The sequence below is a fragment of the Bradyrhizobium sp. USDA 4472 genome (assembly GCF_054058595.1).
On record NZ_JBSSAM010000001.1, the window covers coordinates 2,493,705 to 2,719,541 of the forward strand.

Below are 225,837 nucleotides of genomic sequence, written 5' to 3' on the forward strand. Positions count from 1 at the left end.
CGCCGGCGGATCAGCCCAGATCGGCGCGCTTGCCACCATCGCCACGATCGCGTCGGACGCGCGCATCGCCGCCGGCTATCCCGGCATTGCGGCGAGCGCGCGAGGCCTCGCCACGCCACAGGTGCGCCAGGTTGCAACGCTCGGCGGCAATCTCGCGCAGCGTTCGCGCTGCTGGTATTTCCGCCGGGCCGACATCGATTGCTTGAAGAAAAGCGGCAGCACCTGCCCTGCCCGGTCTGGCAATCATCTCTACGGCGTCGCCTTCGATCTCGGGCCTTGTGTCGCGCCGCATCCCTCCACCATGGCGGCGGCTCTGCTCGCCTATGATGCGACCATCGTGACGGACCGGCGCAGCGGATTGACCATTGCAGGCCTGCTCGGCGATGGCTCGATCTCGCACGCCGATCATGCACTCGCAGCGGGCGAGATGATCAAGAGCATTGCGCTTCCGGCTCCGGTTCAGGGCGAGCGCGCTTCCTACAGGCGCGCGATCAGCCGGACCTCTGCGGAATGGCCGCTGGTGGAACTCTGCGCCCGCGTCGTGATCGCCGACGGCAGCTTCCGGCTCGTACGGCTCGCTGCCGGTGGTGTTGCGCCCGTGCCGCTTCGCCTCACTGCCGCGGAAGTCGCGCTTCACGGCAAGATCGCCAATGCGGCATCGATCGCGGAAGCGGCGACAGCGGCGACCTCGGGGGCCAAGCCATTGCCGATGACGGGCTACAAGCTCGATCTTCTGCAAGGGCTGCTGCGCGACGTGCTGGAGCGGCTTTTGGATTAGCTGGTCGCGCGACCCGCCATCCGCGCACGAATGTCCGGCTTCAGCACCTTGCCGACCTTGGAGCGCGGCAGATCGTCCCAGATCTCGATCTGCTTCGGTGTCTTGACGCTGCCGATCTGCTGCTTGACGAAGGCCGCCAGTGCCGTCGCATCGACGCTCTGGCCGGCGCGGGGCTGCACCACCGCGACGATCCGCTCGCCCCATTTCTCGTCCGGCAGGCCGATCACGGCGCAATCCTGCACCGCCTCGTGCGCGCGCAATGCGTTTTCAACCTCGATCGAATAGACGTTGAACCCGCCGGTGATGATCATGTCCTTGGCGCGGTCGACGATGTAGAGGTAGCCGTCACCGTCGATGTAGCCGACGTCGCCGGTATGGTGCCATCCGTGCGCAGATGCTTCGGCGGTCGCTTGCGGGTTCCTGTAATAGCCCTCCATCACCAGCGACCCGCGCACCACGATCTCGCCGCGTGTGCCAGATGGCAGCAGATGGCCCTCGCCATCCATGATGCCGGCCTGCACCAGCGGGCTGATCCGCCCGGCCGACGACAGTCGGTCCGTCGCGATCGTGCCGTCTGGATTGTAATGCTCGTCGGGCGCCATCATCGAAATCATCATCGGGGCTTCGGTCTGACCGAACAACTGCGCCATCGGCCCGATGCGTCGGAGCGCCTCCGCAAGCCGCGTGGCCGAGATCGGCGCCGCGCCGTACCAGAAGCATTGCAGCGATTCGAGGTTGGCGGAATCGAGTCCGGGATGATCGAGCAGCATGTAGATCACGGTCGGCGGCAGGAAGGTGTGGGTGACGCCATGGCGCTCGATCAGAGCGAGGAATTCGGCGATGTCGGGGTGATGCATGATCACGATGCGGCCGCCGAGCGTCATGATCGGGAAGCACAGCACGCCGGCGGCGTGCGTCAGCGGCGCCAATGCGAGGTAGACCGGGCGGCCCTTGAAGGGGTAGCCGATCAGCGTCAGGGCCGTCATGGCCTCGATGTTACGGCCCGACAGCATGACGCCCTTGGGCTTGCCGGTGGTTCCGCCGGTGCCCGGGATCATCGCGAGGTCGTCGACCGGCGCCCGCTGGTAGTCGTCGTCCGAAACGTTGCGGAGCCAGGTGTCGCAGGAAGATGCAAACGGCAGCTCGGCATCGAGGCAGACGAGCACGCGCAGCTTCGGCAGGTCGGACCGGACCGCCTCGACCATCGGAGCGAAGCTCGAATGAAACAGCAGTGCGGAGCAGTCGAATTGATCGAGTATGAATTTGTTCTCGGCCGCCTCGTTGCGCGGATTGATCGGGCACCAGACCGCACCGGCGCGCGAAATGCCGAACACGCAGGCGAAGGCCAGCGGGTCGTTGCCAGCGAGGATCGCAACCTTCTCGCCCGCCGCGAGGCCCGATGCTGCAAGTCCGCGCGCGACGCGGTAGCTCAAGCGTTGCACGTCGCGATAGCTGAGATCGCGTCCGTCCATGGTGAGGCACGGCGCGTCGGGGCCCAGCGAGGCACCTTTATCGAGGTAGTCGATGAAGCGCATGGTCGAATCCTGCAGACGGAAGCGGGTGACGCAGAGAACCGCGCCACCCGCGATTTGGCTAATCGTGCACAGTCAGGACAGGCTTGCCGACCAGCCCGAAACTGCGCAATTGCCCGAGCAACTCGTGGTGGCCGAATGCCTGACAGGCGGAGGCGAAGCCGACGCGCCTCGGCGGTTGCTGCAGCAGATGCGCGGCGGCATAGGCCTGCAGCATGCCGGTTTGCTTGTAGTTGCTGTTGCCGTTGATGACACAGTGCGCGCGGCCGAGCGGGCCGGAGGCATGCACCGAATCCAACGACTTGTTGACGCGCGGGTTCTCGCGCGGCGGCATGGTGTTCATGACGCCCGCAGCGGTCTGCGCCAGCGCGGCGTAGCGATCGTCGGGTTTCATGTCCTTGGTCGCCTCCAGCGCGGCGGCGACGATCTGTGGCACCCCCAGCATCAGCGCGCGGTTGAACACGCCGCCCAACACCTTGACGTTGGCCACGCGGGGATCACGCTTGAACCACACCGGGTGCGAGGTGCCGCCCCAGGGGAGTGCCAGCGCCAGTTCGTGCTGGCCGGGGATGACGAGGTTGGTGAGGCCGGCATCAGGCTGATGCTCGACGTATTTGTTTTGCTCAAGGTAGTAGGCCTTGGCCATCGCCGCATTGACCAGGATGGTCTGCGTCGAGGCGATGGTCGGGCTGCCGCCCCAGAACACGGCGATATCGAGCGTATCGAGGCCTGGCGTCTCCAGGCACAGCTGGGCTGCGATTTCGCCGGTGGTGTACATCTGCGCGATGCCGGGCGCCAGCAGCAGGCCGGCATTGGCGAACTTCGTGCCCCACTCCTGTTCGAGCGTGATCAGCCAGTCCTGCTCGCCTGTCGTGTCGGTGTAGTGGCATCGGGAAGCCCAGCAGGCTTGCACCACCTCGCCGCCGAACCTGGCGAAGGGGCCGACCGTGTTGAGCACCACCGAGGCGCCGTTGAACAATTCCGTCAGCGCGCCTACGGTATGCGGCACTTCCACCACCTCGTAGTCGGCGGTCTCGATGCCGGCCACATTCGCCTTCATTGCAGCGTTGAGCTTCTCGGCGCTGCGGCCGGCGGCGACGAAGGGGATGTTGTACTCGCGCAAGTATTCGCAGACGAGACGGCCGGTGTAGCCGGAAGCGCCATAGACGATGACGGGCTTCTTCGCACTCATTGTGTTCCTCCGAAATTCTCGTTGTGAAGATGTTTGCTACATGCCCATGCCGCCATCGACCGGCAGTCCGATGCCGGTGATGAAACGCGCCTCGTTCGAGCACAGGAACACCGCGGCATCGGCGATGTCGCCGACCTCCGCGAGCTTGCCGAGAGGCGTCTGCTCCACCACTGAGCCGACCGCGGCGTTGACGTCGGCGGCGAGACCGATCTTGACGATGTCGTTCGCCAGCTGCAGGCCCATGTCGGTCGGTATCAAGCCGGGATAGATGCAGTTGACGCGCACGCCGTAACCGAGCTTGCCGGCTTCCATCGCTCCGACCCGCGTCATGCGATCAACCGCGGACTTCGTGGCGGAATAGACCGCGATGCTCGGGAAGGCGATCGTCGCGGCGACAGAGGCGATGTTAACGACCGCGCCGCCCTTGCCCGCCGGTCCGCCCGGCCGCATCGCGCGGAAAGCGTGCTTCATGCCGAGTACGGTGCCGACGATGTTGACGTCGCACATCCGGCGTGCGTCCTCGGCCTTGACCTCGCTGACGAGGGCGGTGATCTCGATCCCGGCATTGTTGATGAGGATGTCGTAGCCGCCGAGGGTTGCGACGGTCTTGGCAACCGCCCGCTCCCATTGGGCGTCATCGGCGACGTCAAGCTGGGCGAATCCGGTCGTGACGCCTGCTTCCTTCGCGATTGCGCTTGCGGTCGCACTGCCGGCATCCTCCAGGATATCGGCGATCATGACCGCGGCGCCGGCGCGCGCCAACGCCTGCGCGATCGCCGCGCCGATGCCTCGGGCACCGCCGGTGACCAGGGCTTTCCTGCCTGCAAGACTCTTCCCACTCATGACGCACTCCTCCGTTGCTGGTGATCGATTCGGGCTGCGCCAACAGGCGCGCCAGGTCGATGAGCGCAGGCCTTCGGCCGCACCCAGCGAAGCGTTCCTCCATGACCGGACGTCTTGACGACTGTCCAAATTCTTGAAGCGGAACCTCCGCCAGAAACTTGACACTTGTCAAGAACGAATTTGACAGTCGTCAAAGAAGATGGTTGTGAGGGGATGGAGTTGTCAGGCGGTCGAGCCGGCATAAGTCGTTGAAAGAATGGGACTGGGGAAGGAACCAGATGGCGCGGCAGGTGACGGGCGCGGCCCGGCGTGTGGCTGAAGCGGCCGAGGTGCTGCGCGACGAGAAGTTCAACGCACGGCGCATCGAGCTCGCCGAAGCCGCGCTCGAAACGCTTGGAGAGCTCGGCTTCGCACGCACCAGCCTGCGCGAGATCGCGCAGAACTCGGCGTTCACGCACGGCGTGTTCCACTATTATTTCAGCGACAAGCTGGACCTGATCTGCTGCTGCGTCCGCCACTACAAGGCGAAGTGCGTGACCCGATATGACGAGGTCGTCGCAACAGCGACGAGCCGCGACGAATTGACGGAAGGTTTCCTCGCCAAGCTTGCGGCCACGCTGCAGAACGAAGCCCGCATGCACCGGCTTTGGTACGATTTGCGTTCGCAGGCGATGTTCGAGGCGGCGTTTCGCAAGGACGTGCTCGAGATCGACAAGAACCTGGAGTCGATGATCTGGCGCATCGCATCGCGCTACGCCGAGCTCGGCGGCAAGCGACCGGTGTCGTCGCCCGCCGCCCTCTATGCGCTGTTCGACGGTCTATTCCAGAGTGCGCTGCTCAAGCATCTCGCGGCCGACAAGACGGCGATTCCCGAACTGCTCGACGAAGTGCGGCGCCTGCTGCCGACGGTGTGCTGACGCGCGCAGGCCGCGCCTGCGCTCCGCAATGACGGAGTGCGAGGCGGGAGCTCGCGCCCACTCCCGCATCACTTCAGAAACCCAAGCCCTTCGCGCGCGGTGTCGTAGGCCCATTTGTCGTTCGGCGGCAGCGCGAGCACGCTGTTGAAATCCTCGCGCGCATGTTTGCGGTCGGACAGCGTCATATAGAGGAGGGCGCGATTGACCAGGGCGATCCGGTTTGCAGGATCCAGCCGCAGCGCCTCCGCATAGTCGGCGAGCGCGCGGGTGTCGTCTCCGAGATCGCGATACGTGCTTGCGCGGTTTTGCCAGGCCATCGAATTTCCCGGCTGAAGCCGGATGCCTTGATCCATGTCGGCGATGGCGCGACGATCATCGCCCTTCTTGCGCCAGGCCGCGGCGCGGACGAAATATGCCTTTTCGAAAGTCGGGCTGAACCTGATGACGTCATCAAGCTCCCTGATGGCGTTCTCGGTATCGCCCTTTTTGAGGAGGACGGTGGCCCGGCAATAGTGGCCGCCGGCGCTGTTGGGCTCCAGGCGAACCGCGGTATCGCAATCGTCGAGACTGGCGTCGATCTCGCCCCTGTTGAAACGGATCAGGCTCCGCAGCTCGTAGGGCCAGGCGGCAGCAGGGTTACGACGCATCGCCTCCTCGTAATCGGCGACGGCATGGTCGTTATCGTCCTTCGCGGCATACGATTCGCCCCGGCTTATGAGGGCAAGATACGCCTGCGCGGGATTGCGCTCGATCGCCTCGGTGAGATGCGTGATCGCCAGATCGAATTCGCGCCTGTTGTAATATTCGATACCGCGCCAGGTGTAAGGCGGTCCGTAGCTCGGATCGAGGCGAATGGCCTCGTTGAAATCGGCCAGCGCGCGATCGCGGTCGCCTTTGACGGAGTAAGCGCGCCCGCGGCACTGGTAGGCCCGCGCGAAATTCGGATCCAGCCGGATCGCCGCACTGCAATCCTCGAAGGCATGGTCCCTGTCGCGCTTGCCGAAATAGGCTTCGCCGCGCTTCTCATAAGCCGCGGCATTGCCCTGGTCGGCCGCGATGATTGCGGATGTTTCCGCGATGATGCGATCGTTCGACGCCTCGTCGGCACGGGCCATGCTCGTCACGACCATCGTGACGGTGCAAAGCACAGCGAAGACGCGCACTGTCGAACCGCATCTCATGACTCAAGATCTCCGCATCGAATCCATGCCGTTCGCAGGATGCGGGTCCGCACGAGGAGAAGCCTCGCGGACCGCTTCGCGGCCCCGCCGTGACATAAGTCGCAGGTGCCGGGGCTAACGTTCGATGTAGAAGGGAGAGATCAGGCCGCGCTGGCCGGCGGCAGGGCCAGCACCGAATAGATCGCCTGGGCGTCGCGCGAGGCGCGGAGCTTCTTGGCGATGTCCTGGTCGCGCAGCAGGCGGGCGATGCGGGCCAGCGCCTTCAAATGATCGGCGCCGGCGCCTTCAGGGGCGAGCAGCAGGAAGACGAGATCGACCGGCTGGCCGTCCATCGCCTCGAAATCGATCGGGCGATCGAGGCGGGCGAACAGGCCGAAGATCTTCTCGAGCTTGGGCAGCTTGCCGTGGGGAATGGCGACGCCGTAGCCGACCGCGGTGGTGCCGAGCTTCTCGCGCTGGAGCAGCACCTCGAACACCGAGCGTTCGTTTTGTCCGGTCAGCTCGGCAGCCTTGGCCGCGAGCTCTTGCAGCGCCTGCTTCTTGCTGTTGACCTTCAATGCCGGGAGAATCGCCTCGGGTGCGACCAGATCGGTAATCGGCATGGAAGGTTTCCGAGGTGAGTTAAACCGTCAGGTTCCGAATTGGCCGCCTCGATTGAACCGAGCCCGGCCGGCGTCAAGAAGGTGAAGCAGGAGGGGGACTTAGCCCCGATCCTGATGTGGGGCGCTTCTACTCCAACGCAATCCCGGTGCCAACTCCCGCGTGCGGCTTTGCCCCCGTCATTGTTAAGGCCTGTGGTTGATACGGGAGTGCCCTTTCGCCGGTCTAGCCGCCCGATTTGTCACCCGGCGGATCAATCCAGCCAACATTGCCGTCGGCCCGGCGATAAATGATGTTCACCCGGCCCGAGGAACCATGCTGGAATACCAGACAGGGCGCCCCACTGAGGTCGAGTTCCATGACTGCCTCGCTGACCGAGAGCCGCTTCAGCGATGTCGTGGCCTCGGCGATGATCACGGGGTTGTAGCCGGTGATTTCGTCCTCGTCGTCGCCTTCGCCCGGCGCCTCCAGGACGTAAGCCGTGGCATCCAGCGCGGCCAGCGCCGCGGAGGCGACATGGGCCTTGCGGGCCGAGCGGTCCTTGAGCCGGCTCTTGTAGCGCTTGAGCCGCTTCTCGATCATGATCAGCGCCTGGTCGGCACTGGCATAGGCGTCCTGCGCGTTCGAATCGGCCTCCAGCGTAATTCCGGAATCGAGATGCAGCGCACAGTCGGTGCGGAAGCCGAAGCCGTCCTTGCTGAGCGTGATGTGGCCGGAATAATTGCCGTCGAAATATTTACGCAGGACCTCTTCCGTCCGATCGGTGACGCGGCCGCGAAGGGCCTCGCCGACGCTAACGCTCTTGCCCGAGATCCGAAGAGTCATGTGATGCCTCGCTTGGTTCAATCGGCCAGCTCCGATGACGCGGCATCGGAGCTGGGGTCGTTCCCCTGCGCATGATCTCCCCGCAGACGCCTACGGCGTTTGTCGGCAGGGAAAACCGCTGTACACCTTTCCGGATCATGCGCGTGCTTGGATCGGTCGCGATGGGAGAATGAGAGTAGCGCGATTCTGTGCCAGCGCAATCAGGCCGGTTCGGTGTTGCGAGAGCGATCGGACATCGGGGTGGAAAGGACGTTACCAAGAGCGCTCTGCTTGTCGCGACGGCGTTGCACCGAGGACGGAATGCGCATGGCTTCGCGGTACTTCGCGACCGTGCGGCGGGCAATATCAATGCCCGAGGCGCGCAATCGTTCCACGATGGTATCATCCGACAGGATCGCGGACGGCTCTTCCGAATCGATCAGCTGCTTGATGTGGTGACGCACGGCCTCGGCCGAGTGCGCCTCCCCGCCGTCGGCGGACGCGATCGAGGCCGTGAAGAAATATTTCAACTCGAATGTGCCGCGATTTGTCGCCATGTATTTGTTGGCGGTGACGCGCGACACCGTGGATTCATGCATCTGGATGGCGTCGGCGACGGCTTTCAGATTCAGCGGCCGCAGATGCGCGACACCGTGGGTGAAGAAGCCGTCCTGCTGGCGCACGATCTCGGTCGCGACTTTCAGGATGGTGCGGGCGCGCTGGTCGAGCGCGCGCACCAGCCAGGTCGCGTTCTGCAGCGCGTCGGTGAAATACGACTTGTCGCCGTCCTTGCCGATCTTCTTCGACAGCTCGGAATAGTAGGTCTGGTTCACCAGCACGCGCGGCAGGGTGTCGCTGTTGAGCTCGACATGCCAGCCGCCGTCAGGACCCGGCCGGACATAGACGTCGGGCACCACGGTCTGAAGCCGCGCCGAGCCGAACTTCATGCCGGGCTTGGGATTGAGGCGCCTGATCTCGCCGATCATGTCGGCGATGTCCTCGTCGTCGACGCCGCAGAGCTTGCGCAAGGCGGCGATGTCGCGCTTGGCGAGGAGATCGAGATGCTCGACGAGGGCCTGCATCGCGGGATCGTAGCGGTCGAGCTCGCGGAGCTGGATCGCCAGGCATTCGCTCAAATTGCGCGCGCAGACACCGGGCGGATCGAATTTCTGCAGCACGGCAAGGACGCCCTCGACGTCCTCTTGCGTTGCGCCAAGCCGCTCGGCGGCCTGGCCGAGATCGGGCGGCAGATAGCCGGCCTCGTCGACGAGGTCGATCAGATACTGCCCGATCATGCGTTGCGCCGCGCCTGTGAAGGCGACCGAGAGCTGCTCGGCAAGGTGGTCGGACAGCGTCATCTCGGCCGCGACGAAAGCCTCGAGATTGTAGTCCTCGTCACCCGAGGCGCCGCCGCCCCACTCGGTATAGGTCGTCGGCGCGACGTCCTGGGCGTTGCGTGCCGCCGCTTCGGCGGGCTCCTCGGAGAACACGTTGTCCAGGCCCGTATCCAGGGTCTGCTCGATCTCGGCGCGGGTGCCGAGATCCTTGCTCATCCATTCTTCCTGGCCGGGTTCGAAGGCGTCGCCGCCACCGCCGAAGCCGTGGTCGCCGCCGAGACCGTCTCCCTGGCTGCCTGATTCGTCGCCATCGGTGTCGCTGAACCGGGCGGCCTCGGCCGCGGCGTCGCCGCCGGGAGCCTCGTCATTGGCCCGCTCCAGCAGGGGATTACGCTCGAGCTCCTCCTCCACGAAGGTCGTGAGATCGAGATTGGACAATTGCAGCAGCTTGATCGCCTGCATCAACTGCGGCGTCATGACCAGCGACTGCGATTGCCGGAACTCTAATCTCTGCGAAAGCGCCATCTAACAAGAACCGTTCCCAAAATTGGTCCGATTCTTGCTTATCTTAGTCCCGGCCCGATGTACACGCCTTGACGAGACGGAAAAAACGGCTAGAGGCGGAATTCCTCGCCAAGGTAAAGCCGGCGAACATCGGGATCCGCGACGATCTCGTCCGGGCTTCCCTCGGTCAGAATCTCACCGGCATAGACGATATAGGCGCGATCGGTGAGGCCGAGCGTCTCGCGCACATTGTGGTCGGTGATCAGCACGCCGATGCCGCGATTGGTGAGGTGGCGGACGAGGTCCTGAATGTCGCCGACCGCGATCGGATCGATGCCGGCGAAGGGCTCGTCGAGCAGCATGTAGTTCGGACGCGTGGCCAGCGCGCGCGCGATCTCGACGCGGCGACGCTCACCGCCGGACAATGCGATCGACGGCGATTTCCGCAGGCGCGTGATGTTGAATTCGTCGAGCAGCGCGTCGAGCTGCTGCTCGCGTTGCTTGCGCGAGGGCTCGACCACTTCGAGCACGGCACGGATGTTCTGCTCGACGGTGAGGCCGCGAAAGATCGAGGCTTCCTGCGGCAGGTAGCCGATGCCGAGGCGCGCGCGCTGATACATCGGCAGCTTGGTGACGTCGTGGCCGTCGAGCTCGATCGCGCCGCGATCGGCCTTGATCAGGCCTGTGATCATGTAGAACACGGTGGTCTTGCCGGCGCCGTTCGGGCCGAGCAGGCCGACCGCTTCGCCGCGCCGGACATAAATGCTGACGCCGCGCACGACCTGGCGGCTGCCGAAACTCTTTTCCACGCTATGCACAGCCAGGAAGCCCGGCCGCCGCAACAGCTGCGGTCCGCCCGTGCCGTTGGACTGGGCGGCGGGCCTGCTGGCCTTAGGCGGTTGAGCAACCGCTGGCCGCGGCCGCGGCGGAGCCTCGAGGCCATAGGGGTCCGAGGCCTGAATGGGCTGGTCACGGGCAAGCGGCGGCGCATCCCTGACAGGACTCGCCACCAGCCCGCCGATGCTGTCCCCGAGCGCCGTGATGTCCCGACGGGCGAATCCCCGCGGGCCGCGCTTGGCGGGGCGACGACGGAACATGCTGAACAGATCGACCATCCCCGCCTTCCAGCCTTCTACGGATTCTGCGCGACATTCACGCAATCTGCCACGCCAGCAATTCGATTCGCCGACGCAGCGTGAGTGAAGGGATGTCTCATGCCCAGTGAAACACGCCCGAAAAGCGGCCGACCCCGCTTCGAAAGCCCTGCGCGCTAGATACAGCCTCACCGGGCACGCTTCAACCTCGGATCATCAGCATCAGCGACAAGTGATTGAATTCACTTCTGTTTACTTCCACCGGGCAGTTGCAGAGGCGAACCCGCGCCCGGAGCCACGGGCGTTCCGCATTTGCCGTTCCCGCCGCCCTGGGACTGGATGAACAGGCCCTGCACCTTGCCGCTGTCGGATTCCACCCGCGAAACGCCGGTGGTCATGTCGACCATGAGGCGGTCGCCGCGCAACACGTTCTGGCATTGGGTCAGAACCACCTGGCCCCCGGACCCACCCAGCATGGTGATGAGGTTGGTCTTGGTGTCGAACACGGCGGTCTCGCCGGTCACCACCTGGTCCTTCTGGGTGACGACGACATTGCCGCGCGCTTCCAGCCGCTTGATCGACGAGGCGCCGCCGGGGCCCGGCGCCGCCGCCTGCATCGGCGGCGCGCTCTTCTGACCCTTGGCCGGCGCCGCGGTTGGAGCCGTCTGCGGCGGGGCCTGCTTGTCGCCAGAGGATTCGTAGAACACGACCAGCGTCTTCGAGGTCATGGTGGTGTCGCCCTGCACGACCTTCACATTGCCCGAGAAGGTGGCTTCCTTCTTCTTGTCGCGCATCTCGAGCGAGGCGGCCTCGATCTGGATCGGCTGATCGCGATTCTGCGAAAAGCCCTGCATCGCATTGGGCACGCCTTGCATCGTGCTTTGCGCGACGGCAGCACCCGCCGTGATCAGCGCGGCGCCGGCAAGCGCCATCGCCGCGACGATGGCGTGACGCCTGGTGTCGTGACGCGAAGAAAAATGAGTCATCAAAATCATCTTGCGTTGCCGGACTTGCTCCGGGATTTCGCCGCTGGTGGCGGGGGCGGCTCGACCGGCGCGGGAGCGGGCTCATCCGTGCTGATCTTGTCCAGATGCATCACGACATTGCCTTCGAAACGAACGACCTCACCGCCTCCGGTGATCCGCAGCCTGTCCGCGGTCAGCGTGCCGTTGGTCAATTTGACGTCGACATGCTCATCCGAGGAAACCGTGCCCTTGTTCATGTCTACAAAGGCCGAGTTCAGCCGCGCCTCATAACCGGTGGAGGTGCGCAGGAAGATGTCCTTGTGCAGATCGAGCTGCTGCTGCTTGTTGTCGAAGCGGCCGGTGCGGGCATCGAGGAACACCGTCGATTGATCTTCCATCAGCACCTTGGCGCGCAGGGCGTTGAGGTCGACATGGTCGGGGTCGGTGATGTCCTGCGTGGCGGTTTTGGCCCAGAGCTCGTAGGGCCGCTGATCCGGGGTGAAACCGGAAAGGTGCGGCGTTTCCATCGTGATCTTGGTCCCGGTCACCACCATGTTTCCGGAATCGACCTTCACGGGGATCATGGTGAAGGGGTTGAGGAAGGTCGAGACCGCGACGATCGAGGCCATGGCCAGAACCACCGTCGCCGGCACCGCGATGCGCAGAATCCGCACCAGGCGGCTGTGGCGCGCCGCCTGGGCAAACTTCGCCGCGAGCGCGGCGTCGTAGATGGGAAACTGGGCCGAGTTCACCGCTGCTCCGGGGGCATCGCTTGCCTGGTCAGATGGCTCCAATCGCGGGCGCCCCATTGTACCCGCGACCTCAGGAATATGCAGCCTGCGACTGGCCGCAGGAAAGTGTCCGAAACGGGGCGGCGGCCCGGGTCATGCTCCGCGTCAACGGCTCAGGAATGCGCGAAAATGTCCTCTTCCTCCCAGCCCTGCAGGTCGAGCAGGGCGCGGGTCGGCAGGAAGTCGAAACAGGCCTTGGCCAGCTGGGTGCGGCCCTCCCGGACCAGCATCGCATCGAGCCGCTCACGCAGGGCATGCAGGTGCAGCACGTCGGAGGCGGCGTAAGCGAGCTGCGGCTCGGTCAGGCTGTCGGACCCCCAATCGCTGGATTGCTGCTGCTTGGAGAGGTCGACATTGAGCACCTCGCGCACGAGGTCCTTGAGGCCGTGGCGATCGGTATAGGTGCGAGTCAGGCGGGAGGCGATCTTGGTGCAGTAGATCGGCCCGGTCATGACACCGAAGCTCTGGTACAGCACAGCGACATCGAAGCGGGCGAAATGGAAGATTTTCGTGATGCCGGGGTTGGCCAGCAGCGCCTTCAGGTTCGGCGCATCGATGTGACCCTTGGGGATCTGCACCACGTCGGCGCTGCCGTCGCCGGGCGAAAGCTGGACCACGCAGAGCCGGTCGCGGTGCGGGTTCAACCCCATGGTTTCGGTGTCGATCGCCACCGCGCCGGTGTAGCGGGAGAGGTCAGGCAGGTCGCCGCGATGCAGGCGTACGGTCATGGCGTTTCAAACCCTCAGTCGAATCGGTCGCGTCGGTATCGTAAGCTCTTCGGATGGTCCGCGATTTAGCCCCTGGGGGGGACCTGCGCAAGCAGCGATGGCTCAGATCGCCGCAAGCATGATGCAGACCATCGCCGCAACCGTGGTGCGGCTGGCGCCGTCGCGGAAGGCGTAGATGATGGGGTCGTCGGGCATCTCGCGGCGATGCGCGATCATCAGGGCCCGGCCGAACCAGTAGAGCAGCAGCGGCGCGAGCAGCCACAGCAGCCATGGGCGGCTGTAGAGCGGCGTCACCGCCGTGGACGAGACGTAGAGCGCAAACACCGTCACGGCATTCATGGCGCTCGCCGCCGCCATCGCGGCGATGATGTGGAGGTCGCTGATGCGGTAGTCGCGGTTGGAGGGAGCGGCGAGGCCTTCGCCCTGGCGCAGGCTGAGCTCGCTGAAGCGCTTGATCAACGCGAGCGAGGTGAACACGAACAGCGAGAACACCATCAGCCATTCCGACAGCATGACGCCGGCCGCGACCGCGCCGGCGACGATGCGCAGGCAATAGAGGCCGGCGAGCGTGACGACGTCGACCAGCATCTTGCGCTTGAGCACCAGCGAATAGGCGATGGTGGTGAGGAGATAGGCGACGAGCACGCCGAGGAACGTCGAGGAGATGCAAAGACTGGCCCCGAAGGCGAACAGCCACAGCACCGGGATCGCCGCCAGCGCCGACGAGATCGGCAACGTCCCCGCGGCCAGCGCGCGGTGGCGCTTGGTCGGATGCTGGCGATCGGCGGCGAGATCGAGCAGATCGTTCATCAGATAGGCGCCCGACGCACAGGCCGAGAACGCCAGGAATGCCAGCAAGGTGGCGCCGAGTGTCGCGATGTTCACCTGATGCGCGGTGAGAACGGGCACGAACACCAGCGTGTTCTTGGCGTATTGATAGAGGCGCAGCGCTTTCGCCCAGGTGCGAAGACTGGCGCGATCACGATCGACGTGGTCGATGCGCTCGACCGCAGCGCGGTCGAACGGCAGATTGTCGCCGGCGGCAAGATCAGCAGGGGTCACGACCCCGTCGAAGCCGAGATGCGCCGAAATGCCGGCGGCCTGATCGGGGAAGCGGCCCGCGACCAGATAAATCTTCGCCCCCCGCGCCCGCGCCGCCAGCGCCCGGTTCAGCACATCGGCGTCATAGGGCAGATGGGCGTGGTCGAGCTTCGCGCGTGACAGAACCTCCGCGAGAACAGCCACGCCCGGACGTTCGCGCGCGCCGAAGCGCGCCAGCATGCGGGCAGGGGCCGAGAACAGCGCCTCCATCAGCAAGTCCGAGCGCAGCAGGGCGCCTTCGAGATCGATCACGAGCGTGCGAGCCGGCGGCGGGACAGAATCCGGCGCGGCCTCACTTCGATCGTACTGCCAGGCTGGCTGCTCCATCCGAAAACGCTCTGACTTGCCGCGACACGGCCGGCCCAGGGACTGGGGGAGGAAGCGGGAAAAGGACGGCCGCGAGCCTAGGCGGCATTGGCTAAAAGCGGCTTAATTCGGCCGGCGGGGAAGCCCGTCGCCGGCTGTTGCACGGATCCCACAATCCGGAGCGCGCGGAATATACCAGCGGAACATGAGGCGCGTGCCGGTGGTAATCGGCGGCGGGCACCCCATCTGAGCCCAGCTTCCCACCACAGCCTCAGGTGCCATGACAGACCAGACGCTCGCCGCGCCGATCGACGATCAGCAGGAACGCCAGCGCGGCTTTACGCGCTACCAGTCGCTTCTTGTGGCGCTGCTCGCGTTCGCGCAGTTCACCATCATCCTCGACTTCATCATCATGTCGCCGCTCGGCGCCATCATGATGCCCTCGCTCGACATCACGGCCGGGCAATTCGGCGTCGCGGTGTCGGCCTACGCGTTCAGCGCAGGATTGTCGGGCATCCTGGCCGCCGGCTTTGCCGATCGCTTCGACCGCAAGCGCCTGCTGCTGTTCTTCTATGTCGGCTTCACGCTCGGCACCGCGCTCTGCGCATTCGCGCAAAATTACCACGTGCTGCTGCTCGGCCGCATCGTGACCGGCTTGTTCGGCGGCGTGATCGGCTCGATCGTGCTCGCCATCGTCACCGATCTGTTCGCGCTGCATTTGCGCGGCCGTGTGATGGGTTTCGTCCAGACCGCCTTTGCGGCGAGCCAGGTGCTTGGCGTGCCGGCGGGGCTGTTTCTCGCCAACCACTGGAGCTGGCATGTCTGCTTCTTTGCCATCGTCGGCCTGTCGATCCTGGCGATCGCCATCATCGCCTTCGCCATGGAGCCGGTCGACGCGCATCTGAAGCTGAAGCAGGACCGAAATCCGTTCCACCATCTGGTCGCCACCATCTTCGAGCCGCGCTACACGCTGGCTTTCTCGGTCACGACATTGCTGGCGACCGGCGGCTACATGCTGATGCCGTTCTCCAGCGCCTTCACCGTGAACAATGTCGGCATCGACATCGTGCATCTGCCGACGATCTATCTGGTTTCCGGCCTGTTCAGCATCGTCACGGGCCCGATGGTCGGCCGCGCCAGCGACGCCTTCGGCAAATACCCGACCTTCGTGTTCGGCTGCGTGATGACCGTCCTGATGGTCCTGATCTACACCCATCTCGGCCATGTCTCGCTGGTGACCGCGATCGCCGTCAACGTGCTGCTGTTCGTCGGTATCTTCTCGCGCATGATCCCGTCGCAGGCGCTGATGTCGGCGATCCCCGACCAGAGCCAGCGCGGCTCGTTCAGCGCGGTCAGCGCCTCGCTGCAACAGCTCTCCGGCGGCCTCGGCTCGGTGCTCGCGGCCGCGATCATCTCGCAGCAACCCGACGGCTCTCTGCTCCATTTCGAGCGGATCGGATACGTCGTCGTCATGACCAATGTTATCACGCTGGTCGCGATGTATTTCGTGCAGAAATCGGTGGCGGAGAGAACGGGGAAGCGGGTGGTGTGAGAGCCGGTCCCCCGCGTGGCGGCGATGTCGATATCGCCGTCCGGCCAGCTCCGATGATTGGAAGCAGCTCGATGGGGACCGAATCCGGTGTCCCTCACGACGATGGCTCCGGAGACATCGCAGACGATACGCTCCCGTCCGAGGCCACTGTTATTGCAGGGCCGAGAAGCTCGTGGGGCTCATGAAGGAGCTCGAGATATTCGCGAGGATCGGCCCGTCGACCTCCGAGGTAGCGGCGACCTCCTGCCATTCGGGGTCCGCCACGAAGGCACCCCACAGACGCTCCCGCTCCGCGAGCGAGTCCCAGACAAGGATGTAGACGAGATCAAGGTGTGACGGTCCGACCGTGGTCCGCCAAAAGCCAAGCTGGCGAATGCCCAGCCGCTGCCAAATCTTCAGTGTCCGCGTCTCAAAACGCTTCAGCAGTGCCGGCATCCGGTCCGGCAGGGTGCGATAGGTGCGCAACTCGTAGATCATCTTCCATCCTCGCTCGGTTCAAGCCTGATCCGAATTACGCCGATTGCGACTGGCATATTTGCCAAACTTCTCGTATTTCCTGCCAATGCTCACACCGGCCTCGGCAACCCCTCGGCATATTGTCTTTCTGGCGTTTGAGCGCTTCCAAGTGCTCGATCTCGCCGGCCCGATGCAGGTGTTCCTTTCGGCGAGCGAACATGCGCGGGATGCCGCAACAGGGCTGCCGATCGATTACCGGGTCTCCGTCGTGTCGTCCGGTCCCACTCGGGTGCAGGGCTCCTTGTCACTTTCGATCGAGGCTGAGCCTTTGCCGTCCGCGTTGATGCCCAGAACGACGGTTATGGTGGTCGGAGGAAAGGGCGTTGAAGCCGCGTCGCAGGACCTCCTCCTGATCGACTGGTTGCGGAGCCACATGGACGAGGCGGAGCGGATCTGCTCCGTTTGCAACGGTGCACGCGTGCTTGCGCGGGCCGGGCTGCTTGCGGGCAAGCGAGCGACAACGCATTGGGCCGATTGCGACAAGCTCCAACGGAACTTCCACGATGTCACCATCGACCGCGATGCCATCTATGTGCGCGACGGCAAAATCTGGAGTTCCGCCGGCGTAAGCGCCGGCATCGACCTCGCGCTCGCGCTCGTCGCTGACGATCACGGCGAAGCAGCCGCCGCAGTCACGGCCAAGTGGATGGTCCTCTACGTCAAGCGACCCGGCAACCAGTCGCAATTCAGCGAATTCATCGAGACCATTGACCACGAAAAGGCGGGAGCCTTTGCGAAGCTTCACCAGTGGATCTTGGGCAATATCAGCCGCGACCTGAGCGTTCCCGTGCTTGCGGCGCAGGCGGGCATGAGCGAGCGAACATTCGCACGCAAATATCGAACGCTGATCGGTGTGCCGCCCGCCGAGACGGTCAAACGGCTTCGTGCCGATACGGCACGTCACCATCTTCGGACCTCGACTTTGCCGCTCAAGACGGTTGCGGCCAGATGCGGCTTCGGGTCAGTCGAGCAGATGAATCGGGTTCATCTGAAATTCTACGGTCTGACCTCGCGTACATTACGTGACATCGGATAGTCGACCCTCAGGCGCTGCCGGGTCAGGACCCAGTTGCATCAAAAGATGCCGCGCGTTGCCATCGTCTCGAGCCCCTTTGGCGAGCGGAATCCTGATCCTCACGGACCCGTCGAGACCAATGTTGCGATCGCCGCGGCAATGAAAGAGGGGCGGCTTACGAAGCGCAAATCGATTCCTGGATTGATACCGCAACATTGTTGCGCATCGGGCGCATTGGCACTGCCGACGGAGCCCCGCTGCCGACCTTGGGACTGCGCCCCAAGGGACAAATGGTGCCCAGGAAAGGACTCGAACCTTCACGGCCGTTAAGCCACTGGCACCTGAAGCCAGCGCGTCTACCAATTCCACCACCTGGGCATGCCGTTGGGGCACGGAGGCGGTTACTACGGTTCGGTGACGCCGTTGTCAATTCATGGTTCGGGATGCCGATTGCGCATCGCACACCACCCCGATACAAGCCTGATATCTCGCACTCTTCCGCAGGAATGGACCTCCATGGCATCGAATCTGGAAACTCTCGTCACGGTTTTCGGCGGATCGGGGTTTTTGGGCCGGAATGTCGTCCGCGCGCTGTGCCGGCGGGATTACCGTATCAGGGTCGCGGTGCGGCGGCCGGAACTGGCCGGATACCTCCAGCCCTCGGGCAAGGTCGGCCAGGTCCACACCGTGCAGGCCAATCTGCGCTATCCGGCGTCGGTCGAGGCGGCGGTGCGTGATTCGCAGGTCGTGATCAACCTCGTCGGCATCCTCACTGAAGGCGGCGCCCAGACCTTCGACGCCGTCCAGGCCAAGGGCGCCGAGACCGTCGCCAAGGCGGCGGCGGCCGTGGGCGCCGGCCTGATCCATGTCTCGGCGCTCGGCGCCGATGCCGAATCGCCGTCGCGCTATGCCAAGGCCAAGGCGGCCGGTGAAGCCGCGGTGAGCGCGGCAGTGCCGTCGGCCACCATTGTCCGCCCCTCGGTGATGTTCGGTCCCGAGGACCAGTTCACCAACCGCTTTGCGGCGCTGGCGCGGATGTCGCCGGTGCTCCCGCTGATCGGCGGCGCGACCAAGATGCAGCCGGTCTATGTCGGCGACGTCGCCACCGCGATTGCCGACGCCGTCGACGGCAAGGCCAGGGCGGGTGCGACCTACGAGCTCGGCGGTCCTGAGGTGCTGACGATGCGCGAGATCATCGAGGCCATCGTCGCGATCGCCGAGCGCAAGCCGACGCTGGTGCCGTTGTCGTTTGGCCTTGCGCGCCTCAAGGCCGCCTTCCTGCAATTCGCGCCTGGTGCCTTCAAGTTGACGCCGGACCAGGTCACGCTGCTCGAGCGCGACAATGTCGTCTCGGAAGCCGCGAAGGCCGCCGGCCTGACGCTGGAAGGCCTCGGCATCGCGGCGGATTCGCTGGAAGCGATCGCCCCGCAATATCTCTGGCGTTTCCGCCCGCAGGGCCAGTTCCAGCGCATGGGCGTGTGAGTCGGTTTCATCTCTCCCGCGTCCCTCCCCGCAAGCGGGAGAGGGAGCGTCAGTCGGCGACAGCTCAAAACTTCAGCTTCTTGAACACCGCCTCAGGCAGCGTCTTGATGATGAGCATCACGAGACGCCATTTGCTACTGACATAAACGACGTCGGTCTTCTTCTCGACCGCGTTCAGGATCGCATCGCCGACGACAGGCGCATCGACGGTCAACGGGCCGATCAGCTTCATACCCTCAGTCATTTTCGTGCGGACGAAACCGGGCTTCACCGTGACGACGTGCACGGCGCTGCGGCTGCAACGGGCGCGCAGGCCCGAGAGGAAGGCGGAGAAACCGGCCTTGGCCGAGCCGTAGACATAGTTCGAGGCGCGGCCGCGATCGCCGGCGACCGAGGACACGCCGACGATGGTGCCATTGCCGCGAGCTAAGAACCTTTCGGCGAACAGGCCGAGGATCAGCGATGGTCCTTCATAGTTCGAGCGCATGATCGTGGTCGCGTGCCCAAGATCGCTCTCGGCATTTTGCTGCACACCCAGAAGGCCGACGGTCGAAATGACGACGTCAGGCAGCGCGGGAAGGCTTGCGACAAAGCCATCGAAGGAAGCGGCGTCGAGCACGTCGAATTTGAAGAGGCCGGCTTCGATATTGTAGCGCGCGCGCAGATCTGCGGCGTCAGGCTCAAGCGCCGCGACGTCGCGGCCGGCGAGACCGACGTCGTAACCCGCCTTGGCAAAGGCGCGCGCCGCGGCGCGACCAATGTCGGAGGAGCCACCGAGCACCAGAACTGACCTGCGTGATGTCACGGCCTAACCTCATCGAACAGACGCTGTGAAAGCTTGGAGCGGATGTTTCCGGCGGGATCGAGCGCTTTGCGAATCGCCTTGAAGCGCGACAGCGCGGGGTAGCCGGCCTCGAACGTCGCACGCGACTGCCGCGCGTCCTTGGCGAGATAGAGCCGGCCGCCGGCGGCGACAACGAGACGATCGATCTCGTCGAGGAAACTGAGGATGTCGCCGTTGACCGGGAAATCCAGCGCCAGCGTGTAGCCGGGCAGCGGAAACGACAGCAGGCCGTCGCCATGCCCGAGCTTTTTCAGCACCGCGAGGAACGACGCATCGCCGCGCTTGGAGACGCGATCGAGGATATCGCCGAGCACGCCGCGCGCGCCGGCTTCCGGGATCACGCATTGATGCTGGAGGAAGCCGCGCCGGCCATAGATGCGATTCCAGTCGGCGACGCTGTCGAGCGGAAAGAAATATGGATAGAGCGAGACCAAATGGTCGCTGCCTGCACGTCGCGCGCCCATGCGGTAATAGAGCTCGTTGAAGGCGCGGACGGTGACGCGGTTGAGCGCCATCACGGGCAGGTCGATCGGCACGGCGAGCCCAGGCTTCTTGCCAACGGCAAAACGATCCGCGCCTTCGGCAAGCTCATCGGCGCTTGCGTGCTCACCGAGATAGATCAGCGAGCGCCCGAGATCGCGCCCGCGCGCCACGCAATCGATCCACGCCACCGAATAGGTCGCAGACTCGCTCGCCTCGAGCGCGCGCATCGCGGCATCGAGATCGGATGCGGAAACCACTTGCTCGCGGATCCAGCCGGTCTCGACACGGCGCAGCCGCATCGTGGCTTCGAGGATCACGCCGGTGAGGCCCATGCCGCCCACCGTCGCGAAGAAGGCATCGGGATTTTGCTCGCGCGAGACTTCAATGGTCTCGCCTGCACCCGTGCGCAGCAGGATGCTGTCGACATAGCGGCCGAAACCGCCTTCGCCATGATGGTTCTTGCCGTGCACGTCGGCGGCGATGGCGCCGCCCACCGATACGAAACGCGTACCGGGCACGACGAAGGGCAGGAAGCCGCGCGGGCCAAAAGTATCGATCAGGTCGGACAGCAGCACGCCGGCCTCCAGGCGGATGCGGCCGGTCGCCGGATCGAACCACCTGATCCTGTCGAACCCGGTCATGCCGATGGTCCTGACCGTGCCGATCGCGGCATCGCCATAGGCGCGGCCGTTGCCGCGCGCCACCGAGCCGGCGACGACGGCGTCCGCCACCGCCTCGAACGAGCGCGGCCGCAGCACTTCGGTATCGACGACCGGGAAGCGCCCCCAGCCGCTGACAGTCGTCATCGTTCAGCTCCACCTGCGGGCCGCCCCGCTCCCGGAAACTGACTAGCGGCGAAAAGCTGATATTGCGTTGAGGCCCGTCGGCAACTTGCCGGGAACTTAATGGCCGAGCGCCAGCGCGATCAGTCCCAGGGTGCCGACGATGACGCGCCACCAGGCGAACACCACGAAGCCGTGGCGGGTGACGTATTCCAGGAACGTCTTCACCACGATGATCGCCGTGACGAACGACACCACGAAGCCGATCGCGACGATGCCCATGTGGTCCATCGTCATCTCGGCGCGGCTCTTGTAGAAATCATAGGCGAACGCACCGATCATGGTGGGGATGGCGAGGAAAAACGAGAACTCCGCCGCCGCGCGCTTGTCGGCGCCCAAAAACATCGCTGCGACGATGCTGGCACCGGAACGCGAAACGCCCGGAATCATCGCAATGCACTGCGCGATGCCGATATAGAGGTACATCAGCAGCGGAAATCGCGTGGCGTCATACTCGCGCGCCTTGAGCTCGATCCGGTCGACCCACAACAGGATGGCGCCTCCGACGATCAGCGAGAAGCACACGACCCACGGATTGAACAGCAGGCTCTTGATATACTTGCCGGCGAGGAGGCCGACGACGACAGCCGGCAGGAATGCCACCAGCAGACCGACCACGAAACGGCGCGCATAGGCATCGCCCGTGAACATGCCGATCGCGACGTCCCACAGCTTCTTGAAGTACAGCACGACGATCGCGAGAATCGCGCCGAGCTGGATCAGGACGGTAAACGAATCCCAGAATGCGCCCTCGCCGAGGCCGAAGAAGCGCTCCGCAAGCAGCAAATGGCCGGTCGAGGACACGGGAAGGAACTCGGTCACACCCTCGATGATGCCGAGGATCACTGCCCGTATTGCGTCTGACATATTTACGGTCCATTTCCGCTGGAAAAGCGGGGCTCTTCTCGCCTATTCGCCTCTCGCTCGCAATCGCAAAATGCGCTATCGCGCCCTTGCCGCGCGGTTTTGAAAGACTACTGTGGCGCCGCACAAACATTGATGGATTCTTAAGCACCATCAAATAGTCAAAGGCTTCATGTTTACGCTGTTTCATCATCCGTTCTGTCCACATTCGCGCTTCATTCGCCTGATCGCGGGCGAATACGGGCTCGAGCTGAAACTGGTCGAGGAACGCAGCTGGGAACGGCGCGAGGCATTTCTGCTGCTCAATGCGGCCGGCACCACGCCCGTTCTGCTGGACGACGAGCAGCCGCCGATCCCGGGTGCGGCCATCATCGCCGAATATGTCGACGAAGCCTATGGGGCCGGAATGGGACCCAAGCGCCTGATGCCTGAGACGATCGGTGAGCGCGTCGAGGTGCGCCGGCTGATGACCTGGTTCAACGAAAAGTTCTTCGAGGAAGTCTCGCATCCGCTCGTGACCGAGCGCATCTACAAGCGCTTCATGAGCGAGGAGAATGGCGGCGGCCCGCCTTCGGCGGACGTGATGCGCGCCGCCAAGGCCAACGTGCGCTATCATCTGGCCTATATCGGCTGGCTGGCGCAGACGCGCAACTTCCTCGCCGGCGACCGGCTCAGTTACGCGGATCTCGCCGCCGCGGCGCATCTTTCGGCGATCGACTATCTGGGCGACGTGCCATGGAGCGAGGACGACGCGGCAAAGGCGTGGTACGCGCGGGTGAAATCCCGCCCGTCGTTCCGCCCGCTGCTGAGCGAATGGCTGGCGGGCGTGCCGGCGTCGCGGACCTACGTGGACCTGGATTTCTGAACCCCGATCCGACTGAACTGAAGGCGGCGCTCGCGCGCGAAGCGCACGCGCTCGGCTTCGACTGCATTGGCGTCACCGAGCCCGGCACGATCGACAAGGCCGGCGCGAACTTCCTCGAATTCATCGCCTCGGGCGGCCATGGCGACATGGACTGGCTCGCGAACCAGCCGGAGCGCCGCGTCGATCCGCGCGGGCTGTGGGCGGACGTGCGCAGCGTCATCATGCTCGGCGTCAATTACGGACCCGACCAGGATCCGCTCGCGATCCTGCAACAGCGCACGCGTGGGGCGATCTCGGTCTATGCGAGGGGCGACGACTATCACGACCTCATCAAGAAGCGGCTCAAGGCACTGGCGCGGTGGCTGGTTGCGATCGCGCCGAGCGAAGTGAAGGTGTTCGTCGACACAGCGGCGGTGATGGAGAAGCCGCTGGCGCAGACCGCGCATCTGGGCTGGCAGGGCAAGCACACCAATCTCGTTTCGCGCGAATTCGGCTCATGGCTGTTCCTCGGCGCGATCTACACCACGCTCGAGCTGCCGCGCGATCCCGCCGAGATCGATCATTGCGGCTCGTGCCGGGCCTGTCTCGAGATCTGCCCGACCGCGGCATTTCCCGCGCCGTACAAGCTCGATGCGCGGCGCTGCATCTCCTATCTCACCATCGAGAACAAGGGACCGATCCCGCCGGAATTCCGCAAGGCCATCGGCAACCGTATCTATGGCTGCGATGATTGCCTCGCCGCGTGTCCCTGGAACAAGTTTGCGCAGGAGGGACGCGAGGCCAAGCTCGCTGCGCGTGATGAATTGCGTGCGCCTGGTCTGGCCGAGCTTTCGCGGCTCGACGATGCCGCATTTCGCGCGCTGTTCACGAAATCGCCCGTGAAGCGGATTGGCCGTGACCGCTTTGTGCGGAACGTGCTGATCGCGATCGGCAATTCCGGCGAGGCCGCACTGGCGGAGGCAGCGCGGCGATTGCTTGACGATGCGAGCCCGCTGGTGCGCGGGGCTGCGGTGTGGGCGCTGGCGCAGTTGCTGCCTCGCGATGAGCTCGAAGCGATGAAGAGAGCTGCATTGAGCAACGAGCACGATGAGAACGTTCGTCTGGAGTGGCAAGCCGCGTCCTAGCTCTCGCGCTCGCCGCCCTTGATTTCCCCACCCATTCCCGCAAAGTCGCCGATCATGACAACAAGCATCCCTTTCTTCACCCGCGACGGCGATACATTCCATCCGACGGAAGTGGCCAATGGCCCCTGGGATCCGAAATCGCTGCACGGCCGCGTCATCATCGGCCTGCTCGGCTTTGCCATCGAGGAGCGCCATTCGGGCCCAGAATTCGTGCCGGCGCGGCTGACAGTCGACATGTTTCGGCTGCCGACCATCGACAAGCCGATCCAAGTGACGACCCGGCTGGTGCGAGACGGCCTGCGCATCCGCGTTGTGGAAGCCGAGTTTGTCTCCGGCGGCGTCAGCATGGCGCGTGCTTCGTGCCAGCTGTTGCGGCGGACGCAAAATCCTGACGGCAATGTCTGGTCGCCGCCGAACTGGGACGTGCCGAAGCCATCGGAGATTCCAAAGCCGACCGATCCCCGGCTCGGCATGAACGGCAAATGGACGACGCGACCCATCGTCGGCCATATGGGCTCGCTCGGGCCGCGGCGACTTTGGATGAGTGAGGTGCGCGAGCTCGTTGCAGGCGTGCGGATGACGCCGTTCGTCCACGTCGCCACAGGTGCCGATTTCGCAAGCCCATTTGCCAATGCCGGCGACAAGGGGCTCGGCTATATCAACAGCGACGTGACGATCTATCTGCACCGATTGCCGGTGACGAACTGGATCGGTTTCGACGTGGTCAACCATCAAGCCACGGATGGCGTCGCGATCGGCGAATGCTGGCTTTACGACGAGAAGGGCCCGATCGGCACCGCGACCGTCGCCGCGCTGGCGCAACGCAAGCCGATGGCGAAACCACCGCCGCCTTAGCTGGAGTCACAGACATCAGCAGTTTGCTCCGCTGCGCTCCCTCTCCCTTGATGTCCCATCGGAAATCCGTGGCCGTGCGACAAACCAGTCGTCGATCACCGCTCCCGCAAGGAGAGAAGGAAGAGAACAATCACCCGATCTCCGCCACTGCGGCAAGAATGCGCGTGATGTCTTGCGGACGGGACAGGCGATGGTCGCCGTCCTGGATCAGCGTGAGCACGACGTCGTCAGCCGGCAGCCGATGCGTCAGCGCGAATGCATGCTGCCACGGGACGTCAGGGTCCTGGGAACCCTGCAGGATGCGGACGGGACAACCGAGATCGATGGCGCTGCCGAGCACGAGATGGTTGCGGCCCTCCTCGATGAGCTTGCGTGTGATCGGATACGGCGTGCCGTCGCCATATTCGGATGGCCTGAGCCAAAAGCCCTTGGTTTCGATTTCCTTCTTCACCGCGGGCGAGAAGGTCTTCCACATCAGCTCTTCCGTGAAGTCGGGCGCCGGCGCGATCAGCACGAGGCCCGCGAGCGAGGCCTTGGCTTGCGCCTTCTCCTGACGCTTCCTGATCTCGCGCGCCAGCAGCAGCGCCATCCAGCCGCCCATGGAGGAGCCGATCAGGATTTGCGGACCGGCGCAGAACCGCTCGAACACCGCGACGCTGTCCTCGAGCCAGCTGCCGATGGTTCCATCGGCGAATTCGCCGCTGGATTCGCCGTGCCCGGAATAGTCGAACCTGACGGCGGCACGCCCATGCTCTGCGGCCCAGGCATCCAGCGCCACTGCCTTGCCGCCCTGCATGTCCGACTTGAAACCGCCGAGCCAGATCACGCCGGGACCTTGGCCAGATCCTTGACCCGTACGGTGGCGCACCGCGATCCTGCGCGCGGACGCGCCCTCACCCACCTCGATGAAGTCGAGCACGGCATCGGGAATTGCTGTGGTCATGGAACGTTTACTCCGGCTGTGCGGTTTGAGCTGTTCGGGCGCGTTCGCGAAGCAACCCAATATTGCTATTGTCCCTTTGGGACGCTTGCGGAACAGGGGCAAGGTGTCTATGTCGTGCACCGTGCCGAAAAGCGTGGCCAAAATGCCTCGCATTTGAGGGTTTTTCGGTGCTCGCAACGGCGACTTGCTTGCCGCCATCAGCATCTTCCTGCAAAATAGCCGCTTCCTTTCACAATGTTGGAGAACCACCCATTCGCCGTCCCAATAGAGCCCCGCCCGTTGCCAGCAAAGATGGGCCGCGCATCAATGATGATATTCGCAACGCGCAGATCCAGCTGATCGATCAGGCCGGTGAGAACAAAGGCATCATCGAGACCATGCTTGCCATCAAGATGGCCCAGGAAGCCGGCATGGATCTGGTTGAGATTTCGCCAAATGTCAGCCCTCCCGTCTGCAAGATCATGGACTACGGGAAGTACAAGTATTCCGCCCAGAAGAAAGCCGCCGAGGCCCGCAAGCGTCAGAAGACGGTCGAGATCAAGGAGATCAAGCTCCGCCCGATGATCGACGACCACGACTACGACGTGAAGATGCGCGCGATGCTGCGGTTCTTCGAAGAAGGCGACAAGGTCAAGATCACCCTGCGCTATCGCGGCCGCGAAATGGCGCACCAGGAAATCGGCACCAAGCTGCTGGACAAGATCAAGACCGACGTCGCGGAGCTCGCCCAAGGTCGAGCAGGACGCCCGGTTCGAAGGCCGCCAGGTCGTCATGGTGCTGGCGCCGCGCTGAGCGCAGCTTTTCAAGGCCGAGAATTCAACGGCCCGTCCGGATTGTCCGGCGGGCCGTTTGTGTTTTCAGGCTCGCGAAGCCTGCCAAGTGCCGCTGCATTGGTCGCCGGAGATGACCCCTCTCCAGTATCCGGCCCCGGCTAAGCCGCCGAGACGGCCGCCGCCGGTGGCATGGGAGGCGCCGACCGACACCGCGACCGCGACGGCGCCGCCGCGATTGACCGTGCCGGAGACCCGGCCGCCGCCGGCGGAGGACACGCGGCTGCCCGTGACGGTGAAGGGGACGCTATAGCCCGAGCTGCAGGCGCCGCGGGTGGTGGCGAAAGTGACATTCCAGACGCCGTCATAGCCGCCGATGCGGGCATCGGCGGTCGAGGGAATAACGGCCGCGGCAACCACCGCGAACAACGCGAGGTGGCGGGGATTGACCACAACAGACAAAATCGATTGAGAAAAATGGGCCATTTTGGTCCTGCTCCGGACGGGACGGCGTGAATAATGGGTAACTCCAAATAGTCGGCGCGGCGGTTCCCGCGGTTCATCGTTGCCATCCGGCCTTTCCTCTGTCATAAGCCCAGCCTTCATCGCCCGGCTGATTAAGGGCTGCCGTGGCGGTGTTTCGTGCGGGTTATGCGCTTATTCGCAAAACCTGAGCACAATCAACGCTCTAACGAGCATTTTTGACGGCCAGCCGCCTTTGCGGGCGGAATTCTGTGGCCATTAGGAGAGCCAAATGCCCAAGCTGAAGACCAAATCGGGCGCTAAAAAGCGCTTCAAGGTGACTGCCACCGGCAAAGTGATGTTCGCCCATCGCAGCAAGCGTCACGGCATGATCAAGCGGACGAAGAAGCAGATCCGTCAGCTTCGCGGCACCGCTGTGCTGTTCAAGACCGACGGCGACAACGTCAAGAAGTACTTCTTGCCGAACGCCTGATCGCGTCCAAGATCGTCGAAGATCATTGCCATCTGCGCCGCGTTAATGCGCGGCGATCCGAAAAACCAAGTCATCTCTGAAGGATTTCGTCATGTCTCGCGTCAAACGCGGTGTGACCGCCCACGCCAAGCACAAGAAAGTCTACAAGGCCGCCAAGGGCTTCTACGGCCGCCGCAAGAACACCATCCGCGCCGCCAAGCCGGCCGTCGAGAAGGCCCAGCAGTACGCCTTCCGCGACCGCAAGCGTAAGAAGCGCACCTTCCGCGCGCTCTGGATCCAGCGTCTCAACGCCGCTGTCCGTCCGTTCGGCCTGACCTACAGCCGATTTATCGACGGTCTCGCCAAGTCGGGCATCACCGTGGACCGCAAGGTGCTCTCGGATCTCGCGATCCACGAGCCCGCATCGTTCCAGCTGATCGCCGAGAAGGCCAAGGCCGCTCTCGCGGCCTGATAGCGCCAGCGCTAGCGGGCGTTCGCGCCCGCAGCCTTCAGCGCGCGTTGCGAGTAACGCTGGGCCACCTCCGCCCGGCAGAATGCCGTAAACGAGAGATACATGGTGCCGGACTTGTTCCGGTACTTGACGTCGCATGCGTGCATCTCGCCTTTGTACGCCTGGGTCTGCGCAGCACTGAGGCCAGGCTTGAAGTCCGCCTCGCATTTCTTTTCGACGGCGGCACCGAGCTGAACATCGCCGCTCGCCGTCAGTTCGCAATCCCTAAAGACCTTCATCGCGCTTTCGCAGCTCTTCCGGCTGCTGATGGTGTCCGCGACCTCGTCCAGCGTCATGGATTTGTCCATGCAGACCATGGCGCGCGCAGGCGTGGCGGCGACGGACAGAACGATGGCCAGGGCAGCCAGATCGCGTTTCGAAAGCATCGCAGGTCTCCTCTTGATCCTCCCTTGGTGCCGGGCCCCCGCGCGAGGTTCAACCCAGCCGTTCGAGGTGCCGAAATGACCGGCTTTTTGCTTGACGTTACGGCCTTCGGGCGGCGACAACCCAGCCGAATTTGGAGCCAAGGATTTGCCTGTGTCCGACCTCGCAACGCTTGAAACGTCCATCCTCGACCAGATCGCCGCCGCGGGCGACGAAGCCGCCCTTGAAGCCGTACGCGTCGCAGCCCTCGGCAAGAAGGGCTCGATCTCGGCGCTGCTCGCCACGCTCGGCAAGATGTCGCCCGACGAACGCAAGACGCAAGGCGCGGCGATCAACCAGGCCAAGGACAAGGTCACCGAGGCGCTCGCCGCACGGCGTGACGTGCTGAAGTCGGCAGCGCTCGATGCGCGGCTGGCCTCCGAGACCGTCGACGTCACCCTGCCGCTGCGCGATGCGCAGGCCGAGGCCGGCCGCATCCATCCGCTCAGCCAGGTCTGGGACGAGCTGACCACCATCTTCGCCGACATGGGTTTCTCGGTCGCCGAAGGTCCAGACATCGAGACCGATGATTACAACTTCACCAAGCTGAATTTCCCCGAAGGTCATCCGGCGCGCGAGATGCACGACACGTTCTTCTTCCATCCCAAGGAGGACGGCTCGCGCATGCTGTTGCGCACTCACACCTCGCCGGTGCAGGTGCGCACCATGCTGACCCGGAAGCCGCCGATCCGCGTGATCTGCCCGGGCCGCACCTATCGCATCGATTCGGACGCGACCCACACGCCGCAATTCCACCAGGTCGAAGGCCTCGTCATCGACAAGGGGTCCCATCTCGGCCACCTCAAATGGATCCTGCACGAGTTCTGCAAGGCGTTCTTCGAGGTCGACCACCTCAACATGCGCTTCCGCCCGTCGTTCTTCCCGTTCACCGAGCCGTCGCTGGAAGTCGACCTGCAGTGCCGCCGCGACAAGAACGAGATCCGCTTCGGCGAAGGCGAGGACTGGATGGAGATCCTCGGTTGCGGCATGGTGCATCCGAACGTGCTGCGCGCCTGCGGCATCGATCCCGACGTGTACCAGGGCTTCGCCTGGGGCATGGGCATCGACCGCATCGCCATGCTGAAATACGGCATCGCCGATCTGCGCCAGCTGTTCGACAGCGACGTCCGCTGGCTCGACCACTACGGCTTCAAGCCGCTGGAGGTGCCGACGCTGGCGGGAGGGCTGAGCTCGTGACGCTCGCTCTCACGCAGATTCTCTCCGTTCCCTTCGCGGAGACAGCCCTCTCCCTGACCCTCCCCCGCAAGCGGGGGAGGGAACGGATGGAGCGAGGGCGTGGCCTCTGTTTCATGGGTACACATTCTCTGCCCGCTCGACAGGTCGAGCTCCCTCCCCCGCGTGCGGGGGAGGGTTGGGGAGAGGGTTTCTCCGCAATGGGGCTGCCAATGGTCGATCCCAAGCATCCGGACTGGAAAGTGTCGGCCAAACTGCGCGCCAACGCACGTGCGCTCAGAAGCAACTCGACTGACGCAGAGCGCATCCTGTGGTCAGAGCTGCGCGGCAACCGGCTGAATGGCGCGCGCTTCCGCCGCCAAGTGCCAATCGAGCGCTACGTCGCCGATTTCATCTGCCACGCGGCCAAGCTCGTCATCGAGCTCGATGGCGGCCAACACTTCTCGGATGAAGGCGAGCGCGCCGACGCTCGTCGCTCAGCGGCGATCGAGGCGAAGGGATTCAAAGTAATCCGCTTCAGCAATCTCGACATCACGACCAATTGTGGCGGCGTTCTCGAAACCATCGCGACTACCATCGCGGAGAGAGCCCCCACCCCAGCCCTCCCCCGCAAGCGGGAGAGGGAGCAGACCGTCTCCGTGGGGAAAAAAAAGCCATGAAATTCACCCTCTCCTGGCTGAAGGATCATCTCGACACCGACGAGCCGCTGGAAAAGCTGGCCGACAAGCTCACCATGATCGGGCTCGAGGTCGAGAGCATCGAGGACAAGTCGAAGGTGCTGAAGCCGTTCACCATTGCGAAGGTGATCTCGGCCGAGCAGCATCCCAACGCCGATCGCCTGCGCGTCTGCATGGTCGACACCGGGGACGGCGGCGCGCCGGTTCAGGTCGTGTGCGGGGCGCCGAATGCGCGCGCCGGCCTCGTCAGCGTGTTCTCGGCGCCCGGCACCTACATTCCCGGCAAGGACATCACGCTCGGCGTCGGCACCATCAGAGGCGTCGAGAGCCGCGGCATGCTGTGCTCGGCGGCCGAGCTGCAGATTTCCAACGACCATGACGGCATCATGGAGTTGCCGGCAGACGCGCCGATCGGCGCGGGTTACGCCGAATGGGCCGCGCTCGGCGATCCCGTGATCGAGATCAACCTCACGCCGAACCGACAGGACTGCACCGGCGTACACGGCATCGCCCGCGATCTCGCAGCTGCCGACATGGGCAAGTTCAAAGATCCCTCGATCAAGCCGGTCAAGGGCGAATTCCCCTGCCCGGTGAAGGTCACGGTCGAGGATGCCGCGCTGTGTCCGGGGTTCGCGCTGCGCCTCGTGCGCGGCGTCAAGAACGGCCCGTCACCGCAATGGCTGCAGAAGCGGCTGACCGCGATCGGGCTGCGTCCGATCAACGCGCTGGTCGACATCACCAACTTCATGACCTACGACCGCGCGCGCCCGCTGCACGTGTTCGACGCCAAGAAGGTCGCGGGCAATCTGGTGGTGCGCCGCGCCCGCGCGGGCGAGGCGCTGCTCGCGCTCGACGGCCGCGCCTACAATCTCGATCCGTCGATCTGCGTGATCGCGGATGAGCAGGGCGTCGAATCCCTTGCCGGCATCATGGGCGGCGAAGCCTCGGGCTGCGATGAGAACACCACCGACGTGCTGATCGAATCGGCGCTGTGGAACGAGATCAACGTCGCCCAGACCGGCCGCAAGCTCGGCATCAATTCGGACGCGCGCTATCGCTTCGAGCGCGGCGTCGATCCGGCATTCATGGTGCCCGGGCTCGAGCTTGCCACCAAGATGGTGATGGAGCTGTGCGGCGGCACGCCGTCGGAGAACGTCGTGGTCGGCAACGCCTTTGGCGACGACCGCATCATCGACTTCCCGCTCACCGAGGTGAAGCGCCTCTCCGGCATCGAGGTGCCGCAGGTCGAGATGAAGCTCATCCTGAGCCGGCTCGGCTTCATGATGGCGGGTCCGGGCCCGGTGGTGAAGGTCGCGGTGCCGTCATGGCGCACCGACGTGCACGGCAAGGCCGATATCGTCGAGGAAGTCGTCCGCATCTACGGCGTCGACAAGGTGCCGATGACGCCGTTCGAGCGCGGCGAGGACGCGCGCAAATCGGTGCTGACGCCGCTTCAGCTTCGCACCCGTCGCGCAAGGCGGGCGCTGGCGAGCCGCGGCATGATCGAGGCGGTGACGTGGTCGTTCATCACCAAGCCGGCGGCACAATTGTTCGGCGGCGGCCAGCGCGAGCTCGAAGTCGCGAACCCGATCGCCGCCGACCTCTCCGACATGCGCCCAAGCCTGTTGCCGGGACTGGTCGCAGCCGCGCAGGTCAATGCCAATCGCGGCTATGGCGACGTCATGCTGTTCGAGGTGGGACAGGTGTTCAGGGGTGACCGCCCGCAAGACCAGTTCGTGGCGGCGAGCGGTGTGCGCCGGGGCCTCGCTTCGTCGGACGGGCTGGGGCGGCACTGGTCGGGCTCGGCGCAAGCCGATGTGTTCGACGCCAAGGCCGATGCGCTCGCGGTGCTGGCCGCAGCCGGCGCGCCGATGCAGGCTCTGCAAATCGTCGCCGGCGGTCCAGCCTGGCTGCATCCGGGCCGATCCGGCACGATCCAGATCGGACCACAGAACGTGCTCGGCCATTTCGGCCAGATGCATCCGCGCGCGCTGGAAGCGCTCGGCGCCGACGGCCCCGTTGTCGTGTTCGAGGTGATCCTCGACCGGATTCCGGAGGCGAAAAAGAAGCCGACACGCGCCAAGCCGCTCATCGAGCTGTCGGCGTTCCAGCCTGTGTCGCGCGACTTCGCCTTCATCGTCGACCGCGCTGTGAAGGCCGGCGACATCGTGCGCGCCGCGCAAGGCGTCGACAAGAAGCTGATCACCGGCGTCATTGTGTTCGACGTCTATGAGGGCAAGGGCATCGACGACGGCAAGAAGTCGATCGGCATCGCGGTGACGATCCAGCCGCGCGAGAAGACGCTGACCGACCAGGAGATCGAGGCCGTGGCCGCGAAGATCGTGGCCGAGGTCACGAAGAAGACCGGCGGCACGTTGAGAGCATGACGCCGAAAAGCGTGACGCGGTTTTCGGGCCGCGTCATGCTCCGCCATGATCCCGGTGAGCCATTGCAAGGCGAGCTGGAAACGACGAGACTTCGCAACACTATTGCTCCGGAGTATGAGCCCCGGCCTGCGCCGGGACGACGGCGGAGTTTGTGCGGCTTCGCTGCCTCTGTCCTACCGCCGCGGCGCGCGACGCTTCTTCGTCGATTGCGTCGGCACGTCGGCCGGCTCGGCCTTGAGCGCACCGATCTTGCGGAGCGCGGCGTCCGCGGCGCGCTCGCCGCTGTCCCAGGCGCCGTCGACGGTGCCCCACAGCGTCTCATGCGTGGCTTCGCCGGCGAGGAACAGATTGCCGATCGGCTCGGTCAAAATCTTTCGCGAGAGTTGGCCGCCGGGTGACGCCGCCGACATCGCACCCATGACGTAGGGGGAGGCGTTCCAGCGCGTCGCCGCGGTCTTCTGCACGGCGGCCGCCGCCTCGCTGCCGAACAGCTTCGCGATCCACTCCTTGGCGAAGGCGGCCATCGCCTTGTCGCCCTGCTCCGAGAGGTCGCGTCCGAACGAGCCGCCGACGTCGATCGAGCACAGCGAGGATCCGCCGATATTGGCGAACATCAGCGCGGTGCGCGTCGAATTGCTCTGCTCGATCAGGATATCGTCGCGCGACAGCCCGAGCGGATTGCCCGGCAGCTGCAGCACGATGTGATCGTAGCTGCCAAGACCGAGCTTGGAGGCCGCATCCAGCGTGCGCTTGGGAATGTCAGGCGCGAATTTGATCGCGCCTGACGTGAGCACATTGGTGGAGACCGTGATGATGGCGGCGCGCGCGGCGATCTTGCCGGCTTGCGTTTCCACGCTGACGTCGCGGTTGCTCCAGAGAATCCGGCTTGCCGGCGTCGACAGCACTGCTGGCACCTGCTCGCCGAGCCTGGCGATCAGGGTGCCAAGACCCTGGCGGCAGGCGATCGGGGCATTGCGGTCCTGCGCACGCGCCTTGTCGATCGCCGACAGCTCCTTCAGGTCCTTGCCGGCAAAGCTTGCGCCGAGCACAAACTCCGCAGCCCCTGCCCAATCGCCGAGATCTTTCGGCAGCACCGCAGCGCAGGAGGTATCGAGCTTGCCGCGCGAAGCCTCGTCGATGGCCCTGTTGGCGCGCACGAGCGCCGCGAGAAACTCCTCGGTCTCGCCGGCCCGCGCATTGCGGCGGCCGATGCGCATCTTCTGGCCCGACGGCGCAGGCGACACATCGAGCCCCGCGCCGCGCGCCAGCCGGATCATCGGGTTGCTATCAGGATTGTGCATCCAGCGTGCGCCGCGATCGAACGGCACGTCGAAGGTCATGCTGTCGGTGATGCAGCGGCCGCCCATCTGCGACGTTGCCTCCACCACCACGACCCTGCGATTGGCCGCCATGATACGCCGCGCTGCAGCGATGCCGGCCGCTCCCGCACCGATCACGACAATGTCAGCCTCGCGCGGCAAGGGCCCGGCCGTTGCGCGCAGGACCGGCGCCGCAGCAAGAGCCGCCGACACCGAGAGGAAGCCGCGGCGCGTGATTGTCATGTCATGGTTTCCGGAGACTTGCGGCGGATGGGAACAGCCCCAGAACCTTGCCGCATCTGATGTTGCGCAGCAACCGTCATGGTGAATCAATCGTGCTTGACCTCACGGAGCCATGAACCGAATTGCAACAGGTTGGGACCATGATACAGATGGAAAAAAGATGGCCAGAAAGGCCCCGGGGGAGTTCATGGGGACGGTCCTAGATTCAGTCGGCAAGGTGATAGCCGCGTACCTCTCGAAAGAGGTGCCGGGCTATGAGCCGTTCACGCCGAGCGACCCCGAGCATTTGCGCGGCGTGATCCAGCCCGGCGACGTCATGCTGGTCGAGGGTAACAACCGTATCTCCGGCATCATCAAATATCTGACGCAGTCGACCTGGTCGCATGCGGCGCTCTATGTCGGCCCCATCGAGGGCGCGGTCGAGCACGACGGCGAGCCGCATGTGCTGATCGAGGCCAATATCGGCGAGGGCGTCACCTCTGCGCCCCTTTCCAAATATTTCCCGTATCACACTCGCCTTTGCCGTCCGGTCGGACTGTCCTATGAGGACCGCACCACGGTGTGCCGCTATGCGATCAACCGCATCGGGTTCGGCTACGATACCAAAAACATCATCGATCTGATGCGCTTCCTGATCCCGCTGCCGGTGCCGCAGCGCTGGCGGCGGCGCATGATCGCGATCGGCTCCGGCGATCCAACCAAGATCATCTGCTCGGCGCTGATCGCACAGGCCTTCGATGCGGTGCGCTACCCGATCCTGCCGAAGATCACCAAGGCCGGCAGCCGCGCCGCCCGCCGCGAGATCCTGCACATCCGCGATTCCTCGCTCTACATGCCCCGCGACTTCGACATCTCGCCCTATTTCGAAGTCGTCAAACCCACCATCGTGCACGGCTTCGACTACACGGCCCTGCACTGGGCCGACAAGCAAAAGCCGCTCGAGGAGGTAGCGGGCTCATTCGGTGTGTTTCCAGAAACGGTCCGTTCGCCGCCGCTCGTTCCTGAAGCGGCTGACGAAGAAGCGCCGGCTGAAGTTCCGGCTGAGCAAGTGAGCGAGGAGGCTGTGGAACCTGGCTCAGAGCAGTTCGCGTTGCTGAAAAAGCTCGCGATGTACCGGCCACGGCGCCGGGGACGTGCACGAGAGCGGGCGGCTTAGCTCCACTGTCGTCTGCGTTCGCAGGGACGACAGCGCTGAATGTTGCGCGATCGCGCATCAGCAACCGTTATTGCAATGGCGGCGGCGAGAACCGCGCCCTACCGCTCCGCCCGCCCGATCACCGCCATCAACTCCGCGATCTTTTCCCGTTGATCGGCCTTGTCGCCGCTCGCAATCGCGTGCTCGACGCAATGGGCGACGTGGTCCTTCAAAACCTCTTCCTCGACCCGCCGCAGTGCGGCGCGCACGGCCGATATCTGCGTGACGATGTCGATGCAGTAGCGGTCCTCCTCGACCATTTTCTGGAGGCCGCGAACCTGGCCCTCGATCCGGCCGAGGCGTTTTCCGACGGATGCCTTGATGTCCTTGCGCATGCGGCCTATATACCCCTACCGGGTATGGGTTACAAGGCCGGAGTGCAGGAATGAACGACGCGAACCACACACACCACAATGGGAAGACGCAGTCCGGATGCGGTTGTTCCGCGAATTCAGTGGTTCCCGGGCCGGCCGCCTCGTCCTGCTGCGGCGGAGATGGCGATCGCGCCGACCATGCCCATCATGATGTTCATGACCACAACGCGACCGCGACAAAGGTCCTCGACCCCGTCTGCGGCATGACGGTCGATCCCGCGACCTCCAAGCACCGCCTCACACATCACGGCGAGACCTTCCATTTCTGCTCGGCCGGGTGCCGCACCAAATTCGCGGCCGACCCCGCAAAGTATCTCGCCAGGGAGAAAGCATCCGAGCCGGAGATGCCGGAGGGCACCATCTACACCTGTCCGATGCATCCGGAGATCCGCCAGGTTGGACCCGGCAGCTGTCCGATCTGCGGGATGGCGCTCGAGCCTGATGTGGTGAGCCTCGAAACCGGACCGAATCCGGAACTGGCGGACATAACGCGCCGGTTCTGGATTGGCGGCGCGTTGGCACTGCCGCCTGTTGTGCTGGAGATGGGCGGCCATCTCGCAGGTCCGCACAACTGGATCGACCCTGTCGTGTCGAACTGGATCCAGCTCGCCTTTGCGACGCCCGTGGTGCTCTGGGCCGGCTGGCCGTTCCTGGCGCGCGGCTGGCAATCGCTGCGCACGCGCAACCTCAACATGTTCACGCTGATCGCGATGGGCACCGGCGTTGCCTATGTCTACAGCCTGATCGGCACCACGGCGCCGCAGCTTTTCCCGGCAACCTTCCGCGGCCATGAGGGCGCGGTCGCCGTCTATTTCGAAGCGGCCGCCGTCATCACCGTGCTGGTGCTATTGGGCCAGGTGCTGGAGCTCCGCGCTCGCGACGCTACGTCGGGCGCCATCAAGGCGCTGTTGCAGCTTGCGCCAAAAACGGCGCGGCGCGTCGATGCCGATGGTAACGAGCGCGAGGTGGACATCGACGCGCTGCGTCCCGGCGACCGGTTGCGCGTTCGTCCGGGCGAAAAGGTGCCGGTCGACGGCGTCATTCTCGAGGGGCGCTCCTCGCTCGATGAATCACTCGTCACAGGCGAATCCATGCCTGTCACCAAAGAGCCAGGCGCCAAGGTCATCGCCGGCACGTTGAACCAGTCCGGCAGCTTCATCATGCGCGCCGACAAGGTCGGGCGCGAGACGCTGCTGTCGCAGATCGTGCAGATGGTCGCGGATGCGCAGCGCTCGCGCGCGCCGATTCAGCGGCTGGCCGACCAGGTTGCGGGCTGGTTCGTGCCGACGGTGATTGCTGTCGCCATCGCCGCCTTTGCCGCCTGGGCCTGGCTCGGGCCGGAGCCGCGGCTCGCCTTCGGCCTCGTCGCCGCCGTCAGCGTCCTCATCATCGCCTGCCCCTGCGCGTTGGGCCTGGCGACCCCGATGTCGATCATGGTGGGCGTCGGCCGCGGCGCGCAGGCAGGCGTGCTGATCAAGAACGCCGAAGCGCTGGAGCGGATGGAGAAGATCGACACGCTGGTGGTCGACAAAACGGGGACGCTGACCGAAGGCAAGCCACGGGTCGTCGCGATCGTGCCGGCAGCAGGCTTTGCCGAAGACGCCATCCTTCGGCTTGCAGCCAGCGTCGAGCGCGCCAGCGAACATCCGCTCGCCGATGCCATCGTGCGCGCCGCAAAGGAGAAGCAGCTTGCATTGGGCCGCGTCGAACATTTCGATTCGCCGACGGGCAAGGGCGCCACGGGCAAGGTCGATGGCAAGAGCATCGTCCTCGGCAACGCCAAATATCTGGCGTCGATCGGCATCGAGACCAAGGCGCTCGACAGTGAAGCCGAACGCCTGCGTGGCGACGGCGCGACCGTGATCAACATGGCAATCGACGGCGCACCTGCCGGCCTGTTTGCGATCGCGGATCCGGTCAAGGCCTCGACCCCGGAAGCGCTGAAGGCGCTCGCCGCCGAGGGCATCAAGGTGATCATGCTCACCGGCGACAACCGCACCACCGCGCAAGCCGTGGCACGGCGGCTCGGCATTGCCGATGTCGAGGCCGAAGTGCTACCGGACCAGAAGAGCGCCGTGGTGACGAAGCTGCAGAAGGCCGGCCGCAGCGTGGCGATGGCCGGCGACGGCGTCAACGATGCGCCGGCGCTGGCTGCGGCCGAGGTCGGCATTGCCATGGGCACCGGCACCGACGTGGCGATGGAAAGCGCCGGCGTCACCCTGCTGAAGGGCGATCTCACCGGGATCGTGCGTGCGCGAAAACTGTCACAGGCGACGATGAGCAATATCAGGCAGAACCTGTTCTTCGCCTTCATCTACAACGCCGCCGGCATTCCTGTTGCCGCCGGTATCCTCTACCCGGCCTTCGGCGTGCTGCTGTCGCCGATCATCGCGGCAGCGGCGATGGCGCTGTCCTCGGTGAGCGTGGTCGGCAATGCGCTGAGGCTGCGTGCGACGCGGCTGTGAGAACGTCAAAATCCGTGTAGAACGGGTCCATTCGGCAGCCGGCGGAGAGGACCCGATGCAGCGGATTACGATCACGATCGAGGACGATTTGCTGGCGGAGATCGATGCCGCGGCCGAGGCGCGCGGCTACCAGAACCGCAGCGAGATCATCCGCGATCTCGCGCGCGCCGGGCTGCAGCAAGCGAGCGAGGACGCGGCGCAGAGCGGCCCCTGCGTTGCAGGCCTCGTCTATGTCTACGACCACGCCGCGCGGGATCTCTCAAAGTGTCTGGTGCAGGAATTCCACGGCCATCACGACCTCGCGCTCGCGACGCTGCACGTCCATCTCGACGACTCCAATTGCATGGAGATGACGGCCCTGCGCGGCGACGCCGCCGAGGTCAGGCACTTCGCCGATCACATCATCGCGGAGCGTGGCGTGCGCTATGGGCGTGTGGTGATGATCCCGACGGGCGAAGGGAAGCCGGCCAGGATGAGGAAGCACGCGCATCGGCATGAATAGGCCCTCTGGCCGGCCGGCGAGAGACGTTTGTCAAAGATCAATTGGCAGAGACGATACACGCCGCAGTTTGGGCAAGTCAGCGTCCCTTGCCGAAACAGCCCTGGGTGTCTACCTCTCGCTGGTGATTTCGTGAGAGGTTCCCATGCTGGATGCCGCCGTCAAGGCGCTGTCGCAAATGATGTCGCCGCCGATGCGCTCGATCCTGTGGCGATCGATCGGGCTGGCGCTGGTGCTGATCACAGTGCTGGCGATCGGACTGCAGCGGCTGCTGAGCTGGTTCGCGACCTACGGCGAGGTGTGGCTCGAGGGCCTGCTCGGGCCGGGGTGGCATTCGTCCCTGGAGGTGCTGGCCTGGATCATCTCGATCGCGGCCGGCTTCGGCGTCGTGTTCGGCAGCGTATTCCTGATGCCGGCGATCACTTCGCTGGTCGCGAGCTTTTTCGTCGACGACGTCGCCGATATCGTCGAGCGCGAATATTATCCCGCCGAGCGGCCGGGCATGGCGCTGCCGTTCAATCAGGCCATCCTCGAAGGCATCAAGACCGCATTGTTGACCATTGTGGTCTATCTCGTCGCGTTGCCGCTGGTGTTTCTGGCCGGCGCCGGCTTCCTGATCTTCTTCCTCGCCGCAGCCTGGCTGCTGGGACGCGAATATTTCGAGCTCGCTGCGATGCGCTTCCGCTCGCCCGAGGATGCCAAGGCGATGCGCCGCGACAATGCCGCGACCATCTTCACCGCCGGCCTCTTCATTGCGGCCTTCGTCTCGATCCCGGTCGTGAACCTGGCAACGCCGATCTTCGGCATGGCCTTCATGGTCCACATGCACAAGCGGTTATCGGGACCGCGGCCGGGGCTGATCGAGCCCGCGCGGCAGATGCGGTGACGGCGCGCTCGCTCTTCCCGCTCGCGGGGAGAGGCCACCGCCATCACACCGTCTTCTCCGGCCACCGGCAGAGATCGTTGATCAGGCAAACCTCGCAACGCGGCTTGCGCGCGAGACACGTATAGCGACCGTGCAAGATCAGCCAATGATGGGCGTGCAGCATGAACTCGGCCGGAACCACCTTTTCGAGACCGAGCTCGACCTCGAGCGGCGTCTTGCCCGGCGCAAGGGCAGTGCGGTTGCCGACGCGGAAAACATGCGTGTCGACCGCCATGGTGTGCTCGCCGAAGGCCATGTTGAGCACGACATTGGCGGTCTTGCGTCCCGCGCCCGGCAGCGACTCGATCTCGGCGCGCGTGCGCGGCACCTTGCCCCCGAAATCGCTGATCAACTTGGCCGATAGCGCGATGACGTTCTTCGCCTTGGTGCGGTAGAGACCGATGGTCCTGATGTAGTCGCGCAGACGTTCTTCGCCGAGCTCGAGCATCTTCTGCGGGGTGTCGGCGATTTTGAACAATTCGCGTGTCGCCTTGTTGACTCCGGCGTCGGTCGCCTGTGCAGACAACACGACGGCGACCAGCAGCGTGAACGGATTGACGTGCTCGAGCTCGCCTTTCGGCTCGGGATTGGCTTTGCGGAAACGGCTGAAGACCTCGTGGATCTCCGCCGGTGTCCAGGGTTTTATCGCCCTGGACGATTTGCTGGCCGTGGCCGATTTCTTCGTGGGCTTCGGCTTCGCGGTAGCCGATTTTGCCTTTTTCTTCGGCAGCGCCACTTTGCCCGGGGCCGGCTTGCGGGTGATTTTCGTCATGATCGGGATATACTGAGGGACGATGAGCACAGGCAACCAAATTGAGCGCGCAGACTCTGAAGGTCATGACGTGCAGATCTTCTCTGCGCTGCTGACGCCGCACCGCTCCCTGAACCGCACCGGCTTCCTGGCCGTGATGCTGTTCCTGAGCGTCGTCAGCTTCGTCACCGGAATTGTCTTCCTGATGAAGGGTGCCTGGCCGGTGTTCGGCTTTTTCGGCCTCGACCTGCTCGTGGTCTGGTGGGCTTTCAAGGCCAATTTCCGCAGCGCGCGGGCGCGCGAGGAGATCACGGTCACGACGTCGGAGTTGCGGGTGCGGCGGGTCAGCCATCGCGGTCAGGTCGCCGAATGGACCTTCAATCCGCTCTGGGTTCGCCTCGACATGGAGGTGGACGAGGACTTTGGTATCGAGCATCTCTATCTGATCTCGCGCGGCCGCCAGATCCAGATTGCAAGGTTCCTCGGACCTGATGAAAAGGCGAGCTTTTACAAAGGCTTGATCGAAGCATTGAACGCCGCCAAGCGCGGCCCGACCTACAATCCGGTGGCTTGAACGCAGTCAGAAATCGGGTGGTTTCGACGCCTCGCCGCGCCTACATTTCCGGTCATGATGACACTCGCCATACATGACCAGCGCCTGGCAAAGCCGGGCACCCAGAACGCCGCGCTACGCGATTATGATTCCGTGCGCCGGGCGATCGCGTTCATCTCGGAGAACTGGCGCGCGCAGCCGACCATCGAGGCGATGGCGGATGCGGCCGGCGTCACGCCGGATGAGCTGCACCATCTGTTCCGCCGCTGGGCCTCGATCACGCCCAAGGCCTTTATGCAGGCGCTGACGCTCGACCACGCCAAGGGCCTGCTGCGCGACTCCGCAAGCATCCTCGACGCGGCACTCGACTCAGGGCTGTCGGGTCCCGGCCGGCTGCACGACCTCTTCGTCACGCACGAAGCGATGTCGCCGGGCGAATGGAAGAACGGCGGCGCGGGGCTGACGCTTCGCTATGGCTTCCATCCCTCGCCATTCGGCACGGCGATCGTGATCGCGACTGATCGCGGGCTGTCGGGTCTCGCTTTCGCCGATCACGGCGAGGAGAAAATCGCGCTCGCCGACATGATGCGGCGCTGGCCGAACGCAACCTATGTCGAGGACCACGAGGGCACCGCGCCGCTCGCGGCACGCATCTTCGACACAAAACTGTGGCGCCCCGACCAGCCGCTGCGCGTGGTGATGATCGGCACCGATTTCGAGGTGCGGGTGTGGGAGACGCTGTTGAAGATTCCAATGGGCCGCGCGGTGTCGTATTCCGACATCGCCTGCAACATCAACAGGCCCAAGGCGTCGCGCGCCGTTGGTGCCGCGGTCGGCAAGAACCCGGTCTCGTTCGTCGTGCCCTGCCATCGCGCGCTCGGCAAGAGCGGCACGCTCACCGGTTATCACTGGGGCATCACGCGGAAACAGGCGATGCTGGGCTGGGAAGCCGGGCAGCTGGGGCTGCAGTAGCTCCGCTGCCGCAGGGTGGGTTAGCGTCAGCGTAACCCATCCTCCAATTTTGCGCCTGCGGCGAAACCTAGCCCGCCAGATCCAGCTTCGACGCCACGGTCGAATCCGCGTTGAGCCGATAGATGATTGGCACGCCCGTCGCGAGCTCGCGCTTCAGGATGCCTTCGGGCGACAGCTTCTCCAACACCATGATCAGCGCACGCAGCGAATTGCCGTGTGCGGCGACCAGGGTGCGCTTGCCGTTGAGCACGCCGGGCAGGATTTCCTGCACGTAATAAGGCAGCGCGCGGGCCAGCGTGTCCTTCAGGCTTTCACCGCCGGGCGGCGGCACGTCGTAGGAGCGGCGCCAGATCAGCACTTGCTCCTCGCCCCATTTCTTGCGGGCGTCGTCCTTGTTGAGGCCGGAGAGATCGCCGTAGTCGCGCTCGTTCAGCGCGAGGTTCTTCGAAGTCGGCAGGTCCCTTTGGCCGAGCTCGCCGAGAATGAGATCGAGCGTGTGCTGCGCGCGCCTCAGCACCGAGGTGTAGGCGACGTCGAAGACGAGGCCCTCCGCCTTCAATTTGCGGCCGGCCTCCGAGGCTTCCTTCATGCCCAGCTCGGTGAGATCAGGATCCTTCCAGCCGGTGAACAGGTTCTTGAGATTCCATTCGCTCTGGCCGTGCCGCACGAGCACGAGAAGACGTTCGCTCATTGACTGCTTCCGTTCGGGTTATCGGTTAGATGTCCGCGAGGCCGAGCACGTCGGCCATGGAGTAGTGCCCCGGCTTCTTGCCATGCGCCCACAGCGCCGCCTTCAGCGCGCCGTGCGCGAACAGAATGCGGTCTTCGGCGAGATGGGACAGGGTCAGCCGCTCGAACGGGCCGAGGAAGGTGACGCTGTGCTCGCCGGCGACGGTGCCGCCGCGCAGGGAGGCAAAGCCGATGGCCCCCGGCTTGCGCGCGCCGGTGATGCCGTCGCGGCCGCGTTCAGAATGCTCTTCGTCGAGCGGGATGCCGCGACCGGCCGCTGCCGCCTGGCCCAACATCAGCGCGGTGCCGGAGGGCGCATCGACCTTCATACGGTGATGGGATTCGACGATCTCGATGTCAAAGCTCTGGTCGAGCGCCTTGGCGACGCGCTTGACCACGGCGGCGAGGAGATTGACGCCCAGGCTCATATTGCCCGACTGCACCACGACGGCGCGGTTGGTGACGCTCTTGATCACGGCATTGTCCGAGGCCGAAAGCCCGGTGGTGCCGACGACGTGGACCAGCCCGCGCTCGGCCGCGATCGCGACATTGGCGATGGTTGCGGCCGGCACAGTGAAATCCAGGATGCCGTCGGCGTCCTTGGACATCGCCCAGAGGTCGGCGGACAATTTGATGCCGTTTTCAGGCAGACCGGCGAGCACGCCGGCATCCTTGCCTAAGAGCTCCGAGCCCGGCGCCTCCAGCGCGCCAGCCAGCACCGCGCCTTTGCTGTCGGCAATCGCCCGCACCAGGGCGCGGCCCATCCGGCCACCGGCTCCGGCAACAATCAAGCGCATGTCTGACATGGTGTGATCCTCTCAGCGCCGTTGTAGCGGCGGGATGCAGTTCCGGCAACCGAGGCCCCATGAGCCCGCGGCATGCTCCTCTCCAGGGGGGCGGCAAGAGAGGACGCCTCAACCGTCCGACGGCTGCGGTCCGTCGTAACCTTCGATGATGATGAGGTCGGCGATCGAGTGCGGCTGCCGCACCTTGATATTGGCCTGGTATTCCGGCGAGTTGTAGCACGCGATGGCGGTCTGATAGTCCGGAAATTCGATTACGACGTTGCGGGTGCGGCTGGCGCCTTCCACAGTGGTGAACTTGCCCGCGCGGACGACGAAGCGGCCGCCCCATTTCTTGAAGATCGGACCGTTGGCCACAGCGTAGGGCTTGTAGCCCTCGTCATTGCTCACGTCGACGCGACCGATCCAGTAGCCTTTTGCCATCGTTCTTCTCCCTGGTCGTTGGTGGTTCTATTTGAGCATGATCTCCGCGCAAACGCGTTCCGCGTTTGTCGCGAGAAAAAACCGCTTCACACTGTTGCGGATCATGCTTCGAGTGCCTGCGCGATCTCGGCCTGGATGGCTTCCGCGACCGCCTTCGGATCGGCGGCTTCCACCACCGGCCGGCCGACGACGAGATAATCCGCGCCCGCGGCGATTGCACGGCCCGGCGTCATGACGCGCTTCTGGTCCCCGGCGGCCGATCCTGCCGGACGAATGCCTGGCGTGACGAGATGCATCTTGCGTCCGACGATCTTGCGCAAGGCTACCGCCTCCTCGGGCGACGATACCAGGCCATCGATGCCGAGCGTCTGCGCCTGCCCCGCGCGCGCTTCGACGAGCTCGGAGACGCCGAGCCGGAACCCGGCGGCGTGCAGATCGTCCTGATTGTACGAGGTCAGCACCGTAACGGCGAGAAGCTTCAGCTTCGAGGAGCCGCGGCCCTCGACGGCGCCCTTCATGGTCTGCGGATAGGCATGCACGGTGAGGAAGGTTGCGCCCAGCCTGGTGATGCTTTCAACGCCTTGCGCCACCGTGTTGCCGATGTCGTGCAGCTTGAGATCGAGAAAGACCTTCTTGCCCTTGTCGGCAAGCCTGGCGACCAGCGGCAAGCCGCCGGCATAAGCGAGCCGATAGCCGATCTTGTAGAAGGTGACGCTGTCGCCGAGCCCGGCGATCATCGCCTCCGCGGCCTCGACGCTGGGCAGATCGAGCGCGACGATCAGACGGTCCTTGGGGGCGATTTCGGCGGGCGTCATGTCACCTCACATCATGCGTTGGGAAATGTCGATCAACTGCCGCACCATCTCCTTCAGCCCGTCGCTATCGGTCTGGCTCTTGAGCCTGTCCATATCGTCATAGGCCTGGTCGGCAAAGGCGAGCGTGAATTGGCTGGCGATCACATTGGCCTGGCAGGACGTCAGGATCAGCCGCAATGCCTGAAGCGCACGGGCGGCACCTAACCGGCTCTGCGAAGCACCGGCGAGTGCGAAGGCGCGGTTGCGGAAGACATCGCCGCGCGCCTCGTGCAGATCGTGCACGCGGCTCACCCAGTCGATCGCGTTCTTCAGCAGCGGCGGCACCGAGGCGTTGTATTCGGGCGAAACGATCAGCACGCCATGATGTGCGCCGATCATGCGCTTGAGATTGATGGCGTGCTTCGGGATGCCTGACTTGGCCTGGAGATCGCCGTCATAGATCGGCAGCGGAAAATCGGCGAGCGAGATGCGGGTGATGTCGACACCGGCCTGGGCGAACTCATAGGCGGCGACCGCCGCCAGCTTCGCATTGTGCGAGCCGGTGCGCAGCGAGCCGGGAATGACCAGGATTTTCGGTGCGGACATCCGCTTCCATACGTTCGGCGAAACAAGCCCGCCGCGCAGAGAAGAAAGCCGGCGGAATTAGTCCTTGCGATACACCCAGACGCGGGCCGGCGGAAGGTTCATCCAGATCCGTTCCGAAGCCTCTGTGGACACGCCGGGCAGCGATTTCGGGATCGGCGGCACCACCGCATAGGTGAACTGGACGAAGGGCGCGCCGGGCGCCAGCGCCATGAAGGAATCGCGAATGAGCCGCAGCCGGGTCAGCATCGGTTTTGTGACCAGCGGCAGGCCGGAGACAACGGCCGAGGCCGGCGCGCTCAGAACGTTCCAGAGCGTGTCGCGCAGGCGATAGGCGTCGCCCTGCACCACAGTCGCCTGCGGATAGCGGTCGCGCAGCAGCGCGCAGAAGCCGGGATTGTATTCGACCAGCACCAGACGCTTCTGGTCGACGCCGCGCTCGACCAGGGCCGAGGTGATGGCGCCGGTGCCGGGCCCGAGCTCGACCACCGGAGCGTCGGAATCGACATCGACATAGTGAGCCATGGTCCGGGCCAGCAGCTTGCCCGACGGCATCACCGCGCCCATGTGGAGGGGCTTTTCGATCCACGATCTGAGAAAGCGCACCTCGTCATCTAGACGGGGCTTCTTCAACGCACGCGCGGACGATGGCAATGGCATGTCAGGACCGGACGGGACCGCGTGACAGCGGCGTGTCAGAAAAAGGTCATAAAGACGTATAGGCCGAAGCCGATACGGTCAAGCCGGCTCAGTTCGCCCGATTGCCGAAGAAATCCTTGACCTTGGCGAAGAAGCCCTCGGATTCCGGCTGGGTGTTGCCGGAGGAGAGCTTTTCGAACTCGACCAGCAATTCCTGCTGCTTCTTGGTGAGGTTCTGGGGGGTCTCGACCACGACCTGAACGTACATGTCGCCCATCTGGCGGGAGCGCAGGACCGGCATGCCTTTTGATGCAATGCGGAATCGACGGGCGGACTGGGTTCCGGCAGGCACCTTCACCTTGGCCTTGGTCTGGTCGATGGTCGGCACCTCGAATTCGCCGCCGAGCGCCGCTGTCACCATCGAGATCGGCACCCGGCAATGCAGATCGGCGCCGTCGCGCTGGAAGAACTGGTGCTGGGCCAGCGACAGGAAGATGTAGAGATCGCCGGGCGGGCCGCCGCGGACGCCGGCTTCGCCTTCGCCGGCGAGCCTGATCCTGGTGCCGTCCTCGACGCCTTGCGGGATATTGACCGACAGCGTGCGCTCGCGGGTGACGCGGCCCTGGCCCGAGCAGGACGGGCAGGCGTCCTCGATCATCTGGCCGCGGCCCTGGCAGGCGGGGCAGGTGCGTTCGAGGGTGAAGAAGCCTTGCGACTGTCGCACGCGGCCGGCGCCGCCGCAGGTCGAGCAGGCCTTCGGCTTGGTGCCGGCCTTGGCGCCGATGCCCGAGCAGGCCTCGCAGGTGACGGAGACCGGAATCTCGATCTGCGCGGTCTTGCCGGCAAAAGCTTCCTCGAGAGTGATTTCCATGTTGTAGCGCAGGTCGGCGCCACGCTCGCGGCCGCCGCGGCCCCGCTGGCCAGCCATGCCAAACAGATCTTCGAAAATATCGGAGAAGGAGGAGGCGAAGCCCGCACCGAAGCCGGCGCCACCGCCGCCGGGACCGCCCTGCTCGAACGCGGCATGGCCGAAGCGGTCGTAGGCCGCGCGCTTGTCCTTGTCCTTCAGGACCTCGTAGGCCTCGTTGATCTCCTTGAACTTGACCTCGCTGGTCTCGTCCCCGGGATTGCGGTCCGGATGAAACTTCATCGCCAGCTTGCGGAACGACGATTTCAGTTTGCTCTCGTCGGCCGTGCGTTCGACTTCGAGGGTTTCGTAGTAGCAGCGCTTGGTGGACGTGGACATGTCTGACTCAGGTCTATCCGATCGCGATTCAAGTCGGAGCGAAACGACGTCGCCACGCGACGACATGGGCGGCCTTCCGCGTCGTGGCAGCGGACCGCATGGGAGCGTTGAGCATAAGTGCTGGGAATTGATTGATCGTAACGGGCGCATCGCCCGTCTGCCCCGACACGAAAGCCTCCCCCCTTAGGGGGGAGGCCGACGTAGCGTGTGGGGTCCAAGCCGTCCGCATCATACCCTCTCGGGCTTTAAGCGGACTTCTTGTTGTTCTTGTCGTCGTCGACTTCGGTGAATTCCGCGTCGACAACGTCGTCCTTCGCAGCGTCCTTGGCCGCATCGGCCTCAGCCTGCTGCTTGTACATGGCTTCGCCGAGCTTCATCGAGGCCTGCGCCAGCGTGTTGGTCTTGGCCTTGATCGCCTCGGCATCGCTGCCCTTCAGCGCTTCCTTAAGGTCGCTGACGGCGTCCTCGATGGCGCGGCGCTCGGTCTCGGCGACCTTCGAACCGTGCTCGGCCAGCGCCTTCTCGGTGGAGTGCACCAGCGCATCGGCATGGTTCTTGGCGTCGACCGCCTCGCGGCGCTGCTTGTCGGCCGCGGCATTGGCCTCGGCGTCCTTGACCATCTTGTCGATGTCGGCTTCCGAAAGGCCGCCGGAGGCCTGGATGCGGATCTGCTGCTCCTTGCCCGTGGCTTTGTCCTTGGCCGAGACGTTGACGATACCGTTGGCGTCGATGTCGAAGGTCACCTCGATCTGCGGCATGCCGCGCGGCGCCGGCGGGATGCCCATCAGGTCGAACTGGCCGAGCATCTTGTTGTCGGCCGCCATTTCACGCTCGCCCTGGAAGACGCGGATGGTGACCGCGTTCTGGTTGTCCTCGGCGGTCGAGAACACCTGGCTCTTCTTGGTCGGGATCGTGGTGTTGCGGTCGATGATGCGGGTGAACACGCCGCCCAGCGTCTCGATGCCCAGCGACAGCGGGGTCACGTCCAGCAGCAGCACGTCCTTGACGTCGCCCTGGAGCACGCCGGCCTGGATCGCGGCACCGATCGCCACCACTTCGTCCGGGTTGACGCCCTTGTGCGGCTCCTTGCCGAACAGCTGCTTCACGACCTCCTGGACCTTCGGCATGCGCGACATGCCGCCGACCAGCACGACTTCGCCGATCTCACCGGCGGTGACGCCGGCGTCCTTGAGCGCCTTGCGGCAGGGCTCGACGGTCTTCTGGACGAGGTCGTCCACCAGCGCCTCGAACTTGGCGCGGGTGAGCTTCATCGTCAGATGCTTCGGACCGGTCTGGTCCGCGGTGATGAAGGGCAGGTTGATCTCGGTCTGCGTCGTCGACGACAGCTCGATCTTGGCCTTTTCAGCGGCTTCCTTCAGGCGCTGCAACGCGAGCTTGTCGTTGCGCAGGTTGATGCCCTGCTCCTTCTGGAACTCGTCGGCGAGATAGCCGACCAGCCGCATGTCGAAATCTTCGCCGCCGAGGAAGGTGTCGCCGTTGGTCGACTTCACCTCGAACACGCCGTCGCCGATTTCGAGAATGGAGATATCGAACGTGCCGCCGCCGAGATCGTACACGGCGATCGTGCCGGCCTTGGTCTTGTCGAGGCCATAGGCCAGCGCGGCTGCGGTCGGCTCGTTGATGATGCGCAGCACCTCGAGGCCCGCGATCTTGCCGGCGTCCTTGGTCGCCTGGCGCTGGGCGTCGTTGAAGTAAGCGGGAACGGTGATGACCGCCTGGTCGACCTTCTGGCCGAGATGGGCTTCGGCGGTCTCCTTCATCTTCTGCAAGATGAACGCAGAGACCTGCGAGGGCGAGTAGGTCTGGCCGTCGGCCTCGACCCAGGCGTCGCCGTTCGAAGCCTTCACGATCTTGTACGGAACGAGCTTCTTGTCCTTCTCGACCATCGGGTCGTCGTAGCGGCGGCCGATGAGGCGCTTCACTGCGAAGAACGTACGCTCTGGATTGGTCACGGCCTGGCGCTTGGCGGGCTGGCCGACGAGGCGCTCACCGTCATCAGTCACGGCGACGATCGAAGGCGTCGTGCGCATGCCTTCGGAATTCTCGATAACTTTGGCGTTCTTGCCGTCCATCACGGCGACGCACGAATTCGTGGTGCCGAGGTCGATCCCAATGACCTTTCCCATGGTCCTGATATCCTTCTTTTTGCGGCAGGTTGGCTGGGCCCAGAAGGCACCCGAACCGAAACCCCCTAAGATCAAACATTCGCGATATTGCGATGGTTGAGGCTCATATAGGAGGGGGGGAGGAGCCCGCAAGGACCGAACGCAAGTTTGGACCGTGAAAACATTGGGTTTTGGAAGATCATATCCGGGCTTCACCGCCCTTGCGGGTGAGGATTTGTTAACAGGTTCAGTGCTCAGGCCGTCTCCGCTGCCGTGATCGGCCCGGCCCTGTTGCCGGCGCACCAAACCCGCTAAAAGGCGGACCGGCCGGACGGCCTCGTCACGGGGCCGCTTCGCGCGACAACGCGGCCAACGGCCGACCATCGTACGGCCTCAATATGAACCAATCAGAGTGCCCATGAAGCTGATCCGCCCCCTCGCCGCGCTCGCCCTTATCGTTGTCTCCGCGCTTCCGGCGCTTGCTGCCGACGCCGTGTATCCGCCGGGTCTGCGTCTCGGCATGGTGCCGCTGGTCGGGCTGAGCAAGGCCAAGACCTTCCCGGGCTTCGAGAACGAGGACGGCAGCGTCAAGGTGCTGGTCACCGAACTGCCGCCGGCGGCCTATAACGAGGTTGCAACGGCCTTCAACGCCAATCCGGGCGGCGTCAACGGCGTCAAGCCGGAGAAGATCGAGACATCGGCGGGCCTTGCCTATTTTACCACCGAGAGCGGCAAGGCCGGGGACACGCTGGTGAAGCGCTATTCGATGATCGTGCCGGGCACTGGCTTCTCCGGCTATGTCGCGGTGCAGGTCCCGGAGAACGCCTCGAAGATCTACACCGACGAGGCGGTGCGGCAGATGTTTGCGACCGCCACCCTGCGCAAGGAGGTGTCGGCTGACGAGCAGCTCGGGCTGATGCCGTTCAAGATCACCGATCTCGCCGGCTTCAAGGACATCCGCACGCTGGTGCCGGGCTCGAGCATCATCCTGGCCGACGGTGACGAGAGCGCGGGCTATGAATCGAAGCCGTTCATGATCCTCGGCCTGATCGGCGCCACTCCGCAAGCCGCCGACGACCGCGCCCGCTTCGCCCAGGAGGCCGCGCTCCAGATCCCCGGCCTGCGCGAGTCCCGCGTCACCATGTCCGAGCCGATCCGCATCAACAGCCAGCCCGGCTTTGAGACCCGGATCGACGGCGTCAGCGGCAAGGACAAGACCCCGGTCACGGTCGTGCAATGGATCCGGTTCGGCGGCGGCACCTCGCTGCGCATCATCGCCAGCGCTCCGCGCGACCAGTGGTCCGACGCCTTCACCCGCTTCCGCGCCGTCCGCGACGGCATCCAGCCGAAGGGGTAGCGCCCATCCCCTCACCAGGGCCGGCTGCATTTGCGGGCTTTCGTTTGTACACGAACGGAACTAGGCTTCCCTCCACCGGATCAACCTTGAGGGAGGCGGACGATGATTAATCGACGACAGATCTTGGCCGCGCTGGGGACCACCACACTCGCGAGCCTCGCGCCATCGGCACTTTTCGCAGCAGCCTCGATCAAGCCGGACGATGCATCCGCGCTGCTCGTGATCGATGTGCAGAACTGCTTCCTGCCGGGCGGCAGCCTCGCAGTGAAGGAAGGCGAGCAGGTCGTGCCTGTGATCAACAAGATGGCCAAAGCATTTTCGAACGTGGTGATGACGCAGGACTGGCACACGCCCGGCCACGTCTCGTTCGCGTCAGCGCATTCCGGCAAGAAGCCGTTCGAGACCATCGACCTGCCCTACGGCAAGCAGGTGCTGTGGCCCGACCATTGCGTGCAGGGCACCGATGGCGCCTCGCTGTCGAAAGACCTCTCGATCCCGCAGGCCGAGCTCATCATCCGCAAGGGCTTCCACAAGGATGTCGACAGCTATTCGGCCTTCGTCGAAGCCGACGGCAAGACAACGACGGGGCTCGCCGCCTATCTGAAGTCCCGCAAGATCAAGCGCGTCTTTGTCGCGGGCCTCGCCACGGACTTCTGCGTCGCCTGGACTGCGCTCGATGCGCGCAAGGCTGGTTTTGAAGTCTACGTCGTGGAAGACGCCTGCCGCGGCATCGACAATCAGGGCTCGCTCGCGAAGGCCTGGGCCGACATGGCCAAGGCCGGCGTGAAGCGGATTCAGTCCGCGGATATCGCGGTGAGCGCATAAAGCGCTCACCTCTGCCAGACCTTGAGGAAGAGGAGGAGACGCGCGCGAGCGCGCTCCTCGATATCGTTCAGTTCGCTTCGTTGCTGTTCGCCGCGGGCGCGGGCTTTGCGCCGCCCTTGGCGACGCCGACCAGCGCCGGACGCAGCACGCGCTCGCCGATGGTGTAGCCGGCCTGCATGACCTGCACGACGGTGCCCGCGGGCACCGATGCGTCAGGCACCTCGTACATCGCCTGATGGAAGTTCGGGTCGAACTTCTGGCCCTGCGGATCGAGCTTCTTCACGCCGTGCTTTTCCAGCGCATTGAGCAGCGAGCGCTCGGTGAGCTCGACGCCCTCGATCAGCGCGATCAGGCCGGGATCGGCCGCAGCACGCGCTTCGGACGGAACGGCATCGAGCGCGCGCTGGAGATTGTCGGCGATGTCGAGCACGTCGCGGGCAAAGCCGGTGATGCCGTAGAGCTTGGCGTCGGCGACCTCCTTGGCGGTGCGCTTGCGCAGGTTCTCCATCTCGGCCAGCGTCCGCAGCATGCGGTCGCGCGCCTCGGCAGCTTCCTTTTGCAACGTTTCGACCGAGCCGGGCTCGGGATCGTCGGGCATGATGTAGGGCTTTGACACCACGGGTTCGCCGGTCGGCGCGGCCGTGTCTTCGGGTTGCCGGGTGGGATCGGTCATCGGCTGCTTCTCGAACTCGTCTCAAGGGGAGGTTTGCTGGCCCGGATATCGTGCTTCGGACGCCGAAAATCAAGCGCCCGTGATCGGCTCAATGCCGGTCAGCCCGCCCAGCAGGCGGCTGACGATGCGGGCGGCATAGTCCACGGTCGGGATCACACGGGCATAGTTCAGCCGTGTGGGCCCGATGACGCCCAAAACGCCGACGATGTGGCCGGCGGCATCCCGATAGGGCGAGATGATGGTGGAGGAGCCGGACAGCGAAAACAGCTTGTTCTCGCTGCCGATGAAGATTCTGACGCCTTCGGCGGTTTCCGCGCGCCCCAACAGGTCGATCACGCCGCGCTTGGTCTCGAGATCCTCGAACAACAGCCTGACACGCTCGAGATCCTCGAGCGCGTGCAGATCTTCCAGCAGATTGGCGTGTCCGCGCACGATGAGCTGGCGGTCCTCGTTCTCGCCGCCCGACCAGCTCGCGATCCCGGCCGAGATCACCTTTTGCGTCAATTGATCGAGCTCGGCGCGGGCCTCGCCGAGCGCGGTTTCCAGCTCCAGCCGCGCCTCGGCGAGCGTCCGCCCGCGAATCCGCGCATTGAGGAAATTGCCGGCTTCCGTGATGGCCGAGGAGGGAACCCCCGGCGGCAGCGCCAGCACACGGTTTTCGACCTGGCCGTCCTCTCCGACCAGGATGACCAGCGCCTTCTCGGGTTCCAGCCGGACGAATTCGATGTGCTTGAGCCGCGCATTGGACTTCGGCGTCAACACCACCGCCGCGGCGCGCGTCAGGCCGGAGAGCCGGGTCAACGCCTGATCCAGCGCCGCCTCGACCGATTGGGCGTGGCCGACGGTGGCGAGCTGGCTCTGGATCGATTGCCGCTCGGACTCGTTGAGATCGCCGACCTGCATCAGGGCGTCGACGAAGAAGCGCAGGCCGAGTTCCGTCGGCAGCCGGCCGGCGGAGGTATGCGGAGCGTAGATCAGACCGAGCTGTTCCAGATCGGCCATGACGTTGCGCACGGAAGCCGGCGACAGCGGCATCGCGATCAGGCGCGAGATGTTGCGCGAGCCCACCGGCTCACCGGTCGCGAGGTAACTTTCGACGATTTGACGAAAGATGTCGCGGGAACGCTCGTTGAGCTGGGCGAGGCCTGCGCGCGGCGCGATCAGATGGATCGGATCGTGATGGGCCACAGACGTTAACTCCTGTCAGTTCCTCGTAATTTGTCCATCCCGGGCGCGTCTGACAAGCGTGGCGTTTGCGGGGCAGATATCAGGGGCGAAAAAGCCTTGCTGCCCACCCTCACCCCACCTACAAGCACCGCGAACAGCCTGACCTTGCGAGTTTTGGAGGATTTCCCATGCGGCCAAGCCGCCGTGCGCCCGACGAATTGCGCCCCGTGACGCTTGAGCGTGGCGTGGTCAAATATGCGGAAGGCTCCTGCCTCGTGAAATTCGGCGACACCCACGTGCTTGTGACCGCCACGCTGGAAGACCGCCTGCCGCCGTGGCTGAAGGGCCAGGGTCGCGGCTGGGTCACCGCCGAATACGGCATGCTGCCGCGTGCGACCTCGGAACGCACCCGCCGCGAGGCCTCGGCCGGCAAGCAGAGCGGCCGCACCGTCGAGATCCAGCGCCTGATCGGCCGCTCCCTGCGCACCATCGTCGATCTCGAAGCGCTCGGCGAGCGCCAGATCACCGTCGATTGCGACGTGCTCCAGGCCGACGGCGGCACCCGCACCGCCTCGATCACCGGGGCCTGGGTCGCGCTCGCCGACTGCATCAACTGGATGAAGTCGCGCAACATGATCAAGGCCAACGTGATGCGCGACAACGTCGCCGCAATCTCATGCGGCATCTACAAGGGCACGCCGGTGCTCGATCTCGACTATGCCGAGGACTCGGCAGCCGAAACCGACGCCAATTTCGTCATGACCGGTGACGGCCGCATCATCGAGGTGCAGGGCACTGCGGAACGCGAGCCGTTTACGCAGGACGAGTTCCTGGCGCTGATCGCATTGGCGCAAAAAGGCATCGCGCGTCTGGTGGACTTGCAGAAACTGGCTGTGGCGTAGTCAATAGCCCCATGCACCGCCGAATCACCGGAAAGCTCGTCATCGCGACCCACAATCCCGGCAAGCTCGCCGAGATGAAAGAGCTGCTCGCGCCTCACGGCATCGAGGTGGTGTCGGCCGGCGAACTCGGCCTTGGCGAGCCTGACGAGACCGGCAGCGATTTCCGCAGCAACGCCGCGATCAAGGCAATCGCGGCCGCGCAGGCGACCAAGCTACCGGCTTTTGCCGATGATTCCGGAATCGTCGTCGACGCGCTCGACGGCGCGCCCGGCATCTACAGCGCACGCTGGGCCGGTCCGTCCAAGGACTTTGCCGCCGCCATGGCGCAGATCGAGCGCCTGCTGCAGGAGCGCGGCGCCACCACGCCGGACAAGCGCAAAGCGCATTTCGTCTCGGCGCTCTGCGTCGCCTGGCCCGACGATCATCTCGAACAGGTCGAGGCGCGCGTCGACGGCACGCTGGTGTGGCCACCCCGCGGCACCGCCGGCTTCGGCTACGATCCGATGTTCCTGCCCGACGGATACGACCGCACCTTCGGTGAGATGACCAGCATCGAGAAGCATGGCCTGCCGCCGCTCGGCCTCGGCCTGTCGCACCGCGCCCGGGCCTTCGTGAAACTGGCGGAGATCTGCCTTGAGCCGCGCTGATAAAGATGCGTTCGGCGTCTACGTGCACTGGCCGTTCTGCCTGTCGAAGTGTCCCTATTGCGACTTCAACAGCCACGTCCGCCACGCCGCCATCGACGAGGCGCGTTTTGCGGCCGCCTTCGCGCGCGAGATCGAAACGACTGCGCAGCGCTCGCCCGGTCGCGAAGTCAGCTCGATCTTCCTCGGCGGAGGCACACCATCGCTCATGCAGCCCGCCACCGTCGGCGCGGTGCTCGATGCGATCGGCAAGCACTGGCGCGTTGCCAACGACGTCGAAGTGACGCTGGAAGCAAACCCGACCAGCGTCGAGGCCACGCGCTTCGCCGGCTATCGCGCTGCCGGTGTCAATCGGGTCTCGCTCGGCGTGCAGGCGCTCGACGATGCCTCGTTGAAAGCGCTCGGCCGCATGCACAGTGCGCGCGAGGCACTCGACGCCGTCGCCATCGCGCGCCGCTCGTTCGATCGCTATTCGTTCGACCTGATCTACGCCCGTCCCGACCAGACCCCGGCGATGTGGGCGGACGAGCTGCGCCTTGCGATCGATGAAGCGGCCGAGCATCTGTCGCTCTACCAATTGACGATCGAGGAAGGCACGCCGTTCTTCGGCCTGCACCAGGCGGGCAAATTGAAGACGCCGGACGAAGTGGTCGCGCGCGCGCTCTACGACGTGACGCAGGAGACCTGCGACAAGCTCGGCCTGCCCGCCTACGAGATCTCAAATCACGCGCGACGCGGCGCCGAGTGCCGGCACAATCTGGTGTACTGGCGCGGTGAGGAATATGCCGGCATCGGTCCCGGCGCCCATGGCCGCCTCGACATCGACGGCATCAGGCACGCCACCGCCACCGAGAAGCGTCCCGAAGCCTGGCTGATGCGGGTCGAGAGCAACGGCGATGGAATCGTCACCGACGATCTCCTCAACAGCGAGGAGCGGGCCGACGAATTCTTGCTGATGGGATTGCGCCTGGCCGAAGGCATCGACCCCGAGCGCTACAAGGCCTTGTCCGGCCGTCCGCTCGATCCCAGACGTATCGCGCTGCTCCGTGAGGAAGGCGCGATCACGGTCGATGCGGCGGGACGGTTGCGGGTGACGAGCAGCGGTTTTCCGGTGCTGGACGCCGTGGTCGCGGATCTCGCGGCGTAGGACTACGCCCCAAAACTCTTCGGCGAGCCCGCGACCGCGACACCGCCGCCCGTCGTCACCTTCATCACCGCAAGGCCGCGCTCATTGGTGCCATCCGCACGGAACCGGAACAGGCCATCGATGCCCGCGAAACCAGATGGATTCGTGAGCACGTCGGCCGAGAAGCGCGTCGTACCCTGCGTGCGCGCAAGCGCTGCGACAAGCGCGACGGCATCATAGGCGAGCGTCGCGGTGCGGATCGGCTCGGCGCCATATTTGGTGCGGTAGCGGCCGGAGAACGCGCGGAAGCCGGCCGGATCCGGCGCGGCATAGAGGCCGCCCTGCAGCGCCGGACTCGCATAGACGCGCGGGCTGTCCCACAGGCCGGTCCCGAGCAGCTGGATGTTGCGCAGATTCGCGCCCGCTGCAGTCATCGCGTCTGCGACCGAAACGACGGCATCGCCGTCATCGGCAATGAACAATGCGTCCGCGCTGCCGAGCTGCTGTGCCACGTTGCGCGCCGGCGTGGCTCGATCGGCGCCGTATCTTTCGAACGCGACGACACGCCCACCGCGCCTGGGCACCGCGGCCTTCACCGCGGCCTCGACGACATTGCCATAGGCATTGTCGGGCACGAGCACGGCAACAGCGCGTTTTCCGATGCCGGCGGAATATTCGATGATGCGGTTGACGTCGGACTCCGGCAGGAAGCTCAGGAGATAGACGCCGCGGCCGGCGATGCTGGAATCGGTGGAGAACGCCATCACCGAGATGCCGCGCGCGCGCGCGACCTGCGCCACCGCCGGCACCGACTGCGCGAACAGCGGCCCCAGGATGATCTCGGCACCTTCGTCGACCGCCTGCTGCGCGCCGGCTTGCGCGCCCTGCGGGCTGCCATTGTCGTCCTTGATCAGGAGCTGGATATTCGGGTTCTGAAACTCGGCCAGCGCCATCTCGGCGGCGTTGCGCATGGATTGCGCCGCAAGCCCGGCATTGCCCGCGGCCGAGAGCGGCAGGATCACCCCGACCTTCACGCCGCCGGTGCCCGCGGTCGTCGCCTGCTGTGGCGGACCGGCCGGCTGGGCCGGAGGCGGCGAGGAGCTGGAGAACGGGCTGGAAAACTGGCTGAGGCTCTGCTGCACGCCGGCGCAGGCCGAGAGCAAGGGCGTGCCGAGCAGCAGGCCAAGCGTACTCCGCCGGGTCGCCCCTGGCATCAGGGGCCCCTGAACGGGAGACTTCGGATCACGCGGGCCCACCATGGCAGCTTCTCTTCTGACCGGCCGCAGGCGGCCCGTCACTTCACTCTTGTCCGCAACACAAGCCGCGGATTCAGGCATGTTGTCTACAAATAGTTAACCAAAACAAAAGGATAATGACCGCTTAACGCGGCTGCCCTTCGTTCCGGCCAGCTGTTTGCCGTCCGTCACGCAGCATCAAGGCGCGGTTTCCGCCGCGAATATGGCGCTGACGCTTCATTCCCCCTCGAATGTGATGCCGGATGGATCACATTCCAGTCCCTCTCCCAATATGATCTTTTTCCGGGGACTGGTTCCCAGCCACCGGGATCATGCCTAAGTTCGATTCATTATGCGCGCAAAGCCGGCTCCGATAAATACGACTGAAGCTGCGGACACCGCCTCGCGCGGTTTCTCCATCGACGCCCATCGGCTGTCAGCTCCGAAGCCGGCGGCCGGCCTCTATCTGGTCGCGACCCCCATCGGCAATCTCGGCGACATCACCTTGCGGGCGCTCCAGACGCTGGCCGGGGTCGACGTCATCGCCTGCGAGGACACCCGCATCACGCGGCGCCTGACCGAGCGTTACGACATCTCTGCGCAGCTCAAGCCGTATCACGAGCATAATGCCGAGGCTGCGCGGCCGAAGATCCTGGAGGCACTCGCGGCAGGCGGCTCGGTCGCGCTGGTGTCGGACGCCGGGACGCCGCTGATCTCCGACCCCGGTTACAAGCTGGTGCGCGAGGTCTGTGCCGCCGGCCATGCGGTCTTTGCGCTGCCCGGCCCTTCGTCGGTGCTGGCGGCGCTGTCGGTTGCGGCGCTGCCGACCAACCGTTTTTTCTTCGAGGGCTTTCTACCCGCCAAATCGGCCGCGCGAAAATCGCGCCTGGCCGAGCTCGCGCGCATCGATGCCACGCTGGTGATGTTCCAATCCGGCAATCGCGTGCAGGACACGCTTGCCGAGCTCGCCGAGATCATGGGGACGCGCGAAGCCGCGATTTGCCGCGAGCTGACGAAATTGCACGAGGAGATTTCGCGGGCGACGCTGAGTGAGCTCGCGCGCGAAGCCGACGCGCTGGAGACGCGCGGCGAATTCGTGCTGGTGATCGCACCGCCCGCGGCCGACGCCGACGTGCTGACATCAGATGCACTGGACGATCTCCTGCGCGCGCAGCTCGCCACGAACAGCGTCAAGGACGCCGTCGCGCATGCCGTCGCGCTTTCTGGGCGGCCCCGCCGCGAGATCTATGCCCGCGCGCTCGAACTCGCCAAGAGTCCGCACGAGGATTTGCGGGGCGGCGATGGCGAAGACTAGGGGCGTCGCAGAACCCAAACCGGAGCCAAAGGTCGCCTCGCCCCAGCGTGTCGCCGCGTTCCGCACCGGCATCTCGGCCGAGAGCCGCGCCGCCGCCTTTCTCATGGCCAAGGGTTACCGCATCCTCGCCAAACGCTACCGCACGGCGCATGGCGAGATCGACCTCGTGGCGCGCCGCCGCAACCTGATCGCCTTCGTCGAGGTCAAGGCGCGCGCCAGCCTCGACGAGGCCGCCTATGCGGTCACGCCACGCCAGCAGCAGCGCATCATCGATGCCGCGCAGGGCTGGCTCGCAGCGCATCCCGAGCATGCGGAATTCGAGCTGCGATTCGACGCCATGCTGATTGCGCCGCGGTCACTTCCACGCCATGTGTTGGCGGCATTCGACGCCTCGACCTGAAAGGCAGCCCATGAAACTGAACGTCGCCGTCCAGATGGACCCCATCGCCCGCATCAACATCAAGGGCGATTCCACCTTCGCGCTGCTCCTGGAGGCGCAGAAGCGCGGCCACGGCCTGTCCTATTATACGCCCGACAAGCTCTCGATGGTCGGCGAGGAGATCGTCGCGCCGGTGCAACTGCTGACGGTGCGCGACGAGCCCGGCAATCATTTCACCCTCGGCGAGCCCAGGCGCGAAGCGCTCAACGGCTTCGACGTCGTCCTGCTGCGGCAGGATCCGCCGTTCGACCTCGCCTATATCACTTCGACGCATCTGCTCGAACGCATTCACCCAAAGACGCTGGTGGTCAACGATCCCGCCGCGGTGCGAAACGCGCCCGAAAAACTGTTCGTGATGAACTTTCCGCAGCTGATGCCGCCGACTTTGATCTCGCGCGACTTAGATGAGATCAACGCGTTCCGCGACAAATACGGTGCCGTGGTGATGAAGCCGCTGCACGGCCATGGCGGCGCCGCGGTGTTCCGGGTGATGCCGCAAGACATGAACTTCGGCTCGCTGTTCGACATGTTCTCGGTGACGTTCAAAGAGTCCTGGGTGATTCAGCAGTTCATTCCCGAGGTGAAGCTCGGCGACAAGCGCATCATCCTGGTCAATGGCGAGTTCGCAGGCGCCGTGAACCGCGTGCCGGCGGCCGACGATCTCCGCTCCAACATGGTGCGCGGCGGCGCCGCCAAGGAGACCGAGCTGACGCCGCGCGAACGCGAGATCTGCGCCACCGTCGGCCCGGCGCTGCGCGAGCGCGGCCTCCTGTTCGTCGGGATCGACGTCATCAACGGCAATCTCACCGAGATCAATGTGACGTCGCCGACCGGCATTCGCGCCATCGCACGCCTTGGCGGCCCCGACGTTGCGGCGAAAATCTGGGACGTGATCGAGCAGAAGCGGACGAGGTAGTTCCGCAATGATGGCGTTGGGGAGCCTCGTATCTCTCTCCACGTCGTCCCGGACGCGCGCAGTCTTCGCCGGGACGACACTGATGTTGATGCGCGCTGCTTCCATCTCGCGACGCACCTCCTTTACTAACCACCCATTCACCATGACGCTCCCGCGCCTCCTCCGAAGGTCGTAGTGCGCCTGCGTGAATCTACGGGGCCACTGACCGACCGGGATAACGCGGCATTCACCATCCGCCCAAAACCCGCACCGTCACAGGGCATCACACTCGGCCTCGCAACACCCCTTATACTTTTACTCCCTACTCATCGACGCGGGGGAACACGCCACGTGCGGTTCGAGTGCCCCGCGTGAGAGTAGAAGCGTATGAACACCGCACGCATTGTCGTTCTCGTCATCGCGCTGAGCGCCGGCGGCGTCGCTGCGTATCTGGCGAGCAGCTACGACAACAAGCCCGCGCCGGTCGCCCCGGTGGCCGAGAAGCTGCCGACGACCGAGGTGCTCGTCGCCAAATCCGACATCCAGCTCGGCCAGGCCGTGAAGGCCGAGGATCTGCAATGGCAGACCTGGCCGCAAGCGACCGCGAGCAGCGCCTTCGTCCGGCGCGACAGCAGGCCCAACGCACAAACCGAGATCGCCGGCTCGATCGCGCGCGTGCCGTTGATGCAGGGCGAGCCGATCCGCGAGCAGAAGCTGGTGAGGGCGGACGGCTCCGGCTTCATGGCCGCGATCCTGCCCTCGGGCATGCGGGCCGTATCCACCGAGATCTCGGCAGAGACCGCCGCCGGCGGCTTCATCCTGCCAAACGACCGCGTCGACGTCGTGCTGACGCGCCGCCTGAAGAACCCCGACACCAGCGGTGCGACCGGCGGCAATGACCTGATCCTGTCGGAGGTCGTCCTGTCCAATATCCGCGTGCTCGCGATCGACCAGGCGCCGAAGGAAAAGGACGGCCAGACCGCCGTGATCGGCAAGACCGTCACGCTGGAGCTGAAGCCCGAGCAGGTCGCCACGCTGTCGGCCTCGCGCCAGGGGGGAACTTTGACGCTCGCACTGCGCAGCATCGCCGATGCCAGCGCCACCGACGGCGCGCCCGAAGACCAGGCGCTCAAGCAGCGTCAGAGCGGCGTCAACGTGATCCGCTACGGCGTGCAGACGCGACAACTAACGTCACAGAAGTGATGGAGACATGATGAATTACGGGGATTATCGGATGGGCCTGCGCATTCGGGGGAAGCGCGCTGGCTCGTTCTGGGCAGGGGCGATGATGATGCTGGGGCTGGTCGCAGGCCCCGATCTCGTCCGTGCCGCGGATGCGCCGGTCGGAGACCAGGCGCCGATGCAGGCGCCGGACCTCGGCGTGGCGCCGGCCGCGACCGTCGCGCCCGCACGGACGCGTTCGCTGTCGCTTGGAATCGGCAAATCTGTGGTCATCGACCTGCCGCGCGAGGTCAAGGACGTGCTGGTGGCTGATCCCAAGATCGCCAATGCGGTGATCCGGTCGTCGCAGCGCGCCTACATCATCGGCGGACAGGTCGGCCAGACCAACGTGGTGTTCTTCAGCGCCGACGGCCAGCAGGTCGCCTCCTACGACATCGCGGTGAAGCGCGATCTCAACGGCATGCGGGCGGCGCTGCACCAGTCGCTGCCGGGGGTGCAGATCGAAGGCGTCGGCGACAGCGTGATGCTGACCGGTTCGGTGTCGAGCCCGGTCGAGGCCCAGCAGGCCGGCGACGTCGCCGCGAAGCTCGTCGGCGGCAGCGACAAGGTCGTCAACAACATCGTGGTCCGTGGCCGCGACCAGGTCATGCTGAAAGTCGTCGTCGGCGAAGTCCGCCGCGACATCGTCAAGCAATTGGGCGTCGACCTCAGCGCCAGCCTGAATGCCGGCACCGCGGTGGTGAACTTCAACAATTCCAACCCGTTCACTGCCAGCGGCGGACCGCTGGTCGGCAGCAACGGCCTCGGCGTCACAGGGCTTGCCAAGGGCGTCGCCACGGTCAACGCCACGATGCGCGCGATGGAGAGCGCGGGCGTGATGCGGACGCTGGCCGAGCCGAGCCTGACCGCGATCTCGGGTGAGTCAGCGACTTTCATCGCCGGTGGCGAATTCCCGATCCCCGGCGGCTACGCCTGCGATCCGGCCACGCATGTCTGCACCACCCAGATCACCTACAAGAAGTTCGGCATCTCCCTGAACTTCACGCCGGTGGTGCTCAGCGAGGGCCGCATCAGCCTGCGCGTGATGACCGAGGTTTCGGAGCTGTCGAGCCAGAACGCGATCACGGTGTCGCAGGCGCTGTCCGCGAATTCGACCAACTCGATCACCATTCCCTCGGTCCAGACCCGCCGCGCCGAGACCACGCTGGAAATTCCCTCCGGTGGTTCGATGGCAATGGCCGGCCTGATCCAGCAGCAGACCAAGCAGGCCGTCAACGGCCTGCCCGGCGTCGACCAGATCCCGATCCTCGGCGCGCTGTTCCGCAGCCAGGACTTCGTCAACAACGAGACCGAGCTGATGGTGATCGTGACCCCCTATGTGGTGCGCGCGGTCGCCCAGAAGGAATTGTCGCGGCCCGACGACGGGTTCGCACCCTCTTCGGATGCGCAGTCGGCGCTGCTCGGCCGCATGAACCGCCTCTACGGCATCGCGCGCCGCGTCGATCCGATCGACGGCATCAGCGGCGATTTCGGCTTCATCATCGACTGACACGAACGAACGGTTTGGGGACCGGGATAGCGGTAGGAGGGGACCAGGCGATGACGAAGACGACAGAAGATCGATTTCGCAAGCCGCGCATCGCGCTCGCGCTGACCGGGCTTTCCGTCATGCTGGGAGCCTGCAACACCACCGGCGACGTCGTCACCACGCAGACGGTGCCGACCGATTACCGCATGCGCCACCCGATCGCGGTGCAGGAAGGCACGCGCTCGATCGTGATCTTCGTCGGCAAGGCGAGAGGCGGTCTTTCGGCCCCGCAAGCCGCGGACGTGATGGGCATCGCCCGCGACTGGGTGCGCGAAGGCACCGGCTCCGTCGTCGTCGACGTGCCCATCGACACCGCGAATTCGCGCGCAGCAGCAGCGACTTATCACGAGATCCGTGCCGTGCTCGGCAGTGGCGGCGTGCCGTCGCGCGCCATCGTCCAGCATCCCTATCGCCCCGAAGATCCCGGCCTGTTGCCGACCATCCGGCTGAGCTATTCCAAGATCACTGCGGTCGCCGGCCCCTGCGGGCTGTGGCCCGAGGACATGGGACCGTCCATCGTCGATCCCGGCTACAACGAGAACAGGCCCTACTTCAATCTCGGCTGCGCCACCCAGCGCAATCTCGCCGCGATGATCGACAACCCCGCCGACCTCGAGCAGCCGCGCGCGGAGACGCCCGCTTACACCGCGCGGCGCGACATCGCCTTCGACCGCTACCGCAAGGGCAACGCGACCGCGACCACCTATCCCGAGGCCGACAAGGCCAAACTCAGCGATACAGGCAAATGACTGGGATTCACGACGACGAGGCGGACGATCCGCAGCGCCCCGACGAACACATTGCGCCGGTTCCCCGCATCTCGGTGCAGGCCTTTTGCGAGACCGAGCAGACGCTCGCCGCGATCACCGCGGCCGGGCAGGACCGCCGTCTCGCCAAGGCGCATCTCACCGCCAGGAGCGGCGGTCTGGCCGCAGCCATCGACGTCTATGACACGATGCCGACACCGAACGTCATCGTGATCGAATCCGACGGCACGCGTGACATTCTCGAAGGCCTCGACGACCTCGCCGGCGTCTGCGATCCCGGCACGCGCGTGGTCGTGATCGGCAATCCCAACGACACCGCGCCCTATCGCGAGCTGGTGCGTCGCGGCGTCAACGACTACGTGATCGGCCCGGTCCAGACCATCGACGTGGTGCGCTCGATCTGCAGCCTGTTCTCGGCTTCCGAGGCCATCATCACCGGCCGCATCATCGCGGTGGTCGGCGCCAAGGGTGGCGTCGGCGCGTCGACGGTCGCGCACAATGTGGCCTGGACCATCGCGCGCGATCTGGCGCTCGATTCCGTCGTGATCGATCTCGACCTCGCCTTCGGTACCGCCGGTCTCGACTACAACCAGGATCCGGCGCAGGGCATCGCCAACGCGGTGCTGTCGCAGGACCGGCCGGATACGGCGCTGATCGAGCGTCTGCTCGCCAAATGCACCGAGCGCCTCAGCCTCCTTGCCGCACCCGCCACCCTTGACCGCGTCTATGATTTCGGCGCCGAAGCGTTCGACGCGATCTTCGACACCTTGCGCATGACGACGCCATGCATCGTGCTCGACGTGCCGCACCAATGGTCGGCCTGGACCAAGCGCGCCCTGGTCAACGCCGACGACATCGTCATCGTGGCCGAGCCTGACCTCGCAAACCTGCGCAACACCAAGAACATGCTGACCGTGCTCAAGGCGGCGCGGCCGAACGACCGGCCCCCGCTCTATTGCATCAACCAGGTCGGCATGCACAAGCGGGCCGAGATCGACGTCAAATCCTTCGCCAAGACGATGGAGGGGCAGCCGCTCGCGGTGATCCCGTTCGATTCGAAGCTGTTCTCGACCGCTGCGAATAACGGCCAGATGATCGCGGAGGTCTCCAAGAGCCACCGCACCACCGAGCTGTTCCAGACCATGGCCAACCGGCTCGCCGGGCGCGGCGAGGTGAAGAAGCCGAAGCGTTCGCTGCTCGGACCGCTCCTGAAGAAGCTGAAGGGCAAGAGCGGACGCGCATCAGCGCCGCATCGCAAGGCGTCGTAAAGCACGGGAGCGTTTTCGAGCGAACAAAAGCGGCGGAGATCATTTCTCCGCGTGCTGCTGCTGCTTCTTCGACAGCAACTCACGCAGCGCCGTGACCTTTGCCGCGGCCTGGTCCGGCGGCAGATCGGCCTTCACGATGGTCTCGGCCTCCGTCTGCTTGCCCTCCAGCCCCAGCACCAGCGCGAGATTGGCCCGCACGCGGGGATTGGCCGGATCGCGCTGATAGGCGCGGCGCATGGTTTCCTCGGCGCGCGGCAGGTTGTTCTGGAGCATGTAGGACAGGCCGAGATTGGACAGCACCGACGGTTCGTCCGGCACGATCTTCAGCGCGCTTGCGTAATATTGCTGCGCTTCCTCGTTGCGGCCGAGCTGATCAAGCACGGCGCCCTGAGCCGACAGGATATGCCAGTCGGGATCTTCGGGCGTATGCGCGCGGCCCAGCACGTCAAACGCCTGCTGGAAATTGCCGTTGTCGGCGAGCGCGCGGCCGTAGCCGGCGAGCAGCGCCTTGTTGCTGGGATGGAGAAGGACGGCCTGCTCCATGACCGCCGCCGCCTGGGCCCGCTGGCCGGTCTCGCGCAGCGCCTTGCCGTAGTCGAGCGCAACGTTGGGATCGCCGGGATTGGCACGATAGCGCTCGCGCAGGGCGTTCATATCGGGCTTGGCGTCGGCCGTGGCGACAGGCTCGGACCGGCCGCCGAGCGCGCCGGTCACGTCCTCCAGGCCTGTGGTCTGGCAGCCACCGAGGGCGAGCACCGCGAGCGCGGGCAGCAGGAATCTCGCCGGGGAAAGAGGCAAGGGACGAACGCTTGGACATACTCTGATCACCGCGGCGGACTGATCAGAGATGCTTTGCCGATTAACCCTAAAGTCCGGTTAAGGACGCGCCCCTGTTGGGCTCAGTCGGTAAATTCCGCACCGAATTCGCAACCGATGCGCCAGCGCAGGCGGCACTGACGGGAATAATCCGGCGCGAAGATGATGGTGAATTGCGGCGGCACCTCGATGAATTCCGCCACGACCTTCACACCTCCGTCCGAGATGTCAGTGATCGTGCAGTCCCGTGGCAGCGAGCCGGCGCCAAAATGGATCTTGGCAAGCCTGGTGCACACCCGTCGTTCGCTTCTCCGGCGATTTGCAAGCATTTGAATTGTTCACCCGTTGGATCACGGCCCATCCCGCAGGCTCAGGAGTAGCGGACATTCGTTGGAATGTGCTGAGGAGAGCCGCTCGCATTCGAGGCGTAGTGTCTGGAGCCTGTTTACGACCGGTTAGGGATCGGCGCCGCCCGCCGTTCCCGTATTGTTCTTGCCAGGATCGTCGGGCTCTGCTACCCCAAGCTGTGCGAGGGGGCAGCGTATGGTCCAGCGGGTTTCGACAGTCGCCTTTGAAGGGATCGAGGCCCGCGCGGTCGACGTGCAGGTGCAGGTCGCGCCCGGCCTGCCCGCGTTCGCCATTGTCGGTCTTCCGGACAAGGCGGTGTCGGAGGCGCGCGAGCGGGTTCGCTCGGCGCTGATCGCCTCGGGGCTGGCGCTGCCGGCGCGACGGATCACCGTCAATCTCGCGCCTGCCGACGTCCCGAAGGAAGGCAGCCATTACGACCTGCCGATTGCACTGGGCCTGATGGCGGCGATCGGCGCGATCCCGCCGGATGCGCTGACCGGTTTCACCGTGCTTGGCGAGCTCGGCCTCGACGGGTCGATCGCGCCTGTGGCCGGTGTTCTGCCCGCTGCGATCGGGGCCAATGTGCGCGAGGAGGGCTTGATTTGTCCCGCGGCCTGCGGATCGGAGGCCGCGTGGGCGAGCCCTGACATCCAGATCGTCGCCGCACATTCGCTGATCCAGATCGCCAACCATTTCAAGGGCACCCAGGTGCTGTCGCGGCCGGTGCCGAAAGTGCATGAAGCGGCAACCTCGCCGCTCGATCTGCGCGACATCAAGGGCCAGGAGAGCGCCAAGCGGGCGCTGGAGATCGCAGCTGCCGGCGGGCATCATTTGCTGATGATCGGCGCGCCCGGTGCCGGCAAATCGATGCTCGCGGCGCGGCTGCCCTCGATCCTGCCGCCGCTGTCGCCGGGCGAGTTGCTCGAGGTCTCGATGATCGCCTCCGTCGCCGGCGAGATCGAAGGCGGCGCCCTGACGTCGCGGCGGCCGTTCCGCTCGCCGCATCATTCCGCCAGCATGGCGGCGCTGACCGGCGGCGGCGCGCGCGCAAGGCCCGGCGAGATCTCGCTGGCGCATCAGGGCGTGCTGTTCCTCGATGAGCTGCCCGAGTTCGATCCGCGCGTACTGGATTCGCTGCGCCAGCCGCTGGAGAACGGCGAAGTCTCGGTCTCGCGCGCCAATCACCGCGTCACCTACCCTGCCCGCTTCATGCTGGTCGCGGCGATGAATCCCTGCCGCTGCGGCAATGCGTTCGAGCCGGGCTATGCCTGCAAGCGCGGCCGCGTCGATCGCTGCACCGGCGATTACCAGGCCCGCATCTCCGGCCCGCTGATGGATCGGATCGATCTGCGCATCGAGGTCCCGGCCGTCACCGCCGCCGATCTGATCCTGCCGCCGCCGGCGGAAGGCTCCGCCGAGGTCGCGGCGCGCGTGGCGGCGGCGCGCGACATCCAGCGCGCACGCTATGCCGAAGCCGGCCTGCCCAAGGTGCGCACCAATGCCGAGGCACCGGCCGCGGTGCTCGAAGACATCGCCAAACCGGACGCCCAGGGTCAAAAGCTGCTGCGCGATGCTGCCGATACCATGCGGCTGTCGGCGCGCGGCTATCACCGCGTGCTGCGGGTGGCGCGCACGCTCGCCGATCTCGACAACGCTGACAAGATCGGCCGGCTGCATCTGGCCGAGGCGCTGTCCTACCGCGCACTCGCGGAGGATGTGCGCCAGCCGGCGTGATCATCCCGCGCGTCAACCCGGCGGTAACGAGTTTCCTTTACGATCTGCAAACCACGAGGCCCAAACGTTCCTGTAAGGGCCCGGCGAGTAGCGTGTCATGTTGCGTTTCAAGATCCTGGCCTCGGTGGTTCCCCTGTTGGCGGCTGCGGTATTCGCCCGCAACGAGATCGGATCGATCTCGCACCCTTGCGTCGCCGTCGGCGATACCTCCGTCGAGTTCACCTCCTTGTTCTGGACCGCCGGCGTCCAGATCGCCTTCACCGACGATCCCGCGCAGGCGACGGTGCGGGTGCAGATCACCGACGACGCCGACGCGGCCGACTTTGCCGTCGTCGACGATGGCGAAAGCGATGAGCCCGGCGCCTGCCAGGGCAATCCGTCCACGCAGCTGGTCGCCATAGCAGGGCAAGGCGGCGGCAACCGCCCGACGATCTATCTCGGCAGCGAAGGCCCGGCCGATTACCGCATCTATGTGCGCTCGAAGACGTTCTCGCAGAGGGAAGCCGCAGCCTTGATCGTCGGGGCCCGCGGCGGCCACCACCATCTCCAGGCCGCTTCGCTCTAAGAGACGTTAACACCTCGTCAACCCTGTTTCGAGGCGACCCCAAAGCCTCAAGCTGTTCGCAAGGTGGTCAAGACATCGTCGCGCATGGCGGTGGCGGGTTTCGGACAAGGGTCGGTGGCGATGGGTCGGACGTTCCGGATCAAGGTGCACATGCGCCGCTTCAGGCGACAGCATCCGCGCATCGCCTTCGCGATCCGCTCCTTCATGATCTTCTCGGCGACGTTCGGCGGTGCCTACGGCTTCGTCACCGGCAGCCGCTCGGAGAATTCCGGCTACGATCCCAATACTTTCGCGATCGGTGCGAGCTTCCTGTTCGCACTGGCCTGCCTTGGCCTTGCCACGCTCAGCATGCGGCTGCGCTTCGTCAACAAGCGCATGCGCAAGCTCGCGGCCCATAACGAGGCACTGATCGACCGAAATTGGGAGCTGAAGGAAGCCGAAGAACGCGCGCGCAGCCTGTTCGAGCAGCAGGGCGATCTCATCGTGCTGCGCGACGATCAGGGCCGCATCACCTTCGCCAACGACGCCTATTGCGCGCTGACCGGACAGGCGCGCAGCGCGCTGGTGGGCACGCGGTTCGACTTCGACGTGCTGGAGCAGGGCGACAGCGCGCGCGAGAGCAACGGCACGCGCATCCATGACCAGAGGATCTCGACCCCGCTCGGCGCCCGCTGGATCGCCTGGCGCGAAGGCTTTGTGCGTCTCGATGCCGGCCAGCCCGCCGAATTGCAGAGCGTCGGCCGCGACGTCACCGATCGCACCGAGACCGAACGCGCGCTGGCCGACGCCCGCGACCAGGCCGACGCCGCCAACCGTGCCAAATCGCGCTTCCTCGCAATGGCCTCGCACGAGATCCGCACACCTCTCAACGGCATCATCGGCATGGGCGGCCTCTTGCTCGACACCAATCTGACGCCGGAGCAGGCGACTTACGCCCGCGCCGTGAAGACATCAGGCGAAGCGCTGATGGCGCTGATCGAGGAGCTGCTCGACTATTCCAAGATCGAAGCCGGCAAGCTCGATCTCGAGCAGCGCCCGTTTGCGCTTTCGACCCTGATCGAAGAGGTCACCGAATTGCTGGCGCCGCGCGCGCAGGCGAAGAACCTCGAGATCGCGGCTTACGTCGACGAGCGACTGCCGCTCGAGGTCACCGGCGATGCCGCACGGCTGCGCCAGGTGCTGCTCAACCTCGCCGGCAATGCGATCAAGTTCACCGCATCAGGCGGCGTCGCACTGATCGTCGAGCCAGGCATCCGGCCGAACGAGATCAGCCTCCTGGTCCGCGACACCGGCATCGGGATCGCGCCGGAAGCGCAGTCGCGTATCTTCCGCGAGTTCGAACAGGCCGACGACCGCGTCTCCCGCACCTATGGCGGCACCGGGTTGGGCCTTGCCATCAGCGAGCGCATCGTCAAGCGCATGGGCGGCCGCATCACCCTGGAGAGCGAACCCGGCAAGGGCTCGACCTTCGAGGTCGCGGTTCCACTCGCGCCCTCGCAAGCCGACGCCGGACGGACCGCGTTTCGGAACCCGGACCTCACCGGCAAGTCGATCCTGCTGGTGGCCGACGGCATCGAGGCGTCGCTGATCGCGCGGCGGCTGGAACGCTGGGGCGGCCAGACCTGCCTGGTGACGGATGCGGCGGTGGCCGAAGCGCTGCTGCCGGAGCGCTCGTGGCATGCTGTACTGGTTGACCGCGCGCTCGGCCCTGATGTGGCCGATCGCCTCGGCGAGGCCGCCCGCGCCCATGCGGCGCAGCGGCTGGTGCTGCTGACGCCGAGCTCGCGCCACGACAAGCTCTCGCCTGATTTCACCGGCTTCCTGGTGAAGCCGCTGCGTGCAGCCTCGCTCGCCGCACGTCTCGCGCTGACACCGGACGTCGCCTCGCCCGACCTCGCGCCGGAGCCGGTCGAGCCGGCGCCTGGCAGAATGCCGGCTGGCGGCCTGTCGATCCTGGTCGCCGAGGACAACGAGATCAATGCGATGCTGATGCGGTCGCTGCTGACCAAGCTCGGTCACCGTGTCGCCATCGCGGTTCATGGCGAGGCCGCCCTGGAATCCTGGCTGGCGGCCAACTCTGCCGGCAGCCCCTATGATCTGGTCTTGATGGACATCCAGATGCCGCAGCTCGACGGCATCGAGGCAACCAAGCGCATCCGCGCGCACGAGGCTGCGACCGGCCGCCACCACACACCGGTCCTCGCCCTCACCGCGAACACGCTGGCGGAAGATCGCTCCGCCTGCTTCGAGGCGGGCATGAACGGATTTCTGATCAAGCCGCTCGATCGCGAGAAGCTGAACGAGGCGCTGGCCGGGCTGGCTCGGACGCGGCAGTTGGCGGTGTAGCTGGGATCGACAGTGCCACTAAAGCGCGATGAGATCGGGTCGAATCGTCATCGCGCTTCAGCTCCTTGTTTGAGCACGATCTTTTCGGAAAACCGCTTCACACTTTTCCGGATCATGCTCTAGGCTAAGCGGCAAGAAACCGCGGTGCCGAAAGCCTGTCAGGCGACGGTCTGGTGCCCTTGAACACGGTATCTGCCTGCGCCGCGCGCTTGCAATGGGCACACGAAAAGATGGGCGATCACAGGGGTGGGTTCGTCGGCCAGGAGTTCTGAGCGGTACCATCTCATTTCGATATGGCAGTCCGGGCACGTCGGTGCTTCGAGCTGTTCCGCTGCGCTTCTGAGACGATCAACCATGGAGGCCCTCGCGTTTTCGGAACCATAGCTGAATACCCTTCGTCGGTCGGTAACAAAAGATACTCGGCCCGAAATTTCAAGGGCCGCGGCCGCCGCGCCTACAGCCTTCTCAACGCCACGCTTTCCACCGCGTGATCCGCGCCCTTCTTCAGGATCAGCGTCGCGCGGGGACGGGTCGGCAAGATGTTGTCCTCGAGATTGGCAAGGTTGGTGCGCTCCCAGATTGCAGTCGCGGTCGCGGTGGCCTCTTCGTCCGACAGCAGCGCATAACGGTTGAAGTAGGACTTTGGGTTGGTGAACGCGGTGTCGCGCAGTGCCAGGAACCGCTTGATGTACCAGCGCCGCAGCGCCGCCTCGTCGGCGTCGATATAGACCGAGAAGTCGAAGAAGTCGGAAACCACAGGCACCGCCTTGCCGTCGCGCGGCAGCTTGCCGGTTTGCAGAACGTTGACGCCCTCGACGATCAGGATGTCGGGCTGGTCGATCTCCGCCCATTCGTTCGGCACGATGTCGTAGGTCAAATGCGAATAGACCGGCGAGCGCACGTGGCGCCGGCCCGACTTGATGTCGGACAGGAAGTTGAGCAGCAGCGGCAGGTCGTAGCTCTCGGGAAAACCCTTCTTCTGCAGGATGCCTTGCTGCTCCAGCAGAGCCTTCGGGTAGAGGAATCCGTCGGTGGTGATCAGCTCGACCTTCGGCCGCGGCGACCATCGCGCCAGCAGCGCCTGGAGCACGCGAGCGGTGGTGGACTTTCCAACGGCGACCGAGCCGGCGACGCCGATGATGTAGGGCACCTTGCGGTCGCGGATGTCGAGAAACTGGCGTTCGGCGTAATACAGGCGCTGCATCGCATCGACATAGATCGAGAGCAGGCGCGACAGTGGAAGATAGATGTCCTCGACCTCCTTGAGATCGAGGCGATCATGCAGCGAACGCAGCCGGTCGAACTCGCCCGGCTCCAGCGTCATCGGCGTGTCGTCGCGCAGTCGCGCCCACTGCTCGCGCGTATAGATGCGGTATGGATTATACTGCTGCTCCGGTGCGCGGATATCCATGACGCGATCTCTCCACCTCGGCTAGTTGCCGTTTTTACGCGACGCCTTTTCTTCCAACCCGGACATGTTCGTCCGCTTGTCCAGCGCGGCTTCGACCTCTTCCAGCTTTACGCCGCGCGCCTTGAGCAGCACAAGAAAATGGTAGAGCAGGTCGGCACTCTCCGCGATCAGATGCGCGCGATCGTTTTCGACTGCTGCGATCACGGTTTCGACTGCTTCCTCACCGAACTTCTTGGCGCAATGTTCGGCGCCCTTGTCGAGAAGCTTGCGGGTGTATGAGCCTTCGCCACCGGAGGCCGCGCGGGCCTCGATGGTGACGGCGAGATCGTGGATCGTGAAACGCGGCATACTGAACACTCGAAACGCCGTCTGGCCGGTCGGGCCAGTCCCCGCGGATGATGTAGCACTTTTATGACCTGGAGTCGTCAGGCATCCAGGCGCATGGGTAGTCCGCGCCGGGCCATATGCTCCTTGGCTTCACGGATGGTGAATTCCCCGAAGTGGAAGATCGAGGCGGCCAGCACGGCGGTGGCGCGTCCGTCGCGGATTCCGTCGACGAGATGGTCGAGATTGCCGACGCCGCCCGAGGCGATCACGGGAACGGGAACACTGTCGGCGATCGCCCGGGTCAGCGGAATGTCAAAGCCCTGCCTTGTGCCGTCACGGTCCATCGAGGTGAGCAGAATTTCACCCGCGCCGAGCGCGACCACTTCCTGGGCATATTCGATGGCGTCGATGCCGGTCGCGTTGCGGCCACCATGGGTGAAGATCTCCCAGCGCTCGGAGCCGCCCGGGCGCTTCACCAGCTTGGCATCGATCGCGACCACGACACATTGCCCGCCGAACTTTTCGGCGGCTTCCTTGACGAACTCACGCCGCGACACCGCGGCGCTGTTGATCGAGACCTTGTCGGCGCCCGCGCGCAGCAGCGTCTTGATGTCGTTGACCTCACGCACGCCGCCGCCGACGGTCACAGGCATGAAGCAGGCCTCCGCCGTGCGCCGGACCACGTCCAGCATGATGCCGCGGTTCTCGTGGGTCGCGGTGATATCGAGGAAGGTCAGCTCGTCGGCGCCAGCGGCGTCATAGGCGATCGCGGCCTCCACGGGATCGCCGGCGTCCCTGAGGTCGACGAAGTTGACGCCCTTGACGACGCGGCCGTCCTTGACGTCGAGGCAGGGGATCACGCGCACCTTGAACATGTGTCAGCTCCTGCGCGCGTCGCGGATCAAGGCGAGGGCGGCGGCGGGATCGAGCCGGCCGTCATAGAGCGCGCGGCCGGCAATCGCGCCGGCGAGCTTTTTCGCGCGCGGCGTCAGCATCGCCTTGACGTCCTCGATCGAGGCGAGGCCGCCGGAGGCGATCACGGGGATCGAGATGCTGTCTGCCAGCGCAATCGTCGCGTCCAGGTTCAGGCCCTTGAGCAGGCCGTCGCGGGCGATATCGGTGAAGACGATGGCGGCAACACCGGCATCCTCGAAGCGCTGCGCGATCTCCAGCACCGTCACCTGCGAGGTCTCGGCCCAGCCTTCGACGGCGACCTTGCCGTCGCGCGCATCGAGGCCAACGGCGACACGGCCTGGGAATTTCTTGGCTGCAGCCTTGACCAGTTCAGGATCGCGCACCGCCGCCGTGCCGATGATGACGCGCGTGATGCCTTTCGCCAGCCAGGCCTCGACGGTCGCGAGATCGCGAATGCCGCCGCCGAGCTGCACCGGAATCTTGATCGTCTTCAGCATCGCCTCGACTGCCTGCGCATTGACCGGCTTGCCGGCGAAGGCGCCGTCGAGATCGACGACGTGGAGATACTCAAAGCCCTGCGCGACGAAACTCTGCGCCTGGGCGGCGGGATCGAGATTGAACACGGTCGCGCGCGCCATGTCGCCTTGCTCGAGGCGCACGCACTGGCCATTCTTGAGGTCGATGGCAGGGAAGAGAATCACGGTTTCCATCGCAAAAAGTTCGAGATCAGGGCCAGGCCAAAACGCTGGCTCTTCTCGGGGTGAAACTGCGTGCCGATCGCGGTGTCCTTCGCGACGATCGCGGTGACGGGACCACCATAATCGGCGCGCGCGAGCACGTCCGCCTCGTTGGCGGCGTTGAGGTGGTAGGAGTGCACGAAGTAAGCGTGCTGGCCCTTGGGGCCGAGCGGCAGCTTGTTCAGCACCGGATGTTCTTGCAGCACGTCGAGCGTGTTCCAGCCCATGTGCGGGATTTTCAGGCTTTCATCGCGCGGCGTGATCTTCTCGACGTCGCCGCCGATCCAATTGAGGCCTTCGGTGACGACATGCTCTTTGCCGCGGCTTGCCATCAGCTGCATGCCGACGCAGATGCCGAAGAACGGCCGTGCCTTGACGCGCACGGCTTCCGTGATCGCCTCGACCATGCCGTTGACCGCATCGAGCCCGCGCCGGCAATCGGCAAAGGCGCCGACGCCCGGCAGCACCAGACGATCGGCCTCATAGGCCTGATCGGGATCGCTGGTGACGAAAACCTTCTGCGGATTTTCGAGGCTGCGCGCGGCACGCTCGAATGCCTTGGCCGCGGAATGCAGATTCCCGGAACCGTAATCGATGATGGCGACGCTCATCTTGACCCTCCCGGTTCTGGAAACAATCCTATGATGCCGCCGGCCGGCATCGGAGGCGGGTTGGAAAATGGCTGGCCCGGCACGTTCCGGGTCGGCGGCGGGCCGCCGCGGTCGACGGCCCATCGATCATGGACGATGCCGCGCTGTGACTTGCTCCAGCGCTCGAAGAAGCGACGCTCGGCGGTGTCCTCATCGTCGGCGACCACGACGTCGAGTTGCCGCCAATTGCCGCGCGACAACGTCCAGCGGCGCAGGCTCGAGGCCTCGAAGCCCATCAGCAGTGCGACGATGATGTTGGCAAAGAAGATCGAGCGGCGGCCGACACCGAGGCTGGATAGCCCGGCATCGAACGCGGCGAGACACACGATCCAGCCGATCAGGGCCAGCCAAAGCCTATTCCAGAGCAGCCAGATCGGACCGAACACCATCGCCCAGAAATGGAATCCGTCGCGCACGAACACGAATTTGTCGGTCGCGCGCAGATCGACCCCGCCTGGGGTGGGAGCGTGAACTGTGTAGACAGGCATTTTCGATGCCCCGTGCTCGAGAATTCAACTCAATGCCGCCGGCAGCGCGTGGCCGCCGAGACGGAGATGTCAGCCGCCGAGCGAGCCCTTGGTGGACGGGATTTCGCCCGCCGTCCTGGGATCGATCGCAACCGCGGTGCGCAGCGCCCGCGCCAGGCCCTTGAAGCAGGACTCGGCGATATGGTGGCTGTTATCGCCATATAGGGTCTCGACGTGCAGAGTCACGCCGGCGTTGGTGGCGAAGGCCTGGAACCACTCGCGCACCAGTTCGGTGTCGAACTGACCGATCGTGTCGCGGGGGAAGTCAGCCCTGAACACCAGGAAGGAGCGGCCCGAAATGTCGATGACCACACGCGTCAGCGTCTCGTCCATGGGCATGTGCACGCCGGCATAGCGGGTGATGCCCGCCATGTTGCCGAGCGCCTGCTTGATCGCCTGGCCGAGCGCGATGCCGGTGTCTTCGGTGGTATGGTGATAATCAATGTGCAGATCGCCCACCGCCTTGACCGTGAGGTCGATGCGGGAATGGCGGGCGAGGAGATCGAGCATATGGTCGAAAAAGCCGATGCCGGTCGCGATATTGGCCACGCCGGAGCCATCGAGGTTCACGCTGACCTCGATGTCGGTTTCCTTGGTCTTGCGCTTGATCGTCGCGGTGCGCATTGAAAGCTGGCTTTCATCCTAGCTTGGGAGCCGAAAACGCCAGTCTCTTAACAGCCAAATGACGCCTTCGCTACTGCGGGAACGGCTGACCGGGCCTCTACTTCTGCCTATGGTGAGCGAATTCGGCCCGGAACGGCCGTTGTGCGCCTGTTGTCCCCTCGGCCATGACCGCCTAAATCAGCCAGGACAATGAGGGTTATGATGCAAGATTCGCAGAACAGCTCGCCGGTCTGGCACGGCACCACGATTTTGACGGTCCGCAAGGGCGGCAAGGTCGTGGTCGGCGGCGACGGCCAGGTCTCGATCGGCCAGACCGTGATCAAGTCCAATGCCAAAAAGGTCCGGAAACTCGGCAAGGGCGACGTCATCGGTGGCTTTGCCGGCGCGACCGCCGACGCCTTCACCCTGTTCGAGCGGCTCGAGAGCAAGCTCGAGCAATATCCGGGACAATTGACCCGGGCCGCGGTCGAGCTGGCCAAGGACTGGCGCACCGACCGCTACCTGCGCCGGCTCGAGGCCATGATGATCGTGGCCGACAAGGACGTCTCTCTGGTGCTGACAGGCACCGGCGACGTGCTCGAGCCCGAGGCCGGCGTGATGGCGATCGGCTCCGGCGGCAATTACGCGCTGGCGGCGGCCCGCGCCCTTGTCGACACCGACAAGGACGCCGAGGCCATCGTCCGCCGCTCCCTCGACATCGCCGCTGATATCTGCGTCTACACCAACCGCAACGTCACCATCGAAGCGCTGACGGCCGGTTGAAGGATCCATCGATGGATGAACAGCGTAGCGGCGCGCTCGGTCTAACCTCTCCCGCTTGCGGGGGAGGTCGCGCCGAAGGCGCGGGTGGGGGCTCTCGCCTCTTGGGGGCCCTCGCGAGCGGAGACACCCTCTCCCCAACCCTCTCCCGCAAGCGGGGGAGGGAGCGCAGCGCTCTTTGGGCATGATCCTCGCGCCCGCCAGCACCAGGACGGCGATCCCCGCGGCCTACTGGGTCGGAATCGCGCTGTTGCTGCTGGCGCTGCAGGCCTCGATCCTGTTCGCGATGGGCCGGGTGCCGATCTGCACCTGCGGCTACGTCAAGTTGTGGCACGGCGTGGTGAACAGTTCGGAGAACTCCCAGCACTTCGCCGACTGGTACAGTTTTTCGCACGTCTCCCACGGCTTCCTGTTCTATGGACTGACGTGGCTCTTGTTGTCGCGGCGGCTCGGCCGGCCCGCACGGCTGATCATCGCGATGCTGATCGAGGGCGCCTGGGAGATCGTCGAGAATTCGCCTGTGATCATCGAACGCTACCGCGCCGGTACGATCTCGCTGGACTATTACGGCGACAGCATCGTCAATTCGGTCTCGGACACGCTGTTCATGGTGCTGGGGTTCCTCACCGCACGCGTGCTGCCCGTCACGGCGACCGTCGCGCTCGGGCTTGCCTTCGAGATCATGCTGGCGCTGCATATTCGCGACAATCTGACGCTCAACGTCCTGATGCTCATTCATCCGGTCGAGGCCGTGAAGCAATGGCAATCCGGTCCGCCGATCATTTGACAGTCAAAAAAGCGGCTTGTCCCCGCCGGTTTCCAATCCTAGCTAGGGTCCCATGACAGACTTCTCCCCCCGCGAAATCGTTTCCGAACTCGACCGTTTCATCGTCGGCCAGACCGACGCCAAGCGCGCCGTCTCGATCGCGCTGCGCAACCGCTGGCGCAGGCAGCAGCTCACGGGCTCGCTGCGCGAGGAAGTGCTGCCGAAGAACATCCTGATGATCGGGCCGACCGGCGTCGGCAAAACGGAGATCGCGCGACGGCTTGCCAAGCTCGCGAATGCGCCATTCCTGAAGGTCGAGGCGACCAAGTTCACCGAGGTCGGCTATGTCGGACGCGACGTCGAGCAGATCGTGCGCGACCTCGTCGAGGTTGCGATTGCCCAGGTGCGCGAACGCAAGCGCAAGGACGTGCAGGCCCGCGCCCAGCTCGCAGCCGAAGAGCGCGTGCTCGATGCGCTGGTCGGCGCCAATGCCAGCTCGGCCACCCGGGAATCCTTCCGCAAGAAGCTGCGCGCCGGCGAGCTCAACGACAAGGAAATCGAGATCGAGACGCAGTCGTCAGGCGGCGGCATGCCGATGTTCGAGATCCCGGGCATGCCGGGCGCGCAGATGGGCGCGATCTCGATCGGCGACATCTTCGGCAAGCTGGGCGGCCGCAGCAAGACGCGGCGGCTGACGGTCGAAGGTTCGCACGAGATCCTCGTCAACGAGGAATCCGACAAGCTGCTGGACACCGATCAGCTGACGCTGGAGGCGATCAGCGCGGTCGAGAACAACGGCATCGTCTTCCTCGACGAGATCGACAAGATCTGCGCCCGTGAAGGCCGCGCCGCCGGCGATGTCTCGCGCGAAGGCGTGCAGCGCGATCTCTTGCCCCTCATCGAAGGCACCACGGTGTCGACGAAGCATGGCGCGGTGAAGACCGACCACATCCTGTTCATTGCCTCTGGCGCCTTCCACGTCGCCAAGCCGTCCGACCTGCTGCCAGAATTGCAGGGCCGCCTGCCGATCCGCGTCGAGCTGCAGGCGCTGACTCGCGACGACATGCGTCGCATCCTGACCGAGCCCGAGGCCTCGCTGATCAAGCAATATGTCGCCTTGATGCATACCGAGGGCGTGACGCTCGACATCACCGACAGCGCCATCGACGCGCTCGCCGACGTCGCCGTCGCCGTCAATTCCACCGTCGAGAACATCGGCGCAAGGCGGCTGCAGACGGTCATGGAGCGGGTGCTGGACGAGATCTCCTTCACTGCCCCCGACCGCAACGGCGAGACCGTTCGGGTCGATGCCGATTTCGTGCAGAAACACGTCGGCGACCTCGCCAAGAACGCCGATCTGAGCCGGTTCATTTTGTAAATCCGGGCCAGTCCAGCTATCAATCCCACTGTCCTCCTTGGCCTGGTGCGAAATTGCACACCAGGCCAGAGACGACGGCGGAGTTCGACCCGCCGCGGGTGCCACGTGATCGCTGACCTCAAGAAAAATCCCTGGCGGCTGCTGCTCGCGATCAACGCGGCGGTGATCGTCGGCGTGTTCATCCACAAGGTGAAGCTGCCGCCTTACGTCCCCTATATCCATCTGCTCGTCGACTACCATTTCGGCTTCATCAAGCGCGCGCTGATCGGAGCGATCGTCGCGCTGTTCACGGACAAGGTGCCGGTCTGGCTGGTATTCGCGATTTCAGGCGCGGCGTGGCTGGTGACGCTGGGACTCTATCTCAGGCTGTTCCAGAAGACGTTCGGCTTCACCGCCAAGACGCTGCCGCTCTTCGTCTTCATCGCGGGCTCGCCGTACTTTCTCAAGAACTTCATGCACACGCTCGGGCATTTCGACATCTATGGCTGCCTGCTGGCGCTCGTGCTGCTGCTGATGCCGGCGCGGTCACTGCTGTTCGTGGCGACGGCGGCGCTGTTCTCGATCATCCTCGTCCTGATCCACCACATCCATCTGCTGATGTATGTGCCGACGATCATCACCATCGTCGTGATCAGGCACTACCTGACCTACGGCTGCAACCGGACCAACATCGGGTTTGGCGTCGTGGCCGTCGTCGCCGTTTCCGCGCTGTTCTTCGCGGCCCAGTTCCTCGGAACGATGCCGATCCCCGAAGCGGATTTCGTGGCCTATCTCAAGACCCGGATGGTCGATCCCTCGCGCACCGATCTGCTGCAATTCGCCTATATCTGGTACCAGCCGCTCTCGAAGGAGATTTCCGACACCTGGGCCTGGTTGCCGCATAACAGCCTCGGCATTCCCGTGTTCGCGCTGCTGATCTGGCTGCACACGCCGCTGTGGCGCTATTTGTCCGATTTGATCCGCGCACTGGCGAGCGATCTGCACCGACGCCTGATCGTCGCGGCGCTGATCGGCGTCAGCCTTGGCTATGTCGTGATGTTCGCGATGGTGTTCGACTATTCGCGCTGGATGTCGAGCTGGGCGGTCTGCATGTTCCTGATCCTGCACGCTGTGAAGATGCTGCCGGCGAAGCACGAGACGCCGCTGATACCGGCCGAGGACAAGAAGACCAATATTTTCGGCCTGATCATCACGCTGATCCCGCGCGTCGGCATCGTCCGGCCGTTTTAGGAGTCATAAGTAGCCACATAGGCGGTGCGCCCCCTCTCCCGCAAGCGGGGAGCGGCAAGAGGAGCCCCGGGGCTCGCTCGTTTCCACTAAAATCGCGCCCGCCTGATCCGCACGTACAGCGCACCCTCGCCGCCATGACCGATTGCAGCCTCTTCAAACCCGACCACGAAGGCACGAAATTCCGGCAGGCTCAGCCATTCCGGCACCTGGCGGCGGAGCACGCCGCTTTCACCGCCGCTGCGGCCCTTGCCGGTGATGACGAGCACGAAGGTCAGGCCATCGTGATGGGCGCGATGAAGGAAGCCGGTCAGGGCGCGATGAGCGCGCATCTGAGTCATGCCGTGCAAATCGAGCCGTGCCTCGATCTCGCTGCGGCCGCGCGACAGCTTCGTCCGTTCGCGCTTGCCGAGCGGGGCGAGCGGCGGCATCGCCGGCTTCGATGGGCGCAGCGCGGGCGGAGCAGCCGACAGCCGCGGCGACAGCGCGGGCTTGGCAGCCGGCGATACCGGCGACGGCTCGGCGCGCGGCGCGGCGTGCAGCTTCGTCGCGCGATGTTTCCGCAGCGGCTTGACCTGCCTTGCCACGAGCTCCCACAGCTCGCGATCTTCCTCGGTGAGCACACGATGGCGTGGGGGACGCGGCTCCAGCACGGGCGGACGGGACGATCGCTTCATTGCTGGGAACGGCTTTTCATATGCCTGCGCGGTTCGCGGGCAGGTTCTATCACAGGACGCGGCGACGGCAGCGGCACCGGGCCGGCAATGGCCATGGTCTCGTCTTTGACCGGCGTTGAAACGGCCGGCTGAGGAAACAGTTTTGCGATCTTCTCCGACGGCCGCGGATCCGGCACCGGCAGCCGCGCAGCGCGCAAATTCGGATCGAGGCTCTTCGGCACCAGCATCACGAAATGCATGGGGTGCCGTAGCCGGCCCGAGACGCGGCCGGCGTCAGCGCCCGCGCCGAAATAGAGATCCGCGCGGGCGGGACCTATGATCGCCGAGCCGGTGTCCTGCGCGATCATCAGTCGATGGAACGGCGTCTTGGCGCGATCGGACTCGAGCGGCAGCTCGCCCTCGATGAAGAACGGCGTGCCATAGACATGCAGCGACTTGTCGACCGCAATCGAACGGCCGGCCGTCAGCGGGATGCCCTGCGCGCCGACCGCCTCGTCCTTGTCGGACAGGTTGACCTCGTGGAAGAAGATGTAGGAGCGGTTCTGGCGCCGCAGCTCCTTGGCACCATCAGGGTTCTGCGCCATCCATTCCCTGATCTTCTGCATCGACATCTCTTCCTTCGGAATGATGCCGCGCTCGATCAGGATGCGTCCCACGGCCGTGTAGGGATAGCCGTTGTAGGAATCGTAATTGAGCCTGATGCTGCTGCCGTCGTCGAACTTGATCCGCGCCGAGCCCTGGATCTGGGCAAACAGCAGATCGGTCGGGTCCTTCAGCCAGGCGATCTCCAGCGCGCGACCGGCGATCTTGCCGTCCTCGATCTCCCCACGGTCGTAGTAGGGCACCAGCTTGCGGCGACCGATCTTGCGATAGACCGGTCCCTTGTTGGGCAGGCTGACGGAGGCCTGGTTGAAGCCGCGCACGAACAGGTTCGAGGGACGACGATAGACCGGAACGTTGTAAACGTCGGTCTGGGTGCGCGAACCGTCCAGCACCGGCTCGTAATAGCCGGTGACGAAGCCGTCGGGCTCGCCGAGCCGCGAGATGCGCAGCGGCGAAAAGTTTGCCTCGAAAAAGCTCTTTGCGGCCGCGTCGTCGGTCGGCTCGCGTGACTTGTCGAGCGACTTGGCAGCTCGGCAGGGTTCAATCAGCGAGCCGGCCAAGGCTTTCGGCTCGGGCGGAGCGGTCTGCGCATTGATCGAATGGCAGCTGGCGCGGAAAGTCTTGTAGGCGGCGAGATGATCGTCATCGCCCCAGCCCTTCACGTCGGCCCAGGCCACCGGCAGATATTGCGCGCCGGGAATTTCGAACGGGAGAGGGAGCTGCGGATAGGGCAAGGCGCGCGGAGGGATCGCGGCCACTTCGGGAACGTGACGGTAATGGCTGCGGTAGTGGCGCCGTGCAGCCTCGGCGCCAAGCGAAAACGAAGCCAGCACGACGAGACCTGCGCAAAGGGCGGTCGCGCTGGTCTTCAGGAAGGTCCTAGTTCGCGCTTCCGGTGCCAACCAGCTTCCAGTTCGGATCGCGAGAGGTGGTGTCGCGGGCGAAAGTCCAGATGTCGGTGATATCGGCGACCTTGTCGGCGTTGCCGTCGACGATGTTGCCGACCTTATCGCGGGTCACCGAAATCATCTGCGACACGAAGCGCACGGTGAGCTGGGCCGTACGGTCGCGCAGTTCGGCGCCGACGAGCTCGGCCTTGTCGATCGAGACGAAACGCGTCTCGGTCTTCTGATCGTTCTTCTCGCGTTCCCTGATGGCTGCGTCGAAGCTCTCATAGACCTCCGAAGACAAGAGGTCGCGCAGCGCGCGGCGATCACCATTGGCAAAGGCCAGGACGATCATCTCGTAAGCGCCACGGGCGCCCGAGATGAAATGGCGCGGGTCGAAAGTGGAATCCCTGTCGACGATGGCGTCGAGGCCTTGGGCCAGCGTGGTCCCTGGCTCGGCGAGGCCCTTCCAACGGTCGGAGGGCGGGGCCGGCTCGGCGGTCGGCGGCAGCGGAGCCTGGTCGATTACCTTGCCCGGCATGGTCACGACGTTCTTGTCGGGGGCACCACCCAGCGCATTGCGGGCCGTGCGATCGAACGGCGGCCGCTCATTGCCGGTTCGTTGGCCCAACACGCTACGCAGTCGCAGGAAGATAAAGACCGCCAGCGCAAGAAAGATGATGGTGTAGATGTCCACGTCGTCTCGCTTTCTGGTCTTTACTCAGGTCTTCTCTGGGGTCGCTGCCGGAAAAATCAATCCGGCCAGTAGACCGTTCCATACCGGAACGGCAAGATGACATCACCCTTTTAGGCCCGCGCGTCACGTCCGCCCGATGTAGGCACGAAATCTGGCCCGGCCAATGGCGCCTTTTGGCACAGTGCGAAGTGTAGCGCGTTTTATGCTCGAGGGGAAACCCGATCCTGGGCGGAAATCGCGCATCTTCAAGCGTTTAACGTCCGATTTCGTGTCCGGGGCAGGTCAGATGTCGCAATTGCGGGCGCGGCCCCGATCGAGGCTTTGGAGCCGTTCGTCCTTGTGGAATGAGGCGGGCCTATGTTAGCCAACCGCCGCGAAATTCAGCCCAAATCGGGTAAGGAGACACTTTGATGACCAACGGTAACGGCACGCCTCCCGACGCGGCCCAGGCTCCCCAGCTCAACGTGCTGGCGCAATATACCAAGGACCTCTCGTTCGAAAATCCGAACGCGCCGAGCTCGCTCCAGCAGCAGAGCCAGCCGCCCCAGATCAACATCCAGATCAATGTCAACGCCAGCAACCTCAGCGAAACCGAGTTCGAGGTGACGCTGGCGGTCGAGGGCAAGGCCGAAACCGCGGGCAAGGTGATGTTCTCGTTCGAGCTCGCCTATGCCGGCGTGTTCCGCATTGCCAATGTGCCGAAGGAGAACCTGCACCCGCTGGTCATGATCGAGTGCCCGCGACTGCTGTTCCCGTTCGCCCGCGAAATCATCGCAACGGCGGTGCGCGACGGCGGGTTCCCGCCGCTGATGCTGGACCCGGTGGACTTCGTCGGTCTGTATCGCCAGAACATGGAACGGCAAATGGCCGCCGGTGGCCAGGTCGGCCAGGCCTAACCAGCAGGCGTGGCAGCTGGAGCGGGCAAAAACTCGTTCCAGATCGCTTTTTCGCCCATCGTCGCGATGAAGGCCCGATGGGCCTCGCGCTCGGCGTCTGACACCCGCGGCGCAAGCGGCACGGGCCGCTGCCGCCGCGGTGTATCGCTGCCGGCATTCACGCGAATCTCCTGGGCTTCCGATGCCAGCAGGAGCTGCGACTGCCGCGCCCCGACCAGATCAACATAGACTTCCGCCAGCAGCTCGGAATCGAGCAGCGCGCCGTGCTTGGTGCGGTGCGAATTGTCGATCGAATAGCGCGAGCAGAGATCGTCGAGCCGGTTCGACACGCCCGGATGCTTGCGGCGCGCCAGCAGCAGCGTATCGACCAGCCGCTCACGCGGGATCGCGGCGCGCTTGATCCGGTCGAGCTCGGCATTGATGAAGCTGATGTCGAAGGAGGCGTTGTGGATCACCAGCGGCGCGTCGCCGATGAAGGCCAGAAAATCGTCGACCACCTCGTGGAACAGCGGCTTGGTCGAGAGAAATTCGGCCGATAGCCCGTGCACCGCGAAGGCTTCCGCCGGCATGTCACGCTCGGGATTGATATAGACGTGATAGGTCTGTCCCGTCGGCATGCGATTGAAAATCTCGACGCAGCCGATTTCGACCAGGCGATCACCGCGCAACGGATCGAGGCCGGTGGTTTCGGTATCGAGAACGATTTCACGCATGTTCTAAGAGATCTGAGATGCCGGTGTGGACAGCGAATCAGGCTCGCCGCTGCGGCATCTTAACGACCTCGGTCAGGATGTGCGTGATTTGCGCGCGCACCGGCTCAAGTCCGTGTGAGGTATCCACCACGAAATCAGCCCGCTTGCGCTTTTCGGCGTCGGGCATCTGCTTGGCTATGATGGCATCGAGCTTGGCCTCGTCCATGGTTCCGCGCGCCAGCACGCGCTCGCGCTGCAGTTCGGGCGAGGTCGAGACCACAACGACCGCGTCGACCCGTTTCTCGCCGCCGGTCTCGAACAGCAAGGGAATATCCAGGACCACCACCGGCGCCCTGGCGGCTTCCGCGTCAGCAAAGAATTTTTGCCGGGAGGCGCCGAGCATCGGATGGACGATCTGTTCCAGCTGCTTGATCGCGGCGGGATCATGAACGACGCGCGCGGACAGTTTGAGCCGGTCGACCTTGCCGTTCGCGGTGGTGCCGGGGAAGGCGGCCTCGATGGCGGGCGCGGCCTCGCCTTGATAGAGTTGATGGACGGCCGCATCGGCGTCGTAGACGGGAACGCCGGCCTCCGCGAACAATTTCGCGGTGGTGGATTTGCCCATCCCGATCGAGCCGGTCAGTCCGAGAATCCGCATCGGCGCAAAACCATCCCTGTCAGTCACACCGCAATTAGCTGTTCGCGCCGCAGGAACGCAAGCAGCGCCAGCAGCGGCAGGCCCAGAACGGTGAAATGGTCCCCCTCGATGCGCTCGAACAGATGGATGCCGAGACCTTCGAGCTGATAAGCGCCGACGCTCGTGGTGACGGCGTCGCCTGCGGCATCGAGATAGGCTGACAGCTCAGCGTCGGACATTGGCCGCATGGTCATGCGTGCGACCGAGACATCCTCGAAGACGATCCTGCCGTCATGTGCGACGGCGACGGCGGAATTCAGCTCGTGCGTGTTACCGGAGAGATCGTGCAATTGCGCCAACGCCTGTGCGCGGCCTGCGGGTTTGTTGAAGAGACGATCCCCCAGCGCCAGGGTCTGGTCGGCACCGATCACATGGCTTCCGGGACGATGGACTGAGACCGCGTTTGCCTTCTCGCGTGCTAGCAGCAGGGCAATCTCGCGCGGATTCGAAAGTTTTGACGCGGCCTGAATGCCGCGTTCGTCGACATCAGGGGTCACCGCCTCGAAGTCGAGCCCGGCGTTCGCCAGCAGCATTTTGCGCGCGCTGCTCTGCGAGGCCAGGATCAACGGAGTTTTGCCGCGCCACAAAGCCATCTCGAACGTTATTCCGAGGGCCGGTTGCGCTGGCGATCGCTATAGAGCTTCATGATAGCGGCTGCGGTTTCCTCGATCGAACGCCGCGTCACGTCCAGCAACGGCCAATCGTGCTTGGCGCTCAGCTTGCGCGCAAAGGCGACCTCCTCGGTGACCGACTGCCTGTCGGTATAGCTGTCGCTGCCGGATCCCGATTCGGCGCCCATGGAGAGCAGGCGGTTTTGACGAATCTGGATCAAACGCTCCGGGGTCGCGTGCAGGCTCACCACCAGCGGCCGGGTCAGCGTCTCCAGTTGCGGCGGAACGGGAATGCCGGGAACAAGCGGCACGTTGGCCGTGCGGATGCCGCGGTTGGCGAGATAGATCGACGTCGGCGTCTTGGAGGTGCGGGACACACCGACCAGGACGACGTCGGCTTCCTCGAGCCCTTCGACGTGCTGGCCGTCATCGTGGATCATCGTGTAGTTCAGCGCGTCGATGCGCTTGAAATATTCGGCATTGAGCACGTGCTGCGCACCGACGCGACCGGTGGTCGCGGCGCCGAGATAGGCTTCGAACAATTGCATGACCGGGCCGATGATCGAGAGGCTCGGCACGTTGATCGCCTTGCACTTGTCCTCGAGCCTGGAGACCAGGTCCTTCTCCAGCAGCGTGAACAGCACGATGCCAGGGGCTTCCTCGATCTCGTCGAGCACACGGTCAAGCTGCTTCTGGCTGCGCACCAGGGGATAGACATGTTCGACCGGCGTGACGTTGGCATATTGCGCGGCGACGGCGCGCGCGACCGTGATCAGCGTTTCGCCGGTGGAGTCGGAGACCAGGTGCAGATGGAAATAATTGTTCGAGGTCGGCACAGAAACCCTTTGTATGGAGTCGGTGTGATCTGTGGATTTCTGTGGACCTTAACCTCTCGGAAAGGGTTGTGCGACACCAGGGGCGGGACAAGTGCCAATTTTCTTCACATCACTGCCCATCAGAACAAGTCCGAAGCCCCGCCGACATGGAAACGGGACGGCGCGGATAACCCCCTTGATAAGCTGCCGACAGGACGGCGCAAGCCATTGAAGCTGGCTGACTTATCGAACGGCGCGAGAACCCGCTGGGATATGTTGATGGATGTGAACAAGCGCATGTGAACTTGCGGACGGAATTGCGTGAGTCCAATCCACGGTCACATAGACTCAAACCTTAAGAATCTAAGATTCTAGATTTGAGGAAGGTCCTGCGGGCGGATATGTGTGCAGGTGAGACCTTAACGAGTTCTTACTATCCCCAGACCGCCTGATGGCTGGGCAAAGGATGCCCGGACATGTTTGAAGACGTCTATCTCTGGATCAAGGCGCTGCACGTGATCGCGGTCATCTCCTGGATGGCCGGCATGCTCTATTTGCCCAGGCTGTTCGTCTATCATTGCGAGGCCGAGATCGGCTCGAAACAGTCCGAAACGTTCAAGATCATGGAACGCCGCCTGTTCAAGGCGATCATCAATCCTGCCATGATTGTCACCTGGCTCGCCGGGCTTTATCTCGCCTGGGCCGGCCATTGGTTCAGCTTCGGCTGGCTGCACGTCAAACTGGCAATGGTGCTGGCGATGTCCGCGGTCCACGGCTTTTTTTCCCGCTGGGTTAGGGATTTCGCCGCCGACCGGCGCCCGCACAGCCAGAAATTCTTCCGTATTATCAATGAGGTTCCGACCGTCCTGATGATCATCATCGTCATCATGGTGATCGTGAAGCCGTTCTAGGCGAAATTCCAGGCAGGAAACGTGAAGGATCGCTCAGCGCTTCGGCTTGCGGAGTGGAAAGCGATTTTCTATACTGGCGATATCCCACCCAACGCAGGCGGATGTGGTTGTGTCCGAGCTCTTTTAAAGGCCGGACACCGCATCAGGTTTGAAGCCCCCACCGGCACTTAACCTTGCCAGACCTGCGGACCTTACCTTCTCACGTCCGCATTTCAGAGCCTCCTCGCACCCCCTCCCAAGGTTACCCCACAGGACCACCCCAATGCGGGAAATTAAACTCCAGGACCTCAAGTCGAAGACGCCGGCCGAGCTCGTCTCGTTCGCGGAAGAGAATGGGGTCGAGAATGCCAGCACCATGCGCAAGCAGGAGCTGCTGTTCGCCATCCTCAAGCAGCTTGCGCTCGCAGAAACCGACATCGTCGGCGAGGGCGTCGTCGAGGTGCTGTCCGACGGCTTCGGCTTTCTCCGCTCGCCCGATGCCAATTATCTGCCGGGGCCAGATGATATCTACGTCTCGCCTTCGCAGATCCGCCGCTTCGGCCTGCGCACCGGCGACACCATCGAAGGCCATATTCGGAGTCCGAAAGAGGGCGAACGTTATTTCGCGCTGCTGAAGGTCAACACGCTCAATTTCGAGGACCCGGAAAAGGCCAAGCACAAGGTCAATTTCGACAACCTCACGCCGCTGTTTCCGAATCAGCGTTTCCGCATGGAAATCGACGATCCGACGCGGAAAGACCTTTCTGCACGCGTGATCGACATCGTCGCGCCGATCGGCAAGGGCCAGCGCGCGCTGATCGTGGCGCCGCCCCGCACGGGTAAGACCGTGCTGATGCAGAACATCGCGCATTCGATCACTGCGAATCACCCGGATTGCTACCTGATCGTGCTGCTGATCGACGAGCGTCCGGAAGAAGTCACTGACATGCAGCGCTCGGTGAAGGGCGAGGTCGTATCGTCGACCTTTGACGAACCGGCCGTGCGTCACGTCCAGGTCGCTGAGATGGTGATCGAAAAAGCCAAGCGCTTGGTCGAGCATGGCCGCGATGTCGTCATCCTGCTCGATTCGATCACGCGGCTTGGCCGTGCCTACAACACCGTGGTGCCGTCGTCAGGCAAGGTGCTGACCGGCGGTGTCGACGCCAACGCGCTGCAGCGGCCGAAGCGCTTCTTCGGCGCCGCCCGCAACATCGAAGAGGGTGGCTCGCTGACCATCATCGCGACGGCGCTGGTCGATACCGGCAGCCGCATGGACGAAGTCATCTTCGAAGAGTTCAAGGGCACCGGCAACTCGGAACTCATCCTGGACCGGAAGGTCTCGGACAAGCGTACCTTCCCGGCGATCGACATCTCGCGCTCCGGCACCCGCAAGGAGGAGCTCATCACCGATCCGCAGGTGCTCAAGAAGATGTACGTGCTCCGCCGCATCCTGAATCCGATGGGCACGATGGATGCGATCGATTTCCTGCTCGACAAGCTGCGCTCGACCAAGAGCAATTCGGAATTCTTCGACTCCATGAATACCTGAGTCAGAATGCAGCAAAACATCAGAGGGCGCCTTCGGGCGCCCTCTTTTCTTGCGGCTTTGCTGCGGGAAATGCGCAGCATCGCGGTGGAGGTGCCGCGCAGCCGAATTTCTTGTAACAGTTTGATATTTCAAAAAAATAGTTGCCTTGGTGCGAGCCGAAACGGACTTGAGGCTGGGAAGACGTGCTGCAGTATGTTGCATTGCAGCAAAGACGACGCGCCGTTTGCCTTTTCGCCTGGAGGCGGACAAATAAGCCATGCACCTGCGAGATCAGACCATCTTTGCGCTGTCGTCCGGCCGTCTGCCGAGCGCGATCGCCGTGGTGCGCGTGTCGGGCCCGCGGGCCAGCCTGGTGCTGACGAACCTCGCGGGCGAATTGCCGGTGCCCCGGCAGGCCAGCCGCCGGCTGCTGCGTGACAGCGCTGGCCAGCCGATCGACGACGCGGTCGTACTCTGGTTTCCGGGGCCGGGCAGTGCGACCGGCGAGGACGTCGCCGAATTTCATGTCCATGGCGGCCGCGCTGTGCTGGCCGCGCTCCTCGCAGCGTTTTCTAATATTCCGAATACCCGCGCGGCCGAACCCGGCGAGTTCACCCGGCGCGCCTTCGAGAACGGCAAGCTCGACCTCATCGAAGCGGAGGGCCTCGACGATCTGATCCACGCCGACACCGACCGCCAACGTCGCCAGGCACTGCGCCAACTGCGGGGCCTGCTCGGCGACCGCGCGCGCGACTGGCGCGAGCGCATCATCGAAGCCTCGGCACTGATCGAAGCCGGAATCGATTTTTCCGATGAAGGCGATGTGCCCGCGGAATTGAGGGCGCCGGCCGTGAAGGCGATCAAAGCGCTGCACGATGAGATTGCAAAGGTCCTCGCGGCACAGGGACATTCTGAACGCCTGCGCGACGGCCTGGTGGTCGCGATCGCGGGCGAGCCGAATGTCGGAAAATCGACGTTGATGAATCAGCTCGCCCGCCGCGACGTCGCGATCGTCTCGCCCCACGCCGGCACCACGCGCGACGTGATCGAGGTGCAGCTCGATCTCGATGGCTATCCGGTTACCGTCATCGACACGGCCGGCATTCGCGAGACCGACGATCCCGTCGAGCAGGAGGGCGTGCGCCGCGCGCGAGCGCGCGCCGATGACGCGGACCTCGTCCTTTGGCTGGTGGACGGAAAGGGAGCCGATGATCCCGCGACGAAATCGCGCAATCGGCCTGGGGGCCCGGTCTGGGTCGTGCGCAACAAGATCGATCTCGGAGGGGTGGGGGCCCAGGGCGAGTTCGCAATTTCGGCAAGCCGCGGCGATGGCATTCCTGAATTGGTCGAGTCCCTCGTGAAATTCGCTGCGGACTTCTTCGGAACCAGTGAAGGGGCATTGCTGACCCGGGCTCGTCAACGAGATCTGTTGAGCACGGCCTCGGGCAGCTTGCGCCGGAGCCTGGCGCTTGTAGAAGATGGCGAAGAACTCGCCGCCGAAGAGCTGCGCGCCGCCGCCTATGCCCTCGGTCGGCTGCTGGGGCGGGTCGACGTCGAGGACGTCCTCGGAGCCATCTTCCAGAAATTCTGCATCGGAAAGTAGTCTTAGTTCTTTATTGTAGAACTAGCTCTTGTTCCATTCCTTGTGCTTCACGTGACACATGGGAGCGGAGCGCTTCGTTTCACGTGAAACACCCGCGCGCCGCGTTGTTGTCCGCGATGCTCCATCTCCCTCGTTCGAGGAGCTCTTTGACGAAGCAATCCAGAATCTCCTGTCGAGGGGTTCTGATTGCTTCACTTCGCGCAAAAACGCGTGCGTCACGGCTCAACGGCTCATGCCCAGCGTCGTGCCGCCGCCGGCTTGTTTCACGTGAAACACGGCCCGCGCTCCCATTGTCCATGGGGTGTCACGAAGCCGCTCCGCCTGCCGCGGTGCCGTTTCACGTGAAACGCCATCTCACCCAGTTTCCACTTCCGGCTTTCCACCCTCTGAGCTAGAAGTGCGCCCATGCGATCAGAGCGAGAGATTTACGACGTCATCGTCATTGGCGGCGGCCACGCCGGCTGTGAAGCCGCGGCTGCGGCCGCCCGAATGGGTGCTGCGACCGTTCTGGTGACACATCGTTTCGCCACGGTTGGCGCGATGTCCTGCAATCCTGCCATTGGTGGTCTCGGTAAGGGCCATCTGGTTCGTGAGGTTGATGCCCTCGACGGCCTGATGGGCCGGGTCGGCGATGCCGGAGGCATCCAGTTTCGGGTGCTGAACCGCCGCAAGGGTCCCGCAGTCCGAGGTCCGCGGGCCCAGGCCGACCGGAAGCTTTATGCCGCCGCGATGCAGACGGCGATCCGGGAGACCGCTGGTCTGTCGGTGATCGAAGGCGAGGCCGACGAACTGGTCGTGACCGATGGCCGGGTCACGGGACTGCGCTTGGCTGACGGCCGTGAGCTCCGGGCAGGGGCTGTGGTTGTCACCACAGGCACCTTCCTGCGGGGTCTGATCCATATCGGCGAGAAGAACTGGCCCGCCGGACGGGTCGGCGAGGCCCCCGCGATGGGTCTTTCCACGTCATTTGAGCGTGCCGGCTTCACACTGGGACGGTTGAAGACCGGCACTCCACCACGTCTTGATGGCTCGACCATCGACTGGTCTGCGGTCGAGATGCAGCCCGGAGACGAGCCGCCCGAGCCGTTTTCGGTCATGACCGAGCGGATCACGTCCCCGCAGATCCAGTGCGGGATCACCCGGACGACCTCAGCGACCCACGAGGTGATCCGGGCCAATGTCCATCGCTCTCCGATGTACTCCGGCCAGATCAAGAGTTCGGGACCGCGCTATTGTCCCTCGATCGAGGACAAGATCGTCCGCTTCGGCGACCGCGATGGCCATCAGATCTTCCTGGAGCCGGAAGGGCTGGACGATACGACCGTGTATCCCAACGGCATCTCGACCTCGCTGCCGGAGGAGGTCCAGCTCGCGATCCTCGCCAGCATTCCCGGTCTGGAGCGGGTGAAGATGGTCCGTCCGGGCTATGCCATCGAATACGACCACATAGATCCCCGCGAGCTCGATCCGACCCTCCAGACCAAACGACTGCGCGGTCTCTTCCTGGCGGGACAGATTAACGGCACCACGGGATATGAGGAAGCTGCCGGGCAGGGCATCGTGGCCGGCCTGAATGCGGCACTCTCAGCCAGTGGTGCTGCGTTGACGGTGTTCGACCGCGCCGACGGCTATCTCGGCGTCATGATCGACGACCTCGTGACCCGCGGCATCAGCGAACCCTATCGAATGTTCACCTCGCGGGCCGAGTATCGGCTGACCTTGCGGGCGGACAATGCCGATCAGCGCCTGACGGAGAAGGGGATCGCTCTCGGCTGCGTCGGCAGTGCCCGAACCCGATTCCACCGAGCCAAGATGGATGCCTTAAACGGGGCCCGAGCTCTCTCGAAGTCCCTGACCATCACCCCGAACGAGGCGATCAAGCACGGATTGTCTTTGAACCGGGATGGTCAGCGACGCTCGGCCTTCGAGCTGATGGCCTATCCCGATATCGGCTGGCGCCAGGTCCGGGCGATCTGGCCGGAGCTGTCCGCTATCGACGCGGTGATCGCGACCCATCTCGAGATCGACGCCAAATACGATGTCTATCTGGAACGCCAGAGTGCCGACGTCGAGGCTTTCAGGCGCGACGAGGGAATGGTGCTGTCGGAGGTCGACTACAGCCAAGTCCCCGGTCTCTCCAACGAGGTCCGGGCCAAGCTGGAGAAAGCGCGGCCGTTCACGGTCGGCCAGGCCGGCCGGATCGACGGCATGACGCCGGCCGCACTCGGCATCCTTGCGGCCTATCTTCGCCGCGAGGCGCGTAAGTCGACCAAAGCAATCGCATAGGCGTTTCACGTGAAACAGCGCGGATCGGGCGGGGACAGGCCGCTATCGCGACGACCCGGAGCCGGCGAGGGCGCCACGCGTCGATCCGATCCGGGGTCGGCCAAGCCGAAGATCGACAAGGCCGCCGCCAAGGATCAGGCGCTTGATTCCATCATCGCCGCCGACAAGCGCGCGGCGTTGAAGCTCGCGCCTGTCTCACATGAAACGGAGGCTCGGCTCGATCGCTACGTCACGCTGCTGCGGGAGTGGCAGGTCAAGACCAATCTGGTCGCGCCCTCGACCTTGCCGCAGCTCTGGACCCGGCACATCGCCGACTCACTTCAGCTCGTCGATCTCGCACCCTCAGCGACACGCTGGGCCGACCTCGGCAGTGGTGGCGGCTTTCCCGGCGTCGTGTTGGCTTGCGCCATGGCGGGGACTCCAGGTGCGAACGTCCACCTCGTCGAGCGAATCGCCAAGAAGGCCGCTTTTCTGCGCGAAGCTGTTCGCATCACCACATCTCCGGGAGTCGTACATCTCGCCGAGATCGGGGATAATGTGGATAGAATCACCGGCCCTGTCGATTGCGTCACCGCTCGCGCGCTAGCTCCGCTACATCAGCTCATCGGCTTTGCGGAGCCGCTGCTGCGTCAAGGCGCAAAGGCGTTATTTCCAAAGGGCCAAGATGTAGAGGCTGAATTGACCGAAGCCGCTAAATATTGGAATATTCAGCCGCAACTCCATCGCAGCAGGACGGGCGATGGCTGGATCGTCGAGCTGACTTCAGTTGAACGGCGCGCCTGAGGCGCTCAGGGGTTGAGTTGGGGAATTTCGATGACCGTAATTGACGTGCCGCAGCAAGATCAGACGGACCCAGAAAAGGCCGACGTTCCCCATGGTCACCCGCGCATCCTGGCGCTGGCGAATCAGAAGGGCGGCGTGGGCAAGACAACCACTGCGATCAATCTCGGCACGGCACTCGCGGCGATTGGCGAGCGCGTCCTGATCGTCGATCTCGATCCGCAGGGCAACGCCTCGACCGGCCTCGGCATCGATCGCCGCAACCGCTCATGCTCGACCTACGACGTGCTGATCGGCGAAGCCCCGCTGCGCGAGGCGGTGGTCTCGACCGCGGTGCCGCGGCTGCATATCGCGCCCTCGACCATGGATCTCTCCGGCCTCGAACTCGAGCTCGGCACCACCCCCGGACGCGCCTTCAAGCTGCGCGATGCGATCGGGGCGCTCAACAACAACGTCTCGCCTGAGGCCGACTACACCTACGTGCTGATCGACTGCCCGCCTTCGCTGAACCTGCTCACGGTGAATGCGATGGCGGCGTCGGATGCGATCCTGGTGCCGCTGCAGTGCGAGTTCTTCGCGCTCGAAGGTCTGTCGCAATTGCTGCAAACGGTGGAGCAGGTGCGCTCGACGCTCAACCCGAACCTGTCGATCCACGGCATCGTGCTGACCATGTTTGACTCGCGCAACAACCTCTCCAACCAGGTCGTCGCCGATGTCAGGCAGTTCATGGGCGAGAAGGTCTACAAGACCATGATTCCGCGCAACGTCCGCATCTCGGAAGCGCCGTCCTACGGCAAGCCGGTGCTGGTCTACGATCTCAAATGCGTCGGCAGCGAAGCTTATCTGCGGCTCGCCACCGAAGTGATCCAGCGCGAGCGGGAGCTGCGCGTCACGCATTGATCCAACACCGATGCATAAGGTGGGTTAGCCGAAGGCGTAATCCACCAGTCTACCACCACAGTCGAAGCAATGGTGGGTTACGCTCTGCTAACCCACCCTACCTTCCACGATTCGAAATTCAGTTCTGGAGTGCTGCAGCGTGAATCCAAGGGAGCTGGCGATGGCCGATGAAGCGCGTTCGCGACTGGGCCGAGGTCTTGCGAGTCTGATCGGTGACGTCGGCGGCGAAGCTCAGCACGTCGACCGTCCACGCGCGCAGCGCAAGGTACCGATCGAATTCATCAAGGCCAATCCGCGCAATCCGCGCCGCACCTTTTCGGACACCGAGCTCAAGGAGTTGTCCGAATCGATCAAGCAGCATGGCGTGATCCAGCCGATCGTGGTCCGTCCCGTGAAGGGCGCGCAGGATCGCTTCGAGATCATTGCCGGCGAACGGCGCTGGCGCGCCTCGCAGATGGCCGGTCTGCATGAAGTTCCGATCGTGCCGGTCGACATCAGCGACAGCGATGCGCTGGAATTCGCGATCGTCGAGAACGTGCAGCGCGAAGACCTCAACCCGATGGAAGAGGCGCTCGGCTATCATGCGCTCGCCAACGAGTTCAAACGCAGCCAGGACGACATCGCAAAGGTCGTCGGCAAGAGCCGCAGCCATGTCGCCAACATGATGCGGCTGACCAAGCTGCCGGCGGAGGTGCAGACCCTGATCACCAGCGGTGAGCTGACGGCGGGTCACGCCCGCGCCCTGATCGGCGTGCCCGATCCGCTCGCCGCCGCCAAGCGCATCGTCGCGGAAGGCCTCAACGTCCGCCAGGCCGAAGCGCTCGCGCATGAAGAGGGCGTGCCGGAGCGCAAGCCGCAAAAGACGCGCACCACCGCGGCCAACAAGGAGAAGGACCCGGATACGATCGATCTCGAGAAGCGCGTCAGCGATGCGCTCGGCCTCAGGGTGACAGTCAATCACCGCGACCCCGGCGGCTCGGTCCAGATCAACTACCGCAACCTCGATCAGCTCGACGAGGTGATGAAGCGGCTGGCGAAGGGCGCGCTGTAGGCGCGTCCCTGGTGTCGTACTGGCGCGCAGGCTCCATCCACTCGTGCGAGCGCAGCGAAGCAGTCCAGAGTCCCTCCGCGGAAAGATTCTGGATTGCTTCGCCACGTTCGCAATGACGTGGGCGAGAGTTGCGCTCCCGATGAGCTGAAGAGCGTCGGCCTTACCCCCGCCGCTTCGCATTCGCGGCGATCGCCATCAGCGTGCGCTGGGCGATGGCGGCGGCGAGCGTCGATTGCTTGCGGGTGTCGAGTGCGGCGGTCGCAAGCTGCTCGATGATGGCGGCGAGCCGCGTCACGCTGAAATTGCGCAGCGCCGCCTCCACCGCAGGCTTTCGTGAAAAATGCAGCCGCGGATAACCGCTATCGAGCACGGCCGAGGCCGGCGTGCCGTCGGCGATCGCGAGCGCCGACTTGTGCAGCCACGCGGCCTGGCGCTGTGCGGCCGAGATGATCAGGCCGGGATAGGTGCCGGCGATCATGGCCTTTGCGAATTCAGTCTCGACGATGTCGGGCCGGCCGGCGAAGGCGCCGTCGACGATCGGATCGAGCTTCAGCTCGGATGCGTCGGCGACCACGGACATCACGTCTTCAAGCGTGATCTCGCCCTTGCCGTGGGCGTAGAGCGTGAGCTTGCGCAGCTCGTTGCGCGAGGCCTGGCGGTCGCCGCCAAGGAAGGACATCAGCGCGGCGCGGGCATCCTGCGCGATGCGCAGATTGGCGATGCGGAGCTCGTCCTCCATCAGCTTCGCGAGATCGCGCTCGGTGTCGGGATAGCAGCCGATCGCCACGGCGGTCTTGGCCTTCTCGCAGGCCTTGCGCAGCGGCGATTCCGGCCGCAGCTCGCCGGCCTCGATCACGATGCGGCAATCCTTCACGTTCATCTCGCACAGTGTTTCGACGCCGCTGGCGAAGCTGCGCGAACCCGCGCGGATGCGAATGGCGCGGCGGCCGCCGAACAGCGGCACGGTCATGGCTTCATCGACCAGGCGCGAGGGTTCGGCGGAGAGCTCGTCGCCATCGAGCTTCACCAGCGAGAAGGGATCGTTGGGATCGTCGACGGCGGATGCAATCAGGGCGTCAGCACGCTCGCGCACGAGGCCCGCATCAGGGCCATAGAGCAGGACGACCGGCCGCCCCGCATCGGGCCGGGCCAGGAAGGCGTCGATCTCTTTTCCGCGCAGCGCGACCATGTTGCTCAAGGTTCGTCATTCCGGGGCGCGCCAAGCGCGAACCGGGAGTCTCGATCTACAATCTCTGGATTCCGGGTTCGCCCTGCGGCCGCCCCGGAACGAGGGAACTGAATCAGGTGCCTGCGGTGAAGAACGCGGCAAGCCGGGTGTTGATGTTCTCGGCGATCTCGTTCGCGGCACGATCCTCGGCGTCACGCGCCGCACGGTTGCGGGCGAAGCGCTGGTAGGAGCCGGGCATGTCGTAGGACACGCGCGAGAACGTGGTGCCGGTCATCACCGATTTGCCGGTCGCGACCTCGACCAGATTGTACTGGCAGTCGATGCCGTAGTTCTCGGTGTTCGGCAGGCCGGTATTGGGATCGACGATCAGCGACGACTTGGTTGTGCTGAAACGGATCTCCAGCCGATGGGTCGGTGGCATCCCCGTCGCCGAGCCGTAAAGCTTGAAGGCGAGGGCGTTGCGGACCTCGACGCCGACCCGGGCCTCTCGCGAGGCGTTGGCCTTGCTGATCGGCGGAAGCTCGACCCCCATCAGCTTTTCACGCAAGCCCGGGGTGCCGTCGGTATGCTCGGCATACATCGGCTGGAAGCAGCCGGCCGTCAGCGCCGCCAAAGCGGCGACCGCCAGCAAGCGGGCTGCGATACGGATCCTAGCCGACAACATTCACGATCCTCTTGGGAACGATGATCACCTTGCGGACGGGCTTGCCGTCCAGGGCCAGCTTTACAGCATCGAGGGCCAAAGCGGCAGCCTCGATTTCCGGATTCTGGGCCGCTGTTGCAACCGTGACCTCACCCCGCTTCTTGCCGTTGACCTGGACCACCAGGGTCACGCTGTCTTCGACCAGCAAATCGCGTTCGATTTGCGGCCAATTGGCCTCGGAAACCAGCCCGGGCTGGCCCAGAACCTGCCAGCACTCCTCGGCCAGATGCGGCATCATCGGGGAGACCAGCTGGACCAGGATCTGGCTGGCTTCCCGGATCGCCCAAGCCAGATCCGGAGCCAAGTCGGGTGCCGCCGGACCGGGGCGCTGCAGCACCTCCGAGAAGGTGTTCGTGAACTCGCGGATATGGGCGAGGCAGACGTTGAAGTGCAGCCGCTCGATGCCTGTCGTGACCTTGTCGAGCGCGCCGTGGGCGGCCTTGCGCAGGGCAATCGCGTCGTCGCCAAACGAGGCCGGCCGAGCCGCCGGCGCGCCCTTGCCGAGTTCCACGGCATCGTTCACCAGCCGCCACAGCCGCTGCACGAAGCGCGAGGCGCCCTGGACGCGCTCGTCGCTCCAGATCACGTCACGGTCGGGCGGAGAGTCCGACAGCATGAACCAGCGGGCAACGTCGGCGCCGTAGGTCGCGATGATGTCGTCGGGATCGACCGTGTTCTTCTTCGACTTCGACATCTTCTCGATCGGACCGATCGTGACGTCCTCGCCTGTGCTGAGCAGCACGGCGCGGCGCCCGTTGCCGTCGACCTCGATCTTCACCTCAGCCGGCTGCACCCAGCTGCCGTCGGCCTTCTGGTAGGTCTCGTGCACCACCATGCCCTGCGTGAACATGCCGGCGAACGGCTCGTCCAGCGCAAGGTGCCCGGTCGCCTTCATGGCGCGGGTGAAGAAGCGACTATAGAGCAGATGCAGGATCGCGTGCTCGACTCCGCCGATATACTGGTCGACCGGCAGCATCCGGTTGGCGACATCAGGCGTCGTCGGCGCGGTCGCGTTCCAGGGATCGGTGAAGCGCGCGAAATACCAGGACGAATCCACGAAGGTGTCCATGGTGTCGGTTTCGCGGCTCGCCTTGCCACCGCATCGGGGGCACGTGACGTGCTTCCAGGTCGGATGGTGGTCGAGCGCGTTGCCCGGGCTTGTCGAAGCTGACATCCTCCGGCAGCACCACCGGAAGGTCGGCATCAGGCACCGGCACCACATCGCACTTCGGACAGTGGATGACGGGAATCGGGCAGCCCCAATAGCGCTGGCGCGAAATGCCCCAGTCGCGCAGGCGGAAATTGACCTGGCGCTCACCGACCGGCGTGTTGCCGCGCAGCTCACCCTCGAGGCGCTTTGCAACCTCTTCCTTCGCCTGCTCGATCGTCATGCCGTCGAGGAAGCGGGAATTGATCATGCGGCCGTCACCGTCATAGGCGGTGTCGGTGATGACGAACGTCTTGGGATCCTGGCCCTCGGGGCACACGACAGGCGTGTTGCCCAGATTGTACTTGTTGACGAAGTCGAGGTCGCGCTGGTCATGCGCGGGGCAGCCGAAGATCGCGCCGGTGCCGTATTCCATCAGCACGAAATTGGCGACATAGACCGGCAGCTTCCAGCTCGGATCGAACGGATGAACCGCGCGGATGCCGGTGTCGAAACCCTGCTTCTCCGCGGTGTCGATGATCGACTGCGCGGTTCCGATCTTCTTGATGTCGGCGATGAACTCCGCAAGTTTGGGGTTCTTCGCGGCTGCTGCCTGCGCCAGCGGATGATCCGCCGAGATTGCCATGAATTTCGCGCCGAACAGCGTGTCCGGGCGGGTCGTGAAAATCTTCAGCTCGCTCTCGCCGGCAGGCGTCGTCGCCTGATCCAGCGCGAAGCGGATCAAGAGGCCCTCGGAGCGGCCGATCCAGTTGCGCTGCATCAGCCTGACCTTGTCGGGCCAGCGGTCGAGGCCATCAAGCGCGGACAGCAATTCCTGCGCGTACTTGGTGATCTTGAACACCCATTGGCTCATCTCGCGCTGCTCGACGACGGCGCCGGAGCGCCAGCCGCGGCCGTCGATCACCTGCTCGTTGGCGAGCACGGTCATGTCGACCGGATCCCAGTTGAGCTTGCGCTTCTCCCGCTCGGCAAGGCCCGCGGCGAGCATGTCCAGGAACATCTTCTGCTGATGCTTGTAATAGCCGGGATCGCAGGTCGCGAATTCGCGGGACCAGTCCAGCGACAGCCCGATCGAGCGGAGCTGCTTCTTCATCGCCGCGATGTTGTCGTAGGTCCAGGCCTTCGGCGCGACCTTGCGCTCGATGGCGGCGTTCTCGGCCGGCAGGCCGAAGGCGTCCCAGCCCATCGGATGCAGCACGTTGAACCCCTTGGCGCGCATGAAGCGGGCCAGCACGTCGCCGAGCGTATAATTGCGGACATGGCCGATATGGATGCGCCCGGAGGGGTAGGGGAACATCTCCAGCACATAGTATTTGGGCCGGGAATCATCGTTCTTCGAGACGAAGATCGCCTGTTCGTCCCATTTGCGTTGCCAGCGCGGTTCGGCGTCGCGGGCGTTATAGCGTTCGGAGGTCATGGAATCGTTGGGTTTTCGAGAGTTCGGGCCGCCTTGAGAGGGCGGACTAGGCCATAAAAGTCCTCAGCGGGTCAATGGGTTGCCGAAATGCGATAGGACCCCCGAGGCACCTCAAACGCTCCGATTCAAGACGGCGGAGGCCCGGCTTCAAGACGCGAACAGGGCGGCACCGCTAACCATCATTTCCGTGGCGCCGTTGTCGATCGCCTGCACGCCATGCTCGACCACGTTGTTGCGGCCGCGATGCTTGGCGGCGTAGAGCGCGGCGTCGGCGGCTTCGATCAGATCGCCCGGACGCAAGCTCTCGTTGGGCCGCGTCGCCGCAACGCCGATCGACACCGTAACCACCATGTGGGCGGAGGTGATGTGCGGCAGGCAAAGCTTCAGCACGGCCGCGCGCACCTGCTCGCCGATCTCGACGGCGTGGTTCACGTCGGTGTTCGGCAGCAGCAGGCAGAACTCTTCGCCGCCATAGCGTGCCGCAAAGCCCATGGTATCGGCGGCGATGCCGGACAACGACTCGCCGAGCCGGGTCAGGCAGGAATCGCCTTCGAGATGGCCGTAGGTGTCGTTGAACAGCTTGAAATGGTCGACATCGATCATCAGCAACGCGAGTTCGCTGCCATATTGCTGGGCGCGCATCCATTCGAAGTCGAGGCGGCTCTGGAAGCCGCGGCGGTTGGCGAGGCCCGACAGCATGTCGATCGACGCCATCACCGTCAGCCGGTCGTTGCTTGCGATCAGCTCGCGCTCGCGCTGGCTGAGCTGCGCGGCCATCGCGTTGAACGCGCGCGCCAGCGGCACGAATTCGGACGGCAGGCTTTTACGCGCTGCGCGGGCCGACAGATCGCCCTCGCCGAGACGCTTGGCCATGTCGGCGAGCATTTCGATCGGCATGATCACGAGCTTTTCAGCTGCTATCAGCGCGCCGAGCAGCACGAACACGACGACGAAGGCGAGCTGGAGATAGGCGGTCCTGATGTCGCGGCTCACCGCCGCGGACACCTTGTCCTCATCGATACTGGCGATCAGGCGGGCATTGGTGCCGGCGATGCGCGTGTAGCTGACCGCGCGCCGCGAACCATCGGCGGCGAGGAACGACAGCGAACCCTCGTCCTGGTCGGAGCGCAAGGCCATGTCGGCAATCGCGGACATCAGCGGCATGTCGTCGAGCGGACGACCGACCGCGCCGCGCTGGTCGGCGGGTGCGGCCATCACGGTGCCGGCGCTGTCGACCAGCACCGCCGTGATGCCTTCGCGGCCGCCAAGATTGTTCATCACCTTCGACATCCAGTCGAGGTTGACGGTTGCGAGCACGACGGCATCAGCGACGCCACTGAACGCGGACACCGGGTAGACCGCCATCACGGTCGGCGCCTGCACCGGTCGCGACAGGATGAAGTCGGACAGCACGAAGCGGCCGGTCTGCTGCGCCTGCTGGAAATAGGGCCGATCGGAGAGGTCGAGGCCGACATACATGTTGTTGGTCGCGCACTGGATCCGGCCGTCCTGGCCGGCGATCAGGAGCGTGCGGATCCAGGGAAGGCTCGTCGGCAGGCTCGCACGCAGCACGTCGCAGCTCTTGCTGACGCCGCCGGCGGAGGCACGGATGAAGGCTTCCGATTTCAAGATGGTCTCGACCGACGAGATCACCTCGCGCTGCGCGTCGGCGCTGTGCCTTGCGACGGTGGTGAATTCGGCCGTGGCCTGCGCAATCTGCTCGGTGCGGGTGTGCTCGAGCGATCGAATGCGATCGAGCATCAGCGGCGCGACCAGAATCACCGCGAGCAATGCAAGCCTGGCCCTGATGCCGAGGACCTGCTTGAGTTTTGCTCGTTTGCGGTTGAAACTAACGTTTGCCATATGCGCGACCCATCCCGCGCACCAAGGTAAAGCGAAGGGTTCAAAATCCCTTTCTTGAACTCGGTAAAATTGGACCTACTTCCGTTACGATCACAGCTCGACCGCCACCATGACAGAACGAGACACGGCGCCGCTAACCGGCGATTCACCAAATGCGCTCACTGCGGTCGAAGCGGAGATTGCACGCGCCTGCAAGGATGCGCGGCGTGATCGTGCGTCCGTCACGTTGATCGCGGTGTCCAAGACGTTCGCGGCGGATGCAGTCATCCCGGTTATCGGCGCCGGACAGCGCGTATTCGGCGAAAATCGCGTGCAGGAAGCCAAGGCCAAGTGGCCGGCACTAACATCTGTTTACCCCGGCATCGCGCTGCATCTGATCGGGCCGCTGCAATCCAACAAGGCGAAAGAGGCGGTCGCGCTGTTCGATGCGATCCATTCTGTCGACCGTCCGAGCATTTGCCAGGCGTTAGCCAAGGAAATCGAATCTCAGAACAAGCACCCGCAACTCTTCGTCCAGATCAACACCGGCGAGGAGCCGCAGAAGGCCGGCGTCGCGCCCGGCGAGGCGGACGCCTTCCTCAAGAGCTGCCGCGACACCTATGGTCTGACGATCTCAGGCCTGATGTGCATCCCGCCGGTGGACGAGCCGCCGGCGGCTCATTTCGCGCTGACGGCCAAGATCGCCGCGCGCAACGGACTAAAGAACCTGTCGATGGGCATGAGCGCGGATTATGCGACCGCGATCATGTTAGGCGCCACCCATGTGCGCGTAGGAAGCGCCATCTTCGGGCATAGGTAGGAGCCGTTGGCGGCCGGCGGCCGGCCTCGCTCGTGGGAGCGCGAAGCGGCGGCGGTCTGATCCTTGCCGAGCATGAACCGTCACCCGATGATGATTGTCGTTCTCGGTCCTATCCGCCGCAGCAGTTGTAGCATCGCCGCCCTGGTCATGGAGACGCAGCCGGCGGTCGGGCCGAAATTGTCGCGCGCCAGATGCAGGAACACGGCGCTGCCGCGGCCGGCGATGCGCGGCCTGGTGTTGTGGTCGATTTCGATGATGAAGTCATAGAGATGGTCCGCCCGCTTCAGCCGGTCGCCGCCCTCGCCCTCCCCACGGCGGATCCACTGGTTGTAGTGGCGATCACCGGGATCTTCACACCAGGCATCCATGTCGCCGATCGTCCGTGCCGGCAGAAAGGTCTTGGGACGGCTGTGCCGGTCGCCCCGCCACCACAATTGCCGGGGACGAAAACGGCCCCTGGGGGTGCCGCCATCGCCCTCGCGCTTATTGGCCCGAATGCCGCCGCGCCCCAGCGCCACTGGAATCGTCAAGCCGCCTGCCGTCAGCCAGCCCCGGCGCGGATTCCCGGCGGCAGCCTTAACGCGGATCGCGGAAAGCGGTCCCGATCCACGATTTCTGTTGTAACTGGCTGACTCAGCTCTGTTTTTCATGGTGAACGCGCCATACAATATTCATTACAGGACATTCATCGATCCGCCCTGCTATTCTGGGTTAGAGTGATTCCGGCTTGTGAATCGGTGACAGCCCACTACTTCAACACGAACAACAATAAAAATAGCGATCGCTTTAAACTTCCCACCGCGGCTGAGTGCGGCATGATGCGCCTCGCCGGACTCCAAAAGGATGACCCCCTATGGCCAATGCCCGCAAGATCCTGATCGTGGATGACGATACCGATCTGCGCGACACGTTGGTGGAGCAATTATCGCTGCACGAAGAATTTGAAGCCTCCGCCGTCGATACCGGCGCCAAGGGCGCCAGCGCAGCAAAGGCCAACGCTCCCGATCTCGTTCTGATGGATGTCGGCCTTCCCGACACCGATGGCCGCGAAGTGGTTCGCTCGTTGCGCAAGGGCGGCTTCAAGGCGCCGATCATCATGCTGACCGGGCATGACACCGATTCCGACACGATTTTGGGCCTGGAATCCGGTGCCAATGATTATGTCGCAAAGCCGTTCCGTTTCGCGGTGTTGCTGGCCCGCATCCGCGCCCAGTTGCGACAGCACGAGGCCAGCGAGGACGCGGTGTTCTCGGTCGGTCCCTACTCCTTCCGCCCCGGCTCCAAGATGCTGACCGCGGCCAATGCCCGCAAGGTGCGCCTCACCGAAAAGGAAACCGCGATCCTGCGCTTCCTTTACCGGGCCGGCCAGATGCCGGTCTCGCGCGAGACCCTGCTCCAGGAGGTCTGGGGTTACAATTCCGGCGTGACCACCCATACGCTGGAAACCCACATCTACCGCCTCCGCCAGAAGATCGAGAAGGACGCCGCCAACCCGGAAATCCTGGTGACGGAAGCCGGTGGCTACAAGCTGGTGCCGTGATACGTTCCGGATGCGCGCGATTCGTCGTAATTTGGCGCGTTCCACGAGCCACGGACCGGAATGTCAATCGACGATGACGTAGCGCTGCTCGAGCGTGTCCCGACACTGCGCCTGTTGGGAGACGCCTCGTTGCGCATGCTGGCGATCGGTTCCGAGCAGCGTGACTTCGTTCGCGGCGATATCCTGTTCAATCTCGGTGACAATGCCGACGCCGGCTTCGTGGTCCAGCGCGGCGCCTTTCGCGTCGATGACGGCGCCGGCGCCGAGATGATCGCCGGCCCCGGTACGCTGATCGGCGAGCTCGCGCTGGTGGTGCCGATGAAGCGGCCCTCCGGCGCGGTCGCACTGGAGCACTCCTCCGTCATCCGCATCGCACGCAGCCTGTTTCAGCGTGTGCTCGAGAGCGATCCCGCTGCGGCGGTCCGCCTGCGCGACGAATTCGCGGTTCGCTCCAGCCAGATCGCCAGCGACATCCTGATGGCCGGCGCGAAGCTCACGGGCTGATCCTCATGGTGAGGAGGCGCGTCAGCGCCGTCTCGAACCATGAAGGCCCGGTTACCGCCTGCGGCCATCCTTCGCGACGCGCGCGATGCGCGCTCCTCGGGATGAGAGCGTCAAGCGCGGCTACAGGCTTCACACCTCCAGCGTCACGGTGACAGGGACGTGATCGGAGGGACGCTCCCAGCTCCGTGCATCGCGCAGGATCTTGAAATCGCTGACCGCATCCTTCAGCGCGCGCGACACCCAGATGTGATCGAGCCGCCGGCCGCGGTCGCCGACGGTCCAGTCGGCGGAACGGTAGCTCCACCACGTGTAGACTTTCTCCGACATCGGGATGCGGTCGCGCGCGACGTCGATCCATTCGCCGGCTTCGAGCGCCGCCTTCAGCTTCTCGGTTTCGACAGGCGTATGCGAGACCACTTTGAGAAGCTGCTTGTGCGACCACACATCGTTCTCGTGCGGCGCGACGTTGAGATCGCCGACCAGGATATGACGATCCTCCCCGCGGGGATGCAGCGGCTCGCACGCCTTCAACTCGTCGAGGAAACGGAGCTTGTGGTCGAATTTTTCGTTGAGCGCGGGATCGGGAATGTCGCCGCCGGCGGGCACGTAGAAATTATGCAGCACCAGCGGCTTTGCGATGTTGGCCTTCTCGCCGAACGACACCGAGATATGGCGCGAATCCACCTTGTCGCAGAAGGTGCGGATGTCGGTGGATTCGAACGGAATCTTCGATACGATGGCGACGCCGTGATAGCCCTTCTGCCCGTTCAGCGCGACGTGCTCGTAGCCGAGCCGCTTGAAGCGCTTCAGCGGAAAGGCGTCGTCGATGCACTTGGTCTCCTGGAGGCACAGTACGTCGGGCCGTGCGCTCTTGAGAAACTTCGCGACCAGATCGATGCGCAGCCGCACCGAGTTGATGTTCCAGGTTGTCAGGGAAAGACGCATGAGAGTTGCGTCTTAGCATGGATCGTCGCGGCCGAAATGCTTGTCCACAGGGGCAGTGCCGCAGCGCTACCCCGGCGATGGCACGTTGTAATTGGTGAAGTCGATCTTGAACATGTTGGGATCGAGCTTCTTGCCCGCATCGAGATTGTAGACCGCCACCGTGGTGTCATAGCCTTGGGGATCGGTGACGGTCCATTGCTTCAGCTGGCCGTCCTTGGCGCCGATCATCAGCAGCAGGCGGCTGGTGCCGACCAGGGCCTGCTTCTCTTCGATGGTGACGCTGATGAAGAGATCGTCGGCGGTGACGTTGACGACGTTGGTGTCCTTCATCAGATCGATGCGGTCTGACAACAGGAAGCGCAGCGGCGTCTGCGACAGCGGATAGACGTCCTGCGTCGCGAGCTTGCGGTCGCGCACCACCACCGACGATCCATCGGCGATGATGTCGATCGGGCTCGGCGGATCATATTCGAAGCGGACCTTGCCCGGCTTCTGGATGTAGAAATCGCCCTGCGTCTTGCTGCCGTCGGGGCCGACCTGGACGAAATTTCCGACCAGCGTCGACAGCGACGACAGATAGGCGCTGACCTTGGCCGCCTGCGCTTTCTGGTTCGCATCGAACGTCTGGAAGATGCTGCTCGGCACGTTGCGGCGCGGATCGGGAATGATCGGATTCGGCGGAGCCTGCGTCGCGCCTGTGATCGCCGGCCCCCCGGCGGGCGCAGCATTGTCACGGCTCTTCGGTGCCGGCTTCGGCACCGGCACGTTCTGCGCAAACGACGCTGCGGTCACCAAGGCGGCGGTGACGAGAAGCACACCCGCCGCGCGCGCGCTGCGGGCAGCGAGAGAGGCTGCGAATCCAATGTCCGGATGTCTGGTCAACGCGTCGTCCTGTGTGGCTGGGCGTCGTTTTAACGTGATTTCGAGCAAAAGCAGAGATCGATTTTCCGTGAAAATGTCATTCCGAGGCGGGCCGGAGGCCCCCTTGCCTCACATGTGACTGTCTTCTTCTTCGACCAGAATCTCGCGTTTGCCGGCGTGGTTGGCGGGTCCGACGATGCCTTCCAGTTCCATGCGCTCCATCAGCGATGCGGCGCGGTTATAGCCGATTTGCAGCCGGCGCTGGATGTAGCTGGTCGAGGCCTTGCGGTCGCGTTTGACGATCGCAACGGCCTGCTGGAACAGGTCGCCGCCGCCATCCGCGCCCATTCCACTGGCGTCGAACACGGCGCCGCCGTCTTCGTCCTCGCTCGGCTCTTCGGCGGTGACTGCTTCCAGGTATTCCGGCTGGCCCTGCGTCTTGAGGTGGCGCACCACCTTCTCGACTTCGTCGTCCGAGGCGAACGGTCCGTGCACGCGGCTGATGCGGCCGCCGCCGGCCATGTAGAGCATGTCGCCCTGGCCGAGCAGCTGCTCGGCGCCCATCTCGCCCAAAATCGTGCGGCTGTCGATCTTCGAAGTGACCTGGAAGGCGATGCGGGTCGGAAAGTTCGCCTTGATCGTGCCGGTGATGACGTCCACCGACGGACGCTGTGTGGCAAGGATCACATGCAGGCCGGCGGCGCGTGCCATCTGCGCGAGGCGCTGCACCGCGCCTTCGATGTCCTTGCCGGCGACCATCATCAGGTCGGCCATTTCGTCGACGATGATCACGATGTAGGGCAGCGGATCGAGCGAGAGCTTCTCTTCCTCGTAGATCGCCTTCCCGGTCTCCTTGTCGAAGCCCGTGTGTACGGTGCGCGTCGGCTCTTCGCCCTTGGCTTTCAGTTCGCCGAGCCGCGTGTTGTAGCCGTCGATGTTGCGCACACCGAGCTTGGCCATGTTCTTGTAGCGCTCTTCCATCTCGCGCACGGCCCATTTCAGCGCGACCACCGCCTTCTTCGGATCGGTCACGACGGGTGTGAGCAGATGGGGAATGCCGTCATAGACGGAGAGTTCGAGCATCTTCGGGTCGACCATGATCAGCCGGCACTGATCCGGCCGCAGCCGATAGACCAGGCTCAGGATCATCGTGTTGATTGCAACCGACTTACCGGAGCCGGTGGTACCCGCGATCAGCATATGCGGCGTGCGCGCGAGGTCGATGATGACGGGCTCGCCGCCGATGGTCTTGCCGAGGCAGAGCGGCAGCTTTGCCACCGTGTCGACGGTTTCCTTGGCGACCAGCAGCTCGCGCAGATAAACCTTCTCGCGATGCGCGTTCGGCAGCTCGATGCCGATGGCATTGCGGCCAGGCACGACGGCGACGCGCGCCGAGAGCGCGCTCATCGAGCGGGCGATATCGTCGGCAAGCCCGATCACGCGCGACGATTTGATACCGGGCGCCGGCTCGAGCTCGTACAGGGTGACGACAGGACCCGGATTGGCTTTCACGATCTCGCCGCGCACGCCGAAGTCCTGCAGCACGCCTTCGAGCGAACGCGAATTGGCCTCCAGCTCGGCCTTGCTGAGCGGCTGGCGATCGCCGGCCTTGGGCGCAGCCAGCACGGACACGGATGGAAGCTCGAACTTGTCGGAGGATTTCCTGGAAGCGGCTTTCGGTGCAGCCTTCTTGCGTGGCGCACGCGCGATCGGCTCCTCCTCTTCCTCCTCTTCGTCTGCTTCTTCCTCGTGCTCGTCCTCGTCCTCGTGGTCCTCGTCTTCGGATTGCGGCGAGATCGAGGGCGCGGCGCGGCCGCCGCCGAGATTGGGTTCTTGTCGGCTGAACGGAACGGCCTTGCTCTTCGATCCGCTCGAAACCAGGGAGCGATAGGCGGCACCACACAGCCAGATCAGCCGCGCCTTGGTGCTCATCAGCGCATGGAACAGCCAGCCCAGCGACACCGAACCGCGATCGCCGTCGTCTTCGTCATCGAGCGTCTTGTCGTCGTCCTCGATCTCCGCGAGTTCATCATCGCGCTCGCGGGCACCGAGGCCGCAGGCGATCAGGAAGGTCGCGGCCAGCGCGACGAACAGGATGGCGCCGAGCGCCATGCGATAGATCGCGCCTGGTGGCCCGAAGATCACCGCGGGCGCACGCACCAGCGCATCGCCGACCACGCCGCCCAAACCGGTGGGAAGCGGCCAGGCGCCGCCATGCGGCCAGCAGCTGACGAAGCCGGCCGTGATCACCGTGCAGAGAATCCAGGCGCCGAGCCGCAGCGCTTCGCGATCGAACGGACGGTGGGTCATCATGCGCCAGCCCCAGACCGCGACGGTGAGGATCAGCATGATCGCGCCGAGCCCGAGGATCTGCATGGCGAGGTCGGCGCCGATGGCGCCGGCGTAGCCGAGAACGTTGTGGATCGGCCGCGAGGTCGCGTGGCTGAGGCTCGGGTCCTGGACCGACCATGTCATCAGCGCGGCGGAGGCGACGCCCGACAGCGTGACCAGGCCGAAGCCGGTCAGCTCGCGCACGCGCCTCGCCAGCCCCTCGCGGAGCGAAGGCGGCAGATGGCCGACCAGGGGAATGACGCGTTCGATTGTCGACATGCTCATGGGCCCGCCTAACCCAGAGTTTCGACCAGCCGGTGCAGCGCCTGCACCGTGGTCTCACTGTCCTGCACCAGCGCCAGCCGGATATAGCCGGCACCGGGATTGAAGCCGTCGGGCTGAAGCCGCGCCAGGTAGGAGCCGGGCACCACGCGCACGCCGGCTTCCTTGAAGAGCCTGAGGGTCACGGAGACGTCGTCGCCGATCTCCGACGTATTGAGCCAGACGCAGAAGCCGGCATCGGGCCGGCGATAGCCATAGCGATTGCCGATGATCTGGTCGGCGAGATCGAATTTGATCCGATACAGCCTGCGGTTCTCTTCGACATGCGCCTCGTCGCCATAGGCAACGGTCGCGACATGCTGGAGCGGTACCGGCACCTGCGGCGCCGCGATGTTGCGCAGCTCCAGGAACATGCCGATGAGCTTCCTGTCGCCGGCGGCGAAGCCGACGCGCAGGCCCGGCAGGTTGGAGCGCTTCGACAGCGACTGGAACGCAAGCACGCGGGTGAAATCGGCGCCCGCGCATTCGAGCGCGCTGCCCGGTGCTTCCCTTGTGTAGATCTCGGAGTAGCACTCGTCGCTGAGAATCACGAAGCCGTGGCGGTCGGCGAGGCTTTTCAGGCGCGTGAAATAATCGCGCGATGCGACCGAACCCTGCGGATTGGCTGGCGATGCCAGGTAGAACGCCACCGTGCGCGCCAGCGTCGCCTCGTCGATGGCATCGAGATCGGGCAGGAAGCCGTTGTCGACGGTGGTCGGCAGGTAAACCGGCTCGCAGTTAGCGGCGCCGGCGCCGGCGCCGTAGACCGGATAAAACGGGTTCGGCATCAGGATGGCGGGCTTGCCGGGCTTCGGGCCGACATAGCGCGCTGCCGCGATCGCGGCGAGGAACAGCCCCTCGCGGCTGCCATTGAGGACCAGAATCTCGGTCTTCGGATCGAGCGGTCGCGGCAGCCTGAATCGCGAGGACAGCCAGGCGCTCGCGGCCTGGCGAAACGGCTCGGTGCCCTGGTTCATCGGGTACCGTCCGAAATCGGCAATGTGCTTGGCCAGCACGGGGCCGACGAAATCAGGCACGGGATGCTGCGGTTCGCCGACTGCGAGCGAAATCAAGGGCTTGCCGGGTTGATGCGGCGCCAGCAGCTCGTTCAGCCGGACGAAGGGCGAGCGTTCGTTATTGGCGCTTCCACCTTCGAGCGGCGCACGGGATGAAGCGGTCATGACCATTCTGGGCGCCAGTACTCTCGGAACGGCCGGTCGCACGCGGGCGCCGGCGGGAAGGCGGTTCAATTCACCATAGATAGGGCGAGGTTAAGACGCGATTAACCATCGGCCGGCGGGGTGCGTCCAGAGCTGGAATAATGGGGCCGGATAACAACGGGATGGAAGATCGAAGTCGATTTGAGTTCGGCCGGCAGCAGCGCTCTCTCAGTTCCCTCCCCCCCCCCGTTGTGGGGTCAGGGAGCGGCGCCGCGCGGGGATTCCTTCCGTTGCGCGCCCGCCCTCAATGGATCATCAAGAACCAGCATCATTTCCTCGGCCACCCCCTCCCCAACAAGGGGCGACGGGACGCTTTGCCAAAAAAAGGGGCTCCAACTTGCGCTGGAGCCCCTCAACGGTCGGGGCATTGCCGGGTATGTGCCCAAACCGCAGGAGTGAACGCGATCTCCAGGGAGATCGCGCCCGGGAGAACGGTTACATGTTGTAGGCGCGTTCGGTGTGCTCGGTGATGTCCAAGCCTTCACGCTCGGTCTCGACGTTGGCGCGAAGGCCGACGATCACGTCGACGACCTTGTAGAGGATCGCAGAACCGATGCCGGACCACACCAGCGTGGTGCAGACGGCTTCGATCTGGGACAGCATCTGCGCAGCGAAGTCGTAATCGGCAACCTTGGGCGGGATCGCGGTGTAGTCGATGATGCCGGCACCACCGAGAGCCGGATTGACCAGGATGCCGGTGCCGAGGGCGCCGACGATGCCGCCGATGCAGTGCACGCCGAACACGTCGAGCGAGTCGTCGTAGCCGAGCGCGTTCTTCACGACGGTGCAGAAGAACAGGCAGACCACGCCGACCACGAGACCGAGGACGATCGCGCCCATCACGCCGGAGAAGCCGGCGGCAGGGGTGACGGCCACGAGGCCCGCGACAGCGCCGGAGATGACGCCGAGTACCGACGGATGACCCTTCACGATCCACTCCGCGAACATCCACGACAGCGCGGCGGCTGCAGTGGCGACGAAGGAGTTGGTCATGGCGAGCGCAGCACCACCGTTGGCCTCCAAGTTGGAGCCGGCGTTGAAGCCGAACCAGCCGACCCAGAGCAGCGAGGCGCCGATCATCGACATGGTCAGCGAGTGCGGAGCCATCAGCTCCTTGCCGTAGCCGACGCGCTTGCCGATCAGGAGAGCGCCGACGAGACCGGCGATGCCGGCGTTGATATGCACGACGGTGCCGCCGGCGAAGTCGATCGCGCCCTTCTTGAAGATCCAGCCGGCGTCGGCGTTGATCTCGTCGAGCTTGGCCTGAGCCGCAGTCTTTGCCGCTGCGTCAGTCGCGGCAGCAAGAGCCTTGGCCGCATCCTGGATCGCGTCCGGGCCGGGCCAGTACCAGACCATGTGCGCGATCGGGAAGTAGATCAGCGTGACCCAGAGCGGAATGAAGAGAGCGATCGCCGCGAACTTCATGCGCTCGGCGAAGGCGCCGACGATGAGGGCGGGCGTGATCGCCGCGAAGGTCATCTGGAAGCACACATAGACGAGCTCCGAGATGTTGGCGTCGACCGAGAAGGTCGCGGCCTTCGAGTCGGTGGTGACGCCCATCATGAAGGCCTTGGAGAAGCCGCCGATGAAGTCGGAACCGCCGGTGAAGGCGAGGCTGTAGCCGTAGACGGCCCAGATCACGGTGACGACGCAGACGGTGTAGAACACCTGCATCAGCACCGAGAGCATGTTCTTGGAACGAACGAGGCCGCCGTAGAACAGCGCGAGGCCGGGGATGGTCATCAACAGCACCAGCACTGTCGATGTCAGCATCCAGGCGTTGTCTCCCTTGTTGACCGTTGGCTCGGCATAGGCTGCGGTCGCAGCGAACAGGCCGACTGCGAGAGCCGCCAATCCCGCGCCATAGGGACGCTTAAACGTCATTTCATTTACTCCTGATTGGATTTTGGTTGAGCGCGAAATCAAAGGGCCGCGGCGTCGGCTTCACCGGTGCGGATGCGGACCGCATGGTCGAGGCCGATGACGAAGATCTTGCCGTCGCCGATCTGTCCGGTTTTGGCGGCGGACGTGATGGCCTCGATGGTCTTGTCGACCTGCTCGGAGGCAATGGCGACTTCGATCTTGATCTTGGGCAGGAAGCTCACGGCATATTCGGCGCCGCGGTAGATTTCCGTGTGGCCTTTCTGACGGCCATATCCCTTGACTTCCGTCACCGTGAGACCGTGAACGCCAATGGCGGTCAAGGCGTCACGGACTTCTTCCAGCTTGAATGGCTTGATAATCGCCATAACAATTTTCATGGGTCCTATCCCCGCTTGGGCCCGGTCCGGACATGGCCGGGCGTTTCTCGACTGGTTCGCCACGAGGGAGAAGTTCACTACGCGGGCACAGCCGGGACCCTTAGAATCAAATGCCGTGCCAGAACCGGCGACTTGCCTAACGGACTATGAAAACGGGGATTTTCGCGTTGGGCGGGTAATCCGCCGCAATGCGCCAATACGTCGCGCTCAATACGTGGTCAGACGTGATCAAAAACTGGGCATGACAGGGTGCCGACACAATTGCTGCTCACGTGTCGGGCAGCAATGCAGGTATCTTGTTACAGACGGGGCCGATTAGCTGGCGTCGCGATCGGCCGGCTGGCGCTCGGCAAATACCCGATCGATCAGGCCCCACTCGACCCCCTGCTGCGCGGTCATGAAGTGGTCGCGATCCAGGGTCCGCTCGACTTCCTCTACGGTCCGGCCGCAATGCTGCGCATAGAGCCTGGTGATGCGCCGCTTGGTGTCCTGCATCTCGTTGGCATGGATCAGGATGTCGGACGCCTGGCCCTGGAAGCCGCCGAGCGGCTGGTGGACGTGAAGGCTCGCATTGGGCAACGCGGCGCGGTGGCCGGGCTCGCCGGCCATCAGCAGGAACGAGCCCATCGAGCGCGCGGTGCCCATGCATAGCGTATGCACCGGCGCCTTGATGAACTGCATGGTGTCGTACATCGCAAGGCCAGAGGTGATCACGCCGCCATAGGAGTTGATGTAAAGATTGATCGGCCGGTTCGGATTCTCCGCTTCCAGGAACAGGAGCTGCGCGCAGACCAGGCCCGACATCGCGTCATTGACCTCGCCGTTGAGGAAGATGATGCGCTCGCGCAGCAGCCGCGAGTAGATGTCGAAGGACCGTTCGCCGCGTGCGGATTGCTCGACGACCATAGGGACGAGCTGAAGCATGTCGCGCATCGGCGACCTCCATGTCTGCAGGTGATGAGGTTCGGTTGGTGTCAGGCCGCCGCGCGCATGAGGCAACGATTGCAATTGGCCGGCTGCGGTAGTTTTACGTTGATCTCGCAGGCCTGCTGGATGATGCGGAAGCGGGTGCCGCCCGACACGTTCGGCTCGATTCGGAAGATGACGCGGCTCTCGCGATACGGCGGTTCGGAATCGCGAAGCCGGTAGCGCACCTCTTCGCCCGGGATCGATGTTTCCGGCTCGGCGCCCGCAAGATCGCAATCCGGCAGCCAGCGCTCGCGCAGGGCGGGAATGGTTACGGCGCGCCAGACTTTTGCCGGCGGAGCATCGAATTCATATTCGAGCACAAGGGCTTCGTCAGGACGTTCGGGCTTCGCGGCGTCGCTCATTGATCCATATCCTTCAGGAGGTCGGCGAGTGCTTCCATGCGCTTCGGCCAATAGGCGCGGTAGCGCGCAAGCCATGTACCGATGGCGACGATCCCGTCGGGATCGACTTCGTAATTCACAAAGCGGCCTTGCCGCTGCTCGCGCACGAGGCCTGCCGCGCGCAGCACCGAAAGATGCTGCGACATCGCGGGCTGGCTGATCTCCAGTCCGTCGCGCAAGGCGCTGGCATTGAGGCTGCCGTCGGCGAGCTTCTCAAAGACCCTGCGGCGGGTCGGGTCGGCCAGCGCCCTGAAAATATCGGCTTCGATCATGACAACACATAAGCACGTGCTTATGTGTTGCGCAAGCCCTGATTATTGCAGCGCTTCGCCGTGCTGGGTGATGTCGAGACCCTCGAGCTCCTGCTCGCGCGACACGCGCAAGGGCACGAACAGGCCGACCAGCTTGAGCAGGATGAAGCTCACGCCCGCCGACCAGACGAAGGTGACGGCAACGCCATAGAGCTGGATCAGCAATTGCTGCGGATGGCCCTCGAGCAGGCCGGCGGTGCCTCCGATGGCGCTGGTCGCGAACACGCCGGCGAGCAGCGTGCCGGTCAGCCCGCCGATGCCGTGGACGCCGAACACGTCGAGCGAATCGTCATAGTTGAAGCGGTGCTTCAGCCAGGTGCAGGCCCAATAGCAAATCGCGCCGGCGGCGATGCCGATGACGATGCCGTGCCACGGCGCGACGAAGCCCGAGGCCGGCGTGATGGTGCCGAGGCCGGCCACGGCGCCCGAGATCATGCCGAGCACCGAGGGCTTGCGCCGCGTCGACCATTCGATCGCGCCCCAGGTCAGCGCGCCGGAACAGGCCGCCAGATGGGTCGCGATGATCGCCATCACCGCGCGCGAATTGGCAGCACCCGCCGAGCCGCCATTGAAGCCGAACCAGCCGACCCACAACAGGCCGGTGCCCATCACGGCAAGCGACAGATCGAACGGCGACAGATTTTCGGTGCCGTAGCCGTAACGCCGTCCCATCACTTTCGCGGCCACCAGGCCACCGGTGCCGGCCGACAGATGCACGACTAATCCGCCGGCGAAATCCATCACGCCCATGCTGTTGAGGAAGCCGCCTCCCCACACCCAATGTGCCAGCGGAATGTAGACGAAGATGAACCAGGCCACCGAGAACAAGAGGTAAGCGGAGAACCGCATCCGGTCGGCGACCGAGCCCGCCACCAGCGCCACCGTGATGATCGCAAACGTCATCTGGTAGAGCATGAACAGCGCTTCCGGGATCGTCTTCGCGGCCGGGTTGACGCTGTCCATGGTCATGCCGGCGAGGAACCAGCGATCGAGCGAGCCGATCCACGGGCCGTCGCCGGCGAAGCACAGCGAGTAACCGAACGCGACCCAGAGAATGGAGATGATGGTCACCGCGGCAAGGCTCTGCGCCATGGTCGCGAGCACGTTCTTCTTGCGCACCATGCCGGAATAGAACAGCGCCAGTCCCGGGATCGTCATCATCAGCACCAGGGCGGTGGCGACGATCATCCAGGCGGTGTCGGCGGTGTTGATCTCCGATGTCGTGGCGTGGGCCGGCGCGGCCATCACCGACAACAATCCGAACGGCGCAGCCAAAGCGGCCACGCGGCGCAACAATCCCGCCATGTCGTTTTCCCCCAGCATTCGTGATTGCTCGCTACGGCGTCGTTGCCCGCTGCGAACGAAGAGACCAGAGCGTTTTCGAGCGAAGTGGATACCGGTTCGCGCCAGGAAAACGCGTCAAACAAAAATCTAGAGCGCGTCGCTATCGGTCTCGCCGGTGCGGATGCGCAGCGCATGGTCGATCGGCGTGACGAAGATCTTGCCGTCGCCGATCTGCCCGGTGCGGGCGGAAGCGGTGATCACGCTGACCGCCTTGTCGGCGATGTCCGAGGCGACCGCGATCTCGATCCGCAGCTTCGGCAGGAAGTTCACGACATATTCCGCGCCCCGATAGATCTCGGTGTGACCCTTCTGGCGGCCGTAGCCCTTGACCTCGGTCACGGTCATGCCGTGGACGCCGATCGCCGTCAGGGCCTGGCGGACTTCATCCAGCTTGAAGGGTTTGATGATCGCGACGACGAGTTTCATGGTCAGGCCTATTCCCCGGGATGCGCCCCGCCGTATGTCCCCGGCGCTGCGTCAATCTGGCATCTTTCCGGGCAAATGGCACAAAAAACTTGCACATTGAAGCGGAAAAACGCTTGGCCGAGGGCGGGCATGTGAACGGCCGCCTCTGTACAGGGCATCTGTTCGTCCCTCACAATGCATTTTTGGCAAGGATGCGGTGAACCCGCGCCGGCCGGGCGGTACATAAGTATTTTGGGGGCGCGCGTCATGGCGAGTTGGTTTTATGCATCCGAGGGCAAGCAGCAGGGGCCCTATCTCGAGGGGCAATTCCGCGATCTGATCGCGCAAGGCGTCGTGCGGCCGGACACGCTGGTGTGGTCCGAAGGCATGGCCGGCTGGCAGAAGGCGGCCGAAATTCCCGGACTGATCCCTGGCGGCGGCGCGCCGCCGGTCATTCCCGCCGGGGGCCCGCCGATGATGGGCGGCGGCGCCTATACCGGCGCAGGCAGCGCGGCCGGCGGATCGCTGTCGGTCGATTTCGGCATTCTCGACTTCACCTGGCGCACGCTGGTGATGGTGATCCTCTCGGCCCTCGTCATTCCCGTGCCGTGGGTGTTCGTCTGGTACACGAGATGGATCGTGTCCTGTGTCAGGGTCCCGGGACGGCCGAACCTGTCCTTCACCGGCAATGCGATGACGATGGTGCCCTGGTTCTTCGGCTTCATCGTTCTGGCCGCTGTCGTCGGCTATTCCGGCGTCCAGGTGCTGAACCTTGCGCTCTTTCTCGCCGAGATCGCCCTCTACTGGCTGCTGATCAAGTGGATGATCGCCAACCTCGCCTCCAACGGGCAGCCGCTTGGCCTCAACTTCAATGGCTCGGTCGCGGGCTACATCGGCTGGAACCTGCTGTTCGCGGTTTCCATGATCACCATCATCGGATGGGCCTGGGTCGCCGCCGCCCAGCTACGTTGGATCTACCGCAACATCGAGGGCACGCGCCGCGAGATCATCTTCAAAGGCACCGGGCTCGGAATCCTCTGGCGCGGCATCGTGGCCGCGATCCTGTGCAGTTTCCTGATCCCGATCCCGTGGGTCTATCGCTGGATCATGAACTGGTTCGCCTCGCAGACCGAGCTCGCGCCGCGCCGTTCGATGTAAGCATGATCAGGGCCTCGCAAGCGCGATGAACGCGCGCTCGAGATGTCAGCTCCTCCGCTCGCGCACGGAACCTTCCTGCGCGACGGAGGCGACGAGCGTGCCGTCGGGCTTGAAGATCGAGCCGCGCGTCAGGCCGCGGCCGCCTTGTGCGCTCGGCGAATCCTGCGAATAGAGCAGCCATTCGTCGGCGCGGAACGGGCGGTGAAACCACATCGCGTGGTCAAGGCTCGCCGGCATCATGCGCTTGTCGAACAGCGTGCGGCCATAGCGCGCCATGATCGCATCGAGCAGCGAGAAGTCCGAGGCATAGGCCAGCGCGCACATGTGCAGCGCCGGATCGTCCGGCAGCGTCGCCGCCGTCTTGATCCAGACATGGATGCGGCCGTCCTCGATCTTCTGGCCGAAATAGCGGCCGAGCTCGACCGGGCGCAGCTCGATCGGGCGATCGGATTCGTAATAGCGGCGGATGAACTCCGGCATCTCGCGGAACATCGGCTGCTTCGCCACCTCTTCCGCCGTGAGCTTTTCCGGCGCCGGCACGTCAGGCATCTTGTCCTGGTGGTCGAACGCGCTCTCTTCCTCGGCATGGAACGACACCATGATCGAGAAGATCGCATTGCCATGCTGGATCGCGGTGACCCGGCGCGTCGAATAGCTCTTGCCGTCGCGCAGGCGTTCGACCTGATAGATGATCGGGACCTGCGGATCGCCCGGCAGGATGAAATAGCAATGCAGCGAATGCGGCAGCCGGCCCTCGACGGTGCGGCAGGCCGCCACCATCGCCTGCCCGATCACCTGCCCGCCGAACACCCGCTGCCAGCTCGTCTTCGGGCTGTTGCCGCGGAACAAATTCACCTCGAGCTGCTCGAGGTCGAGGATCGAAATCAGGTCGATGAGGCTTTTGGACATGGTGGTGCTTTCTTGCCGTCATCCGGCGCGAACCATCGCCCCGGACTGGCACATCAGGCCTTCTTTGCGGGCTGTTCCGCCCCTGTTTCACCGCACTGTTTCGCCCACCTCAAGTCTGCTAGCAAGACCTCAGAATTGGCCGGGAAGCTTGGTATGTCGGTACAGAAGAGCATTGTCATTGGCGGCGGCGCATTTGCGGGCCTCGCGCTGGCGCTGGCCCTGCGCCAGGGGCTCGGCCCCGAGATTTCCGTCATCGTCGCCGATCCCGCTCTCGCCGCGCGCCCCAGCCGCGATCCCCGCGCGACCGCGATCGTCGCCGCCTGCCGCCGCCTGTTCGAGGCGCTCGGCGCCTGGGACGACGTCAAGGCTGAGGCGCAGCCGATCCTCGACATGGTCGTCACCGATTCCAGGCTCGAGGACGCCACGCGTCCGGCGTTTTTGAACTTCGCCGGCGATGTCGCGCCCGGCGAGCCCTTCGCGCACATGGTCGAGAACCGCCGCCTGATCGATGCGCTGGTGGTGCGGGCCGAAGCTGAAGGCGTTGATCTTCGCGCCACCACCGTGTCGTCCTACGACGCGCGCGCCGAGGGGATCGACGTGACGCTCGGCGATGGCAGCGTCATCGCGGCGAGCCTGCTCGTCGCCGCTGACGGTGCCAAGTCGAAATTGCGCGAGCGCGCGGGCATTGCGACGCACGGCTGGGAATACGACCAATCCGGCATCGTCGTCACCGTCGGCCACGAGCGCGATCACGACGGCCGCGCCGAAGAGCACTTCTTGCCCGCGGGCCCGTTCGCGATCCTGCCTCTGTCAGGCAAGCGATCGTCGCTGGTGTGGACCGAGCGCCGGGCTGAGGCCGCGCGCATCATCGCGCTTGGCGAGGACGAGTTTCACGCCGAGCTCGAGCAGCGTTTCGGCTTGCATCTCGGCGAGGTGAAAGCGCTCGACAAGCCGCGCGCGTTTCCGCTGTCCTATTTCGTGGCGCGCTCCTTTGTCGCCGAGCGCCTCGCGCTGGTCGGCGATTCCGCCCACGTCATCCACCCCATCGCGGGGCAAGGCCTCAATATGGGGCTGAAGGATGTCGCCGCCTTGGCCGAGGTCGTCGTCGATGCCGCCAGGCTCGGCATGGATATCGGCGGCGCCGACGTGCTCGATCGCTATCAGCGCTGGCGCCGCTTCGACACCATGGCGATGGGCGTCGCCACCAACTCGCTGAACTTCCTGTTCTCGAATCAGTCGACCCTGCTGCGCACCGTGCGGGATATCGGCCTCGGCATCGTCGACCGCACCCCGCCGCTCAAAAACCTCTTCATCCGCCAGGCGGCGGGTTTGACCGGCGAGATCCCGCGGCTGTTGAAGGGCGAGGCGTTGTGAGCGGCGAATGGCGAATGGCGAGTAGATCCATTCGCTACTCGCCATTCCCTATTCGCCGTTCTCAATCGATCTTGCGCGCCTCTTCCGGCAGCATGATCGGGATGCCGTCGCGGATCGGATAGGCGAGCTTGGCGCTCCGCGAAATCAGCTCCTGCTTGGCGGCGTCGAATTCCAGCGGGCCCTTGGTCAGCGGGCAGACCAGGATCTCCAGCAGTTTCGGATCGACGCTATTTTCGGGACGTTCGGTCGGCGCGTTCATTGGGGTCTCCGGCGGTCGGCTGGCTGTAGCATAGAAAATCACGCCCGCCCATTGCGCGCTATGCCGAGACCAGCCGCTCGATTTCGTCGAGCAGGCCCTGCAGCCGCGCGGCCGGCATCGGCGTGCTGGCGAGTGCATAGCCCAAAAACGTCCAGTACAGGATCTGCGCGCGCGCCTGCGCGGGCGCAGGCGCAACCCCCCGCGTCGCCAGCAGCGCCTCGATATAGTCGAGCCGCCGGCGGTCGATGGCGCGAACGGCCGCTTGCGCCGCCGGATCGAACGCGGCCCAGTTGCGCACCGCGCGCTCGAGATCGAGCCGGGCGCCAAAGGTCCTGCGCAGAAGCGCCCTCACAGGCTCGTCGCTGTCGGCCTCGACGCGAGCGATGATCTCCTCGGCCGCGATCTCGCGCCAGCGCTTCAGCACGGCGGCGTGGAACGCGCCGAGATCGGCAAAATGCCAGTAGAAGCTGCCCCGCGAAACGCCCATGCTCTTTGCCAAGGGATCGGCCTTCAATGCAGTGAAGCCGCTCCTGGTGAGCGCCTTGACGCCCTCTTTGATCCAGTCCTCGGCGGAAAGTTGCCCGGTCATATCAGTTTCCGAAATCCGGCCATACAGTACTGTATTGACAGGCGGTGCACCAGCGCTTATCCGACCATACACACATGTATGGGGCCGCGATGCGTGATCTCTTGCTGCAATGCGCCGGTGTGGGGGCCATCATCGTGGCCGTCATCCACGGCATCCTCGGCGAAACCAAGGTCTTTGCCCGCGCCACCATCGAGCCGGAGCGGCTCCGCAGCTTGATCCGCCTGGTCTGGCAGGCCTCGACCGTGGCCTGGATCGGGTGCGGCGCGCTGCTGGTCGCTGCGCCCTGGATGGATTCGGCGCTCGCGCGCCACTGGATCGTCGTCACCATGGTCTGCGTGTTCGGCTTCTCCGCCTGCGCCAACGCATGGGGGACGCGTGGTCGCCACTTCGGCTGGATGGCGCTCGGTGCGGTGGTGGCGATGACCCTTGCCGGTTATTGAATGCAGCCACCAAACCGTGAGGCGTAAGGCCGCAGCACACGGCAAAACACGCCCGGCCCTCGGAGGGCGCTGATGTTTTGGCGACGGCTAGAATGTCTCCAAGACGTCGCCGATCCGAATCGCGATTGACTTCCCCTTCCCATTCGCTTCCTTCGGGCGTGCGTCGCGCATATGCGACAGTGGAGGAGATATCAGTGAAAGTCATTCGCGTTCTCGCCATCGCGCTGACGGTCGGCTCCGGCATCGCGTCGACGGTGATGGCCGACGGCTTCAAGGATTGCACCAAGCTCGACAAGGCGTCGTGGAAGCCGGCGATCGAAGCCGAAGCCCAGGCGAAAGCGTTGGGTTATGACGTGCGCCGCTCCAAGATCGAAGGCTCATGCTACGAGGTCTACGGCGTCAAGGCAGGCAAGCTCTACGAGCTGTTCTACAGCCCGGAAGATCTCAGCCTGAAGCACACGATTGCCAAGTAACGGCCAAGGATAGTCCCGGCTTGATCGACAAAGCGCTGCGAGATGCGCGCGGGGAGCCGAAACCGATCCCCGCGGATCGAACGGTCGCCGTCTGGGACCTGCCGCTGCGTCTCTGGCACTGGGCTCTCGCCGCGTGCGTTCTGGCCGCCTGGTTTACACCCGCCGTCCATGACGGCCTGCATCGCATCGTCGGCTATGCGGCCATCGGGCTTCTCGCCTTCCGCTTGGTCTGGGGCTTCCTTGGCGGCCGCTATTCACGCTTTCGCATGATCGGCGTCCGCCTTCAGGCAGCCCCCTCCTATCTCTGGAATCTCCACCGCGGCATCACGGGCCGTTATATCGGGCTCAATCCCGCCGGTGCGTTGATGCTGTTGGCGCTGCTGTTGTCACTCGCCGTCTCGGCGATCACGGGCGCAATGTCGGTCACCGTCACCTTCTTCGGCGTCTGGTGGGTCGAGGACACCCATGCTTACGCATCGGATGCGGCCATCGTCCTGGTCGTGTTGCATGTTGCAGGCGTGGTGTTGATGAGCGTGCTTCAGCGCGAGAACCTGGTGCGCGCGATGATCACAGGTCGCAAACGCATCCGCAACCATCCCTAGGCCGAGCTGGCAAGTTCGAACCGGCCTCCCTTTGCCCGCGTGGTCTAACGCGGACTCGCGCGCGCTTACCCGCACAATTAACGCCAATGGCGTCATTTGCCGCAGAATGTTTACCTCGCGATAGGCATACAACCGGGCATTGCAAAAAATTAACGCGGAACAAGCGCGCCTGGATCAATCCTCGGTAGTATTGACGAGGGAGTGATATTGCATGTTTCGTGTTTTTTCCTGCCTTGCGACCGAGCACGATTGGCGGCTCGTTGTGCTCGCTGGCCTGGTTTGTTTCGCTGCAAGCATCGTAGCGGTTAGCATCTTTCATCGCGCGATCGCGTCGGGCGCCTGGACGCGGCGGATCTGGATTGCGATCGCCGGTGCCGCCATTGGCTACGGAATCTGGGCGACGCATTTCGTCGCAATGCTCGCCTACGACCCCGGCGTCTCGACCGGCTACGGCCTCGGCCTGACGGCGCTGTCGCTGGCCGCCGCGATGGTGCTGACGTCGGGCGGCTTCGGCGTCGCCGTTAACAATTCCGGCCGCTGGCGCGCAGCTGCCGGTGGCGGCATCATCGGCGCCGGCATCGCAAGCATGCATTATATCGGCATGTGGGCTCTCGAAGTGCCGGGTCATGTGGCCTGGTCGCCGACACTGGTGCTCGTCTCGGTCGGTCTCGGCATGGCCCTGGGCTATGCCGCACTCGCGGTCGCCGTCGGCCGCAAGGACAAGCGGGGGACCCTGGCCGCTGCGCTGCTGCTGACGCTTGCCATCGTGTCGCATCATTTCACGGCCATGGGCGCCGTGCAGATCGTTCCCGATCCGACGCTGGCAAACGATGCATTGTCGCTTTCGCCGAACTTCCTGGCCCTCGCAATCGCCGGTGTGGCCCTGTCGGTGCTCGGGATGAGCTTCGTCGGTGTCCTGGCGGATCGTCGCCTTGCGACCAGAACCGGCAGATTCGAGGCCATCATCAGCGAACTTTCCCGCGCCAGGCAACAGGTGGAAGATTCGCAACGGGAAATCCAGGAGCAGAAACTCAGGCTGGATACGGCCATCAACAACATGGTCGAGGCCTTGTGCATGTTCGATGCGGAGAAGCGGCTTGTCGTCTGCAACGAGCGCTATGCCGAGCTCTACCGCTTGCCGCCCGAGCTGCTGAAAACGGGGACGCCGCACGCCGACATCATCAGGCACCGCGTCATGACCGGCATCCTCAAGAGCGGTGCCAGCGAGGGCGCCGCCGAGCAATTCCTCTCGAAATTGGCCGCGTTGCCGTTCGATGCAGTCTCGAGCAGAATCGACGAGTTCGCTGATGGTCGGTTGATCTGCGTGACGCGACAGCCAATGGCCGGCGGCGGCTGGGTCGCCACGCATCTCGATGTCACCGAGCAACGCCGGTCCGAGGCCAAGATCGTCCATATGGCGCAACACGATGCGTTGACCGGTTTGCCAAATCGAGTGCTGCTCCGGGAGCGGATGGAGCATGCACTTGCCGTGACGCGCAATGGCGGCCTCGAACTTGCGGTGTTGATGCTCGACCTCGACCGGTTCAAGGAGGTCAACGACACGCTGGGACACCCCGCAGGGGACTCCCTGTTGCGTGCCGTCGCCACGCGTTTGCGCGAATGCACCACGGAAACCGCGGTGATTGCCCGACTGGGCGGCGATGAGTTCGCCGTGATCGACTATGTGACCAGCCCCGCCGTTGAGGCCGCCGCGCTCGCCGAGAACATCAGAAAAGCGCTTTGCGAACCCTTCGATCTCGACGATCACCGGTTCATGGTGGGCACCAGCATCGGAATTGCCATCGCGCCGCGCGATGGCGACGATTCCGACGTGCTCATGAAGAGCGCGGATCTCGCACTCTACTCGGCCAAGAGTGGCGGGCGTGGTGCATTCCGCTTCTTCGAGCCCGAGCTCGATGAGCTCATGCATGCGCGGCGGAACCTGGAGCGCGACATGCGTGATGCGCTTGCTGGCGGCGAATTCGAGCTGCACTACCAGCCCTTCGTGAATACCGCGACCGGTGAGATCCGCGGCTTCGAAGCCCTGCTACGCTGGCATCACCCGCGGCGAGGCCTGGTCATGCCCGGCGAATTCATTCCGCTCGCGGAGGAGACCGGCTTGATCGTGCCGCTTGGAGAATGGATCCTGACGACCGCATGTAGCGAAGCCGCCAAATGGCCCGCCCATCTCAGGATCGCGATCAACCTCTCTCCGGCCCAGTTCAAGAGTAAGGAGCTTGTCCCGGTCATTGTCGGCGCACTGGCGAATTCGGGAGTTCCGCCGGACCGACTTGAGCTCGAGGTGACCGAGACGGCAATCATGCATGACAGCGAGGCCGTCTTCGCAGCACTTGGTCAACTGCGCGAGCTCGGCGTGCGAGTAGCCCTGGACGACTTCGGCACCGGCTACTCTTCGCTGAGCTTCTTGCAGAGATTCCCGTTCGACAAGATCAAGGTCGACCGCAGCTTCGTCAATGAACTGTCCAGCGCAAGCGCAGACGCGCATCATCTCGCGCGGGCGGTCGTTCGCTTCGCGGTCAGCCTGGGCAAGACGACGACCGCCGAAGGCGCCGAAACGAAGGAGCAGCTCGATATCCTCCGTGAAGAGGGCTGTGTCGAAACGCAAGGCTATTATTTCGGCCGGCCGATGCCTGCATCCGGCATTGCGAAGATGCTGAGGCGAGGTGAGAAGGCAGCCATCCGCGCGGCGTGAACCACAGCATGATCCGGAAAGGTGTGAAGCGGTTTTCCGAAAAGATCATGCTCAAACAAAAGCCAAACCGCGATCACGATTCAACCCAATCTCATCGCGCTTCAGCACCGGTCATTGCAACGGCGGATCGCCGCTGGTGCGCTTCTTGGCGAGGTCCATCTCGGTGACCGCGATCAGGATCTCGGCGCGTGTCTTCAGATCGGGCGCTTCAAGCATGGCCTGCTTCTCGGCCGGGCCGTAGGGCGACATCATCGCCAGCGCGTTGACGAGCGCCTCATTGGGCGCGCTTTCGACACCCTCCCAGTCGACCTTGAGATTATTGGCCTTGAGAAAATCCGCCAGCGCCACCAGCAGCGCCTCGCGGTTGACCTCGTCCTCGCCCATGCGCGCGGTGAAATCGTCGGTGAAGGCGAAAAAATCGACCTTGCACTGCCGGTAGGGGGTCAGCACCTCGAGCTCCTCGACCACCTTGAAGCGCGCGATGCCGGTGAGCTCGAGGATGTAACGGCCGTCACCGGATTCGGCGAGCTGGGTGATGCGGCCGACGCAACCGACGCGGAACAACTTCGGCCTGTCAGAATTTTTGGGCGAGTGCGCGACGTCAGGCTGGATCATGCCGATCAGCCGATGGCCGTCGCGGAAGGAATCGTCGACCATCGCGAGATAGCGCGGCTCGAAGATGTTGAGCGGCATCTGGCCGCGGGGAAGCAGCAGCGCCCCCGGCAGCGGAAAAACCGGAATTATTTCCGGCAGGTCGGCGGGGCCGCGATATTCGATATTGATCGGCATCTGGTCCCCGCTAGAGCATGATCCGGAAAAGTGCGCAGCGGTGTTCCGATAAGATCATGCGCAAACAATAACCGCACGCTGTCCCTATGAAAACAGGATCGTCGACAAGCGCTTGCGTCCCTCGACGGTTGCTTCATCCGTGCCGCCCCAGGCCTCGAAGAACTGCACCAGCTGCTTGCGGGCGCCGTCGTCGTTCCATTTGCGGTCGCGCTTGACGATCGCGAGCAGCTGCTCGGTGGCCGCAGTGCGATCGCCCTGCGCGTTCAGCGCGGTGGCAAGATCGAAGCGGGCCTGATGATCGAGCGGGTTTGCGGCGACTTTCTGTTCCAGCTCGGCGACAGGCCCGAGCTGTTCCGCTTGTTCGGCAAGATCGATCGCGGTCTGCACCGCCTTCACGGCCGGGTCGTTGCGCCTGGATTCCGGCACCATGGCGAGCGTCTGCTTGGCTTGCTCCATCGCACCCGAGACGGCGTAGCATTTTGCCAGCCCGGCCAATGCCGCGATGTTGGTCGCCTCGTGCTGCAGCACTTCGGCATAGATCTGCGCGGCCGCGGCGGCATCGCCCTCGGCGAGCACGGCCTCGGCCTCCTGCAGGATCTCGGCAAGGTTGGGCTCGCCTGGCGCCGTCACACCCTTGGTCAGCTTCTCGATGAAGGCGTTGAGCTGGCTCTCCGGCACAGCGCCCATGAAGCCGTCGGCGGGCTGGCCGTTGACGAAGGCGATCACGGCCGGGATCGACTGGATGCCCATCTGGCCGGGGATCGCCGGATGCTGGTCGATGTTCATCTTGACCAGCTTGACCTTGCCCCTGGCCGCCTTGACTGCCTTTTCCAGGATGGGGGTGAGCTGCTTGCAGGGACCGCACCACTCCGCCCAGAAGTCGATCAGCACCGGCTGGCGCTTCGATTCCTCGATGACGTCCTTCACGAAGGTCTGGGTGGTGGTGTCCTTGATCAGATCGGCCGCAGCCGGACCCGCTCCGTTAGCCTGGTCGATGATCGTCACGGGATCCCCTCGTCTCATGTCTGGAATGGCGGGTCTTTAGCACGTCGCCATCGCATATGCTTCGTTTCAGGCCCTAAAATTGGGCCGGGGCGGCCGAATTTCAATCCATAGGCGCCGATTCGGCAGTTCCCGACCATTTTCGGTCGATTTGGCCGGGATGGGGCTCATATAGGGGCTCGAAAGCGAGATGATGCTGCCGGTAGCTGTTGCATTCGCCTCCCGCTTTTGGCATACGACAGCCGTTGCCGGCGCGTCACGCGACCGACACAGGATGCGGGTGTAGCTCAGTGGTAGAGCACGACCTTGCCAAGGTCGGGGTCGAGGGTTCGAGCCCCTTCGCCCGCTCCAATTTTTCCCGGTGCATCCAGCCAAATCAGGTCAGGCCGTGGTTATCCACGCCGGTGGCGGCTGGCTTGGGTTTCGCGTGACGATCCTGGTCACCGCAGCGCCGTCCACCTCGGGCAGGCGATCCTCCGGACGCGCTTTGGCCCCGACATCGTCTCGGCGACCAGGCGTGCCCGCTCTCAGGGCAGACCTTCCCGGCCCCTGTCCTACTGTGCATGGGGTTGTTTTCGCGAGCAGCGCGAGCCCGCGCTCCGGACGGCCCGGAAGGACAAGGGGGATGGATCGGAGTCCTCATCATGCGCCGGCAGTTCATCTCGCACGCGATCAGCGCGGCTGCGCTCCTCACGCTTAGCGCGCCCTCTGCAAGCGCGGCGGATAATGCCGCAGTCGACGGCCGCCGTTTGCTCCGGCTGCCACGGCGAGAACGGGATATCGCAGACCGAGAACATCCCCTCGCTTGCGGTCCAGCCAGCCTGATCAATTCCTGCAAGGGCAGCTCGTGTTCTTCCGCGCCGGCTCGCGCAAGAACGAGCAGATGCAGCCCCGCAGTCGCTCGCTATCTCGCATGTTTCAAATAGCGCTGGGCGCGGTTAGCCCGCGCGCTGCTTCTCATACGCCTTCAGATGCGTGTACGCGATGCGCAGCTTCGGCACCGGCACCTTGGCGGCATCAGCGCGCGCGATGAGGTCGCCGATCACGTGATCGGCCTCGACGGGGAGGCCCGCCTTGATGTCCCGGAACATCGAGGCCGTCATCGGAGAGCCCTCGGTGGTGAGGTTGCCCTTCACGCGCTCGAAGAACGGGCCGCCAGGCGTGTAGCCGGACGCGGTGGCGATTGCGCTGGTCTCGTCGAGAATGCCGAGCAGGAAGTCCCTGCCTCCGGGTGCCGCAAGGATGTTGCCGACAGAGGTCCGCATCAGGCTGGTGGAGGCTGCGAGGGAGGAGAGGAACACCCACTTTTCCCACATGTCCTGCATGATGTTCTCGCTGACGGTGGCCCCGACAATGCCGCTCTTGAAGGCCTCGTCGATCGCCTTGATGCGATCCGACGACTTGCCGTCGCGTTCGCCGTAACTGATCGCCTGCATCGGCTGCAGCTGCACCACTTCCCGCTTCTCGTTCAACGTCGCCGCGATGGCGCAGAGACCGCCGAGCACGCGCTCCTTGCCGAACTTCTGGTCGAGCGTGTCGAGATGCTTCATGCCGTTGAGCATCGGGATGATCGCAGTGTTTGGGCCAACCGCAGCGGCAAACGAGTTGATGGCGTCGTCGAGGTCGAACGCCTTGCAGCTGAGCAGCACGACGTCGAATGTGTCCTTGATCGCGTCGGTCTGCACGGTCGGCGGATTCTTCAGCGTCGCGTCGCCGTTCGGGCTCTTGATGGCCAGGCCGTCGCGCGCGAGTTCGCCGGCGCGCCTGGGACGGACGAGGAAGGTCACGTCGCGGCCAGCCTGCAACAGCCTGCCACCAAAATAGCCGCCGATGGCGCCGGCGCCGACCACGAGGATACGCATGGGAGACCTCCGCTTTTAGGATTGGCGATTGGCGGTAGGGAGTAGCGAATAGCAGGGGCGATTTCCACTTGCTATCCGCCGGCCGCCTTGCGCGCGCTTCACTTTCCCGACACCATCTCCTCGACCTCGCGCAGCTGCTCCTTGCCGAAGAACATTTCGGTTCCGACGAAGAAGGTCGGCGAGCCGAAGGCGCCGCGCGCGACCGCCTCCTCGGTGTTCTTGATCAGCTTGCCCTTCACGTCCGGCTCCTGGGCGCGGGCGAACAGCTTTTGAGCGTCGAGACCGGAGGACGCCAGCGCCTTCGCGGCCACTTCAGGGTCGTCCATCTTCTTCGGCTCGCGCCACATGTGGTGAAAGGCGGCGTCGACATACGTCCCGAACACACCCTCGAGCTGCGCCGCGATTGCGGTGCGCATCAGGTTCAACGTGTTGACGGGAAAGTTGGGGTTGAAGACGTAAGGCTGAACCTTGAAGCGCTTGACGAAGCGCTCGGTCTCGACCTCCTGGAACTCGCGCTTGTTCTTGATGCCGGCGAGCGTCTCGGCCGGCGATCTGTTGTTGGTCGCCTTGAAAATGCCGCCGAGCAGGATCGGCACATATTCGAATTTGACACCGATGCGCCGTTCGATCGCGGGGATGGCGAGATGGCTGAGATAGGCGTTGGGGCTGCCGAAATCGAACAGGAATTGCGGGGCGGTGCGGGTCAAATGCGTTCTCCCTGACGTCGCTTTTCACCCATTGTGGCGCAGGGCGCGCCACAGGTCCACCGTTTAATGATGGTCATAATATCTTGGTGATCAGACCAGACGCCGGATGGCCCGCTTGCGCCACACCAGGAGGTAATAGCCCATCTGCAGAACGAACATGGCGCAGAATACGATCGGATAAGCGGCCCATACGCCCGCAAGCCCGATGGTGCGACTGAGGATCACCGCACTGGGCAGCTCGATCGCAACGATGGCTGATATGGACAGCAGCATCGGCGTCAGCGCGACGCCTGCGGCACGCATCGCGCCTGAGAATGTCGTCGCAAGGCCGAACGGCACCGAGCTCCAGAGGGCGACGAAGAGCAGTCCTTTCGCCAGATCGAGCACGGCGCCGTCAGTGATGAAGATGCCGAGCACGGCGCGGGGCGCGAGATAGATCAACGTTACCAGCCCGCCCGTCAGTACGAGGTTGAACGCGAGGCCGGTTCGCACGATGCCATCGAGCCGCGTCCGGTCGCCGCCGCCGACGGCCTGCGCGCCGAGAATCGAGACCGCGATCGAGATCGACATCGCCGTGAACTGCGTGTAGCCCATCACCTGGTTGACGGCGCCGTACGCAGCCGTGGCGTCGGATCCGAAGCCGTTGACGAGGCCGAGCAGCACCAGCTCGGCGATCGCCATCACGACCATGCCGACGGCGCTCGGCAAGCCGATGCCCAGGATTTGTCCGATCACCGCGCGATTGATCCGCACATGGCGCAGCAGTGCTGCGTCCGGTGCGAGCACGTGCTTCTTCCGCAGCAGATAGACGGCGAGCGCGATCAGCGTCACTGCGTTGGAGATCGCGGCCGCCCAGGCCGGGCTGGTGATGCCGACCGCGCCGTGGATCAGCATCGGTGTCAGGATCAGACCGATCGCAGTCGACAACGCCAATGCCAACAGCGGCGTCACTGCGTCGCCGACACCGCGGATCATCGCGGTCATCAGCAGGAAAGTGAAGCCAAACGGCATCGTCAGCAGCATGATGCGGGCATAGCGGCTAGCCTGCTCGAGAATGTCGGCCGGCGTCGCGAGTGCGATCATCAATTGCCGGCTGAACAGGGCACCGACCAGTCCCCCTGACATCGAGAGCAGCAGGCCGACCGCGAGCGTCGTGCCAGCGACGATCTTGATCCTGTCGAGCTTGCCCGCACCAAAGGCCTGGCCGATCAGCACGGTTGCGCCGGTGCTCAGGCCCATGACGAAAGCGAACAGGAAGAAGAATACCGGGAAGAAGATCGAGACCGCAGCGAGTGCATCGACGCCGATCATATGACCGACATAGACATTGCTGACCGTGCCGAACAACGATTGCAGCGCGTTGCTCAGCATCAACGGCGCGAGGAAGCGCAGGAAGGTCTGCCAGAGCGGCTTTGGAACGGACATGGTTCTGCCTTTCACGAGGGCATGCGAAGCCGCTGCCGAGCAATGCGCGGCTTGGCCGTCGATAGGGTTGTGAGACGTGCTGCGCGGCTAGGCGCGGTCGCCGTAGGCGAGCTTGACGATGTGGTCGCGGATATCGGCCGGCCAGTCGGCGATCAGTCCGGTGAAGCGGCGCCGGTCATCCGCGAACAGCGCGCGCGAGGCTTCCTCGAATTGCGCCAGATTGCCTGCCATGGTCGACATGAAGTGATAGGCCGCATCGCGCGCCTGCCGTGCGCGATCCTTGTCGCCGCTGGCGCGCCTGGCCTCGTCGACGAGCTTTCGCAGCGCGACCGAAGCGCCGCCGGGCTGCACGCCGAGCCACTCCCAATGCCGCGGCAGCAGCGTCACCTCACGCGCGACCACGCCGAGCTTTGGCCGGCCGCGTCCGCGCGGCTCGGCCGGCGGCGCGGCCTCCTCGACCGGCGGCGGGATCAGCTTCGCCAAACGCGCCAGCACCTCGCGATCGCCGCCGCGCAGATCGAAGTCGATCGATCGGCCCGTGGCGTCCTCGAAGATGATGATCGCCTCGTCCGTCCGCGGTGCCACCCGCTTGACGACCAGAGCGACCTCTCCCGCCGGCCCGGACACCAGGCGGCGCTGCCCTTGAAACGCGGTGAAAGTTGCTTGCATTGAAATCATTGCCATATTGACGATGGTGGCGCCTTTAATACCCGGGTAAATAATCGCCGTCAATATACCCGGATGAAAATATCCTCCGAACGGCTCGACATTGTGGTTCCGGGCTGGCAGGTACGCGGCCGGCCCAACAAACCAAGCCCGGGGATTCTCGCGATGCTGACCCTCCATCACCTCAACAATTCGCGCTCGCAGCGCGTGCTGTGGCTGCTCGAGGAGCTGGGCGTGCCCTATGAGATCGTGCGCTATCAGCGCCAGCCGGACATGCGCGCGCCGAAGGAGCTGCGTGCGATTCATCCGCTCGGCAAATCGCCCGTCATCACCGACAACGGCAACACCCTCGCCGAGTCAGGCGCGATCATCGAATATCTCGTCGCGACCTATGGCAATGGCCGCCTGATCCCGCCGCCTGATACGCCGGAGCGGCTGCGCTTCACCTATTGGCTGCATTACGCCGAGGGGTCCGCGATGTCGCCGCTGCTGTTGAAGCTGCTGTTCACGCTGATGCCGAAACGCGCGCCGGCGCTGCTTCGCCCGCTGGTGCGCAAGGTTTCGAACCAGGCGCTCACGGCGCTGGTCAATCCGCAGCTCAAGCAGCACATGGACTATTGGGAGGGCGAACTCGGCAAAAGCGAGTGGTTCGCCGGCAGCGAATTCACGGCCGCCGACATCCAGATGAGCTTTCCGCTCGAAGCGGCCCAAGCCCGCGGCGGACTCGAGCAGGGCCATCCCAAGGCGATGGCGTTTCTGGAACGCATCCACGCGCGGCCGGCTTATGCGCGCGCGCTGGAAAAGGGCGGACCGTACCAGGTCGGACGGTAAGTTTCTCCAGCGCCCGCGATGATCTGTCAGTCCGCGTGCAGCACCCGCCCGCGCGTCTCGGGCAGCGCGAACGCCGCGATGAAGAACAGCGCGTAAGCCACCACCGCGAAGATCGCGATCGCATTGGCCAGCGAGGTCGATGCCGAGAGCGCACCGACGAGGAAGGGAAACAGCGCACCGATGCCACGGCCGAAATTATAGCAAAAGCCCTGGCCGGAGCCGCGCAGACGCGTCGGATAGAGCTCGGTCAGGAACGCGCCGATCCCTGAGAAATAACCCGAGGCGAAGAAACCAAGCGGAAAGCCGAGCACCCACAGGATCTCGTTGTTCAGCGGCAGTTGCGTGTAGAGCAGCACGACGGCCATCGCTCCGATCGAGAAAATCAAGAACAGGTTACGCCGTCCGATGCGGTCAGCGAGCCAGGCGCCGACGAGATAGCCGATGAAGGAACCGATGATCAGCGTCGAGAGATAGCCGGTCGATCCCACGATGGACAGATGCCGCTCCTTGGTCAGGAACTGCGGCACCCAGAACGTGATGGCGTAGTAGCCGCCCTGGCAGCCCGTCGCAGCGAGTGAGGCGAGAATCGTGGTCTTCAGGATCGGGCCCGAAAAAATCTCCCAGAGCGCGGGGCGATCTCCGCTCGCGGCCTGCCTGGCACGGGCTTCAGCGGCGATCTCGGGCTCGGTGACGGAGCGGCGGATGTAGAACACCAGCAGCGCCGGCAGGGCGCCGATCACGAACATCCAGCGCCACGCCGTCTCTGCCGGCATCAACGAGAACAAGATCGCTTGCGCCAGCACGGCAAGGCCCCAGCCGACCGCCCAGCCCGATTGCACCGAGCCGACGGCGCGGCCGCGATATTGCGGCCGGATCGCCTCGCCCATCAGCACGGCGCCTGCGGCCCATTCGCCGCCGAAGCCGAGGCCGAGCACGGCGCGGGCTATCAGCAGCTGCTCGAAATTCTGTACGACGGCGCAGACCAGCGAGAAAACCGAGAACCAGATGATGGTGATCTGAAGCGTCCTGACCCGGCCGATATGGTCCGAGACATAGCCGCCGAGCCAGCCGCCGATGGCGGAGGCCAGCAGTGTCACCGTGCCGGCAAGGCCGGCGGAGCCCGCATCGACCTTCCACAGCGCGATGATGGTGCCGATCACCAGCGGGTAGATCATGAAGTCCATGCCGTCGAGCGCCCAGCCTGCCGCGCAAGCCCAGAAGGTTCGGCGCTCGGCGACGTTCATGTCGCGATAAAAGGCGAGAAGGCTGCTGTCCTCGATCTCGGCGCGCTCGATGCGCCCGCTCGGATCGGCTGTTGTCATGTGCGTTTCCCCGGCAAATTCTTTTGGCCGAGCGGTGGTAGCACGCGCGGCGGCCGGCGCAAGCCGGCCCGCGCTCTTGCCCTGCAGCGTCAGGGCTACTGTCCCGCAGCTTCCGCACCGCGCGTGCGCGGATCGGGCGCGCCGAGCGGCCCGTTCGGGGTCACGAGAATCGAATTGGCCGACGTCTGTCCCATCGGCTCGACGACGAGATGGTCCATCGCCTTCAGCTCGAACAGCACGTCGTCGGGAAAGCCGCGTTCGACGCGAACTTCATCCGGCAGCCATTGATGATGCAGCCGCGGCGCAGCCACCGCCGCCGCGACGTCCAGCCTGTAGTCGAGCACGTTCACGATCACCTGGAGCACGGTCGAGATGATGCGACTGCCACCAGGCGAGCCCGTCACCAGCACCGGCTTGCGGTCCTTCAGCACAATGGTCGGCGACATCGATGACAGCGGCCGCTTGCCCGGCCCGGGCAGATTGGCCTCGTAGCCGACAAGACCATAGGCATTGGAGGCGCCGACGGCGGCGGTGAAATCGTCGAGTTCATTGTTGAGCAGCACGCCGGTGCCGTCGGCGACGAGACCGACGCCGTAGCTGAAGTTCAGTGTGTAGGTGTTGCTGACGGCGTTGCCGCTATTGTCGACGACCGAGTAGTGCGTCGTATTGCTGCCTTCGTGCGGCGATGTGGCGGTCGAAACGAGATCCTTCGATGGCGTGGCGCGTTCGGCAGAAATGCCGGCGCGCAGCTTGGCGGCGTAATCCTTCGCCGTGAGCCTATCGATCGGCGCGTTGACGAAGGCGGGATCGCCAAGATAGCGCGCACGGTCGGCGTAGGCGCGCTTCATGGCCTCGATCAGCAGATGAAGCGAGGCCGGCGATCCCTGCTTCAGGTCCGCGAGCTGAAAGCCTTCGAGGATGTTGAGGGTCTCCAGCAGCACCACGCCGCCTGAGGACGGCAGCGGCATCGAGACGATGTCGTAGCCGCGATAGGTGCCGCGCACCGGCGTGCGGATCACCGCCTGATAGGCCTTCAGATCAGCTGGCGTCATGATGCCGCCGGCATCGGAGACGGCCTTGGCGATCTTTTCCGCCACCGGTCCCTCGTAGAAGCCGCGCGGTCCTTGCGCCGCGACGCTCGCCAGCGTGTCGGCGAGATCGCTCTGCACCAGCCTGTCACCTTCGCCAAATGGCCTGCCATCGGACCTTGCGAAGATCTTGGCTGAGGACGGCCAGCGCGCGAGTCGCGGATACCAGCCAGGCAGCGTATCGGCGATGTCGTCGGTGATGATGAATCCATCACGGGCCAGTGCGATCGCAGGCTCCAGCAACTGCGCCAGCGTGAACCGACCCGAGCCGTATCTATCGAGTGCCAGAGCCAGGCCCGCGACCGTGCCGGGCACGCCGACGCCAAGCCCGCAATCGCGCGATTTTGCGGGATCAGGCTTGCCGTCGGCTCCGAGGAAGACTTGCGCGGTGGTCGCCGCAGGCGCGGTCTCGCGATAGTCGATCGCGACGTCTTCGTTGCGTTCGGCGGAATGGATCACCATGAAGCCGCCGCCGCCGATATTGCCGGCGCGCGGATAAGTCACCGCCATTGCGAAGCCGGTCGCGACGGCAGCATCGACGGCGTTGCCGCCACGTCGCAAGACGTCGGCGCCGACATGCGCCGCGATCCTCTCCTGTGCCACCACCATGCCGTGCTCGGCCGGAATGGCGTGCACGCTGTCGAGCGCGGGCGGCACATAGGGGAGCCGCGCATCTTGTGCTACCGCCGACGCCAGACCAAACGTCAGAGTAGCGATGAGCGCGAAAAAAGCGCGCCGTGTCGAAAATGACGCCATCATCGGATTTCCGCTGAGCCTTCAGGCGAATTCAAGCGCGCCGCGATAATGCTATACGGTTTGCGCTAAGAGAGGCAAAACTGTTTGTGATGAGGACAGGGTGATGACGATCGCCCCGGATGCGCCAGTGGCCCTCGCCTCGCGGAGCTATCCGCCGCGCGCAGCGTCGTCAGCTGGATCTTCCCCGATTGGGCCGCCCAGCCCTACTTTCACGTTTCGCTGCATTCGGTGCGGTTCCGGTGGCGGCTCCTGCGCGCTGTGGATCGGCAAGCCCGGCGATGTCTCCATCATCCCGCCGCGGCTGATCGATGCGGGTGAAGGAGTAGCTGCGCTCTCCGGTTTCACCACCGTCATTGCGAGGAGCCCGCGACAAAATCGCGAAGCAATCTTGCGCCGGTGCGACCAAGCAATCCAGAGCTCCTCGCGGAAAGATTCCGGATTGCTTCGCTGCGCTCGCAATGACGAGTCGCCAGCCTCAGTGCCTGAAGTGCCTTGTCCCCGTGAACACCATGGCGATGCCGTGCTCGTCGGCGGCCTTGATGACCTCGTCATCGCGCATCGAGCCGCCGGGCTGCACCACGGCAGTAGCGCCGGCTTCGATGCAGGCGAGCATGCCGTCGGCGAACGGGAAGAACGCATCCGACGCCACGACCGAACCCTTGGTGAGCGGCTCGACGAGCTTCAGCGCGTTGGCGGCGTCTTGTGCCTTGCGCGCTGCGATGCGGGCCGAATCCACCCGGCTCATCTGGCCCGCGCCGATGCCGACGGTGGCGAGATCCTTGGCGTAAATGATCGTGTTCGACTTGACGTGTTTTGCCACCCGGAACGCGAACTTGAGATCGCGCATCTCGGCATCGCTGGGCGCACGCCTGGTCACGACCTTGAAAGTCATGTCGTCGACCACGGCGTTGTCGCGGCTCTGCACCAGAAGACCGCCGGCCACGGTCTTGGCGGTGAGGCCGGGCGCGCGCGGGTCGGGCAGGCTGCCGGCAAGCAGCAGACGTAGATTCTTGCGCGCGCCGATGACGGCGATGGCTTCCTCGCTGGCATCGGGCGCGATGATCACCTCGGTGAAGATCTTGGTGATCTCGCGCGCGGTGTCGGCGTCGAGCGCGCGGTTCATCGCGATGATGCCGCCGAAGGCCGAGGTCGAGTCGCAAGCCAGGGCCTTGCGATAGGCCTCGACGAGGTTCGCGCCTTCAGCAACGCCGCAGGGATTGGCGTGCTTGACGATGACGCAGGCAGCGGTGCGCCGGGCGTCGAACTCGCCGATGCACTCATAGGCCGCATCGGTGTCGTTGATGTTGTTGTAGGAGAGCTCCTTGCCCTGGAGCTGCCGTGCAGTCGAGACGCCCGGGCGCTTGTCCGGTGTTGCATAGAACGCTGCCGTCTGGTGCGGGTTCTCGCCGTAGCGCAGCGACTGGATCAGTTTGCCGCCGAAGGCACGGAAGTCGGGCGCCTCGATCTCGAGCTGGCGGCTGAACCAGTTCGATATGGCAGCATCATAGGCCGCGGTGCGGGCATAGGCCTTTGCGGCAAGCCGCCGGCGCAGCTTCAGCGTGGTCGCGCCGTTGTTGGCGGCGAGCTCGTCGAGCACGGCCTTGTAGTCGTCGGCCTCGACCACCACGGCGACGTCGTCGTGGTTCTTCGCGGCGGCGCGGATCATCGCGGGACCGCCGATGTCGATGTTCTCGATGCAATCCTCGAATCCCGCGCCTTTGTCGACGGTCGCTTCGAACGGATAGAGATTGACGACGAGCAGGTCGATCGGCGCGATACCGTGCGCCTTCATCGCTTCCGCGTGCTCCTTGTTGTCGCGGATCGCGAGCAGGCCGCCATGCACCTTCGGATGCAGCGTCTTGACGCGGCCGTCCATCATCTCGGGGAAGCCGGTGAGGTCGGAGACGTCCTTCACCTTCAGGCCGGCGGCGGCGATCGCCTTGGCGGTTCCGCCGGTCGAGACCAGCTCGACATCATGCGCGGCAAGCGCCTTGGCGAAGTCGATCAGGCCTGATTTGTCGGAGACGGAGAGAAGGGCGCGGGTGACGCGGCGGGGATGGTCAGTCATGAGCAAGATCCTCTGTTCAGGGAGTGTCTATGCCCAGGCGCGCGGCGGGTATGTATCGCGCTTCCCGATGGTGCTCCATCCAAGGTCGCCAGTCGCGCGAACGAGCGGTCGATAGCAGTTTTCGAGGCCCTTCACAACGATCGGATAGCGCCGAATCCCGGCTCTTTACAGCGGAAGTTCCGGCTCCCGGCGGGCGTTGCGGCGGGCATTGGTGACCGCCGGCGATGCGGTCGAGCGCACAAAGCTCCAGCGAACCGAGGCCGCCTGGCGGGCATCCTGGCGGATCACGATCTGGGCGGTCCGGCGCGGGCCGTCATTGCCGGCCAGGAACACGCTGTCCTCCAGGTCGACCTTCTCGTCCAAGGCTTCAAAGGTCCAGACGTCGCGGTTCGGCAGCACCAGCATGACGCCGCGGGCATCCGACAGGCGGCTCGCCTTCACCGCGGGATGCAGGTGGAAACGCAGCGCGAAGTCGGCGCCGGCGCCTTTCAGCCGCGCGCCCTGCGGCGGCGACAGCGTATCCTCGCCGTCAATCCGCGCGCCGTCATTGGCCATCATCAGCACGCGGCGATGGATCACGCCGAACTTGGCGAGATAGCCGTCATGGGAGGTCGTGAGCAGTGTGCCGTCCTGGGTGATCTCGCGATAGCTCTCGACGTCGTGGGGGCCGCTGGTGACCGGTGCACCGTGCAGCAGCCGCTTCATCGCTGACATCTCGACGAACTGGCAGGACGAGGTGTCGTGATAGGTCAGCGTCGAATGCGCCGCGGTGCCGCGCGCGAACGGCCGCCAATTGTCGCGGCCCGTGGCCGGCATGCCGCAATTGGTGACGATGCGGCTGATGCCGGAAGACAATTCGAACGACAGGCAACCGGCATGCGCGTCGTGGCTGACGCCGGGCGGCGGCGGCGGGCCGGTGTCGATGATCACAGTGGTCGGCCCGGCATCGAGGCGCTGGAAGCCGGTGTGCGGCATGTTCGCCATTGGTGCGCCATGGGCGTCGTCATAGGCGAGGAGCGTGGCCAGCAGATCCGATGGCGTCGCGCTCATGCCGTTGAACAGCGCGAAATTGCCGTCGCCGTGCCGGAAAAAACGCAGCATCGGCATCATGCGGTCGATCGCATTGAGCAGCGCCGGCGGCGGCGCGATGTTGCGCGCGGCAAAGGTCTGCCGCAGCGGCAGCAGGTCGATCAGCAGCTCGATCAGCGCGCCGGGATTTCTGGAGATATGCCCGCCGTCGGGGAGGATCTGCCGCTGCAACTCGTCCGACAGCTTTTTCGACGCGCTGCGGATGTGACGGGCCTGGTTGGCGAGGCACAGCGTTGTGTAGCAGAGCGCGATCTGCACCTGCAGTCTCGGCACCCCGTCGGGGATGTTGACCATGGCGAAGCGCAGCAAGCGGATCTCACGTGCGAGCGCGCGCAAGTAACGGCGATAGAATTTGTTGTCGGTATCGCTGAGCACCAGGGGCGCTTGCGACAGCAGCGAGATCACGCGCCGCGCCAGCACGTCGGCGCGGCGGGCGACCGGACGGCGCTTGTTGGCGGGGTTGCTGATCCAGTCCTCGACGAGCGCGCGCGCATTGGCCCGGGTCAGTGCGGTGTCGGCGGCGCGCAAGTGTCGCAGCCAGCCGAAGCCGAGCAGCGCGACCTCCCAATCCTCCGAGGGCGGATCGAGATCGAAGATGGAGCGTCCGTGGCAGTTGACGATCTTGCCGGCGAAGACGAAGCGCCCTGCATAGATCTCGGCGGCGCGCGTCGCATCCGCGGTGCGCAGATCATGCGGCGCGATGATCAACCGGTCGGTGCGACCGGGCCAGACCCGCGACAGCGCAACGGAACCGCCGCTCGCGCGCGCGAGCATGTTCCGCGCAAAGCGGTTCATGACCAGCGTCGAGATACGTCTGCGTTGAGCGACCGACACGCCTTACCTTGAAGGGGGAGAGGATTCCGACGAATCCTTATTAATCCCAGAATCGGACCGCGGACACCACCTTGAAAGACCCCGAATCAGGGGCGTGGCAGCAAAATCCGGTGCAAAATCAGGATTTAACGAGCCGGGCCGCGAAGAATCCGTCCAGCCCACCGAGCTTCGGGTCAGCGTGCGGCAGATGGCTCGGCAAGGTCCGGAGATCGCCCTCGGCGGTGATGATCTCGCCGAGCCCGGAGACTTCGCTCGCCTCGATCGGGACGCGGCGAAGCGACGGCTCTGCCGCCAGCAGCGTGACGACGGCTTGCTCGCCTTCCTCGGGTTCCAGCGAACAGGTGCAATAGACCAGCGTGCCGCCCGATTTGAGCAACGAGACCGATTTCTTCAGCAGCCGCTGCTGGAGAACGGACATCGCGGCAACGTCCGAGTCCTGCCGCAGCCAGGCAACATCAGGATGCCGGCGAATCGTTCCGGTCGAGGTGCAGGGGGCATCGATCAGGATTCCGTCGAAGCCGTCCTCTGGGCCGGTCCATTCCACGGCGTCAGCGACCACAGTCTCGGCCTGGAGCGACAGCCGGTTGAGATTTTCCCGCAGCCGCGCCACGCGCGCGGGCGAACGGTCCAGCGCCGTGACACGCGCTCCGGCTTGTGCCAACTGCGCCGTCTTGCCGCCGGGCGCGGCGCAGAGATCGGCGATGGACTTACCGGCGATATCTCCGAACAGCCGGACCGGCAGCGCGGCGGCGGCGTCCTGCACCCACCATTGTCCTTCGGCGAATCCGGGCAGCATGGTCACCGAGCCATGCAGCAGCGTGCGCACAGATCCGGTCGGCAGCACTTCGCCATGCAGACGGCTTGCCCAATGTGCGGCGTCGGACTTCACAGTCAGATCGAGCGAAGGTTCGTGGCCGAGCGCGAGCGCCATGTCCCGTGCGGTCGCCTCGCCGTAATGCGCGCTCCAGCGCGCCAGCAGCCAGGGCGGCAGGTCCAGCGATTGCGTCGCGACCTCCTCGACCAGCGCCTGGCCTTCGCGCGCGCAGCGGCGCAGCACCGCGTTGACGAGGCCGGCATAGCGCGCGGCGCGCCGGTCGGATTGCACCAGGCGCACCGACAGATCGACCGCAGCGTGATCGGGCACGTCCATCCAGAGGATCTGGGCGGCACCAATCAAGAGGGCGCTCTGCGCGCGCGGCGCATCGGACGGGATACCCTTGTCGAGCAGGCGCGACAGCACATGGCCGAGCGTGCCGAGCCGACGCAGGATGGTCGCGACCAGACGCCGCATCAGCGCGCGGTCGCGGTCGGCGAGCGTCTTCAGTCCGGGATGAGCGCCGGAGCCGTCGAGCTGGTCGTCGAGCGTGCGGTGCTTGTGCAACACGCCGTCGACGATGTCGGCAGCGATCCGCCGCGCCGCTAGACCAGGCACTTCGGATGGAGGAACGAAACGTTGAGATGGCATGCGGACGTAAGGTTCTGAGCAAGCGGCAGTTCCGCCGGGTAGGCGCATGCCTTAAGATCAGCTTCTGTGGCATGCGAATATGCCAAATGTAAGAACGGCCTCTGGCGATTTCAGCCCGCCGGAGCCATTTCAGCAATGCGTTATTGAACGTCGCGCGCCTGACGATCCTGCGCTAGGACCCGAACGATGAACGACCAGTCTCCTGTCCCCAATCGCAAACCCTTGCCGGCGGCCGCCCAGCGCGCGCTGGCCGAAGCGGAGGCACGCCGGCAAGCCACAGCGGCCCGTGCCGAAGCTGCGCCGAAGGAATTGCAGGGGCCGAAGGGACCCGAGCCCACGCGCTACGGCGATTGGGAGCGCAAGGGGATCGCCTCGGACTTTTGAGGTTCGGATTTTTTAGTCACTTGTCGGTCTGACCCACTCAGCCCTAGCGTGATTGGATGTCGCGCTTCGACCCAGATAGGTCCGGTCGGTCGTCTTTTGGCGGCTCGCCATTTAGCCGTCGTCTCTCCGGACTGGTGCCGTGGATGTTCATCGTCAGCGTCGTGGTCGCGGTCGTGCTGACCTTCCGGCATGGGACGAATTGGCGGGTGCCGCATCCGGCCGATGGCCGCGCGCAGGATGCCGAGATCATCCTTCGGCATTCAGGCTCTGCCGAGAACCGCCTGCAGGTCGACGTCGTCCGCACCATCGATGGTGACACCTTCCTGGCGCGGGTGCATCAACGCGACGGACGCGATTTCGTCGCGCGGGTTCGGCTGCGCGGCATCGATGCGCCCGAGATGAAGGCATCCTGTCACGACGAGCTTGACAAGGCGGAAGCCGCCACCGAGGCGCTGCGCAACCTGCTCGGCCAGGGCGGCGTCACGATCTACAATCTCGGGACGGAAAAATACGGGCGTGTTCTGGCCGACGTGGCGACCAGACGAACCGCCAACGTTTCGGCGGCGATGCTCGCGGGCGGCTATGCGCGCAGCTACGATGGCGGCCATCGCGATGGTTGGTGTACGCGCGGCTGGCGCTTCTGGTAACAAAAAAGCCGCGTCGAAACGCGGCTCTTTCAATCGCTGTTTGGTGGCTGCGATCAGCGTGTCACGACGACCTTCGTTCCGACCGACACGCGGCTGTAGAGATCGGTGATGTCGTCGTTGAGCATACGGATGCAGCCATAGGAGACGAAGCCGCCGACCGAGTTCGGCACGTTCGTGCCATGGATGGCATATTCTCCCCCGGCCAGCGTCATGGCTGCAACGCCCATCGGGTTGCGCGGCGATCCGCCCGGAATCACGTCGGGAAGCTGCGGCTTGTCGCGCTTCACCTCGGCGGGCGGCGACCAGGCCGGATTGCGATACTTGCCGTCGATGCGGGTGGTGCCGGCCCACTGCTTGCCTGATTTGCCGACACCGACCGGATAGCGCATGGCGTGGCCGTCATCGAGGATGAGATACAGCCTGCGTTCGTTGGTTTTGACCACGATGGTGCCCGGCGAGTAGTCGGCCAGATGGGCGCCCACCAGTTCCGGCCGCGCCTGGGCTGTCGTCGGCATCAAGGCCCCCGCGGCGACGGTCGCGGCCAGCGCGAATGCAATCTTCATCGACATCAATTTTCCCCTCGGCCCGGAACGGATCGTCCAAATTCACGCAAAACCTGAAATCGCCGGCCTCGCCCAGACATTCTCAACGCGCTTGTTAACCGGATGGTTTCCACGCGCGGCCGCCGGGGGCGAGCCGGCAGGGGGAAGAAAGGAAATGTTCGAAATAAAGTAAATGACCTGAAAACAACACTGGGCGGGAAAGATACCACCGCGCCGGGGTGCGCCCTGACAAGTGCGTGAGGGCGTGAACCGGGGGCGTTTTTGGACGGCGTCGGCGCGAAAGGCAGTCTCGTGTCGCGGACGCGGGTGCAACGCTGCTCCGCAGAGCCGGGACTCAGAAGCCAAGCGTTCTGCCGTGACGTGGGCCCCGGCTCTGCAGCGCACCGCCAAAGAGGCGTTGCGCTGCGTCCGGGGCACGGGAGCTCAGACCGACTTCTTGTTCTGCCGGTTCTTCACGAGATCATCGACCACGGCGGGATCGGCGAGCGTCGAGGTGTCTCCTAAGCTGCCCGGTTCGTCCTCGGCGATCTTGCGCAGGATGCGGCGCATGATCTTGCCGGAACGGGTCTTGGGCAGGCCTGGCGCGAACTGGATCTGGTCGGGCGAGGCGATCGGGCCGATCTCCTTGCGGACCCAGGTCACGAGCTCCCTGCGCAGCTCCTCGGTCGGTTCGATGCCGGCCATCAGGGTGACATAGGCGTAGATGCCCTGGCCCTTGATGTCGTGCGGGAAGCCGACCACGGCGGCCTCCGACACCTTCTCATGCGCCACCAGCGCGCTCTCGACCTCCGCCGTGCCCATGCGGTGGCCGGAGACGTTGATGACGTCGTCGACGCGGCCGGTGATCCAGTAATAGCCGTCGGCGTCGCGCCGGCAGCCGTCGCCGGTGAAGTACTTGCCCTTGTAGGTCGAGAAATAGGTCTGCTCGAAACGGGCATGGTCGCCGTAGACGGTGCGCATCTGGCCCGGCCATGAGCGGGTCAGGCAGAGATTGCCCGTGGTCTCACCCTCCAGCACCTTGCCGTCGGCATCGACGATTTCAGGCACCACGCCGAAGAACGGCTGCGTCGCCGAACCCGGCTTGAGCCTGGTCGCGCCCGGCAGCGGCGTGATGAGAATGCCGCCGGTCTCGGTCTGCCACCAGGTATCGACGATCGGGCACCTGTTGTCACCGACGACGCGGTGATACCACTCCCAGGCCTCGGGGTTGATGGGCTCGCCGACCGAGCCGAGCAGGCGGAGCGAGGCACGCGAGGTCTTCTTCACGGGCTCGTCGCCGCCCTGCATCAGCGCGCGGATCGCAGTCGGAGCGGTGTAGAAGATATTGACCTTGTGCTTGTCGATGACGTTCCAGAACCTGGAATTGTCGGGGTAATTCGGCACGCCCTCGAACATCAGCGTGGTCGCGCCGTTGGCCAGCGGTCCATAGAGAATGTAGCTGTGGCCGGTGACCCAGCCGACGTCGGCGGTGCACCAGTAGATGTCGCCATCGTGATAGTCGAACACGTATTGGTGCGTCATCGCGGCGAACACGAGATAGCCGGCCGAGGTGTGCAGCACCCCCTTGGGTTGGCCGGTCGAGCCCGAGGTATAGAGGATGAACAGCGGATCCTCGGCATGCATGTGCTCGACCGGGCATTCCGTCGTCACCATCGCCGCGGCCTCGTGATACCAGAGGTCGCGGGTCGGGTTCATGTCGATCTTGCCGCCGGTGCGCTTGACGACGACGACCCAGTCGACGCCCTCGGATTTTGCGAGGGCCGCGTCGACATTGGCCTTCAGCGGCACCTTCTTGCCGCCGCGCAGGCCTTCGTCAGCGGTGATGACGACCTTGGACTGGCAGTCGTTGATGCGCTGGGCGAGCGAATCCGGCGAGAAGCCCGCGAACACCACCGAGTGGATGGCGCCGATCCGCGCGCAGGCCAGCATCGCGTAGGCCGCTTCCGGGATCATCGGCAGATAGATGGTGACGCGGTCGCCCTTCTTCACGTTGCGGGTGCGCAGGATGTTGGCCATCCGGCAGACCTCGTCGTGCAGTTCCTTGTAGGTGATGTGCCTGGACTGCGAGGGATCGTCGCCTTCCCAGATGATCGCGGTCTGGTTGGCGCGCTTGTGCAGATGCCGGTCGATGCAATTGTGAGCGACATTGAGGATGCCATCCTCGAACCACTTGATCGAGATGTTGCCCGGCGCGAAGGAGACGTTCTCGATCTTGGTCGGCGCGTGCATCCAGTCGATGCGCCTGGCCTGCTCGGCCCAGAACGCGTTGGGGTCCGCGACCGAGCGGGCATACATGTCCTTGTATTTGGCCTGATCGACCCAGGCGCGCTTGGCCCATTCCGCGGGGACGTCGTAGATCTTCTCGGACATGCTTCCCTCCACATACGGCAAGCCGAGCACAGCGGACTGGCGAGCCGACTTCATCGTTGAACGATTATGCGTCGGGCTAACGGGCCCCGACAAGGAGCACAAGCTGGACCTTCGATGAGCGGCCGGCCATGCGGAGAATCAAGCCGCAACGGCCGGCTGTCGCAATTCTGAAACAGGCCGAGTGGCGGCTTTTGGCTCTTGACCCAAAACCTGGGAAGCGGCCCTTGCAGGGAGCCCATGCGCCGCGGGAGGTATTTGGAGACCGCTTCTCACTGATTCGGGACTCGCAATGCGGTTCGGAACACCCTAAGTGGCTAACCCGGGTCCGAAGAGGCTCTCCAAGCGAGGCTTGGAACAAACGTCAGAACAGCGGCATTGAACGGTAACAGACAGGGCCAGGGCTTAAGACCATGATGGATCAGCAGAATCTCGGGACGATGCGGCCTGCCTCCGCCGATCCTGCTGCCATTGCGCTGGCCAAGGCCCTCGGACAATGGCCCAAACCATCAGGTTCCACCCGTCCCAGCCCGAAAAAGGTCTTCGATGCGGCGTCCCCTGCAACGGTGGAGGCGCTCGCCAAGGAACTGGGCCTGCGGCTCGGCGACCAGAACGAGCTGACCATCCGCCGCATCAAGCGCGGCAAGGGCTATTCCTTCGTCCGTCCCAATGGCGCGCATATCCGTGACGCCCGCACAATCCGTCGGCTGCATGCCATGGCGGTGCCGCCGGCCTACCGCGAGGTGCGCTACTCGGCCGATCCGAGCTCACATCTCCAGGCGGTGGGACGCGATGCCGCAGGCCGGCTGCAATATCGCTATCACGCCGACTGGGAGAAGGTCCGCGAGCATCGCAAGGCGCATCGCCTGGAAAAGCTGGTTGGCGCGCTGCCCAAAATCCGGCGCAAGGTGTCGGCGTTCCTGTCGGGCGACGAGCCGACCCGCGAATTCGCGCTCTCGGCCGTGATCGAGCTGATCGCGCGCACCGCGATCCGGCCCGGCAACGAATCCTACGCCCGCCTCAACGGCACCCGCGGGGCCACGACGCTGCTGAAGTCCAACGTCACGCTGGAAGACGACTGCTTCGTGCTCACCTTCAAGGCGAAGGGCGGCAAAGCCGTTCGCAAGGAGTGCGACGCCGCCAAGCTGGTGCGCGCCATCGGCATTTTGCAAAGCGTCCCCGGCAAGCGCATGTTCCAGTATCGCGATGCCTACGGCGTCGTGCGCGCCGTCAGCACCACGCAGGTGAACGCGTTCCTGCGCGAGATCGCGGGCATCAAGATTTCGCTGAAGGATTTTCGCACCCTGATGGCCTCGGCTGTCGTCGTGGAATCGCTGTCGCGGATCACGCCGGCGACCAGCCAGCGCGGCCGCAAGAAGCAGGTGCTGGACGCGATCCGCGCCGCCGCCGACAAGCTCTCCAACACGCCGGCGATTTGCCGCAAGAGCTACGTCCACGACACCATCGTCACGGCGTTCGAAGAGGGCATCCTCGAGCGCTTCGCGGCGACCATGAAGGGCCAACGCTCGCAGGCCCGCCGCGAGCAGTTGTTGCAGCAGGTGGTGGCGACCGCGGCGGTGTAGCCCGCGCATCGCTACATATTGTCCGAGATGCCTCGGTCAGGGCCTGGATCGCGGCCCGCGGCGGCGCTCGTCAGTCGGCTCAGATAATGCGCCCAGCCTTTCGCGTGGGCGGCCATCTGTTCCTCGGTCGGCAGCCCGCTATGCGTCATGCGCAGCAGCGTGCCACCGTCGCGTTCGATCAGGTCGATCTCGATCAGGCTCGAGCCGGGCGGGACTTCCTGACCGCCCTCCCAGCCGAACGTATAGGCCAGGCGATGCACCGGCACGACCTCGCGGAAGGCGCCCCGGGCGATGCTGCCACGCGGGCCGATACCCCTCAGAAGATAAAGCCCGCCGGGATGCGGCTCGGTGGTCGCATCCGAGCCCATCCAGCTCAGGATTTTCTCCGGATCGGTCAAATAGGCGAAGACGGTGGCACGCGGGGCGGCGATCTGGGTCTCGCGTCGAAATACGAAGGGCTCGGTCATCGGCGATCATCCCCAGGGTGCTCCTGGCACATGGCGGCGCCCAAGCGGCCCGTCAAGGATTGCCCGTGACAAAGACGGTCCTCCTTCGCCATCATCGGATCATGCAACTCTCCCCGACCCTCGCCTGGCTTGTCGATGCCGCCTCGGAAACCGCCGGCGCCGATCGTCTGCTCGCGGACCTCGGCACGCATCTGCTCGCCGATGGCGTGCCGCTTGCGGCCGGCGCCCTGACGCTGGAGGTGCCGCATCCGTTGATCGCGAAGCGGACCTGGTTGTGGCGTGCGGACAACGGCCGGGTGATCGAGGCGCTCGGTTTTGCGCCAGGCGGGCTGCCGCCCGATTTGCCTGACGATGCCGGTCGCCGCTGGCTGCGCGATATCGCGGGCGGCGACGTGCACGAGGACATTGTCGGGCGCGATGGGCCGCTGCTCGGCTGGATCGGTCCGCATCCGTTCACATCAGGCCAAATCGACCAACTGCGCCAGGCCGCGCGCTTTGCCGCGACGCCGCTCGCCGCGCTCGCTGCACGCGCAACGTTGCGTGCGACGCTGGAAGCCTATCTCGGCAAGCGCAGCGCCGAGCGGGTGCTGGCAGCGCCGTTGCGGCGCGACCTCGGTGAAACCATCCAGGCTGCGCTGCTCTATGCCGATCTGCGCGGCTTCACGACCCTGTCGGAAACCAGTCGGCCTGCCGACGTCATCGCCGCACTCGATGCCTGGTTCGATCGCATCGCCGGTGCCGTTCACGCCTTCGGCGGCGAGGTGCTCAAATTCATCGGCGATGGTGTGCTCGCGATCTTTCCGGTGACAGAGGCGACGCCGCGGCGCGCCTGTGATGCCGCCTTGCGCGCCGCAGCCGCCGCCGAAGCCGGGATGGCGTATCTCAACGCGGAGCGCCGCGCGCAAGGATTGCCGCTACTTTCGTTCGGGGCTGCCCTTCATCTCGGCGAGATGCTCTGGGGCAATATCGGCCCCGCCAATCGGCTCGACTTCACGGCGATCGGTCCCGCCGTCAATCTCGCCAGCCGGCTCGAAGGCCTGTGCAAGCCGCTTCGTAGGACCGTGCTGGTGTCGGGCGCGCTCGCCGCCGAGACGGAAATGCCGCTGATCGCGCTCGGACTGCACAAGCTGCGCGGCATTGCCTCGCCATGCGAGGTGCTTGCGCTGCCACAGACGCAAGGGCGGGGATCGTAGCCTGGCGCGCGCGGCTTTCGCGGCCGGGCATCGCGACCGCAGCGGTTCGAGAATCAGGTCGGCGGCGGTTCGCCGGCATTGCTCCTCGCAGGATCATTGTCCTTCACTTGCCTGCGAATTCGGTCGCGTTCCGAGTTGATGAAGTCGTTGTCGGGCGCCAGCGTCATTGCGCCCTGCAACGCCGTCAGGGCATCACGCGGCCTGCCCATGGCTTCGAAGATCGCGGCGCGCGCCAACAGACCGCGCGGATCTTTCGGGCTGCGCTTGCCGAACTCGTCGAAGTCGCGCAAGGCGGCATCATAGCTCCGTTGAGCCTGCTGGGTCTCGCCGCGTGCCAGGTAGTAGTCGGCATTGTTGGATTGCCGCCTGATGGCTTCGTTCAAATCGGCCAGAGCCTTCGCATAGTCTTTCAGCCGCAGGTAAGCAAAGCCACGGTAATAATACGCGACCGCCGCTGTCAGCCAGGGCGTCGACGGGCTTGCGGTCTTATCCAGATCCTGAAGCGCCGCATCGTAGTCTCCGCGCGTCATGTAGATCCAGGCGCGGTCGTTGAGGGCCGCAGCGTAGTCGGGCTGGATCTTCAGCGCGGCATTGAAGTCCGACATCGCGCTTTCCGGTGCCCGGTCGCGCTGCATGAAGCCCCGCTGGGTGTAGACCGATGCCAGCTTCGAGCCCGATATCTTGCCGCCATCGATCAATCTGGTGCAGGTGCTTTCCGACGACGGGCCGCTATTGGCAAAGCAGCTCATCACCTCGAGGTCCACCGTATTGATCGTCGTCGTCTTGATCGGTGTGGCGGTCGCCTTCTGCGCGATCGGCTTCGCCCAGCTTCCTGCGTTACCCCAGGCGCCGGTGTTGACCGGCTTGCTGATCAGGACCCAGCCCGTGATCAGCACGGCCGTCGCGATGGGCCAAGCGTACCACGACCACCGATACCAGGGATCAATGCTCCACAATGCGCCGTGAAACGCGACAATGCGAACCGCCATGTTCATGTCAGCTGTCCCGGATGGCCGATTGAATGTCGCTCAGCTCGAACTCGGCGACGCTCGCATCGGGGTCTCGCGACGTGCGCAGCGCGTGCGCCTCGCGGGTCTTTTCGAGCAGCGTCCGCATCGAGCGCGCGTTGCCCCATTGCGGATCGTCGCGCTGCGAATCGATCCATGGCGCGAGTACCGTCTCGACGCCGATCGGCAGCAGATATTGCTGCTCCGACGCCATCGCGCGGAAGATTTCACAGAGCTCGAGGCCGTCGTACGGCGGAAAATCGATGGTCTTGGTGAAGCGGCTGGCGAGCCCGGGATTGCTGGCGATGAAGCGATGCATCTCGGCAGGATAGCCGGCGACGATCACGACCAAGCGATCGCGGTGGTCTTCCATGTATTTCAGCAGCGCCTCGATGGCCTCGCGGCCGAAATCACCCTTCCATTCCGCCGGACTGAGGCTGTAGGCCTCGTCGATGAACAGGACACCGTCGAGCGCGGTGCGGCAGACGTCGAGCGTTTTCGGCGCGGTCTGGCCGACGTAGCTCGCGACGAGCTGGCTGCGGTCGGCTTCGATCAGATGGCCTTTGCGGAGCACGCCGAGCGAGCGATAGATGTCGCCGATGGCCCTGGCCACCACGGTCTTGCCGACTCCGGGAGGACCGGTGAACACCATGTGCCGGCTCGTGGCGAACACCGGCAGGCCCTGCTCGCGCCGCCGCCGTTCAACCTCCAGGCTCGCGAGCAGCTTGTTGATCTCGGTCTTGACCGAGGCGAGCCCGACCATCATGTCGAGGTCGTCAAGCGCGTCGTCCGCGGTGCGCATCACCATTCTGGTCTCGCCGGTCCCGGGAACGGTCGTCAGCCTGCGGCCGTAAGTGTAGCCGCTTCCGATCGGCACGAAGCCTGACGCCGTGGGGTCGGCTCCAAGGCGGGCGGCGATGTAGCCGATGCCGGTCGCGGAGACGATCGTCAGGGTGATGCCAACGAATCGCAGCACGGTCATGTCGGAGAAGAGCGATCCGATCCAGCCGAAAAAGCCGATCTGCGGATTGAACAGCAGCGCACTAAGGCCTGCCGTCGCCACGCCGATCAGGATGAAAGCGAGGATGAAGCGCGCGTTCACAAGGCTCTGCATTCAAGTCTCACTTGAAAATCTCACCTGCACGCAAATCTCACTTGCATGGTGGACGCCCAGGCCATCGCACCGTAACGGTGCTTGAACCGCCGACCGGCTCCATCTGGGCCGTCGGATAAAGGGATACGAGCAAACCCTTGGCGTCGCCGTCCACAGTCAGCGGGTCGAGTCCGCCGCTGTCGGGCAGCGGGTTTGGCAGGGCAATTCTCTGCGGCTGCTCGGTGACGCGGAAAGAGGGCGATCGATATCTGCTGGTGCGAAACGTGACGATTCCACCGGCGGGGTTGCCCGGGGTCGATACCGTGATGAATGCGATGGGATAACGGCATTGCCGGCTGTCGGATTGCGCAACGCGCTGGCCATCCGGCGTCAGGGTCGGGATGGCGTCAGCCACCTGTTCCTGCGGCACCAGCGCAATGACGGGAGCGTCAGGTGCAGCCCGCGTGATGAGAAACCACCCGATGATGGCTCCGATCATGGCGGCGCCCGCCAGCAGTATCGCAAGCGTCGACGAGGTATCTTTTCGAGCACGGAATGGAAAGGCCCCTGTCGGGCCGTCCGCGGACCCTGGCGATTGCTCGCCGCCGTCCCTTTCTTGCATCGCCATGACGCGAGAAGACCTGTTGAACGTCCATTCCTCTGCCGAACCTAGGAACTCTGTCGGCAGATATCAATGGTTGTGACGGCGCTCCCGCACTATCACGAATTCGTCACAGCTGGGCCTTCACTTGGAGCGAATCATACCCCGCCCATCTTGCAGACGAGCTTCCATTCCTCAGGCGTCACCGGCTGCACGGACAGGCGCGAATATTTCACCAGCGCCATCTCGGCCAGCTTCTTCTCGGCCTTGATCGCGACCATCGTCACCGGCGTCTTCAAGGGTTTGTCGGCCTTGATGTCGACGCAGACGAACTTTGCCGTCTTGTCGGTCGGATCCGGATAGGCCTCCTTGATGACTTCCGCGATCCCGACGATCTCCTTGCCCTCGTTGGAATGATAGAAGAACGCCTTGTCGCCCTTCTTCATGTTCACGAGATTGATCCGCGCAGTGTAGTTGCGCACGCCGGTCCAGGCTTCGCCCTTGGCGCCCTTCGCGACCTGCTGGTCCCAGGACCACACCGATGGTTCGGATTTCACCAGCCAGTACGCCATGTTCATTCCTCTGCCTTGAAAGGCCGCGTCAACAGTCCGGAGATCGCCGCGTCGATCGTGCTTCTGCCGCCCAGGATTGATGCGACAGCTTCTGATACCGGCATCTCGACGTTTTGCGAAGCCGCGAGCTCGATCAGCACCGGCGCGGTGAATTCGCCTTCGGCAAGCTTGCCCGCGGACGGCGGCTCACCGCGGCCGAGCGCGAGCCCAAGCGCAAAATTGCGCGATTGCGGGCTCGAGCAGGTCAGGATCAGATCGCCGAGCCCGGACAGGCCCGTGAGTGTCTCGCCGCGTGCGCCGAGCGCGCGGCCAAGCCGCGTCAACTCGGCAAAGGCGCGGGTGGTCAGTGCAGCCTGCGCGGAAGCACCGAGCTTGCGCCCGACCGCAATGCCGACCGCGATCGCCAGCACGTTCTTGGCCGCGCCGCCGATCTCGACGCCGCGGATGTCGGTGGAGTGATAGGGACGGAAGGTCGGCGAGCCCAGCGCCTGCACCAGTGCGCTCGCCAGCGCCTCGTCCTTCGCCGCCAGCGTCACCGCCGTCGGCAATCCGTGCGCGACGTCGTGAGCGAAGCTCGGACCGGACAGGATCGCCGGCTGCGCATGCGGCGCGGCTTCCGCGATCACGTCGGTCATGAATTTGTGGGTGCCGTGCTCGATGCCCTTGGCGCAGGCGATGACGGGCGCGGACGGGGTGATGTGCGAGGCCAGCATGTTGACCACGCCGCGCAGATGCTGCGCCGGGGTCGCGATCAGCAGCAAGTCGGCGCGCGCGACTTGTGCGAGCTCGTGTGTGACGACGATCTCCGGCGCGAGCCGCACGCCGGGAAGCCGCGGATTGTCACGGGTCGATGCGATCCGCGCAGCATGGTCGGCGTTGCGTGCCCACAGCGTCACGCTCCTCCCGGCGCGCGCGGCCACCGTCGCCAGCGCCGTGCCCCAGGCGCCGGCACCGATCACCGCGACGGAGCGGAACGGCGTCATGGTCAATACCCCGCCCGCGTCTTGCCGTAGCCATCAGGCGCGGTGGCGTTGGCGTCGAGCAGCCAGCGGGCGCGCGGCTGCGCGTCCATCGTATCGGTGATGCCGAGCGCGAGGCGTTCGGCGCCGGCCCAGGCGATCATTGCCCCATTATCGGTGCAGAGCGCGGGTGGCGGCATGATCAGCTGCGTCTTCGCTTCCCCGGCAACGTCGAACAGTGCGCCGCGGATCGCCTGATTGGCGGCGACGCCGCCGGCGGCGACCAGCGCGCGCGGCGCGCCGAATTGTTCGCGGAAGAGTTTCAGGCCCACGCGCAGCCGGTCGGCGGTCGAGTCAAGCACTGCGGCTTGGAAGCTCGCGCAGAGATCGCCGATGTCCTGCGGCGTGATCGCGCTGAGCCGGCTCGCCTCGGTGCGCACCGCTGTTTTCAATCCCGACAACGAGAAATTGGCGTCGGGACGGCCCTGCATCGGCCGCGGAAACGCAAAACGCGTCGGATCGCCAGTCGCCGCCGCGCGCTCGACTTCCGGTCCGCCGGGGTAGGGCAGGCCCAGCATCTTCGCGACCTTGTCGAAGGCCTCGCCGATGGCGTCGTCGACGGTGGTGCCGAGCCGCACATATTGGCCGATCCCGGCGACCGCGACGATCTGGGTGTGGCCGCCGGAGGCGAGGAACAGACAATAAGGAAATTCGATGCCGTGCGTCAGTCGCGGGGTCAGCGCATGCGCCTCGAGATGGTTGACCGCGACCAGCGGCGTGTCATGCACGATTGCGATCGCCTTCGCGGTGGTGAGGCCGACGATGACGCCGCCGATCAGCCCCGGTCCTGCGGCTGCCGCAACGCCGTCGAGCTCGGCGAAGTCGATGCCCGCCTCTCTCATGGCGCGCTCGATGATGCCGTCGAGCAGGTCGACATGGGCGCGCGCGGCGATCTCCGGCACCACGCCGCCGAAGCGGGCGTGCTCCTCGACCTGCGACCGCACGATATTGGAGAGGATCTTGCCGCGTCCGTCCGGCGCGCGCTCGACCACCGCCGCCGCGGTCTCGTCGCAGGTGGTCTCGATGCCCAGTACCAGCATTGGCGAATTGTTATCCAATTTGCGCCCTTGCGCTCATCCGTAAAGCAGAGTTCTGGTACGTCCGACAGCATTCGTCAATGCGTCACCGCCACGTGGATCGGGAACACAAGCGATGTCCATTCTTGTCACACGGCCGCATCCCGACAATCAGGCAACAGCGGAGAATCTGCGCGCGCGGGGGCATGTGGTGCTGCTCGCGCCGGTGCTCAAGTTCGAGCCGGTCGCTTTTCATGACGAAGGCGAAACCGGCTACAGCGCCATCATCGTGACATCGGCCAATGCGATCCGCGGCGTCGCGCCGCAATTGCGCGACCGCGGCCTCTTGGAGCTGCCGCTGTTCGCGGTCGGAGAGCACACCGCCGCCGTGGCGCGCGACATCGGCTTCACGAAGGTGCTCGTTGCCGGCGGTGATGCCGCGTCCTTGCGCGATAAGATGATGCAAGGTGCGCGCGACAAGGTGCTGAAGAAAAAGAGTACGCTGCTTTATCTTGCCGGGGCCGATCTGTCGCGGGATCTCGGCGGCGAGCTTGGCGCGGAAGGATTTAGCGTGGTCACGCAAACGACGTATCGCATGGCGCCGGTCAATATCCTGCCGCGCGAGGTCAGCGACGGCTTTGCCGCCCATGGCATCGAGGCGGTGCTGCACTACTCCCGGCGCAGCGCGCGCGCCTTCCTGGATGCGGCCCGGGACGAGGGCGTCGAAATCTCGGCACTCGCGATCCCACAATGCTGCCTGTCCGAGACGGTTGCCAGCGTTCTGCGCGATGCCGGCGCGTCGCAGGTTCTGGTGGCCGCGACCCCGGACGAAAATGCCCTGTTTGACGCCTTGGAGCGTGCTTTGCGGACCCGTTTGGCGTAAGAGGACGGGCCGAATCCGACGCAATCGGGCTCGTCTCTGGTATGCAAGTGTGAGGAACCGTCACGATGGCCGACGACAAGCCTGAAGAGGCAGGATTGGCTCCCGAGTCCGGCCGTGCCAAGCGCACGCCGCCCACCATCGACCTCGAGGCGACCGAAGTCTCCACCCAGCCGCAGGACGTGGTGGGCGAGCCGGAGGCGCAGCCATCGGCTGAGCAGGCAAGATCCGGGCAGGCCGATGTCGATGATGGCACGGTCGAGACCGGCAAGGCTGAGACAGCCAGAGCTGAGACAGACAAGGCTGAGCCGCAGCGAGATGACACGCAAGCCGCTGCTGCGTCGGTCCCCATCTCTCCCTGGGTCATCGCGCCATTTTCCGGCGCCGTCGCGGCCGCGCTCGTGATCGCGGTCGGTTGGGTGCTGGGCTGGCCTGCGGTCCAGGCGCCGGCGGCCGCGCCGCAGGTGACGAGCGCGACCATCGATGCGCTGAGCGGACGTGTCGCCGCAATCGAAGCCAAGGCGGTCAGGCCCGCGCCAGATCCGGCGATGACGTCGCGGCTCGATGCGTTGGAGAAATCCGTCGCCACGCTGCGTAGCGACGTCGCCAATTTGCGTACGCAATCCGACAAGGTCGCGGGCGCATTGAACGATGCGAAATCCGCGCCGCGCGATGCGGCCTCGTCGTCCGGTCTCGCCGCCCTCGACGAGCGCGTCTCCCAGCTCGAGCGCGCCAGCACCTCTGCCCGCGCCGAGATCGCGCAGCAGGGCGAAAAGATCGCCGCCGATGCCAGGCAGACGGACGACAAGCCGCTGCGCCATGTCGTTGCCGCCACACTGCTCGACGTTGCCGTTCGCCATAACGACCCCTATGAGGCGCAGCTCGCAGCCGCGCGGTCGCTTGCGGCCAAGCCCGAGATGCTGAAACCGCTCGACATGTTCGCGGCCTCAGGGATTCCGACGCCGGTCGCGCTGAGCCGCGAGCTCCTCAACATCGTGCCAAAGCTGTCGCCGCCGGCCGAGGCTCCGGCCGCGGGGGCGGGCATCGTCGAGCGGCTCCAGGCTGGAGCATCGAAGCTCGTCAGAATCGAGCGTACCGACGGGGCCGGCACCGATCGCGGTGCCATTGTCGCTCGGATCACGGCGGCGGCGCTGCGCAACGATTTCGTCGAGGCGCGTCGCGAGTTGAAGACACTGCCCGAGGCCGATCGTGCGCCCGCGCAAGGCTGGCTCGACAAGGCCGATGCGCGCGATGCCGCGCTCGCGGCCTCCCGTCAATTTGCCGACGACGCTCTGGCCAGTCTCACCAAGCCTGCGCAATAAGATTCGCGCAACAATCCGCGCGTATAGGGATAGCCATGCTTCGCATCGTCCTCTTCCTCGTCCTGATTGCGCTCGCGGGCGCCGGCGCGGCCTGGGTTGCCGATCAGCCCGGCAATGTCGTGATGACCTGGGGCGCTTATCGGGCCTCGCCGAGCATTCCGGTGTTCGTGCTCTGCCTCGGCATCTTTGCCGTCTTGATCGTCCTGCTCTGGAGCATCGTGACCGCGATCTGGCGCATGCCCGGTCGGATCCGCCGCCGCCGGCACGAAAAGCGCCGCGCGCGCGGCCGCCACGCCATCACGCATGGCTTGCTTGCGATCGGCCACGGCGATACCGCCCTTGCCCGCCGTCACGCCGAAGCGGCGCGGCGCCATGCCCCGGATGATCCGCTCGCGCTTCTCTTGCACGCGCAATCGGCTCAGCTCGGCGGCAATCGCGACGAGGCGCAGCGCGCCTTCCGCGCCATGGCCGAGCGCGAGGACACGCGGCTGCTCGGCCTGCGCGGCCTCTTCATCGAGGCGCAGCGCGCCGACGATGCGGTCGGCGCGGTGATGATCGCGGAGGAAGCGATCAAGCTGTCGCCATCCTCGACCTGGGCCTCGCATGCGGTGCTTGGCTTCCGCTGCGCGCGCGGCGATTGGAGCGGCGCGCTCGCGATCCTGGATTCGAATCTGTCCGCAGGCCTGATCGACAAGCAAGCCTATCGCCGCCAGCGCGGCGTGCTGCTGACGGCGCGCGCGCTGGAATTGGAGACCATGGACCGCGACGTGGCGCGCGAGAGCGTGATGGAAGCCGTCAAGCTCGCGCCGACCTTGGTGCCGGCCGCAGTGCTGGCGGCGAAATTCGAGAGCGAAGCGCATCAGGTGCGTCGCGCCATGAAGCTGGTCGAAGCCGCCTGGCTCGCCAATCCGCATCCCGATCTGGCCGACGCCTACGCGCATGTGAAGCTCGGCGATTCTGCGCGGCAGCGCCTGCAGCGGATCGAGACGCTCGCGGCGAAAACGGGCGCCGACAAGCCCGGCCATGTCGAGGGACAGCTCGCGATTGCACGCGCCGCGATCGATGCCTCCGAATTCGCGCGCGCGCGCGAAGTGCTGGCGCCCTACGTCAACGATCCGACCCAGCGCGTGGCGCTGCTGATGGCCGAGCTCGAGCGCAGCGAGCATGGCGACGGCGGACGCGCCCGCGCCTGGACGTTGCGCGCGGTGCGTGCCCGGCACGATCCCGCCTGGACCGCCGACGGCTATGTCAGCGATCGCTGGCGTCCGGTCTCCCCGGTCACGGGGCGGCTCGATGCCTTCCAGTGGCAGACGCCGGTTGCGAGCCTGCCCTCGGACAAGGGCGCGACCATCGAATCCTCGGCCTTCGAGGAAGCCATGCTGGCCGCTCCGCCGCCCAAGCGGGTGACGGTGGCGAATGAGGTGCCCGCGGAACCGGCCGCAATCGCGCCGGCTGCGACCCCTCCTGCTCCGGCCGCGCAAGACAACGCGCCCCCGGCCGCCAAGGAAGAACCGGTGATAACGCCAGCGGAGGCGGTCGAGCCGGCCTCGGAAGCCGCCGAATCAACGCCGGTGGCGGCGACCCCGGTGTTCCGGACCCGTGCCGACCTCGGCCAGCCGGCGCAGGCACCGGTCCAGGCCGTCATGCCGATCGTCCGTGCGCCCGATGATCCCGGGATCGACGACGACGGCCCAAGCGATGAATTTACGGAGCAAATCGGTACCCCAAAGGCCCAGGCCGGCGGCTGGCGCGGATTCTGGTCCCGCTGGGGCGCGTGAGTCCCATTTCGCCTGCCGCTTGTCCTTGCCAATTCGGGCCATGCCCGATATCAGGAGCGCGCGTATCGGGGCCGGCCCTATCCGGGCCCCGGCAGGGTTCGCCGCAATAGCTCAGTCGGTAGAGCACGTCATTCGTAATGACGGGGTCGGGGGTTCGAATCCCTCTTGCGGCACCAATAACTTCAATAAGTTAGATAAAATTTCGAACGGCGACGCGCCGAGATAATCAATGCCATAATCAATTCTGCGTCAGGCCGCTGGGCACGCCGGGAGCTGTTCTAGGACAAGCTTTTCGGCCCCGGTAGAAAATCGCGAACATGAGGTCGGGTGGGGTCAGCTCACCAAACTGTTCCAGATATTCAACAGCTTAGCGGGAAGTTGGTTGGTGAGCTAATGCGCTTGAGCTATGATTGCATTCATGCGCGCTCGCGTTCGCACCGAATCCTCGCGTCACGCGATGCGCGAATGGTGTCTCAAGGTCTAATTTCAAGTGATTACCCGCAGTTGTAACGTCGCCGCCGCTCGCTAGAGTACGAGGCGGGAGCGGGGGGAAGCTTGGGTGTCATTTGCCGATCGGCTCATCTCAGAGCCACAACGAGAAAAATCTGGCGAAACGGGATACGAGCGTTTCGACTATCAGGCCCTCTGGGGTCTCGCGCTGATCTTCGCACATCATGGCTCGTCAGAAGACTATGCCATCGCCTTCGAGTTCCATGATGACATCGTGCTGCTGGACAGCGAGCAGTCGCCGACGCGCGCTCGCTTCTATCAGGTCAAGACCAAGGACAAGGGGCAATGGTCGCTGGCCGATCTTTATCGGCGCAAACCCAAAAAGAACGATCCTACTGGCGGCAAGTTGCCCTCGTTCATGGGGAAGCTATTTTCCAACTATGTCACGTTCCCTGATGAGACCGAGCAACTAAACTTCGTCTCCAATGTGCCTTGTGCATTTCTGCCCTCGGCATCGGGTGCGTGCAAGCTTGTTTCTTGCGACGCCGAGACGCTCAAGAAATTCATGGACAAGCTCGCGCAGGAGCACCGCGGGGCCAGTCACGCGGCGGTAAGCCTCATGCATTACGTTCAAGCAGATTTGAGCCTGCACGACAGTTCGACGCACATCAAAGGAAAGCTGAACGAGTTTATCCTCGAACACATCGGTTCGGTAGAATTCAATCCGGACACTCTCTACAAGACGATCGTCGAGGAATGCAGGACGCGCTCCAAATACACGGGGACGATTTCCAGCTTCTCCGAACTGATCCAAAAGAAATCGATCACGCGGTCGCAGGTGGAGGGATGGCTCAATCTTGTTCGTTCGCGACAGGCGCTGCCTGAATGGTCCATGATCAGTCAGCAGTTGAACGTCGGTGCGATCGAGCTGGCCAATTTAACTCGCGAGTGGCAGCGGTACCGCGCTATCGCGTTGGACGCTGGCAATGAGGCGATCAATGTTATCAGGGACAAAATCCGAAGCGAGCTGGACAAATGCGGTGGCGGCTCCCAGGGATTGGACGATTTGGTCGATGAAATCTATCCTGCGGTCAGAGACCTTGCGCAGGCCAACATATCGCCGTTCAGCAATGCTCGATTGAAGGTCATGATATTTTACGAGGTATTCACCCATGAAACGACAGGAGAAGTTCAAGAGATTGATCCGCAGCCTTCGGAAGCGCACTCATGAGAAACTTGAAATTACAAAGGTTGCTCATCTCCTCCGATCTAGAGAAGGCGGCGAGGATCGTCCAGTTCGACGAACGCAGGACAGTAATCTTTGGCGAGAATGACACAGGGAAGTCTTGCCTCATCAAATCGATCTATGCGGCCTTTGGCGCGGACGCCTATAAAACTAACGACAATTGGGACGCTCTGAAGACAAACTTGCTCGTTGAATTCACGGTGAATGACGTCCCTTATCGCGTGATGCGTTCGGGCAGCTTCTTCGCTCTGTTCGACGTGCAGGGGCATAACATCTGGAGCGGCTCCGGTGTTGGCTCCGGCATCGGTCCTCAAATCGCGCAACTATTGGAATTTAAGCTCACGCTCTCCGATCGCCAAGGCAATCAGGTCGTGCCGCCACCTGCCTTTTGCTTTCTGCCCTTCTATGTGGACCAAGATATTGGCTGGCTGCGTTCGTGGGCTTCTTTTGCGGGTCTAGGTCAGTTCGAAAATCCAAAGCGCGATGTAGCTTATTTCCACGCTGGTCTCCGGCCGAATGAATATTACGTTGCGAAAGCAACGAAGATAGATGCGGACCATATCATCGACGATTTGAAGGTTGACCGCCGAGCCTTAGACCGTGCGGCGGTGCGACTTCAATCCGGCCGACGGCCGATCAAGTTCGACTTAATGCCAGACACTTTCGCTGACCGGATCGACGCGCTGCTAAGGGAATGCCAAGCGCTGCAAGATAAGAGGGATCAGGTCCAGCGCGGCCTCGCTGATCTTCATTCCAAGCGCGCAGCTCTAATCGAGCAGAGCACGATTGCTGGTAACGCGTTGGCAGAGCTGGACGCAGATTATGATTTCATCCGCAAGACGGCCGATACCGAAATCATTTGCCCGACCTGCGGTACCGCGCACCTCAACGACTTCGCAAATAAGTTCGGGCTGATTTCTGACGCAGAGACTTGCCGGGGCTTTTTGCTGGAGGTGCGACAAGAGATTGCCCATGTGGACGAGGCAATTTCGCTGGAACGTGGCAAGTTCGAGAATCTCGCCGAGAATATCGACCGGGTCAACGCGATCCTGAACGAGCGGCGCGGCGAGCTAAAGCTTCGAGACCTTGTCGAGGGCGAGAGCGAACGCATGGTCGATGATGCGATCGCCGCCGAACACTCTGACATCAACACCAAGATAGGTGAACAAGACGCGCGCTCGGATGAAGCGCTGACAACGATGAAGTCGTTCGAGGACAAGAAATTTCAGAAGGCGATCAAGGATCGATATTTTCAGCTTATGAAGCGGTACATTTTCGAATTGCAAGTGCCGGGCCTTGCCGAGAAAAGCTATAAGCAAATCGACTGTGTGATTAACGAGACCGGCAGCGATCTTCCGCGAGCATTGCTTGCCTATTACTATGCGTTTGTGAACACGATGCGCGCCTCGTCGGCGTCGGTGCTATGCCCCCTCATCGTGGATAGTCCTGTCCAGCAGGATCAAGACCCTGCGAACGCGACGAGGATGATACAGTTTGCACTTGAGCATGTCCCCGATGATATGCAGCTCATCCTCGGTTCGGTGAGCCTGCATGGTGCCGCGTACAATGGTTACTCAATTGAAATCAAGGGCAAGCGAAGTTTGCTCCAGGCCGACGCATTCGATGAAGTGACAGGCATTATGAAGCCCTATTACGATGCGCTGATCCTGCCCCAAGCTTCTTCATAGGCGAGGGCCGCCACCTTCTGGCTTTCTAGAATTGGTCGAGTGTCGACTGTGGCCGCAACTGGTCAATGAGCTGCCACTCGGTATCGCCCGGCCGCAAGCAGTGCCAGAAGCGCCAGCCGTTCCAGTGTTTGCCGGTGATCTTAACCGCTGCCTCGGACGGGCTGTTGCGAGTGCCGCCATCGGATGATCGCCAGACGCCGCTCCTGATCTCGGCGTCATACGTTCGGCCCTTATAGGTGGCTCGGAATTTCGTGCCCTCGGGGAAGTGCGCTCCTTTGAACGTCGCGCCGCCAGACGAGGCCGCCACCACTGCCTTCTTATCCAGTCCCAGCAGTTCCCGGATGACATCGTTGTATGTCGTGGCTTCGGTGGCCCGCCGGATGGTCAGTTCCTTGAACACGTCGAAATCGACCTCAATCGACGCCATCCCAATTCTCCTGTTCTCAAATGCTATAAGGAGGAGAATAGGGAGGAGAAATAGGAAGTTAAGGGGAGGCCTCGACCCGCTAAACCCCACAGGCAGGAGCGATGGGCCCAGCCCAGAACGACGGCCCGGTGTGCGTCGCTCCAGCGCAATGGCGCTCCTAACGGGGAAATCCAACTGGACCGCGTAGGCACCGTGCCCGGTGGAGGTAACCCTTAGATTGTACAAAGGAATACCTTGAACCGCATGCCCAAGGCGCGCATGTTACTGCGATCTGGTCTCATAATGATCCCACATCTCGCAGCTGCTTCGGGGGGAGCGGTTGGCTCTCACAGTTAAGCTCAGCGGGCCGCCAAAATCGGCCAATTTCAGTTTTCTTGCCAAGCGATACCCGGACTTGGACCGGATAGGCGCGGGTAGCGAACGCTATTTCTCGGACGATCCTGTCGTCGCCCTCATCTTGCTTCGTCAATTCGGCGAAGTGTTGGCTCAAATGCTAGCCGCACGTTCGGGCCTTCTGACCGATGCGAGGGAGCTGCAAGCCGACCTACTTCGACGGCTTCGGATAGAGGGGAATTACCCCTCGTCCGTCTTGGATCTGTTCCATCAGCTCCGTAAGTTGGGGAATGCGGCGACCCATGACCGTGACGGTGATCATGCCACCGCGCTCTCGTGCCTTAAAATGGCGCGTCAGTTGGCTATCTGGTTTTACCGCACCTTCGATAATCAGAACTTCAAAGCCGGTCCATTTCAGCCGCCACAGCCCCCCGCTGATGCAACTGCAGAAGTTCAAGCCGAGCTTGAGAGGCTAAGAGCTGAGAACGAAGCTGCATTGACGGAAGCGCAACGTGCAAAGGAAAAGATCGCCGAAGCTGAAGCAGCCCGTTTGGCAGCCGAACAAGGAGCCAGAGGGGCCACAGAGGAACGAGATATTTATGCGCAACTGGCTGCCGAAGCCGAAGCAGCAAAGAACGAGCTTGGTAGACTATTAACCCAACTCCAGGCCACCGCGGCCGCATCCACGAGACCCGCACTCGATGATTTGCAGGAACTGACACACCGTTTAGAGGCGGCGGAACCCCATCAGGCCAAATGGACCGTTGCACCTCATAACGAACTTGCGGAGCAACTGGTCGAATGGCAGGCGGCAGCGGCCTCAAGCCCCCCTTCTGAAAAACAATCGGTCCTCCGATCCGCATCTGCCGCCGCAGAAGCTATCGACCTCGACGAAGCCGACACACGCCGGCTCATCGATCAACAACTCCGTGAGCGCGGCTGGGACGTTGATAGTCAAAACCTTCGCTATGCAAAGGGTGCTCGGCCAGTCAAAGGCAAATCAATGGCCATTGCCGAATGGCCAACTGCCAACGGCCCCGCGGACTACGCGCTCTTCTTCGGCATGACGTGCATTGCTCTGGTAGAAGCCAAGCGCAAGCGCAAGAACGTCCAGGCTGCAATCGATCAAACGGGTCGTTACGCCCAAGCGTTCGATCCTTTTGACGGTATTGAGCTTCCCGACGGCGGCCCATGGCCATTTAGTTCTGGTGGCGCCAAGGAGCCGCCGTTTCGTGTGCCATTCCTGTTCGCGACCAATGGTCGTCCTTATCTCAAACAGGTTGAGACACAGAGCGGCATCTGGTTTCGCGATGCGCGCAATCCGACTAACCACCGGCGAGCACTCACGGATTGGCCCACGCCCGAAGGATTGATGGGGCTGCTCAATATCGACCGTGAGGCTGCGCAGGAACGCCTAGCTTCGCTGCCCATCGAATTTGGTTTTCCGCTCCGAGATTACCAAAAGCGGGCCATTCGTGCAGTTGAGACCATCCTCGCGGACGATGCCAACCGGACGATGCTCCTCGCGATGGCAACCGGCACCGGCAAGACCAAGCTCGCTATCGCCCTGCTATATCGGTTGCTCGAAACAAAGCGTTTTCGACGCATTTGCTTTGTGGTTGACCGTCATGCGCTTGGTGAGCAGGCAGCCAATGAGTTCAAGACGACACGCATCGTTAGCACCCGAACATTCGCCGACATCTTTGGTCTCAAGGAACTCGGTGATGTGCTTCCGGAGACCGCCACAAAGGTTCACGTCTGCACCATCCAGGGATTGGTGAAGCGAGTTCTTTTTGCGAATGAGAATGAGGATGTGCCACCGGTTGACCAATACGACCTGATCGTCGTGGATGAATGCCATCGCGGTTATCTACTCGACCGCGAAATGTCTGACGCGGAATTATCATTCCGCGATGAAGCCGATTATATATCGAAATATCGACGGGTCTTAGAACACTTTGACGCGGTCAAGATTGGTCTGACCGCTACGCCAGCGCTGCACACCGCGCAGATATTTGGCGATCCTATTTTCACATATCCATACCGTGAAGCTGTGATCGACGGTTTTCTCATCGATCACGAACCGCCCTTACGTATTGAAACCGAGTTATCACGCGATGGCATTCATTTCGCGCGAGGCGATCAACTGCCTTTGCTCAATCCAACAACGGGTGAAATCGATTTTACCCATGCTCCTGACGACCTCGATTTCGAGATCGACGACTTCAATCGTCGTGTGATCACGCGTTCATTCAATCAGGTCGTATGCGCGGAACTGGCCAAGCACATTGACCCGTCGCTGCCGGGCAAGACGCTAATTTTTGCCTCGACCGACGGGCACGCGGACATTGTTGTCGCCGAACTCAAGAAGGCGTTCCGAGACCGGTACGGGGAAATCGATGATGCGGCAGTCGCGAAGATAACAGGCAGTGTTGACGCTCCTGGAAAAATGATCCGGCGCTATCGCAACGATGCCTTGCCTACGGTTGCTGTCACCGTTGACCTGTTAACGACAGGCATTGATGTTCCGAAAATTGTGAACCTTGTGTTCGTCCGCCGTGTGAATAGCCGTATCTTATACGAGCAAATGCTAGGCCGAGCTACGCGCCTCTGTCCTGAAATCGAAAAGGAGACGTTCCGCATCTTCGACGCTGTTGGCATCTACGATGCTTTGCAGCCAGTAACGGCAATGAAGCCCGTTGTCGTCAACCCCAAGATTACACTGACACAACTGCTTGAACAATTTGCCCGCGTTACTGATGCTGCTCACCGCACCCAGATACGCGATGAGATACTTGTAAAGCTGGGCAGGCGTCTCGGTAAGCTCTCTATCGAAGCAGAAGAGGCGTTCCAGAGCGTAGCTGGCGAGCCGGTCCAGGCGACGCTCAATCGCCTTAGGAACGAGCCGCTTGATGCATTAGCCAGCTGGTTCAAAAGCAAACCGGGAATTGGCCCGATCCTCGATTGGAAGCCTGATAGCGGGAGGCCAATCCCGCTTCCGATTTCGGAGCATCCCGACCGCGTCATTGGCGTCACGACGGGATACGGCACAACAACCAAGCCTGAGGACTATCTTAGTTCGTTTGAGACTTTCGTGCGGAACAACGTCAACAAGGTCGCGGCGCTGCAAGCGGTAGTTCAACGTCCGCGAGAGTTAACCAGGGACGGGCTCAAAGCCGTTCGGATGGAGCTTGATCGGCAGGGCTTCTCGGAACAGGCGCTACGCACAGCATGGAAACAAGCTAAGAACGAGGATATCGCGGCAACAATCGTTGGGTTTATCCGCCAAGCCGCCCTTGGTGATCCTTTGGTACCTTGGGCCGAGCGCGTGAGAGCAGCGATGGGTCGGATCGCAAAGCAAGGGGTTTGGAGCGAACCGCAGCGCAAGTGGTTAGAGCGCATTGGCAAGGCTGTAGCGCAGGTAGGCATTGTGGACCGCGCTGTATTGGATGAAGGTCAATTCCTCCAAGTTACAGGTGGATACGACAAATTGAACCGTATATTTGACGGACGGCTTGATGCCATCCTTGGCGACATAAATGACGAACTGTGGAGCAAATCTGCATGACCGACCAGCACGTGACGCGCGATATCGTGCAGAAACTCTGGGGCCTGTGTAACGTCCTGCGCGATGACGGCATCACGTACCAAGCCTACGTCACCGAGCTTACGTTTCTGCTGTTCTTGAAAATGATGCAGGAAACAAAGCGCGAGGACGCCCTGCCCAAGGGATATCGTTGGGGCGATCTAACCAAGCGCGAAGGCGAGGCTTTGCTCACCCATTACCGCGCGCTGCTGCTTAAGCTCGGCACCAGCGGCGCAGGCATGGTGCGCGACATCTTTACCGACGCGCAAACTTCGTTGCGAAAGCCGACGAACTTGAGAACGCTGGTCTCGGAAATCGACAAGCTGGATTGGTTCTCTGCCCGCCGCGAAGGACTGGGTGACCTCTATGAGGGTCTTCTGCAAAAGAACGCTGGTGAAAAGAAATCCGGAGCAGGACAATATTTCACACCCCGTCCCCTGATTGACTGTGCCGTGCGTCTTCTCCAGCCCCAACACGGCGAGATTGTTCAGGACCCCGCAGCGGGAACGGGCGGCTTTCTCGTAGCAGCAGACCGCTACATTAAGGACGCCACAGACGATCTATTCAACCTGTCGCCAGCGCAGCAAGCGTTCCAGCGCACACAGGCTTTCGTCGGGCTAGAACTAGTGCTGGACGCCCATCGGTTGCTTTTGATGAACCTCATGCTTCATGGCATTGAAGGCGCGGGAGTAGCCGTTGGCGACACGCTCAGCCCAGACGGTGAGCGGCTGCCAAAGGCCGATCTGATCCTGACAAATCCCCCGTTTGGGACAAAGAAGGGTGGAGGTCGACCTACGCGCTCCGATTTCTCGATTACTGCGGACACGTCAAATAAGCAACTTGCCTTCGTTGAACATGTTGTCCGCTCCCTCAAGCACGGTGGACGCGCGGCAGTTGTGGTGCCTGATAACGTGCTGTTCGAGGACAATACTGGGCAACGGCTTCGCTCCTGGCTGATGGATCTATGTAATCTCCACACCATTCTGCGTTTACCGACCGGCATTTTCTATGCCCAGGGCGTCAAGACCAATCTCTTGTTCTTTCAAAGGGGCAAGACCGATAAGGCAAACACAAAAGCCGTGTGGGTGTATGATATGCGGGCTGACGCGCCCGCGTTTGGCAAAACTCGTCCGCTCACAGTGCAAGACTTTGCGGAATTCGAGAAGGTCTACGGCAGCGATCCCAATGGCGGAGCCAAGCGCAAGGATCAGGGCGATGAAGGTCGTTGGCGTTGCTTTGCGCGCGATACGATCAAGGCGCGAAATGACAACCTCGACATTTCGTGGTTACGCGACACGGAGGAAGATGCGGAGGAACACCTAACGGAGCCGGAAGATATCGCAGCTGCAATCATCGGCCATCTGAAGGCAGCATTGGAAGATATTGAAACGCTTTCTGACGAGCTGGAGCCAGTCAGCGTAGAAGCAGCTGCGGTTGCGGAGGCTGCGGAATGAGCGAGTTGCCGAAGGGATGGGAAAAAGTCAGGCTCGAAGATTGTGCAATCCTAAGTCCCAGACATCAAGGTATTCCACCTCGCACGACGGTGTCATTTGTCCCAATGCCAGCGGTCAGCGATATCAATGGTGAGATCGAAAGCGCGCAAGATCGACCGTTTTCTGAAGTTTCAAAGGGCTATACTCACTTTCAGACCGGAGATGTCATCTTTGCAAAGATCACACCCTGCATGGAAAACGGTAAGATTGCAGTCGCAAGAAGGCTGACAAGCGGCATAGGGTGTGGCTCCACCGAATTCCATGTGCTGCGTCCGCTCTGCGATATCTCGCCAGACTTTATATGGCGCTTTCTACGACGGAAATCTTTTCGAGCAGATGCCGAAGGAGCCATGACGGGCGCGGTGGGTCAACGCCGCGTCCCGCTCGATTATTTGAGAACTCAGATACTTCCGCTACCACCCCTTGACGAACAACGGCGTATCGTTTCGAAGATTGACAGTCTTTCCGCAAAATCCAAACGGGCCTGCGACAACCTCGATCACATTCCTCGGCTTGTTGAGAAGTACAAGCAGGCGATTTTGACGGCAGCGTTCAGAGGCGACCTAACGCGGGAGTGGCGGAATAACCCCGTCGAAACGTCGCCCACGTTTGCACAGATTGCAACGGAGAGAGCGCAGTTGCAGGAAGAGCACCGACAGCGCCTCCAGCGATGCGACATGCCTGCACTATCTGAGGAGTTGAAACCATTCGATATCCCGAACCACTGGGCTTGGGTTCGCGCGGAAGCTATTTGCGGCTTCATCACAAAAGGGACCACGCCCAAATCGGCAGCGATGTCGAACAACGGTGAGATCCCGTTTATCAAGGTATATAACCTAACTTTCGACGGGACTTTGGACTTCACTGTCGAACCTACTTTCGTATCCAGGACGACCCATGAGGGCTTCCTCTCAAGATCAAAAGTGCTCCCCGGCGATGTGTTGATGAACATTGTCGGGCCTCCGCTTGGGAAGGTCAGCGTGGTTCCCAACGATCGAGCGGAATGGAACATCAATCAAGCCATCGCCGTGTTCCGGCCAATTGCTTCAGTGTCGCCGGTATTCCTCTCGAAATGGCTTTTGACAGATGTTCTAACGAGATGGGCTGTATCGCGATCTAAGGCCACGGCCGGCCAAAGCAACCTAACGCTGGAGATATGCCGCGATTTGCCTATTCCACTTTGCTCTCTTGCGGAACAGCAGGAAATCGGTCGTCGCATCCAGTCAGCATTTTCTTGGATCGACCGCCTCGCCGCTGAAGCCACCAGCGCCCGCAAACTGATCGACCATCTCGACCAAGCCATCCTCGCCAAAGCATTTCGGGGCGAGCTCGTGCCGCAAGACCAGAACGACGAACCCGCGAGCGTCCTGCTCCAACGTTTAAAGGAGGAGCGGAAGGCAACTGCAACTCCCACCTCGTCGAGAGGGGGAGATAAGGCGTCGAGCCGGTCAGTTAAGCGATCGAGGAGTTCAGCATGAGAAAGCAGCTCGTTATTGCGTTCTTCGATGAAACGGCCAATACATTTCGATACAGAGAGGTGAACAGCGCTGGTACCCACATTCACGGCGATCAGGAAGGTGCCGTGATTGGAGACATTTACATCAGCAAGACTGCGATTACGGGCAAGAGACCCGAGCGGATCAAGCTGACAATTGAATATTGAAAGCCGACATCAACAGCAGAACAACCCGCAAAGGGTTCGAGAAATGACTGAACCGCTCAAGTTGCCGTCTGGTCACGATGAAAGTGGTTCTGCCCAAGAAGCGTCAAGGGCCCAGAGGGATAGGAAAGACGAGACGGCGGGTATTCCGCACAACAAGTTTGAGCACGATCTCGGTTTACCGGAGGACGTGGATAGCCGGTACTCGCCCGAATTCATCGCAAAGAGGCGCGAATTAATCCTGCGGCTCAAGAAGCAACAAGGGTCGGCCGAGCAAAGCGAGACGTCACGGACCGCGCGCGGCGGGATGACGCGCGACGAGCTTATGAAGAAATCATCAGCCGACCCCCGGTTCGTGAGCGCTACGGATCAGGCGCCGGAAATGGATCCGTCCTATCTCGTGGAGCTGATAGCGGAGGTCATGGCCGCAAACCCTAATCTTACGAAGGAAAAGGCCCGCGAGATGCTGCTGGCGTCGGGCGCTTAGAGGGCACAATGATCCGGGCGGAACGCGGCGCTTATGGCGAGGGACACCGCGCTTGCCACCGGCTGCGTCGTCGTGGCGAGGACGTAAGGCTATCCTCTCACTAGAGAGTGCAAGTGCCCTGCATGTAAGGAGCAGCAATGCGAGAAGGCAAGGCAGATGAAGTTCAAGGCGTGCGCCACAGAAGGGGCCTCATACGTGAGATTTCACAACTACATCTCCCGATAAAAACGCCCGAGGACGTTATTCCCTACCTCGGGTCTCCTGGTCACTGGCGAGAGGGGCGCTCTGCCAAGCTTGTCGCTGAAGGCTGGTTTTCGGCAAAGGATCGTCCGGAACTACACGGCTTGCCAGAAATGGTCAGTGTTACCCTGGGTCGGTGTCCCCCAGACCAGGCGTCTCGATTTGCAGAGGCCGAACTCGTGGATGCTTTCTTGGAGCGGACCATCGAGCTCGGAGACGGTTCGACGCCATCACAAACCGATGTTCTAGCCATTCTCCGACTGCCGAATGAATTAGCGATTATGGCCGTTGAGGGAAAAGTAAACGAGAGCTTCGGCCCTCTAGTAAGTGAATGGATAAGGAAGGCGACGCCCAGTTCTAAGAAGGCAGCGCGCCTCGCGCACCTATCGCAAACGCTCGGCATCAAAGTATCTGACTGTGAGAACCTGCGTTATCAGCTTCTGCATCGTACCGCATCAGCGCTGTACGAAGCACGACGCTACCACGCCGAGGTGGCGATTATGATGGTTCACTCCTTCGACCCAAAAGACACTGGGTTTGAAGATTTCGCCCGCTTTAGTGCTGCAATTGGTCTGACCGGAGTTGCTGCGACGCGTCTCGATGGCCCCGTTAGCCTTGACGGCGTGGATCTTTACTTGGGGTGGACTGCGGACCGCCCCTCGAACGAAGGATATATCGTCACGAATGGCCGGAAAACGGACGCAGGGTTTTTCGGAGATGACTAAGATCAATCCGCCGAACGTGGTTCGGACAATTGGGCCGAGCGGAAATCCCGATGTAGGTCTTTTCTGAAGCGCCTTCCCGACAAGTGTCAATAACCTGTTCCGTCACACTCTGGATAAAAAAAGCATGAGCAAAAACGGCGGCGATCGACAGATGTTGGAAGAGTTGGCCGCTCTTCTGCCGACGCTTCGTGACCCCAGCAAGACAGTTCGTATCTGGCACGAGGGCAAGGGCAAGGGCACAATGGATGATCCCATAACCATAGGATTCTACGAAGAGCCAGAAGTAGTGCACCGGTTTGCTGTAACGGGTAGCGAATTCGTTCGGTTCTTGGGTCCGATGGATTGGAACAAGTGGGCTCAGGGACGGGAAGGAAATCGACTACTACATGAACTTAGTTCTATAGCGCACGCAAACAGCCGCCAACTGGCAAAAATAACATACACGCTCGCACGGAGCGATCGCTTCATTGAGAACACTTTGGGACAATACTTGGAAGATGGGTTTCTGCTCGCAATAGCCGAGAGAGCACAAAACCTTTTGGATACATCTGTAGCTGAGTAGTCGATACGATTGTCGGTTTACCCTCACTTTTAGAGACCGTGGGCGAACGTGGCGGACGAACTGAAGCGTTATTTGCCGACGGAAGCGGATTGGCGCTTTGACAGCATCCGAAGCCGCTGTCCCGCGCGAGCGGAGCGCCTTGAGCAAGCCGCTCATTTTGATTGCTTGGCTCGGGATATGCGAGATGCGTTGGGCGTAGCTATCTTGAACGATGTTTTCCGCTTAGCCATAGACGAGCCAAGGACAGGTGAGCCCGGCATAAGGGCGATTTTTCAATTTCCGGTCCATACCCACCTGTTCGATGCCTTCTTCAATTCGCGTCAAAGTTATCGAGCGAACTACTGGGCCGACCCCGCCCTGGGAATGGATGCTGAAAGGGCTCTCATCCTTCAGTTTGGCGCTCTGCTTGGCCGACTCCCTCCGCAGTTGCGCGCTCGTAAAATAAAATTACTTGTGGGCGCTACTCGAATGGAGGAGGACGTGGGGTCTTGCATTGTCGACACTGCGTTCCTGGTAGCTTCCCTAACTTCAAGTTTCGCCAAGCTCTGGATCTGTGAACGACCCATTCGTTCAAAGGAGGGCCTTTTGACTGATTGGGTTCAGACGTTCCAAGACGAGGCGCTGCGGCTAAACGTTTCTAGGTGGAAGAATGCCCGAGCCATTCTTCCCGAACCTCAACTCTGCTGGATAGATTGGAAGGGCGCCTTCGTTGACGGCGATCGGTACAGTCAGCTCAAACTTCCCCAGGTACGCGCCGCCTGCCTACACAAGATAGGTTGGACCTAGACCGTATTTGCGGTTTCACGTTCTCAATATTTTTCGCCAAATGTTAATCAAAATAAAAGTTGTTCACGTCCAAGAGCTGTTCGTTTGAGCGCAGTGCTGGCGCCGATGCACCGCGGCTTCCAATGGATCAGTACCGCCCCTGGGCACCCAAAATGAGTGAGCTATGCCGGACACACTGGACGACTTCTACGCCGACAGGCACAGCATCATCGAAGACCTCTTTATTCGAACGGCCGACGATAACTACGTTCTTGCGCGCTGGTGCTTTCACCAGAGCATGAACGTTGACTTCTTTTGGCTTGCGGTCCACGCGCTGGAGAAATACTTGAAGGCTATTCTGCTCTTGAACGGAATGAGCTCAAAAGGCATTGGGTCTAAGCAGTACCAGCACAACATCGTCGACTTGTATGCGGCCGTAGCGCCCCTTGCCCCCGAGCTACTACCGGCGGACCTGAATAAGCCGGACGATCGCATGCCGGACGAATACTGGCGCGTTGAAACAATGGTTGACTTTCTTGCGCGGCTATATCGCGACGGCCAGGCGCATAATCGATATCAACTATTCGGTTACAGCAGGCAAGCAGAGGATCTCTGGAAGCTCGATCGGGCGGTCTATTCGGTGAGGAGAATGTGCCGCCCGCTTGAGGCATATGTACTCGGTAGGCCGGTCGCCGATGCGGTCAACATTTCAAACAGAGAAAGCCTTGCCAGGGACCCCGACCAATGGCGACTGAACTCCCTTCTGGAAAGCACCATGGAGGGAAAGCGTGGCAATGAGTTGATGCGGGCCGCATTGACCTGGAATTTCCCGTTCGCGCCTCCCAATTTCAATCATCCCCAGATCTCTTATGAATGGTCCTCGCGAGACTCCGTCTTCATTCGACGACTTTACGATCCACTTGAAGCAGGCCCTGAACATTTCTCGCAGAGCGACGTGTTATGGCAGTGGGTCCAGGACAACATACAAATCCCGAAGCAGCTCACTACGGAGATTGAGAGCCAGCGCAAGAAGATAAAAGCAAAATCAAAGACGAGTACGTCTTCTTGAGCATGAGCGGGACTTTCAGGAACCGTCAAAGGTGCTCCTGTTCGCCGGCTGCAATCTGCTGGGCTGAGTGCAGCAATGTTCCGAAGCTCCGGCGGATCAGATTTAACCAGAGCGCGGCGGCGATGCCCGCCAATAGGCGAACCAAGTTCGCAGAGTGCTGTCCTTCAAACCCAGCCGCAGTCCGAGTACCCAAGCCGCTTCGGCACCCTCGCTTTCGAATAGGTCGTGGACCTTACTCTTCCGACGGCCAGAACTTCGACCAGCAGCATTCGCTATGAAGCGTGTTTCCGGTGCTCTGTCCCGTTTTTGCGTGACCACTTGTTCTCTCCTCTAAATGACCGCCCGCGTGGATCGCAGTACCGACATTTTAGGGAAGAACATCGATAGGTTGTAATTAGGAGTACTCTCGCATATTGATCTAGGATCACACTGCCGGGCAATCCGGCATCTAAGATTGCAAAATCGCATAGATAGAAGCAGGGGGCGCTATGGAGCTTTTTAGCGATCTGCAATGTTCTCCGCGTTCTGCCTCGCTCCCCCGCCCAGAACCGCCCTAAACCGATCTAAGCGACCATTAGGCGCACGTCGAGCATAAGATCCGCGGCTTCACTGCACAGCAATGTCCCCGACACAGTGCTGCAATGTCCTTCTCCAATCGTGTTTAGGCGTCGTGTCGCACTTCTAAGATGGGAGCTCCCTTTTAAGGGATGAAAACTCACGCGCGGATGTTGTCAGGCAGTGACCCATCAGCGAAGTTTGCGCGGCGTCTGACGGAAGTCCGCTCATCGGGCCAGAGCGGGATCAGATTTGCTCGACCCGCACTCTTCGCATTTTGACCCTTCACAGACATTCGACGTGATGTCTGCGGTCGTTCGATCACTCGCGCGGCTTGAGCGTTGAGTGATCTAGTGAATTCTGTCCCACCCCCACAAACGCGTTAAGCGCCTTTCGCCTTTCGCGGGCTTGTCACGGGAGCGCGCGGCCGCACCCCAACGACGCACGAAGACTTTTCCTTACCGATCCGTTCGATGAGAAATCGTGACAGCGCTTCGAACGTGCCAAAGCGGTTTATCGTGTGACCCTTATAGACCTCCTTGGAGAACCAGAACATGCGACGGCTGAAGGTGAGCCACGTCGAGGGCATCAAGACGTAGTCGAAGACCGCTTCGTTCTTCCCGTCCAGCCGCACCGCGACAACCCATCCCCTCGGCCACCTCACGCGGTACTGCAGCGTCCAGCGCAGGGGCCGTCTTTTGTAGTTGCGACATCTTGCGACCCGAAAGACGACATTCACGGCATCATCGATTCGAAGACATTCGGTCGAAGGGTTGAGAGTTGCACGGCACCCAAGTTTCTCGAAAGCGTCTCGAAGGCGCGCAGCATTGCCAAGCTGCAGGGCGACCCATCGTTGATGCGCGGCGTATGTGTCAAACCAGCCTTGATTGCCGTTGTACCCAATGAGCCGATAGATGTTCCGCAACGTGCCGAAGTGCACAAGATACGAAGACATGGATGGCAAGCCGGGACTCGAATTGATGATGGTTTTACTGAGGCTGCCCTTCTTCATCAGGACCTTGCGAAGGCGAAGCAACATTTCCTCTTCGGGGATACTGACGCGCCCTTCGCCCATGATCTTTTGCACGCGCCGGAAAGTGTCGCGATGGACGATGGGCTCGATGGCTTCCTCATTTCTGATCCAAAGTTCTCTTGGGTTGCGCGTGACCTTGGCGCCAAGCTTCTTGCTTTTGCGATTGTAGGTCAGAACGCCGATATAGGCTTCGTTCCGAAGGAGTTCGCCGACTGTTTTTCCAAGCCACGGTCTTCCCTGGCTATTCATGATCCCTCGCCGGTTGAGGTCTCGGGCAATGGCCGCCTGCGATTTGTGCCGGAGATACTCGCGGAAGATCGATTTCACAATTTCTACCTGATCAGGCGCCCCGGAGATGAGCTTGACGTGGTCGGTGAGCAAAGATTTGCGCTGGCCGACCGTCAAAATACTCTTCGGCCTGCATTGATCGTCCACGAGACGTCGTTGCAGCGCGTAAGCGGTAGGACCGCCCATTTTAAAGCCGCGGCGCGTCAACCGGATTGACCCTGCAAAAACTTTGGCGGAGAGTTCCCGACTGAACTCAGCCGCCATCACTCTCTTAATATTCTTCATAATGCTGGCAAGAAGGCTTCCGTCATTGTCGAATTGCTCCGCGCAATAAACGACCTTGACGCCCGCCTTGCGGCAGATGAACTCGTAATGCGCGCTCTCGTCAACATCCTGAAAGCGTCCCCAGCGGCTCACGTCGAAGACAAGCAGATGAGCGAAATCAGCGCGGCCCGATTGCACGTCTTCGACTAGTTCGGTTAGGCCAATTCGGTTTTCGATCTTGAGGCCGCTTTCGCCCTCGTCACGATAGGTGCGGACAATAGTTAGCTTGTGAAGTTCGGCGTAGGTCGCGATGACCACTGCCTGGTTCTCAATGGAGTATTGTTGGTAATCCGTAGACATGCGGACATACTGCGCCGCGCGTAGCACTTTTTGCGACTGAGGCAGATGCTTCGCATGCACCACAAGGGCATTCGCCATGTTGCCTCCACGCGGCGAAGTCGCGCCGCGTCCTTTGGGGCATCTCAAAGCATAGGCACATCATCAGGTCCGCGCCACGGAACAGTGCCTTCAGAAATGGTCAACTGCTATGTCGTAGTTTTCTAGATCTCGCTGCGGCGCGCGAAGCGCGTTGTAGTGGATGCAGCTCGTCCGATTCTGGCCCATTCAAATATTGGAACGTCAGGTCGCAAGCCTTCAGGCTGGCGTAGATGTCCTTCACCGGCGCGCAGCCATGCGGGACAGAGGATGAGACCGACGGGCGCCCAGGCGCGGCTCCCTGACGCGGATCACCCATTGCTGGGCAACGTCTCGCTCACTTGTTCCGCTGCTTCAATCTTAGTCCTTCGCCAAGGCCCCCCAAATGCATGCCGTTTGCACTACCGAGCCGGCGCAAACGGCGCCTTTGCAAAAAGGCAACTATTTCCGATAGTTGGAATGGCGCTCCACGATCAAACAATCCTCATGCGTCGATGAAGCGGACATTCGTTTGTCACAGCTCACGGTGCTCATCGGTCCGCAGCCGAGCGGAAAGAGCCTTACCTACCGAACTTCACGTAACAGCTTCGATAGGCATCGTTTACTGAGGAGTGCACTTTCTCAGAGTTGCCGCTTGTCCCCGCGATGTCTGCAGGCGAAAGCTCATCTAGAACAGTATCCGAAACGCACTGGCATACCCGTTGAATTGCTCTTACGGACATGTCCTTCATGCCGGACGACAAACTTTCCGTACACTTGCCTTGGATGATAGCGGAAACGCCGGCTTGCGCGTTCGCGGTATTGTTCAGCAGCACGACCATCGCAGCTACGAGGGCGCATTTCATGATATTGTTCATTTGCACCTCAAATTGCGAGAAAAAGATCATATCCTCCGCCTGCTATCGTGCGCAGAGCTGCGCTTGGCAATTCACGTCCTGGATCGCCGCGAGATATCGTTTAAGGGCGTCTGCAAGATTATCTTGGGCGCGGCCTCGGAAGCTGACTTGAATTGTCCCTGCGAAGCACGGCTCACCCCGCTCCAATCTATGCTCGATATTTGTTTGCTGGCGCCGCCTATAGAGGCAACTAGCGGCGACATCGCTGTGGCAACTGCCTCGCACTGCTGACGAGACTGAGCGACGGTGGAATTAGGTAAGATTGCCAGAATTAGGAAAAGCGCTGCGGCGGGAAACCACAGCTTACGCATTGAAACCATGATGGCGCCCTCGCCGACCAATGAACTAAAAAAGTCTTTCGCAACTGTTGGTCGAATGCAAGCCGGGACTAGTAGATCCGTTTTCGGGCTTTTGTTTCTTTCGAGGTAATCCGTCCGCAGCTTCGGTCCTGAAGGCCCGACCTTAGAGCACCACTGCGATTATGAGTACAGGCCAGGCGTCGTATCGCGCCTCTAAATGAGACCTTCCTTTTAAGGGATGAAAGTTGCTCTTCTCTCGCGCGGATGTTGTCGGTACCGGAAAACTGCCGATGCCCATCCGGGGAAGGTCCAACAGAAGAAGAAGTTGGAGCGAAAGTGCTGGTACTTCTCGGCCAGGGGTGAACGTCAAGTTGCTTACATTTGAGCAGAGTTGCAACGATATGAGCAGGAATGAATAGGTTCACCGATTTAGAGAGGCGCTGATGCTGTTTTGAGGTGGGGATGATGTTCCCCGCGTCGCTCGCAGAAGAGACGTCCCGAGGCCTCCCTAATGGAGGCACAGAGGGTTCGAATGGCTGAGGAAGAGTTGGACAAACGAGTATTGCGGACCAGCTGGGGGCATGGTCTTAGCCACGGGTGAGGTATTTGAAAATGAGGCCCATACCAACCTACTCGCTCTGAAGAACAACAGACCGCCTCGCAGACAGCATATCAACAATAGTCGCGGAAAAATTCATCCAAAAAACTGCTATATATAGGCGGTCCACGAACTGCCATCTGAACCAGCTGATAAGACCGTACGGGAGAACGTATGCCTTTGCATCCCGAAGGCTGACGAGATCAATGCAATCAGGTTGGAGCTCATAGGACAGTACCAACCTACCTGGAACGTGATGCATCTTCAGAGGAAGGCATTTTAAGGTGTGAAACTTGAACTAAGATGCATGTTGAACTGCGGCTTCGGCTGTGAAATCCAGCTGTCCTTTTCCCGCACACCGACAACCCCTCGGGGACCCACTTCCGCGCATCCATGCGCGCATTGGCGGGGCAAATGGCTTGCAATGCTGCTGTCTGATAGGGTCTACTTCTTAAGGTTGAAACGGGGGCGAATATTCGGGCCGGTGCGAGTACTATAATTGCGAACGCTCTTTGGAGACCGAAGCGCTCCGGTCGGGGTGAACGGGAAATTTTAAGACAATCTTTGAGCAGTATTATGGTTTTCAGAATGCAGGAAAGAGATCTCGATCTCTTCATCCTTGAAGAGCTTCATAGCAACAGCGGGTTCGATACTTGGCTCGCAGAGTATGTCGGGCTCAGAGGCTTCAAGTGCCGAGAAGCCGAACATTCTGTTTCTGCAAAAACAAATGCGAAATGGGGCGAAACTGATGTCCTCGCCATCTTCTCAAATGGTGTGGAACAGGTGGCTGTTCTAGGACGTGGACTCATTAACGCGAAGCCATAGCCTGATCGAGGCAAGCTGAACGAAAGCAAGGTAATTCGCTGCCAGCCTGTCGTAGCGCGTCGCCACCCGACGGCACTGTTTGATCCGGTTGAAGAACCGCTCGACCTGGTTGCGAGCTCGGTAGAGATAGGGGCTGAAGCAGATCGGATCACTGCGATTGCTTTTCGGTGGGATGTTGGCCCACGCGCCCTTCTCCATGGCAAGCTCCCTGATCCAGTCGGCGTCGTAACCGCGGTCGGCAAGTAGCATTGAGCCAGATTTGAGACGAGACAGCAGCTTTCCCGCAAGTCGAACGTCGTGTGCCTCGCCGGGGCTCAATGCCAGCCGTACCGGCAGACCATTGCTATCGACCACCGCATGAATTTTGCTTGTTAAGCCGCCGCGGGACCTTCCCATCGATTGGCGCTTGTTTCTTGATATGCAGGCTCCATGTTGATGCACGCGGATAATGGTGGTGTCGATCATCTGGACAGCGGCATCATGGGCAGTGGCAAGAGCTTCTACGATGCGGCCCCAAACACCGGCCCGCCGCCACCTAATGAAGCGGTTGTAGCAAGTGGTGTATGGGCCAAACGCCGTCGGCAGATCACGCCAGGGTGCTCCTGATCGGAGGACCCAGAAGATGCCATTGAGGACCCGTCTGTCGTTCACCCGAGGAACGCCGCGCGGCTTGTTCGGCAGCATCGGCTTGATGGCGGTCCATTCATGGTCGGCGAGTTCGTAGCGCATGATTTGAGCTCCCAGTTCGGGAGTTTGAATCACGGCAGTCCGGTCAAACGCAACGATCCTGGCCCGCTCTCTTGGTACGGCACTTACGGACAGGAGCCGACATCAACCGGTCCTCAATCTCTGCCAAATGCTTCGAAAATGAGCCGAACCTGACTCAGGCACTCGCGTTGATCTAGTCGGCAGTTCAATTGTCCGACAACAAGACTGTCCCGTTCGCTCATGGACGTCATCAGGTCCTTCAAGTTAGGACTAGTCCATCCTAAATTGCGTTTTTTGCAACGTTGTGCACGGATTGAGACTCATGCCCAGCCAAGAGCCCCGGCCTACCTCCGAAATACCCAAAATACATAGAACGACACCACTGGACATCGCTATAATCACTGATGCCAGGGAAGCTATTGAGAGGTCGCTGCGTATCATCAATGAGAGCAAGCGGCTCGTCCGCGACCATCAGTTAGAGCATTACGCCTCTGATGCTATGGAGGATCGGGGGCAGAGCAAGCGAGCATAAATACACGAATAGAGGTGCCGCAGTAAGTTGGGAAACCACTGGAGCCGAGCTTGTCCTCTACCCTCTCGAATAGTGTTGCGACTGGCGAGCACGCCAAAGCCGAGCTCACCGACGAACTGCGCATCATGACGCGGATGCACGAGCTCACCGATCGGTTGCTTGCCATTGCAGACTTGTCGACCGGACTGGGCGAAGTGCTCGATGCGGCAATGGACGTATTCGACAGCGATCGCGGCACGATTCAAATTCTCAACCCGGAAACTGAGACGTTGTCTTATGCGGCATCGCGGGGTTTCGACGAGCAGGCCCTGGCCGCGGTTCCGCCGATAGACCGAGACTTCCATTCCACTTGCGCGGCCTGCATCCGAACCGGGGAAAGGGTTGTGGCGGCTGACATCGGCTCAGACCCTCGCTGGGCCGAGCATGCGCCCACGGCCTCTAGCCTCGGATATGCCGCGGCCTTCAGTTCGCCGATGAAAACGCGGCGCGACGAACTGCTGGGGGTGCTCACGGTACACTTTGCAAGTTCCTACACACCCAGCGAACGTGAATTGCGATGGGCTAACTTGTTTGCGCGATCGGCAGCTCACCTGGTGGAGCGGGATCGGGCTGAGGCTGCGCTGAGGAAGAGCCGCGAAAGCCAGATTCTCATTCACGAACTGCAGCATCGGACACGAAATCTGCTGACTGTGATCTCAGGTGTTGCCGATCAGACGGTGGCAGCCAGCCGATCGTTAGAAGATTTCGCACAGCGTTTCGAGGAACGCTTGACCGCGCTTGGTCGAGTGCAGTCGCTGCTGTCGCGTGACCTTCAGCCGAATGTCACCGTTGGGGACTTGATCCGGCTAGAGCTTAGGGCCCTCGGATTGGATCAAGGAGGCAAGATCATCCTTCACGAAGGACCGAACCAGCCGCTGCCGCCCGCAGCAATTCAGCTGCTTGCGCTGGCAGTCCACGAGCTTCTCACCAATGCCGTGAAACACGGGGCTCTGCGAAGGGCTAAGGGACTGCTGGAGATAAGTTGGATTAATATCACCGACAGCGGGCGCGACATGCTTCGGCTTGACTGGCGCGAGCGCGGTGCCGAGTTGAGCGCCAACAATCAGGCATCGACCCGAGGGTTTGGCCTAGAGCTTCTGGAAGCGCTGTTGCCTTTTGAGCTTGATGCAAAGACATCTGTCGAGTTCACAGATGATGGCGTGCACGTCTCGGTCGATCTGCCGTGCTAGTCCTTGTGGCGAATTATCCGACTTTCCATGATCAGGTTCCGGCTGGAATTCATCGCATCGACAATGCGACGATCTTGAGCGGGTAACGTTTCCCTTGGCTCGCCATCCAGCCGTCGCGGACCCGCTTTGATGGCAACTTGGACTGCATTAACTACATCGTTCGAAGCAAATGGTTTTTGCATCAACGGCCATTCGCGCCAAGGTTCGGGAAGAGCCTTCACGTCGTAGCCCGTGATAAACAGTAGTGGGACCTGACGAGCCACGAGCGTCTCGGCAACTCCAAAAACAAGTTCGCCGCGCAGATCCACGTCCAGTATCGCGGCGTCTAGCTGGCGTGTATCGCCGATAATCCCGATTGCAGCGCTGACAGTCGCCACCGGACCGACAATTTCCGCTCCGGCCGACGCCAGGATTCTGCACAACTTGACAGCAATTACGCCTGAATCCTCGACGATAAGCAGCTGCCGCCTATTGAGCGGAAGTTGATCGGCGGGGCGAGGACGAGGAAAGTTCATGACAAGGCTCCAGAGCCATTGCTCATGTAGGGCACACTCATCCTAGCTCATTTTTTATCGTCTCCTCTCATCTTTTTCAAAGTGGAACTTTGGGCCGGCGCGTCGTCAACGAAGGGCCGAGGCTCTGCTGCACGGACGACAGCTGCGAAACCCTTCTCCGATCTCACATTTTTCTCTATACAGCAGACTGCAACCCTCTCAGACCTCTGTATCTCGCGATAGCCCGCAAGAATTTAGCGGAAGCCCGCGGCATACTTCGAGAGTGTCGCTGTAAGCGGCGTCTCTGACCACAAACCAACGTGCAACAACGGCTGCTGAGCAGCGCCTAGCCCCAAAACGCTGCAACGCGCAAGTCGGCTGTTGGCCCATCGCGACATTTGCTGCAGTTGCGCAAAGGAGGTCGATATTGGAGCGAAGCGGACGCCGCCGCCGGTTTATGAGTACACGGCCTAATCGAAGATAAGATTGCCGCCGATTTCACAGAATGCCAAGCAAGGCGGTACCACGAGCGAGCAAGCGAGCTGGTTAGTTGCGGCCGAGCGCAGCGCTATCTAACCGTTCTTGTTGCCCCATTAGTCTACTTGGCTAGAGTGCCCAAAGAAGACCCGTGGGACAGAACCCTCAAGATAGAGGAACTGCGCGACTGGTTCGCCCAACATAGCACGGCGCACGCTAATTGGCGCAAATCAGCACTTGCTGAGTGCCTGGTACGGGTTGCGAAAAGCAAAAGCGTAGGGGATGCGGACGTGCGCCGCTTTTCGGAAGCCTTCGCATCGTTTCTGCAAAAACATGCTCCGCCCTTCAGTCACAAGATCACCGGAGATAAATGGGGTTTCATAATCGACACTCCGTATCATCCAAAGAACGTGCAGCTTGCATGGAAAAACGGAAAGTCTCGGGTCGATCTGACCTTTTCTGGACCTCACGTCGGCAAAGCACACCATGTTCTGCTACCGGTCGGTGTCAGCCGGAGGCTTTCTGACGGCGTGTCTCTTAAGAGCGACATATTGGGCATCGAAGTGCCAATGGTGGACATGTCTGCAGATTTCGAAGATCAGATGGAAGTGATATCGGCGGTGATAGCAGCGGCACGACAGCTATTGCCACTCGTGTCCCAGGCCCTGTTCATCCGCCAGTGCGTCTGCCCTGGCGAAACTTCGTTGAAACTGCTTGAAAGTTTCGGAGTGGCACCCGGGCTCATCAATTTCGCTAACAACAGCAGAACCGCTGTCGATCACCCCTTCGAGCAGCGCAGGAATTCGCTTTCCTATGTCGTTCAAAACATCCGTGGATTTTAAAGAGAAATCGCGTGCCTCACTTGGTAGTATTTTGGCAGGAACGGCGCAGCAGTTTTGCAGTGCCATCCTGCGCCTGCCAGCGTAGATTTCCTCTACGGCCGCGTCGTATTGTTCTTTGGTAATTGTTCCCGCCGCTAAGGCTTTGGCGAGCACGACAAACCTGCCCTGTTCTAGCTTTTCCAGTCCTTTGGCAGCTTCTTCGCGTTGTGCTGGAGTGGCCATTTGTGCTGCTAGGGAAGGATCACCAGCGTCCGGCAGTTGTTCTGCAGATTTCGCATACTGCGGGTTTGACGCCGAGGCTAATAGCGATGCGGCAAATATGAAACTCATGCGCAGCATTAGTGTCTGGCTTGGCATCTTATTTGGCCCCGTTTTCTCTCAAGCATTGCTCTAACCAGCACTGCAAAACCAGAAGACTGAGCGGCCTCAAAATACGTTTCGGCTTTGGTCCTCTGCTCAATCCTTTGAAACTGCGCTCGCTGACGAACTTTGCTTCCACAACGGTGCCGACGAAAAGCGCCTAAGCTCAGGTCAATCATGGCCTTCAGCCCGAACAGGCGGCTTCTGCACGCCCTGCACGCTGGGATAGGGACGCCAGCGCAGTCTTCAGTTCGTCGGAGACTGAGGCGATGCCCTTGATGTCTTCGAAGGCTTCAGAGACGCGCTCATTGGCCAATTTATCGAACGGTTCAAAGCCTTCAGAGCTGCGCGTTCCTGCACCGAACGCAGTGGAAGCGGCTATCGGCCCGAGCAGGAGGATTGCGGCTGCGATGACGCCGCTCTTGCGGATGCGGGCGATCGGCGGCCCCACGATGCGATCATTGATCATCGTCGTAACCTCTCGGCGCGTAGCCCGTGCATCATGCCGATGGTTGCGAGCAAACGGTAGATCGGGTGGCCACCATTAGGAGGTACCCAAGCAGAGGCGCTCGGGAGGGTGCGGTGAGGCCGGATGCGTCAAAACGTATCGCCCCGATCCATCGCCGGGTGACTGCGATTTTTCACCTTGACCCAGTACCTGCTCCGACCCGCCTGATAGGGCCGGTCGCGGCGTTTCGACACCAATCCCTCAAGACCCATGTTGCAGGCGGCGCGGAAGAGATCAGGCCCAAGCTCGCCACGTTCGAAGGAATTGATGAAGACACCTTCGGGACGCCGTGCCAGCAGGCGCTCCAAGTTCGTTTTTCGCATCGTCAGAGGGAACTTGCGCAGGTCGTCGCCACCTGCGGCGAGAATATCGAAGGCGCAGAACTGTACCTCGTGATCGTGCTTGCGCGAGTGAAGCGCGTCGAAATCTGAGATGCCATCGACGCCGAGCACGACCGCCTCACCATCGAGCACGAAGCGGTTCTGGCGGACCTTACGGGCGGCTTCCAGGATGCAGGGATAGCGGCTGGCCCAATTGTAGCCGCCGCGCGTGATCAGGCGCACCCGGTCGCCATCGCGCTCCAAACGGAGGCGGTAACCGTCGTACTTCACCTCGTGGAGCCAGTCGGGGCCGTCCGGGACCACAATGCTCTTGGTAGGCAGGCAAAACTCAAATGAACGCATACGGGAAAAATAGGCATTCTCGGTGGGTTTGCGAGGTGGAACTCGCCGCCTCGTCCCGAGCTGGTCTGTCTAATTGGGCGGTGTCTCCGAACGGTAGTTTTCCGGAGTACCACTCGGCATGAAGATACCTTTTAAGTAGAGGGCGCCGGGGCTGGCATTTCATCCCGAACAGAATTGTAACCGGTCGCTGTGGGGCGGCCCCTTTCAATTTTCTGGCCCGTACGGGGCGCTATATTCCGATCGTTCGCGCCATTTGCCTCACCGATCCGGCGTGGTGACCAAGTTCCGCGACTATCCTCGATCCGGTCTGTTCCTTTTCGGCGCGCCAACGGGCTTGCTACGCTGCCTTGATTGGAGTTCTAACGGGGGAATTGAGAAATGATTTATCGTTCGTCGGCAATTTTGGTCGTGCTGCTATCCATATCGGCGGCGAAGGCCGGACCAAACGAAGACGCGGTGGCGGCCCGCGCGGAGTGGGAGCAGGTTTATAATTCCGGTGATGCGGAGAAGTTTGCCGCGATCTACACCAAGGACGCCATGCTGTTTGGCTCGACAGCACAGCTGTTCACCGGCACGGACGGCGTGCGCACCTATTTCAGCAAGCTGCCACCTGGCATTAAGGTGAAAATGGGCGACCAGCAGGCGATCGCGGCAGGTCCCGACGCCTTGTTGAGCTCCGGCTTCGCCGACTTCGCGCTGCCGAACGGCACCGTGTTGCCCTTCCGCCTGACCCTAGCCTGGGTGAAGGTGGGCGGCAAATGGCTGGTGGCGCAGCATCACGGCTCAGCTGTGCCGAAGTAAAGCCCGCGATGAATGCTGCACTTAAAAGACGCCCCCGTCGCTTCGGCGATGCAAGAACTTTAATAGGGGTCTGCAGTTCAACATGCATGACGACTATTGTTTAAATGCGCATCGTTTGATTTGGTGGTTTTGCGCGGCCCTGGTGCCGCTTGTTGCGTCTCAAATTATGCGGTTGCACCAGCATAAAGCCGCAGGTTGGCTCGTGTTAGATTATGCGCGTACAGACACGATCAAATTTGAAAAGAGCGGAACTTCATCGTGAACGAAATCTTCGAACTGATTGCGGCCACCGTCCGTTGGTCGCGCCAGGTTGAAATGAACGGTGTCTTTGCAGATGGCACATTGTGGTACGGCATGATGTGTCGCACTTTTTTGCTACTCGAACGAATTCTGCGATCCATCGTGCGAGACCTGTCTTCGCTTGCTCCGTCCGACGCGGAGAAGATCGCCAACGAGCGAGCACAGGGTAGGTCTATTGATCGCATGACATTTGGTCAGTGTCTTGCAGTAGCCGAGATGCTCGTGCCAATCGTGTCGCAGCGAGTATGCGCTGTTAACTCTGAACTGGAAGGCCAAACACTTCTTTCCGATGTAGACTTGAAAATATGGAGGCGTGCGGTCTGGTTGCGGAACCGGATGGCGCATCAAGGTCCCGGCTTCCTAGATACGGTCGATCTTTATGCAGGCAGGATTTGGCGCCATGCTGATGAGAGAGAGCCCCTTGAAGTCCAAGCCCAGGAGATTTGGGAAATATCAAGATCGCTCTGTGCGTCACCACTGATCGTAGCTTATCTTGCGCTCAAAGGGATTACACCAGATAGGACCCGCGCGGAGTTGTTGAAGATTGAGAATTCTGAACTGAAGTTACAATTGCTGAAGCGGGGCGAATTGCACGCGGCTGGGCAGGCAGCAGAAACCTCGATCAATGAATTTCACGCGGCATCTAGGAGTTGATCGCGCTTGTCTCTGAAAAGGCGGGTTAGTGTCTGACTATACCCTTCGATTGCGTGGCGCGCACTAGCTCTTGACGATAATGGCTTCCGCTTTGGCCTTACCGGTCCCCCGATTATCGACGCCGTGATGTCTGCTTTCAGGGGTGGACCCCACTCGCTGCGATTATGAGTATGGGCTAGGCGTCGTATCGCGCTTCTCTCCGCGGATGTTGTTGGTACCCGAAGGCTCAGTCTGTTGAAGCGAAAGTGCTGGTACTGCTCGGCTGGGGCGCACGGCAAGTTGCTTACATTTGAGCAGAGTTGCAACGATATGAACAGGAATGAATAGGTCCACCAAATTAGAGAGGCGCTGATGCGCGTTATGAGGGCGGACGATGTTTCCCCGCAGCTGTATTCGAGCAGCGTCCCCAGCCCTCCCTAATGGAGACGTAAGGGGGTCTGATTGCGGGTCGGGAATGGGGCCAACACTATTGCAGGCAGGTCCACGAAAAGGATCTCCGCTCTAAACGTGGGCCGTTCAACTTTGAACTGAGTGCAACCACGAATGATCGGATGTGATAGATCGGAAGCAGACCTTGAGAAAACTTCTCCACCAGTTGGTGCATGCAAGTGGGTGTCGTGGGAGACTAGATCGTTAGCCGTTCGGGATTAGATCGGGTCGCCCGTACTTTCTTAATCTATCTTCGGCGCGGGCCAAGACGGAGGCGTCGAATAGCGCTCTCCAAGGCCCGGATAGTACTGCCGCTTCGGCTGTGAGATCTAGTCGTCCCTTTTCCCATAGCACTGAAAATCCGTCCGGTACTGCATTTGATGTAATTAAACGAACGCAGGTCTGCACCGGCCCGATGTCAGCGAGCATCATTCGAAATGTTCGCGGCAGGAAGCCAATCTTTTCAGCCTCTTGCGCATCGTTGAGCAAGCGGACGAGCAGTAGTTTCTCTAGTCCTCTTCTCTCGTGATCAGAGACTTTCAATTTACGCTCCACGTTTAGGTCGGCGGCTCCATCATGCTGCTGGAATGCTGGCTAGCGTCCGGTACGTGGGGGACGAAAGAGCTCTTCGATATCGACGCCCAAGGCCGTCACGATCCGTCCCAATACGCCGATTGACGGATTGCGCTTTCCACCCTCAACACCCGACAAGTAGGTCTGGTGGATGCGAGCCCGATGCGCAAGCTCCTCCTGCGACAAGCCCTTGCCGCGCCTTATCCTTTGTAGATTGAGCCCTACCCGCCTATGCACGTCCATGTGCGCATTGGCGGGGGTAGACCCAATAACCGGCCATAGACTATAAGTAATAAAATCTGAGCGCGCAGGGGTTGGGCAGGTTCAATGAAGGCCACGCAAGTCAAGCAGCGCATTGACGGCCACCTGACCGGTATGCTGGGTCTGTATTTAACGGCTGTTGAGCTGGTGAAGCGTGGGCTTATCGTATCGCCGACATCGCGAAGCGCGATGGGCGCGGATCTTCTTGTGACGAACAGAACTTGTACGAAAACTTGGTCAGTACAGGTGAAAACAATTTCATCCACATCAAAGTGGTGGCCGCTCAACCCTCATGCTGAACGCCTTCACTCACCCTCACACATCTACGTTTTTGTGAGCGCACCTAGAACCGGAAGAGCTGATCCGAGCTTCTATGTGGTCCCAAGCCGGGTTGTGGCGAAGGCGTGCGTCAGGTTCGAGAGACCAAACAGCATTTGGTATGGCTATGAACGGCAGGACAAGTACAGAAACAACTGGGAACTATTTGGCGATGCGCGGGGGCAGCGCGCATGATCAAACCGAAGAGCGATGCTAGGCAGGCGAGGCAATTTGCTGCAATCTGATATAAAACTTTGGCAGATGGTCTCTCTGATCGCGGTGGCAACGTTACCATGTTCAGATTGATCCGCCCGAGGGCCTATACTACTCGCACTGGGCCTATCACTACCCATAAGGACAGTTCTCAACAATACGCCTCATTCGGCAAGGCGGCCCTCACCGGGCGGACAGATAAGCCGCAGTCCAGTTAGATAACTTGAGCTTGGAAAAAAGTGACCGAGGCTGTGTACCTTGTGTGGGACGTTCTCGTTTCCTTGATGGGTAATGGGGTGATAGGGGTCTTCCCTGTCCTATTTTTCTCTTTTTACAATCTTTCTGGCTTGGGAAGAAAAGACCAATATCACCCCATCATCCGATATCGGCTCGCCCCTGATTGTACTCGATATTGACCAACACATATCCATTCGGTCGTCCCTTGTGCGCGAGAAGATCGATCCGCAATCCCCCATAAATTCGGCCGCTTTGACGGTGCAACCATTTGCCAAGCCGCACAGGATCGATTTCGTCGCACTTTGAAGTCCCCGCATGTTCCAGCAACAAGGCGCGAAACGTTGGGAAGCGGTGCGCACCAGAATGTTTCTTGGTCTGGTTAGCGATAGAGATAATGTCGCGCACGCTTACCGCCTTTTCGCTCCCGATACGCATTTCCCAGTGCTTCACTAATTGATAAGCGGCTGCCCTTGCTGGATCTGCGGCACGGGCTGCCTCCATGCTCTTGACAGGGTCAGGCACGCCCAGCCATAGCAGCGGCTCGCGTACTGCCGCGGACCATGAGCCGTAACTGGCTAATGGTTCGAGATTGGGGGCGTCTCTTCGGCTGGTACGATATGCACGCACGATAGTAATGGCTGCCGCGATGTAAGCTTCTCGAGCGCCACGAACGCGAGCTATCGGATCGAACGTGAACTTCCGCAATTCCGGACGTTCGGCCATGGCATCAAGCCGACAAGTCAAGGTGCGACGGACGAGGTCGCCGAGCACTCGGATGTTGTTGCCTGTGGCGAAGATCGTGCCACGCCATTCGCATTCCGGTACTTCGCTCTTACCGAGCACCCGTATCTTCACGATCCGCTGCGTGAGGATTTGGCAAAGCAGGTCGCTTTCCAGATCGAACGATAAGTTGTCGAGCGAGACCAGGCTCCCGCCTTCCAACAAAACGCCGCCGAGGCGCTTTTCCAGTTCGTCGTTGTTCTTACCAGCGGCTATGACGGGGCAATGACGGCCGGTCGCTAACGTCGCCAGCAGGTCGACTAAATAACTCTTCCCGTTACTGACATCGTGGGCGGTAATCAGGAACATCGGGGTCAAATCGAATGCGCCACGCAGCGCCACGGTCAGGACCGCGGCTAATGCCACTGCTCTATCGACTTCGCTCACGAACGGGAATTCTGACAATAAGGTTTCGAAAAGCCGCAACGCAGTGATCGCCTCCTGCCGCGTGGGCCTCTCGGGGATCACGGGCAGTGTCATCTCCGCATCACACCACAACCGTGTTTTCGGATCGTAACCGTGGTCGCTCAGCAGCGTACCGTCAGGTCGCATTGTTGGTGCACCCAGTACACCAATAACCTCAGGGAACTCCCATTTCTTCAGGCTCAGCAGTGTCGCCCCGACGAAGGCGGGTGGATTAATCTTCTGCCAAGTGTTGCTGCGCCCGTCAAAGCGCTGGAAGACGGCGGCATGCTTGTTCAGCAAATAAGAGATCTTCCGCTCGCCGATCGACGTCAATACAGTTGTCAGCGTAGTCCGGCCGTTCGCAGCTTCCCTCTCAAGCGAAACAGGCTCGACTAGCCTTCCGCCGCTGGTAAAAATCGGAAGTGGCGACCTAACAAGCGCATTCTGTGCTTCATCAACCATACGTGCAATCTGACCATCTGCGACGCGAATTACGGGCAGATCGCAGACATATTCATGATCCACACGGCTCTGACCGGTCAGCCTATACTTGATGCCGCCGTGCGCAAAGCTGTTGATCATCAGGCTCCCGTCTGGCCTGCGGTACAGCTTTGCTTTGCCGCGGCCATAGACAGCGCCCTCCAGCGGATCGGCCAAAGTCTCCTCGACGTAGGCATCAGGATTGGCCAAGATGTCGGCGACCTTACATTGTCCAATCCCGTCAAAATCGAGTTCGAAGTCGGCTTCAAGTATGTGGTTCGATGCCTGCGTAGCGATCCGTTCGGCATCCTCATCCGAGATCCCGCGTCTTCCTGCAAACTCGCGCGCCCACGCCTTACGCCTTTGCTCGGCTTTTTGCTGCAGGCGCTGCTTTGCTTGCGCCTTCATTTCGGCGAGCTGCTGGGCTTCGCGGTCCGACAGTTCGGGAATTACCCGCAAAGTATCGATGAATTCGCCACCGAAGGCTCGTGCCTTCCTCACCTGTTCGTCCTGCTCGACTGGCGGCACTAAGATCGGTCTCCCCTCAAACACCAGCCGCTCCGGACCATAGACCGCAGTGTCGATGATACTGCGGTCCAACAATTGTCCGGCGGCGCCGATAGCGAAATAACCGTAGCCTGCGAGCCATAATCGATCGTGCAGCGTCTGGAGTGTACGCTTGACGTCGGCTCCGTCCTTTATCGCGACGTAGACATGTCTGTTTGCCGATCGGCCTAGACGCTCGTGCGTTACGTTGTGGAACAGACCGGCGGAAGTCGAAGGCCTTGAGACGCGCGCAGCTTGGGCAAGGGCCGGTATGGTCGCCGTTACGGCCTTCCAGAAGTTACCTGCGTCCCCTAATCTTTTGGCCACCGCTTGGGGCATCCCCTTTCGATCATGATCGAGCAACATGAAAGCTGGCTCGCCTGGAGCGAAAATCAGATACTCCGAGCTTCTCGCGATGATGTTGCATCCCGATCGGTCAATGACGTCCTTTCTCGGCGCAACGTTGACTTCGTCCGGTAGGTCATTGCGCAAACGGCCCAAGCTCAGCGCCTGGTCGGAGTCTAAACTCTCGATCAGCTTCGCCAGCGAACGTGGACTATTGACCTTGACCCGGTGCGCTGTGCCCGTCGTCATCCGGCATTCGGACCCATCGGACGTGAGTTTACCCGATCGGGTGAGCGATATGCGTTTCGAGAGTACCCCTCCCGCACTGTGAAATACAGCGATCTCAATCCCGCTCATAGGACACCATCAACCACGTATAACTTTGCGGATGTTGGCGCCCGTGTAAAACACCTGCGCAGTTGGGCTTCTCTTGTTTCGCCGTATCGGGTTCAAAGCGCCGGATCGCTCAAGTCGCCTGAGTTCTGCGATACTGCATCCGCCCAGCCAGAAGCTTGTCTCGTCGCGCGGGTACAGCCTTTCGTCAATCAGTTGTGGATCTATGCTTCCCTTCTTCATGTCGCGATCTCCTTTGAGATGCGTCACGATGACAGGATCTGAATGTCTGCAATACGCGTATTATCCAGTTTTTTTGCGCGGCTTTCTCGATCTGTTTTTTCGCATGTTCTCCAGGACTTGGAGAAGCATCGCTTCCGCCCCCGCTTTGTATTCACGTTCAAAACGGACTTTGCCCGCCTGGTCAGAAATGCGCCTGTAGGCGGATAGCCATCGCCCTTCCTCCAGCCAAGCGGCGTTTACTTGCGCTTCAATCAAGCGCGGTCGACTGCGATAAGGACGTCGCTTACCAGGGTTGTCTTTTCGCCAACGGGTTTCTTCGATGAGTATCTTTTTGGCGCGTTCCGCAGCCTCGGGGGCTTTAATCGGCCTACCGCGAGAGTTCTTAATGGTGAGAGCGGGCCACAACGCTATGAAATCAATATTCTTGTCTTCTGTGGGTAGATAACGTTCGAGCAGTCGAAAATCGTTTTTGCTTGCCAGTGCTAGAGCCAAACGGAGCTCACGGGCCCGCCGATCTACCCGATACGTAAAACCTGACTTCTTTCGTACGGCGTTCACAATGGTCGCCCCATAATCGGCACCACGTTTTCTCTGGGATTAACAATCTGATCAATTAGCGTTGCTAATGCCTTGTATGCCGCTTTCTTCTCCGCGTGGTATTTGTACCGGTCGTAGGTGCCGCGAACACCCCCGATGACGTGGCCCAGACACATTTCGCCGTGGTCGGTGGGGACCCCCGCTCGGCTCATAAGCGAGCGCGCAGTACGCCGAAGATCGTGCAAGGTCCAATTCGGCAGCGGCTTCGCTTCTGGATCATGCTTGCGCATGTTGGCCGTTACGGCCTTGTCAAAGTCCTTTTTGAACTTGCTAAAGCCGCCGATCGGAGATTTGCCGTCTGTGCTGAAAACGAAATTGCAGCCCGAAATCTTTGAAAGCGCCGATAGGACGCGGGTCGTCTCTTCGCTCAAGGGTCTGATTAGGTCAACTTTGGTCTTATTCCGGGCCGCGGGTAGGATCCATTCCTCGTTCGATAGCTCCGAGGTCGTCATGCGGGCGGCTTCGTTGCGGCGCGCGGCCGTGAGCAGCAGGAACTGTGTTAGGCGTTCGAAGGGCGCCTCGCTCTCCTCAGCTGTCCGCCAGACAGCACGCAGCTCGTCATCCGATAGGACGCGCTCCCGTGCCCTCTCTCTCGGCTTGGTCCGGGCCATACCGCGAACGATTGGCGACCGGAAGTCGTCCGACCTCGTGGCCCACCAATTCATAATTTTACGGATGACGGCGAGGGTCTGGTCGGCCATTACGGGACCGCCCTTGATCGGCTCGCTGTTGTCATCGGTCAATTCACCGGCCTCGATCTTGTCGAGGAGCCCGACAATTTCTGAGCGCTTGATGTCACCGATTGGCCGGTTCCCGATGGCCTTGTAAACGAGGCGTTCCAACACGCCGCAACGCCACGCACCGCTACGCAATTTGTCACCTTTGAACGTCGCCTTTCCGTTGGCGTCACGTTGCATGCCGCATTCGCGTCGAAGATATTCTTCCGCGACCGCCTTGAAGGTATTTTTGGCGGCTGCTGCCTGGGCCTTAAGCTTGTCGGGGTTCTTGTGGAGCTCGCGGGCCTTGTCGCGCGCATCCTTGACCGACAGGCTCGGATAGGTGCCGATTTTCGTGCTTTGCGCCTTGCCGCTCACATAGGTCATGACCCGAAAGGCTTTGGTGCCGCCGGCACCTAGAACTAGCACGAGCGCGAGGCCGCGATCGATCGTATCGATGAAGGTGATCTGCTTCGGCTCTGGCCTGTCGCCTCCGACATGTCGGTTGATAGCCTTCGCCCAGGTCAGATTGCGGACCCATGCGTCAGTGATCTTCACGGCTGGCATCCGGCGGCTCCCGCTAATCAACGAAATAAGCAATGTAACAATTGTTTAGCGAGATGTCGCGATATGATCGAAGAATAAGCGTTTTGACGAGGTATATATTTGATTTATTTGAGTATTTTGTTATGCAGAGCCTTCGATGTGAGGCGGTTTGAATGGAGCTGACGCGTTTGAAGATGTCATTCGTAATGACGGGGTCGGGGGTTCGAATCCCTCTTGCGCACCAGCACCCCCCTTTGTCCGGCCCGTGTCCGACCGTCACAAGCGGGTTGTTCTCCCTGAAGCCCGCGTCCACACTTGTGTCACTGCGATACGCTGGTGAAATCGGCGAGGGCAGCGTCCGTGATCTCTATCACATAACCTCCCGCAGCGCGCCCCTACTGTCCCTGTCACGCCAACACGGGGAGATTTCACATGCGCAAGATCATTCTGGTGGCGGTCATGGTTCTGGTCTCTGCGTCTGCCCAGGCAGGCGGCCAGCGCAGCCTCTCGCTGGCTGCGACGAACGAAGTGGCTCCGGCACCGCAAGCGGCCGCGCCGACGGTCGCCGCCACGCAGGTCAGTGAAGTTGCGCCAGCGGCTGCGGCGCCGGCCTATGTCGATCGTCCGCCGGCGGTTTCGACCACCGCTCCAGTTGCTGCGGCCGCAACAACCACGCCGGCGTCGGTGCCGGTTGCGACTCCGCCTGCACCGAAGACGACTGCGAAGGCGGACAGGCCCAGGCACAAGCAAGTCTGGACCGAAGGCCGCATCATCAGCGAGCTGCACCGGCACGGCATCTATTGGTAAGCAGACGAGTTCTGCTCTTCAAACAAAAATGGCCGGGCTGAGCCCGGCCATTTCGTGTCTTGCAATCTGTCGTGCTCAGCGCTGGGAGACCGTCTGCACCACGCTCGAGACCGGGCGCACGTTGGTCGCACTGCTCGACGTCGGCACCTTCATCTCCTTGAGCACCGCCTCGTCGTACTCGGGCAGCGATTCGAACGTCGTCTTCGCCTTCACCTGCACGACCTTGTAGCCACCGGCCTTGAGGCGCGCGAGCAGCGTCGGCAGCGCTTCGCCGGTGCGCTTCTGGAAGTCGTGCATCAGGATGATGCCCTTGCCGAGCTTGTCGAGCTTGGTCATCACGTTGCTGATGATCTTGTCCGGCGTGCTCTCCTTGCGGAAATCGAAGGAGTCGAGGTCGGTCGAGAAGATCCCGATGTTGCGGCTGCCGAGATAGCTCACGAGGGCCGGGCTCTGAGAAAGCTGCGGAAAGCGGAAGAACGGCGACGGATTGGTGCCGAGCGCCCATTTCACGGCGCTGAAGCCTTTCTCGATCTCGTCCTTGGCCTGCTGCTCCGTCATCTTCTTGCCGGCGAGATTGAGGTGCGACCATGTGTGCGTGCCCACGGTGTGGCCCTGGGCCAGAACCTGGCGCAGGATTTCCGGATGCCAGCTGGCGTGCTTGCCGACCGAGAAGAACAGGCCCTTGGTGCATTCGTCGGCCAGCGCCTTCAGCACGGCCGGCGTGTTGTGCGGCCACGGGCTGTCGTCGAAGGTCAGTACGACCTCCTTGTCGGCGAGGAAATCAAACTGCTTGTACTGCTCGAAGCCGAAGCCCGGACCGCCGGTCGTGTCGATCTCGACCACGCGCGAGACGCCGAGCGCATTCGGATTGGTGCAGGTCGTATCCTGGACCGGTGCCACCGCCGGTGCAGGCGCAGGAGCCGCCGCGGCGGCAGCAGCGGCGGGCTTGGCGGCGATCGCCGCGGTGGTCTCGACGTCGTCCTTGGCGGCAAGCCTGGCCGGCGCGGGCAGCGGATCTGCGGCGCGGGCGGCCGTTGTCTTGGGGGCGCCCTGGTCGGCGCGCGAGGAATAAAAATACCAACCTCCGGCGATCACGATCGCCGCAACCACACTGGCCAGCATCAGGCCCAACGCATTACGCATCGCTACTCTTTCCAAATACGCAACCAAACCAGCGGATTTTCCCGCGCCCGAGCCATTAATGCGAAGGAACAGTTAACGTGACACCAACGCGACGGCGGTTGCGGAGGAATTTCAGGCAGGTGCGCCAAAGTGACTGAGGTCACAAAGGGCGGCCCGCGCGTGACTGACATCACAGTGGAAAGGATTTTCCGGGAGCATGCTCATTCCCATCAACAACGGGTCCCGCCTTTCGCGGGTCGCCAATGGGAGCCTCACATGACGACGTCGTTTTCTGGGAAGTCCCTGACTGCAAGGATCCGCGACACCAGCCTGGCTCTGGGCATTGCCGCGATCGTCTCGATCGTCTCGACAACTTCGAGCTTCGCCTTCTCGGCCGAAGCGCAGCAGATGTGCACGGGCGACGCCTTCCGCCTGTGCTCGTCGGAAATCCCGGACATCCCGAAGATCACCGCATGCATGATCAAGCATCGCTCGGACCTGAGCACCGGTTGCCGCGCGGTGATGGACAAGGACCTCGCCAAGGGCGCCTCACGCAAGGTCGCTGACGCCCAGGACCGGCAATGAAGCACCGCCAATAAGAGCACGGACAAAAAGCCCGCTTCGCGAAGCTCCCGCGCGATGTGCCCCGGCCTGATGCCGAGGCCATCGGCCGGCGCCGGCAAGCCATCAACAAAGCCGTTGCGGCTCAGGGATCGTCGCACTAGCTTCGCCGGCACATTTTTCGGCTACGAGGCATTGCGCGATGACCAGATTTCTTTTCATCATTCCTTTGCTCCTTTGCGCATCGAGCGCGTCCGCGCAGCAGCAGACCGGGCACGACGCATGCGCGCGTGATGTCACGCGCTTCTGCCGTGCCGTGATGAACAATGGCGATAGCGCCGTGCTGGCCTGCCTGAAGGAGCACCGTGCGCGCCTCGGCAAGGCCTGCGACAAGATGCTGACGGATCACGGGCAGTAGCAGGGCTGCGCAACAAACCTTACGTGCTGCTGCCCGCGGCGGTCGCGACCACGGGCAGCACTTCGCTTGCAGCCCGGTCCGGCGTCTCTTCCTTCCAGCGCACCGATCCGAACGGCCGCTCGAGCATGCGGCGGATCCGCACCGGCTCGACGCCGATATGGAGATCGTTTGCACGCTGATAGAGCGCGCGTTCGGATTGGGTCGCGCGGTTGCGCTGACGCAGATAGTCGAGCCAGGTCGGGCAATGATAGCGTTCGGTCCACAATTCCGGATCGGCGATGTCGCGCGCGATCGACCAGCCATAGGCGCCGTTGCGCTGCCGGGAGAGCTGCACGTCCTGCATGATGTTATGGAAGGCGCGCGCGTTCTCCTGGGCGACCCGATATTCGATCTCGACCACCAGCGGTCCGCTACGTGCGGTGAGCGAGAGCTTGACCTCAGGGTCGGCCAACACGTCCGCGTCTTCATTGCGAGCGCCGACGCGCGGCATCGTCAGCCAGATCCCGAGCACCGGCGAGATCAGCATCAGGCTCGCCGCAGTCAGGAGCGCGACCTCGACGCCGGCATGGTCGGTGAGGTGACCCCAGCCCCACGCGCCGATCGCGATGCCGCCGGAGATCGAGGCCTGGAACGCCGCGAGCGAGCGTCCCGCGACCCACCGCGGCGCCGAGAGCTGCACGCCGATGTTGAACAGCGCCACTGCGGCCATCCAGACCGCTCCCGCCAGCACCAGCGCGGCCGCAGTGAGCACCGGCTCGGTGCTCAGGGCGATTGCGGCCATCGCAAACGCCATCGAGATCGTGCAGGCGCGGATCGCAGCCTCGCCGCTCATGCGCTTGCGCAGCTCGTGAATGTTGAGCGCGCCGACCACCGCGCCCATCCCGAACGCGCCCAGCATGATGCCGTAGGTCTGTGCCCCGCCGTGCAAGAGATCGCGCGCGACCAGCGGCATCAGCGCCATGATCGCGCCGCCGATCAGGCCCATCACCAGCGTTCGCAGCAGCACGATCTTGATCGGCGGCGAATTGGTGATGTAGCGGAAGCCCGAAACCATGGCGCGGTTGAGTTTCTCCCGCGGCAGCCGCGAGGGCTCGACCACGCGCCGCCACAGCAGCAGCACGACGAGCAGCGGCAGATAGAGAACCGCGTTGCAGGCGAACGCCGCCACCGCGCCCGCCGCGGCAACGATCACGCCGCCGACCGCAGGACCGAAGCTGCGCGCGATGTTGTAGCTGATGCCGTTCAGTGCCACCGCCGATGGCAGGGCGTCCTGCGGCACCTGCTCGCTGACCGAGGACTGCCAGGCGGGGCCGAACAAGGCGTTGCCGCTGCCGACCACGAAGCAGAAGGCCAGCAACGATTCCGGGGCGATCAGCTTGAGCCCGGCCAGGATCGTCAGGGCGGACGCGCCGGTGAGCGCGATCATGAGCGCGATCAGGGTCACGATGCGGCGGTCGTACATGTCGGCGATGGCGCCGGCCGGCATCGAGATCAGCATGATCGGCAGCATCAGGGCGGTCTGAACCAGCGCCACCTTGTCGGCGGAGGCCGCCATCTGCGTCATCGCCCAGGCCGCGCCCACGCCCTGGATCAGGAGGCCGAGATTGGAGAGCAGGCTGGCGAGCCAGATGCGCCGGAATATGGTGTACCGCAGGGGGGCTGTGATGCCGTCGGCGGAACGATTCTGACGGTTCGTCTGCTCGGTCATATACCCTTCCAAGTCCTCTGGCAGAAATGGTTTCAATGATTCCGGCGAGCTCAGTGATGCCTGCGAAAGTCCTTCGCTGTCCAGTGGTTAGGCCGCTATAAGCGGTGCAAAGACATGGTTTTGGCGGGGAGGAACACATGAAGCTGTCACGACGGACGATCCTGCAAGGTGTGGGGAGTTTGCCTTTCGCGGTTGCGAGCATCCGGACGGAGGCGCTGGCGCAAACGAGGGCGGCGAACCAGGGCGCCGAGACGCCGCCGATCCTGTTCGTCCACGGCAATGGCGATTACGACGCGCTCTGGATGACGACGCTGTGGCGGATGGAATCCAACGGCATCGCACATGACCGTATGATGGCGATCAATTTCATCAATCCCACGGCGCGCGCTGACGACACCGTCGAGCAGGCCAACCGTTCCTCGACCGAGGATCAGCGCCGCGAGCTTGCTGCCGCCATCGCGGAGTTGAAGCGCCGCACCGGAGCGGCGCGCGTGGCGCTGGTCGGTAATTCGCGCGGCGGCAATTCCATCCGCAACGTCATCAAGAACGGCGGCGCCGGCGATGTCAGCCACGCAATCCTGTGCGGCACGCCCAATCACGGCGTGTTTGCGCTCGACGATCTCCTCGGCAGCGAATTCAACGGGCGCGGCGCCTTCCTGCGCGGCTTGAATGCGGGCGACAGCGAGGTGACGCCGGGCGTCCCTTTCCTCACGCTGCGCAGCGACGGCATGGACAAATATGCGCAGCCCGACGGCCGCTTCATGGGCAAGCCCGGCGTGCCGACCAACGTCACCGCCGAGGGGCCGGAGCTGAAAGGCGCGACCAATCTCGTGCTCGGCACCATCGACCATCGCGAAACCGCGTATCACCCGCGGGCGTTCCGTGAGATCTACAAGTTCATCGCCGGCCGTGAGCCTACGCGCATCGCGATCACGCCGGAGCGGACCGTTCGCCTCGGCGGATTGGTCACGGGCATGGTGGATAGCGTGCCGACCAATCGTCCGGTGGCCGGCGCGGTGGTGGAGATCTATCATGTCGACGGCGAGAGCGCGGAACGCAGGGGCGATGCGGCGTACCGCATCACGACGGGCGCCGAGGGCCGCTGGGGGCCGGCCGAGGTCGATCCCACCTCGCCGCTCGAGATCGTGCTCACCTCGCCCGGCGCCCCGATCACGCATTTCTATCGCTCGCCCTTCCCGCGCTCCTCCGACGTCGTGCATCTGCGCGCCGCGCGCTCGTTCCTTCCGGCGGACAAGGATGCCGGCGCCGTCGTGATCATGTCGCGCCCGCGCGGCTATTTCGGCCTGCCGCGCGATATCGTTCTGTTCGACGGCCATGAGCCCGCCGACGTCCATCCGGGCGTGCCCACGGATGCGACAGCGACCCTGCGCCTTCCGGCGAGCGAGGTCGGGCGTAACGTTGTGGCCCAGTTCAACGAAGAACGAATTGTCGCGCGCGCCTGGCCTGCCTCGGAGAACAGGATTGCGATTGCCGAGCTGACTTACTAGCTATCTGCCTGCGCAAGCCTTTACGGCGACGACATCTGCGGGAGCGAGCCATGACCATCGCCAGTGTGCGTCGGCCCATCATTCCCCCGACACCGCCGCGCGCGCCGGACAATTTGTCGTTCTTCGGCCGCGTCGCGGTGATCAGGCAGAACATGATCGCGACCTGGGGGCAGCGCGCCTACGAGGAAGAGATCATCCAGGGTCGCTTCTTGCTGCACAAGAGCTTCATCCTGAACCAGCCGGACGCGATCCGGCATGTTCTGATGAGCAATTACGAAAACTATACGCGGACGCCGGCGGGCATCCGCATGCTGCGTCCCGTGCTCGGCCAAGGCCTCCTGCTTGCCGAGGGCCACGGCTGGGCGCATCAGCGCCGCACGCTCGCGCCCGCCTTCACGCCGCGTGCGACCGCCAACCTCGTTCCGCACATGACGGCCGTGCTCGACGAAACGATCGGGAAGCTGGATGCGCGCACGAACGAGCCGGTCGATCTGCGCGAGGTCATGCAGCGCATGACGCTGGAGATCGCCGGCCGCACGATGTTCTCGTTCGGCATGGACCGGCACGGCCCGACCCTGCGCAATTTCGTGATGGAATATGGCGAGCGGCTCGGGCGCGCCTATTTCCTCGACATGGTACTGCCGGTCTCCTGGCCGACGCCGATGGATCGGGCGCGCGCCCGCTTCCGCACGCGCTGGACCGAGTTCGTCGCGATGCTGATCGCCGAACGGCGCGCGGCGGGCAAGAAGGACGGAGCGCCGCCGCGCGATCTGTTCGATCTGATGGACGAGTCGCGCGATCCTGAAACGGGCAAGGGATTTTCGGACGAGCAACTCGTCGACGAGGTCGCGACCATGATCCTGGCGGGTCATGAAACGACCGCGACCGCCCTGTTCTGGGCGCTCTATCTGCTTGCGCTCGATCCTGACACGCAGGAGGAAGTTGCCTCCGAGACACGCGGCGAGCATCTCGACAGCATGGCTGATATCGACCGGCAGAAATTTACCCGCGCCACGGTCGATGAAACCATGCGGCTCTATCCGCCGGCCTTCCTGATCGCCCGGGCCGCGCGCGGCAAGGACAATGTGGCCGGCGCTGAGGTCAGCAAGGGCGATATCATCATGATCGCGCCCTGGCTGTTGCACCGGCACGAGAAGCTGTGGGATCAGCCGAACGCCTTCATTCCCAAGCGCTTCATGACGAAAGAGCAGCCGGACCGCTTCGCCTATCTGCCGTTCGGTGCGGGCCCGCGCGTCTGCATCGGCGCGCCGTTCGCGCAGGCCGAGTCCGTGCTGGCGCTGGCGCGGTTGATCGGCACGTTCCGCGTCGAACTGGCGGACGCGACGCCGGTCATTCCCTATGGCGTGGTCACGACCCAGCCGGACCACTCACCCATGTTCCGTATCACGCGTCGGTGACAGGCTCTCGCGGTTGAAATGTTCCACCCCAGATAGAGTTACGCCATGAGCGATATCCAGGCCCAGTTTTCCGTTCTGAAGCAGACCGCCGACGCGAAGGTTGTCGATGCGATCGCGCGTCTCATCGAAGACGGCGACGATCACGAGCTGAACCGGGTCAATGTCCTCGATTTCGCCAGGCAGCATGACGTCGACGAAGAGCGCGCGATCTCCGCCTTCCTGCATTCGGCGCGGCTGGGATTGTTCGATCTCGGCTGGAATGTGCTGTGTCCCGGCTGTGGCGGCGTACTTGGCGCCCATACGACGTTGAAGGCGCTGAAGCCGGACGATTATCACTGCGCGCTCTGCGCCTGCGGCTACAAGGCTTCCGTCGACGATCAGGTCGAGGTCTCCTTCACCGTGAATCCACGCGTGCGCCGCATTGCCGCGCACGACCCCGACACCCTTCCCGTGTGGGAGTATTTCAAGCAGGTGTTCTGGAGTTCGGGTGTCGACTTCAATAAGGAATCCTTTGCGACACTGGCCAACGAGGTGATGCTCGATACGATGGAGCTGCAAGCCGGCGAGAAGGCGACCATGTCGCTGCAACTGCCGAGCGACTTCATCATCATCTTCGAGCCGGTGACACACGCCGCTCATTTCATCGACGTTCAGGGCGAGCCGACCAAGGACCGTCAGCAACTCGCGATCATGTACAACAAGGTGCAGGCGCCGACGGGGACGACGACGATGCGGCCGGGGCCGCTGCGGCTGTCGCTGGAGAACCAGGCCGGCGTCCGCGTGCTGCCGTCGGTCTTCATTGCGGCCGATGCGCTCCATCACCTGATCGGCCAGCGCAAGCCGTTCCTTACCGCAAAGCGCATGCTGTCGAACCAGACGTTTCGCGATGTGTTCAAGGCAGACAATCTCAGCCTCGACCAGCGGCTGCAGATCACCTCGCTGACCTTCCTGTTCACCGATCTCAAGGGCTCGACGGCGCTCTACGAGCGCGTTGGCGACCTCGCCGCCTTCGATCTCGTGCGGGCGCATTTCCACGCGCTGCTCGAGATCATCTCGTCGGAAAAGGGTGCGGTGGTGAAGACGATCGGCGATGCCGTGATGGCGACCTTTGTGCGTCCCGAGCATGCAATCGTTGCGGGTTTGCGCATGCGCGCTGCGATGGACAAGCTCAACAAGCAGCGCGGCACTGATGATCTCATCGTCAAGATCGGTATCCACGAGGGACCCTGCCTGGCGGTGATGCTCAACGAGCGGCAGGATTATTTCGGCCAGACCGTCAACATCGCGGCGCGCGTGCAGAGCCTATCGACCGCGCAGGAGATCCACATCACCGGTCCGGTGCTGGATGCGCCGGCGGTTGCCGAGATCCTTCATCGGCGTGAGATCAAGCCGATCCAGAAGCAGGCGGCGCTCCGCGGCATCGCCGACAAGATGGTGGTGTACGAGATACCGTGAGGGCCCGTGCGCAACTGCGCACCAGGGCGGGACGAGAGCAGATTGCCGAAACGTAATGCAGCGCGCGGGACTGGCGCTTGTTGCGCCGCTTGAGTTCCTCGCTCATATAGGGCTGGTAGCCGCCGCGCTCCTCGCGGCGCCATCGATTTCGGTAGGATCTCATGCTTGACGGCCTGCGCCAATTCATCGAGGACATTGTTGCTCCCCATGCCCAGGACCGTGCCTTTGGAGACAGCGATTACCGGCTGGCGGCGACCGCGCTTCTGATCCATGTGGTCTCGCTGGACGGCCAGCCGACGCAGGCCGAGCAGCGCAAGCTGCACGGCCTCATCGAAAGCCATTTCAAGCTCGATCGTGGCACGGCCGACCGGCTGATCGCGGACGCGACGGAGGTCGAGGGCGAGGCGGTCGATCTCTATCACTTTACCAGCGTCATCATGCGCTCGCTCGACGAAGAGGGCCGCAAGCGGATCGTCGAGATGATGTGGGAGCTGGTCTATGCCGACGGCCAGGTGACCGAGTTCGAGGACAACGTGGTCTGGCGCGCCTCCGACCTGCTCGGGATTTCCCAGCGTGACCGGATCGATCTCAAGCACGCGGTCGCGAACCGCGCCGGCGGTCAGCTCAAGGATAGCGCTCTCGGCGGCTGAGCGATCGGCAACGCGACGATTGCCGATTGTATCGACGACATGACGAAACTTTAATGTAGCCGTCGTAATCTCCCGGCGCCGGATTCCCTTCTAAATCCGCGGTTTTTCTCACTTTCCCCGTTACTCCGCTCTGGCGGCCATGCTGCCGGCGCCGCTTGCTTGTCGCGCATGGCTTATGCTCCAGTTCCCCCATTACGGGGCCAAAAATCTTCAATTCAAGAGACAGCGATCGTGACTGAGCGGGTAACGTTGATCACCGGCGCTTCGGCGGGCATCGGTACGGAGCTGGCGCGTGTGTTTGCCGCAAACGGGCACCGGCTTGCGCTGACGGCACGACGTGCCGACCGGCTCGAGGCGCTGGCGAACGAACTCGCCTCTACGTGCGGCAAAAAGCCCATCGTGATCGCCTGCGATCTCCAGCAAGCCGATGCCGGCGAACGGATCGCAGCCGCGCTCGCTGCCGAGGACGTCGAACTCGATCATCTCGTCAACAATGCCGGCTTCGGCGTATTCGGCGACGCCGTCGAGCGGGACCGCGACGAGCAGGTCGGCATTGTCGATGTCAACGTGCGTGCACTGACCGATCTGTCGCTGCGCTTTGCCGATCAACTGATCAGGAACAGGGGCGGCCTTCTCAATGTAGGCTCCGTCGCGGGCTTCCTGCCGGGTCCCGGGATGGCCGTGTACTACGCGTCCAAGGCCTATGTGATTTCGCTCACTGAGGCTTTGCGGGCGGAGCTCGCGCCGCGCGGCGTCCGCGTCACCGTGCTTTGCCCGGGTCCGGTGCCGACCGAATTCCAGGCGCGCGCCGGCGTCGGCTCCGGGCATGATACGGCCCTGCTCAATGTGTCGGCAGCCGAGGTTGCACGCGATGCCTATCGTGGCCTGATGGCGAACAAGCGGGCAGTGCTGCCGGGTCTCGGCATCAAGATCGTGCCATTCGCGCTGCGCTTCTTCCCGCGCGGCTTCATCCTCTCGGCCACCAGCAGATTCCAGAGGCAGCGGCACTGAAGATCGCCAAATCCCGGGAATGGCCCGGAGTTTGCTTTGGTCCTGCGGTGTGTGTGCAAACTCACACGATGTTAACCACCGCTTAGCTATGCTGATGGCTTGAACCGCTCGCACTCGCAAAGGCCATGTCGTTCCGGACGAACAGGTTTGGTGGCGCAGATGTGGTGCCCTTCTCCGGAAGAGCGCCGAGCGCGGCCGCCTCCGAACGCCGGCTGCCGGTTCTGATCATCCTGCACCAGGAATCCTCGACACCAGGCCGCGTCGGCAATGCGCTCCGCGCGCTCGGCCATCGCCTCGACATCCGCAGGCCGCGCTTTGGAGACGCCCTGCCCGACACGCTCGACCAGCACGCCGGTGCCGTCGTCTTCGGCGGCCCGATGAGCGCAAATGATCCCGACGAGTACGTCCGCCGCGAGATCGACTGGATCGAAATTCCGCTCCGCGAGCAGCGGCCGTTCCTCGGCATCTGCCTGGGCGCGCAGATGCTGGCGATGCAGCTCGGGGCCCGCGTCGCGCCGCATCCGCAGGCGCTGACCCAGATCGGTTACTACCCGATCCGTCCGACGACGGCGGGACACGCGCTCTGCCCGGATTGGCCCGCGCAGGTCTATCACTGGCATCGCGAAGGCTTTGAGCTGCCTGAAGGCGCCGAACTGCTGGCGGAAGGCGATGACTTTCCCAACCAGGCGTTTCGATCAGGCAATGCCTTCGGCGTGCAGTTTCATCCTGATGTGACCTACGCCATGATGCATCGCTGGACCACGCGCGGCTATGACGGGCTCAGCGCGCCCGGCGCGCGCGAGCGGCATCATCATTTCGCGGACCGTGCGGTCCATGACGCCGCGGAACGTGCCTGGCTCGATCATTTCATCGACAGCTGGTTGGCGCGCCGGCCGGTGCTGGCGCAAGCCGCCGAGTAACCCGCGCCTTTGCTCAGGTGCCTGCTCCATCCCTGACTGTGCTAGGCTCGCGGCCAACGAGCGCGCGCGAACGCGTGCCGGCAGCAAAGGGAGAGCGTCATGGCCTATGAGCATATTCTCTATGAGGTGAGGGACAAGATCGCGACCATCACGCTCAATCGGCCTGATCGGATGAACGCGTGGACGCCTGTCATGGAACGCGACGTGCGCCATGCCATGGAAGCCTCGAGCGCCGATGACAATGTCCGCGTCATCGTGCTGACAGGCGCAGGTCGCGCCTTTTGCGCCGGCGCCGACATGGACGCGCTGAAAGGGCTTGATCCAAACGACGTCGGGCGCGCCTCCAACCTGCCACCCTTCGACATGAATCGCCGTCCGGACTGGCAGACGCGCTACGGTTTCTATCCGTCGATCGGAAAACCCGTCATCGCAATGCTCAACGGCGCCACTGCCGGCATCGGCCTCGTGCATGCGCTGTATTGCGACCTGCGCTTTGCCGCCGACAACACCGTGTTCACCACAGCCTTTGCACGGCGCGGCCTTATCGCCGAACACGGCATGAGCTGGATGCTGCCGCGCATCGTCGGTCATGCCAATGCGATGGACCTGCTGCTCTCGGCGCGTCGTGTTTCGAGCGACGAGGCGTTGCGGATCGGGCTGGTGAACCGGCTCTGCTCGCCCGACAAGCTGCGCGAGGAGACCTACGCCTACGCCCGCGACCTCGCTGATTTCGTCTCGCCGAGCGCGATGGCCGTGATCAAGCGGCAGCTCTACGAGGTGCCGTTCCAGACGCTGGCGGAGGCGACGATCGAGGCCAACAGGGAGATGATGGTGGCGCTGAACGGCAGCGATTTCCGGGAGGGCGTCGCAAGCTTCATGGAGAAGCGGCCGCCAAGGTTTACGGGGAGGTAGGGGGCAACAGTCCGTCTACGCCCTACGGGCTTCGCCGGACACCATGCTTCACCCTTCGGGCTTCTCGCGGCTGCGCCACGCTTAGCCCGAAGGGCGAAGCGTGGTGGAGCCAGGCGGGATCGAACCGCCGACCTCGTCATTGCGAACGACGCGCTCTCCCAGCTGAGCTATGGCCCCTTTGCTGGCCGCTCTGGTAAACGCGGCCGACAACCGGGCGCCATTTAAGTCCCCGCCAAGGTCAAGTCAAGGACGGGTGTAAGGGGGTTTTACCCACCCGGACACCGACTTCCCTTGTTTGGGCCGGGGGGAACCGGTATCTAGCGGTGATCACCGCCACGACACAGGCCCAGAGAGTGTTTCGCTGATGCGCCCGATAGTCTTCATTCTGATCCAGATCATCAATCTCTACATCTATCTGCTGATCGCATCTGCAATCCTGTCCTGGTTGATCGCGTTCAACGTCGTGAATACCCGCAACCAGTTTGTCGGGGCGATCGCGGAGTTTCTCTATCGGATCACCGAACCGGTCCTCGGACCCATCAGGCGCAGGCTGCCCAGCATGGGCGGGCTCGACATGTCTCCGATCGTCGCCTTCTTCGTGCTGTGGTTGATCCAGCTCTACCTCGCCGAGTACGTCTATCCGAACGTGCCGTAGGCCCGGAACCGTGGCCGAGCCTTGAGCGGACCTTGGCGAGTCTCCTCGGCGGGCATCAGCATCGCGCTGCGGGTGACGCCGCGCGGCGGACGTGACAGCATCGACGGGATCGAGCGGCTGTCCGACGGTCGCAGCGTGCTAAATGTGCGCGTGCGTGCCATTGCCGATGCCGGCGAGGCCAATCGCGCGGTGCTGGCGCTGCTGGCGAAATCGCTCGGCGTGCCCAAGGCCAGCGTCAGTCTCCTGTCCGGGACGACGTCGCGGCTGAAGCAGGTCGCCGTCGCGGGTGATCCGGCCGGACTTACCGAAGCGTTGCGCAAGCTCGCGCCGGTCAAATCGACAGACGAGGGGAACTGACATGACGGCCAGGATCATCGACGGAAAAGTCATCGCGGCGGACCTTCGTGCCCGCGTCGCCGACGAGGTCGCCCGCGTCAAGCGCGAGCACAATCTGGTGCCTGGCCTCGCCGTGGTCCTGGTCGGCCAAGATCCCGCCAGCGAGGTCTATGTCCGCTCCAAGCATACGCAAACCCAGGCGGCCGGCATGGCGTCGTTCGAGCACAAGCTGCCCGCGGATGTCTCGCAGGCCGATCTGCTGGCGCTCGTTGCCAAGCTCAACCGCGATCCTGCGGTGCACGGCATTCTCGTGCAACTGCCGCTGCCCAAGGGGCTGAATACCGAGGCCGTGATCAATGCCATCGATCCCGCCAAGGACGTCGACGGCCTGCATCCGAACAATGCCGGCCGGCTCGCCGGCGGCTTCCAGGCGCTGTCCCCATGCACGCCGCTGGGCTGCATCATCCTGACCAAGAGCGTGCACCCCTCGCTCGAAGGCATGAACGCCGTCGTCATCGGCCGCTCCAACCTGGTCGGCCGTCCGCTGGTGCAATTGCTGCTGAACGAGAACGCCACGGTGACGATCGCCCATTCGCGCTCGCGCGACCTGCCGGGGATCGTGAGGCAGGCCGACCTCGTCTACGCCGCTGTCGGCAGGCCGGAGATGGTGCGCGGCGACTGGCTGAAGCCGGGCGCGACCGTGATCGACATCGGCATCAACCGCATCCCGAAGGAGGACGGCAAGACCCGTCTCGTCGGCGATGTCGCCTATCAGCAAGCACTCGGCGTTGCCGGTGCGGTCACGCCGGTGCCTGGAGGCGTCGGCCAGATGACGGTCGCCTGCCTGCTCGTGAACACGCTGCGCGCGGCGTGTGCGATCGCCGGTCTGCCGAAGCCCGCGGTGTAGCGCCGCGCTGGTGTCCCGGACGCGGCGCGGCACGAAATGAAACGACGCTGAGCCGGCACCCCTGGCCGCGCTGTATTGGGCCCCGGCTCAGCAGCGCAGCGTTTCCGCTGCGCTGCATCAGGGGCATCAACCTCACACCTTCTTCTTTTTCTTCTCGCGCTCGATGCCTTCGAGGATCAGCTTCTGCGCTTCCTCGGGGCCACCCCAGCGCGTGATCTTCACCCATTTGCCCTTCTCGAGATCCTTGTAGTGCTCGAAGAAGTGCTGGATCTGCTGCAGCGTGATGTCGGGGAGGTCGGAATACGACTTCACCTTGTCGTAGCGCTGCGTCAGCTTCGACGACGGCACCGCCAGAATCTTCTCGTCGCCGCCCGCTTCGTCTTCCATGAACAGCACGCCGACCGGGCGCACGCTCATGACGGCGCCGGGGATGATGGCGCGGGTGTTGACGATCAGCACGTCGCAGGGATCGCCGTCGTCCGACAGCGTGTGCGGGATGAAGCCGTAATTACCGGGGTAACGCATCGGCGTGTAGAGGAAGCGGTCGACCACCAGCGTGCCGGCCTCCTTGTCCATCTCATACTTGATCGGTTCGCCACCCACGGGGACTTCGATGATGACGTTGACGTCCTCAGGAACGTTTTTTCCGATTGAGACCGCATCGATACGCATTGGAAAGGCTCCGTTATTGCCGACGTTAAATCTCGCCCGGCAGCGATTTTCGGCGCTGTCATACGCGGGCTTGGCCCGCTGATCCATCGTGTTTTCATGAAATAATGAATCCGGCGATCATCGGCGCAGAAGGCTGATGGTATCGACGGATGGGCCCCCCTGCCGGTTAAGGTTTCAGCGGCTCAGGAGAAATCTTAGTTGGTCCAGGCGAAGGCGACCTTGTCGAGCGCCTTCGGCCCGAACCGCTCCGAGGAGCGCGCCACCATGCGACCGCCAAGCGCCCGGTAGAACTCGGTCGCCGGATCATTGTCCGAGAGCGCCCACACGACCATGCTCTTCAGATTGCTCTGCATGAGGTCGCGGCGGGCCGCCGTGAACAGGCGGCGGCCGAAACCGAGGCCCTGAAATTCGGGGCGCAGGTAGAGCTCGTAGATCTCGCCGTCGAAGTGCAGGCTGCGGGCGCGGTTGCGGCCGTAATTGGCGTAGCCTGCGATCTTGTCGCCGAACACGAGCACGCTGACGCGGCTGCCCTTGCGGATCGCGCTGTCCCACCACTGTGGACCGCGACGATTGATCAGCTTCTCCAGCTCGGCGCCGGGAATGATGCCCTGATAGGCGGAACGCCAGGCTTCGTCATGGGTGGACGCCACCGCAGCTGCATCGGCAGCTTTCGCCGGCCGGACCTCGATCAGGGTTGTGCTCATGGAGGGGATCAAACCAAGTCGCCGCGCCGGCGGCAAGTCCTATCGTTAATTATCGGTTAACCTGTGGACTTTCTGCATCAGTATTTTGACCATGCTGTACCGAAAAAAGACAAGACGTCTTTTCGAACGGCGCCGGGTCGCCATGTGCCGGTGCAAAACTCCGCGGCCGCAACCAATGAAGCATGATTGCAATGCAGAAATTCCGCCCGGAGTGATTCGTTCGGATTAATCTGGCCCGCGTCATCGGTGTTCGCTCTCGGCAATTCATGCGGTTCTTCAAGTCTCTTACCCCTCTGCTTGTGCTGGCCTTGCTGACGGCGCCGCCTCTGCGCGCTCAGGTCGCGTTCGGCGCATCGGGAGCAGAGGGCGAGCCGCTTCGTCGCCAGGAATGGCGCGTGCCGTCACCGGAAGCCGACATCGCTGCGCGTGCGCTGCTGTTTCGCCCCCTTGGTCGTGGTCCGTTCCGGCTCGCGGTGATCGCTCATGCCTCGACGCAGAACGTGCTGCGTCGTGCGCAAATGCCGCAGCCGGAATACCGCGCGCTCGCAGCGTTTCTCGTCGCGCGCGGCTTTGCCGTGCTGGTGCCGGAGCGCCTCGGCCATGGTGCGACCGGTGGCCGATATGTCGAGGACCAGGGCGGCTGCGACGAGGCGGACTACGCGCGCGCGGGCCGCGCCACCGCAGAGGAAATTTCGCTCGCGCTGGATTATCTGCAAAAGCAGGACTTCATTCGCAAGGACGCCGCTATCGTGCTCGGCCATTCCGCCGGTGGATGGGGTGCACTGGCGCTTGCGAATGCCGATCCGAAAGCGATCTCGGCGATCGCGGTGTTTGCGCCCGGGCGCGGTGGTCACGCCAATGACGAGCCGAACAAGGTCTGCGCGCCGCATACGCTTCTCGCCGCCGCTGCCGAGTTCGGCAAGTCGGCGCGCATTCCCGTCACCTCGCTGGTTGCAGCCAATGACAGCTATTTTGCGCCGGCCTTTTCGAAGGCCCTGGCGGATGCATTTCGCAGCGGCGGCGGCAAGGACGATTTTCATATGCTGCCGGCCGCCGGCAGCGAGGGGCATTGGATGATCGAGACCGAGGCGGGCGTCGAGGCTGCAAGCAGCCAACTGACGCGTGCGCTGAACCTGCCAAGACCTGTGGCGACCAGAACGCCATGACGCTGTATTTCCTGGTCAAATATCTGCACGTGCTCGGCGCCATCGTCATCCTCGGCACCGGGACCGGTATCGCCTTCTTCATGCTGATGGCCCATCGCACTGATAACCCGGACTTCATCGCCCGCACGGCGTCGCTGGTCGTGATTGCGGATGCGATCTTCACGCTGTCGGCGGTGATCCTGCAGCCGGTCACGGGCGGGTTGCTGATGATGCTCTCATCCACGTCGATCGCGGAACGCTGGATCGTCGTCTCACTCGCGCTTTACGCGATCGCGGGCCTGTTTTGGATTCCCGTCGTCTTCATGCAGATCGAGATGCGCGATCTCGCGCGCAAGGCCGCAGATCAGCGCACCGCGCTGCCCGCGCGCTACTCCGTCCTGTTCCGTCGCTGGTTCGCGTTCGGCTTCCCCGGCTTCGGCGCGACGATGGCGATCCTCTGGCTCATGATCGCAAAACCGTCTTGAAAGATGTCATGAGCTCTCGAACCATCTTGGTGCTCGGCGCCTCGGGTCTGATCGGCCGCTATGTCATTGACGATTTGCGCGAGCGCGGCCTTCGCGTGGTTGGTCTCGCACGCAGCCTGTCACCGGCACAGAGAATGAGCGCGCTCGATATCGAGTTGCCGATCCTGTCGCTCGACGCGGCCGCCCTGACCGCCTTGCTGAAGGAGCATGCGGTTGATCTCGTCGTGAACTGCCTCGGCGTGCTCCAGGATGGTCCCGGGAGCGACACCAGCGCCGTTCATCGCGATTTTGTCGCACGGCTGCTTCAAGCCATCGCCGTGAGCGGCCGCGCGATCAGGCTGGTGCACATCTCGATTCCCGGAACAGCCGAAACCGATCGCAGCGCGTTCGCCACCACCAAGCGCGAGGCCGAGCGGCTGATCGCGGCTTCGGGCTTTGCTCACGCGATCCTGCGGCCCGGCTTCGTCGTGGCACCGTCAGCCTATGGCGGCAGCGCCATGCTGCGCGCGCTCGCCGCCTTCCCGTTCGACTTGCCGGACAAGGAGATGGCGACACCATTCCAGCCTGTCGCGGTCGAGGATATTTCGGCGACCGTCGCCTGGCTCGCCGCGCGCGACATCGACGATGCGTCCATGAAAGCGGTCAGCTGGGATCTGATGCAATCCGAGCCGATCACCATGGCCGGCGTCGTCAAGCAGTTTCGCCACGCGTTCGGCACAGCCGGTTGGCCGCGCATCGCGATGCCGGCTCTCATGCTCGATCTCGGTGCCGGGATCGGCGATCTCGCGAACACTCTCGGCTGGATGCCGCCGATGCGCTCTACGGCGATCGCCGAGTTGCGCCGCGGTGTCACCGGTGATCCCTCGGCGTGGATCGCCGCGTCAGGCATCACGCCGAAGACGCTCGCAGAAACGATCGGGCGCCATCCCGCCACCATTCAGGACAAATGGTTCGCGCGGCTGTTCCTGGTCAAGGCATTGATCTTTGCGAGCCTGGTCGCGTTCTGGCTCGTCTCCGGCGTCATCGCGCTGTTCGTGTCCTACCGCGCCGCCACCGGCATCCTGGCTACGCACGGCTTTCCGGCGCCGCTGGTCGATCCCATCACGGCAGGTGCCAGCCCGATGGACATGAGCATCGGCGTGCTGATCGCCTTCCGCCGCACCGCTGCAATCGGCCTGATTGCGGGCATCGTCGCCTCACTCGGCTATATGTGCGGCGCGGCGATCCTGACGCCGGATCTCTGGATCGAGCCGCTCGGCGCGCTGGTGAAGACAGGACCGGCGATCGTGCTGATGCTGATGGCGCTTCTGATGCTGGATAATCGATAGCGTTTTCGAGCCAAGTGGATACCGTTTCGCGTGAAGAATACGCGCCAAAAAGAGGATCTGATGCCAAAATGGCCTGATGACGACGTCATCCTGTTCGACGGCGTCTGCATCTTCTGCTCGCGCTGGGTGCGCTTCGTCGCACAGCGCGACACGGCGAAGCAGTTTCGCTTCACGCCGATCCAGTCGGATTATGGGGCGAGGCTCGCGCGCACGTTGGGCATCGACCCCGATGACCCCGACACCAATGCCGTCGTCCATGACGGCGAGGCGTTCATGAAGTCCGATGCAGCGCTGACGGTGCTGTCGCTGCTTCCCGGCTGGGGTTGGGCGCGCGCTCTGTTGGCCGTGCCGAAGCCCCTGCGCGACCCCGTCTACGGCCTCATCGCGCGCAACCGCTATCGCATCTTCGGCAAGTATGATGCGTGCTTCGTGCCGGATGCCGATTTGCGCGCGCGTGTGATCGAGTAGGGGTGCCTTCCTGTTCTTGCGAGGAGCGAAGCGACGAAGCAATCCAGGCTGTTACCGCCTGCCAGTCTGGGATTGCTTCGCTGCGCTCGCAATGACGGAGTGGGTGGTCATGGCTTGCCGACAATCGCCAGCACTTCCTCCGCTGCCCGTTCTCCGCTGTCCCGCGCCCCATGGGCCGTCGTGAAGAAATTCGGCGACGTCGCTTCACCCGCAAAGAACAATCGCCCATCGACCGGCGCAGCCAGCACCGCGCGGTCCCCCGCACGTCCCGGCAGCGCGTGCGAGTAGGACCCTCGCGCAAACGGGTCATGGCCCCAGCGCGACTCATATAGCGGCTTCAGCTTGCTGCGGATCTCGTTGCCGAGGAAGCCTGCGATCTCGTCGATGCTGTGCGCGGCGATGGCGCCTTCGCCTGCATCTTCGAGCTGGCGAGCAAAGCTGCCGCCGAAAAAACCTTCGATGCAGGGTTGGCCGAACGGGCGGATGTGATAGGTGCCCATTCCGGTGCGCATGGTGGCGCCGCGTAGATTGCCTTCTTTCGGGAAGGCCTCGGCGCCGTCGAGCGCGAGTGTCACCTTGTCGTCGAGGCCGAGCGGCAGGCCGGCGGCGGCATCGACCTTGGCGGGAAGCGGCGGCGAGAAGCGGATCGCTTCCTCGGCGATGAGGTTGGTCGGCACGGTGACGATCACCTTGTCGGCGGTGAGCCTGCCCAGGGATGTCTCAAGGCGGACGTGCTTGCCGGAATGGTCGATCAGCGCGACATTGCAGTTCAGCGCGACCGGGCCGGGCGCGCCATAGGCGGCGATCAGCGCGCCATAGCCGCGGCGGACGCGCCAGTTGAGCTCGCTGTCCTCATAGGCGTCCCAGTCGAGCGTCGACATGTCCTCGAGTTCGCAGCCGTTGATGTAGGTCGAGATCGCGTCGATCATCGGATTCCAGCGATTGCCGGGTTCGAGGCTGCGGCTCGCGGGCTCGTCCTTGCCCTTTTGCGCGGACTGCCACAGTCGCTCGTAGAACGCGTCCATCGCGCGCATGAAATCGTCGCGGAGCTCCTGCGGAAACGCATTGCCATAGGCGCGCTCGCGCCAGGGCGGCAGGTCCTTGTTGAGCTCGAAGCCGAGTTTTCGCGCGATCGCGACGAAGGAGTTCCTGTCCGCTGAATGAAGCCAGCCGCAGCCGACGTCGAAGGTGACCTCAGGCGAGGCCTGCACGGTCCAGGCGCGGCCGCCGAGGCGGTTGCGCGCCTCCAGTACGATCACGGACAGCCCGGAGCCTTCCAGCGCATGTGCGGCGCCGAGGCCGGCTGCACCGGCGCCGATGATTGCGACGTCAACGGAGGAAGGCAAGGACATGGGTGGGCTCTAGCACGTTCGCTGAGGCGCCACCACAAAACGAGATGTCATCACCCGCGAAAGCGGGTGATCCAGTATTGCAGAGACGGTTGTGAAGTACAGAGAGGCCGCGGCGTACTGGATTCCCCGCCTGCGCGGGGAATGACGGTGATGACCCGGCTTTTACGCCACCGCTTCCTTGGCCTTTTCGGCGCGCTTGCGCTCGTTCGGGTCGAGGTGCTTCTTGCGCAGGCGGATCGACTTCGGGGTGACCTCGACGAGCTCGTCGTCCTCGATATAGGCGAGCGCCTTTTCCAGCGTCATGCGGATCGGCGGGGTCAGGCGCACGGCTTCGTCCTTCGAGGTCGTGCGGATGTTGGTGAGCTGCTTGCCCTTGAGCACGTTGATCTCGAGATCGTTGTCGCGGGTGTGCTCGCCGACAATCATTCCCTTGTAGACCTTCCAGCCCGGCTCGATCATCATCGGGCCGCGGTCTTCCAGCTTGAACATGGCGTATGCCACCGCTTCGCCCTGGTCGTTGGAGATCAGCACGCCATTGCGGCGGCCCTGGATCTCGCCCTTGTAGGGGGCATAGCCGTGGAACAGGCGGTTCATGATCGCGGTGCCGCGGGTATCGGTCAGCAGTTCGCCCTGGTAGCCGATCAGGCCGCGGGTCGGCGAGTAGAACACCAGCCGCTGGCGGTTGCCGCCCGAGGGCTTCATCTCGATCAACTCGGACTTGCGCTCGCTCATCTTCTGCACGACGACGCCGGAATGCTCCTCGTCGACGTCGATCACGACCTCCTCGATCGGCTCCATGGTGGCGCCGGTCGCTTCGTCCTTCTGGTAGACGACGCGCGGGCGCGACACCGAAAGCTCGAAGCCCTCGCGACGCATGGTCTCGATCAGGATCGCGAGCTGCAATTCGCCGCGGCCGGACACTTCCATCGCATCCTTGTCGGCGGCCTCGACCACGCGCAATGCGACGTTGCCTTCGGCTTCGCGCAGCAGACGGTCGCGGATCATGCGGCTCGTCACCTTGTCGCCTTCGGTGCCGGCGAGCGGGGAGTTGTTGACGATGAACGACATCGACACGGTCGGCGGATCGATCGGCTGCGCGGGCAGCGGCACCTCGACGGTCGGATCGCAGAAGGTGTCGGCGACAGTGCCTTTGGTGAGGCCCGCAATCGCGACGATGTCGCCGGCTTCGGCTTCGTCGAGCGGCGTGCGCTCGAGGCCGCGGAACGCCAGGATCTTGGTGATGCGCCCGGTCTCGACCAGCTTGCCGTCGGCATGCAGCACCTTGACCTGCTGGTTCGGCTTGAGCACGCCTGACGAGATGCGGCCGGTGATGATGCGGCCGAGATAGGGGTTGGCCTCCAGGATGGTGCCGATCATGCGGAACGGACCTTCCTCGACCTTCGGCGGGGCGACGTGGCGCAGCACCAGGTCGAACAGCGGCTCCATGCCCTTGTCCTGCGGACCCTCGGGGCTCTCGGCCATCCAGCCCTGCTTGGCCGACCCATACAGGATCGGGAAATCGAGCTGCTCCTCGCTGGCGTCGAGCGCCGCGAACAGGTCGAACACCTCGTTGATGACTTCGGTCGGACGCGCGTCCGGGCGGTCGACCTTGTTGATGACGACGATCGGCTTGAGGCCGACCTTGAGCGCCTTGGAGACCACGAATTTGGTCTGCGGCAACGGACCTTCGGCCGCGTCGACCAGCACCAGGGCGCCATCCACCATGTTCAGGATGCGCTCGACCTCGCCGCCGAAATCGGCGTGGCCGGGCGTGTCGACGATGTTGATGCGGGTGTCCTTCCACTGCACCGAGGCCGCCTTGGCCAGAATGGTGATGCCGCGCTCACGCTCCAGATCGTTGGAGTCCATCGCGCGATCCGTCACCTTCTGGTTCTCGCGGAACGTACCGGACTGTTGGAGGAGCTTGTCGACGAGGGTCGTCTTGCCATGGTCGACGTGGGCGATGATGGCGACGTTACGGAGGTTCATGAGTGAGCTTCTTTGCGGTCGGACAATGTGTTAAGCGCGATCTCGCCGGTCAAGCCGGGACCTCTTCACGGACAACGCTGAAACGTGGAAAACGGGGCCTATTACACCCAAAAAGGAAGCCCGGCCAGATCGACCGGGCACTCCATACGTTTGCGGCGCAATATAAGCAAAAACCGCCAAAAAACAATGCGTTCTTTCGGGATTGGTGGATTGAATTTTGCCCGGGAATTCCCGGGTCTTAAGGACGGTTTGGGCCCTGAACCGGCCGCGGCGGGTGCCCGGACGTCAGCCCTGCGCCGGACTGCTGTTCGCCTCCTCGCTCGGATAGACCCCCCGCAGCACCTCCTCGAAATGCAGCTTCACGGCGTCGTTGCACAGGCAGGCGCGCAGGCGCAGGCCGTCATGATTGCGGACCAGGATCGAGCCGCGCCTGGTGTCGAGCACGCCTTCGGCCTTGAACGATTGCAGCACGCGGCTGGCATAGCTGCGCCCGACCCCGAGCAAGGTGGCGAGCTGCTCATGCGTCAGTGGCACGCTGCTTTCGTCGCCGGTCCGCTCCATCGCCGCGATGATCCATTTGGCCGTGCGCTGCTCGATCGAGTGGATCGCGTTGCAGGCGGTCGACTGGAAAATCTGCGCCAGCATGCAGTCGGCGTACCGGGCGAAGATATTGCGCAGTGACGGCGAGCGCGCCTTGGCCGCCTCCAGTCTGCCGACGTGAATGTGCGCAAATGGCCCGCCGAACTTGACGCAGATGCGGGTATAGGCCGGCAGAAATCCTTCGCTGACGATGCCGCCGACGGCGCCTTCGCGGCCGACCAGAATGGTCTCGACGTCGCGCCCGTCTTCGTTCGGGACCAGGAACGTCGCGAGCGACGGCCCGCAGGGAAAGTGCACGACCTGGACATCGTCGCCGGGGCTGTAGAGCAGATGGTTCGCGCCGGCCTCGTCAACGGTGACATAGGATGCGATCAGCGCATAATCGGCCGGGCTCAGCCGCCGCAGAAGATTGTTGGCGGGGCGGCTCTCGACCTCGCTTGCCTTGCTGATACGCGCATCCATCGTGAACTCCCGTCCTCCTCCTCACAGTAGCGAGTTCCGCCCACGGCCTGTGTGCACATGTGGACAGACGTGAAAACTGTTCTGTGGTGAGTTTCGTTCCGGGAACCCTCCGATGCGCTGGGCGCAGGCGTCGGCCTGAGGCTGTCCTGACCGGTAATACCATGCAGCCCTCAATAGACACGATCATGATACCTGCTTCCCCGGACGGTGCGGCCGACATTCCCGCTGATGTGCTGATCGTCGAGGACGATCCGATCATCGCCATCGATTTCGAGGATCGCCTGCTCGGTTTTGGCGTGAGAAGCGTCCGCACCGTGGGCACGGTCGCGCAGGCCTTGGATGCGATCGCGAGGCGCGCGCCCGATTTTGCGCTGCTCGACGTCTCTCTGATCCGCGAAACAAGCTTCGCGATCGCCGAGCGGCTCGGGGCGCTGGAAATTCCCTACGTCTTCGTCACCGGCTACGGCGCGGAGACCAGCATTCCCGCGCAGTTCGCCGCGCGCCCGCGGCTGCAAAAGCCGTGCTCCAGCGATGCGCTGGAGGCAGCGTTGCAGACGCGCGGCGGCTAAGTCGGCTCAGGCGAATTTCGGATCGAGCGTGGTCGACCACAGCGCGACATCGGCGCGGTCGCGCAAGGTCACGGTCATCTGGCCGGACGCGCCATCGATCTTGACGTGGCCGAAGAACTGCATGCCCGCGGACGGCGGCAGGTTCTGCTTGTCGTTGCCCGGTGCCTTGACGAAGCGCACCTCCGGACCAAACGTATTGTCGAGCTCGTTCGGACCGAACGTGCCGGCATGCAGCGGACCCGAGACGAATTCCCAGAACGGCTCGAAATCCTGGAATTGCGCCTTGTTCGGATCGTAATAATGCGCGGCGGCGTAGTGCACGTCCGCCGTCAGCCACACCGTATTCTTGATCGGCGCCATCTTGATGAAGCGAAGGATGTCGGCGATCTCGAGCTCGCGGCCGCGCGCCGGGCCATCGCCTTGGGCGAATGCTTCCGAGCCCTTCTTGTTGGTGGCGTCGTCGTAGACGATCAGGCTGAGCGGCATGTCGGAGGCGATCACCTTCCAGGTCGCACGCGAATTGAGCAGTTCGCGCTTCAGCCAGGCCATCTGCTCGGGGCCGAGGAAATAGCTGGCCGGGCCGTAATCCGCCTCGAGATTGGCGCCGTTCGGGCCGCGATAGCTGCGCTCGTCGAGGATGAAGACGTCGAGATGCGGGCCGTAGGAGATCTTGCGATAGACCCGGCCCGGCTCATTGATGCTCTCGCGCATCGGATACATCTCGTGGAAGGCGCGGCCCGCGCGCGCGGCGAGCAGCGAGATGTCGCGCACCTTGTAGGTCGAGGGCAGGTCCTTCGAGAGCGACCAGTTGTTGGTCACCTCGTGATCGTCCCACTGCACGAAGATCGGCACCTCGGCATTGAAGGCACGGACATTGTCGTCGGTGAAATTGTATTTGTGCGCGGCGCGGTACTCGTCCAGCGTCTCCGCGACCTTGGCTTTTTCGGGGATCGTGACGTTCTTCCAGACCTTGCCGTCGGCAAGCTTGACCTCGGAGGGGATCACGCCGTCGGCGTAGATGGTGTCGCCGGAATGCAGGAAGAAGTCCGGGCGGTGCTTGCGCATCGCCGAGAAGGTGAACATGCCGCCGTCATCGGGATTAATGCCCCAGCCCTGGCCTGCGACGTCGCCGCCCCAGACGAAGCTGACGTCGCGGCGGTCGGCCGGCGCGGTGCGGAAGCGGCCGACTACCGGCTCGCCTTCGATCGCGGTGTGGGAGAGATCGCGGAAGCGGACGCGGTAGAAGATGTCCTGTCCGGCAGGGAGATTGTCCACCAGCATCTTCGCGGTGAAGTCGCTCTCGGGCAGTGCCGCGATGGGCGGCAGCGCGCGGGCGTCCTTGAAGGTATCAGTCGTCGCCACATCCACCAGCATTTGCGCCGGCCGGTCGGTGCGCGCCCAGACCACGCCGCCATCGACGGTGATGTCGCCGGACTGTACGCCATGGGTCACCGCAGGGCGGTCGGCGGCGCGCGACAGATGCGGCATCGCGATGGCGCCGAGTGCACCGGCGCTGGTGGTGAGGAAACGACGGCGGGAGAATTTGATCTTCATGGGCTCGCTGGCTCATTGTCTTGCGCCGTCATTCCGGAGCGCGCGAAGCGCGAATCCCGAAGCTCGAGATTCCCCGGTGCGCAATTGCGCACCTGAGGTCTGGTCCTTCGGACCATCCCGGAATGACAGCGGGAGCTATATTGAGAGAATGTGACGGGGCGATTACAAGCGCGCGCGTTTATGCGTTGCCGGCGGCCCGGAATTGCGCGCCGGTGCGCTGCAGGTTCTGCGGCAAGGCGATCAACACGGCCTTGCGGTCGGCAACCGCCGCGTGGAATTGGTCGAGCGCAATGTTGAAGGCGGTCAGCGCGCCTTCCTCGATCGCCCCGTGATCGTAGCAGCGCAGCGTGTCGCGCAGGATGTCGTCGGCTTCGGCCTGCATCTGGTCGAGGTCCTCGGTAGTCTCGCTCTTGCGGGCCGCGGCGAGCATGTCGAGCAGGCGCTCGCGCAAATGGCTGTTGTTGTCGCGCTCGTCCCTCTTCAGATAGCCGGCGAACCAGGCGCCGATCGAGCCGGTGGCCGAGAGCGCCATCAGGCTCCACCAGATGTAATCGCTGTATTTGTCGAGGAAGGTCTTCTCCTCGCCATCGACGAAGGCCGCGGCGCCCGGATGCACGGGGATCACTGCGTCCTTGTCGGTATCGGGCGTTTCGATCTTCGCGGTTTGCGGGAATTCGGTCAGCAATTGCTGGCGCACGGCGAAGAGCTGCCGGGTGAAGGCTGCGACCGTGGTCTCCGACAGGCCTTTGCGCGCCACGATGTGGTGCGAGAAGCTGATGGTCTTGACCTCGTCATCGGGACGATCGGGAGACCCGCCGTAAGTGCCGGCAGGAATTTCCGAGGCCTCATAGACCGGATGGTTCTGCGCGATCGCGTCAGCCGAATCGATCGCGATGAAGGTCGGCGAGCCGCCATCCTTGGCGGAGGCCGCGATCGCATCCGCCGTGATCTTGCTGTTGACCGGGCCGGCCGCGAGATAGACGTCGGCCTTCTGGCTCTTGATCGCTTCGGCGGCTTCGCTCGCCGGGAATTGCACGATCTCGACCTTGGTGGGATCGACGCCATATTGCTGCAGGATCACCTTGAGCAGGCTGACATTGGCCTGGGTGCGGCCGATCACGCCGATGCGATGGCCGGCGAGCTGGGCGATCTTGGTGATCTTCGCGCCCTTCTTCTTGCCCTTGCCGGGCACTGACCAGAGCACCGCGACGTTCTTGCGCAGCGTGGCGACCGCTTGCGCGTTCTTGGGGACATCGAGATCGCCGCGCACGATCGCAAGATCGGCCTTGCCTTCGGCGAGTTGCTCCGCGCTGGCGGTGGCGCCGTCGGTCTGGATCGGGCGCAGCCGCACGAAGCCCTTGCTCTGCGCGAAGGCCTGCGTGAGCGCCTGCACCACCTTGACGTCGTCGCTGTTGGCGGGACCGACCGCAATCTTCAGCGTCACCGGTCGCATCGCGAAATAATAGCCGCCGGCCAGCGCGCCGACGATGGCGAGCACCAGCGCCAGAGACACGAGCGCCGTCTTCCGCGCCGCGGATCGCGGCGAAGGCGGAGAGGGCGTTTCGGCCAGGTTTGAATCCCCGGTCATCGATCTCCCAAACAGGCGCTTCAGGCTCAGTCTCATCTCGGCCGGCGATTTGCACCCGCAATTGTAGCAAATTTCTTGTCCGGCGGGGTTACATCTGCGTCATGGTTAGCGGATCGATCCGAACCCGGGCCATAGGCACGGTGTTAGGGTAAAGTTCCCCTGAAGGACGGAGGACGATGATGGCAGGACGGCTATCGGCGGACACACGCAAGCAGGCACTGGGCGGTATCCCGGGCTGGACCGAGGTCCAGGGCCGCGATGCCATCGGAAAAACCTTTGTCTTCAAGGATTTCAACGAGGCCTTCGGCTTCATGACCCGCGCGGCGCTGGTGGCCGAGAAGATGGATCACCATCCGGAATGGCGCAATGTCTACAAGACGGTCGAGGTGGTGCTGTCGACCCATGATGCGGGCGGCGTCACCAAGCTCGACATCGAGCTTGCCACGGCGATGAATGCCATCGCTAAGCCGGTATCAGGCTGACACTTGCAGGCAGGATTCGCATCCCCATGTCGTGATCAGCATACGATGCGGCGATCCGCCGCGTCCGGTTGAAGGGGAGTTTTCCAGACATGGCTGCCGAACACAGCGTCGGCTTCGAGCCGGCCGATCGGCTCGCGGAGGATCGTGACAGCGTGCGCCGCCGCTTCTGGAGCAAGCTGAAGCGCGTCGCCGCGCATCTGCCGTTCGCGGAAGATCTGCTCGCCGCCTATTATTGCGCGTTCGACCGGCAGACGCCGCGCCATGTGCAGGCATCGCTGCTGGGCGCGATTGCCTATTTCATCCTGCCGTTCGACTTCATTCCAGACGTGATGCCGGTGCTCGGCTTCACCGACGATGCCGCCGTGCTCGCGACCGCCATCCGCATGGTCGCGAGCCACATCACGTCGGAGCATCGGCAGGCCGCGCGCGCCGCACTGAAGCGCGGTGTGGAAGCGACGGACGCCGCGCAATAACAGGAGGGCTCGCTACTTCTTCTCCGCCCGTGCTTTCTCGGCGTCCCAGGCCTGGAATTGCTTGAACAGCGTCTCCCTTTCTGCGTCGGACACCTTCGCAGCTGCCGGGCTCTGCTTCAGAAAGGCCTCGAAGCGCTGCCGCGTCACCGGCTCGATACCATGCCGGTCAAGCCATTGCTGCGCCACCGGCAATCTGTTCCAGCCGGCGAGCGGCGCCGCAAGCGAGACCTCCTTCCATTTGGGATGGAAGGGCGGGTTCTGGAGCGCGGGGAATTTGGTGAAGAACGCGTCCACGAACAGCGCGAGCTTGCGATAGCGCTCGGTGTTCGGCGCCCAATTATACGCGGCAAGCACCGCCGGCACCGCGATCGTGTCCACGCTCTCGCCGTCCTTGATCAGGTTCGGGTAGTCCTTGGGCGTCAGCGTCGCCGGCAGATAGTCGCTCTGGAGCGGCTTTGCATAGTCGACGCCGGCAAGATGGAAGCGTCCGTCATTGCTGAAGGTCGAGACCGACTTGTACGGCTTGCCGCCGACCACGACGACGGCGTCGATCTCTCCAGCCTTCAGCTTCTCCATCGCGATACGCTGCTCGATATAGACGAATTTCGCCTTGATCCCGAGCCGCTCGAACACGGTGAGTGCGGTGACGAAGGTGCCGCCGTTGGGCAGGTCGACGCTCACCGTCTTGCCTTCGAGGTCCTTGAGGGTGGCGACCGATTTCGGCGCGATCACCTGCATCTCTTCATTGTAGAGCTTGGACACATAGGTGAACTGCTTCTTGATGTCCTTGGCGAAGCCCTTGCGCTCGAGATAGTCGAGCGTGTCGGCGCGCACGATGCCGAGATCGACGCCTTGCAGGAACAGGATGTCGGCAACGCTCTGCACCGAGCCGCGGCCGACGATCGGCAGCACGCGGATCTTGTTGCCGTCGTCGAGGACGGAGGCGAGGTCGGCGCCGAATTGCACGTAAGTGCCGCCGATCGTGCCGGTTATCAGCGTGACGGTGTTGGCGTTCAGCGCCTGCTTGGTCGAGTTCGAGCCGAACTGGAAGATGGCTTTCAAGCTGTCCGAGACCTTGGCCGGATCGTATTCGGTCTGCTCGGCGCGTGCCGCGAAGGCACAGATCGTCAAGACGGCGGCAAGCGCCATCTTCAAAGTGTTACGCATGATGTCCCCTGCTAGATCTAGTTCTGAAGTTGGGTGAGGCGCTGCTTCGCCTCCGCCGATCCAAGCTGCTCGGCTTTCCGGTACCAGTCGCGCGCGGCTGCGGCGTCCGCAGTGATGCTCCGCGTGTCCTTGGTGCCCAGCACGGCGGGATCATAGGTCTGCGCCAGCACGAACGCCGCCGTCGCATCCTGTGCATCGGCCGCGCGTTCGAGCAGGAGCCGCGCCGCGGCGATGTCGCCGACGGTCATCAGGCTCCTGGCGCGCGCCATCAGCCCCGCCAGCGTGTCCGCGTCGAGTGTCCTGGCAGGCGGAAGCCGGTTGGCGGGTGAAGGTGGCTCGGGTGGTGCGGCAACTGCGGCCGCCACAGGCGCTGGTGCCTGCGCCTGTAGCGCGCTTTGATAGGCGGTCGCTATCGCTTCGCGGCTCGGCGTTGACGGCGCAGGAAGATCCTGCGTGTCGGCATTCGCCAGCCTCGTATCGCTCTCGCGCTCCGGCTCCTTGCCCGCCGTCTGCGGTACGGCGGGCGCATGGGTCGACGCCATGGCCTGGTCCGCCGCGATGCCGATCCAGTTTGCGGCATTGGCGGCAAAGAGGCCGTGAATCTCGGACTGAAACAGCACGGCCAGAACAGCCACCGTGGATGCCGCCAGGACCGCCCCGAGAACTCGCGGGATCAGTCTGGAGCGCACCTCGATCGGCGCATATTCGCGTGGGTCCGGCGCACCGAGCGGATCGGACAGGAAGAGTGGGATTGGATCGTCCTGCGATAGATCGGCCCGTGCGGCCCGCGCCCGGATAAAGGACGCGGTCGGTGAATGTGATGCTGCTCGATGGGAGTCGAGCGCCGTCGACTCCGTCGACGGGCGATGTGCCGTCGTCTCCATGGTGATGCTCCCCTTACCAACGCAACGCAGGGGCATTCCCGGCTTCAGTCTTCTTGCTTTTGTCCAGAAGTGTCCCGCAAACGGAACCGGTAAAACGCCGTTCGAATCAGCCCAAAAAACGACGGCGGTTTGCGCGAATCAGGAAATAGTTTGGTTTGATTCGGGCGAAGCGGGCGAATGCACCGCAATTTTGACGGTGATGGTTGAGAAAGGCTCAACCAGACGGCGCTGCGCGAAAACGCCGGCGCAGCTTCAGCGACGCCGGTGATTCCCGCGATGCGGTTGCCTATGTGGCGGCACCGCCTGCGTCCTCACGGATGCAGGATCACCTTGCCCATGGCCTGGCGTCCCGCCAGCACTTTCATTGCGTCGGCGGTCTGCGCCAGCGGGAACGTGCGGTCGACATGCGAGGAGATCTTGCCTTCCGCCGTCCACTTCACGAGCTTCTCGAGATTGGCGCGGTTCTTCTCCGGATTCTGCCGGGTCCAGGCGCCCCAGAACACGCCTCTGATGTCGCAGCCCTTCAGCAGCGCGAGGTTCAGCGGCATCTTCGGAATATCGCCGGCGGCAAAGCCGATCACCAGGAAGCGGCCTTCCCAGGCGATCGAGCGCAATGCCTGTTCGGCATACGCGCCACCCACCGGATCGAAGATGATATCGACGCCCTTGCCGCCGGTGAGTTTTCGCAAGCCTTCCTTCAGGTCTTCCTTGGCGTAGTTCAGCGTCAGCTCGGCGCCGTGTGCTTTGGCGAATTCGAGCTTCTCGTCCGACGAGGCGCAAGCGATCACCTTCAGGCCCATCAGCTTGCCGAGCTCGCAGGCCGCAAGGCCGGTACCGCCGGCGGCACCCAGCACCGCGAGCGTCTCGCCCGGCTTCGGGCTCGCGCGATCCTCCAGCGCATGCAGCGCGGTGCCGTAGATGATGATGATGCCGGCCGCGCGATCGTAATCGAGATTGTCGGGAATCTTCACGATCCCTGCCGCCGGCAGCGCGATCTTCTCGCGCGCACCGTTGTGGCCGCAGGAGGCGACGACGCGATCGCCGACCTTGAGATCCGTGACGCCGGGCCCGATGCTCTCGATCACGCCGGCAACCTCCGCGGCTGGCGAGAACGGGAACGGCGGCTTGATCTGGTACTTGCCCTGAATCATCAGGATGTCGAAGAAATTCAGCGCCGCCGCCTTGATCGCGATCACGGCTTCGCCGGGACCGGCCACCGGATCCGGCACGTCGGCGGAGCACGAGATCGTCGGGCTGGCAATATTGCGAGCAGAGGATGGCTTTCATGGCGGCACCTGAAGCGTTTCGAGTGGAGTCGTGGCTGGCCCGTTTCTGCCGGATTTACCGCGGCCGGACAATCCGGATTCTTTGTCTCGAGTCGTGGGAAAGCCTATCCTTGCGTCCTTGCGAGCGAAGCGAAGCCATTCAGAATCCGCCCTGCGGAAATAGCCTGGATTGCGTCGCTTCGCTCGCAGTGACGAACCGGCGGAGAAAGGGATTCGAACGATGTTTGAAACAGGTTTGCTCCAGAACAAGCGTATCCTCGTCACCGGTGGTGGCTCGGGCCTTGGGGCCGCAATGGGGCGCCGCTTTCTCGCGCTCGGCGCCGAGCTCGTGATCTGCGGGCGCAAGCTCGATCGTCTCGAAGCAACCGCGAGCGAGATGCGCAAAGAAACCGGCGGCAAGGTGACGACAACAGCGTGCGATGTTCGAGACGGTGCCGCTGTCGACGCGATGATGGATGCGATCTGGCGCGAGGCGCCGCTCGATATCCTCGTCAACAACGCTGCCGCAACCTTCATCGCGCAGACTGAGCATCTGTCGTTCCGCGCGGCCGATGCGATCCTGGCACCGACGCTGCATGGCGCGATGTATTGCACGCTCGCCGCCGGCAGGCGCTGGATCGATGGCAAGCACAACGGCGTCGTGCTCTCGATCCTCTCGACCTCCACCATCACCGGCCGCGCCTTCACCGTTCCTTCCGCGATGGCGAAGTCGGCTGTGCTGGCGATGACCAAAAGCCTGGCGGTGGAGTGGGGCCCCAAGGGCATCCGCAGCGTTGCGATCGCGCCGGGGCCGTTCCCCACATCGGGCGCATCGGGGCAGCTCCGCCCCGAAGGCCGTGACGAAGGCTGGACCGCGCGCAACCCGCTGGGACGCACCGGTGAGCACAGCGAGCTCGCCGACCTGGCCAGCTTCCTGGTTTCGGACCGCGCCGGCTATATCAATGGCGAGATGGTGGTGATCGACGGCGGTGCGCATTTGCGCAGTTCCGGCGCCGAGGACCTGCTGCAATGGACTGCGGCGCGATGGGCCGAGCAGCGTGCCGCGCGGACGAAAAGCTAGTCGCGCTCACCCGCTAACTGCCTTCCCAAATTAGACTTTCCCGGTTATCCCAGAGTCCTGGACAAAGCGCGTCCGGGCCATCTTCCAGTCACAATATTGAGGGAACCACTCCAGCATGTGGCGGGTGCTGATTTTAGCTTTGATGACTGGCGTGGCGGTCGGCGGAATCACCGATTCCGCACGGGCGCAACCGGCGCCCAAGGCCGCGACAAAGCCAGCCCCCAAGACGGCAGCCAAGCCCGAGAGCAAGACGGCGGGCCCTGCCGCTGCAGTGGCCGGTGGCGCAGAGCCGACGCTGATTGGCCAGTTCGGCACCTGGGGCGCCTATTCCGCGACGCCCAACGGCAAGAAGGTCTGCTTCGCGCTGGCAAAACCCTCGTCGTCGAAGACCAACCCACCGAACCGGCCGCGCGATCCCGCCTATGCCTTCGTGTCGACCCGTCCGGCCGAGAAGGTGAACAACGAAGTCTCGGTCATGATCGGCTACGCGCTGAAGCCGGGCTCGGAATCGACTGTCGAGGTCGGCGGCGCGTCCTTCGCGATGTACACGCAAGGCGACGGCCTCTGGATCAAGAATGCGGCCGAGGAGGAGCGGATGGTCGAGGCCATGCGCAAATCGGCCGATCTGGTCGTCAAGGGCGTCTCGGCCAAGGGAACGGAGACGACCGACACATTCTCGCTGAAGGGCCTCGCCCAGGCGCTCGACAAGATCGCACAGGATTGTCGGCGGTAAGGCTACGTAATAGCCATGGTCGCAATCGGCGGTTCCGGTTGCTATATAGGGGCGGTTCCCATTTTTCGCCGTCATCGCCCGGGCTTGTCCCGGCCAGCCACGCGCTAGCCACAGGCGGAAGAGAACGAGGATGCCCGGGACAAGCCCGAGCATGACGAGACATCAACTAATCAGGCAACCCATGCAACCGACGACCGAGCCGCGCGACGCAATCCTGGTGGAGAAGACTCCGCTTGAAACCTATGTGCCGCCGGCCAAGCCCTCGCTGATCGGCCTGTCGCGCACCGAGCTTGCCGATCGTCTCGGCGAGATCGGCGTCGCGCCGGCGCAGCGCAAGATGCGCGTGCAGCAGCTGTGGCACTGGCTCTATTTCCGCGGCGCCCAGAGCTTCGACGACATGACCTCGATCTCGAAGGGCATTCGCGCCGAGCTCGCCCAGCATTTCACTGTCGACCGGCCCGAAGTCGTGGCCGAGCAGATCTCCAACGACGGCACTCGCAAATGGCTGCTGCGGCTGCCGAGCGGCGACAATGTCGAGCGCGCCCATGAAGTCGAGTGCGTCTACATCCCCGAGACCGATCGCGGCACGCTCTGCGTCTCCTCGCAAGTCGGCTGCACGCTGAACTGCTCGTTCTGTCACACCGGCACGCAGCGCCTGGTGCGCAACCTCACCGCCGGCGAGATCGTCGGTCAGATCATGGTGGCGCGCG

Annotated in this window: 209 protein-coding genes, 4 tRNA genes, 5 pseudogenes and 1 riboswitch (2 of these 219 running past the window's edge); of the genes and pseudogenes, 105 read left to right on the forward strand and 113 right to left on the reverse strand. The window is 63.3% G+C overall.

Features of this window, described 5'->3' with window-relative positions:
- Positions 1–778, forward strand: partial view of an FAD binding domain-containing protein gene (locus ACVWZ4_RS11340; RefSeq protein WP_456740302.1) — the 3' portion only. 143 nt of this gene lie to the left of the window's left edge; only the last 778 of its 921 coding nucleotides appear in the window; its start codon lies off the left edge, out of view; it ends in the stop codon at positions 776–778.
- Here ACVWZ4_RS11340 and ACVWZ4_RS11345 read toward each other — a convergent pair.
- From ACVWZ4_RS11345 to ACVWZ4_RS11355, 3 genes are read right to left on the reverse strand one after another with little or no spacing between them, the layout of a single operon-like run.
- Positions 775–2,313 (reverse strand): AMP-binding protein, encoded by a 1,539-nt coding sequence (locus ACVWZ4_RS11345; RefSeq protein ID WP_456740303.1) that lies wholly within the window; start codon positions 2,311–2,313, stop codon positions 775–777. The two genes, ACVWZ4_RS11340 and ACVWZ4_RS11345, sit on opposite strands and share 4 nt — an antisense overlap.
- A gap of 58 nt (positions 2,314–2,371) precedes the next feature.
- Positions 2,372–3,502, reverse strand: coding sequence for a DUF5938 domain-containing protein (locus ACVWZ4_RS11350; protein ID WP_456740304.1), 1,131 nt, complete (start codon positions 3,500–3,502; stop codon positions 2,372–2,374).
- 36 nt (positions 3,503–3,538) lie between these two features.
- Entirely contained in the window at positions 3,539–4,345 is an 807-nt protein-coding gene (locus ACVWZ4_RS11355) for an SDR family NAD(P)-dependent oxidoreductase (RefSeq protein ID WP_456700553.1), read from the reverse strand.
- Between the two features lie 278 nt (positions 4,346–4,623).
- Between ACVWZ4_RS11355 and ACVWZ4_RS11360 the strand changes: the two genes are divergently transcribed.
- Positions 4,624–5,262, forward strand: coding sequence for a TetR/AcrR family transcriptional regulator (locus tag ACVWZ4_RS11360; protein ID WP_456700552.1), 639 nt, complete (start codon positions 4,624–4,626; stop codon positions 5,260–5,262).
- A gap of 68 nt (positions 5,263–5,330) precedes the next feature.
- On the opposite strand, the gene ACVWZ4_RS11365 is transcribed toward ACVWZ4_RS11360, so the two are convergent.
- The 9 genes from ACVWZ4_RS11365 to ACVWZ4_RS11405 form a co-directional block, all read right to left on the reverse strand.
- Entirely contained in the window at positions 5,331–6,377 is a 1,047-nt protein-coding gene (locus ACVWZ4_RS11365) for a tetratricopeptide repeat protein (RefSeq protein WP_456790104.1), read from the reverse strand.
- Between the two features lie 206 nt (positions 6,378–6,583).
- Positions 6,584–7,045 (reverse strand): PTS IIA-like nitrogen regulatory protein PtsN, encoded by a 462-nt coding sequence (gene ptsN / locus ACVWZ4_RS11370; RefSeq protein ID WP_027528272.1) that lies wholly within the window; start codon positions 7,043–7,045, stop codon positions 6,584–6,586.
- Between the two features lie 223 nt (positions 7,046–7,268).
- Positions 7,269–7,868: a ribosome hibernation-promoting factor, HPF/YfiA family gene (gene hpf / locus ACVWZ4_RS11375; RefSeq protein WP_456736774.1), complete on the reverse strand. Its 600-nt coding sequence runs from the start codon at positions 7,866–7,868 to the stop codon at positions 7,269–7,271.
- 200 nt (positions 7,869–8,068) lie between these two features.
- Complete coding sequence (gene rpoN, locus ACVWZ4_RS11380; protein WP_456740306.1) at positions 8,069–9,709, reverse strand: RNA polymerase factor sigma-54; 1,641 nt, start codon at positions 9,707–9,709, stop codon at positions 8,069–8,071.
- Between the two features lie 89 nt (positions 9,710–9,798).
- Complete coding sequence (gene lptB, locus ACVWZ4_RS11385; RefSeq protein WP_456740307.1) at positions 9,799–10,803, reverse strand: LPS export ABC transporter ATP-binding protein; 1,005 nt, start codon at positions 10,801–10,803, stop codon at positions 9,799–9,801.
- A gap of 221 nt (positions 10,804–11,024) precedes the next feature.
- A complete protein-coding gene (locus ACVWZ4_RS11390; RefSeq protein ID WP_456740308.1) occupies positions 11,025–11,777 on the reverse strand; it encodes an LptA/OstA family protein in 753 nt (250 codons plus the stop codon).
- Positions 11,774–12,499 carry an LPS export ABC transporter periplasmic protein LptC gene (gene lptC / locus ACVWZ4_RS11395; protein WP_456700546.1) on the reverse strand — a complete coding sequence of 242 codons (726 nt, stop codon included), beginning with the start codon at positions 12,497–12,499 and terminating at the stop codon, positions 11,774–11,776. Before lptC ends, ACVWZ4_RS11390 begins: the two co-directional genes overlap by 4 nt.
- Before the next feature lie 152 nt (positions 12,500–12,651).
- Positions 12,652–13,266: a ribonuclease D gene (locus ACVWZ4_RS11400; protein WP_456736778.1), complete on the reverse strand. Its 615-nt coding sequence runs from the start codon at positions 13,264–13,266 to the stop codon at positions 12,652–12,654.
- Positions 13,267–13,368: 102 nt separating this feature from the next.
- A complete protein-coding gene (locus ACVWZ4_RS11405) occupies positions 13,369–14,694 on the reverse strand; it encodes a UbiA family prenyltransferase (protein ID WP_456740309.1) in 1,326 nt (441 codons plus the stop codon).
- A gap of 259 nt (positions 14,695–14,953) precedes the next feature.
- Between ACVWZ4_RS11405 and ACVWZ4_RS11410 the strand changes: the two genes are divergently transcribed.
- Positions 14,954–16,225: an MFS transporter gene (locus ACVWZ4_RS11410; protein WP_456740310.1), complete on the forward strand. Its 1,272-nt coding sequence runs from the start codon at positions 14,954–14,956 to the stop codon at positions 16,223–16,225.
- A gap of 150 nt (positions 16,226–16,375) precedes the next feature.
- Here the strand turns inward: ACVWZ4_RS11410 and ACVWZ4_RS11415 are convergent, their stop codons facing one another.
- Complete coding sequence (locus tag ACVWZ4_RS11415) at positions 16,376–16,702, reverse strand: NIPSNAP family protein (protein WP_456700542.1); 327 nt, start codon at positions 16,700–16,702, stop codon at positions 16,376–16,378.
- Positions 16,703–16,787: 85 nt separating this feature from the next.
- Between ACVWZ4_RS11415 and ACVWZ4_RS11420 the strand changes: the two genes are divergently transcribed.
- Positions 16,788–17,777 (forward strand): GlxA family transcriptional regulator, encoded by a 990-nt coding sequence (locus tag ACVWZ4_RS11420; RefSeq protein WP_456700541.1) that lies wholly within the window; start codon positions 16,788–16,790, stop codon positions 17,775–17,777.
- A gap of 270 nt (positions 17,778–18,047) precedes the next feature.
- On the opposite strand, the gene ACVWZ4_RS11425 is transcribed toward ACVWZ4_RS11420, so the two are convergent.
- Positions 18,048–18,134 (reverse strand) — tRNA-Leu (locus ACVWZ4_RS11425).
- 138 nt (positions 18,135–18,272) lie between these two features.
- On the opposite strand from ACVWZ4_RS11425, the gene ACVWZ4_RS11430 reads away from it, so the two are divergent.
- A complete protein-coding gene (locus ACVWZ4_RS11430) occupies positions 18,273–19,238 on the forward strand; it encodes a complex I NDUFA9 subunit family protein (RefSeq protein WP_456740311.1) in 966 nt (321 codons plus the stop codon).
- Positions 19,239–19,302: 64 nt separating this feature from the next.
- Here the strand turns inward: ACVWZ4_RS11430 and ACVWZ4_RS11435 are convergent, their stop codons facing one another.
- The 3 genes from ACVWZ4_RS11435 to ACVWZ4_RS11445 all read right to left on the reverse strand — a co-directional run bounded on the left by ACVWZ4_RS11435 (position 19,303) and on the right by ACVWZ4_RS11445 (position 22,274).
- Positions 19,303–20,043, reverse strand: a complete 741-nt coding sequence (locus ACVWZ4_RS11435) for an SDR family oxidoreductase (protein ID WP_456700532.1) — start codon at positions 20,041–20,043, stop codon at positions 19,303–19,305.
- Positions 20,040–21,371, reverse strand: a complete 1,332-nt coding sequence (locus tag ACVWZ4_RS11440; RefSeq protein WP_456740312.1) for an FAD-binding oxidoreductase — start codon at positions 21,369–21,371, stop codon at positions 20,040–20,042. The genes ACVWZ4_RS11435 and ACVWZ4_RS11440 overlap by 4 nt, the downstream gene beginning before the upstream one ends.
- A gap of 96 nt (positions 21,372–21,467) precedes the next feature.
- A complete protein-coding gene (locus ACVWZ4_RS11445; protein WP_456700530.1) occupies positions 21,468–22,274 on the reverse strand; it encodes an undecaprenyl-diphosphate phosphatase in 807 nt (268 codons plus the stop codon).
- Positions 22,275–22,443: 169 nt separating this feature from the next.
- Here ACVWZ4_RS11445 and ACVWZ4_RS11450 point away from each other — a divergent pair, with 169 nt between their 5' ends.
- The 3 genes from ACVWZ4_RS11450 to ACVWZ4_RS11460 are packed head-to-tail and all read left to right on the forward strand — an operon-like array spanning position 22,444 to position 25,115.
- Positions 22,444–23,136 carry a glutathione S-transferase family protein gene (locus tag ACVWZ4_RS11450; RefSeq protein WP_456740313.1) on the forward strand — a complete coding sequence of 231 codons (693 nt, stop codon included), beginning with the start codon at positions 22,444–22,446 and terminating at the stop codon, positions 23,134–23,136.
- Positions 23,085–24,260 carry a tRNA epoxyqueuosine(34) reductase QueG gene (gene queG / locus ACVWZ4_RS11455; protein ID WP_456740314.1) on the forward strand — a complete coding sequence of 392 codons (1,176 nt, stop codon included), beginning with the start codon at positions 23,085–23,087 and terminating at the stop codon, positions 24,258–24,260. The genes ACVWZ4_RS11450 and queG overlap by 52 nt, the downstream gene beginning before the upstream one ends.
- Before the next feature lie 54 nt (positions 24,261–24,314).
- Positions 24,315–25,115, forward strand: coding sequence for an acyl-CoA thioesterase domain-containing protein (locus tag ACVWZ4_RS11460; protein WP_456740315.1), 801 nt, complete (start codon positions 24,315–24,317; stop codon positions 25,113–25,115).
- 130 nt (positions 25,116–25,245) lie between these two features.
- Here ACVWZ4_RS11460 and ACVWZ4_RS11465 read toward each other — a convergent pair whose 3' ends face one another.
- A complete protein-coding gene (locus ACVWZ4_RS11465) occupies positions 25,246–26,058 on the reverse strand; it encodes an alpha/beta hydrolase (RefSeq protein ID WP_456740316.1) in 813 nt (270 codons plus the stop codon).
- 251 nt (positions 26,059–26,309) lie between these two features.
- Between ACVWZ4_RS11465 and infC the strand changes: the two are divergent.
- Positions 26,310–26,850 (forward strand): annotated as a pseudogene (infC, locus tag ACVWZ4_RS11470) (translation initiation factor IF-3).
- Positions 26,851–26,915: 65 nt separating this feature from the next.
- Here infC and ACVWZ4_RS11475 read toward each other — a convergent pair.
- Positions 26,916–27,314 carry a hypothetical protein gene (locus ACVWZ4_RS11475; RefSeq protein ID WP_456740317.1) on the reverse strand — a complete coding sequence of 133 codons (399 nt, stop codon included), beginning with the start codon at positions 27,312–27,314 and terminating at the stop codon, positions 26,916–26,918.
- Between the two features lie 268 nt (positions 27,315–27,582).
- Here ACVWZ4_RS11475 and rpmI point away from each other — a divergent pair, with 268 nt between their 5' ends.
- Positions 27,583–27,783: a 50S ribosomal protein L35 gene (gene rpmI, locus ACVWZ4_RS11480; RefSeq protein WP_007598540.1), complete on the forward strand. Its 201-nt coding sequence runs from the start codon at positions 27,583–27,585 to the stop codon at positions 27,781–27,783.
- 91 nt (positions 27,784–27,874) lie between these two features.
- The gene (rplT, locus tag ACVWZ4_RS11485) at positions 27,875–28,234 is read left to right on the forward strand and encodes a 50S ribosomal protein L20 (RefSeq protein ID WP_092239381.1); all 360 of its coding nucleotides are present in this window, start codon (positions 27,875–27,877) and stop codon (positions 28,232–28,234) included.
- A gap of 11 nt (positions 28,235–28,245) precedes the next feature.
- On the opposite strand, the gene ACVWZ4_RS11490 is transcribed toward rplT, so the two are convergent.
- A complete protein-coding gene (locus tag ACVWZ4_RS11490; RefSeq protein WP_456700524.1) occupies positions 28,246–28,659 on the reverse strand; it encodes a hypothetical protein in 414 nt (137 codons plus the stop codon).
- Positions 28,660–28,810: 151 nt separating this feature from the next.
- On the opposite strand from ACVWZ4_RS11490, the gene pheS reads away from it, so the two are divergent.
- The 3 genes from pheS to pheT all read left to right on the forward strand — a co-directional run bounded on the left by pheS (position 28,811) and on the right by pheT (position 32,954).
- Positions 28,811–29,893: a phenylalanine--tRNA ligase subunit alpha gene (pheS, locus tag ACVWZ4_RS11495; RefSeq protein WP_456740318.1), complete on the forward strand. Its 1,083-nt coding sequence runs from the start codon at positions 28,811–28,813 to the stop codon at positions 29,891–29,893.
- A 209-nt stretch (positions 29,894–30,102) separates the two neighbouring features.
- Positions 30,103–30,549, forward strand: a complete 447-nt coding sequence (locus ACVWZ4_RS11500; RefSeq protein WP_456700522.1) for an endonuclease domain-containing protein — start codon at positions 30,103–30,105, stop codon at positions 30,547–30,549.
- A complete protein-coding gene (gene pheT / locus ACVWZ4_RS11505; protein ID WP_456740319.1) occupies positions 30,546–32,954 on the forward strand; it encodes a phenylalanine--tRNA ligase subunit beta in 2,409 nt (802 codons plus the stop codon). Before ACVWZ4_RS11500 ends, pheT begins: the two co-directional genes overlap by 4 nt.
- 173 nt (positions 32,955–33,127) lie before the next feature.
- Here pheT and ACVWZ4_RS11510 read toward each other — a convergent pair whose 3' ends face one another.
- Positions 33,128–34,516: a flavin monoamine oxidase family protein gene (locus tag ACVWZ4_RS11510; protein ID WP_456700520.1), complete on the reverse strand. Its 1,389-nt coding sequence runs from the start codon at positions 34,514–34,516 to the stop codon at positions 33,128–33,130.
- A 187-nt stretch (positions 34,517–34,703) separates the two neighbouring features.
- Between ACVWZ4_RS11510 and ACVWZ4_RS11515 the strand changes: the two genes are divergently transcribed.
- Complete coding sequence (locus ACVWZ4_RS11515) at positions 34,704–35,672, forward strand: YiiX/YebB-like N1pC/P60 family cysteine hydrolase (RefSeq protein ID WP_456742205.1); 969 nt, start codon at positions 34,704–34,706, stop codon at positions 35,670–35,672.
- Between the two features lie 98 nt (positions 35,673–35,770).
- On the opposite strand, the gene ACVWZ4_RS11520 is transcribed toward ACVWZ4_RS11515, so the two are convergent.
- The gene (locus ACVWZ4_RS11520; protein WP_092239390.1) at positions 35,771–36,046 is read right to left on the reverse strand and encodes a metal-sensitive transcriptional regulator; all 276 of its coding nucleotides are present in this window, start codon (positions 36,044–36,046) and stop codon (positions 35,771–35,773) included.
- Positions 36,047–36,096: 50 nt separating this feature from the next.
- Here ACVWZ4_RS11520 and ACVWZ4_RS11525 point away from each other — a divergent pair, with 50 nt between their 5' ends.
- The 3 genes from ACVWZ4_RS11525 to ACVWZ4_RS11535 all read left to right on the forward strand — a co-directional run bounded on the left by ACVWZ4_RS11525 (position 36,097) and on the right by ACVWZ4_RS11535 (position 39,935).
- The gene (locus tag ACVWZ4_RS11525; protein ID WP_456790105.1) at positions 36,097–38,550 is read left to right on the forward strand and encodes a heavy metal translocating P-type ATPase; all 2,454 of its coding nucleotides are present in this window, start codon (positions 36,097–36,099) and stop codon (positions 38,548–38,550) included.
- Between the two features lie 55 nt (positions 38,551–38,605).
- Positions 38,606–39,052 carry a nickel-responsive transcriptional regulator NikR gene (gene nikR, locus ACVWZ4_RS11530; RefSeq protein ID WP_456790106.1) on the forward strand — a complete coding sequence of 149 codons (447 nt, stop codon included), beginning with the start codon at positions 38,606–38,608 and terminating at the stop codon, positions 39,050–39,052.
- Between the two features lie 142 nt (positions 39,053–39,194).
- Positions 39,195–39,935 carry a sulfate transporter family protein gene (locus tag ACVWZ4_RS11535; protein WP_092239396.1) on the forward strand — a complete coding sequence of 247 codons (741 nt, stop codon included), beginning with the start codon at positions 39,195–39,197 and terminating at the stop codon, positions 39,933–39,935.
- Between the two features lie 43 nt (positions 39,936–39,978).
- Here the strand turns inward: ACVWZ4_RS11535 and nth are convergent, their stop codons facing one another.
- On the reverse strand, positions 39,979–40,746 hold the full coding sequence (gene nth / locus ACVWZ4_RS11540) for an endonuclease III (protein WP_456740321.1): 768 nt from the start codon (positions 40,744–40,746) through the stop codon (positions 39,979–39,981).
- Between the two features lie 22 nt (positions 40,747–40,768).
- On the opposite strand from nth, the gene ACVWZ4_RS11545 reads away from it, so the two are divergent.
- Both ACVWZ4_RS11545 and ACVWZ4_RS11550 read left to right on the forward strand, forming a co-directional pair.
- On the forward strand, positions 40,769–41,299 hold the full coding sequence (locus tag ACVWZ4_RS11545) for a DUF2244 domain-containing protein (RefSeq protein ID WP_456740322.1): 531 nt from the start codon (positions 40,769–40,771) through the stop codon (positions 41,297–41,299).
- 54 nt (positions 41,300–41,353) lie between these two features.
- Complete coding sequence (locus ACVWZ4_RS11550; protein ID WP_456700514.1) at positions 41,354–42,250, forward strand: methylated-DNA--[protein]-cysteine S-methyltransferase; 897 nt, start codon at positions 41,354–41,356, stop codon at positions 42,248–42,250.
- Positions 42,251–42,317: 67 nt separating this feature from the next.
- Here the strand turns inward: ACVWZ4_RS11550 and ACVWZ4_RS11555 are convergent, their stop codons facing one another.
- The 8 genes from ACVWZ4_RS11555 to dnaK form a co-directional block, all read right to left on the reverse strand.
- Complete coding sequence (locus tag ACVWZ4_RS11555) at positions 42,318–42,941, reverse strand: 2,3-bisphosphoglycerate-dependent phosphoglycerate mutase (RefSeq protein ID WP_456700513.1); 624 nt, start codon at positions 42,939–42,941, stop codon at positions 42,318–42,320.
- Positions 42,942–42,966: 25 nt separating this feature from the next.
- Entirely contained in the window at positions 42,967–43,785 is an 819-nt protein-coding gene (gene dapB / locus ACVWZ4_RS11560) for a 4-hydroxy-tetrahydrodipicolinate reductase (protein WP_456700512.1), read from the reverse strand.
- Between the two features lie 108 nt (positions 43,786–43,893).
- A complete protein-coding gene (locus tag ACVWZ4_RS11565; protein WP_456700511.1) occupies positions 43,894–44,205 on the reverse strand; it encodes a DUF1330 domain-containing protein in 312 nt (103 codons plus the stop codon).
- A 101-nt stretch (positions 44,206–44,306) separates the two neighbouring features.
- A complete protein-coding gene (pyrF, locus tag ACVWZ4_RS11570; RefSeq protein ID WP_456740323.1) occupies positions 44,307–45,020 on the reverse strand; it encodes an orotidine-5'-phosphate decarboxylase in 714 nt (237 codons plus the stop codon).
- Positions 45,021–45,026: 6 nt separating this feature from the next.
- A complete protein-coding gene (locus ACVWZ4_RS11575; protein WP_092232307.1) occupies positions 45,027–45,605 on the reverse strand; it encodes an NADPH-dependent FMN reductase in 579 nt (192 codons plus the stop codon).
- Positions 45,606–45,662: 57 nt separating this feature from the next.
- Positions 45,663–46,262: a class I SAM-dependent methyltransferase gene (locus ACVWZ4_RS11580; RefSeq protein WP_456700509.1), complete on the reverse strand. Its 600-nt coding sequence runs from the start codon at positions 46,260–46,262 to the stop codon at positions 45,663–45,665.
- 88 nt (positions 46,263–46,350) lie between these two features.
- Entirely contained in the window at positions 46,351–47,487 is a 1,137-nt protein-coding gene (dnaJ, locus tag ACVWZ4_RS11585; protein WP_456700508.1) for a molecular chaperone DnaJ, read from the reverse strand.
- A 245-nt stretch (positions 47,488–47,732) separates the two neighbouring features.
- A complete protein-coding gene (gene dnaK / locus ACVWZ4_RS11590) occupies positions 47,733–49,634 on the reverse strand; it encodes a molecular chaperone DnaK (protein ID WP_092232313.1) in 1,902 nt (633 codons plus the stop codon).
- Positions 49,635–50,031: 397 nt separating this feature from the next.
- On the opposite strand from dnaK, the gene ACVWZ4_RS11595 reads away from it, so the two are divergent.
- Positions 50,032–50,970, forward strand: a complete 939-nt coding sequence (locus tag ACVWZ4_RS11595) for a hypothetical protein (RefSeq protein WP_456736803.1) — start codon at positions 50,032–50,034, stop codon at positions 50,968–50,970.
- 102 nt (positions 50,971–51,072) lie between these two features.
- A complete protein-coding gene (pncA, locus tag ACVWZ4_RS11600; protein WP_456700506.1) occupies positions 51,073–51,795 on the forward strand; it encodes a bifunctional nicotinamidase/pyrazinamidase in 723 nt (240 codons plus the stop codon).
- A gap of 67 nt (positions 51,796–51,862) precedes the next feature.
- Here pncA and grpE read toward each other — a convergent pair whose 3' ends face one another.
- Entirely contained in the window at positions 51,863–52,468 is a 606-nt protein-coding gene (gene grpE, locus ACVWZ4_RS11605) for a nucleotide exchange factor GrpE (protein ID WP_456700505.1), read from the reverse strand.
- Between the two features lie 69 nt (positions 52,469–52,537).
- Positions 52,538–53,656, reverse strand: coding sequence for a heat-inducible transcriptional repressor HrcA (hrcA, locus tag ACVWZ4_RS11610; RefSeq protein ID WP_456736805.1), 1,119 nt, complete (start codon positions 53,654–53,656; stop codon positions 52,538–52,540).
- Between the two features lie 167 nt (positions 53,657–53,823).
- On the opposite strand from hrcA, the gene rph reads away from it, so the two are divergent.
- The 3 genes from rph to hemW are packed head-to-tail and all read left to right on the forward strand — an operon-like array spanning position 53,824 to position 56,328.
- Entirely contained in the window at positions 53,824–54,537 is a 714-nt protein-coding gene (gene rph, locus ACVWZ4_RS11615) for a ribonuclease PH (protein ID WP_092232324.1), read from the forward strand.
- 11 nt (positions 54,538–54,548) lie between these two features.
- Positions 54,549–55,184, forward strand: a complete 636-nt coding sequence (gene rdgB, locus ACVWZ4_RS11620; protein ID WP_456736806.1) for an RdgB/HAM1 family non-canonical purine NTP pyrophosphatase — start codon at positions 54,549–54,551, stop codon at positions 55,182–55,184.
- On the forward strand, positions 55,171–56,328 hold the full coding sequence (gene hemW, locus ACVWZ4_RS11625) for a radical SAM family heme chaperone HemW (RefSeq protein WP_456736807.1): 1,158 nt from the start codon (positions 55,171–55,173) through the stop codon (positions 56,326–56,328). The genes rdgB and hemW overlap by 14 nt, the downstream gene beginning before the upstream one ends.
- A 2-nt stretch (positions 56,329–56,330) precedes the next feature.
- Here the strand turns inward: hemW and ACVWZ4_RS11630 are convergent, their stop codons facing one another.
- Positions 56,331–57,566 (reverse strand): penicillin-binding protein activator, encoded by a 1,236-nt coding sequence (locus ACVWZ4_RS11630; RefSeq protein WP_456740324.1) that lies wholly within the window; start codon positions 57,564–57,566, stop codon positions 56,331–56,333.
- A 328-nt stretch (positions 57,567–57,894) separates the two neighbouring features.
- Here ACVWZ4_RS11630 and rsmI point away from each other — a divergent pair, with 328 nt between their 5' ends.
- The 7 genes from rsmI (at position 57,895) to ACVWZ4_RS11665 (ending at position 64,996) form a co-directional block, all read left to right on the forward strand.
- On the forward strand, positions 57,895–58,857 hold the full coding sequence (rsmI, locus tag ACVWZ4_RS11635; protein WP_456740325.1) for a 16S rRNA (cytidine(1402)-2'-O)-methyltransferase: 963 nt from the start codon (positions 57,895–57,897) through the stop codon (positions 58,855–58,857).
- Positions 58,844–59,257, forward strand: coding sequence for a YraN family protein (locus tag ACVWZ4_RS11640; RefSeq protein ID WP_456740326.1), 414 nt, complete (start codon positions 58,844–58,846; stop codon positions 59,255–59,257). The genes rsmI and ACVWZ4_RS11640 overlap by 14 nt, the downstream gene beginning before the upstream one ends.
- A 10-nt stretch (positions 59,258–59,267) precedes the next feature.
- Positions 59,268–60,212 (forward strand): glutathione synthase, encoded by a 945-nt coding sequence (gene gshB / locus ACVWZ4_RS11645; RefSeq protein WP_456700498.1) that lies wholly within the window; start codon positions 59,268–59,270, stop codon positions 60,210–60,212.
- 366 nt (positions 60,213–60,578) lie between these two features.
- Positions 60,579–61,394 carry a Flp pilus assembly protein CpaB gene (gene cpaB / locus ACVWZ4_RS11650; RefSeq protein WP_456700497.1) on the forward strand — a complete coding sequence of 272 codons (816 nt, stop codon included), beginning with the start codon at positions 60,579–60,581 and terminating at the stop codon, positions 61,392–61,394.
- A gap of 10 nt (positions 61,395–61,404) precedes the next feature.
- On the forward strand, positions 61,405–62,922 hold the full coding sequence (locus ACVWZ4_RS11655) for a type II and III secretion system protein family protein (RefSeq protein ID WP_456705122.1): 1,518 nt from the start codon (positions 61,405–61,407) through the stop codon (positions 62,920–62,922).
- Between the two features lie 50 nt (positions 62,923–62,972).
- A complete protein-coding gene (locus ACVWZ4_RS11660) occupies positions 62,973–63,710 on the forward strand; it encodes a CpaD family pilus assembly protein (RefSeq protein WP_456740327.1) in 738 nt (245 codons plus the stop codon).
- Positions 63,707–64,996 (forward strand): AAA family ATPase, encoded by a 1,290-nt coding sequence (locus tag ACVWZ4_RS11665; protein WP_456740328.1) that lies wholly within the window; start codon positions 63,707–63,709, stop codon positions 64,994–64,996. The genes ACVWZ4_RS11660 and ACVWZ4_RS11665 overlap by 4 nt, the downstream gene beginning before the upstream one ends.
- A gap of 39 nt (positions 64,997–65,035) precedes the next feature.
- Here ACVWZ4_RS11665 and ACVWZ4_RS11670 read toward each other — a convergent pair.
- Together ACVWZ4_RS11670 and ACVWZ4_RS11675 are read right to left on the reverse strand one after the other, a co-directional pair.
- A pseudogene (locus ACVWZ4_RS11670) lies at positions 65,036–65,813 on the reverse strand (tetratricopeptide repeat protein).
- 82 nt (positions 65,814–65,895) lie between these two features.
- On the reverse strand, positions 65,896–66,141 hold the full coding sequence (locus ACVWZ4_RS11675) for a PilZ domain-containing protein (protein WP_092232357.1): 246 nt from the start codon (positions 66,139–66,141) through the stop codon (positions 65,896–65,898).
- A 214-nt stretch (positions 66,142–66,355) separates the two neighbouring features.
- Between ACVWZ4_RS11675 and ACVWZ4_RS11680 the strand changes: the two genes are divergently transcribed.
- The 3 genes from ACVWZ4_RS11680 (at position 66,356) to ACVWZ4_RS11690 (ending at position 70,805) form a co-directional block, all read left to right on the forward strand.
- Positions 66,356–67,894 (forward strand): YifB family Mg chelatase-like AAA ATPase, encoded by a 1,539-nt coding sequence (locus ACVWZ4_RS11680; RefSeq protein ID WP_456740330.1) that lies wholly within the window; start codon positions 66,356–66,358, stop codon positions 67,892–67,894.
- Between the two features lie 97 nt (positions 67,895–67,991).
- Positions 67,992–68,459 carry a hypothetical protein gene (locus tag ACVWZ4_RS11685; RefSeq protein ID WP_456740331.1) on the forward strand — a complete coding sequence of 156 codons (468 nt, stop codon included), beginning with the start codon at positions 67,992–67,994 and terminating at the stop codon, positions 68,457–68,459.
- 120 nt (positions 68,460–68,579) lie between these two features.
- Positions 68,580–70,805: an ATP-binding protein gene (locus ACVWZ4_RS11690; protein WP_456740332.1), complete on the forward strand. Its 2,226-nt coding sequence runs from the start codon at positions 68,580–68,582 to the stop codon at positions 70,803–70,805.
- A 454-nt stretch (positions 70,806–71,259) separates the two neighbouring features.
- Here the strand turns inward: ACVWZ4_RS11690 and coaA are convergent, their stop codons facing one another.
- From coaA to hisB, 7 genes are all read right to left on the reverse strand, one after another.
- Positions 71,260–72,216 (reverse strand): type I pantothenate kinase, encoded by a 957-nt coding sequence (gene coaA, locus ACVWZ4_RS11695; protein WP_456700457.1) that lies wholly within the window; start codon positions 72,214–72,216, stop codon positions 71,260–71,262.
- Positions 72,217–72,237: 21 nt separating this feature from the next.
- Positions 72,238–72,564 (reverse strand): phosphoribosyl-ATP diphosphatase, encoded by a 327-nt coding sequence (locus ACVWZ4_RS11700; protein WP_456700456.1) that lies wholly within the window; start codon positions 72,562–72,564, stop codon positions 72,238–72,240.
- A gap of 77 nt (positions 72,565–72,641) precedes the next feature.
- Positions 72,642–73,418, reverse strand: a complete 777-nt coding sequence (gene hisF, locus ACVWZ4_RS11705; RefSeq protein ID WP_456740333.1) for an imidazole glycerol phosphate synthase subunit HisF — start codon at positions 73,416–73,418, stop codon at positions 72,642–72,644.
- A 3-nt stretch (positions 73,419–73,421) separates the two neighbouring features.
- Positions 73,422–74,159, reverse strand: coding sequence for a 1-(5-phosphoribosyl)-5-[(5-phosphoribosylamino)methylideneamino]imidazole-4-carboxamide isomerase (gene hisA / locus ACVWZ4_RS11710; protein WP_456700454.1), 738 nt, complete (start codon positions 74,157–74,159; stop codon positions 73,422–73,424).
- The gene (hisH, locus tag ACVWZ4_RS11715) at positions 74,156–74,806 is read right to left on the reverse strand and encodes an imidazole glycerol phosphate synthase subunit HisH (protein WP_092232381.1); all 651 of its coding nucleotides are present in this window, start codon (positions 74,804–74,806) and stop codon (positions 74,156–74,158) included. The genes hisA and hisH overlap by 4 nt, the downstream gene beginning before the upstream one ends.
- Positions 74,803–75,333, reverse strand: coding sequence for a DUF2628 domain-containing protein (locus ACVWZ4_RS11720; RefSeq protein WP_456740334.1), 531 nt, complete (start codon positions 75,331–75,333; stop codon positions 74,803–74,805). Before ACVWZ4_RS11720 ends, hisH begins: the two co-directional genes overlap by 4 nt.
- A gap of 69 nt (positions 75,334–75,402) precedes the next feature.
- Positions 75,403–75,996, reverse strand: a complete 594-nt coding sequence (hisB, locus tag ACVWZ4_RS11725) for an imidazoleglycerol-phosphate dehydratase HisB (RefSeq protein WP_456740335.1) — start codon at positions 75,994–75,996, stop codon at positions 75,403–75,405.
- 201 nt (positions 75,997–76,197) lie between these two features.
- Here hisB and hslV point away from each other — a divergent pair, with 201 nt between their 5' ends.
- The 4 genes from hslV (at position 76,198) to ACVWZ4_RS11745 (ending at position 80,129) form a co-directional block, all read left to right on the forward strand.
- Positions 76,198–76,758, forward strand: coding sequence for an ATP-dependent protease subunit HslV (gene hslV, locus ACVWZ4_RS11730; RefSeq protein WP_456700452.1), 561 nt, complete (start codon positions 76,198–76,200; stop codon positions 76,756–76,758).
- A gap of 181 nt (positions 76,759–76,939) precedes the next feature.
- A complete protein-coding gene (locus ACVWZ4_RS11735) occupies positions 76,940–77,542 on the forward strand; it encodes a DUF2585 domain-containing protein (protein WP_456742206.1) in 603 nt (200 codons plus the stop codon).
- Positions 77,543–77,594: 52 nt separating this feature from the next.
- Entirely contained in the window at positions 77,595–78,899 is a 1,305-nt protein-coding gene (gene hslU, locus ACVWZ4_RS11740; RefSeq protein WP_456700451.1) for an ATP-dependent protease ATPase subunit HslU, read from the forward strand.
- A 105-nt stretch (positions 78,900–79,004) separates the two neighbouring features.
- Positions 79,005–80,129 carry a hypothetical protein gene (locus ACVWZ4_RS11745; RefSeq protein WP_456740336.1) on the forward strand — a complete coding sequence of 375 codons (1,125 nt, stop codon included), beginning with the start codon at positions 79,005–79,007 and terminating at the stop codon, positions 80,127–80,129.
- An 86-nt stretch (positions 80,130–80,215) separates the two neighbouring features.
- Here ACVWZ4_RS11745 and ACVWZ4_RS11750 read toward each other — a convergent pair whose 3' ends face one another.
- Genes ACVWZ4_RS11750 through ACVWZ4_RS11760 form a run of 3 tightly spaced genes read right to left on the reverse strand, consistent with a single transcriptional unit; the run spans position 80,216 to position 82,990 of the window.
- On the reverse strand, positions 80,216–80,803 hold the full coding sequence (locus ACVWZ4_RS11750; RefSeq protein WP_456740337.1) for a Smr/MutS family protein: 588 nt from the start codon (positions 80,801–80,803) through the stop codon (positions 80,216–80,218).
- Complete coding sequence (gene mltA / locus ACVWZ4_RS11755; protein WP_456790107.1) at positions 80,800–82,308, reverse strand: murein transglycosylase A; 1,509 nt, start codon at positions 82,306–82,308, stop codon at positions 80,800–80,802. The genes ACVWZ4_RS11750 and mltA overlap by 4 nt, the downstream gene beginning before the upstream one ends.
- A complete protein-coding gene (locus ACVWZ4_RS11760) occupies positions 82,286–82,990 on the reverse strand; it encodes a Tim44/TimA family putative adaptor protein (protein ID WP_456740338.1) in 705 nt (234 codons plus the stop codon). The genes mltA and ACVWZ4_RS11760 overlap by 23 nt, the downstream gene beginning before the upstream one ends.
- 410 nt (positions 82,991–83,400) lie before the next feature.
- Between ACVWZ4_RS11760 and secB the strand changes: the two genes are divergently transcribed.
- Positions 83,401–83,886, forward strand: coding sequence for a protein-export chaperone SecB (secB, locus tag ACVWZ4_RS11765; protein WP_456700446.1), 486 nt, complete (start codon positions 83,401–83,403; stop codon positions 83,884–83,886).
- On the opposite strand, the gene dnaQ is transcribed toward secB, so the two are convergent.
- The 4 genes from dnaQ to ACVWZ4_RS11785 are packed head-to-tail and all read right to left on the reverse strand — an operon-like array spanning position 83,883 to position 86,722.
- Positions 83,883–84,599, reverse strand: a complete 717-nt coding sequence (gene dnaQ, locus ACVWZ4_RS11770) for a DNA polymerase III subunit epsilon (protein WP_456700445.1) — start codon at positions 84,597–84,599, stop codon at positions 83,883–83,885. The genes secB and dnaQ overlap by 4 nt on opposite strands.
- A gap of 37 nt (positions 84,600–84,636) precedes the next feature.
- Positions 84,637–85,236 carry a dephospho-CoA kinase gene (coaE, locus tag ACVWZ4_RS11775; RefSeq protein ID WP_456740339.1) on the reverse strand — a complete coding sequence of 200 codons (600 nt, stop codon included), beginning with the start codon at positions 85,234–85,236 and terminating at the stop codon, positions 84,637–84,639.
- A 23-nt stretch (positions 85,237–85,259) separates the two neighbouring features.
- Positions 85,260–85,868 (reverse strand): Maf family protein, encoded by a 609-nt coding sequence (locus tag ACVWZ4_RS11780; protein ID WP_456740340.1) that lies wholly within the window; start codon positions 85,866–85,868, stop codon positions 85,260–85,262.
- Between the two features lie 8 nt (positions 85,869–85,876).
- Positions 85,877–86,722, reverse strand: a complete 846-nt coding sequence (locus tag ACVWZ4_RS11785; protein ID WP_456736822.1) for a pyruvate, water dikinase regulatory protein — start codon at positions 86,720–86,722, stop codon at positions 85,877–85,879.
- 455 nt (positions 86,723–87,177) lie between these two features.
- Here ACVWZ4_RS11785 and hemJ point away from each other — a divergent pair, with 455 nt between their 5' ends.
- The 7 genes from hemJ (at position 87,178) to ACVWZ4_RS11820 (ending at position 95,739) form a co-directional block, all read left to right on the forward strand.
- Positions 87,178–87,612 carry a protoporphyrinogen oxidase HemJ gene (gene hemJ, locus ACVWZ4_RS11790; RefSeq protein ID WP_456736823.1) on the forward strand — a complete coding sequence of 145 codons (435 nt, stop codon included), beginning with the start codon at positions 87,178–87,180 and terminating at the stop codon, positions 87,610–87,612.
- 262 nt (positions 87,613–87,874) lie between these two features.
- A complete protein-coding gene (gene rho, locus ACVWZ4_RS11795; protein ID WP_092232423.1) occupies positions 87,875–89,140 on the forward strand; it encodes a transcription termination factor Rho in 1,266 nt (421 codons plus the stop codon).
- Between the two features lie 256 nt (positions 89,141–89,396).
- Positions 89,397–90,722, forward strand: coding sequence for a tRNA uridine-5-carboxymethylaminomethyl(34) synthesis GTPase MnmE (gene mnmE / locus ACVWZ4_RS11800; RefSeq protein ID WP_456740341.1), 1,326 nt, complete (start codon positions 89,397–89,399; stop codon positions 90,720–90,722).
- Positions 90,723–91,127: 405 nt separating this feature from the next.
- A complete protein-coding gene (gene mnmG / locus ACVWZ4_RS11805) occupies positions 91,128–93,008 on the forward strand; it encodes a tRNA uridine-5-carboxymethylaminomethyl(34) synthesis enzyme MnmG (protein ID WP_456740342.1) in 1,881 nt (626 codons plus the stop codon).
- 9 nt (positions 93,009–93,017) lie between these two features.
- Entirely contained in the window at positions 93,018–93,791 is a 774-nt protein-coding gene (rsmG, locus tag ACVWZ4_RS11810) for a 16S rRNA (guanine(527)-N(7))-methyltransferase RsmG (protein WP_456700438.1), read from the forward strand.
- Positions 93,792–93,821: 30 nt separating this feature from the next.
- Entirely contained in the window at positions 93,822–94,688 is an 867-nt protein-coding gene (locus ACVWZ4_RS11815; RefSeq protein WP_456700437.1) for a ParA family protein, read from the forward strand.
- Between the two features lie 160 nt (positions 94,689–94,848).
- The gene (locus ACVWZ4_RS11820) at positions 94,849–95,739 is read left to right on the forward strand and encodes a ParB/RepB/Spo0J family partition protein (protein WP_456736827.1); all 891 of its coding nucleotides are present in this window, start codon (positions 94,849–94,851) and stop codon (positions 95,737–95,739) included.
- A gap of 160 nt (positions 95,740–95,899) precedes the next feature.
- Here the strand turns inward: ACVWZ4_RS11820 and holA are convergent, their stop codons facing one another.
- The 4 genes and pseudogenes from holA to ACVWZ4_RS11840 all read right to left on the reverse strand — a co-directional run bounded on the left by holA (position 95,900) and on the right by ACVWZ4_RS11840 (position 102,079).
- Positions 95,900–96,928, reverse strand: coding sequence for a DNA polymerase III subunit delta (gene holA / locus ACVWZ4_RS11825; protein ID WP_456742207.1), 1,029 nt, complete (start codon positions 96,926–96,928; stop codon positions 95,900–95,902).
- A 112-nt stretch (positions 96,929–97,040) separates the two neighbouring features.
- Positions 97,041–97,592 carry an LPS assembly lipoprotein LptE gene (lptE, locus tag ACVWZ4_RS11830; protein WP_456700434.1) on the reverse strand — a complete coding sequence of 184 codons (552 nt, stop codon included), beginning with the start codon at positions 97,590–97,592 and terminating at the stop codon, positions 97,041–97,043.
- A pseudogene (gene leuS, locus ACVWZ4_RS11835) lies at positions 97,579–100,216 on the reverse strand (leucine--tRNA ligase). The gene lptE and the pseudogene leuS overlap by 14 nt, the downstream one beginning before the upstream one ends.
- 147 nt (positions 100,217–100,363) lie before the next feature.
- Positions 100,364–102,079 carry a diguanylate cyclase domain-containing protein gene (locus ACVWZ4_RS11840; protein ID WP_456740344.1) on the reverse strand — a complete coding sequence of 572 codons (1,716 nt, stop codon included), beginning with the start codon at positions 102,077–102,079 and terminating at the stop codon, positions 100,364–100,366.
- Between the two features lie 109 nt (positions 102,080–102,188).
- On the opposite strand from ACVWZ4_RS11840, the gene ACVWZ4_RS11845 reads away from it, so the two are divergent.
- Positions 102,189–102,878, forward strand: coding sequence for a YggS family pyridoxal phosphate-dependent enzyme (locus ACVWZ4_RS11845; protein WP_456740345.1), 690 nt, complete (start codon positions 102,189–102,191; stop codon positions 102,876–102,878).
- An 80-nt stretch (positions 102,879–102,958) separates the two neighbouring features.
- On the opposite strand, the gene ACVWZ4_RS11850 is transcribed toward ACVWZ4_RS11845, so the two are convergent.
- Positions 102,959–103,528 carry a L,D-transpeptidase family protein gene (locus ACVWZ4_RS11850; RefSeq protein ID WP_456742208.1) on the reverse strand — a complete coding sequence of 190 codons (570 nt, stop codon included), beginning with the start codon at positions 103,526–103,528 and terminating at the stop codon, positions 102,959–102,961.
- A gap of 203 nt (positions 103,529–103,731) precedes the next feature.
- Between ACVWZ4_RS11850 and ACVWZ4_RS11855 the strand changes: the two genes are divergently transcribed.
- Together ACVWZ4_RS11855 and ACVWZ4_RS11860 are read left to right on the forward strand one after the other, a co-directional pair.
- Complete coding sequence (locus ACVWZ4_RS11855) at positions 103,732–104,418, forward strand: response regulator transcription factor (protein ID WP_007598630.1); 687 nt, start codon at positions 103,732–103,734, stop codon at positions 104,416–104,418.
- 60 nt (positions 104,419–104,478) lie between these two features.
- Positions 104,479–104,922, forward strand: a complete 444-nt coding sequence (locus tag ACVWZ4_RS11860; RefSeq protein ID WP_456700430.1) for a cyclic nucleotide-binding domain-containing protein — start codon at positions 104,479–104,481, stop codon at positions 104,920–104,922.
- 129 nt (positions 104,923–105,051) lie between these two features.
- Here ACVWZ4_RS11860 and xth read toward each other — a convergent pair whose 3' ends face one another.
- The 11 genes from xth to ACVWZ4_RS11915 all read right to left on the reverse strand — a co-directional run bounded on the left by xth (position 105,052) and on the right by ACVWZ4_RS11915 (position 116,312).
- Positions 105,052–105,867 (reverse strand): exodeoxyribonuclease III, encoded by an 816-nt coding sequence (xth, locus tag ACVWZ4_RS11865; RefSeq protein WP_456736829.1) that lies wholly within the window; start codon positions 105,865–105,867, stop codon positions 105,052–105,054.
- A 66-nt stretch (positions 105,868–105,933) separates the two neighbouring features.
- Positions 105,934–106,749, reverse strand: coding sequence for an outer membrane lipoprotein carrier protein LolA (locus ACVWZ4_RS11870; protein ID WP_456700428.1), 816 nt, complete (start codon positions 106,747–106,749; stop codon positions 105,934–105,936).
- Between the two features lie 108 nt (positions 106,750–106,857).
- Entirely contained in the window at positions 106,858–109,344 is a 2,487-nt protein-coding gene (locus tag ACVWZ4_RS11875) for a DNA translocase FtsK (RefSeq protein WP_456740346.1), read from the reverse strand.
- An 8-nt stretch (positions 109,345–109,352) separates the two neighbouring features.
- Complete coding sequence (locus ACVWZ4_RS11880; protein ID WP_456740347.1) at positions 109,353–110,567, reverse strand: aminotransferase class I/II-fold pyridoxal phosphate-dependent enzyme; 1,215 nt, start codon at positions 110,565–110,567, stop codon at positions 109,353–109,355.
- 468 nt (positions 110,568–111,035) lie between these two features.
- Entirely contained in the window at positions 111,036–112,484 is a 1,449-nt protein-coding gene (locus tag ACVWZ4_RS11885) for an ammonium transporter (protein WP_456700425.1), read from the reverse strand.
- Positions 112,485–112,522: 38 nt separating this feature from the next.
- Complete coding sequence (locus ACVWZ4_RS11890) at positions 112,523–112,861, reverse strand: P-II family nitrogen regulator (protein ID WP_456740348.1); 339 nt, start codon at positions 112,859–112,861, stop codon at positions 112,523–112,525.
- 315 nt (positions 112,862–113,176) lie between these two features.
- Complete coding sequence (locus tag ACVWZ4_RS11895) at positions 113,177–113,794, reverse strand: ATP-dependent Clp protease proteolytic subunit (RefSeq protein ID WP_456700423.1); 618 nt, start codon at positions 113,792–113,794, stop codon at positions 113,177–113,179.
- Positions 113,795–113,835: 41 nt separating this feature from the next.
- Positions 113,836–114,192, reverse strand: a complete 357-nt coding sequence (locus ACVWZ4_RS11900) for an SRPBCC family protein (protein WP_456700422.1) — start codon at positions 114,190–114,192, stop codon at positions 113,836–113,838.
- A complete protein-coding gene (locus tag ACVWZ4_RS11905; RefSeq protein ID WP_456700421.1) occupies positions 114,189–114,503 on the reverse strand; it encodes an ArsR/SmtB family transcription factor in 315 nt (104 codons plus the stop codon). Before ACVWZ4_RS11905 ends, ACVWZ4_RS11900 begins: the two co-directional genes overlap by 4 nt.
- 42 nt (positions 114,504–114,545) lie before the next feature.
- Positions 114,546–115,847 (reverse strand): ammonium transporter, encoded by a 1,302-nt coding sequence (locus tag ACVWZ4_RS11910; RefSeq protein WP_456700420.1) that lies wholly within the window; start codon positions 115,845–115,847, stop codon positions 114,546–114,548.
- Positions 115,848–115,973: 126 nt separating this feature from the next.
- Complete coding sequence (locus ACVWZ4_RS11915) at positions 115,974–116,312, reverse strand: P-II family nitrogen regulator (RefSeq protein WP_092232482.1); 339 nt, start codon at positions 116,310–116,312, stop codon at positions 115,974–115,976.
- Between the two features lie 246 nt (positions 116,313–116,558).
- Between ACVWZ4_RS11915 and ACVWZ4_RS11920 the strand changes: the two genes are divergently transcribed.
- Entirely contained in the window at positions 116,559–117,449 is an 891-nt protein-coding gene (locus tag ACVWZ4_RS11920; RefSeq protein ID WP_456763444.1) for a DUF4339 domain-containing protein, read from the forward strand.
- 45 nt (positions 117,450–117,494) lie between these two features.
- Here ACVWZ4_RS11920 and tesB read toward each other — a convergent pair whose 3' ends face one another.
- The gene (tesB, locus tag ACVWZ4_RS11925; RefSeq protein ID WP_456700418.1) at positions 117,495–118,358 is read right to left on the reverse strand and encodes an acyl-CoA thioesterase II; all 864 of its coding nucleotides are present in this window, start codon (positions 118,356–118,358) and stop codon (positions 117,495–117,497) included.
- A gap of 153 nt (positions 118,359–118,511) precedes the next feature.
- On the opposite strand from tesB, the gene ACVWZ4_RS11930 reads away from it, so the two are divergent.
- Positions 118,512–119,732, forward strand: a complete 1,221-nt coding sequence (locus ACVWZ4_RS11930) for a ubiquinone biosynthesis hydroxylase (protein WP_456740350.1) — start codon at positions 118,512–118,514, stop codon at positions 119,730–119,732.
- A gap of 61 nt (positions 119,733–119,793) precedes the next feature.
- Here the strand turns inward: ACVWZ4_RS11930 and ACVWZ4_RS11935 are convergent, their stop codons facing one another.
- Positions 119,794–119,991: a Trm112 family protein gene (locus tag ACVWZ4_RS11935; RefSeq protein ID WP_200297414.1), complete on the reverse strand. Its 198-nt coding sequence runs from the start codon at positions 119,989–119,991 to the stop codon at positions 119,794–119,796.
- 58 nt (positions 119,992–120,049) lie between these two features.
- On the reverse strand, positions 120,050–120,580 hold the full coding sequence (locus ACVWZ4_RS11940) for a TetR/AcrR family transcriptional regulator (protein WP_456700416.1): 531 nt from the start codon (positions 120,578–120,580) through the stop codon (positions 120,050–120,052).
- Positions 120,581–120,669: 89 nt separating this feature from the next.
- Here ACVWZ4_RS11940 and ACVWZ4_RS11945 point away from each other — a divergent pair, with 89 nt between their 5' ends.
- From ACVWZ4_RS11945 to ACVWZ4_RS11960, 4 genes are all read left to right on the forward strand, one after another.
- The gene (locus tag ACVWZ4_RS11945) at positions 120,670–121,020 is read left to right on the forward strand and encodes a hypothetical protein (protein ID WP_456700415.1); all 351 of its coding nucleotides are present in this window, start codon (positions 120,670–120,672) and stop codon (positions 121,018–121,020) included.
- A gap of 194 nt (positions 121,021–121,214) precedes the next feature.
- Positions 121,215–121,493, forward strand: coding sequence for a PepSY domain-containing protein (locus ACVWZ4_RS11950; protein ID WP_456700414.1), 279 nt, complete (start codon positions 121,215–121,217; stop codon positions 121,491–121,493).
- A 20-nt stretch (positions 121,494–121,513) separates the two neighbouring features.
- Complete coding sequence (locus tag ACVWZ4_RS11955; RefSeq protein ID WP_456740351.1) at positions 121,514–122,095, forward strand: cytochrome b/b6 domain-containing protein; 582 nt, start codon at positions 121,514–121,516, stop codon at positions 122,093–122,095.
- 211 nt (positions 122,096–122,306) lie between these two features.
- Positions 122,307–124,808: an EAL domain-containing protein gene (locus tag ACVWZ4_RS11960; protein ID WP_456740352.1), complete on the forward strand. Its 2,502-nt coding sequence runs from the start codon at positions 122,307–122,309 to the stop codon at positions 124,806–124,808.
- A gap of 111 nt (positions 124,809–124,919) precedes the next feature.
- On the opposite strand, the gene ACVWZ4_RS11965 is transcribed toward ACVWZ4_RS11960, so the two are convergent.
- Both ACVWZ4_RS11965 and trxA read right to left on the reverse strand, forming a co-directional pair.
- On the reverse strand, positions 124,920–125,597 hold the full coding sequence (locus ACVWZ4_RS11965) for an LON peptidase substrate-binding domain-containing protein (protein WP_456700411.1): 678 nt from the start codon (positions 125,595–125,597) through the stop codon (positions 124,920–124,922).
- An 84-nt stretch (positions 125,598–125,681) separates the two neighbouring features.
- On the reverse strand, positions 125,682–126,602 hold the full coding sequence (trxA, locus tag ACVWZ4_RS11970) for a thioredoxin (RefSeq protein ID WP_456740353.1): 921 nt from the start codon (positions 126,600–126,602) through the stop codon (positions 125,682–125,684).
- A 273-nt stretch (positions 126,603–126,875) separates the two neighbouring features.
- Between trxA and ACVWZ4_RS11975 the strand changes: the two genes are divergently transcribed.
- A tRNA-Gly gene (locus ACVWZ4_RS11975) sits at positions 126,876–126,950 on the forward strand.
- 293 nt (positions 126,951–127,243) lie between these two features.
- Positions 127,244–127,536: pseudogene (locus tag ACVWZ4_RS11980) on the forward strand (c-type cytochrome); the annotation flags it as partial.
- A 1-nt stretch (position 127,537) separates the two neighbouring features.
- Here ACVWZ4_RS11980 and panE read toward each other — a convergent pair.
- The 4 genes from panE to ACVWZ4_RS12000 form a co-directional block, all read right to left on the reverse strand.
- Positions 127,538–128,461, reverse strand: coding sequence for a 2-dehydropantoate 2-reductase (gene panE / locus ACVWZ4_RS11985; protein WP_456700409.1), 924 nt, complete (start codon positions 128,459–128,461; stop codon positions 127,538–127,540).
- A gap of 98 nt (positions 128,462–128,559) precedes the next feature.
- Positions 128,560–129,168, reverse strand: a complete 609-nt coding sequence (locus ACVWZ4_RS11990; protein ID WP_456740354.1) for a DsbA family protein — start codon at positions 129,166–129,168, stop codon at positions 128,560–128,562.
- 90 nt (positions 129,169–129,258) lie between these two features.
- Positions 129,259–130,593 carry an MATE family efflux transporter gene (locus ACVWZ4_RS11995; protein WP_456740355.1) on the reverse strand — a complete coding sequence of 445 codons (1,335 nt, stop codon included), beginning with the start codon at positions 130,591–130,593 and terminating at the stop codon, positions 129,259–129,261.
- Between the two features lie 87 nt (positions 130,594–130,680).
- Entirely contained in the window at positions 130,681–131,277 is a 597-nt protein-coding gene (locus tag ACVWZ4_RS12000) for a DUF2239 family protein (protein WP_456736837.1), read from the reverse strand.
- Positions 131,278–131,424: 147 nt separating this feature from the next.
- Between ACVWZ4_RS12000 and ACVWZ4_RS12005 the strand changes: the two genes are divergently transcribed.
- A complete protein-coding gene (locus tag ACVWZ4_RS12005; RefSeq protein ID WP_456790108.1) occupies positions 131,425–132,090 on the forward strand; it encodes a glutathione S-transferase family protein in 666 nt (221 codons plus the stop codon).
- A gap of 26 nt (positions 132,091–132,116) precedes the next feature.
- Here the strand turns inward: ACVWZ4_RS12005 and ACVWZ4_RS12010 are convergent, their stop codons facing one another.
- The 5 genes from ACVWZ4_RS12010 to ACVWZ4_RS12030 form a co-directional block, all read right to left on the reverse strand.
- Complete coding sequence (locus tag ACVWZ4_RS12010) at positions 132,117–133,412, reverse strand: MFS transporter (RefSeq protein WP_456700404.1); 1,296 nt, start codon at positions 133,410–133,412, stop codon at positions 132,117–132,119.
- 95 nt (positions 133,413–133,507) lie between these two features.
- Positions 133,508–135,259, reverse strand: coding sequence for a gamma-glutamyltransferase (gene ggt, locus ACVWZ4_RS12015; RefSeq protein WP_456740356.1), 1,752 nt, complete (start codon positions 135,257–135,259; stop codon positions 133,508–133,510).
- 472 nt (positions 135,260–135,731) lie between these two features.
- A complete protein-coding gene (gene purH, locus ACVWZ4_RS12020; protein WP_456740357.1) occupies positions 135,732–137,324 on the reverse strand; it encodes a bifunctional phosphoribosylaminoimidazolecarboxamide formyltransferase/IMP cyclohydrolase in 1,593 nt (530 codons plus the stop codon).
- Between the two features lie 24 nt (positions 137,325–137,348).
- Positions 137,349–137,430, reverse strand: a riboswitch (ZMP/ZTP riboswitch).
- A gap of 59 nt (positions 137,431–137,489) precedes the next feature.
- Positions 137,490–139,208: a heparinase II/III family protein gene (locus ACVWZ4_RS12025; protein ID WP_456700401.1), complete on the reverse strand. Its 1,719-nt coding sequence runs from the start codon at positions 139,206–139,208 to the stop codon at positions 137,490–137,492.
- Positions 139,209–139,365: 157 nt separating this feature from the next.
- Positions 139,366–140,712, reverse strand: a complete 1,347-nt coding sequence (locus ACVWZ4_RS12030) for an RsmB/NOP family class I SAM-dependent RNA methyltransferase (RefSeq protein ID WP_456700400.1) — start codon at positions 140,710–140,712, stop codon at positions 139,366–139,368.
- Between the two features lie 186 nt (positions 140,713–140,898).
- Between ACVWZ4_RS12030 and ACVWZ4_RS12035 the strand changes: the two genes are divergently transcribed.
- Both ACVWZ4_RS12035 and ACVWZ4_RS12040 read left to right on the forward strand, forming a co-directional pair.
- Positions 140,899–141,096, forward strand: a complete 198-nt coding sequence (locus ACVWZ4_RS12035; RefSeq protein ID WP_456700399.1) for a DUF1674 domain-containing protein — start codon at positions 140,899–140,901, stop codon at positions 141,094–141,096.
- Positions 141,097–141,152: 56 nt separating this feature from the next.
- A complete protein-coding gene (locus ACVWZ4_RS12040; RefSeq protein ID WP_456740358.1) occupies positions 141,153–141,743 on the forward strand; it encodes a thermonuclease family protein in 591 nt (196 codons plus the stop codon).
- Positions 141,744–141,796: 53 nt separating this feature from the next.
- Here ACVWZ4_RS12040 and ACVWZ4_RS12045 read toward each other — a convergent pair whose 3' ends face one another.
- On the reverse strand, positions 141,797–142,312 hold the full coding sequence (locus ACVWZ4_RS12045; protein ID WP_456700397.1) for a L,D-transpeptidase: 516 nt from the start codon (positions 142,310–142,312) through the stop codon (positions 141,797–141,799).
- Positions 142,313–142,729: 417 nt separating this feature from the next.
- Positions 142,730–144,676 (reverse strand): acetate--CoA ligase, encoded by a 1,947-nt coding sequence (gene acs, locus ACVWZ4_RS12050; protein WP_456740359.1) that lies wholly within the window; start codon positions 144,674–144,676, stop codon positions 142,730–142,732.
- 410 nt (positions 144,677–145,086) lie between these two features.
- On the opposite strand from acs, the gene ACVWZ4_RS12055 reads away from it, so the two are divergent.
- The gene (locus ACVWZ4_RS12055; RefSeq protein ID WP_456700395.1) at positions 145,087–146,256 is read left to right on the forward strand and encodes a DNA topoisomerase IB; all 1,170 of its coding nucleotides are present in this window, start codon (positions 145,087–145,089) and stop codon (positions 146,254–146,256) included.
- Between the two features lie 11 nt (positions 146,257–146,267).
- Here ACVWZ4_RS12055 and ACVWZ4_RS12060 read toward each other — a convergent pair whose 3' ends face one another.
- Complete coding sequence (locus ACVWZ4_RS12060; RefSeq protein ID WP_456740360.1) at positions 146,268–146,723, reverse strand: SRPBCC family protein; 456 nt, start codon at positions 146,721–146,723, stop codon at positions 146,268–146,270.
- Between the two features lie 101 nt (positions 146,724–146,824).
- On the opposite strand from ACVWZ4_RS12060, the gene ACVWZ4_RS12065 reads away from it, so the two are divergent.
- Positions 146,825–147,916, forward strand: a complete 1,092-nt coding sequence (locus ACVWZ4_RS12065; protein WP_456790502.1) for an adenylate/guanylate cyclase domain-containing protein — start codon at positions 146,825–146,827, stop codon at positions 147,914–147,916.
- A gap of 53 nt (positions 147,917–147,969) precedes the next feature.
- Here ACVWZ4_RS12065 and ACVWZ4_RS12070 read toward each other — a convergent pair whose 3' ends face one another.
- From ACVWZ4_RS12070 to tsaD, 6 genes are all read right to left on the reverse strand, one after another.
- Positions 147,970–148,911 carry a tetratricopeptide repeat protein gene (locus tag ACVWZ4_RS12070; protein ID WP_456740361.1) on the reverse strand — a complete coding sequence of 314 codons (942 nt, stop codon included), beginning with the start codon at positions 148,909–148,911 and terminating at the stop codon, positions 147,970–147,972.
- Position 148,912: 1 nt separating this feature from the next.
- Positions 148,913–150,037, reverse strand: coding sequence for an AAA family ATPase (locus ACVWZ4_RS12075; RefSeq protein ID WP_456740362.1), 1,125 nt, complete (start codon positions 150,035–150,037; stop codon positions 148,913–148,915).
- 37 nt (positions 150,038–150,074) lie between these two features.
- The gene (locus tag ACVWZ4_RS12080) at positions 150,075–150,515 is read right to left on the reverse strand and encodes a hypothetical protein (protein ID WP_456740363.1); all 441 of its coding nucleotides are present in this window, start codon (positions 150,513–150,515) and stop codon (positions 150,075–150,077) included.
- 260 nt (positions 150,516–150,775) lie between these two features.
- Positions 150,776–151,189, reverse strand: a complete 414-nt coding sequence (locus tag ACVWZ4_RS12085) for an EVE domain-containing protein (RefSeq protein ID WP_456700390.1) — start codon at positions 151,187–151,189, stop codon at positions 150,776–150,778.
- Between the two features lie 2 nt (positions 151,190–151,191).
- Entirely contained in the window at positions 151,192–152,172 is a 981-nt protein-coding gene (locus tag ACVWZ4_RS12090; protein WP_456763442.1) for an NAD(P)H-dependent glycerol-3-phosphate dehydrogenase, read from the reverse strand.
- A gap of 2 nt (positions 152,173–152,174) precedes the next feature.
- Complete coding sequence (tsaD, locus tag ACVWZ4_RS12095) at positions 152,175–153,248, reverse strand: tRNA (adenosine(37)-N6)-threonylcarbamoyltransferase complex transferase subunit TsaD (RefSeq protein WP_456740364.1); 1,074 nt, start codon at positions 153,246–153,248, stop codon at positions 152,175–152,177.
- A 112-nt stretch (positions 153,249–153,360) separates the two neighbouring features.
- Between tsaD and ACVWZ4_RS12100 the strand changes: the two genes are divergently transcribed.
- The 6 genes from ACVWZ4_RS12100 (at position 153,361) to ACVWZ4_RS12125 (ending at position 160,588) form a co-directional block, all read left to right on the forward strand.
- A complete protein-coding gene (locus ACVWZ4_RS12100; RefSeq protein ID WP_456700387.1) occupies positions 153,361–154,107 on the forward strand; it encodes a uroporphyrinogen-III synthase in 747 nt (248 codons plus the stop codon).
- A gap of 65 nt (positions 154,108–154,172) precedes the next feature.
- Complete coding sequence (locus ACVWZ4_RS12105) at positions 154,173–155,426, forward strand: COG4223 family protein (protein ID WP_456740365.1); 1,254 nt, start codon at positions 154,173–154,175, stop codon at positions 155,424–155,426.
- Between the two features lie 35 nt (positions 155,427–155,461).
- Positions 155,462–157,204 (forward strand): heme biosynthesis HemY N-terminal domain-containing protein, encoded by a 1,743-nt coding sequence (locus ACVWZ4_RS12110; RefSeq protein WP_456740366.1) that lies wholly within the window; start codon positions 155,462–155,464, stop codon positions 157,202–157,204.
- Positions 157,205–157,304: 100 nt separating this feature from the next.
- A tRNA-Thr gene (locus tag ACVWZ4_RS12115) sits at positions 157,305–157,380 on the forward strand.
- Between the two features lie 383 nt (positions 157,381–157,763).
- Entirely contained in the window at positions 157,764–158,885 is a 1,122-nt protein-coding gene (locus tag ACVWZ4_RS12120; RefSeq protein WP_456790109.1) for a DUF4297 domain-containing protein, read from the forward strand.
- Complete coding sequence (locus ACVWZ4_RS12125; protein WP_456790110.1) at positions 158,882–160,588, forward strand: hypothetical protein; 1,707 nt, start codon at positions 158,882–158,884, stop codon at positions 160,586–160,588. Before ACVWZ4_RS12120 ends, ACVWZ4_RS12125 begins: the two co-directional genes overlap by 4 nt.
- A gap of 25 nt (positions 160,589–160,613) precedes the next feature.
- On the opposite strand, the gene ACVWZ4_RS12130 is transcribed toward ACVWZ4_RS12125, so the two are convergent.
- The gene (locus tag ACVWZ4_RS12130) at positions 160,614–161,015 is read right to left on the reverse strand and encodes a hypothetical protein (RefSeq protein WP_456790111.1); all 402 of its coding nucleotides are present in this window, start codon (positions 161,013–161,015) and stop codon (positions 160,614–160,616) included.
- Between the two features lie 319 nt (positions 161,016–161,334).
- On the opposite strand from ACVWZ4_RS12130, the gene hsdR reads away from it, so the two are divergent.
- The 9 genes from hsdR (at position 161,335) to ACVWZ4_RS12175 (ending at position 171,935) form a co-directional block, all read left to right on the forward strand.
- Positions 161,335–164,916 (forward strand): type I restriction-modification system endonuclease, encoded by a 3,582-nt coding sequence (gene hsdR / locus ACVWZ4_RS12135; protein WP_456790112.1) that lies wholly within the window; start codon positions 161,335–161,337, stop codon positions 164,914–164,916.
- Positions 164,913–166,388 carry an N-6 DNA methylase gene (locus tag ACVWZ4_RS12140; RefSeq protein WP_456790113.1) on the forward strand — a complete coding sequence of 492 codons (1,476 nt, stop codon included), beginning with the start codon at positions 164,913–164,915 and terminating at the stop codon, positions 166,386–166,388. The genes hsdR and ACVWZ4_RS12140 overlap by 4 nt, the downstream gene beginning before the upstream one ends.
- On the forward strand, positions 166,385–167,905 hold the full coding sequence (locus ACVWZ4_RS12145) for a restriction endonuclease subunit S (protein WP_456790114.1): 1,521 nt from the start codon (positions 166,385–166,387) through the stop codon (positions 167,903–167,905). Before ACVWZ4_RS12140 ends, ACVWZ4_RS12145 begins: the two co-directional genes overlap by 4 nt.
- Positions 167,902–168,090 carry a hypothetical protein gene (locus ACVWZ4_RS12150; protein WP_456790115.1) on the forward strand — a complete coding sequence of 63 codons (189 nt, stop codon included), beginning with the start codon at positions 167,902–167,904 and terminating at the stop codon, positions 168,088–168,090. Before ACVWZ4_RS12145 ends, ACVWZ4_RS12150 begins: the two co-directional genes overlap by 4 nt.
- A gap of 43 nt (positions 168,091–168,133) precedes the next feature.
- Positions 168,134–168,574 (forward strand): hypothetical protein, encoded by a 441-nt coding sequence (locus tag ACVWZ4_RS12155; protein ID WP_456790116.1) that lies wholly within the window; start codon positions 168,134–168,136, stop codon positions 168,572–168,574.
- A 137-nt stretch (positions 168,575–168,711) separates the two neighbouring features.
- Positions 168,712–169,539, forward strand: a complete 828-nt coding sequence (locus ACVWZ4_RS12160; protein WP_456790117.1) for a DUF6946 family protein — start codon at positions 168,712–168,714, stop codon at positions 169,537–169,539.
- 124 nt (positions 169,540–169,663) lie between these two features.
- On the forward strand, positions 169,664–170,101 hold the full coding sequence (locus ACVWZ4_RS12165; RefSeq protein WP_456790118.1) for a DUF6508 domain-containing protein: 438 nt from the start codon (positions 169,664–169,666) through the stop codon (positions 170,099–170,101).
- 48 nt (positions 170,102–170,149) lie between these two features.
- Complete coding sequence (locus ACVWZ4_RS12170) at positions 170,150–170,887, forward strand: hypothetical protein (protein WP_456790119.1); 738 nt, start codon at positions 170,150–170,152, stop codon at positions 170,885–170,887.
- Between the two features lie 163 nt (positions 170,888–171,050).
- Positions 171,051–171,935 (forward strand): hypothetical protein, encoded by an 885-nt coding sequence (locus ACVWZ4_RS12175; RefSeq protein ID WP_456790120.1) that lies wholly within the window; start codon positions 171,051–171,053, stop codon positions 171,933–171,935.
- Positions 171,936–172,872: 937 nt separating this feature from the next.
- On the opposite strand, the gene ACVWZ4_RS12180 is transcribed toward ACVWZ4_RS12175, so the two are convergent.
- Positions 172,873–174,513: a recombinase family protein gene (locus tag ACVWZ4_RS12180; protein ID WP_456790121.1), complete on the reverse strand. Its 1,641-nt coding sequence runs from the start codon at positions 174,511–174,513 to the stop codon at positions 172,873–172,875.
- 782 nt (positions 174,514–175,295) lie between these two features.
- On the opposite strand from ACVWZ4_RS12180, the gene ACVWZ4_RS12185 reads away from it, so the two are divergent.
- Positions 175,296–175,637 carry a hypothetical protein gene (locus tag ACVWZ4_RS12185; protein WP_456790122.1) on the forward strand — a complete coding sequence of 114 codons (342 nt, stop codon included), beginning with the start codon at positions 175,296–175,298 and terminating at the stop codon, positions 175,635–175,637.
- A 1,458-nt stretch (positions 175,638–177,095) separates the two neighbouring features.
- Here the strand turns inward: ACVWZ4_RS12185 and ACVWZ4_RS12190 are convergent.
- A complete protein-coding gene (locus ACVWZ4_RS12190; protein ID WP_456790123.1) occupies positions 177,096–177,857 on the reverse strand; it encodes an IS5 family transposase in 762 nt (253 codons plus the stop codon).
- A 561-nt stretch (positions 177,858–178,418) separates the two neighbouring features.
- Here ACVWZ4_RS12190 and ACVWZ4_RS12195 point away from each other — a divergent pair.
- On the forward strand, positions 178,419–179,597 hold the full coding sequence (locus tag ACVWZ4_RS12195) for a sensor histidine kinase (RefSeq protein ID WP_456734987.1): 1,179 nt from the start codon (positions 178,419–178,421) through the stop codon (positions 179,595–179,597).
- On the opposite strand, the gene ACVWZ4_RS12200 is transcribed toward ACVWZ4_RS12195, so the two are convergent.
- From ACVWZ4_RS12200 to ACVWZ4_RS12215, 4 genes are all read right to left on the reverse strand, one after another.
- Positions 179,594–180,112: a hypothetical protein gene (locus ACVWZ4_RS12200; RefSeq protein ID WP_456734988.1), complete on the reverse strand. Its 519-nt coding sequence runs from the start codon at positions 180,110–180,112 to the stop codon at positions 179,594–179,596. The genes ACVWZ4_RS12195 and ACVWZ4_RS12200 overlap by 4 nt on opposite strands.
- A 1,097-nt stretch (positions 180,113–181,209) precedes the next feature.
- Positions 181,210–181,767: a hypothetical protein gene (locus ACVWZ4_RS12205; RefSeq protein WP_456790124.1), complete on the reverse strand. Its 558-nt coding sequence runs from the start codon at positions 181,765–181,767 to the stop codon at positions 181,210–181,212.
- 187 nt (positions 181,768–181,954) lie between these two features.
- Positions 181,955–182,239, reverse strand: a complete 285-nt coding sequence (locus ACVWZ4_RS12210; RefSeq protein ID WP_456790125.1) for a hypothetical protein — start codon at positions 182,237–182,239, stop codon at positions 181,955–181,957.
- A gap of 128 nt (positions 182,240–182,367) precedes the next feature.
- Complete coding sequence (locus ACVWZ4_RS12215) at positions 182,368–182,922, reverse strand: ATP-dependent DNA ligase (protein ID WP_456790126.1); 555 nt, start codon at positions 182,920–182,922, stop codon at positions 182,368–182,370.
- 417 nt (positions 182,923–183,339) lie between these two features.
- Between ACVWZ4_RS12215 and ACVWZ4_RS12220 the strand changes: the two genes are divergently transcribed.
- Entirely contained in the window at positions 183,340–183,762 is a 423-nt protein-coding gene (locus ACVWZ4_RS12220) for a DUF4440 domain-containing protein (protein ID WP_456790127.1), read from the forward strand.
- A gap of 258 nt (positions 183,763–184,020) precedes the next feature.
- Positions 184,021–184,716 carry a hypothetical protein gene (locus ACVWZ4_RS12225; protein ID WP_456790128.1) on the forward strand — a complete coding sequence of 232 codons (696 nt, stop codon included), beginning with the start codon at positions 184,021–184,023 and terminating at the stop codon, positions 184,714–184,716.
- Positions 184,717–185,739: 1,023 nt separating this feature from the next.
- Here the strand turns inward: ACVWZ4_RS12225 and ACVWZ4_RS12230 are convergent.
- The 4 genes from ACVWZ4_RS12230 to ACVWZ4_RS12245 form a co-directional block, all read right to left on the reverse strand.
- Positions 185,740–185,961: a helix-turn-helix domain-containing protein gene (locus ACVWZ4_RS12230; RefSeq protein ID WP_456790129.1), complete on the reverse strand. Its 222-nt coding sequence runs from the start codon at positions 185,959–185,961 to the stop codon at positions 185,740–185,742.
- 924 nt (positions 185,962–186,885) lie between these two features.
- Positions 186,886–189,552, reverse strand: a complete 2,667-nt coding sequence (locus ACVWZ4_RS12235) for a hypothetical protein (RefSeq protein WP_456790130.1) — start codon at positions 189,550–189,552, stop codon at positions 186,886–186,888.
- Positions 189,553–189,939: 387 nt separating this feature from the next.
- Entirely contained in the window at positions 189,940–190,371 is a 432-nt protein-coding gene (locus ACVWZ4_RS12240) for a hypothetical protein (RefSeq protein WP_456790131.1), read from the reverse strand.
- 62 nt (positions 190,372–190,433) lie between these two features.
- On the reverse strand, positions 190,434–191,750 hold the full coding sequence (locus ACVWZ4_RS12245) for a tyrosine-type recombinase/integrase (RefSeq protein WP_456790132.1): 1,317 nt from the start codon (positions 191,748–191,750) through the stop codon (positions 190,434–190,436).
- Between the two features lie 420 nt (positions 191,751–192,170).
- Here ACVWZ4_RS12245 and ACVWZ4_RS12250 point away from each other — a divergent pair, with 420 nt between their 5' ends.
- Positions 192,171–192,545, forward strand: a complete 375-nt coding sequence (locus ACVWZ4_RS12250; RefSeq protein WP_456700384.1) for a hypothetical protein — start codon at positions 192,171–192,173, stop codon at positions 192,543–192,545.
- 75 nt (positions 192,546–192,620) lie between these two features.
- Here ACVWZ4_RS12250 and ACVWZ4_RS12255 read toward each other — a convergent pair whose 3' ends face one another.
- A complete protein-coding gene (locus ACVWZ4_RS12255) occupies positions 192,621–193,688 on the reverse strand; it encodes a polysaccharide deacetylase family protein (protein WP_456740390.1) in 1,068 nt (355 codons plus the stop codon).
- A gap of 255 nt (positions 193,689–193,943) precedes the next feature.
- On the opposite strand from ACVWZ4_RS12255, the gene ACVWZ4_RS12260 reads away from it, so the two are divergent.
- Positions 193,944–194,252 (forward strand): hypothetical protein, encoded by a 309-nt coding sequence (locus ACVWZ4_RS12260; protein WP_456700382.1) that lies wholly within the window; start codon positions 193,944–193,946, stop codon positions 194,250–194,252.
- A gap of 178 nt (positions 194,253–194,430) precedes the next feature.
- On the forward strand, positions 194,431–194,646 hold the full coding sequence (locus ACVWZ4_RS12265; protein ID WP_456700381.1) for a hypothetical protein: 216 nt from the start codon (positions 194,431–194,433) through the stop codon (positions 194,644–194,646).
- A 19-nt stretch (positions 194,647–194,665) separates the two neighbouring features.
- Here the strand turns inward: ACVWZ4_RS12265 and ACVWZ4_RS12270 are convergent, their stop codons facing one another.
- A complete protein-coding gene (locus ACVWZ4_RS12270) occupies positions 194,666–196,354 on the reverse strand; it encodes an MFS transporter (RefSeq protein ID WP_456740391.1) in 1,689 nt (562 codons plus the stop codon).
- Between the two features lie 137 nt (positions 196,355–196,491).
- Between ACVWZ4_RS12270 and ACVWZ4_RS12275 the strand changes: the two genes are divergently transcribed.
- The 7 genes from ACVWZ4_RS12275 (at position 196,492) to ACVWZ4_RS12305 (ending at position 204,228) form a co-directional block, all read left to right on the forward strand.
- A complete protein-coding gene (locus ACVWZ4_RS12275; protein ID WP_456700379.1) occupies positions 196,492–197,862 on the forward strand; it encodes a hydrolase in 1,371 nt (456 codons plus the stop codon).
- Positions 197,863–197,912: 50 nt separating this feature from the next.
- On the forward strand, positions 197,913–199,280 hold the full coding sequence (locus ACVWZ4_RS12280; RefSeq protein ID WP_456740392.1) for a cytochrome P450: 1,368 nt from the start codon (positions 197,913–197,915) through the stop codon (positions 199,278–199,280).
- 45 nt (positions 199,281–199,325) lie between these two features.
- Positions 199,326–200,735 (forward strand): DUF5939 domain-containing protein, encoded by a 1,410-nt coding sequence (locus ACVWZ4_RS12285; RefSeq protein ID WP_456700377.1) that lies wholly within the window; start codon positions 199,326–199,328, stop codon positions 200,733–200,735.
- Positions 200,736–200,896: 161 nt separating this feature from the next.
- Complete coding sequence (locus tag ACVWZ4_RS12290) at positions 200,897–201,385, forward strand: tellurite resistance TerB family protein (RefSeq protein ID WP_456740393.1); 489 nt, start codon at positions 200,897–200,899, stop codon at positions 201,383–201,385.
- A 231-nt stretch (positions 201,386–201,616) separates the two neighbouring features.
- A complete protein-coding gene (locus ACVWZ4_RS12295; protein WP_456736850.1) occupies positions 201,617–202,396 on the forward strand; it encodes an SDR family NAD(P)-dependent oxidoreductase in 780 nt (259 codons plus the stop codon).
- 125 nt (positions 202,397–202,521) lie between these two features.
- Positions 202,522–203,316, forward strand: coding sequence for a glutamine amidotransferase (locus tag ACVWZ4_RS12300; protein ID WP_456740394.1), 795 nt, complete (start codon positions 202,522–202,524; stop codon positions 203,314–203,316).
- 99 nt (positions 203,317–203,415) lie between these two features.
- Positions 203,416–204,228: an enoyl-CoA hydratase gene (locus ACVWZ4_RS12305; protein ID WP_456700373.1), complete on the forward strand. Its 813-nt coding sequence runs from the start codon at positions 203,416–203,418 to the stop codon at positions 204,226–204,228.
- Positions 204,229–204,329: 101 nt separating this feature from the next.
- On the opposite strand, the gene ACVWZ4_RS12310 is transcribed toward ACVWZ4_RS12305, so the two are convergent.
- Positions 204,330–204,405 (reverse strand) — tRNA-Ala (locus ACVWZ4_RS12310).
- A 187-nt stretch (positions 204,406–204,592) separates the two neighbouring features.
- On the opposite strand from ACVWZ4_RS12310, the gene ACVWZ4_RS12315 reads away from it, so the two are divergent.
- From ACVWZ4_RS12315 to folD, 3 genes are read left to right on the forward strand one after another with little or no spacing between them, the layout of a single operon-like run.
- Positions 204,593–204,883: a YggT family protein gene (locus ACVWZ4_RS12315; RefSeq protein WP_092232626.1), complete on the forward strand. Its 291-nt coding sequence runs from the start codon at positions 204,593–204,595 to the stop codon at positions 204,881–204,883.
- Between the two features lie 21 nt (positions 204,884–204,904).
- The gene (locus ACVWZ4_RS12320; protein WP_456740395.1) at positions 204,905–205,240 is read left to right on the forward strand and encodes a DUF167 domain-containing protein; all 336 of its coding nucleotides are present in this window, start codon (positions 204,905–204,907) and stop codon (positions 205,238–205,240) included.
- Position 205,241: 1 nt separating this feature from the next.
- Entirely contained in the window at positions 205,242–206,126 is an 885-nt protein-coding gene (gene folD, locus ACVWZ4_RS12325) for a bifunctional methylenetetrahydrofolate dehydrogenase/methenyltetrahydrofolate cyclohydrolase FolD (protein ID WP_456740396.1), read from the forward strand.
- Positions 206,127–206,258: 132 nt separating this feature from the next.
- On the opposite strand, the gene ppa is transcribed toward folD, so the two are convergent.
- On the reverse strand, positions 206,259–206,798 hold the full coding sequence (gene ppa / locus ACVWZ4_RS12330; RefSeq protein WP_456700370.1) for an inorganic diphosphatase: 540 nt from the start codon (positions 206,796–206,798) through the stop codon (positions 206,259–206,261).
- A 194-nt stretch (positions 206,799–206,992) separates the two neighbouring features.
- Positions 206,993–207,502: an N-acetyltransferase family protein gene (locus ACVWZ4_RS12335; RefSeq protein WP_456700369.1), complete on the reverse strand. Its 510-nt coding sequence runs from the start codon at positions 207,500–207,502 to the stop codon at positions 206,993–206,995.
- Positions 207,503–207,768: 266 nt separating this feature from the next.
- Here ACVWZ4_RS12335 and ACVWZ4_RS12340 point away from each other — a divergent pair, with 266 nt between their 5' ends.
- From ACVWZ4_RS12340 to ACVWZ4_RS12355, 4 genes are read left to right on the forward strand one after another with little or no spacing between them, the layout of a single operon-like run.
- Positions 207,769–208,668 carry a dienelactone hydrolase family protein gene (locus tag ACVWZ4_RS12340; protein ID WP_456700368.1) on the forward strand — a complete coding sequence of 300 codons (900 nt, stop codon included), beginning with the start codon at positions 207,769–207,771 and terminating at the stop codon, positions 208,666–208,668.
- On the forward strand, positions 208,665–209,132 hold the full coding sequence (locus ACVWZ4_RS12345) for a DUF2269 family protein (protein ID WP_456700367.1): 468 nt from the start codon (positions 208,665–208,667) through the stop codon (positions 209,130–209,132). The genes ACVWZ4_RS12340 and ACVWZ4_RS12345 overlap by 4 nt, the downstream gene beginning before the upstream one ends.
- Positions 209,133–209,140: 8 nt before the next feature.
- Positions 209,141–210,460, forward strand: a complete 1,320-nt coding sequence (locus ACVWZ4_RS12350; protein ID WP_456763428.1) for an SDR family oxidoreductase — start codon at positions 209,141–209,143, stop codon at positions 210,458–210,460.
- A 60-nt stretch (positions 210,461–210,520) separates the two neighbouring features.
- The gene (locus tag ACVWZ4_RS12355) at positions 210,521–210,928 is read left to right on the forward strand and encodes a thiol-disulfide oxidoreductase DCC family protein (protein WP_456740397.1); all 408 of its coding nucleotides are present in this window, start codon (positions 210,521–210,523) and stop codon (positions 210,926–210,928) included.
- 107 nt (positions 210,929–211,035) lie between these two features.
- Here the strand turns inward: ACVWZ4_RS12355 and ACVWZ4_RS12360 are convergent, their stop codons facing one another.
- From ACVWZ4_RS12360 to ACVWZ4_RS12370, 3 genes are all read right to left on the reverse strand, one after another.
- Complete coding sequence (locus ACVWZ4_RS12360; RefSeq protein ID WP_456736855.1) at positions 211,036–212,280, reverse strand: flavin monoamine oxidase family protein; 1,245 nt, start codon at positions 212,278–212,280, stop codon at positions 211,036–211,038.
- Positions 212,281–212,442: 162 nt separating this feature from the next.
- Positions 212,443–214,269: a translational GTPase TypA gene (typA, locus tag ACVWZ4_RS12365; protein ID WP_092232650.1), complete on the reverse strand. Its 1,827-nt coding sequence runs from the start codon at positions 214,267–214,269 to the stop codon at positions 212,443–212,445.
- A 285-nt stretch (positions 214,270–214,554) separates the two neighbouring features.
- Positions 214,555–215,331: a Crp/Fnr family transcriptional regulator gene (locus tag ACVWZ4_RS12370; RefSeq protein WP_456736856.1), complete on the reverse strand. Its 777-nt coding sequence runs from the start codon at positions 215,329–215,331 to the stop codon at positions 214,555–214,557.
- A 185-nt stretch (positions 215,332–215,516) separates the two neighbouring features.
- On the opposite strand from ACVWZ4_RS12370, the gene ACVWZ4_RS12375 reads away from it, so the two are divergent.
- Positions 215,517–215,900: a response regulator gene (locus tag ACVWZ4_RS12375; RefSeq protein ID WP_456790133.1), complete on the forward strand. Its 384-nt coding sequence runs from the start codon at positions 215,517–215,519 to the stop codon at positions 215,898–215,900.
- 6 nt (positions 215,901–215,906) lie between these two features.
- Here the strand turns inward: ACVWZ4_RS12375 and ACVWZ4_RS12380 are convergent, their stop codons facing one another.
- The gene (locus tag ACVWZ4_RS12380; protein ID WP_456736858.1) at positions 215,907–217,454 is read right to left on the reverse strand and encodes an alkaline phosphatase D family protein; all 1,548 of its coding nucleotides are present in this window, start codon (positions 217,452–217,454) and stop codon (positions 215,907–215,909) included.
- A 178-nt stretch (positions 217,455–217,632) separates the two neighbouring features.
- Positions 217,633–219,078, reverse strand: a complete 1,446-nt coding sequence (locus ACVWZ4_RS12385; RefSeq protein WP_456740399.1) for a TAXI family TRAP transporter solute-binding subunit — start codon at positions 219,076–219,078, stop codon at positions 217,633–217,635.
- 140 nt (positions 219,079–219,218) lie between these two features.
- On the opposite strand from ACVWZ4_RS12385, the gene ACVWZ4_RS12390 reads away from it, so the two are divergent.
- Together ACVWZ4_RS12390 and ACVWZ4_RS12395 are read left to right on the forward strand one after the other, a co-directional pair.
- Positions 219,219–219,524, forward strand: coding sequence for a 4a-hydroxytetrahydrobiopterin dehydratase (locus ACVWZ4_RS12390; protein WP_456700359.1), 306 nt, complete (start codon positions 219,219–219,221; stop codon positions 219,522–219,524).
- Positions 219,525–219,613: 89 nt separating this feature from the next.
- A complete protein-coding gene (locus tag ACVWZ4_RS12395; protein WP_456700358.1) occupies positions 219,614–219,997 on the forward strand; it encodes a YkvA family protein in 384 nt (127 codons plus the stop codon).
- 12 nt (positions 219,998–220,009) lie between these two features.
- Here the strand turns inward: ACVWZ4_RS12395 and ACVWZ4_RS12400 are convergent, their stop codons facing one another.
- The 3 genes and pseudogenes from ACVWZ4_RS12400 to ACVWZ4_RS12410 all read right to left on the reverse strand — a co-directional run bounded on the left by ACVWZ4_RS12400 (position 220,010) and on the right by ACVWZ4_RS12410 (position 223,335).
- On the reverse strand, positions 220,010–221,164 hold the full coding sequence (locus ACVWZ4_RS12400; protein ID WP_456700357.1) for a TAXI family TRAP transporter solute-binding subunit: 1,155 nt from the start codon (positions 221,162–221,164) through the stop codon (positions 220,010–220,012).
- 17 nt (positions 221,165–221,181) lie between these two features.
- A complete protein-coding gene (locus ACVWZ4_RS12405) occupies positions 221,182–222,048 on the reverse strand; it encodes a hypothetical protein (RefSeq protein ID WP_456740400.1) in 867 nt (288 codons plus the stop codon).
- A 311-nt stretch (positions 222,049–222,359) separates the two neighbouring features.
- Positions 222,360–223,335: pseudogene (locus ACVWZ4_RS12410) on the reverse strand (NADPH:quinone oxidoreductase family protein).
- A 219-nt stretch (positions 223,336–223,554) separates the two neighbouring features.
- Between ACVWZ4_RS12410 and ACVWZ4_RS12415 the strand changes: the two are divergent.
- The 3 genes from ACVWZ4_RS12415 to rlmN all read left to right on the forward strand — a co-directional run.
- Positions 223,555–224,394, forward strand: a complete 840-nt coding sequence (locus ACVWZ4_RS12415) for an SDR family oxidoreductase (RefSeq protein WP_456700354.1) — start codon at positions 223,555–223,557, stop codon at positions 224,392–224,394.
- A 115-nt stretch (positions 224,395–224,509) separates the two neighbouring features.
- On the forward strand, positions 224,510–225,127 hold the full coding sequence (locus tag ACVWZ4_RS12420) for an invasion associated locus B family protein (protein ID WP_456740401.1): 618 nt from the start codon (positions 224,510–224,512) through the stop codon (positions 225,125–225,127).
- A gap of 181 nt (positions 225,128–225,308) precedes the next feature.
- A protein-coding gene (rlmN, locus tag ACVWZ4_RS12425) for a 23S rRNA (adenine(2503)-C(2))-methyltransferase RlmN (RefSeq protein ID WP_456740402.1) crosses the window boundary here: on the forward strand, positions 225,309–225,837 show its 5' portion. Its footprint extends 674 nt past the window's final position; 529 of the gene's 1,203 nt are visible here — the first part of the coding sequence; its start codon is at positions 225,309–225,311; its stop codon lies off the right edge, out of view.

Excerpts from the sequence above, each read along its gene's own strand:
- ACVWZ4_RS12130 (WP_456790111.1), bottom strand. The coding sequence starts at position 161,015 with ATGGCGTCGATTGAGGTCGATTTCGACGTGTTCAAGGAACTGACCATC.
- ACVWZ4_RS11895 (WP_456700423.1), bottom strand. The coding sequence starts at position 113,794 with ATGCGCGACATGCTTCAGCTCGTCCCTATGGTCGTCGAGCAATCCGCA.
- nikR (WP_456790106.1), top strand. The coding sequence starts at position 38,606 with ATGCAGCGGATTACGATCACGATCGAGGACGATTTGCTGGCGGAGATC.
- hisB (WP_456740335.1), bottom strand. The coding sequence starts at position 75,996 with ATGCGCACCGCGACGATCAAGCGCAAGACCAAGGAAACCGACATCGAG.
- coaA (WP_456700457.1), bottom strand. The coding sequence starts at position 72,216 with ATGGATATCCGCGCACCGGAGCAGCAGTATAATCCATACCGCATCTAT.
- ACVWZ4_RS11490 (WP_456700524.1), bottom strand. The coding sequence starts at position 28,659 with ATGCTTTCGAAACGCGATCTGGCTGCCCTGGCCATCGTTCTGTCCGTC.
- ACVWZ4_RS12265 (WP_456700381.1), top strand. The coding sequence starts at position 194,431 with ATGACCAGATTTCTTTTCATCATTCCTTTGCTCCTTTGCGCATCGAGC.
- ACVWZ4_RS11965 (WP_456700411.1), bottom strand. The coding sequence starts at position 125,597 with ATGCCGATCAATATCGAATATCGCGGCCCCGCCGACCTGCCGGAAATA.
- dapB (WP_456700512.1), bottom strand. The coding sequence starts at position 43,785 with ATGTCAGACATGCGCTTGATTGTTGCCGGAGCCGGTGGCCGGATGGGC.
- ACVWZ4_RS12075 (WP_456740362.1), bottom strand. The coding sequence starts at position 150,037 with ATGCAGAGCCTTGTGAACGCGCGCTTCATCCTCGCTTTCATCCTGATC.
- ACVWZ4_RS11515 (WP_456742205.1), top strand. The coding sequence starts at position 34,704 with ATGGGGACGGTCCTAGATTCAGTCGGCAAGGTGATAGCCGCGTACCTC.
- ACVWZ4_RS12285 (WP_456700377.1), top strand. The coding sequence starts at position 199,326 with ATGAGCGATATCCAGGCCCAGTTTTCCGTTCTGAAGCAGACCGCCGAC.
- ACVWZ4_RS12150 (WP_456790115.1), top strand. The coding sequence starts at position 167,902 with ATGAGAAAGCAGCTCGTTATTGCGTTCTTCGATGAAACGGCCAATACA.
- ACVWZ4_RS11860 (WP_456700430.1), top strand. The coding sequence starts at position 104,479 with ATGTCAATCGACGATGACGTAGCGCTGCTCGAGCGTGTCCCGACACTG.
- ACVWZ4_RS11910 (WP_456700420.1), bottom strand. The coding sequence starts at position 115,847 with ATGGCGGGATTGTTGCGCCGCGTGGCCGCTTTGGCTGCGCCGTTCGGA.
- ACVWZ4_RS11450 (WP_456740313.1), top strand. The coding sequence starts at position 22,444 with ATGTTTACGCTGTTTCATCATCCGTTCTGTCCACATTCGCGCTTCATT.
- ACVWZ4_RS11840 (WP_456740344.1), bottom strand. The coding sequence starts at position 102,079 with ATGGCAAACGTTAGTTTCAACCGCAAACGAGCAAAACTCAAGCAGGTC.
- mnmE (WP_456740341.1), top strand. The coding sequence starts at position 89,397 with ATGCACCTGCGAGATCAGACCATCTTTGCGCTGTCGTCCGGCCGTCTG.
- ACVWZ4_RS11815 (WP_456700437.1), top strand. The coding sequence starts at position 93,822 with ATGACCGTAATTGACGTGCCGCAGCAAGATCAGACGGACCCAGAAAAG.
- ACVWZ4_RS12210 (WP_456790125.1), bottom strand. The coding sequence starts at position 182,239 with ATGATCAATGATCGCATCGTGGGGCCGCCGATCGCCCGCATCCGCAAG.
- ACVWZ4_RS11700 (WP_456700456.1), bottom strand. The coding sequence starts at position 72,564 with ATGCCGCGTTTCACGATCCACGATCTCGCCGTCACCATCGAGGCCCGC.
- ACVWZ4_RS11850 (WP_456742208.1), bottom strand. The coding sequence starts at position 103,528 with ATGAAAAACAGAGCTGAGTCAGCCAGTTACAACAGAAATCGTGGATCG.
- ACVWZ4_RS11440 (WP_456740312.1), bottom strand. The coding sequence starts at position 21,371 with ATGACGACTGTCAGCGGCTGGGGGCGCTTCCCGGTCGTCGATACCGAA.
- ACVWZ4_RS12125 (WP_456790110.1), top strand. The coding sequence starts at position 158,882 with ATGAGAAACTTGAAATTACAAAGGTTGCTCATCTCCTCCGATCTAGAG.
- ACVWZ4_RS12390 (WP_456700359.1), top strand. The coding sequence starts at position 219,219 with ATGATGGCAGGACGGCTATCGGCGGACACACGCAAGCAGGCACTGGGC.
- ACVWZ4_RS12415 (WP_456700354.1), top strand. The coding sequence starts at position 223,555 with ATGTTTGAAACAGGTTTGCTCCAGAACAAGCGTATCCTCGTCACCGGT.
- ACVWZ4_RS12140 (WP_456790113.1), top strand. The coding sequence starts at position 164,913 with ATGACCGACCAGCACGTGACGCGCGATATCGTGCAGAAACTCTGGGGC.
- ACVWZ4_RS11665 (WP_456740328.1), top strand. The coding sequence starts at position 63,707 with ATGACTGGGATTCACGACGACGAGGCGGACGATCCGCAGCGCCCCGAC.
- hslV (WP_456700452.1), top strand. The coding sequence starts at position 76,198 with ATGCAAGATTCGCAGAACAGCTCGCCGGTCTGGCACGGCACCACGATT.
- ACVWZ4_RS12055 (WP_456700395.1), top strand. The coding sequence starts at position 145,087 with ATGATGGATCAGCAGAATCTCGGGACGATGCGGCCTGCCTCCGCCGAT.
- lptE (WP_456700434.1), bottom strand. The coding sequence starts at position 97,592 with ATGTTGTCGGCTAGGATCCGTATCGCAGCCCGCTTGCTGGCGGTCGCC.
- ACVWZ4_RS11555 (WP_456700513.1), bottom strand. The coding sequence starts at position 42,941 with ATGAGCGAACGTCTTCTCGTGCTCGTGCGGCACGGCCAGAGCGAATGG.
- ACVWZ4_RS12165 (WP_456790118.1), top strand. The coding sequence starts at position 169,664 with ATGAGCAAAAACGGCGGCGATCGACAGATGTTGGAAGAGTTGGCCGCT.
- ACVWZ4_RS12060 (WP_456740360.1), bottom strand. The coding sequence starts at position 146,723 with ATGACCGAGCCCTTCGTATTTCGACGCGAGACCCAGATCGCCGCCCCG.
- ACVWZ4_RS12350 (WP_456763428.1), top strand. The coding sequence starts at position 209,141 with ATGAGCTCTCGAACCATCTTGGTGCTCGGCGCCTCGGGTCTGATCGGC.
- ACVWZ4_RS12035 (WP_456700399.1), top strand. The coding sequence starts at position 140,899 with ATGAACGACCAGTCTCCTGTCCCCAATCGCAAACCCTTGCCGGCGGCC.
- dnaQ (WP_456700445.1), bottom strand. The coding sequence starts at position 84,599 with ATGCGTGAAATCGTTCTCGATACCGAAACCACCGGCCTCGATCCGTTG.
- ACVWZ4_RS12255 (WP_456740390.1), bottom strand. The coding sequence starts at position 193,688 with ATGCGTAATGCGTTGGGCCTGATGCTGGCCAGTGTGGTTGCGGCGATC.
- gshB (WP_456700498.1), top strand. The coding sequence starts at position 59,268 with ATGAAACTGAACGTCGCCGTCCAGATGGACCCCATCGCCCGCATCAAC.
- ACVWZ4_RS12175 (WP_456790120.1), top strand. The coding sequence starts at position 171,051 with ATGCCGGACACACTGGACGACTTCTACGCCGACAGGCACAGCATCATC.
- ptsN (WP_027528272.1), bottom strand. The coding sequence starts at position 7,045 with ATGCCGATTACCGATCTGGTCGCACCCGAGGCGATTCTCCCGGCATTG.
- ACVWZ4_RS12025 (WP_456700401.1), bottom strand. The coding sequence starts at position 139,208 with ATGAACCGCTTTGCGCGGAACATGCTCGCGCGCGCGAGCGGCGGTTCC.
- ACVWZ4_RS11995 (WP_456740355.1), bottom strand. The coding sequence starts at position 130,593 with ATGTCCGTTCCAAAGCCGCTCTGGCAGACCTTCCTGCGCTTCCTCGCG.
- ACVWZ4_RS12000 (WP_456736837.1), bottom strand. The coding sequence starts at position 131,277 with ATGGCAATGATTTCAATGCAAGCAACTTTCACCGCGTTTCAAGGGCAG.
- ACVWZ4_RS11940 (WP_456700416.1), bottom strand. The coding sequence starts at position 120,580 with ATGACCGGGCAACTTTCCGCCGAGGACTGGATCAAAGAGGGCGTCAAG.
- rdgB (WP_456736806.1), top strand. The coding sequence starts at position 54,549 with ATGCACCGCCGAATCACCGGAAAGCTCGTCATCGCGACCCACAATCCC.
- lptB (WP_456740307.1), bottom strand. The coding sequence starts at position 10,803 with ATGGTCGATCTGTTCAGCATGTTCCGTCGTCGCCCCGCCAAGCGCGGC.
- ACVWZ4_RS12250 (WP_456700384.1), top strand. The coding sequence starts at position 192,171 with ATGCGCAAGATCATTCTGGTGGCGGTCATGGTTCTGGTCTCTGCGTCT.
- ACVWZ4_RS11350 (WP_456740304.1), bottom strand. The coding sequence starts at position 3,502 with ATGAGTGCGAAGAAGCCCGTCATCGTCTATGGCGCTTCCGGCTACACC.
- ACVWZ4_RS11885 (WP_456700425.1), bottom strand. The coding sequence starts at position 112,484 with ATGACGTTTAAGCGTCCCTATGGCGCGGGATTGGCGGCTCTCGCAGTC.
- ACVWZ4_RS11900 (WP_456700422.1), bottom strand. The coding sequence starts at position 114,192 with ATGAGCGACGCCGCGAAGCCCGAACGTCCTGACGAAGCCCTTGTGCTC.
- ACVWZ4_RS12070 (WP_456740361.1), bottom strand. The coding sequence starts at position 148,911 with ATGAACATGGCGGTTCGCATTGTCGCGTTTCACGGCGCATTGTGGAGC.
- hemJ (WP_456736823.1), top strand. The coding sequence starts at position 87,178 with ATGTTTGAAGACGTCTATCTCTGGATCAAGGCGCTGCACGTGATCGCG.
- ACVWZ4_RS12005 (WP_456790108.1), top strand. The coding sequence starts at position 131,425 with ATGCTGACCCTCCATCACCTCAACAATTCGCGCTCGCAGCGCGTGCTG.
- ACVWZ4_RS12395 (WP_456700358.1), top strand. The coding sequence starts at position 219,614 with ATGGCTGCCGAACACAGCGTCGGCTTCGAGCCGGCCGATCGGCTCGCG.
- ACVWZ4_RS12280 (WP_456740392.1), top strand. The coding sequence starts at position 197,913 with ATGACCATCGCCAGTGTGCGTCGGCCCATCATTCCCCCGACACCGCCG.
- ACVWZ4_RS11690 (WP_456740332.1), top strand. The coding sequence starts at position 68,580 with ATGGGTCGGACGTTCCGGATCAAGGTGCACATGCGCCGCTTCAGGCGA.
- ACVWZ4_RS11685 (WP_456740331.1), top strand. The coding sequence starts at position 67,992 with ATGTTGCGTTTCAAGATCCTGGCCTCGGTGGTTCCCCTGTTGGCGGCT.
- ACVWZ4_RS11460 (WP_456740315.1), top strand. The coding sequence starts at position 24,315 with ATGACAACAAGCATCCCTTTCTTCACCCGCGACGGCGATACATTCCAT.
- ACVWZ4_RS12300 (WP_456740394.1), top strand. The coding sequence starts at position 202,522 with ATGTCGTTCCGGACGAACAGGTTTGGTGGCGCAGATGTGGTGCCCTTC.
- ACVWZ4_RS11630 (WP_456740324.1), bottom strand. The coding sequence starts at position 57,566 with ATGGTGGGCCCGCGTGATCCGAAGTCTCCCGTTCAGGGGCCCCTGATG.
- ACVWZ4_RS12405 (WP_456740400.1), bottom strand. The coding sequence starts at position 222,048 with ATGGAGACGACGGCACATCGCCCGTCGACGGAGTCGACGGCGCTCGAC.
- ACVWZ4_RS11750 (WP_456740337.1), bottom strand. The coding sequence starts at position 80,803 with ATGAAGCGATCGTCCCGTCCGCCCGTGCTGGAGCCGCGTCCCCCACGC.
- rph (WP_092232324.1), top strand. The coding sequence starts at position 53,824 with ATGCGGCCAAGCCGCCGTGCGCCCGACGAATTGCGCCCCGTGACGCTT.
- ACVWZ4_RS12260 (WP_456700382.1), top strand. The coding sequence starts at position 193,944 with ATGACGACGTCGTTTTCTGGGAAGTCCCTGACTGCAAGGATCCGCGAC.
- ACVWZ4_RS11595 (WP_456736803.1), top strand. The coding sequence starts at position 50,032 with ATGAAGCTGATCCGCCCCCTCGCCGCGCTCGCCCTTATCGTTGTCTCC.
- ACVWZ4_RS11410 (WP_456740310.1), top strand. The coding sequence starts at position 14,954 with ATGACAGACCAGACGCTCGCCGCGCCGATCGACGATCAGCAGGAACGC.
- ACVWZ4_RS12360 (WP_456736855.1), bottom strand. The coding sequence starts at position 212,280 with ATGTCCTTGCCTTCCTCCGTTGACGTCGCAATCATCGGCGCCGGTGCA.
- ACVWZ4_RS11445 (WP_456700530.1), bottom strand. The coding sequence starts at position 22,274 with ATGTCAGACGCAATACGGGCAGTGATCCTCGGCATCATCGAGGGTGTG.
- ACVWZ4_RS11510 (WP_456700520.1), bottom strand. The coding sequence starts at position 34,516 with ATGACAATCACGCGCCGCGGCTTCCTCTCGGTGTCGGCGGCTCTTGCT.
- ACVWZ4_RS11535 (WP_092239396.1), top strand. The coding sequence starts at position 39,195 with ATGCTGGATGCCGCCGTCAAGGCGCTGTCGCAAATGATGTCGCCGCCG.
- ACVWZ4_RS11930 (WP_456740350.1), top strand. The coding sequence starts at position 118,512 with ATGTCGGTACAGAAGAGCATTGTCATTGGCGGCGGCGCATTTGCGGGC.
- dnaJ (WP_456700508.1), bottom strand. The coding sequence starts at position 47,487 with ATGTCCACGTCCACCAAGCGCTGCTACTACGAAACCCTCGAAGTCGAA.
- rpoN (WP_456740306.1), bottom strand. The coding sequence starts at position 9,709 with ATGGCGCTTTCGCAGAGATTAGAGTTCCGGCAATCGCAGTCGCTGGTC.
- ACVWZ4_RS12420 (WP_456740401.1), top strand. The coding sequence starts at position 224,510 with ATGTGGCGGGTGCTGATTTTAGCTTTGATGACTGGCGTGGCGGTCGGC.
- ACVWZ4_RS11845 (WP_456740345.1), top strand. The coding sequence starts at position 102,189 with ATGACAGAACGAGACACGGCGCCGCTAACCGGCGATTCACCAAATGCG.
- ACVWZ4_RS11680 (WP_456740330.1), top strand. The coding sequence starts at position 66,356 with ATGGTCCAGCGGGTTTCGACAGTCGCCTTTGAAGGGATCGAGGCCCGC.
- ACVWZ4_RS11550 (WP_456700514.1), top strand. The coding sequence starts at position 41,354 with ATGATGACACTCGCCATACATGACCAGCGCCTGGCAAAGCCGGGCACC.
- nth (WP_456740321.1), bottom strand. The coding sequence starts at position 40,746 with ATGACGAAAATCACCCGCAAGCCGGCCCCGGGCAAAGTGGCGCTGCCG.
- ACVWZ4_RS12375 (WP_456790133.1), top strand. The coding sequence starts at position 215,517 with ATGATACCTGCTTCCCCGGACGGTGCGGCCGACATTCCCGCTGATGTG.
- ACVWZ4_RS12100 (WP_456700387.1), top strand. The coding sequence starts at position 153,361 with ATGTCCATTCTTGTCACACGGCCGCATCCCGACAATCAGGCAACAGCG.
- purH (WP_456740357.1), bottom strand. The coding sequence starts at position 137,324 with ATGACTGACCATCCCCGCCGCGTCACCCGCGCCCTTCTCTCCGTCTCC.
- ACVWZ4_RS12160 (WP_456790117.1), top strand. The coding sequence starts at position 168,712 with ATGCGAGAAGGCAAGGCAGATGAAGTTCAAGGCGTGCGCCACAGAAGG.
- ACVWZ4_RS11655 (WP_456705122.1), top strand. The coding sequence starts at position 61,405 with ATGAATTACGGGGATTATCGGATGGGCCTGCGCATTCGGGGGAAGCGC.
- ACVWZ4_RS11475 (WP_456740317.1), bottom strand. The coding sequence starts at position 27,314 with ATGGCCCATTTTTCTCAATCGATTTTGTCTGTTGTGGTCAATCCCCGC.
- ACVWZ4_RS12385 (WP_456740399.1), bottom strand. The coding sequence starts at position 219,078 with ATGAGACTGAGCCTGAAGCGCCTGTTTGGGAGATCGATGACCGGGGAT.
- ACVWZ4_RS11640 (WP_456740326.1), top strand. The coding sequence starts at position 58,844 with ATGGCGAAGACTAGGGGCGTCGCAGAACCCAAACCGGAGCCAAAGGTC.
- ACVWZ4_RS12345 (WP_456700367.1), top strand. The coding sequence starts at position 208,665 with ATGACGCTGTATTTCCTGGTCAAATATCTGCACGTGCTCGGCGCCATC.
- ACVWZ4_RS12145 (WP_456790114.1), top strand. The coding sequence starts at position 166,385 with ATGAGCGAGTTGCCGAAGGGATGGGAAAAAGTCAGGCTCGAAGATTGT.
- ACVWZ4_RS11820 (WP_456736827.1), top strand. The coding sequence starts at position 94,849 with ATGGCCGATGAAGCGCGTTCGCGACTGGGCCGAGGTCTTGCGAGTCTG.
- pncA (WP_456700506.1), top strand. The coding sequence starts at position 51,073 with ATGATTAATCGACGACAGATCTTGGCCGCGCTGGGGACCACCACACTC.
- ACVWZ4_RS12200 (WP_456734988.1), bottom strand. The coding sequence starts at position 180,112 with ATGAACTTTCCTCGTCCTCGCCCCGCCGATCAACTTCCGCTCAATAGG.
- ACVWZ4_RS11780 (WP_456740340.1), bottom strand. The coding sequence starts at position 85,868 with ATGGCTTTGTGGCGCGGCAAAACTCCGTTGATCCTGGCCTCGCAGAGC.
- ACVWZ4_RS11720 (WP_456740334.1), bottom strand. The coding sequence starts at position 75,333 with ATGCCTGTCTACACAGTTCACGCTCCCACCCCAGGCGGGGTCGATCTG.
- ACVWZ4_RS12235 (WP_456790130.1), bottom strand. The coding sequence starts at position 189,552 with ATGACGACGGGCACAGCGCACCGGGTCAAGGTCAATAGTCCACGTTCG.
- ACVWZ4_RS11420 (WP_456700541.1), top strand. The coding sequence starts at position 16,788 with ATGCTCACACCGGCCTCGGCAACCCCTCGGCATATTGTCTTTCTGGCG.
- queG (WP_456740314.1), top strand. The coding sequence starts at position 23,085 with ATGGCTGGCGGGCGTGCCGGCGTCGCGGACCTACGTGGACCTGGATTT.
- dnaK (WP_092232313.1), bottom strand. The coding sequence starts at position 49,634 with ATGGGAAAGGTCATTGGGATCGACCTCGGCACCACGAATTCGTGCGTC.
- ACVWZ4_RS12105 (WP_456740365.1), top strand. The coding sequence starts at position 154,173 with ATGGCCGACGACAAGCCTGAAGAGGCAGGATTGGCTCCCGAGTCCGGC.
- ACVWZ4_RS12085 (WP_456700390.1), bottom strand. The coding sequence starts at position 151,189 with ATGGCGTACTGGCTGGTGAAATCCGAACCATCGGTGTGGTCCTGGGAC.
- pyrF (WP_456740323.1), bottom strand. The coding sequence starts at position 45,020 with ATGACGCCCGCCGAAATCGCCCCCAAGGACCGTCTGATCGTCGCGCTC.
- ACVWZ4_RS11360 (WP_456700552.1), top strand. The coding sequence starts at position 4,624 with ATGGCGCGGCAGGTGACGGGCGCGGCCCGGCGTGTGGCTGAAGCGGCC.
- ACVWZ4_RS11405 (WP_456740309.1), bottom strand. The coding sequence starts at position 14,694 with ATGGAGCAGCCAGCCTGGCAGTACGATCGAAGTGAGGCCGCGCCGGAT.
- ACVWZ4_RS12380 (WP_456736858.1), bottom strand. The coding sequence starts at position 217,454 with ATGAAGATCAAATTCTCCCGCCGTCGTTTCCTCACCACCAGCGCCGGT.
- folD (WP_456740396.1), top strand. The coding sequence starts at position 205,242 with ATGACGGCCAGGATCATCGACGGAAAAGTCATCGCGGCGGACCTTCGT.
- hpf (WP_456736774.1), bottom strand. The coding sequence starts at position 7,868 with ATGACTCTTCGGATCTCGGGCAAGAGCGTTAGCGTCGGCGAGGCCCTT.
- ACVWZ4_RS11890 (WP_456740348.1), bottom strand. The coding sequence starts at position 112,861 with ATGAAAATTGTTATGGCGATTATCAAGCCATTCAAGCTGGAAGAAGTC.
- ACVWZ4_RS11580 (WP_456700509.1), bottom strand. The coding sequence starts at position 46,262 with ATGCCATTGCCATCGTCCGCGCGTGCGTTGAAGAAGCCCCGTCTAGAT.
- hisF (WP_456740333.1), bottom strand. The coding sequence starts at position 73,418 with ATGTTCAAGGTGCGCGTGATCCCCTGCCTCGACGTCAAGGACGGCCGC.
- ACVWZ4_RS11500 (WP_456700522.1), top strand. The coding sequence starts at position 30,103 with ATGGTCGATCCCAAGCATCCGGACTGGAAAGTGTCGGCCAAACTGCGC.
- rsmI (WP_456740325.1), top strand. The coding sequence starts at position 57,895 with ATGCGCGCAAAGCCGGCTCCGATAAATACGACTGAAGCTGCGGACACC.
- ACVWZ4_RS12315 (WP_092232626.1), top strand. The coding sequence starts at position 204,593 with ATGCGCCCGATAGTCTTCATTCTGATCCAGATCATCAATCTCTACATC.
- cpaB (WP_456700497.1), top strand. The coding sequence starts at position 60,579 with ATGAACACCGCACGCATTGTCGTTCTCGTCATCGCGCTGAGCGCCGGC.
- ACVWZ4_RS11520 (WP_092239390.1), bottom strand. The coding sequence starts at position 36,046 with ATGCGCAAGGACATCAAGGCATCCGTCGGAAAACGCCTCGGCCGGATC.
- ACVWZ4_RS11920 (WP_456763444.1), top strand. The coding sequence starts at position 116,559 with ATGGCGAGTTGGTTTTATGCATCCGAGGGCAAGCAGCAGGGGCCCTAT.
- ACVWZ4_RS12155 (WP_456790116.1), top strand. The coding sequence starts at position 168,134 with ATGACTGAACCGCTCAAGTTGCCGTCTGGTCACGATGAAAGTGGTTCT.
- ACVWZ4_RS11545 (WP_456740322.1), top strand. The coding sequence starts at position 40,769 with ATGAGCACAGGCAACCAAATTGAGCGCGCAGACTCTGAAGGTCATGAC.
- holA (WP_456742207.1), bottom strand. The coding sequence starts at position 96,928 with ATGGTCGCGCTGCGCGGAAAAGAGATCGACGCCTTCCTGGCCCGGCCC.
- ACVWZ4_RS12400 (WP_456700357.1), bottom strand. The coding sequence starts at position 221,164 with ATGCGTAACACTTTGAAGATGGCGCTTGCCGCCGTCTTGACGATCTGT.
- ACVWZ4_RS11945 (WP_456700415.1), top strand. The coding sequence starts at position 120,670 with ATGCGTGATCTCTTGCTGCAATGCGCCGGTGTGGGGGCCATCATCGTG.
- ACVWZ4_RS11345 (WP_456740303.1), bottom strand. The coding sequence starts at position 2,313 with ATGCGCTTCATCGACTACCTCGATAAAGGTGCCTCGCTGGGCCCCGAC.
- ACVWZ4_RS11400 (WP_456736778.1), bottom strand. The coding sequence starts at position 13,266 with ATGACCGTACGCCTGCATCGCGGCGACCTGCCTGACCTCTCCCGCTAC.
- ACVWZ4_RS12340 (WP_456700368.1), top strand. The coding sequence starts at position 207,769 with ATGCGGTTCTTCAAGTCTCTTACCCCTCTGCTTGTGCTGGCCTTGCTG.
- rho (WP_092232423.1), top strand. The coding sequence starts at position 87,875 with ATGCGGGAAATTAAACTCCAGGACCTCAAGTCGAAGACGCCGGCCGAG.
- coaE (WP_456740339.1), bottom strand. The coding sequence starts at position 85,236 with ATGCGGATTCTCGGACTGACCGGCTCGATCGGGATGGGCAAATCCACC.
- ACVWZ4_RS11880 (WP_456740347.1), bottom strand. The coding sequence starts at position 110,567 with ATGGTCATGACCGCTTCATCCCGTGCGCCGCTCGAAGGTGGAAGCGCC.
- ACVWZ4_RS12305 (WP_456700373.1), top strand. The coding sequence starts at position 203,416 with ATGGCCTATGAGCATATTCTCTATGAGGTGAGGGACAAGATCGCGACC.
- ACVWZ4_RS12040 (WP_456740358.1), top strand. The coding sequence starts at position 141,153 with ATGTCGCGCTTCGACCCAGATAGGTCCGGTCGGTCGTCTTTTGGCGGC.
- pheT (WP_456740319.1), top strand. The coding sequence starts at position 30,546 with ATGAAATTCACCCTCTCCTGGCTGAAGGATCATCTCGACACCGACGAG.
- ACVWZ4_RS11565 (WP_456700511.1), bottom strand. The coding sequence starts at position 44,205 with ATGGCAAAAGGCTACTGGATCGGTCGCGTCGACGTGAGCAATGACGAG.
- ACVWZ4_RS12045 (WP_456700397.1), bottom strand. The coding sequence starts at position 142,312 with ATGTCGATGAAGATTGCATTCGCGCTGGCCGCGACCGTCGCCGCGGGG.
- ACVWZ4_RS11875 (WP_456740346.1), bottom strand. The coding sequence starts at position 109,344 with ATGAGCATGTCGACAATCGAACGCGTCATTCCCCTGGTCGGCCATCTG.
- ACVWZ4_RS12335 (WP_456700369.1), bottom strand. The coding sequence starts at position 207,502 with ATGAGCACAACCCTGATCGAGGTCCGGCCGGCGAAAGCTGCCGATGCA.
- ppa (WP_456700370.1), bottom strand. The coding sequence starts at position 206,798 with ATGCGTATCGATGCGGTCTCAATCGGAAAAAACGTTCCTGAGGACGTC.
- ACVWZ4_RS12010 (WP_456700404.1), bottom strand. The coding sequence starts at position 133,412 with ATGACAACAGCCGATCCGAGCGGGCGCATCGAGCGCGCCGAGATCGAG.
- ACVWZ4_RS11355 (WP_456700553.1), bottom strand. The coding sequence starts at position 4,345 with ATGAGTGGGAAGAGTCTTGCAGGCAGGAAAGCCCTGGTCACCGGCGGT.
- ACVWZ4_RS11915 (WP_092232482.1), bottom strand. The coding sequence starts at position 116,312 with ATGAAACTCGTCGTCGCGATCATCAAACCCTTCAAGCTGGATGAAGTC.
- ACVWZ4_RS11365 (WP_456790104.1), bottom strand. The coding sequence starts at position 6,377 with ATGGCCCGTGCCGACGAGGCGTCGAACGATCGCATCATCGCGGAAACA.
- ACVWZ4_RS12370 (WP_456736856.1), bottom strand. The coding sequence starts at position 215,331 with ATGGATGCGCGTATCAGCAAGGCAAGCGAGGTCGAGAGCCGCCCCGCC.
- ACVWZ4_RS12110 (WP_456740366.1), top strand. The coding sequence starts at position 155,462 with ATGCTTCGCATCGTCCTCTTCCTCGTCCTGATTGCGCTCGCGGGCGCC.
- ACVWZ4_RS11905 (WP_456700421.1), bottom strand. The coding sequence starts at position 114,503 with ATGATCGAAGCCGATATTTTCAGGGCGCTGGCCGACCCGACCCGCCGC.
- rplT (WP_092239381.1), top strand. The coding sequence starts at position 27,875 with ATGTCTCGCGTCAAACGCGGTGTGACCGCCCACGCCAAGCACAAGAAA.
- ACVWZ4_RS12190 (WP_456790123.1), bottom strand. The coding sequence starts at position 177,857 with ATGCGCTACGAACTCGCCGACCATGAATGGACCGCCATCAAGCCGATG.
- ACVWZ4_RS12080 (WP_456740363.1), bottom strand. The coding sequence starts at position 150,515 with ATGATCGGAGCCATCATCGGGTGGTTTCTCATCACGCGGGCTGCACCT.
- acs (WP_456740359.1), bottom strand. The coding sequence starts at position 144,676 with ATGTCCGAGAAGATCTACGACGTCCCCGCGGAATGGGCCAAGCGCGCC.
- ACVWZ4_RS11465 (WP_456740316.1), bottom strand. The coding sequence starts at position 26,058 with ATGACCACAGCAATTCCCGATGCCGTGCTCGACTTCATCGAGGTGGGT.
- panE (WP_456700409.1), bottom strand. The coding sequence starts at position 128,461 with ATGCGTATCCTCGTGGTCGGCGCCGGCGCCATCGGCGGCTATTTTGGT.
- ACVWZ4_RS12090 (WP_456763442.1), bottom strand. The coding sequence starts at position 152,172 with ATGACGCCGTTCCGCTCCGTCGCGGTGATCGGTGCCGGCGCCTGGGGC.
- ACVWZ4_RS11960 (WP_456740352.1), top strand. The coding sequence starts at position 122,307 with ATGTTTCGTGTTTTTTCCTGCCTTGCGACCGAGCACGATTGGCGGCTC.
- ACVWZ4_RS12230 (WP_456790129.1), bottom strand. The coding sequence starts at position 185,961 with ATGGACGTGCATAGGCGGGTAGGGCTCAATCTACAAAGGATAAGGCGC.
- ACVWZ4_RS11855 (WP_007598630.1), top strand. The coding sequence starts at position 103,732 with ATGGCCAATGCCCGCAAGATCCTGATCGTGGATGACGATACCGATCTG.
- ACVWZ4_RS11735 (WP_456742206.1), top strand. The coding sequence starts at position 76,940 with ATGATCCTCGCGCCCGCCAGCACCAGGACGGCGATCCCCGCGGCCTAC.
- ACVWZ4_RS12290 (WP_456740393.1), top strand. The coding sequence starts at position 200,897 with ATGCTTGACGGCCTGCGCCAATTCATCGAGGACATTGTTGCTCCCCAT.
- ACVWZ4_RS12220 (WP_456790127.1), top strand. The coding sequence starts at position 183,340 with ATGATTTATCGTTCGTCGGCAATTTTGGTCGTGCTGCTATCCATATCG.
- ACVWZ4_RS11390 (WP_456740308.1), bottom strand. The coding sequence starts at position 11,777 with ATGATTTTGATGACTCATTTTTCTTCGCGTCACGACACCAGGCGTCAC.
- ACVWZ4_RS12030 (WP_456700400.1), bottom strand. The coding sequence starts at position 140,712 with ATGCCATCTCAACGTTTCGTTCCTCCATCCGAAGTGCCTGGTCTAGCG.
- grpE (WP_456700505.1), bottom strand. The coding sequence starts at position 52,468 with ATGACCGATCCCACCCGGCAACCCGAAGACACGGCCGCGCCGACCGGC.
- ACVWZ4_RS12180 (WP_456790121.1), bottom strand. The coding sequence starts at position 174,513 with ATGGCGAATGCCCTTGTGGTGCATGCGAAGCATCTGCCTCAGTCGCAA.
- ACVWZ4_RS11430 (WP_456740311.1), top strand. The coding sequence starts at position 18,273 with ATGGCATCGAATCTGGAAACTCTCGTCACGGTTTTCGGCGGATCGGGG.
- ACVWZ4_RS11935 (WP_200297414.1), bottom strand. The coding sequence starts at position 119,991 with ATGAACGCGCCGACCGAACGTCCCGAAAATAGCGTCGATCCGAAACTG.
- ACVWZ4_RS11660 (WP_456740327.1), top strand. The coding sequence starts at position 62,973 with ATGACGAAGACGACAGAAGATCGATTTCGCAAGCCGCGCATCGCGCTC.
- secB (WP_456700446.1), top strand. The coding sequence starts at position 83,401 with ATGACCAACGGTAACGGCACGCCTCCCGACGCGGCCCAGGCTCCCCAG.
- ACVWZ4_RS12065 (WP_456790502.1), top strand. The coding sequence starts at position 146,825 with ATGCAACTCTCCCCGACCCTCGCCTGGCTTGTCGATGCCGCCTCGGAA.
- tsaD (WP_456740364.1), bottom strand. The coding sequence starts at position 153,248 with ATGCTGGTACTGGGCATCGAGACCACCTGCGACGAGACCGCGGCGGCG.
- ggt (WP_456740356.1), bottom strand. The coding sequence starts at position 135,259 with ATGATGGCGTCATTTTCGACACGGCGCGCTTTTTTCGCGCTCATCGCT.
- xth (WP_456736829.1), bottom strand. The coding sequence starts at position 105,867 with ATGCGTCTTTCCCTGACAACCTGGAACATCAACTCGGTGCGGCTGCGC.
- ACVWZ4_RS11415 (WP_456700542.1), bottom strand. The coding sequence starts at position 16,702 with ATGATCTACGAGTTGCGCACCTATCGCACCCTGCCGGACCGGATGCCG.
- ACVWZ4_RS12205 (WP_456790124.1), bottom strand. The coding sequence starts at position 181,767 with ATGCCAAGCCAGACACTAATGCTGCGCATGAGTTTCATATTTGCCGCA.
- ACVWZ4_RS11525 (WP_456790105.1), top strand. The coding sequence starts at position 36,097 with ATGAACGACGCGAACCACACACACCACAATGGGAAGACGCAGTCCGGA.
- ACVWZ4_RS12275 (WP_456700379.1), top strand. The coding sequence starts at position 196,492 with ATGAAGCTGTCACGACGGACGATCCTGCAAGGTGTGGGGAGTTTGCCT.
- mnmG (WP_456740342.1), top strand. The coding sequence starts at position 91,128 with ATGCGATCAGAGCGAGAGATTTACGACGTCATCGTCATTGGCGGCGGC.
- tesB (WP_456700418.1), bottom strand. The coding sequence starts at position 118,358 with ATGTCCAAAAGCCTCATCGACCTGATTTCGATCCTCGACCTCGAGCAG.
- hisH (WP_092232381.1), bottom strand. The coding sequence starts at position 74,806 with ATGAGCGTCGCCATCATCGATTACGGTTCCGGGAATCTGCATTCCGCG.
- rpmI (WP_007598540.1), top strand. The coding sequence starts at position 27,583 with ATGCCCAAGCTGAAGACCAAATCGGGCGCTAAAAAGCGCTTCAAGGTG.
- ACVWZ4_RS11675 (WP_092232357.1), bottom strand. The coding sequence starts at position 66,141 with ATGCTTGCAAATCGCCGGAGAAGCGAACGACGGGTGTGCACCAGGCTT.
- ACVWZ4_RS12355 (WP_456740397.1), top strand. The coding sequence starts at position 210,521 with ATGCCAAAATGGCCTGATGACGACGTCATCCTGTTCGACGGCGTCTGC.
- hslU (WP_456700451.1), top strand. The coding sequence starts at position 77,595 with ATGACAGACTTCTCCCCCCGCGAAATCGTTTCCGAACTCGACCGTTTC.
- ACVWZ4_RS12270 (WP_456740391.1), bottom strand. The coding sequence starts at position 196,354 with ATGACCGAGCAGACGAACCGTCAGAATCGTTCCGCCGACGGCATCACA.
- ACVWZ4_RS11575 (WP_092232307.1), bottom strand. The coding sequence starts at position 45,605 with ATGTCCGCACCGAAAATCCTGGTCATTCCCGGCTCGCTGCGCACCGGC.
- typA (WP_092232650.1), bottom strand. The coding sequence starts at position 214,269 with ATGAACCTCCGTAACGTCGCCATCATCGCCCACGTCGACCATGGCAAG.